General features: G+C 71.7%; 198 protein-coding genes, 2 rRNA genes and 2 pseudogenes (1 of these 202 only partly in view). 93 read left to right on the top strand and 109 right to left on the bottom strand.

The genetic code is table 11. From position 1 onward, the window contains the following. Window positions 1-1,160: the 3' portion of an amidohydrolase family protein gene (locus MTP10_RS09835; protein WP_310708745.1), read on the top strand. Its footprint begins 37 nt before the window's first position; the window shows 1,160 of its 1,197 coding nt (coding positions 38-1,197); its start codon lies off the left edge, out of view; its stop codon occupies window positions 1,158-1,160. On the opposite strand, the gene MTP10_RS09830 is transcribed toward MTP10_RS09835, so the two are convergent. Continuing rightward, the gene (locus MTP10_RS09830; protein WP_310708744.1) at window positions 1,113-2,279 is read right to left on the bottom strand and encodes a PucR family transcriptional regulator ligand-binding domain-containing protein; all 1,167 of its coding nucleotides are present in this window, start codon (window positions 2,277-2,279) and stop codon (window positions 1,113-1,115) included. The two genes, MTP10_RS09835 and MTP10_RS09830, sit on opposite strands and share 48 nt — an antisense overlap. 107 nt (window positions 2,280-2,386) lie before the next feature. On the opposite strand from MTP10_RS09830, the gene MTP10_RS09825 reads away from it, so the two are divergent. Continuing rightward, a complete protein-coding gene (locus tag MTP10_RS09825) occupies window positions 2,387-3,325 on the top strand; it encodes an adenosine deaminase (RefSeq protein WP_310708743.1) in 939 nt (312 codons plus the stop codon). 44 nt (window positions 3,326-3,369) lie between these two features. Here MTP10_RS09825 and ilvC read toward each other — a convergent pair whose 3' ends face one another. The 5 genes from ilvC to MTP10_RS09800 all read right to left on the bottom strand — a co-directional run bounded on the left by ilvC (window position 3,370) and on the right by MTP10_RS09800 (window position 10,696). Further along, window positions 3,370-4,353: a ketol-acid reductoisomerase gene (gene ilvC, locus MTP10_RS09820; RefSeq protein WP_310708880.1), complete on the bottom strand. Its 984-nt coding sequence runs from the start codon at window positions 4,351-4,353 to the stop codon at window positions 3,370-3,372. A gap of 23 nt (window positions 4,354-4,376) precedes the next feature. Continuing rightward, window positions 4,377-4,901 (bottom strand): acetolactate synthase small subunit, encoded by a 525-nt coding sequence (gene ilvN / locus MTP10_RS09815; RefSeq protein WP_310708742.1) that lies wholly within the window; start codon window positions 4,899-4,901, stop codon window positions 4,377-4,379. 78 nt (window positions 4,902-4,979) lie between these two features. Continuing rightward, entirely contained in the window at window positions 4,980-6,755 is a 1,776-nt protein-coding gene (locus tag MTP10_RS09810) for an acetolactate synthase large subunit (protein WP_310708741.1), read from the bottom strand. A 170-nt stretch (window positions 6,756-6,925) separates the two neighbouring features. Beyond that, entirely contained in the window at window positions 6,926-9,598 is a 2,673-nt protein-coding gene (locus MTP10_RS09805) for an EAL domain-containing protein (protein WP_310708740.1), read from the bottom strand. A 177-nt stretch (window positions 9,599-9,775) separates the two neighbouring features. Next, the gene (locus MTP10_RS09800; RefSeq protein WP_310708739.1) at window positions 9,776-10,696 is read right to left on the bottom strand and encodes a 2-hydroxyacid dehydrogenase; all 921 of its coding nucleotides are present in this window, start codon (window positions 10,694-10,696) and stop codon (window positions 9,776-9,778) included. Between the two features lie 38 nt (window positions 10,697-10,734). Between MTP10_RS09800 and MTP10_RS09795 the strand changes: the two genes are divergently transcribed. Beyond that, on the top strand, window positions 10,735-11,826 hold the full coding sequence (locus MTP10_RS09795) for a PQQ-dependent sugar dehydrogenase (protein ID WP_397334439.1): 1,092 nt from the start codon (window positions 10,735-10,737) through the stop codon (window positions 11,824-11,826). A 16-nt stretch (window positions 11,827-11,842) separates the two neighbouring features. Here MTP10_RS09795 and MTP10_RS09790 read toward each other — a convergent pair whose 3' ends face one another. The 3 genes from MTP10_RS09790 to MTP10_RS09780 form a co-directional block, all read right to left on the bottom strand. Further along, complete coding sequence (locus MTP10_RS09790) at window positions 11,843-13,918, bottom strand: VanW family protein (protein WP_310708737.1); 2,076 nt, start codon at window positions 13,916-13,918, stop codon at window positions 11,843-11,845. 93 nt (window positions 13,919-14,011) lie between these two features. After that, on the bottom strand, window positions 14,012-14,731 hold the full coding sequence (locus MTP10_RS09785) for a response regulator (protein ID WP_397334438.1): 720 nt from the start codon (window positions 14,729-14,731) through the stop codon (window positions 14,012-14,014). Further along, window positions 14,728-16,311, bottom strand: coding sequence for a sensor histidine kinase (locus MTP10_RS09780; protein WP_310708736.1), 1,584 nt, complete (start codon window positions 16,309-16,311; stop codon window positions 14,728-14,730). The genes MTP10_RS09785 and MTP10_RS09780 overlap by 4 nt, the downstream gene beginning before the upstream one ends. Before the next feature lie 134 nt (window positions 16,312-16,445). Between MTP10_RS09780 and MTP10_RS09775 the strand changes: the two genes are divergently transcribed. The 3 genes from MTP10_RS09775 to MTP10_RS09765 are packed head-to-tail and all read left to right on the top strand — an operon-like array spanning window position 16,446 to window position 19,492. Then, entirely contained in the window at window positions 16,446-17,426 is a 981-nt protein-coding gene (locus tag MTP10_RS09775) for a tripartite tricarboxylate transporter substrate binding protein (RefSeq protein ID WP_310708735.1), read from the top strand. Beyond that, complete coding sequence (locus MTP10_RS09770; protein WP_310708734.1) at window positions 17,426-17,971, top strand: tripartite tricarboxylate transporter TctB family protein; 546 nt, start codon at window positions 17,426-17,428, stop codon at window positions 17,969-17,971. Before MTP10_RS09775 ends, MTP10_RS09770 begins: the two co-directional genes overlap by 1 nt. Further along, entirely contained in the window at window positions 17,972-19,492 is a 1,521-nt protein-coding gene (locus tag MTP10_RS09765; protein WP_310708733.1) for a tripartite tricarboxylate transporter permease, read from the top strand. It begins immediately after the preceding gene. A 147-nt stretch (window positions 19,493-19,639) separates the two neighbouring features. Here the strand turns inward: MTP10_RS09765 and gatB are convergent, their stop codons facing one another. The 6 genes from gatB to MTP10_RS09735 all read right to left on the bottom strand — a co-directional run bounded on the left by gatB (window position 19,640) and on the right by MTP10_RS09735 (window position 29,096). Continuing rightward, complete coding sequence (gene gatB, locus MTP10_RS09760) at window positions 19,640-21,127, bottom strand: Asp-tRNA(Asn)/Glu-tRNA(Gln) amidotransferase subunit GatB (RefSeq protein ID WP_310708878.1); 1,488 nt, start codon at window positions 21,125-21,127, stop codon at window positions 19,640-19,642. Window positions 21,128-21,150: 23 nt separating this feature from the next. Next, window positions 21,151-22,641 carry an Asp-tRNA(Asn)/Glu-tRNA(Gln) amidotransferase subunit GatA gene (gene gatA / locus MTP10_RS09755; protein ID WP_310708732.1) on the bottom strand — a complete coding sequence of 497 codons (1,491 nt, stop codon included), beginning with the start codon at window positions 22,639-22,641 and terminating at the stop codon, window positions 21,151-21,153. Then, window positions 22,638-22,937 carry an Asp-tRNA(Asn)/Glu-tRNA(Gln) amidotransferase subunit GatC gene (gatC, locus tag MTP10_RS09750; RefSeq protein ID WP_113699768.1) on the bottom strand — a complete coding sequence of 100 codons (300 nt, stop codon included), beginning with the start codon at window positions 22,935-22,937 and terminating at the stop codon, window positions 22,638-22,640. The genes gatA and gatC overlap by 4 nt, the downstream gene beginning before the upstream one ends. A gap of 419 nt (window positions 22,938-23,356) precedes the next feature. Then, entirely contained in the window at window positions 23,357-25,432 is a 2,076-nt protein-coding gene (locus MTP10_RS09745) for an EAL domain-containing protein (protein WP_310708731.1), read from the bottom strand. A 408-nt stretch (window positions 25,433-25,840) separates the two neighbouring features. Continuing rightward, window positions 25,841-28,030 carry an NAD-dependent DNA ligase LigA gene (gene ligA, locus MTP10_RS09740; protein WP_310708730.1) on the bottom strand — a complete coding sequence of 730 codons (2,190 nt, stop codon included), beginning with the start codon at window positions 28,028-28,030 and terminating at the stop codon, window positions 25,841-25,843. Between the two features lie 76 nt (window positions 28,031-28,106). Further along, window positions 28,107-29,096: a methionine synthase gene (locus tag MTP10_RS09735; RefSeq protein ID WP_310708729.1), complete on the bottom strand. Its 990-nt coding sequence runs from the start codon at window positions 29,094-29,096 to the stop codon at window positions 28,107-28,109. Between the two features lie 23 nt (window positions 29,097-29,119). On the opposite strand from MTP10_RS09735, the gene MTP10_RS09730 reads away from it, so the two are divergent. Continuing rightward, the gene (locus MTP10_RS09730; protein ID WP_310708728.1) at window positions 29,120-29,761 is read left to right on the top strand and encodes an MBL fold metallo-hydrolase; all 642 of its coding nucleotides are present in this window, start codon (window positions 29,120-29,122) and stop codon (window positions 29,759-29,761) included. Between the two features lie 47 nt (window positions 29,762-29,808). Here the strand turns inward: MTP10_RS09730 and mnmA are convergent, their stop codons facing one another. Further along, on the bottom strand, window positions 29,809-30,888 hold the full coding sequence (mnmA, locus tag MTP10_RS09725) for a tRNA 2-thiouridine(34) synthase MnmA (protein ID WP_310708727.1): 1,080 nt from the start codon (window positions 30,886-30,888) through the stop codon (window positions 29,809-29,811). A gap of 133 nt (window positions 30,889-31,021) precedes the next feature. Here mnmA and MTP10_RS09720 point away from each other — a divergent pair, with 133 nt between their 5' ends. Beyond that, a complete protein-coding gene (locus MTP10_RS09720; protein WP_310708726.1) occupies window positions 31,022-32,101 on the top strand; it encodes a DUF695 domain-containing protein in 1,080 nt (359 codons plus the stop codon). 45 nt (window positions 32,102-32,146) lie between these two features. Here the strand turns inward: MTP10_RS09720 and MTP10_RS09715 are convergent, their stop codons facing one another. Further along, window positions 32,147-33,310 (bottom strand): cysteine desulfurase family protein, encoded by a 1,164-nt coding sequence (locus tag MTP10_RS09715; protein WP_310708725.1) that lies wholly within the window; start codon window positions 33,308-33,310, stop codon window positions 32,147-32,149. 53 nt (window positions 33,311-33,363) lie between these two features. Between MTP10_RS09715 and MTP10_RS09710 the strand changes: the two genes are divergently transcribed. Next, window positions 33,364-33,882, top strand: coding sequence for a TetR/AcrR family transcriptional regulator (locus MTP10_RS09710; protein ID WP_310708724.1), 519 nt, complete (start codon window positions 33,364-33,366; stop codon window positions 33,880-33,882). Between the two features lie 703 nt (window positions 33,883-34,585). Beyond that, window positions 34,586-35,773, top strand: a complete 1,188-nt coding sequence (locus MTP10_RS09705; protein WP_310708723.1) for an MFS transporter — start codon at window positions 34,586-34,588, stop codon at window positions 35,771-35,773. 164 nt (window positions 35,774-35,937) lie between these two features. Here MTP10_RS09705 and MTP10_RS09700 read toward each other — a convergent pair whose 3' ends face one another. The 11 genes from MTP10_RS09700 to MTP10_RS09650 form a co-directional block, all read right to left on the bottom strand. Further along, window positions 35,938-36,807, bottom strand: a complete 870-nt coding sequence (locus MTP10_RS09700) for a hypothetical protein (RefSeq protein WP_310708722.1) — start codon at window positions 36,805-36,807, stop codon at window positions 35,938-35,940. A 385-nt stretch (window positions 36,808-37,192) separates the two neighbouring features. After that, entirely contained in the window at window positions 37,193-38,146 is a 954-nt protein-coding gene (locus tag MTP10_RS09695) for an electron transfer flavoprotein subunit alpha/FixB family protein (protein WP_310708721.1), read from the bottom strand. A gap of 19 nt (window positions 38,147-38,165) precedes the next feature. Next, window positions 38,166-38,945, bottom strand: coding sequence for an electron transfer flavoprotein subunit beta/FixA family protein (locus tag MTP10_RS09690; protein ID WP_310708720.1), 780 nt, complete (start codon window positions 38,943-38,945; stop codon window positions 38,166-38,168). 245 nt (window positions 38,946-39,190) lie between these two features. After that, on the bottom strand, window positions 39,191-40,711 hold the full coding sequence (locus MTP10_RS09685) for a serine/threonine-protein kinase (protein ID WP_310708719.1): 1,521 nt from the start codon (window positions 40,709-40,711) through the stop codon (window positions 39,191-39,193). Between the two features lie 35 nt (window positions 40,712-40,746). After that, entirely contained in the window at window positions 40,747-42,582 is a 1,836-nt protein-coding gene (locus MTP10_RS09680) for a serine/threonine-protein kinase (protein WP_310708718.1), read from the bottom strand. Window positions 42,583-42,598: 16 nt separating this feature from the next. Further along, window positions 42,599-45,013, bottom strand: coding sequence for a protein kinase domain-containing protein (locus tag MTP10_RS09675; protein ID WP_310708717.1), 2,415 nt, complete (start codon window positions 45,011-45,013; stop codon window positions 42,599-42,601). A 209-nt stretch (window positions 45,014-45,222) separates the two neighbouring features. Then, on the bottom strand, window positions 45,223-45,747 hold the full coding sequence (locus MTP10_RS09670) for a YbaK/EbsC family protein (protein ID WP_310708716.1): 525 nt from the start codon (window positions 45,745-45,747) through the stop codon (window positions 45,223-45,225). A 57-nt stretch (window positions 45,748-45,804) separates the two neighbouring features. Then, a complete protein-coding gene (locus tag MTP10_RS09665) occupies window positions 45,805-47,388 on the bottom strand; it encodes an FAD-dependent oxidoreductase (protein WP_310708715.1) in 1,584 nt (527 codons plus the stop codon). Between the two features lie 85 nt (window positions 47,389-47,473). Next, on the bottom strand, window positions 47,474-48,316 hold the full coding sequence (locus MTP10_RS09660; RefSeq protein WP_310708714.1) for a M55 family metallopeptidase: 843 nt from the start codon (window positions 48,314-48,316) through the stop codon (window positions 47,474-47,476). A gap of 14 nt (window positions 48,317-48,330) precedes the next feature. Next, window positions 48,331-49,536, bottom strand: coding sequence for a DUF6395 domain-containing protein (locus MTP10_RS09655; protein WP_310708713.1), 1,206 nt, complete (start codon window positions 49,534-49,536; stop codon window positions 48,331-48,333). Next, complete coding sequence (locus MTP10_RS09650) at window positions 49,533-49,892, bottom strand: hypothetical protein (protein ID WP_310708712.1); 360 nt, start codon at window positions 49,890-49,892, stop codon at window positions 49,533-49,535. The genes MTP10_RS09655 and MTP10_RS09650 overlap by 4 nt, the downstream gene beginning before the upstream one ends. Before the next feature lie 226 nt (window positions 49,893-50,118). On the opposite strand from MTP10_RS09650, the gene MTP10_RS09645 reads away from it, so the two are divergent. Further along, the gene (locus tag MTP10_RS09645) at window positions 50,119-51,513 is read left to right on the top strand and encodes a glycoside hydrolase (RefSeq protein WP_310708711.1); all 1,395 of its coding nucleotides are present in this window, start codon (window positions 50,119-50,121) and stop codon (window positions 51,511-51,513) included. 129 nt (window positions 51,514-51,642) lie between these two features. Here the strand turns inward: MTP10_RS09645 and MTP10_RS09640 are convergent, their stop codons facing one another. After that, complete coding sequence (locus tag MTP10_RS09640) at window positions 51,643-52,416, bottom strand: enoyl-CoA hydratase-related protein (RefSeq protein ID WP_310708710.1); 774 nt, start codon at window positions 52,414-52,416, stop codon at window positions 51,643-51,645. Window positions 52,417-52,555: 139 nt separating this feature from the next. Here MTP10_RS09640 and MTP10_RS09635 point away from each other — a divergent pair, with 139 nt between their 5' ends. Then, window positions 52,556-54,472: a peptidoglycan recognition family protein gene (locus MTP10_RS09635; protein ID WP_310708709.1), complete on the top strand. Its 1,917-nt coding sequence runs from the start codon at window positions 52,556-52,558 to the stop codon at window positions 54,470-54,472. On the opposite strand, the gene MTP10_RS09630 is transcribed toward MTP10_RS09635, so the two are convergent. Together MTP10_RS09630 and glgP are read right to left on the bottom strand one after the other, a co-directional pair. Continuing rightward, the gene (locus MTP10_RS09630; protein ID WP_310708708.1) at window positions 54,435-55,331 is read right to left on the bottom strand and encodes a MurR/RpiR family transcriptional regulator; all 897 of its coding nucleotides are present in this window, start codon (window positions 55,329-55,331) and stop codon (window positions 54,435-54,437) included. The two genes, MTP10_RS09635 and MTP10_RS09630, sit on opposite strands and share 38 nt — an antisense overlap. Window positions 55,332-55,389: 58 nt before the next feature. Beyond that, window positions 55,390-57,972: an alpha-glucan family phosphorylase gene (glgP, locus tag MTP10_RS09625; RefSeq protein WP_310708707.1), complete on the bottom strand. Its 2,583-nt coding sequence runs from the start codon at window positions 57,970-57,972 to the stop codon at window positions 55,390-55,392. 239 nt (window positions 57,973-58,211) lie between these two features. Here glgP and MTP10_RS09620 point away from each other — a divergent pair, with 239 nt between their 5' ends. The 3 genes from MTP10_RS09620 (at window position 58,212) to MTP10_RS09610 (ending at window position 63,514) form a co-directional block, all read left to right on the top strand. After that, the gene (locus MTP10_RS09620) at window positions 58,212-60,365 is read left to right on the top strand and encodes an alpha-1,4-glucan--maltose-1-phosphate maltosyltransferase (protein WP_310708706.1); all 2,154 of its coding nucleotides are present in this window, start codon (window positions 58,212-58,214) and stop codon (window positions 60,363-60,365) included. Between the two features lie 71 nt (window positions 60,366-60,436). Beyond that, window positions 60,437-62,137 (top strand): maltose alpha-D-glucosyltransferase, encoded by a 1,701-nt coding sequence (gene treS, locus MTP10_RS09615; RefSeq protein ID WP_310708705.1) that lies wholly within the window; start codon window positions 60,437-60,439, stop codon window positions 62,135-62,137. A 3-nt stretch (window positions 62,138-62,140) separates the two neighbouring features. Next, window positions 62,141-63,514 carry a maltokinase N-terminal cap-like domain-containing protein gene (locus MTP10_RS09610; RefSeq protein ID WP_310708704.1) on the top strand — a complete coding sequence of 458 codons (1,374 nt, stop codon included), beginning with the start codon at window positions 62,141-62,143 and terminating at the stop codon, window positions 63,512-63,514. Window positions 63,515-63,552: 38 nt separating this feature from the next. On the opposite strand, the gene MTP10_RS09605 is transcribed toward MTP10_RS09610, so the two are convergent. Further along, window positions 63,553-64,407, bottom strand: a complete 855-nt coding sequence (locus MTP10_RS09605; RefSeq protein ID WP_310708703.1) for an NAD(P)-binding domain-containing protein — start codon at window positions 64,405-64,407, stop codon at window positions 63,553-63,555. Window positions 64,408-64,508: 101 nt separating this feature from the next. On the opposite strand from MTP10_RS09605, the gene MTP10_RS09600 reads away from it, so the two are divergent. The 6 genes and pseudogenes from MTP10_RS09600 (at window position 64,509) to MTP10_RS09575 (ending at window position 74,421) form a co-directional block, all read left to right on the top strand. Continuing rightward, window positions 64,509-67,781: a BTAD domain-containing putative transcriptional regulator gene (locus tag MTP10_RS09600; protein WP_310708702.1), complete on the top strand. Its 3,273-nt coding sequence runs from the start codon at window positions 64,509-64,511 to the stop codon at window positions 67,779-67,781. A gap of 214 nt (window positions 67,782-67,995) precedes the next feature. Continuing rightward, complete coding sequence (locus tag MTP10_RS09595) at window positions 67,996-68,664, top strand: hypothetical protein (RefSeq protein WP_310708701.1); 669 nt, start codon at window positions 67,996-67,998, stop codon at window positions 68,662-68,664. Window position 68,665: 1 nt separating this feature from the next. Beyond that, a complete protein-coding gene (locus MTP10_RS09590) occupies window positions 68,666-69,199 on the top strand; it encodes a hypothetical protein (RefSeq protein ID WP_310708700.1) in 534 nt (177 codons plus the stop codon). A 12-nt stretch (window positions 69,200-69,211) separates the two neighbouring features. Then, a pseudogene (locus tag MTP10_RS09585) lies at window positions 69,212-69,862 on the top strand (copper amine oxidase); the annotation flags it as partial. Window positions 69,863-69,989: 127 nt separating this feature from the next. After that, the gene (gene glgB / locus MTP10_RS09580) at window positions 69,990-72,260 is read left to right on the top strand and encodes a 1,4-alpha-glucan branching protein GlgB (protein WP_310708699.1); all 2,271 of its coding nucleotides are present in this window, start codon (window positions 69,990-69,992) and stop codon (window positions 72,258-72,260) included. 238 nt (window positions 72,261-72,498) lie between these two features. Further along, complete coding sequence (locus tag MTP10_RS09575) at window positions 72,499-74,421, top strand: S8 family serine peptidase (protein ID WP_310708698.1); 1,923 nt, start codon at window positions 72,499-72,501, stop codon at window positions 74,419-74,421. 4 nt (window positions 74,422-74,425) lie between these two features. Here MTP10_RS09575 and MTP10_RS09570 read toward each other — a convergent pair whose 3' ends face one another. The 4 genes from MTP10_RS09570 to MTP10_RS09555 are packed head-to-tail and all read right to left on the bottom strand — an operon-like array spanning window position 74,426 to window position 80,500. Next, window positions 74,426-77,458, bottom strand: a complete 3,033-nt coding sequence (locus tag MTP10_RS09570; protein WP_310708697.1) for a glycoside hydrolase family 38 C-terminal domain-containing protein — start codon at window positions 77,456-77,458, stop codon at window positions 74,426-74,428. 24 nt (window positions 77,459-77,482) lie between these two features. After that, complete coding sequence (locus MTP10_RS09565; RefSeq protein WP_310708696.1) at window positions 77,483-78,349, bottom strand: carbohydrate ABC transporter permease; 867 nt, start codon at window positions 78,347-78,349, stop codon at window positions 77,483-77,485. A gap of 1 nt (window position 78,350) precedes the next feature. Next, window positions 78,351-79,223 carry a sugar ABC transporter permease gene (locus MTP10_RS09560; RefSeq protein WP_310708695.1) on the bottom strand — a complete coding sequence of 291 codons (873 nt, stop codon included), beginning with the start codon at window positions 79,221-79,223 and terminating at the stop codon, window positions 78,351-78,353. Beyond that, the gene (locus MTP10_RS09555) at window positions 79,223-80,500 is read right to left on the bottom strand and encodes a sugar ABC transporter substrate-binding protein (RefSeq protein WP_310708694.1); all 1,278 of its coding nucleotides are present in this window, start codon (window positions 80,498-80,500) and stop codon (window positions 79,223-79,225) included. Before MTP10_RS09555 ends, MTP10_RS09560 begins: the two co-directional genes overlap by 1 nt. 103 nt (window positions 80,501-80,603) lie before the next feature. Between MTP10_RS09555 and MTP10_RS09550 the strand changes: the two genes are divergently transcribed. The 4 genes from MTP10_RS09550 to sppA all read left to right on the top strand — a co-directional run bounded on the left by MTP10_RS09550 (window position 80,604) and on the right by sppA (window position 86,891). Next, window positions 80,604-81,635, top strand: a complete 1,032-nt coding sequence (locus MTP10_RS09550) for a LacI family DNA-binding transcriptional regulator (protein ID WP_310708693.1) — start codon at window positions 80,604-80,606, stop codon at window positions 81,633-81,635. A gap of 46 nt (window positions 81,636-81,681) precedes the next feature. Then, complete coding sequence (locus tag MTP10_RS09545) at window positions 81,682-82,908, top strand: glycosyl hydrolase (RefSeq protein WP_310708692.1); 1,227 nt, start codon at window positions 81,682-81,684, stop codon at window positions 82,906-82,908. Between the two features lie 37 nt (window positions 82,909-82,945). Beyond that, window positions 82,946-84,925 carry an endo-beta-N-acetylglucosaminidase gene (locus MTP10_RS09540; protein WP_310708691.1) on the top strand — a complete coding sequence of 660 codons (1,980 nt, stop codon included), beginning with the start codon at window positions 82,946-82,948 and terminating at the stop codon, window positions 84,923-84,925. 268 nt (window positions 84,926-85,193) lie between these two features. Then, window positions 85,194-86,891 carry a signal peptide peptidase SppA gene (sppA, locus tag MTP10_RS09535; protein ID WP_310708690.1) on the top strand — a complete coding sequence of 566 codons (1,698 nt, stop codon included), beginning with the start codon at window positions 85,194-85,196 and terminating at the stop codon, window positions 86,889-86,891. Between the two features lie 71 nt (window positions 86,892-86,962). Here the strand turns inward: sppA and MTP10_RS09530 are convergent, their stop codons facing one another. The 7 genes from MTP10_RS09530 to MTP10_RS09500 form a co-directional block, all read right to left on the bottom strand. Next, on the bottom strand, window positions 86,963-87,385 hold the full coding sequence (locus MTP10_RS09530) for a type II toxin-antitoxin system VapC family toxin (RefSeq protein ID WP_310708689.1): 423 nt from the start codon (window positions 87,383-87,385) through the stop codon (window positions 86,963-86,965). Beyond that, window positions 87,382-87,681 (bottom strand): type II toxin-antitoxin system prevent-host-death family antitoxin, encoded by a 300-nt coding sequence (locus MTP10_RS09525; RefSeq protein ID WP_310708688.1) that lies wholly within the window; start codon window positions 87,679-87,681, stop codon window positions 87,382-87,384. Before MTP10_RS09525 ends, MTP10_RS09530 begins: the two co-directional genes overlap by 4 nt. Window positions 87,682-87,760: 79 nt before the next feature. Continuing rightward, the gene (locus MTP10_RS09520; protein WP_397334442.1) at window positions 87,761-88,219 is read right to left on the bottom strand and encodes a flavin reductase family protein; all 459 of its coding nucleotides are present in this window, start codon (window positions 88,217-88,219) and stop codon (window positions 87,761-87,763) included. A gap of 76 nt (window positions 88,220-88,295) precedes the next feature. After that, window positions 88,296-89,234, bottom strand: coding sequence for an ABC transporter substrate-binding protein (locus MTP10_RS09515; RefSeq protein WP_310708686.1), 939 nt, complete (start codon window positions 89,232-89,234; stop codon window positions 88,296-88,298). Continuing rightward, entirely contained in the window at window positions 89,234-89,932 is a 699-nt protein-coding gene (locus MTP10_RS09510) for an ABC transporter permease subunit (RefSeq protein WP_310708685.1), read from the bottom strand. The genes MTP10_RS09515 and MTP10_RS09510 overlap by 1 nt, the downstream gene beginning before the upstream one ends. Further along, on the bottom strand, window positions 89,929-90,618 hold the full coding sequence (locus tag MTP10_RS09505; protein ID WP_310708684.1) for an ABC transporter permease: 690 nt from the start codon (window positions 90,616-90,618) through the stop codon (window positions 89,929-89,931). Before MTP10_RS09505 ends, MTP10_RS09510 begins: the two co-directional genes overlap by 4 nt. A gap of 4 nt (window positions 90,619-90,622) precedes the next feature. After that, entirely contained in the window at window positions 90,623-91,684 is a 1,062-nt protein-coding gene (locus MTP10_RS09500) for an ABC transporter ATP-binding protein (protein ID WP_310708683.1), read from the bottom strand. A gap of 276 nt (window positions 91,685-91,960) precedes the next feature. On the opposite strand from MTP10_RS09500, the gene MTP10_RS09495 reads away from it, so the two are divergent. Continuing rightward, entirely contained in the window at window positions 91,961-93,523 is a 1,563-nt protein-coding gene (locus tag MTP10_RS09495) for a hypothetical protein (RefSeq protein ID WP_310708682.1), read from the top strand. Window positions 93,524-93,554: 31 nt separating this feature from the next. Here the strand turns inward: MTP10_RS09495 and MTP10_RS09490 are convergent, their stop codons facing one another. The 6 genes from MTP10_RS09490 to MTP10_RS09465 form a co-directional block, all read right to left on the bottom strand. Next, window positions 93,555-94,718 carry a lipid-transfer protein gene (locus MTP10_RS09490; protein ID WP_310708877.1) on the bottom strand — a complete coding sequence of 388 codons (1,164 nt, stop codon included), beginning with the start codon at window positions 94,716-94,718 and terminating at the stop codon, window positions 93,555-93,557. Between the two features lie 93 nt (window positions 94,719-94,811). Then, window positions 94,812-95,219: a MaoC/PaaZ C-terminal domain-containing protein gene (locus tag MTP10_RS09485; RefSeq protein WP_310708681.1), complete on the bottom strand. Its 408-nt coding sequence runs from the start codon at window positions 95,217-95,219 to the stop codon at window positions 94,812-94,814. Then, window positions 95,219-96,169, bottom strand: coding sequence for a bifunctional MaoC family dehydratase N-terminal/OB-fold nucleic acid binding domain-containing protein (locus MTP10_RS09480; protein WP_310708680.1), 951 nt, complete (start codon window positions 96,167-96,169; stop codon window positions 95,219-95,221). Before MTP10_RS09480 ends, MTP10_RS09485 begins: the two co-directional genes overlap by 1 nt. After that, window positions 96,166-97,320, bottom strand: a complete 1,155-nt coding sequence (locus MTP10_RS09475) for an acyl-CoA dehydrogenase family protein (protein ID WP_310708679.1) — start codon at window positions 97,318-97,320, stop codon at window positions 96,166-96,168. Before MTP10_RS09475 ends, MTP10_RS09480 begins: the two co-directional genes overlap by 4 nt. Next, window positions 97,320-98,288, bottom strand: coding sequence for an acyl-CoA dehydrogenase family protein (locus MTP10_RS09470; protein WP_310708678.1), 969 nt, complete (start codon window positions 98,286-98,288; stop codon window positions 97,320-97,322). Before MTP10_RS09470 ends, MTP10_RS09475 begins: the two co-directional genes overlap by 1 nt. Further along, window positions 98,285-99,982: an AMP-binding protein gene (locus MTP10_RS09465; RefSeq protein ID WP_310708677.1), complete on the bottom strand. Its 1,698-nt coding sequence runs from the start codon at window positions 99,980-99,982 to the stop codon at window positions 98,285-98,287. The genes MTP10_RS09470 and MTP10_RS09465 overlap by 4 nt, the downstream gene beginning before the upstream one ends. Window positions 99,983-100,170: 188 nt before the next feature. Between MTP10_RS09465 and MTP10_RS09460 the strand changes: the two genes are divergently transcribed. Further along, window positions 100,171-100,884: a TetR family transcriptional regulator gene (locus tag MTP10_RS09460; RefSeq protein WP_310708676.1), complete on the top strand. Its 714-nt coding sequence runs from the start codon at window positions 100,171-100,173 to the stop codon at window positions 100,882-100,884. Between the two features lie 34 nt (window positions 100,885-100,918). On the opposite strand, the gene MTP10_RS09455 is transcribed toward MTP10_RS09460, so the two are convergent. After that, a complete protein-coding gene (locus MTP10_RS09455) occupies window positions 100,919-101,899 on the bottom strand; it encodes a helix-turn-helix domain-containing protein (protein WP_310708675.1) in 981 nt (326 codons plus the stop codon). A gap of 77 nt (window positions 101,900-101,976) precedes the next feature. Here MTP10_RS09455 and MTP10_RS09450 point away from each other — a divergent pair, with 77 nt between their 5' ends. The 5 genes from MTP10_RS09450 (at window position 101,977) to MTP10_RS09430 (ending at window position 107,009) form a co-directional block, all read left to right on the top strand. Further along, window positions 101,977-102,912, top strand: coding sequence for an NADP-dependent oxidoreductase (locus MTP10_RS09450; protein ID WP_310708876.1), 936 nt, complete (start codon window positions 101,977-101,979; stop codon window positions 102,910-102,912). A gap of 101 nt (window positions 102,913-103,013) precedes the next feature. Then, window positions 103,014-104,015 (top strand): sigma-70 family RNA polymerase sigma factor, encoded by a 1,002-nt coding sequence (locus MTP10_RS09445; protein WP_310708674.1) that lies wholly within the window; start codon window positions 103,014-103,016, stop codon window positions 104,013-104,015. 43 nt (window positions 104,016-104,058) lie between these two features. Then, window positions 104,059-105,177, top strand: coding sequence for a steroid 3-ketoacyl-CoA thiolase (locus MTP10_RS09440; protein ID WP_310708673.1), 1,119 nt, complete (start codon window positions 104,059-104,061; stop codon window positions 105,175-105,177). Between the two features lie 106 nt (window positions 105,178-105,283). Further along, the gene (locus MTP10_RS09435; RefSeq protein WP_310708672.1) at window positions 105,284-106,309 is read left to right on the top strand and encodes an MBL fold metallo-hydrolase; all 1,026 of its coding nucleotides are present in this window, start codon (window positions 105,284-105,286) and stop codon (window positions 106,307-106,309) included. Window positions 106,310-106,334: 25 nt separating this feature from the next. Further along, on the top strand, window positions 106,335-107,009 hold the full coding sequence (locus MTP10_RS09430; RefSeq protein WP_310708671.1) for a FadR/GntR family transcriptional regulator: 675 nt from the start codon (window positions 106,335-106,337) through the stop codon (window positions 107,007-107,009). A gap of 13 nt (window positions 107,010-107,022) precedes the next feature. Here the strand turns inward: MTP10_RS09430 and MTP10_RS09425 are convergent, their stop codons facing one another. Continuing rightward, a complete protein-coding gene (locus MTP10_RS09425; RefSeq protein ID WP_310708670.1) occupies window positions 107,023-107,733 on the bottom strand; it encodes a hypothetical protein in 711 nt (236 codons plus the stop codon). 242 nt (window positions 107,734-107,975) lie between these two features. On the opposite strand from MTP10_RS09425, the gene MTP10_RS09420 reads away from it, so the two are divergent. From MTP10_RS09420 to MTP10_RS09410, 3 genes are all read left to right on the top strand, one after another. Continuing rightward, the gene (locus MTP10_RS09420) at window positions 107,976-108,974 is read left to right on the top strand and encodes a DNA polymerase ligase N-terminal domain-containing protein (protein ID WP_310708669.1); all 999 of its coding nucleotides are present in this window, start codon (window positions 107,976-107,978) and stop codon (window positions 108,972-108,974) included. Between the two features lie 141 nt (window positions 108,975-109,115). Continuing rightward, window positions 109,116-110,321 (top strand): ATP-binding protein, encoded by a 1,206-nt coding sequence (locus tag MTP10_RS09415; RefSeq protein WP_310708668.1) that lies wholly within the window; start codon window positions 109,116-109,118, stop codon window positions 110,319-110,321. Between the two features lie 14 nt (window positions 110,322-110,335). Beyond that, window positions 110,336-110,791, top strand: a complete 456-nt coding sequence (locus MTP10_RS09410; RefSeq protein ID WP_310708667.1) for a GNAT family N-acetyltransferase — start codon at window positions 110,336-110,338, stop codon at window positions 110,789-110,791. Window positions 110,792-110,796: 5 nt separating this feature from the next. Here the strand turns inward: MTP10_RS09410 and MTP10_RS09405 are convergent, their stop codons facing one another. The 8 genes from MTP10_RS09405 to MTP10_RS09370 all read right to left on the bottom strand — a co-directional run bounded on the left by MTP10_RS09405 (window position 110,797) and on the right by MTP10_RS09370 (window position 118,502). After that, window positions 110,797-111,726, bottom strand: coding sequence for an aldo/keto reductase (locus MTP10_RS09405; protein ID WP_310708666.1), 930 nt, complete (start codon window positions 111,724-111,726; stop codon window positions 110,797-110,799). Next, window positions 111,723-112,028 carry an L-rhamnose mutarotase gene (locus MTP10_RS09400; protein ID WP_310708665.1) on the bottom strand — a complete coding sequence of 102 codons (306 nt, stop codon included), beginning with the start codon at window positions 112,026-112,028 and terminating at the stop codon, window positions 111,723-111,725. The genes MTP10_RS09405 and MTP10_RS09400 overlap by 4 nt, the downstream gene beginning before the upstream one ends. Beyond that, the gene (locus MTP10_RS09395) at window positions 112,028-113,020 is read right to left on the bottom strand and encodes an ABC transporter permease (protein ID WP_310708664.1); all 993 of its coding nucleotides are present in this window, start codon (window positions 113,018-113,020) and stop codon (window positions 112,028-112,030) included. Before MTP10_RS09395 ends, MTP10_RS09400 begins: the two co-directional genes overlap by 1 nt. After that, a complete protein-coding gene (locus MTP10_RS09390; protein WP_310708663.1) occupies window positions 113,017-114,468 on the bottom strand; it encodes a sugar ABC transporter ATP-binding protein in 1,452 nt (483 codons plus the stop codon). Before MTP10_RS09390 ends, MTP10_RS09395 begins: the two co-directional genes overlap by 4 nt. Window positions 114,469-114,494: 26 nt before the next feature. Further along, window positions 114,495-115,526, bottom strand: a complete 1,032-nt coding sequence (locus MTP10_RS09385) for a sugar ABC transporter substrate-binding protein (RefSeq protein ID WP_310708662.1) — start codon at window positions 115,524-115,526, stop codon at window positions 114,495-114,497. A gap of 89 nt (window positions 115,527-115,615) precedes the next feature. After that, window positions 115,616-116,350, bottom strand: coding sequence for an SDR family oxidoreductase (locus MTP10_RS09380; protein WP_310708661.1), 735 nt, complete (start codon window positions 116,348-116,350; stop codon window positions 115,616-115,618). Beyond that, window positions 116,347-117,660, bottom strand: coding sequence for an L-fuconate dehydratase (locus MTP10_RS09375; RefSeq protein ID WP_310708660.1), 1,314 nt, complete (start codon window positions 117,658-117,660; stop codon window positions 116,347-116,349). Before MTP10_RS09375 ends, MTP10_RS09380 begins: the two co-directional genes overlap by 4 nt. Next, the gene (locus MTP10_RS09370) at window positions 117,657-118,502 is read right to left on the bottom strand and encodes a fumarylacetoacetate hydrolase family protein (RefSeq protein ID WP_310708659.1); all 846 of its coding nucleotides are present in this window, start codon (window positions 118,500-118,502) and stop codon (window positions 117,657-117,659) included. Before MTP10_RS09370 ends, MTP10_RS09375 begins: the two co-directional genes overlap by 4 nt. 498 nt (window positions 118,503-119,000) lie before the next feature. Between MTP10_RS09370 and MTP10_RS09365 the strand changes: the two genes are divergently transcribed. Beyond that, window positions 119,001-120,185 carry a cytochrome P450 gene (locus MTP10_RS09365; RefSeq protein ID WP_310708658.1) on the top strand — a complete coding sequence of 395 codons (1,185 nt, stop codon included), beginning with the start codon at window positions 119,001-119,003 and terminating at the stop codon, window positions 120,183-120,185. Between the two features lie 162 nt (window positions 120,186-120,347). On the opposite strand, the gene MTP10_RS09360 is transcribed toward MTP10_RS09365, so the two are convergent. The 4 genes from MTP10_RS09360 to MTP10_RS09345 form a co-directional block, all read right to left on the bottom strand. After that, complete coding sequence (locus MTP10_RS09360) at window positions 120,348-121,154, bottom strand: DUF559 domain-containing protein (RefSeq protein ID WP_310708657.1); 807 nt, start codon at window positions 121,152-121,154, stop codon at window positions 120,348-120,350. 317 nt (window positions 121,155-121,471) lie between these two features. Then, window positions 121,472-122,305, bottom strand: a complete 834-nt coding sequence (locus tag MTP10_RS09355; RefSeq protein WP_310708656.1) for an SRPBCC family protein — start codon at window positions 122,303-122,305, stop codon at window positions 121,472-121,474. Next, entirely contained in the window at window positions 122,298-122,864 is a 567-nt protein-coding gene (locus MTP10_RS09350; protein ID WP_310708655.1) for a helix-turn-helix domain-containing protein, read from the bottom strand. The genes MTP10_RS09355 and MTP10_RS09350 overlap by 8 nt, the downstream gene beginning before the upstream one ends. 76 nt (window positions 122,865-122,940) lie before the next feature. Further along, the gene (locus MTP10_RS09345) at window positions 122,941-123,963 is read right to left on the bottom strand and encodes a GDP-mannose 4,6-dehydratase (RefSeq protein WP_310708654.1); all 1,023 of its coding nucleotides are present in this window, start codon (window positions 123,961-123,963) and stop codon (window positions 122,941-122,943) included. Between the two features lie 256 nt (window positions 123,964-124,219). Between MTP10_RS09345 and MTP10_RS09340 the strand changes: the two genes are divergently transcribed. The 4 genes from MTP10_RS09340 to MTP10_RS09325 all read left to right on the top strand — a co-directional run bounded on the left by MTP10_RS09340 (window position 124,220) and on the right by MTP10_RS09325 (window position 128,406). Then, the gene (locus MTP10_RS09340; protein ID WP_310708653.1) at window positions 124,220-125,455 is read left to right on the top strand and encodes a glycosyltransferase family 4 protein; all 1,236 of its coding nucleotides are present in this window, start codon (window positions 124,220-124,222) and stop codon (window positions 125,453-125,455) included. A 59-nt stretch (window positions 125,456-125,514) separates the two neighbouring features. Continuing rightward, window positions 125,515-126,231: a methyltransferase domain-containing protein gene (locus MTP10_RS09335; RefSeq protein ID WP_310708652.1), complete on the top strand. Its 717-nt coding sequence runs from the start codon at window positions 125,515-125,517 to the stop codon at window positions 126,229-126,231. Then, the gene (locus MTP10_RS09330) at window positions 126,228-127,268 is read left to right on the top strand and encodes a prenyltransferase (RefSeq protein WP_310708651.1); all 1,041 of its coding nucleotides are present in this window, start codon (window positions 126,228-126,230) and stop codon (window positions 127,266-127,268) included. Before MTP10_RS09335 ends, MTP10_RS09330 begins: the two co-directional genes overlap by 4 nt. 157 nt (window positions 127,269-127,425) lie before the next feature. Beyond that, a complete protein-coding gene (locus tag MTP10_RS09325; RefSeq protein WP_310708650.1) occupies window positions 127,426-128,406 on the top strand; it encodes a DUF1702 family protein in 981 nt (326 codons plus the stop codon). A gap of 37 nt (window positions 128,407-128,443) precedes the next feature. Here MTP10_RS09325 and MTP10_RS09320 read toward each other — a convergent pair whose 3' ends face one another. Next, on the bottom strand, window positions 128,444-129,079 hold the full coding sequence (locus MTP10_RS09320) for a class I SAM-dependent methyltransferase (RefSeq protein WP_397334437.1): 636 nt from the start codon (window positions 129,077-129,079) through the stop codon (window positions 128,444-128,446). A 91-nt stretch (window positions 129,080-129,170) separates the two neighbouring features. Between MTP10_RS09320 and MTP10_RS09315 the strand changes: the two genes are divergently transcribed. Genes MTP10_RS09315 through MTP10_RS09305 form a run of 3 tightly spaced genes read left to right on the top strand, consistent with a single transcriptional unit; the run spans window position 129,171 to window position 130,936 of the window. Then, complete coding sequence (locus MTP10_RS09315; RefSeq protein WP_310708649.1) at window positions 129,171-129,626, top strand: pyridoxamine 5'-phosphate oxidase family protein; 456 nt, start codon at window positions 129,171-129,173, stop codon at window positions 129,624-129,626. After that, the gene (locus MTP10_RS09310) at window positions 129,623-129,814 is read left to right on the top strand and encodes a ferredoxin (RefSeq protein ID WP_310708648.1); all 192 of its coding nucleotides are present in this window, start codon (window positions 129,623-129,625) and stop codon (window positions 129,812-129,814) included. Before MTP10_RS09315 ends, MTP10_RS09310 begins: the two co-directional genes overlap by 4 nt. A 36-nt stretch (window positions 129,815-129,850) precedes the next feature. Next, on the top strand, window positions 129,851-130,936 hold the full coding sequence (locus tag MTP10_RS09305) for a Zn-dependent alcohol dehydrogenase (protein ID WP_310708647.1): 1,086 nt from the start codon (window positions 129,851-129,853) through the stop codon (window positions 130,934-130,936). A gap of 147 nt (window positions 130,937-131,083) precedes the next feature. Here the strand turns inward: MTP10_RS09305 and MTP10_RS09300 are convergent, their stop codons facing one another. Beyond that, window positions 131,084-131,569 carry a carboxymuconolactone decarboxylase family protein gene (locus MTP10_RS09300; protein ID WP_310708646.1) on the bottom strand — a complete coding sequence of 162 codons (486 nt, stop codon included), beginning with the start codon at window positions 131,567-131,569 and terminating at the stop codon, window positions 131,084-131,086. A 402-nt stretch (window positions 131,570-131,971) separates the two neighbouring features. Between MTP10_RS09300 and MTP10_RS09295 the strand changes: the two genes are divergently transcribed. Together MTP10_RS09295 and MTP10_RS09290 are read left to right on the top strand one after the other, a co-directional pair. Beyond that, the gene (locus tag MTP10_RS09295) at window positions 131,972-133,507 is read left to right on the top strand and encodes an AAA family ATPase (protein WP_310708645.1); all 1,536 of its coding nucleotides are present in this window, start codon (window positions 131,972-131,974) and stop codon (window positions 133,505-133,507) included. 429 nt (window positions 133,508-133,936) lie between these two features. After that, the gene (locus MTP10_RS09290; RefSeq protein WP_310708644.1) at window positions 133,937-134,392 is read left to right on the top strand and encodes a hypothetical protein; all 456 of its coding nucleotides are present in this window, start codon (window positions 133,937-133,939) and stop codon (window positions 134,390-134,392) included. A 29-nt stretch (window positions 134,393-134,421) separates the two neighbouring features. On the opposite strand, the pseudogene MTP10_RS41920 reads toward MTP10_RS09290, so the two are convergent. Then, a pseudogene (locus tag MTP10_RS41920) lies at window positions 134,422-134,499 on the bottom strand (hypothetical protein); the annotation flags it as partial. Window positions 134,500-134,532: 33 nt separating this feature from the next. Continuing rightward, a complete protein-coding gene (locus MTP10_RS09285; RefSeq protein ID WP_310708643.1) occupies window positions 134,533-135,672 on the bottom strand; it encodes an NAD(P)/FAD-dependent oxidoreductase in 1,140 nt (379 codons plus the stop codon). 101 nt (window positions 135,673-135,773) lie between these two features. Here MTP10_RS09285 and MTP10_RS09280 point away from each other — a divergent pair, with 101 nt between their 5' ends. Beyond that, window positions 135,774-136,448, top strand: coding sequence for a TetR/AcrR family transcriptional regulator (locus MTP10_RS09280; RefSeq protein WP_310708642.1), 675 nt, complete (start codon window positions 135,774-135,776; stop codon window positions 136,446-136,448). A gap of 72 nt (window positions 136,449-136,520) precedes the next feature. Here the strand turns inward: MTP10_RS09280 and MTP10_RS09275 are convergent, their stop codons facing one another. Next, window positions 136,521-137,057 (bottom strand): DUF3592 domain-containing protein, encoded by a 537-nt coding sequence (locus MTP10_RS09275; RefSeq protein ID WP_310708641.1) that lies wholly within the window; start codon window positions 137,055-137,057, stop codon window positions 136,521-136,523. A 203-nt stretch (window positions 137,058-137,260) separates the two neighbouring features. Here MTP10_RS09275 and MTP10_RS09270 point away from each other — a divergent pair, with 203 nt between their 5' ends. From MTP10_RS09270 to MTP10_RS09255, 4 genes are all read left to right on the top strand, one after another. Further along, complete coding sequence (locus MTP10_RS09270) at window positions 137,261-137,656, top strand: nuclear transport factor 2 family protein (protein WP_310708640.1); 396 nt, start codon at window positions 137,261-137,263, stop codon at window positions 137,654-137,656. A gap of 8 nt (window positions 137,657-137,664) precedes the next feature. Further along, window positions 137,665-140,559: a BTAD domain-containing putative transcriptional regulator gene (locus MTP10_RS09265; RefSeq protein WP_310708639.1), complete on the top strand. Its 2,895-nt coding sequence runs from the start codon at window positions 137,665-137,667 to the stop codon at window positions 140,557-140,559. Window positions 140,560-140,632: 73 nt separating this feature from the next. Then, window positions 140,633-141,844: an FAD-dependent monooxygenase gene (locus MTP10_RS09260; RefSeq protein WP_310708638.1), complete on the top strand. Its 1,212-nt coding sequence runs from the start codon at window positions 140,633-140,635 to the stop codon at window positions 141,842-141,844. A gap of 68 nt (window positions 141,845-141,912) precedes the next feature. Next, window positions 141,913-142,659: a class I SAM-dependent methyltransferase gene (locus tag MTP10_RS09255; RefSeq protein ID WP_310708637.1), complete on the top strand. Its 747-nt coding sequence runs from the start codon at window positions 141,913-141,915 to the stop codon at window positions 142,657-142,659. Between the two features lie 49 nt (window positions 142,660-142,708). Here the strand turns inward: MTP10_RS09255 and MTP10_RS09250 are convergent, their stop codons facing one another. Next, the gene (locus tag MTP10_RS09250; protein WP_310708636.1) at window positions 142,709-144,148 is read right to left on the bottom strand and encodes a DNRLRE domain-containing protein; all 1,440 of its coding nucleotides are present in this window, start codon (window positions 144,146-144,148) and stop codon (window positions 142,709-142,711) included. Window positions 144,149-144,655: 507 nt separating this feature from the next. Here MTP10_RS09250 and MTP10_RS09245 point away from each other — a divergent pair. Beyond that, window positions 144,656-146,119, top strand: coding sequence for a serine hydrolase domain-containing protein (locus MTP10_RS09245; RefSeq protein ID WP_310708635.1), 1,464 nt, complete (start codon window positions 144,656-144,658; stop codon window positions 146,117-146,119). Between the two features lie 224 nt (window positions 146,120-146,343). Here MTP10_RS09245 and MTP10_RS09240 read toward each other — a convergent pair whose 3' ends face one another. Then, window positions 146,344-147,573 carry a serine hydrolase domain-containing protein gene (locus tag MTP10_RS09240; RefSeq protein WP_310708874.1) on the bottom strand — a complete coding sequence of 410 codons (1,230 nt, stop codon included), beginning with the start codon at window positions 147,571-147,573 and terminating at the stop codon, window positions 146,344-146,346. Window positions 147,574-147,921: 348 nt separating this feature from the next. Between MTP10_RS09240 and MTP10_RS09235 the strand changes: the two genes are divergently transcribed. Then, complete coding sequence (locus MTP10_RS09235) at window positions 147,922-148,623, top strand: helix-turn-helix domain-containing protein (protein ID WP_310708634.1); 702 nt, start codon at window positions 147,922-147,924, stop codon at window positions 148,621-148,623. A gap of 21 nt (window positions 148,624-148,644) precedes the next feature. Here the strand turns inward: MTP10_RS09235 and MTP10_RS09230 are convergent, their stop codons facing one another. The 10 genes from MTP10_RS09230 to MTP10_RS09185 all read right to left on the bottom strand — a co-directional run bounded on the left by MTP10_RS09230 (window position 148,645) and on the right by MTP10_RS09185 (window position 159,228). Beyond that, window positions 148,645-149,964, bottom strand: coding sequence for an adenylate/guanylate cyclase domain-containing protein (locus MTP10_RS09230; RefSeq protein ID WP_310708633.1), 1,320 nt, complete (start codon window positions 149,962-149,964; stop codon window positions 148,645-148,647). 24 nt (window positions 149,965-149,988) lie between these two features. Continuing rightward, entirely contained in the window at window positions 149,989-150,420 is a 432-nt protein-coding gene (locus MTP10_RS09225) for a TIGR03668 family PPOX class F420-dependent oxidoreductase (RefSeq protein WP_310708632.1), read from the bottom strand. A 116-nt stretch (window positions 150,421-150,536) separates the two neighbouring features. Next, window positions 150,537-150,983: a MarR family winged helix-turn-helix transcriptional regulator gene (locus MTP10_RS09220; protein ID WP_310708631.1), complete on the bottom strand. Its 447-nt coding sequence runs from the start codon at window positions 150,981-150,983 to the stop codon at window positions 150,537-150,539. A 223-nt stretch (window positions 150,984-151,206) separates the two neighbouring features. Next, window positions 151,207-152,211, bottom strand: coding sequence for a sugar phosphate isomerase/epimerase family protein (locus MTP10_RS09215; RefSeq protein WP_310708630.1), 1,005 nt, complete (start codon window positions 152,209-152,211; stop codon window positions 151,207-151,209). Continuing rightward, on the bottom strand, window positions 152,208-153,362 hold the full coding sequence (locus MTP10_RS09210; RefSeq protein ID WP_310708629.1) for a Gfo/Idh/MocA family oxidoreductase: 1,155 nt from the start codon (window positions 153,360-153,362) through the stop codon (window positions 152,208-152,210). The genes MTP10_RS09215 and MTP10_RS09210 overlap by 4 nt, the downstream gene beginning before the upstream one ends. An 11-nt stretch (window positions 153,363-153,373) precedes the next feature. Continuing rightward, on the bottom strand, window positions 153,374-154,426 hold the full coding sequence (locus MTP10_RS09205) for a substrate-binding domain-containing protein (protein ID WP_310708628.1): 1,053 nt from the start codon (window positions 154,424-154,426) through the stop codon (window positions 153,374-153,376). Continuing rightward, window positions 154,423-155,415: an ABC transporter permease gene (locus MTP10_RS09200; protein WP_310708627.1), complete on the bottom strand. Its 993-nt coding sequence runs from the start codon at window positions 155,413-155,415 to the stop codon at window positions 154,423-154,425. Before MTP10_RS09200 ends, MTP10_RS09205 begins: the two co-directional genes overlap by 4 nt. A 34-nt stretch (window positions 155,416-155,449) precedes the next feature. After that, window positions 155,450-156,991 carry a sugar ABC transporter ATP-binding protein gene (locus MTP10_RS09195; protein WP_310708626.1) on the bottom strand — a complete coding sequence of 514 codons (1,542 nt, stop codon included), beginning with the start codon at window positions 156,989-156,991 and terminating at the stop codon, window positions 155,450-155,452. Between the two features lie 15 nt (window positions 156,992-157,006). Further along, window positions 157,007-158,164: an ROK family transcriptional regulator gene (locus MTP10_RS09190; protein ID WP_310708625.1), complete on the bottom strand. Its 1,158-nt coding sequence runs from the start codon at window positions 158,162-158,164 to the stop codon at window positions 157,007-157,009. A gap of 191 nt (window positions 158,165-158,355) precedes the next feature. After that, entirely contained in the window at window positions 158,356-159,228 is an 873-nt protein-coding gene (locus tag MTP10_RS09185) for an SDR family oxidoreductase (RefSeq protein ID WP_310708624.1), read from the bottom strand. A 177-nt stretch (window positions 159,229-159,405) separates the two neighbouring features. Here MTP10_RS09185 and MTP10_RS09180 point away from each other — a divergent pair, with 177 nt between their 5' ends. Then, entirely contained in the window at window positions 159,406-160,464 is a 1,059-nt protein-coding gene (locus MTP10_RS09180) for a dihydrodipicolinate reductase (protein ID WP_310708623.1), read from the top strand. 72 nt (window positions 160,465-160,536) lie between these two features. On the opposite strand, the gene MTP10_RS09175 is transcribed toward MTP10_RS09180, so the two are convergent. After that, complete coding sequence (locus MTP10_RS09175; protein WP_310708622.1) at window positions 160,537-161,058, bottom strand: NAD(P)H-dependent oxidoreductase; 522 nt, start codon at window positions 161,056-161,058, stop codon at window positions 160,537-160,539. Between the two features lie 140 nt (window positions 161,059-161,198). Beyond that, window positions 161,199-162,278 (bottom strand): MBL fold metallo-hydrolase, encoded by a 1,080-nt coding sequence (locus tag MTP10_RS09170; protein WP_310708621.1) that lies wholly within the window; start codon window positions 162,276-162,278, stop codon window positions 161,199-161,201. 45 nt (window positions 162,279-162,323) lie between these two features. Between MTP10_RS09170 and MTP10_RS09165 the strand changes: the two genes are divergently transcribed. Next, window positions 162,324-163,175 (top strand): glutathione S-transferase C-terminal domain-containing protein, encoded by an 852-nt coding sequence (locus MTP10_RS09165; RefSeq protein ID WP_310708620.1) that lies wholly within the window; start codon window positions 162,324-162,326, stop codon window positions 163,173-163,175. A gap of 5 nt (window positions 163,176-163,180) precedes the next feature. Here the strand turns inward: MTP10_RS09165 and MTP10_RS09160 are convergent, their stop codons facing one another. Next, window positions 163,181-164,464, bottom strand: a complete 1,284-nt coding sequence (locus MTP10_RS09160) for an MFS transporter (RefSeq protein ID WP_310708619.1) — start codon at window positions 164,462-164,464, stop codon at window positions 163,181-163,183. Continuing rightward, the gene (locus MTP10_RS09155) at window positions 164,461-165,081 is read right to left on the bottom strand and encodes a helix-turn-helix domain-containing protein (protein WP_310708618.1); all 621 of its coding nucleotides are present in this window, start codon (window positions 165,079-165,081) and stop codon (window positions 164,461-164,463) included. Before MTP10_RS09155 ends, MTP10_RS09160 begins: the two co-directional genes overlap by 4 nt. Window positions 165,082-165,154: 73 nt before the next feature. Here MTP10_RS09155 and MTP10_RS09150 point away from each other — a divergent pair, with 73 nt between their 5' ends. The 5 genes from MTP10_RS09150 (at window position 165,155) to MTP10_RS09130 (ending at window position 171,682) form a co-directional block, all read left to right on the top strand. Next, window positions 165,155-165,826, top strand: coding sequence for a phenylalanine--tRNA ligase beta subunit-related protein (locus MTP10_RS09150; protein WP_310708617.1), 672 nt, complete (start codon window positions 165,155-165,157; stop codon window positions 165,824-165,826). Window positions 165,827-166,030: 204 nt separating this feature from the next. Continuing rightward, window positions 166,031-169,714 carry a multifunctional oxoglutarate decarboxylase/oxoglutarate dehydrogenase thiamine pyrophosphate-binding subunit/dihydrolipoyllysine-residue succinyltransferase subunit gene (locus tag MTP10_RS09145; RefSeq protein WP_310708616.1) on the top strand — a complete coding sequence of 1,228 codons (3,684 nt, stop codon included), beginning with the start codon at window positions 166,031-166,033 and terminating at the stop codon, window positions 169,712-169,714. Between the two features lie 140 nt (window positions 169,715-169,854). Further along, the gene (locus MTP10_RS09140; protein WP_310708615.1) at window positions 169,855-170,031 is read left to right on the top strand and encodes a DUF6104 family protein; all 177 of its coding nucleotides are present in this window, start codon (window positions 169,855-169,857) and stop codon (window positions 170,029-170,031) included. A 128-nt stretch (window positions 170,032-170,159) separates the two neighbouring features. Next, window positions 170,160-170,960 carry a DUF4097 family beta strand repeat-containing protein gene (locus MTP10_RS09135; protein WP_310708614.1) on the top strand — a complete coding sequence of 267 codons (801 nt, stop codon included), beginning with the start codon at window positions 170,160-170,162 and terminating at the stop codon, window positions 170,958-170,960. Further along, entirely contained in the window at window positions 170,957-171,682 is a 726-nt protein-coding gene (locus MTP10_RS09130) for a PadR family transcriptional regulator (protein WP_310708613.1), read from the top strand. The genes MTP10_RS09135 and MTP10_RS09130 overlap by 4 nt, the downstream gene beginning before the upstream one ends. 42 nt (window positions 171,683-171,724) lie before the next feature. On the opposite strand, the gene MTP10_RS09125 is transcribed toward MTP10_RS09130, so the two are convergent. The 3 genes from MTP10_RS09125 to MTP10_RS09115 all read right to left on the bottom strand — a co-directional run bounded on the left by MTP10_RS09125 (window position 171,725) and on the right by MTP10_RS09115 (window position 174,041). Then, complete coding sequence (locus MTP10_RS09125; protein WP_310708612.1) at window positions 171,725-172,681, bottom strand: zinc-binding dehydrogenase; 957 nt, start codon at window positions 172,679-172,681, stop codon at window positions 171,725-171,727. Window positions 172,682-172,690: 9 nt separating this feature from the next. After that, a complete protein-coding gene (locus MTP10_RS09120) occupies window positions 172,691-173,590 on the bottom strand; it encodes a hypothetical protein (protein WP_310708611.1) in 900 nt (299 codons plus the stop codon). Window positions 173,591-173,780: 190 nt separating this feature from the next. Beyond that, window positions 173,781-174,041 (bottom strand): SSI family serine proteinase inhibitor, encoded by a 261-nt coding sequence (locus tag MTP10_RS09115; protein ID WP_310708610.1) that lies wholly within the window; start codon window positions 174,039-174,041, stop codon window positions 173,781-173,783. A gap of 302 nt (window positions 174,042-174,343) precedes the next feature. Here MTP10_RS09115 and MTP10_RS09110 point away from each other — a divergent pair, with 302 nt between their 5' ends. The 5 genes from MTP10_RS09110 (at window position 174,344) to MTP10_RS09090 (ending at window position 182,394) form a co-directional block, all read left to right on the top strand. Next, the gene (locus tag MTP10_RS09110) at window positions 174,344-175,444 is read left to right on the top strand and encodes a hypothetical protein (protein WP_310708609.1); all 1,101 of its coding nucleotides are present in this window, start codon (window positions 174,344-174,346) and stop codon (window positions 175,442-175,444) included. Window positions 175,445-175,645: 201 nt separating this feature from the next. Beyond that, complete coding sequence (locus tag MTP10_RS09105) at window positions 175,646-176,812, top strand: hypothetical protein (RefSeq protein WP_310708608.1); 1,167 nt, start codon at window positions 175,646-175,648, stop codon at window positions 176,810-176,812. Between the two features lie 453 nt (window positions 176,813-177,265). Then, window positions 177,266-178,774, top strand: a complete 1,509-nt coding sequence (locus tag MTP10_RS09100; RefSeq protein WP_310708607.1) for a hypothetical protein — start codon at window positions 177,266-177,268, stop codon at window positions 178,772-178,774. 432 nt (window positions 178,775-179,206) lie between these two features. Continuing rightward, on the top strand, window positions 179,207-180,718 hold the full coding sequence (locus tag MTP10_RS09095; protein ID WP_310708606.1) for a hypothetical protein: 1,512 nt from the start codon (window positions 179,207-179,209) through the stop codon (window positions 180,716-180,718). 176 nt (window positions 180,719-180,894) lie between these two features. After that, window positions 180,895-182,394 (top strand): hypothetical protein, encoded by a 1,500-nt coding sequence (locus tag MTP10_RS09090; protein WP_310708605.1) that lies wholly within the window; start codon window positions 180,895-180,897, stop codon window positions 182,392-182,394. A 25-nt stretch (window positions 182,395-182,419) separates the two neighbouring features. Here the strand turns inward: MTP10_RS09090 and MTP10_RS09085 are convergent, their stop codons facing one another. Beyond that, a complete protein-coding gene (locus MTP10_RS09085) occupies window positions 182,420-183,778 on the bottom strand; it encodes a hypothetical protein (RefSeq protein ID WP_310708604.1) in 1,359 nt (452 codons plus the stop codon). A gap of 175 nt (window positions 183,779-183,953) precedes the next feature. Further along, the gene (locus MTP10_RS09080; protein ID WP_310708603.1) at window positions 183,954-185,159 is read right to left on the bottom strand and encodes an NADP-dependent malic enzyme; all 1,206 of its coding nucleotides are present in this window, start codon (window positions 185,157-185,159) and stop codon (window positions 183,954-183,956) included. A gap of 279 nt (window positions 185,160-185,438) precedes the next feature. Between MTP10_RS09080 and MTP10_RS09075 the strand changes: the two genes are divergently transcribed. The 4 genes from MTP10_RS09075 to MTP10_RS09060 all read left to right on the top strand — a co-directional run bounded on the left by MTP10_RS09075 (window position 185,439) and on the right by MTP10_RS09060 (window position 188,374). Further along, window positions 185,439-186,296 (top strand): ABC transporter substrate-binding protein, encoded by an 858-nt coding sequence (locus tag MTP10_RS09075; protein ID WP_310708602.1) that lies wholly within the window; start codon window positions 185,439-185,441, stop codon window positions 186,294-186,296. Between the two features lie 3 nt (window positions 186,297-186,299). Beyond that, complete coding sequence (locus MTP10_RS09070) at window positions 186,300-187,139, top strand: amino acid ABC transporter permease (RefSeq protein WP_310708601.1); 840 nt, start codon at window positions 186,300-186,302, stop codon at window positions 187,137-187,139. Further along, window positions 187,136-187,879, top strand: coding sequence for an amino acid ABC transporter ATP-binding protein (locus MTP10_RS09065; RefSeq protein ID WP_310708600.1), 744 nt, complete (start codon window positions 187,136-187,138; stop codon window positions 187,877-187,879). Before MTP10_RS09070 ends, MTP10_RS09065 begins: the two co-directional genes overlap by 4 nt. A gap of 63 nt (window positions 187,880-187,942) precedes the next feature. Beyond that, window positions 187,943-188,374, top strand: coding sequence for a CGNR zinc finger domain-containing protein (locus tag MTP10_RS09060; protein ID WP_310708599.1), 432 nt, complete (start codon window positions 187,943-187,945; stop codon window positions 188,372-188,374). Here the strand turns inward: MTP10_RS09060 and MTP10_RS09055 are convergent. Beyond that, window positions 188,347-188,688 (bottom strand): S24 family peptidase, encoded by a 342-nt coding sequence (locus MTP10_RS09055; protein ID WP_397334435.1) that lies wholly within the window; start codon window positions 188,686-188,688, stop codon window positions 188,347-188,349. The genes MTP10_RS09060 and MTP10_RS09055 overlap by 28 nt on opposite strands. A gap of 90 nt (window positions 188,689-188,778) precedes the next feature. On the opposite strand from MTP10_RS09055, the gene sodN reads away from it, so the two are divergent. The 3 genes from sodN (at window position 188,779) to MTP10_RS09040 (ending at window position 190,530) form a co-directional block, all read left to right on the top strand. Further along, window positions 188,779-189,180, top strand: a complete 402-nt coding sequence (gene sodN, locus MTP10_RS09050) for a superoxide dismutase, Ni (protein ID WP_310708597.1) — start codon at window positions 188,779-188,781, stop codon at window positions 189,178-189,180. Between the two features lie 127 nt (window positions 189,181-189,307). Then, window positions 189,308-189,733: an anti-sigma factor gene (locus MTP10_RS09045; protein ID WP_310708596.1), complete on the top strand. Its 426-nt coding sequence runs from the start codon at window positions 189,308-189,310 to the stop codon at window positions 189,731-189,733. Between the two features lie 17 nt (window positions 189,734-189,750). Next, window positions 189,751-190,530 carry an RNA polymerase sigma factor SigF gene (locus MTP10_RS09040; RefSeq protein ID WP_310708595.1) on the top strand — a complete coding sequence of 260 codons (780 nt, stop codon included), beginning with the start codon at window positions 189,751-189,753 and terminating at the stop codon, window positions 190,528-190,530. 12 nt (window positions 190,531-190,542) lie between these two features. Here MTP10_RS09040 and MTP10_RS09035 read toward each other — a convergent pair whose 3' ends face one another. After that, window positions 190,543-190,938, bottom strand: coding sequence for a hypothetical protein (locus MTP10_RS09035; RefSeq protein ID WP_310708594.1), 396 nt, complete (start codon window positions 190,936-190,938; stop codon window positions 190,543-190,545). Window positions 190,939-191,048: 110 nt separating this feature from the next. Here MTP10_RS09035 and MTP10_RS09030 point away from each other — a divergent pair, with 110 nt between their 5' ends. Both MTP10_RS09030 and MTP10_RS09025 read left to right on the top strand, forming a co-directional pair. After that, entirely contained in the window at window positions 191,049-192,059 is a 1,011-nt protein-coding gene (locus MTP10_RS09030; protein ID WP_310708593.1) for a diacylglycerol kinase family protein, read from the top strand. A 273-nt stretch (window positions 192,060-192,332) separates the two neighbouring features. Further along, window positions 192,333-192,587 (top strand): WhiB family transcriptional regulator, encoded by a 255-nt coding sequence (locus MTP10_RS09025; RefSeq protein ID WP_310708592.1) that lies wholly within the window; start codon window positions 192,333-192,335, stop codon window positions 192,585-192,587. Window positions 192,588-192,753: 166 nt separating this feature from the next. Here MTP10_RS09025 and MTP10_RS09020 read toward each other — a convergent pair whose 3' ends face one another. Next, window positions 192,754-194,337, bottom strand: coding sequence for a histidine kinase N-terminal domain-containing protein (locus tag MTP10_RS09020; RefSeq protein WP_310708591.1), 1,584 nt, complete (start codon window positions 194,335-194,337; stop codon window positions 192,754-192,756). A 60-nt stretch (window positions 194,338-194,397) separates the two neighbouring features. Here MTP10_RS09020 and MTP10_RS09015 point away from each other — a divergent pair, with 60 nt between their 5' ends. The 9 genes from MTP10_RS09015 (at window position 194,398) to MTP10_RS08975 (ending at window position 203,578) form a co-directional block, all read left to right on the top strand. Further along, window positions 194,398-195,546, top strand: a complete 1,149-nt coding sequence (locus MTP10_RS09015; protein ID WP_310708590.1) for an 8-amino-7-oxononanoate synthase — start codon at window positions 194,398-194,400, stop codon at window positions 195,544-195,546. Continuing rightward, window positions 195,543-196,262 (top strand): GntR family transcriptional regulator, encoded by a 720-nt coding sequence (locus MTP10_RS09010; RefSeq protein WP_175604581.1) that lies wholly within the window; start codon window positions 195,543-195,545, stop codon window positions 196,260-196,262. Before MTP10_RS09015 ends, MTP10_RS09010 begins: the two co-directional genes overlap by 4 nt. Window positions 196,263-196,431: 169 nt before the next feature. Beyond that, window positions 196,432-197,154 carry a dethiobiotin synthase gene (bioD, locus tag MTP10_RS09005; protein WP_310708589.1) on the top strand — a complete coding sequence of 241 codons (723 nt, stop codon included), beginning with the start codon at window positions 196,432-196,434 and terminating at the stop codon, window positions 197,152-197,154. Next, window positions 197,151-198,146 carry a biotin synthase BioB gene (gene bioB / locus MTP10_RS09000; RefSeq protein ID WP_310708588.1) on the top strand — a complete coding sequence of 332 codons (996 nt, stop codon included), beginning with the start codon at window positions 197,151-197,153 and terminating at the stop codon, window positions 198,144-198,146. Before bioD ends, bioB begins: the two co-directional genes overlap by 4 nt. Before the next feature lie 87 nt (window positions 198,147-198,233). After that, window positions 198,234-199,202: a hypothetical protein gene (locus MTP10_RS08995; RefSeq protein WP_310708587.1), complete on the top strand. Its 969-nt coding sequence runs from the start codon at window positions 198,234-198,236 to the stop codon at window positions 199,200-199,202. 99 nt (window positions 199,203-199,301) lie between these two features. Next, window positions 199,302-200,462 carry a histidine kinase gene (locus MTP10_RS08990; RefSeq protein ID WP_310708586.1) on the top strand — a complete coding sequence of 387 codons (1,161 nt, stop codon included), beginning with the start codon at window positions 199,302-199,304 and terminating at the stop codon, window positions 200,460-200,462. Continuing rightward, on the top strand, window positions 200,453-201,106 hold the full coding sequence (locus MTP10_RS08985; RefSeq protein WP_310708585.1) for a response regulator transcription factor: 654 nt from the start codon (window positions 200,453-200,455) through the stop codon (window positions 201,104-201,106). Before MTP10_RS08990 ends, MTP10_RS08985 begins: the two co-directional genes overlap by 10 nt. Beyond that, the gene (locus MTP10_RS08980) at window positions 201,103-201,876 is read left to right on the top strand and encodes a DUF4097 family beta strand repeat-containing protein (RefSeq protein ID WP_310708584.1); all 774 of its coding nucleotides are present in this window, start codon (window positions 201,103-201,105) and stop codon (window positions 201,874-201,876) included. Before MTP10_RS08985 ends, MTP10_RS08980 begins: the two co-directional genes overlap by 4 nt. 55 nt (window positions 201,877-201,931) lie before the next feature. Continuing rightward, window positions 201,932-203,578: an acetolactate synthase gene (locus MTP10_RS08975; RefSeq protein ID WP_310708583.1), complete on the top strand. Its 1,647-nt coding sequence runs from the start codon at window positions 201,932-201,934 to the stop codon at window positions 203,576-203,578. A gap of 4 nt (window positions 203,579-203,582) precedes the next feature. On the opposite strand, the gene MTP10_RS08970 is transcribed toward MTP10_RS08975, so the two are convergent. Next, window positions 203,583-205,433 carry a protein kinase domain-containing protein gene (locus MTP10_RS08970; protein WP_310708582.1) on the bottom strand — a complete coding sequence of 617 codons (1,851 nt, stop codon included), beginning with the start codon at window positions 205,431-205,433 and terminating at the stop codon, window positions 203,583-203,585. Between the two features lie 383 nt (window positions 205,434-205,816). Here MTP10_RS08970 and MTP10_RS08965 point away from each other — a divergent pair, with 383 nt between their 5' ends. Next, window positions 205,817-206,200, top strand: a complete 384-nt coding sequence (locus MTP10_RS08965; RefSeq protein ID WP_310708581.1) for a thioesterase family protein — start codon at window positions 205,817-205,819, stop codon at window positions 206,198-206,200. Here MTP10_RS08965 and MTP10_RS08960 read toward each other — a convergent pair whose 3' ends face one another. The 6 genes from MTP10_RS08960 to MTP10_RS08935 form a co-directional block, all read right to left on the bottom strand. Next, complete coding sequence (locus MTP10_RS08960) at window positions 206,201-206,413, bottom strand: biotin/lipoyl-binding carrier protein (protein WP_310708580.1); 213 nt, start codon at window positions 206,411-206,413, stop codon at window positions 206,201-206,203. A 72-nt stretch (window positions 206,414-206,485) separates the two neighbouring features. Continuing rightward, complete coding sequence (locus MTP10_RS08955) at window positions 206,486-207,751, bottom strand: HD domain-containing phosphohydrolase (protein WP_310708579.1); 1,266 nt, start codon at window positions 207,749-207,751, stop codon at window positions 206,486-206,488. After that, window positions 207,748-209,118, bottom strand: coding sequence for an HD-GYP domain-containing protein (locus MTP10_RS08950; protein ID WP_310708578.1), 1,371 nt, complete (start codon window positions 209,116-209,118; stop codon window positions 207,748-207,750). The genes MTP10_RS08955 and MTP10_RS08950 overlap by 4 nt, the downstream gene beginning before the upstream one ends. 229 nt (window positions 209,119-209,347) lie before the next feature. Next, on the bottom strand, window positions 209,348-210,286 hold the full coding sequence (locus MTP10_RS08945) for an NAD-dependent epimerase/dehydratase family protein (RefSeq protein ID WP_310708577.1): 939 nt from the start codon (window positions 210,284-210,286) through the stop codon (window positions 209,348-209,350). A 10-nt stretch (window positions 210,287-210,296) separates the two neighbouring features. Beyond that, on the bottom strand, window positions 210,297-210,563 hold the full coding sequence (gene rsrA, locus MTP10_RS08940; protein WP_310708576.1) for a mycothiol system anti-sigma-R factor: 267 nt from the start codon (window positions 210,561-210,563) through the stop codon (window positions 210,297-210,299). Continuing rightward, window positions 210,560-211,165, bottom strand: coding sequence for a sigma-70 family RNA polymerase sigma factor (locus tag MTP10_RS08935; protein ID WP_310708575.1), 606 nt, complete (start codon window positions 211,163-211,165; stop codon window positions 210,560-210,562). The genes rsrA and MTP10_RS08935 overlap by 4 nt, the downstream gene beginning before the upstream one ends. A 356-nt stretch (window positions 211,166-211,521) precedes the next feature. Between MTP10_RS08935 and MTP10_RS08930 the strand changes: the two genes are divergently transcribed. Beyond that, entirely contained in the window at window positions 211,522-212,310 is a 789-nt protein-coding gene (locus MTP10_RS08930) for a methyltransferase domain-containing protein (RefSeq protein WP_310708574.1), read from the top strand. Window positions 212,311-212,396: 86 nt separating this feature from the next. Here MTP10_RS08930 and MTP10_RS08925 read toward each other — a convergent pair whose 3' ends face one another. Together MTP10_RS08925 and MTP10_RS08920 are read right to left on the bottom strand one after the other, a co-directional pair. Continuing rightward, complete coding sequence (locus MTP10_RS08925; protein WP_310708573.1) at window positions 212,397-212,729, bottom strand: TraR/DksA C4-type zinc finger protein; 333 nt, start codon at window positions 212,727-212,729, stop codon at window positions 212,397-212,399. Between the two features lie 155 nt (window positions 212,730-212,884). Further along, complete coding sequence (locus tag MTP10_RS08920) at window positions 212,885-213,637, bottom strand: SOS response-associated peptidase (protein WP_310708572.1); 753 nt, start codon at window positions 213,635-213,637, stop codon at window positions 212,885-212,887. 191 nt (window positions 213,638-213,828) lie between these two features. Here MTP10_RS08920 and aroA point away from each other — a divergent pair, with 191 nt between their 5' ends. After that, window positions 213,829-215,106, top strand: coding sequence for a 3-phosphoshikimate 1-carboxyvinyltransferase (gene aroA, locus MTP10_RS08915; RefSeq protein WP_310708571.1), 1,278 nt, complete (start codon window positions 213,829-213,831; stop codon window positions 215,104-215,106). Between the two features lie 160 nt (window positions 215,107-215,266). Beyond that, a complete protein-coding gene (rsgA, locus tag MTP10_RS08910) occupies window positions 215,267-216,316 on the top strand; it encodes a ribosome small subunit-dependent GTPase A (protein WP_310708873.1) in 1,050 nt (349 codons plus the stop codon). Between the two features lie 134 nt (window positions 216,317-216,450). On the opposite strand, the gene MTP10_RS08905 is transcribed toward rsgA, so the two are convergent. Continuing rightward, window positions 216,451-216,840, bottom strand: coding sequence for a cupin domain-containing protein (locus MTP10_RS08905; RefSeq protein WP_310708570.1), 390 nt, complete (start codon window positions 216,838-216,840; stop codon window positions 216,451-216,453). 122 nt (window positions 216,841-216,962) lie between these two features. Beyond that, window positions 216,963-218,192: a serine hydrolase domain-containing protein gene (locus MTP10_RS08900; RefSeq protein ID WP_310708569.1), complete on the bottom strand. Its 1,230-nt coding sequence runs from the start codon at window positions 218,190-218,192 to the stop codon at window positions 216,963-216,965. Between the two features lie 269 nt (window positions 218,193-218,461). Between MTP10_RS08900 and hisN the strand changes: the two genes are divergently transcribed. Then, on the top strand, window positions 218,462-219,298 hold the full coding sequence (hisN, locus tag MTP10_RS08895; RefSeq protein WP_397334434.1) for a histidinol-phosphatase: 837 nt from the start codon (window positions 218,462-218,464) through the stop codon (window positions 219,296-219,298). Window positions 219,299-219,302: 4 nt separating this feature from the next. On the opposite strand, the gene MTP10_RS08890 is transcribed toward hisN, so the two are convergent. Continuing rightward, window positions 219,303-220,094, bottom strand: coding sequence for a fructosamine kinase family protein (locus tag MTP10_RS08890; RefSeq protein ID WP_310708567.1), 792 nt, complete (start codon window positions 220,092-220,094; stop codon window positions 219,303-219,305). Beyond that, window positions 220,081-220,503 (bottom strand): low molecular weight protein-tyrosine-phosphatase, encoded by a 423-nt coding sequence (locus tag MTP10_RS08885; RefSeq protein ID WP_397334433.1) that lies wholly within the window; start codon window positions 220,501-220,503, stop codon window positions 220,081-220,083. The genes MTP10_RS08890 and MTP10_RS08885 overlap by 14 nt, the downstream gene beginning before the upstream one ends. A 172-nt stretch (window positions 220,504-220,675) precedes the next feature. On the opposite strand from MTP10_RS08885, the gene pstS reads away from it, so the two are divergent. From pstS to MTP10_RS08860, 5 genes are read left to right on the top strand one after another with little or no spacing between them, the layout of a single operon-like run. Beyond that, the gene (pstS, locus tag MTP10_RS08880) at window positions 220,676-221,788 is read left to right on the top strand and encodes a phosphate ABC transporter substrate-binding protein PstS (protein WP_310708565.1); all 1,113 of its coding nucleotides are present in this window, start codon (window positions 220,676-220,678) and stop codon (window positions 221,786-221,788) included. A 6-nt stretch (window positions 221,789-221,794) separates the two neighbouring features. Further along, on the top strand, window positions 221,795-222,775 hold the full coding sequence (gene pstC, locus MTP10_RS08875) for a phosphate ABC transporter permease subunit PstC (RefSeq protein WP_310708564.1): 981 nt from the start codon (window positions 221,795-221,797) through the stop codon (window positions 222,773-222,775). After that, entirely contained in the window at window positions 222,772-223,647 is an 876-nt protein-coding gene (gene pstA / locus MTP10_RS08870; protein ID WP_310708563.1) for a phosphate ABC transporter permease PstA, read from the top strand. The genes pstC and pstA overlap by 4 nt, the downstream gene beginning before the upstream one ends. Before the next feature lie 14 nt (window positions 223,648-223,661). Then, window positions 223,662-224,438: a phosphate ABC transporter ATP-binding protein PstB gene (pstB, locus tag MTP10_RS08865; RefSeq protein WP_310708562.1), complete on the top strand. Its 777-nt coding sequence runs from the start codon at window positions 223,662-223,664 to the stop codon at window positions 224,436-224,438. Then, on the top strand, window positions 224,438-225,154 hold the full coding sequence (locus MTP10_RS08860) for a response regulator transcription factor (RefSeq protein ID WP_310708561.1): 717 nt from the start codon (window positions 224,438-224,440) through the stop codon (window positions 225,152-225,154). Before pstB ends, MTP10_RS08860 begins: the two co-directional genes overlap by 1 nt. A gap of 362 nt (window positions 225,155-225,516) precedes the next feature. On the opposite strand, the gene MTP10_RS08855 is transcribed toward MTP10_RS08860, so the two are convergent. Both MTP10_RS08855 and MTP10_RS08850 read right to left on the bottom strand, forming a co-directional pair. Continuing rightward, on the bottom strand, window positions 225,517-226,530 hold the full coding sequence (locus MTP10_RS08855) for a serine hydrolase (protein WP_310708560.1): 1,014 nt from the start codon (window positions 226,528-226,530) through the stop codon (window positions 225,517-225,519). 517 nt (window positions 226,531-227,047) lie between these two features. Then, window positions 227,048-227,938 carry a phenylalanine 4-monooxygenase gene (locus MTP10_RS08850; RefSeq protein WP_310708559.1) on the bottom strand — a complete coding sequence of 297 codons (891 nt, stop codon included), beginning with the start codon at window positions 227,936-227,938 and terminating at the stop codon, window positions 227,048-227,050. Between the two features lie 126 nt (window positions 227,939-228,064). Between MTP10_RS08850 and MTP10_RS08845 the strand changes: the two genes are divergently transcribed. Beyond that, complete coding sequence (locus tag MTP10_RS08845; protein WP_310708558.1) at window positions 228,065-228,532, top strand: Lrp/AsnC family transcriptional regulator; 468 nt, start codon at window positions 228,065-228,067, stop codon at window positions 228,530-228,532. A gap of 653 nt (window positions 228,533-229,185) precedes the next feature. Here MTP10_RS08845 and rrf read toward each other — a convergent pair. After that, window positions 229,186-229,302, bottom strand: a 5S ribosomal RNA gene (gene rrf / locus MTP10_RS08840). 135 nt (window positions 229,303-229,437) lie between these two features. Next, window positions 229,438-229,557, bottom strand: a 23S ribosomal RNA gene (locus tag MTP10_RS08835); the annotation flags it as partial.

Raw genomic sequence — 229,557 nt, 5'->3', positions numbered from 1 at the left:
AGGCGCGCGGCCCGGTGGACATCGACTGGGAGCCCGACCGCATCGGCGAGGTACGGCCCGCCGCTCAGCGGCACGACGACCTGTGCGTCATCCCGGGCCTGGTCGACACGCACGTCCACCTCGTCGGGTACGCGGGCCCGCACCGGCCGCCGCCCGACTTCGCGACCTGGCCGCTCGTCACCACCCGCGACGAGCAGGTGCTGCACGGCGCCGCCCACGCCCAGCGGGCCATGCGCAACGGCGTCACGACGCTGCGCGACCTGGCCGGCGACGAGGCGCAGATCGCGCTGCGCCGCGCGTTCGACACCGGCGTGCTGCCCGGCCCGCGCGTCCAGGTCCACGGCGTCGTCGGCATGACGGCCGGCCACAACGACCTGTTCGTGCCCCCGGCGTTCCCGCAGCGCAAGCCCACGGCCGACGGTCCCGACGAGTGCCGCAAGCTCGTACGCACCTGGGCGCGGGCCGGGATGGACGGCATCAAGCTCACCACCAGCGGCGGCGTGCTGTCGATCGGCGACAAGAACGCCTGGCGCAACTACACGCGCGAGGAGATCCGGGCCGTCGTCGACGAGGCGCACGCGCTCGGCATGCTCGTCGCCTCGCACGCGCACTCCGAGGACGGCATCCGCGTCGCAGCCGAGGAGGGCGTCGACTCGATCGAGCACGGCACGCTGATGAGCCGCGACCTGGCCGAGACGCTGGCCGCGCGCCGCACCCCGGTCGCGCCCACGCTGCTGATCAACGAGGCCATCGCCGCCGGCCGCGTCCCGGTGACGCCCGAGGCCATGGCCAAGGCCGCCGAGCTGGTGGCCAGGCGGGACGTGCTGCTCGCCGAGGCCGCCCGGCTCGGCGTGCGGTTCGTGCTCGGCACCGACGCCAACGGGCACCATGTGCAGTTCGGCGACCAGCTCGCCGAGGTCGTGCGGATGACCGAGGTGCTCGGCATGGACGCCGAGTCGGCGCTGCGCGCGGCCACCTCCGACGCGGCCGACGCGATCGGCGCGCCGGTCGGCCGGATCGCGCCGGGGCTGGGGGCCGACCTGGTCGTGCTGCGCGGCCGCCCGTGGGAGCGCATCGAGGACCTGACCACCGAGAACATCGTGGCCGTGGTGTCACGGGGCCGGCTCGTCGCGGGCGCCCTCCCCGGCCCTCGGCCGTGACGTCACGGACCTGAGCGCCAGGTACAGGTCCGTGCGGTCACGCATCGACGACATGCGCCGCCCGGTCAGCTCCTCGATCCGCTGCATCCGGTAGCGCAACGTGTTGACGTGCACGTACAGCTCGTCCGCGGCCCGCTGCCACGACCCGCACGTCTCCAGGAACACGTCCAGCGTGCGCATGAGCTCCGAGCCGTGCCGCGCGTCGTACTCCTCCACCGGCCCGAGCACGTGCTCGCGGAACGTGCGCCGCACCCCGCCGGGCAGTCCCGCGAGCAGCAGGTCGAAGCTCGCGACGTCGGCCACGGACATCACCGAGACGGGTCCCTCGCCGTCGAGCGCCGACTCCATGCCGCGCCGCGCCGTCTCCAGCGCCTCACCGAGCTGGGACACGCTGGTGGCCGCCTCGCTGATCCCGGCCGCGATCCGCAGTCCGGGCCGCGCGGCGGCGAGGGCGCGCAGCTCCTCGGTCAGGCTCTTGCGCGTCGCGCGGCCGTTGACCAGCACCACCGCCTCGTCCGGCCGCCCGCCGACGACCAGGTGCCGCCCCTTCCTGGCCAGGCCCTCGTGCAGCATGGCCGGCAGGTCGTGTCCGGCGACCCGTGAGCTCACCACCATGGCCGTGGTCGGCAGCCCGGGGTCGGCGCCCAGCAGCCGCAGGTGGGCCGAGACCTCACCGGGCGCGAGCTGCTGCGTCCCCAGCACGTCGAGCAGCGTCTGCGCGCGGGCCCGCTCGGCCCTGTGCTGCTCGGCGGCGAACCCCTCCGCGCTGACCGCCTCGGTGATCGCCCCGAACGACTGGTCCGGCGCGGCCAGCAGCAGCGGCAGCCCGCGCCGCTCGCAGGCCCGTACCAGCGCCTCGGGCAGCTCGCCGAGCACGATCAGCCCCACGACCAGCCCCGCCACGTCGCAGGCCCACAGCGCGTCGGCGAAGGTGTCGCAGTCGGACGGCTCGCCGTACCAGACGCCGCTGGTGAGCACGAGGTCGCCGGAGCGCAGGTAGCGTCGCGGGTCGGGGAGGTCGGTCGGGTAGGCCCGCCGCACCTCCCGGTCGAGCGCGTCGTGGCCGGTCACGACGGTGAGGCTCATGTCGTCACGCGCCAGCAGGTCCGCCAGCCTCATGCAACACCCCCGATTTCCCGAAATTTGATGTTATGCCAGGTCAGGGGGCAACAGTTCAGAGGTTCGCACGATACCGCGACGGCCCCCGGTCCGGTTTACTCGGTCCCATGCGCCCCAAAGCGGAACTCCACCTGCACATCGAAGGCACCCTGGAGCCGGAGCTCGTCGTCGAGCTCGCCCGGCGCAACGGCGTCGAGCTGCCCACCTTCGACACCGAGGAGATCCGCTCCCGGTACGACTTCGCCGACCTCCAGTCGTTCCTGGACGTCTACTACGACAACCTCGCGGTGCTCCGCACCGACCAGGACTTCCACGACCTCGCCGCCGCCTACCTGCGCCGCGCCGAGCAGCAGGGCGTACGGCACGCGGAGATCTTCTTCGACCCGCAGGCGCACCTGACGCGCGGCGTCCCGCTGGAGGCGGTCTTCTCCGGGCTGGCCGCGGCGTTCGACGAAAGCCCCGTGTCCACCGCCCTCATCCTGTGCTTCCTGCGCGACCGGGGCGCCGAGGAGGCCGAGACCGTGCTGCGCGCGGCGCTGCCGTACCGGGAGCGGTTCATCGGCGTGGGGCTGGACTCGGCGGAGGTGGGCCATCCGCCGTCGCTGTTCCGGCGCGTGTTCGACATCGCCGCCGGCGAGGGGCTGCGGCGCGTCGCGCACGCCGGGGAGGAGGGCGGCCCCGACTACGTGTGGGAGGCGCTGGACGTCCTCAAGGTCGAGCGCGTCGACCACGGCATCCGCGCGATGGAGGACCCGAAGCTGGTGGCGCGGCTGCGTGAGGAGCGGATCCCGCTCACGGTGTGCCCGCTGTCGAACGTGCGGCTGCGGGTCGTGCCCACGCTGCGCGACCACATCCTGCCCGCGATGCTGGACGAGGGACTGCTGGTGACGGTCAACTCCGACGACCCGGCCTACTTCGGCGGGTACGTGGAGGACAACTACCGGGCGCTGCGTGACGAGCTGGGCATGACGGACGACCAGCTCGACCGGATCGCCCGCAACTCCTTCGAGGCGTCGTTCGTCCCCGTGGACGTCCCCGCCTCCTGAGAGCCCGCCGGCGCGGGGTGCGTCCCGCGCCGGCGTCCCTGATGTCAGGCCTTGAGCCAGCTCATCATCGGGCGCAGCTTGGCGCCCGTCTTCTCGATCGGGTTGTCCGCCAGCTCCTCGCGGTAGCGCGAGAAGTCCTTCTGGCCGCCGTCGAACTCCTCGACGAGCTGCCGGGCGAACGTGCCGTCCTGGATCTCACCGAGGATGCGGCGCATCTCCTGACGGGTCTCGTCGGTGATGACGCGCGGGCCGCGGGTGTAGCCGCCGTACTCGGCGGTGTCGGACACCGACCAGTACATCTTCGAGATGCCGCCCTCGTACATGAGGTCGACGATGAGCTTCATCTCGTGCAGGCACTCGAAGTAGGCGACCTCCGGCTGGTAGCCGGCCTCGATCAGCGTCTCGAAGCCCGCCTTGATCAGCTCGGACACGCCGCCGCACAGCACGGCCTGCTCGCCGAACAGGTCGGTCTCGGTCTCCTCGGTGAAGGTCGTCTTCAGCGCGCCGGCGCGGGTGCCGCCGATGCCCTTGGCGTACGACAGGGCGAGGTCGAGCGCCTTGCCGGAGGCGTCCTTCTCGACGGCGACGAGACACGGCACGCCGCGGCCCGCCTCGAACTGGCGGCGCACGAGGTGGCCGGGGCCCTTGGGGGCCACCATGCACACGTCGACGCCCTCGGGGGCCTCGATGAGGCCGTAGCGGATGTTCAGGCCGTGGCCGAAGAACAGCGCGTCACCCTCGACGAGGTTGGGCGCGACGTGCTCGGCGTACAGGTGGCGCTGGATGTGGTCCGGCGCCAGGATCATCGTCAGGTTGGCCTCTTCGACGGCCTCGGACGGGGTGAGGACGCGCAGGCCGTCGTTCTCCGCCTTCTCGCGGCTCTTGGAGCCCTCGGGAAGGCCGACGCGCACGTCGACGCCCGAGTCACGCAGGGAGAGCGCGTGGGCGTGGCCCTGGCTGCCGTACCCCAGCACGGCCACATGACGCCCCTGGATGATCGAGAGGTCGGCCTGGTCGTCGTAGAAGATCTCGGTCACTTGCATAAAACCTTTCAGGCGGTACGGTCCAGTGCCCTGAGGGACCGGTCGGTGATGGAACGGGCTCCGCGGCCGATGGCCACCATGCCCGACTGGACGAGCTCCTTGATGCCGAACGGCTCAAGCACCCTGACGAAGGCCTCGAGCTTGTCGGTGGTGCCGGTGACCTCGATGGTCACGGCGTCGGCCGACACGTCGACGCAGCGGGCGCGGAAGAGCTGGACGAGCTCCAGCACGGAGGAGCGGTTGTCGGCGTCGGCCTTGACCTTGATCAGCATCAGCTCGCGCTGGACGCACTGGGCCGGGTCGAGCTCGACGATCTTGAGCACGTTCACCAGCTTGTTGAGCTGCTTGGTGACCTGCTCCAGCGGGAGCTCCTCCACGTTGACCACGATGGTCATGCGGGAGATGTCGTCGTGCTCCGTCTGGCCGACGGCCAGCGAGTCGATGTTGAACCCCCGCCGGCTGAACAGCGCCGACACCCTGGCCAGGACACCGGGCTTGTTCTCCACAAGCACGGACAACGTGTGCCTGCTCATTGGTCGCTCACCGCTCCTCCTTCGCTCCGCGGGCGCTCCTGCGTCGCGACCACTCCACTCAGTGCGTCGGGTTCGCTCCTACTCATCCTCGTTCTCCCACGTCGGCGCCATGTCACGGGCGATCTTGATGTCGTCGTTGCTGGTGCCGGCCGCCACCATCGGCCACACCATCGCGTCCGCGTGGACGACGAAGTCGATCACGACGGGCACGTCGTTGATCTCCATGGCCTTCTCGATGATGGCATCGACGTCCTCGGGCCGCTCGCACCGCAGCCCCACACAACCATAGGCCTCCGCCAGCTTGACGAAGTCCGGGATGCGGCGGACGGACTGCAGGTCGGTGTTGGAGTAGCGCTTGTCGTAGAACAGGGTCTGCCACTGGCGGACCATGCCCAGGTTGCCGTTGTTGATGACGGCGATCTTGATCGGGACGCCTTCCAGGGCGCAGGTGGCCAGCTCCTGGTTGGTCATCTGGAAGCAGCCGTCGCCGTCGATGGCCCACACCGTGGCGTCGGGCCGGCCCATCTTGGCGCCCATCGCCGCCGGGACGGCGAAGCCCATCGTGCCGGCGCCGCCCGAGTTGATGAACGTCCCCGGGTTCTCGTACTGGACGAACTGCGAGGCCCACATCTGGTGCTGGCCGACACCCGCCACGTAGAAGGCGTCGGGCCCGACGATCGCGCTCAGCCGCTCGATGACGTACTGCGGCGCCAGCGAGCCGTCCTCGTACTCGTCGTAGCCCAGCGGGTAGGTCTTCTTGTAGCCGTTGAGCAGCGCCCACCAGGCGGCGTAGTCGCCCTGCTGGCCGGACGCCTCGATGGCGGCGACGAGGTCGCCGATGACCTCCTTGCAGTCGCCGACGATCGGGACGTCGGCGTGGCGGTTCTTGGAGATCTCGGCCGGGTCGATGTCGGCGTGGACCACCTTGGCGTCGGGGGCGAACGACGCAAGGTCGCCGGTCACCCGGTCGTCGAAGCGCACACCGAGGCCGATGATCAGGTCCGACTTCTGCAGCGCGCCCACCGCGGCCACGGTGCCGTGCATGCCGGGCATGCCCATGTGCTGCGGGTGGCTGTCGGGGAACGTGCCGCGCGCCATCAGCGTGGTCACCACGGGGATCTCGGTCAGCTCGGCCAGCCGGCGCAGCTCGGCCGCGGCCCCCGCCTTGTGGACGCCGCCGCCCACGTACAGCACCGGACGCCGGGCCTCGGCGATCAGCTTGGCGGCCTCGCGGATCTGCTTGGAGTGGGGACGGGTGACGGGGCGGTAGCCGGGCAGCTGCATGACCGGCGGCCACGAGAACGTGGTCTCGGCCTGCAGGGCGTCCTTGGAGATGTCCACCAGCACGGGGCCGGGACGGCCGGTGGAGGCGATGTGGAACGCCTCCATGATCGTGCGGCCGATCTCGGCCGGGTCGGTCACCAGGAAGTTGTGCTTGGTGATCGGCATCGTGATGCCGGAGATGTCGGCCTCCTGGAAGGCGTCGGTCCCGATCGCCTTGCTGGCCACCTGCCCGGTGATCGCCACGATCGGCACGGAGTCCATGTAGGCGTCGGCCAGCGGGGTCACCAGGTTGGTGGCGCCGGGGCCGCTGGTCGCCATGCAGACGCCGACGCGGCCGGTCGCCTGGGCGTAGCCCTCGGCGGCGTGACCGGCGCCCTGCTCGTGCCGTACGAGCACGTGCCGGACCTTGGTCGAGTCGTAGAGGGGATCGTAGGCCGGGAGGATGGCGCCGCCCGGGATCCCGAACACGGTGTCGACTCCGACGTGCTCCAGAGCCCTGACGAGGGCCTGTGCACCTGTCATCCGTTCGGTCATCGGCTCGTTCCTTGCGTGGCTGTCTCTTGAGGACATAAAAAATGCCCCTGCCCCACCGTCAGGCGGGACCAAGGGGCGGCGCGCAGGTCGTCGTGCTTCGCTAACGGCCTGCGCGCCGGCGAAGTACTACGAGGATCTGCATGCGAAGCATGGCCTCACCATAGCCGCCCATCGCGGGTTCATGTCAACTTGATGGGACGCGTGTCTCAAACAGTGAGACTGGTCCTCATCAGCGAGTCCACTCCGCGGGCGGCCATCGGCCTGGCCACGAGGAAGCCCTGGCCACGGGTGCAGCCCATCTCACGCAGCAGTTCGAGCTGCTCCGGCCGCTCGATGCCCTCGGCCACCACGATGAGGCCGAGGTCGTGGCCGAGCCGGACGATGGTCCGGGTGAGCAGGGTGAGCGTGTCGTCGCGGCCCAGGCCGGACACGAAGGACGGGTCGATCTTGATCATGTCCACCGGGAGCTGCCGGAGGAACGCCAGCGACGCGTACCCGGTGCCGAAGTCGTCGATCGCCAGGCGCACGCCGAGGGCGCGCAGCTCCGACAGGCGCCGGATGGTCTCGTCGGCGTCCTCGACGAGCATCTCCTCGATGACTTCGAGGGTGAGCGCCGAGGCGGGCAGCCCGCTCTCGGTCAGCGCCTCCTCGACGGTCTCCACGAAGCGCGGCGCGGTGATCTGCCGGGCCGACAGGTTGACCGACAGGCCGATGTCCCAGGAGGAGGCCCGCCAGGCGGCCACCTCGCGGCACGCCTCGCGCAGGATCCACTCGCTGAGCGGCACGATCAGCCCGGTGTCCTCGGCGGGGCCGAGGAACTGCTCGGGCGGCACGAACACCGAGCCGCGCCACCAGCGCACCAGCGCCTCGACGGCGGTCACGCGGGAGGTGGCGAGGTCGACGACCGGCTGGTACTCGATCGCGAACTGCTGCTCGATGAGCGCCCGCTGAAGGTCGGCGGCCAGCTCCAGCCGGCGCACCACGTCGGTGTGCATCTGCGCGGCGAACACCTCGACCCGGCGCCCGCCCAGCTCCTTGGCCCGCGCCATCGCCACGTCGGCGTTGCGGATCAGGTCGCCGGAGGGCATCTCGTCCTCGGCGAAGGCGACGCCCACGCTGGCGGTCAGCGCCACGTCGCGGTCGGCCACCCGGAACGGCTCCTGGGAGACCTCCCGCAGCAGCCGCTCGGCCAGGTCGACGGCGAGCTGCGCCTCTCCCCCGGTCTCCACGAGCACCGCGAACTCGTCGCCGCCCCACCGGGCGAGCGTGTCGTCGGGCCGTACGGCGCCGCGCAGCCGCCGGGCGGCCTGACCGAGCAGGTAGTCGCCGCTGGCGTGGCCCACGGAGTCGTTGACCGAGGTGAACCCGTCGAGGTCGAGGAAGATGACCGCGACCTGGCCGGCGCGCCCGGAGAGCACCTCCCGGGTGCGCTCCTCGAAGTAGGCGCGGTTGGGCAGCCCGGTGACGCCGTCGTGGAAGGTCAGGTGCGCGACCTGGTTGCGCAGGGCCTCCTCGTCGCTCACGTCGCGGGTGGTGACGAGCAGCAGGTCCTCGCCGCCCACGTGGCGGGTGGCGACCGACTCGGTGGGCCGCCAGGTGCCGTCGGCGGCCCGTACCCGGCAGGCGATGAGGCAGGCGCCGGGGCTCGCGCCGTCGTCGTCGAGGCCCATGGCGCGCAGCGCCGCCTGGATGCCGGGGACGTCCTCGGGGTGGATGTACTCGAAGATCGTGCCGCCCACCAGCTCGTCGGGGCGGTAACCGTAGGTGACCTCGACGCCGGCGCCGATCTCCCGCACGATGCCCTCGTAGTCGCAGACCAGCACCACGTCGCCGGTGCTCTCGGCCAGCTCGCGCAGCTGGCGGTCGCCGAGGGCGGCCAGGCGGCGCAGCCGGCCGTTGGCGCCCGACAGCACGAACACGCGGAAGAGCAGCAGCAGGACGGCGGAGCCGGCGAGCACCACGACGCCGGTCACGGGCGCGAGCTGGCGCACGCCCGCCAGGTGGGCGAGCAGCGTGCAGGTGGCCACGCCGACGAGCACGAGCGGCACGAGCGCGATCACGTTGCCGAAGGACGCGCCGGCGGGCGGCGGGTCCTGCTCGCGCGCGGCCCAGGGCACGGCGGCCAGCAGCAGGAACGCCATGGGCGCCGGCATGACGCTCCACAGGGGCGGCGCGGCGTCGGTCAGCCGGGCGACGGCCTCGGCGATCCCGGCGATCGTGGTCGTGGCCAGCACCCCCACCCCGGCCGCCGCCAGCGGCGCCGACCGGCCCCTGCACGCCGACGGCACCGCGGCGCAGGTCACGAGCAGCGCCAGCATCGGGGGGAGCATGGTGAAGGTGAACGTCGCGGGATCGGCCTGCTCGTACACCCTGCGCAGGGCGACCACCCAGCCGATCAGGAACAGCGAGACGGCGCACAGGTAGGAGTCCGTGACGAGCCGTAACACGACGGTCCCCGGCAGGGAGCGGCCGCTCGCGATGAGCGCGCCGCCGGCCAGCAGGACGGTGCCGAGCAGGACCAGCAGGTCCGCGAAGCTCACCATGAGGCCGGTGTTCTCGGCGACCGGACGCAGGGCCACGCCCCCGGCCCAGACGACGGCGCCGCCGCCCATCCAGCGGGTGCCCGTCGCCGCGAGGCGGTGGTCGTTCAGCCGTGCCGAGGTGGTGAGCAGGGAGACGGCGGCGAGCAGCGCCGCGAGGACACCGGCGACCGCGCCGGTCACCGAGGCCGGACCGCCCGCAAGGAGCGCAGCCGCGAAACCAGCGGCACCGGTCGCCGCGGCGGCGGTCAGCGGTGCACGTGGATCACGCCAGCGGATCACAGTCGTCGCCCATCCCGTCTCGAACTCGCTCAGTGACCGCCGAAGGCCGCCGGCCACATCGCCAGTGTGTGCGCTCGCGCGGGCCCGGGTGGTGACAACGCCGATGTCGTCACCGATCTGATAACCGCGCGGACCAATCTGCTCCGAGAACTTACTTGACAGTGAGTCAGGAATCTTAGGTAGAAGCAACCGTACGCACCGAAGGTCACGGTGCAGCCACTTTCCGGATTCCTCTCAGTACGCGTCGGTGATGACGTTGTTGAGGGGCTCACCTGCGAGATGACGCAGGAGCTGGGAGCGGAGCAGGCGCAGCAGCCGCCGCCCGGAGGCGGGGGTGCTGCCCGCGACGTGCGGGGTGATCAGCACGCCGGGAGCGCTCCACAGGGGATGGCCGGCGGGCAGCGGCTCCGGCGCGGTCACGTCCAGCGCGGCGCGCAGCCGCCCGGTCTTCAGCTCGGCCACCAGCGCGCCGGTGTCGACGACCCCGCCGCGGGCCGCGTTGACCAGCACGGCGCCGTCCTTCATCCGGGCCAGGAACGCCGGGTCGACCATGCCCGCCGTGTCAGGGGTGGCGGGCACGAGCAGGACGACCACGTCCGCCTCGGGGAGCAGCGCGGGCAGCTCGTCCATGCCGTGGACCCTGCCCCGGGCGCCGTCGCGGGCAGTGCGGGCCACGCGGACGACGTCCACCTCGAAGCCGTCGAGGCGCCGCTCCAGGGCGGCGCCGATGGAGCCGTAGCCGACGATCAGCACGGTAGCGTCGGCCAGCACGCCCGTGTGGTGGTAGGTCCACTCGCCGCGCCGCTGCGCGTCCACGAACCCGGGGAACTCCCGCAGCACCGCGATCATCGCGCCGACCGCCCACTCGGCCGTGCCCGCGTCGTGGACGCCGCGCGCGTTGCACAGCACCGCACCCTCCGGCACGTGCGGCCGGTACGGCTCCACGCCGGCGGTCACCGTCTGCAGCAGGCGCAGGGACGTCATCCGCGCCAGGATCCCCGGCACGTCGGCCACCGTGACGAGGGGCGGGATCCAGACCTCGACCTCCTCGACGCCCTCCGGCAGCGGTCCCGAGCCGTCGAACACGGCGCACTCCACGCCGGGCAGGTCGGACAGGACATCGGCCACCGCGTCGGAAGGAACCCAGATCCTCATGCCGAGAACCTTACGACCCGGGGGGAAGTATGAACCACATGAGGAAGCTCAGGAAGATCCTTCTGGTGGCGGGCCTGGCGGCGGCCGTAGGAGCCTGCTCGGGCACGGGCGGGGCGGCGGAGTCCGGCGTGGCGGCGCCGCCGGGGGCCGCCTCTCCGCCGGGCGGCGCGGCCGTGCCGGGCGAGCCGCGCACGGTCGCCCGCGACCTGGCGGTGCCGTGGGGGATGGCGTTCCTGCCGGGCGGCGACGCCCTGGTCACCGAGCGGGACTCGGCGCGGCTGGTGCGGGTCACGCCGCAGGGCCGCGTCACCGAGGTGGCCACCGTGCGGGGCGTGGAGCCCGACGGCGAGGGCGGGCTGATGGGTGTGGCGGTGAAGGGCGAGCAGGTGTTCCTGTACTACACCGCGGCCGAGGACAACCGGATCGTCCGCTACGGCTTCGCCGGCGGCCGGCTGAGTGAGCCGAAGGTGATCGTCCAGGGCATCCCGAAGGGCGCCATCCACAACGGCGGCCGGCTCGCGTTCGGCCCCGACGGCTACCTGTACGCCACCACGGGAGAGACCGGCGACCGCGGCCTCGCCCAGCGGCGCGACTCCCTCGGCGGCAAGATCCTGCGCATGACCACGGACGGCGCGCCCGCGCCGGGCAACCCGTTCGGCACGCTCGTGTACAGCCTCGGCCACCGCAACGTGCAGGGCCTCGCCTGGGAACCCTCGGGCCGTCTGTACGCCTCGGAGTTCGGGCAGAACACCTGGGACGAGCTCAACCTCATCAAGCCGGGCGCCAACTACGGCTGGCCGGAGGTGGAGGGCCGCGGCGACGACCCGCGCTTCACCAATCCGGTGCTGGTCTGGCCCACCTCCGACGCCTCGCCGTCGGGCCTCGCCTACGCCGGCGGGTCGCTGTGGATGGGCGCGCTGCGCGGGCAGCGGCTCTGGCAGGTGCCGCTGGGCGCCGACGGCTCGGTGGGGCGGCCGGTGGCCCGCTTCACGGACAGGTACGGCCGGCTGCGCGGGGTGGCGGCGGCCCCCGGTGGAGGGCTGTGGGTGTCGACCAGCAACAAGGACGGGCGCGGCTCGCCCCGGCGGGGCGACGACCGCATCCTGTCGGTGCCGCTCCGCATCCCGTAGAGCCGGGCGGGTCCCGTCACTCGGCGGCGCAGATCACCTGGGCCTGGGGGCGGTACTTGGTGGTCTGCTTGCGGTCGCGCTTGACCTCTTTGCCGTCCTTGAAGAACACCCGCGTGACGTCGACGGTGAAGCCCTGCACGCCGGCGGCCGGCACGCACGCCGGGTCGCTGCTGGTCTGGATGCGGAACGGGGTGAAGTCCCGCTTCTCCGACTCGATCGCCTGGATCTTGTCGTAGCGCCGGGTGCTCCACAGCGTGACCGTGACGGACGTGCCCGTGGTGGCGGCCTTGATGAGCACCCCGTGGTCGGAGTCGTTGCGCCACTTCAGGTCCCGGTCCGGGTAGAGCAGCGCCGCGTCGCGGCCGGCGGGGTACCGCACGGCGTAGTAGTCCATCGGCGTGCGCTCGACGTCCTCGAACCCGGCGAAGTACGCCGCGTTGTAGAGGGTCGTGGCGAACTGGGAGACGCCGCCGCCGACGATGTTGACGAGCCGGCCGCCGACGATCTGCCCCGCCTCCACGTAGCCGCCCTCGCGGGTGCGCTCCCCCGTGGCGTCGTTCAGCGAGAACGTCTGGCCCGGCCGGACCACGCGGCCGTCGAGCTGGGCGGCCATCCGCTGGATGTTGGTGGCCCGGGGCTGGCAGCACTCGAACGTGGTGGTGAACTCGCCGACGTTCTCCTTGATGCCGAGGCCGCTCACCTGGCTCGTCGCCACCTCGGGCTTGACCGTGGCGAGCTTCACCGGGACGACGCGGCTGCCCTGTCCGGCGACGACCCGGGCCACGTCGGCGGCGAGGCGGTCGGGGTCCACTCCCCTGCCGGTGCGGGCCGGGACGAGGACGGGCTTGCCGTTCACGATGTCGTAGGTGGCGTCGCGGGGCGCCTGCGCCTCGTCGATGAGGCCGCTCTCCACGGTGGCGAGGGCCTTCTCGGCGTCGAAGCGGGGGGTCAGCTCGCCGTCCTCGGAGTCCTCGCCGACGGCGAAGGTGAGGTTGGCGGCGATCATCGCGGGTGGGATCTGGGCCTGCCTGCCGTTCAGGGCGAGGGTGATGGGGGCCGCGACGGCCTGCTCGGCCAGGGCCTTGGCCTTGGCGACGGTCTCGGGCGTGCTCTCGGGCTTGGCGGGCCGCAGGGTGAGGGGGGCCAGCTCGCGGCCGGCGCGGAAGGCGGCGTCGATGGCGCGGACCGCGTCGTCCCGGTCGAGGAGCACGCCGTCGCGCGGCTCCGTCGCGACCGGCCGCAGCCCGTCGAAGGTGACCCGGCCCTCGCGCGGCACCTTGTCGTGGCTCTCGGCGAGCCCCTCGACGGTCCGGGTGAGCTGGGCGACGTCGATGGTGACCTTCGGCTCCAGGTCGACGGTCCCGGTCAGGCCCCGCCACACGTCGACGGGGCTGGGGAAGCCGCTGCGCGCCTGGCCGATCGTGCCGACCACGTCGAGCTCCAGCCCGGCCTCGTCGGCCTGGATGATCTCCTTCTGGCCGCCGATGTCCACGGTGACGGGCTTGTTGAGCTTGACGGCCAGCCGGTCGCGGAGCCTGTCGGCCGCCTGGGTGACGGTCAGGCCGCCGATGTCCACGCCGCCGACGCGGGTGCCGCGTAAGACGGAGCCCGACATCAGCACGGCGGGCACCAGGTACGCGAGCACGGCCAGCGCCACGACGACCAGCAGGAGGGCGGGCAGCAGGCGGCCGCGGCGGGGCGGCTCGGGGTCGAGGAGGGAGGGTGGCCGCTCGGGCTGTTCCGGCAGCTCGGGCATGCCGAAGACGGGGCCGCGCGGCGGGTCCACCCGGGTACGGCTCACCGGCCACGGCTGCACGGGGGCCGCCATCGGAGGCAGCGCGCTCTTGCCGCCGGGGGTGCCGTCGCCATTGGGGGCGCCGTCCGGCGAGCCGTTCGCGGGGCCGCCAGGTCCGGGGGCCGGCGCGGTGCGGGGCTCCGGCGGCACGGGCGGTCCGGTGGGGCCGAAGATGTCCCGGGACACCCCGGGGGGCAGGCCCTCGATCCGCGGTTTCCTGCTCGTGGTGCCCGAACTGGGCAGGGGCACCGAGGAGAAGGGATCGGTCGGCGAGTCGATCGGCCCGGCGTTACGCACGCCTCAATCTCCTCCCGCTCCGCAGCCACATCTTCAGGCAACAGTAAGGCACGAGCATGGGGATATGTCGCGGAATACGGCTACGGAAGGGTGTCATCCTCTCCACTGGTAGCGATGTTCGGGGCGACCGGCGCTGCCGTACCGGGGTCTCAGCTCGGCCCGGCCCTCCGCGCACAGGAACTCCAGGTAACGACGGGCGCTGACCCGCGACAGGCCCGCCAGCTCGGCGGCCTCGGCCGCCGACAGGTCGCCGCCCGCCTCGCGCAACGTCTCGGCGACCAGGGCGCAGGTGGCCGGCGACAGGCCCTTGGGCAGGGACGCTGCCGAGGTCGGCGTGCCGAAGAGCCGGTCCACGTCGTCCTGCCGCGCCTCGGGGCCGATGGAGGTGAGCCGCCTGCGGGTCTCGGCGTACTGCCGGAGCCGCTCGGCCAGGGCGTCCGCGGTGAACGGCTTGATCAGGTAGTTGACCGCGCCGCGGCGCATGGACTCCTTGACGGTCGGCACGTCGCGGGCGGCGCTGATCACCAGCGCGTCGGTGTCGCGCAGGTCCTTGAGCACGTCCAGGCCGGACATGTCGGGCAGATAGATGTCGAGCAGGACGAGGTCGGGCCGGTGCCGGGCGGCCTCGGCCAGCGCGTCCGCGCCGGTGTGCGCGGTCGCGACCACCCGGAAGCCGGGGATCCGCGCCACGTAGCCGCTGTGGATGCGCGCCACCATGAAGTCGTCGTCCACGACCAGCACCCGCAGCTCCGCCCCGCCGTCGCCGGTCCCGGCCGTGCCGGCGTCCCGCCGGTCCTCGCCGCCGCGTGTCATCGCGCCACCGCCTCCACCTGGGGCGGCAGCAGGGCCGTGAAGACCGCGCCCCGCTCGTTGCGCACCTTCACCCAGCCGCCCCTGCGCAGACATGCCTGCCGGGTCAGCGCCAGGCCCAGCCCGCGCGGCCCCGAGTGGGCGGCCTTGGTGGTGAACCCCTCCCGGAACACCTCCTCCACCAGGTCCGGCGCGATGCCGGGGCCGGAGTCGCCCACCCGCACCCGCAGACCGTCCGCGTCGGCCCGTACCGACACCTCGATCGTGCCGGGCGCTCCGTCGAGCGCGTCGATCGCGTTGCCCACCAGGTTGCCGACCACCAGGACGGCGTCCCGCGGGTCGCCGAGCGATCCCTCGGGCACCGCCGAGTCGTCGGACAGCACCAGCCGTGCTCCGCGCTCGCCCGCCTCGGCCGACTTGGCCAGCAGCAGCGCCGCGAGCGTCGGCTCCTGGACCCGCTCGCGCAGGTCGGCGGCGTAGGCGGCGCCGGTGCCGCGGGTGATGAAGCCGATCGCGGCGTCGTGCTCTCCCAGCTCCAGCAGCCCGACGACCGTGTGCATGCGGTTGGCGAACTCGTGCGCCTGGGCCCGCAGCGCCTCGGTCGCGCTGCTGGTGTCGTCCAGCTCGCGGGCCAGGCGCACCAGCTCGGTGCGGTCGCGCAGGGTCACCACCCAGCCGCGGTGCTGGCCGCGTACGGACACGGGGGTGCGGTTGAGCACGAGCACGCGGTCGCCGTGCAGCACGATCCGGTCCTCGCCGGGGTCGGCGCCGCCGAGCACGTCGCGCATGCGGTCGGAGACCGGCATGCTCCCCAGGTCCTCCCCCACGTCGCCGAGCAGCTCGCGGGCGGCGTCGTTGACCAGCGTCACCCTGCCGGTGAGGTCGAGGGCGAGCACGCCCTCCTTCACGCCGTGCAGGACGCCCTCGCGCTGCTCCAGCAGCGCGGCGATCTCGGCGGGCTCCAGCCCGAACGTCTGCCTGCGCACCCGCGCGGTGATCAGCCCCGCCAGGGCGAGTCCCGCCACCATGACGGCCAGCGCGGTCCACAGCAGCGGCGGCAGCGCGCCGGCGAGCTGGCCGGTGACCGTGGTCTCCAGCACCCCCACCGACACCAGGCCGATGACCTCGCCGTACTCGTCGAAGACCGGCGCCTTGCCGCGCACCGTGGTGCCGATGGTGCCCGTCTCGGTGCCGACCCAGCTGCGGCCCGTGGTGAGCACGGCGGTGCCGTCGGTGGACAGCTTGCGGCCGATGAGCGCGGTGTTGGGGTGGGCGTAGCGGGTCTGCTCGCGGTTGGCGATCACCACGTAGTCGGCGCCGGTGGAGTGCTGGACGCTGGCCGCGAGCGGCTGGAGCACCGTCTCGGGGTTCTTGAGGTCGAAGGCGTCGCGCACCTGCGGGAGCGCGGCCACGGACTGGGCGATGGCCAGCGCCCGCTGCTGGTGCAGCGCGTCGAGCTGGTCGCGCGTGTGCTCGGCCCACACGCCGGCGGTGCCCCCGACGGCGAGCAGCACGATCACCATCTGGAGCACGAAGAGCTGCGTCCCCAGGGACGCGTCGCGTACCCGTCTCACCCGACTCATGGAAACACCCGCAGGTCACAGGCGGGTAGCGACCAAAAAGACCTAAACGACGACTATCGGATAAAGCTCGACTCTGCCTGGGACGGACTTCACCATCCAGATTTCATACCGTGAAATCCCCCCTTGGAGTTCTCATGCGTCTGCGTATACTCGCCGCCCTGACGGCGATCTCCGTCGCGGCCCTGACCGGCTGCGGAGAGAACGCCGGTGGCGGCGCCGCCTCCGGCGGCACCAGCGCCCTTCGGATCATGGCGCCCGCCTCCCCCGGAGGCGGCTGGGACCAGACGTCCCGCGTCGCCGAGCAGGCGATCAAGTCCGCCGACCCCAAGCGCAGGGTCGAGGTCTACAACGTCCCCGGCGCCGGCGGCACCATCGGGCTGTCCCAGCTCGCCGGCGAGAAGGGCAACGGCAACCTGCTGATGACCATGGGCCTGGTCATGCTCGGCGCGATCGAGCAGAACAAGTCCAAGGTCACGCTGGCCGAGACGACGCCCGTCGCCAAGCTGACCGAGGAGTACGAGATCGTCGTGGTCCCGGCCGACTCCCCGCTCAAGCAGCTCTCCGACCTGGTCGCGGCCTGGAAGGCGGACCCGGCCAAGGTCTCCGTGGCCGGCGGCTCGGCCGGCGGCACCGACCACATCGTGGCCGGCCTCATGGCCAAGGCCGCGGGCGTGGACCCCAAGCAGGTCAACTACATCGCCCACTCCGGCGGCGGTGAGGCGCTCAACGCGCTGCTCGGCGGCAAGGTCACGATCGGCGTCTCGGGCATCGGCGAGTTCGCCGAGCACGTGAAGTCCGGCAAGCTGCGCGCCCTCGGCATCACCTCCGGGCAGCGGATCCCCGGCCTCGACGCGCCCACCCTCAAGGAGGGCGGCCTGGACGTCGAGCTGGCCAACTGGCGCGGCTTCGTGGCGCCCGGCGGGATCAGCGACGGCGACAAGCAGGCCCTGACCGACCTGGTGACCAAGATGCACGACTCGCAGGCGTGGAAGGACGCGGTCGCCAAGAACGGCTGGATCGACTCGTTCCAGACGGGCCAGGAGTTCGCCGGCTACCTCAACGCCGAGCAGGCCCGGGTCAAGGGCATCATCGCCGAGATGGGGCTCGTGTCCTGATGTCCTCCCCAGACACACCCGTGCGCGCCCCCTCAGGCGAGCCCTCGTCCGGGGAGGCGCCGCGCCGGTGGTGGCGGCCCGAGCTGGTGCTGGCCCTCGTGGTGCTGGGGCTGGGCGTGTTCGTCATCGTCGGCACGCTCGGCGTGTCGGCGGCGGCCTCGCAGCTCGGTCTCGGCCCGCGGTTCTTCCCGACCCTGGTCGGCGGCGCGATGATCGTCGTGGGCGTCTTCTACGTGGCCGACGTGCTGCGAGGCGGCCAGGGTGACCCCGAGGAGAGCGAGGACGTCGACGCCGGGGCGCCCGCCGACTGGCGCAGCGTCGCGCTGGTGAGCGGGATCTTCCTGGCGTTCGTCACCGTGCTCAACGTCGTGGGGTGGGTCATCGGCTCGGCCCTGCTGTTCTTCGGGCTGTCCGTGGCGCTCGGCGCCGAGCACAAGGTGCGCGCGGCGGTCGTCGGGGTGGTCATCGGGCTCGTCACGTACCTGCTGTTCGTCAGGGGGCTCGGCGTCACGCTGCCGGGCGGCTGGCTGAGGGGGGTGCTGTAGGTGGACTCGCTCCAGCTCCTGCTCGACGGGTTCGGCGCCGCGCTGACCCCGGTCAACCTCATGTACGCGCTGGTCGGCGTCACGCTCGGCACGCTCGTCGGCGTGCTGCCCGGCATCGGCCCGGCCATGACCGTGGCGCTGCTGCTGCCGATCACGTTCACGGTGCCGCCCGCGAGCGCGTTCATCATGTTCGCCGGCATCTACTACGGCGGCATGTACGGCGGCTCGACCACGTCGATCCTGCTCAACACGCCCGGCGAGTCGTCGTCGATGATCACCGCGCTGGAGGGCAACAAGATGGCCCGGCGCGGGCGTGCCGCCCAGGCCCTGGCCACGGCCGCCATCGGCTCGTTCGTGGCCGGGACGATCGCGACCGCGCTGCTCGTCGTCGCCGCCCCCGCGGTGGTGGCCTTCGCCATCTCGTTCGGGCCGGAGGACTACTTCGCGCTGGCGATCCTCGCGTTCACCGCCGTGTCGGCCGTGCTGTCGCGCTCGCTCGTGCGCGGCCTCGCCTCGCTCGGGCTCGGCCTGGTGATCGGGCTCATCGGCATCGACCAGCAGACCGGGCAGGCGCGCCTCACTCTCGGCATCCCGCAACTGCTCGACGGCATCGACGTGGTGATCGTCGCGGTCGGGCTCTTCGCGCTCGGCGAGGCGCTGTACGTGGCCTCGCGGCTGCGTCACTCCACGCCCGAGGTGGTGCCCCTGGGCCGGGCCTGGATGGGCCGCGCCGACTGGGCCCGCTCCTGGGCGCCGTGGCTGCGCGGCACCGCGCTGGGCTTCCCGTTCGGCGCGCTGCCGGGCGGCGGCGCGGAGATCCCCACCTTCCTGTCGTACGCCGCCGAGAAGCGCCTGGCCCGCGGCGTCGCCCGCGAGGAGTACGGCAAGGGCGCCATCGAGGGCGTGGCCGGGCCGGAGGCGGCCAACAACGCCTCCGCGGCCGGCACGCTCGTGCCGCTGCTGACGCTCGGCCTGCCGACCTCGGCGACGGCCGCGATCCTGCTGGCCGCCTTCCAGCAGTACGGCCTGCAGCCCGGTCCGCAGCTGTTCGACCACAACCCCGCGCTGGTGTGGGGCATGATCGCGTCGCTGTTCATCGGCAACACGATGCTGCTGGTGCTGAACCTGCCCCTCGCCCCGCTGTGGGCGCGGGTGCTGCGGATCCCCCGGCCCTACCTGTACGCCGGGATCGTGGTGTTCGCCGCCCTCGGCGTCTACGCCCTGAACGGGACCGTGGTGGACCTGGTCGTGCTGTTCGTGCTGGGACTGCTCGGGTTCGCGATGCGCCGCTTCGGGCTGCCCGTCGCGCCGGCCGTCATCGGCATGATCCTCGGCCCGATGGCGGAGATCCAGCTCCGCCGGGCCCTGGCCATCGGCGCGGGGGACGTCACCGTGCTGGTCAAGAGCCCGGTCGCCGTGGTGCTGCTGGTGCTCGCGCTGGCGGCGCTGCTCACGCCGGTGGTGCGCAAGCTGGCCATGCGTAAGGACCTGGCGCCGGCCGTCATCCACGAAGAGGATTAGCCGCCGTCCTGGGGGGCACTGGCGTCAGTGCTTCTTCAGGGGAGGCGTCAAGGGGATGTGCGAAAGGTCCCGCCGTTCAGGTGCCGGCGGGACCTTTCGCGCGTCCTGAGCGCACTTACTTCGGTGCGCGCCCACGTCGGTGCGCGCCTACTCGGAGACGCCCAGCTTCTCCAGGATCAGCACCCGTGCCCGGGCCGCGTCGGCCTTGCCGCGGCTGGCCTTCATCACGCCGCCGACCAGCGCGCCCACCGCCGCGATCTTGCCGGAGCGGACCTTCTCGACCGCGTCGGCGTTGCCGGCGAGGACCTCGTCGATGATCGCCGACAGCTCGCCCTCGTCATTGACGATCTTGAGGCCGCGCTTGTCGACCACCTCGTCCGCCGTGCCCTCGCCGTTCAGCACGCCTTCGAGCACCTCGCGGGCGAGCTTGTCGTTGAGCGCGCCGGAGGCCACCAGCTCGGTGACGCGGGCGATCTGGGCCGGCGTGATCGGCAGCTCGGCGAGCGCGACGCCGGTCTCGTTGGCGCGGCGGGCCAGCTCGCCCATCCACCACTTGCGCGCGTCGGCCGCCGGAGCGCCCGCCGCCACCGTCGCCTCGACCAGGTCGATCGCGTCGGCGTTGTGCATGGCCTGCATGTCCAGGTCGGACAGCCCCCACTCGGCCTGCAACCGCTGGCGCTTGACCGACGGCAGCTCCGGCAGGGCCGCCTTCAGCTCGGCCACCCACGCCGGGTCGGGCGCGATCGGCACCAGGTCGGGCTCGGGGAAGTAGCGGTAGTCCTGCGCCTCCTCCTTGGACCGGCCGGACGTGGTCGTGCCGGTGTCCTCGTGGAAGTGGCGGGTCTCCTGCACGATCCGGCCGCCGCCGGCCAGGACCGCGGCCTGCCGCTCGATCTCGCTGCGCACCGCCCGCTCGACGCTGCGCAGGGAGTTGACGTTCTTGGTCTCGGTGCGGGTGCCCCACTCCGACGAGCCGCGCGGCATGAGCGAGACGTTGACGTCGCAGCGCAGCGACCCCTCCTCCATGCGCACGTCGGAGACGCCGAGGGAGCGCATGATCTCGCGCAGCTCGGTGACGTACGCCTTGGCCACCTCCGGCGCCAGCCGGTCGGTGCCCGGGATGGGCTTGGTGACGATCTCGACCAGCGGGATGCCGGCCCGGTTGTAGTCGACGATCGAGTAGTCGGCGCCGTGGATGCGACCGGTCGCGCCGCCCATGTGGGTGGACTTGCCGGTGTCCTCCTCCAGGTGGACCCGCTCGATCTCGATGCGCACCGTCTTGCCCTCGACCTCGATGTCGACGTAGCCGTCGAAGCAGAGCGGCTCGTCGTACTGGGAGATCTGGTAGTTCTTCGGCATGTCCGGATAGAAGTAGTTCTTCCGGGCGAAGCGGCACCACTCGGCGATCGAGCAGTTGAGCGCCAGGCCGATGCGGATCGTCGACTCGATCGCCTTCGCGTTGGCCACCGGCAGCGAGCCGGGCAGCGCCAGGCAGGTCGGGCACACGTGCGTGTTGGGCGGCGCGCCGAACGTGGTCGGGCAGCTGCAGAACATCTTCGACGCGGTGCCCATCTCGACGTGCGTCTCCAGGCCGAGCACCGGCTCGAACCGGTCGAGCGCCTCGTCGTAGGGCATCTTCGTGGTCGTACCGGTGTCCGTCACAGTGCCGGAGCCTCCTTCAGCAGCGGGCCGCCCCAGCGGCTCTCCAGGGCCTTCTCGACCGCGGCGCCGACCCGGTAGCAGCGGTCGTCGCCCAGCACCGGGGCCATGATCTGCAGGCCGACCGGCAGGCCGTCCTCGTCGGCCAGGCCGCACGGCACCGAGATCGCCGCGTTGCCGGCCAGGTTGGTCGGGATCGTGCACAGGTCGGCGAGGTACATCGCCATCGGGTCGTCGGCGCGCTCGCCGATCGGGAACGCCGTCGTGGGCGTCGTCGGCGAGACCAGCACGTCCACCTGGTGGTAGGCGGCCTCGAACTCGCGCGAGATGACCGTGCGCACCTTCTGCGCCTGGCCGTAGTAGGCGTCGTAGTAGCCGCTCGACAGGGCGTAGGTGCCCAGCATGATGCGCCGCTTGACCTCGGGGCCGAAGCCGGCGGCCCGGGTCAGCGCCATGACCTCCTCGGCGCTGCGGGTGCCGTCGTCGCCGACGCGCAGGCCGTACCGCATGGCGTCGAAGCGCGCCAGGTTGGAGGAGCACTCCGACGGCGCGATCAGGTAGTACGCGGGCAGCGCGGTCGCGAACGACGGGCAGGACACCTCGACGACCTTGGCGCCGAGCGACTCCAGCACCGCCACGGCCTCGTGGAAGCGGGCCAGCACGCCGGGCTGGTAGCCGTCGCCGCCGAACTCCTTGACCACGCCGACCCGCAGGCCCGCCACGTCGCCCTGCCGGGCCGCCTCCACCACGGAGGGCACCGGCGCGTCGATCGAGGTCGAGTCCATCGGGTCGTGCCCGGAGAACGCCTCGTGCAGCAGCGCCGCGTCCAGCACGTTGCGGGCGAACGGGCCCGGCGTGTCGAGCGAGCTGGCGAACGCGATCAGGCCATAGCGGGACGAACCACCGTAGGTCGGCTTCATGCCGACGATGCCGGTGACCGCCGCGGGCTGCCGGATCGAGCCGCCCGTGTCGGTACCGGTCGACAGCGGCGCCTCGTACGCGGCGACGGCCGCGCTCGAACCACCCGACGAGCCACCCGGGATCCTGTCCAGGTCCCACGGGTTGCGGGTCGGGCCGTAGGCGGAGTTCTCGGTGGAGGAGCCCATCGCGAACTCGTCCAGGTTGGTCTTGCCCAGGATGACCAGCCCGGCCTCGCGCAGGCGGCGCGTGACGGTCGCGTCGTACGGCGGGTGCCAGCCTTCGAGGATCTTGGACGCGGCCGTGGTCGGCATGTCCTCGGTGGCGAAGATGTCCTTGTGCGCGATGGGCACGCCGGCCAGCGGGCCGAGCCGCTCACCGGCGCGCAGCCGCTCGTCGACGGCGCGCGCCTGGCCGAGCGTCACCTCCCGGTCGACGTGCAGGAACGCGTTGACCTTCGGCTCGACCTCGGCGATGCGGTCGAGGTGCGCCTCGGCCACCTCGACGGCCGACACCTCGCCGGCCGCGATCATCGCGCCGAGCTCGGCGGCGGTCTTACGAATCAAGCTCATGCCTCCTCCCCGAGGATGCGCGGCACCCGGAAGCGGTCGTCCTCGACGGCGGGAGCGCCGGAGAGCGCCTGCTCGGGCGTCAGGGACGGTCGCACCTCGTCGGCACGGAAGACATTGGTCAGCGGGAGCGCGTGCGACGACGGCGGCACGTCCTCGGCGGCGACCTCGGCTACCTTCGCGACCGACTCGATGATGGCATCGAGCTGCGTGGCGTAGTGGTCGAGCTCGTCGTCGGTGAGCGCCAGCCTGGACAACCGGGCCAGGTGTGCGACCTCGTCGCGGGTTATGGCGGACATGAGTCGTTGAACCCGTTTCGTGGATGGAGTTTGGACACTCACATCCTAGGGGCCTTGACGGATCGCCTCCGAACCATTAACCACCTGGAAACACGCGCCCCGCCCGCACTCACCCGTACAGCTCCGCGAGGCCGACGGTCCTGACGTCCCGCTCCCCCAGCAGCGCGCCGTCGAACCCCAGGCCGCTCTGACCTGCTCCCCGCCCTGAAGGGACGGAGATTCCCGTACCGCTATGCGGCAGCTCGTGCCGCATGGCGGCCCGTGCTGTGGAATGGGTGCTTGACATCTCGCGGACCCGGGTGGGTCTCCTTCGGCCCTCACCAGCAGCCACCAGCTCGGCGCCATCACCACCTGGTAGGAGGTGAGCACAGCCACCCAAGGATGTAGGAGTGTACTTCGACGAAGTGTACTCCTATCTCCTACGCCGTCTGGGTGACCTCCGGGCGGTAGCCGTACTCGATGTCCGAGGTGGAGGGGTCGAAGCGGTCGCGGAGCCAGGCCGTGGCGTCGGCCGGGGGCATCGGCTTGCCGAACAGCCAGCCCTGGCCGAGGTCGCAGCCCATCTCCGCCAGGCGCAGGGCGACCGCGTCCGTCTCGACGCCCTCGGCGACCGAGCGCAGCCCGATCGAGCGGACCAGGTCGACGATCGAGCGCACGATGCGCGCGTCGTCCTCGGACTCGGCGATCCGCCGCACGAACGACGCGTCGATCTTGACCTCGGAGATGGCCAGCCGCTGGAGCCGGATGAGCGAGGAGTAGCCGGTGCCGAAGTCGTCCAGCGCGAGCGGCACCCCGAGCGCGGCCAGCGCCTTGATCGCCTCGTGCTGGTAGACCTGGTCGCCCATGAGGATGCGCTCGGTGACCTCCAGCTGGATGGCGGCCGGCGGGAGCTGGTACTTGGCCAGCCCCATCTCCAGCTGCTCCGGCAGCGCGGAGTCGAGCAGGTCGCGGGCCGAGATGTTGACCGAGATCCGCACCCGCAGGCCCGTGTGCCACCAGCGGGCCGCCTGCTCCAGCGCGCTGTCGATGACGTACGCGGTGAGCTGGCGCATCAGGTAGGACTGCTCGGCCAGCGGGATGAACTCCGACGGCGCGATCGGCCCGTGCACCGGGTGGCGCCAGCGCAGCAGCGCCTCCACCCCGTGGACGGCCGCGTCGGTGAGACTCACCTTGGGCTGGTAGTGCAGCCGCAGCTCGCCGTTGTCGACGGCGCGGCGCAGGTCGCCGAGGAGGTTGAGACGCTCGGGCGAGTTGCGGTCCTTGTTCGGCTGGTAGAGCTCCACGCCCGTGCGGCTCTCCTTGGCGAGGTACATGGCCACGTCGGCGCGTTGCAGCAGCAGCTCGAAGTCGGGGGCGTGGTCGGGGTAGAGGGCGATGCCGACCGAGCCGTCGAGATCGAACGTCATGCCCTCCAGGCGCACGGGCTCGGTCAGGGCCGCCCGCAACCGGGCCGCCACCTCGCGTGCCGCGTGGGCGTCGCGGATGGAGGGCAGGAGCACGGCGAACTCGTCGCCGCCCAGCCGGGCCACGACGTCACCGGGACGCACGGAGTGGGTGAGCCGGTGGGCGACCATCTGCAGCAGCCGGTCGCCCACCGGGTGCCCCATCGTGTCGTTGACCTCCTTGAACCGGTCGAGGTCCAGCAGGAACAGGCCGACCCGCTCGTCCTGGCGGGCCTCGGCCAGCGCCTCCTCGGTGCTGACGATGAGCATCTTGCGGTTGGGCAGGCCGGTCAGCTCGTCGTGCATGGCCTGGTGGTCGCGGCGCATCGACAGCGTGGCGGTGAAGTAGACGGCGGCCAGCGGCGCCACGAACAGCGGCACCATCTCCGGCGCCTGGCTCATGACGACCACGACCAGCGGCGCGAGACCGAGCAGGCCCGCGTACACGAGGCTCTGCGGCCCGGCAGAGGCCCTGAGCACCCGCACGATCGAGCGGCGCTCGTGCAGGGCGACGGCGCCGCTGACCAGCGCGGCCCGGATGGCGAAGTAGGCGACGCCGGCGATGCCGAGCGCGGCCAGGTCGCTCCCGTCGGGCACCCACGGCCGCGCCGGGCTCGGCATGATGCCGAACACGCCCAGCACCACGGCGGCGGCGGTCAGCGCCAGCGTCGACTGCGCGGTGTTGAACATCACCCGGTGCCACGCCCGGCGCGTCACCACACCGTTGATCACGACGGCCACGCACTGCATGAGCACCGCCACGGGCAGGCCGAAGTGCAGCAGCACGGCGAAGGTGAACATCGTGGAGGGGTAGGTGCCGCCCACCACGGCCGCGGAGGACACCATCACGGGCCGCAGCTCTCCCAGGATGACCAGGACGGCCAGCACCCAGAACAGGGGCGTGCGGGCGAGCTCCACCAGGGGCGCGGGATCCAGCCTCAGCAGGGCCACGATCAGGGCGGTGAAGCCGATCACGGTGATGCCCGCGAGGTACGCCCACAGGGGCGTGCCGACGCGTGGTCCTGTGTCGCGGGTGTCGGTTGGGTCAGTCATCGGTAAACAGAACCCCCATCAGGTCACTATGGGAGGGTACGACCTTTACCCCACTTCGCGAAACCAAGCGCGTACGTTCCGTCACTTCTCCTTTCGGACATATGCCCGGAAAGCACACTGTGTAGACAGCATATCGACGCTCTGTACCTGCGCGATGGCTTTCGGCCCTTTTGCTCCCCGCCGATGTGATCCGTTCGCTCCCCGGGCGTGTCGCCCAGCGCCCCGCCCCGCTCCCCACGTCGTGTCACGCAGGGGACCGGCCTGCTCCCCACGTCGTGTCACACAGGAAACCGGCCTGTTGCCCACGTCCTGGCACACAAGAAGCCGGCCGTCTCCCCGCGACGTGTCACACAGGACCTCGCCCCTGCCTCCTGGCGCCCGGCCGGGCGGGGCGGCGATCGGGCCCGGTCACCCCTCCGGCGTCACCGCCGCCTTGGCCGCCGCCTCCGGCCCGTCCTTGAGCAGGACCTCGAAGCCCGCCTCGTCCAGGATCGGCACCCCCAGGCTGACCGCCTTGTCGTACTTGGACCCGGCGTTCTCCCCGACGACCACGAACGAGGTCTTCTTCGACACCGACCCCGACACCTTGCCGCCCCGGCTGGTGAGCGCCTCGGCCGCGGAGTCGCGCGTGTAGCCCTCCAGCGTGCCCGTCACCACGAACGTGAGCCCGTCGAGGATCTGCGGCCCCTTCTCCGGCGCCGGCTCGTCCTCCATGCGCACCCCGGCCGCGCGCCAGCGCTCGACGATCTCGTGGTGCCAGTCGACCTGGAACCACTCGCGGATCGTGGCCGCCGTACGGGGCCCGATGTCCTTGACCGCGGCCAGCTCCTCCTCCGAGGCGTTCATGATGGCGTCCATCGAACGCAGCTCGCCGGCGAGCAGCCTGGCCGTGGGCGGGCCGATGTGACGGATCGACAGCGCCACCAGGACACGCCAGAGCGGCACCTGCTTGGCCTGCTCCAGCGACTCCATGAGCTTGAGCGCGTTCTGGCTGGCCTCGCCGTTGAGGTTGGAGAAGAACGAGACGACCTTCTCCTCGCCCGTCTTCGAGTCGATCTTGGGCAGGCCGCTGTCCATGTCGCGCACCACGGACCGGATCGGGATGAGCTGGTCGAGCGTCAGGTCGAACAGGTCGGCCTCGGTGCGCACCACCGGCTCCTGCGGCGGCAGCGGCTGGCTGAGCGCGGTGGCCGCGACGTAACCCAGGCCGTCGATGTCGAGGGCGCTGCGCCCGGCCGCGAAGTAGAGGCGCTCGCGGATCTGCGCGGGGCAGCCGCGGGCGTTGGGGCAGCGCAGGTCGGCGTCGCCCTCACGCTCGTAGGCCAGCTCGGTGCCGCACTCGGGGCAATGCGTCGGCATGACGAACTCCCGCTCGGAGCCGTCGCGCAGCGCCGTCACCGGCCCGACGACCTCAGGGATGACGTCGCCGGCCTTGCGCAGCACCACGGTGTCGCCGATCAGCACGCCCTTCTTGACCACGATCGCGGCGTTGTGCAGGGTGGCCCGCTCCACCGTGGACCCGGCCACGGTCACCGGCTCCATCACCGCGAACGGCGTGACGCGGCCGGTGCGGCCGACGCCCACCTGGATGTCGAGGAGCTTGGTGTTGACCTCCTCCGGCGGGTACTTGTAGGCGATCGCCCAGCGCGGCGCCCGCGAGGTGGAGCCCAGCTCCCTCTGGAGGCGGAAGTCGTCCACCTTGACCACCACGCCGTCGATCTCGTACGCGGGGTCGTGCCGGTGGACGTGGTAGTGCTCGATGAACTCGTTGACCTCGGCCGCGCTGCCCACGACCTGGTACAGGTCGCTCACCGGCAGCCCGAAGGCGCGCAGCCGCTCGTACATCTCGGACTGGGTGCGCGGCGGGGTGGCGCCCTCCCAGACGCCGACCCCGTGGACGATCATGCGGAGCGGCCGCTGCGCGGTGATGCGCGGGTCCTTCTGCCGCAGGGTGCCGGCCGCGGAGTTGCGCGGGTTGGCGAAGGGGGGCTTGCCCTGCTCGACGAGCTGCTCGTTGAGCGTCTTGAAGTCGGCGACCGGGATGTAGACCTCGCCGCGCACCTCGACCAGGCTGGGCACGTCATCGCCCGTCAGCCGGTGGGGCACGCCCCTGATGGTGCGGACGTTGGCCGTCACGTCGTCGCCGGTGCGGCCGTCGCCCCGGGTCGCGCCGCGCTCCAGCCTGCCGTCTCGGTAGACGAGCGCGATCGCGAGCCCGTCGATCTTGAGCTCCACGAGGTAGGGGCCGGGGTCGCGCTCGGCGAGCCGCTCGGCGCGCGCCTGCCAGGCGGCCATGTCGGCGGCGTTGAACGCGTTGTCGAGGCTCTCCATGCGGGCGAGGTGATCGACCTTGGCGAAGTCGCCCGAGACCGGCGCGCCCACCTTCTGGGTCGGCGAGTCGGGCGTCTGGAGCGAGGGGTGCGCCTCCTCCAGCGCCAGCAGCTCGTTGAACCAGGCGTCGAACTGGGCGTCGCTGACCGTGGGCTGGTCGAGCACGTAGTAGCGCCAGCGGGCCTCCTCCACCAGCTCCGACACCTCGGCATGCCGCTTCAGCGCCTCCACCGGCACGCCCCCGGCCTCGGTGTTCAGCTCGCTCACGCCGGCACCCCTTCCTTCCTCGACCCCTGGGAGAACGCTATCGCCGGGCACCGACAAGATTGGCCAGGTGGGGGCGTCATTCGGCGCCCCCCGCCTCCGGATCATCACGGAGCACCCGGGCCGCCTTCCGGCAGGCCGCCAATGCCGCCCTCGCGTAGGCGGGCGAGGCCCCGGCCAGCCCGCACGACGGTGTGAGCACCACCTGCCCGGCCAGCCGCTCCGCCGGGAACCCGAGTCGCCGCCACAGCTCCACGGCGGGCTTGGCGACGACGCCCACGTCCGGCAGCCGCGTGTCGGTGCCGGGCACCACGCCGAGGAACAGCAGCAGCCCGGCCTCCACCGCCTCGCCGACCGCCTCCTCGTCACGCCGCCTGACCAGGGAGGCGTCCACGGAGACGCCGCGCACGCCCGCGCGGCGCAGCAGGTCGTACGGGACGGACGGCGCGCAGCAGTGGACGATCGGCGCGGGGAACCCGCGCAGCGACGCCTCCACCCGCCACTCCTCCACGGCGGCCAGCCGGCCGAAGCCCGAGGCGGTCGGCACGGTGCCGGCCAGCACCCCCGGCAGGCCGGGCTCGTCGAGCTGGAGCACCACCTCGGTGACGCCGGGCAGGCGCCGCCGCACCTCCGCGATGTGCTCGGCGACGCCCTGCGCGAGGGAGTCGGCCAGGTCGCGCACGGCCCCGTGGTCGGACAGCACCTTGTCGCCGTGGCGCAGCTCCAGCGCGCCCGCCAGCGTCCACGGGCCGCACACCTGCACCTTCAACGGCCCCTCGTAGGCGTGGCCCACCTCCTCCAGGCCGTCGAGGTCGCGCCGGAGGTGGTCCACGGCCCGCTGGTGGTCGCGCCCCGGCCGGCCGGTCAGCCGCCAGCCCGACGGCTGCACCTCCACCGGGAGCTCCACCAGCAGCCCCGCCGTACGGCCGATCATGTCCGCGCCCACTCCCCGGGCGGGGAGCTCCGGAAGGTAGGGCAGGTCCGGCAGCTCGCCGAACACCAGCCGCGCCGCCTCCAGGTGATCCTGCCCCGGCTGCGACCCGACCCCGGTGGCTTCCCACGTCAACATGGGACAAGCGTAGGCTCTCCAAGATGAGACTCACCAAATATGGCCACGCCTGCGTGCGGCTGGAGAAGGACGGCAAGGTCCTCGTCATCGACCCGGGGATGTTCAGCGAGGCCGAGGCCCTGGACGGCGCCGACGCGGTGCTGATCACCCACCAGCACGCCGACCACGTCGTCCCCGACCGGCTGAGGGCCGCCCCGGCGGAGCTGGAGATCTGGACGTGCGAGGCGGTCGCCGAGGAGCTGGCCGCGGCGGAAGGCGTGCCCGCCAAGGTCCGGACGGTGCGCCACGGCGACACGTTCGAGGTGGCGGGGTTCGGGGTGAAGGCGTTCGGCGAGTGGCACGCGGCCAACCACCCCGACATGCCGATCGTGCAGAACGTCGGCTTCATGATCGACGACGAGGTGTTCTACCCGGGCGACGCGCTCACGGTGCCCGAAGCCGACGTGCCGACCCTCCTGGTGCCCACCTCCGCGCCGTGGCTCAGGTTGCCGGACATGGTCGAGTACCTGCGCACGGTACGGCCGGCGCGGGCGTACTCCACGCACGACGCGCTGTACAGCGACGTGGGGCTGGGCCTGCTGGACAGCTGGCTCAAGCTCGAGTCGGACAAGCAGGGCGCCGACATCCGGCGGATCCCCGTCGGCGAGTCGGTCACCCTCGGCTGACAGCGCCACCCTCGGCCTTGCCCGCGCGCGGGAGCGCGGGCCTCGGGTCAGACGGCGTGGCTGATCGTGGCGCTGCCGATGACGGTCGCGCCGGAGTAGAGCACCGCCGCCTGGCCCGCGGCGACGCCCGTGGCCGGGCGGTCCAGCTCGATGCGCAGCCCGTCGCCGGTCTCCTCGAAGCGGCACCCGTACACCTCGCCGTGCGCGCGGAGCTGGACGGTGAGGTCGCGGAGCCGGCCGGGCGGGTCGTCGTGGACGGCCGGCCCGTTCCAGACCGGGCGGCCGCACGTGATCGTCGTGACCTCCAGCGCCGACCGCGGCCCCACGGTGACCGTGTTGGACACCGGCTCGATCGACAGCACGTAGCGCGGCCTGCCGTCGGAGGCCGGCCGGTCGATGCGCAGGCCCTTGCGCTGCCCCACCGTGAACCCGTGGGCCCCCTGGTGACTGCCCACCACCTCGCCCGACTCGTCGACGATCGGCCCCTCGGCCTCGCCCAGCCGCTTCGCCAGGAAGCCCCGCGTGTCGCCGTCGGCGATGAAGCAGATGTCGTGGCTGTCGGGCTTGTCGGCGACGGTCAGGCCGCGCCGGGCGGCCTCCTCGCGCACCTCGGCCTTGGTGGAGTCGCCCAGCGGGAAGATCGCGTGGCTGAGCTGCTCGCGGGTGAGCACGCCCAGCACGTACGACTGGTCCTTGCCCTGGTCGACGCTGCGGGACAGCACGCCGTCCACGAGCCTGGCGTGATGGCCGGTCGCCACGGCGTCGAAGCCGAGCGCCAGCGCCCGGTCGAGCACCGCCGCGAACTTGATCTTCTCGTTGCAGCGCAGGCACGGGTTGGGCGTGCGGCCCGCCGCGTACTCGGCCACGAAGTCCTCGACCACGTCACGCTGGAAGCGCTCGGCCATGTCCCAGATGTAGAACGGGATGCCGATCACGTCGGCGGCGCGGCGCGCGTCCCGCGAGTCCTCGATCGTGCAGCAGCCCCTGGCTCCCGTACGGTGGGATTGAGGGTTGGCCGACAGGGCGAGATGGACACCGGTCACCTCGTGGCCGGCCTCGGCGATCCGGGCCGCGGCTACGGCTGAGTCGACGCCGCCCGACATGGCGGCAAGCACACGCAATCCCATGACGTTCCAAGCGTACTGTCCCGTGGAGAGTGCGCCTCGCGCCGATGGCGGGCCGCCGCGAGCCGGTGACGCCTGATGACGCCCCCCGGGGTGAGGAGGCGAGGACGCGCGGGGTCTGAAAGGATGCACGACTATGCGACTGTTCGGGCGCAAGGACGGCGAGGACGGCACCGGCGGGCACGGGACGGGCGGGCCGGGCGCCGGCGTGCCCGTGTTCTGGGCGTGGTGGCAGGAGGCGCGGCCCCGCGTCGAAGCCGTGGTGGCGGCCGGCGACGCGAACGGCCTGGCGGAGCTGCTCGACCCCGCCGTGAGCGCGCTGCATCCCGGCCTGGTCTGGGAGCTGGCCCCGGGCAAGGAGGCGGCGCACGCCCTGGTGGTGACCGCCGCCGGCGACGCCGAGCTGCGGCCGCTGGCCCACCGCTGGGCCAGGGCTGCGCCGCAGGGCGACCTGCTGTGGGAGTTCCACCCGTCGCGGCAGGCCGACCCGCGCGCCTCGGAGCGGACCTTCGACATGGACGGGCGCACGGTCGAGCTGGACAAGCTGACGCTGGGGCTGCGCGTGCCGCGCGACGGCTCGCGCGTGGACGTGTCGGCCTACCACCCGATCTTCGGCGAGCTCGACGAGGACATCCGGATGGAGGCGACGCTGCTCGCCCTCGACTGGCTGCTGGGCGAGGACGACGTGGCCCGGTGGGTGGGCGAGATCACGCCGGTGACGTTCGAGCCGATCGACGCGGTGGCCGCCGCGCACCTGCCGGCCGTGGTGGCCGACCTGGCCTCGGACCTCGCCCCCGGCCCCGGTGAGGAGCAGTGGGCGCTGCTGGAGGGGCAGACGGTCAGCGGTGCGCCGCTGCACGCGAGCGCCCGCCATCCGCTGCGGCCGGTGGACCATCCCCTGCTCGACCGGCACATCGAGATCACGCTGCCGTACCGGCACCGCGACGAGGGCGGCCTGCCCGCCGTCGGCTCGCTGACCTCGCTGCAGTCCTTCGAGGATCGGCTCACCGCCGGGCTGCTCGACCGCCGGGAGACGGCCCTGCTGGCCGTCCGGCTGAGCGCCGAGGGGTTGCGGATCTTCCACCTGTACGCCGACCGGGACGGCGACGCCCACACCTGGGCCGGGGAGCTGGTCAAGGAGTGGAACGAGGGCAAGGCGCGGGTGCAGGTGTCGGACGACCCCGCCTGGACGGCGGTCGCCCCCTTCCTCACCTGACTTCTCCGTCCTGGCTTCTCCGTCTTGGGCGGCGGGTCAGCCGGGTCAGCCGAGGCCGGCGCGGCGGGCGCGCTCGACGGCCGCCGGGAGCACCTCGATGAGCCGGTCCACGTCCTCCCGCGTCGAGGTGTGGCCCAGCGAGAACCTGAGCGACCCGCGCGCCGCCACCGTGTCGGCCCCCATGGCCAGCAGCACGTGGGACGGCTGGGCCACCCCGGCCGAGCAGGCCGAGCCGGTCGAGCACTCCACGCCCTTGGCGTCCAGCAGCATGAGCAGCGCGTCGCCCTCGCAGCCGGGGAAGGAGAAGTGGGCGTTGCCCGGCAGCCGCCCCTCCGGGTCGCCGTTGAGCACGACGTCGGGCACCGCCTGCCGTACGCGCCGGATGAGGTCGTCGCGCAGCTCCGTCAGCCGTAGCCGCTGGCTCTCCTGCTCCTTGACCGCGACCCGCACCGCGGCGGCGAAGCCCGCGACGGCGGGCACGTCCAGCGTGCCCGAGCGCACGTCGCGCTCCTGCCCGCCGCCGTGCTGCACGGGAACGGGCGTCAGGCCGCGCGCCAGCAGCAGCGCGCCGACGCCGACCGGGCCGCCTGTCTTGTGGCCGCTGACGGTGATCGCGTCGGCGCCCGACCCGGCGAACGACACGGGGAGCTGGCCGACCGCCTGCACCGCGTCGGTGTGGAACGGGATGTCGTGCTCGTGCGCCACCGCCGCCAGCGCCTGGACCGGCTGGACGGTGCCGACCTCGTTGTTGGCCCACATCACACTGACCAGGGCGACGCCGCCGGGGTCGCGGGCGATGGCGGCGCGCAGCGTGTCGGGGTGGACGCGGCCGACCTCGTCGACGGGCAGCGGCTCCACCTGGGCGCCCTGCGTGTCGGCCAGCCAGTGGACGGGGTCGAGGCCGGCGTGGTGCTCGATCGAGCTGATCAGGATGCGGCGGCGCGGGGCGCGCGCCCAGTAGAGGCCCTTGAGGGCGAGGTTGTCGGCCTCGGTGCCGCCGGAGGTGAACACCACCTCGCTCGGCCGGGCGCCGAGCGCGTCGGCGATGGTCTCGCGCGCCTCCTCGACGACCCTGCGCGCCCGCCGCCCGGCCGCGTGCAGCGACGAGGCGTTGCCGACCTGGCCGAGCTGCTCCGTCATGGCCTCGATCGCCTCGGGGAGCATGGGCGTGGTCGCGGCGTGATCGAGGTAGACCGAGGGTCTGTTCACCCGGCAAGGGTATCTCGTTTGCCACTGTACCGTCCGGACGGTACAGTGGAGGCATGAGACGGGATGAGCTGCTGGACGCCGCGGAGGATCTGCTGTGCGATCAGGGCTCGGCCGCGCTCACGCTCTCCGCCGTCGCCGACCGCGCGGGAGTGAGCAAGGGCGGTCTCCTCTACCACTTCAGTAGCAAGGAGACCCTGATCAAAGCCATGGTCGAGCGCCTCATCGACGACTTCGACCAGCTCATGGCCGCCCAGTCGGGCGACACCTACACCGAGCGCTACCTCACGGCCACGCTGGCCGCCGTACGCTCGGGCCGGCTGCGAAGATGGGCCGTCGTGACCGGCGCCTCGGGCAACCTGTTCCTGCTGGCGCCGCTGCGCGAGGCCATGACCCGCTGGCACCGCGACGAGTTGCGCGGGGAGCCCGACCCGCTGGCGTCGCAGGTCGTACGGCTCGCGTGTGAGGGGCTCTGGGACGTGGCCAGCCACGACCCGGAGCTCAACACGGAGAGCGACCTGCAGGCCCTGGAGGCCCGCCTCCGCTCCCTGCTGAAACCTCCCCCCATGTCCTAGCGCGCTGGGGTTTCCCTCCGCCGCGGTCCGTCCGCGTGTGAGACGGCCGCTCCGGGTCCCGGGCGCGGGGTTTCCGCGCGGGTTTCGGGCGCCGTTTACGGGCAGGCTTCGGGCGCGGTTTCCGGGCGGGCCGTGAACGCGGCGCGCGGCGGAAATAAGGCGGCGCGGGGCGGTGTTGGAGGCTCTGGCTCGGGAATCGTTCCTGGTCACGGCGGCCTGCGCGCGGCTCGGCGGTCGCGACGTGACCCGCCGTCCAGGCCGGGACGCCTGGCCCGACCGGAACGCTCCACGCCGAGCGGAACGCCCCCGTCCGAGAGCTTCGGCGGGACTCCCGGCCGAGTCGGAGGCGCCGTGTCCGGCTCGGCGGGTCCCGAAGGGTGGACGCGCGAAGGCGCGGACCTCGTCCCAGCCCCCCCACGGCCCAGCCGCATGCCGCCCCGCCTCCTGCCCGCAGGACGGCGGCCGCGTGCCCCGAGGCGCCCGGCTGCCCCAAGGGATGAGGAATTCCCACCCCAGCCCCTGAAGGGCGCCGGCCCCGGCCGGCACCCGCCCCGAACGGGCGCCGGCACCCCACGGCGCCCGCTCCCCCTGGGTGCCGACCCCGCCGGCGCCCGCCCCCGAAGGGGTGCCGGTCCCCCGCCGGCGCCCGTTCCCCCGACATTCCGACTGACTGACCTTGCGTGACGCTCTGAGAGGTGTGCTGATGGCGAAGGACCTGCGGATGGCCCGATACGGGGCAATCCTGACATTTGTGATGGCCGGCTTGATGGTGGGCACGATGACCGTGCGCATCCCGGCGCTGACCGACAAGCTGGGCCTGTCGGAGTCCGTCGTGGGCACGATCCTGCTCGTCTGGGGCCTCGGCGCCCTCGTCACCATGCAGTCGATGCGCCGCGCCATGGCCCGGTTCGGCAGCAGGTCGGTCCTGCGCGTCGGCGGGCCGCTGACGGCGGTCGGCCTGGCCGCCGTGGCGTACGCGCCCAACCTGCCCGTCCTCCTGGCCGCCGCCGCGTTCTTCGGCATGGCGTTCGGCATGGTGGACATCGCCATGAACGCCCAGGGCTCCACGGTCGAGCGCGCCTACGGACGTCCCCTCATGAACGGTATGCACGCGGGCTGGTGCGTCGGCGCCATCTCCGCCGGCGCCCTGGGCAGCGTGGCCATCGCGCTGGGCATGTCGTTCACCGCCAACCTGGCGCTCGTCGGCCTGCTCTCCCTGCCGGTGATGATCCTGGCCGGCCGCGCCTACCTGCCCGAGGCCCCCGCCTCCGAGGCCGGCACGGCCGCGCGGCGCCGCATGCCGCCGATCGTCTACCTGCTGGGCGCGCTGATGTTCTTCGCGTTCATGGTCGAGGGCACGGTCGCCGACTGGAACGGCCTGTTCATGCGCGACACGCTGGGCGCGCCTGAGGCGCTGGCGGCGCTCGGCTATCCCGTGTTCGAGGCGGGCATGCTGCTCGCGCGGCTGACCGGCGACCGGCTGCGGTCCCGGTTCGGGGTGCGCGGCATGCTGACCGTGTCGGGGCTGGCCACGGCCGGGTTCTTCACGGTCGTGCTGGCGTCGCCCGCGCCGCTGATGGCGGTGCTCGCGATGTTCTTCGTCGGGCTGGGCGTGGCGACGATCTCGCCGATGACGCTCTCGCTCGCGGGGACCGCCACGGACAACCCGGGTCCGGCCATCGCGCAGGCAGGGGCCATGGGGTACGCGGGGCTGCTGCTCGGGCCGGTCGTCATCGGCTTCCTGTCGGACGCCACCTCACTGCGTACCGCGCTCGGGATCGCGGTGGTGCTCGGCGTGCTGATCGCGCTGGCGTCCCGCCTGCTGCCGCGCGAGGAGCCCGCGGCTGTCCGGGTGCTGCCGGCGCGCGAGCGCGTCGAGGTCGCCGCCTGACAGTTGTCACCGTTCAGCCTCGCACCTGGGCCGCTGCTCCGTCGAGAGCCGCCGTGCGAGGCTGAACGCCATGGTGAAGCCGTACACCACAGCCGTGGTCTTCGCGATCCCGGCGGTCCCCAGCCTCCTCCAGTTCGACGAGCTGCTGGTGTCCGCGCTGATGACTATCCGTCGCTCTGGTCGAACAGATCCCGCAGAGTCTGGACGGTCACCGCGCGAGTGGTCCAGCTTTCCAGCCGGGCAAGATCAGCGCAGGTGGAGATCTGGGCGCGTATGTCGTCCGGAACGTCGAAGCCACGGGCGCCCAGCACGAGCAGGAGCATCCTGGCGGCCTCTTCGGCTTTGCCTTCGTCGAGACCGCGACCGTAGTGTTCGCGGGCGAAGGGGCTGTAGACGGGCCAGTCTGTGGACGTCATGATCTCCTCCAGGAGGTGCCGCACTTCGGGCGCCGACATGCTGTAGGCGTATTCATAGTACTTCGGAGCGTGTTCATCACGCAGCGCGGTCAACGCCGTGGCGAAAGCCTCCACCACCTTGCGGTCACGGCCGTGAACCATCACCGCCATGACCGACAACGCCAGGTTGGCCGCAGCCTCCTGAGGATCGATGATGGCCGGTATGCCGTCCGGGCCCAGCACCCGGGCCTGCAAGCGATAACCGGTCAGCCCGGAATCGATCGGCACCGCATAATGGGCGGCAACCCCACGATCGGGACAGACGATCAGGACCGTGACATCACAGCGCAGTATCAACCACAACGCGGCGGCATAGCGCGCCAGTTGCCGGGGGGCCTTGGACTTGTCCTGCTGGATCTCCACGATGATGGCGTGTGCGGGCGCCTGCGGAGGCCCCAGGACGAGGACCAGGTCGGCCTCGATGTCGTCGGAAGGTCGAGTGTTGAAGGTGCACTCCTCCAGCCGGATCAGCGGAGTGGCAGGCAGGTGCATTCCCAGAAGATCACGCAGAACCTCGACCGCCAACTGGGGACGGTTGCTGAACAGCCGGATGAGGGCGTCATGACGGGGGGACGGCATGGCACTTATTGTCACACGTCAAGCACATGGAGTTACGGAAAATGGCGGTCCTAGCTCGCCGTTTCCGGAGGCCTCCGCCCGCCCCGCGCCACCACCACTGACGTCTTCCGGCACGCAGCCCACGACTAGTGACCCGGAGGTGGCGTCATTCGCTGATCCAGGGCGTTCCCCGCCATATGACGCCGATCCGACGTGATCGGCCAGCGAATCGGCGAAGCGGCTCTTGCGCGGGGGTTTGGGGGGCCGCGCCCCCCAATGTCACAGCCTGAGCTCCCGGCGCGAAGCGGCTCTTGCGCGGGGGTTTGGGGGGCTGCGCCCCCCAATGTCACAGCCTGAGCTCCCGGCGCGAAGCGCCATTCAGCGAAGACCGTGCTCCCCCCTGCGGCTACTTGCGCTTGGCGACCTCGTCGGCGAGCTGCGGCACGACCTGGTGCAGGTCGCCCACCACGCCGTAGTCGGCGAGCTCGAAGATCGGCGCCTCCGGGTCCTTGTTGATCGCCACGATCGTCTTCGCGGTCTGCATGCCGGCCCGGTGCTGGATGGCGCCGGAGATGCCGGCCGCGATGTAGAGCTGCGGCGACACGGTCTTGCCGGTCTGCCCGACCTGGAACTGGTGCGGGTACCAGCCGGCGTCCGTGGCGGCGCGGGAGGCGCCCACGGCCGCGCCGAGCGCGTCGGCCAGGCCCTCGATGACCGAGAAGTTCTCGGCCGAGCCGACGCCGCGCCCGCCGGAGACCACGATCGCGGCCTCGGTGAGCTCCGGACGCGCGCCCTTCTCCTGCTTGACCCGCTCGACGATGCGGGCGGCCCTGGCGGTGTCGCTCAGGGAGAGCGACACCTCCTCCTCCGTGCCGGCGCCGGCGGCGGGCTCGGGGGCGGTCGAGTTGGGGCGTACGGCGACGATGGGCGTGCCCCTGCGCACCCGGGAGCGGACGTTCACGCCGCCACCGAAGATCGACTGGTCGGCCACGAAGCCCTCGCCGAGACCCACGGCGTCGGTGATGACGCCCGAGTCGGTCTTGACCGCGAGGCGGCCGGCGACCTCCTTGCCCTCGGCCGTGGCCGCCACCAGCACCGCGGCGGGCGACTTCTCGGCCACGAGCTGGGCGAGCAGCTCGGCCTTGGGGGCCACCACGTAGTCGACCACGTCGCCGGAGGAGGCGACGTAGATCTTCTCGGCGCCGTACTCGGCCAGCCTGGCCTTGGCCCCGTCGGTGATGCCGGGGCCGGCCCAGACGGCGGCCGGCGTGCCGAGGGAGCGGGCCAGCGTCAGCAGCTCCAGCGTGACCTTCTTGACCTCGCCGTCGACCTGCTCGACGAGAACGAGAATCTCCGACATATCAGCAAAACCCCCGTTCTCAGATGAACTTCTTGGAGGCGAGGAACTCGGCGGCCTTCACGCCGCCGTCGCCCTCGTCCTTGACGATGGTGCCGGCCGCGCGCGGCGGGGCCGCGGCGAAGTCCACGACCTCGGACCAGGCCGCGCCGAGGCCCACCTGGTCCGCGGCGATCTCCGCGTCGGCGATGCCGAGCGTCTCGACCGGCTTCTTCTTGGCCGCCATGATGCCCTTGAAGGACGGGTAGCGCGGCTCGTTGATCTTCTCCACCACGGAGACGACGGCGGGCAGGGTGGCCTCGACCCGGTCGAACCCGTAGTCGGTCAGCCGCTGGATCGTGATGGACGACCCGTCGACCTCGACCTTGTTGGCGAGGGTGAGCTGCGGGGTGCCGAGCCGCTCGGCCAGCATCGCGGCGAGCACGCCGGTGCGGGCGTCGGTGGACTCGGAGCCGAGGATGACCAGGTCGAAGCCGATCCGCTTCAGCACCTGCGCCATCGCATAGGAGGTGGACAGCGCGTCGGAGCCGCGCAGGGCGTCGTCGCTGAGGTGGACCGCCTTGTCGGCGCCCATGGCCAGGGCCTTGCGGATGGTCTCGGTGGCCTTGCCGGGGCCCATGGTGAGGACGGTGACCTCACCGCCGTGGGCCTCCTTGAGCTTGAGGGCCTCCTCGACCGCGTACTCGTCCAGCTCGTTGACCACGCCGTCTACGGCGTCACGGTCGAGCGTCTTGTCATCGGACCGCAGCTTGCGCTCGGTCGCCGTGTCGGGGACCTGCTTCACGCAGACGACGATGTTCATGGCCGGTGGCCGACCTCCCGTGCTCGCGTGCGCCACCGCGTCGGTGCGGCGGGCGCTGGATGCTGTCCAGACTGCCAGGTGTCGCGTGGGCTCCGTGACAGCGGGTGGCACGAGTCGTTCCCGGCCCCCCGCCGACATGTTACCCATGGGTAGCTTAGCCGCAAACACGACCTTCCGTACTCGCGTCCCGGCTTCACCAGGCCACCCTACCGAACTTTGTTCGGTACGCGGCGAGGGGCCACCGGTCAGGCGGACAGCAGGAACACGATCCCGACGACCAGCGCGGTGCCCGCGAAGAGCGCGAGCGTGAACGTGCTGAACGCCGCGCTCAGCCCCAGGCACAGCCCCGCCGCGCCCGCGATGCTCGCGAAGTCCACGACGATCCGGCTCGTCCGGTACGGCCTGCGGGAGAACAGTGCCACGCCCGCGTCGGCCACCACCGCCAGCGTGTAGCCGGCCAGCAGGAACAGCGCCACCTCCGGCAGCGGCTCGCGCGCCGCGGCGGCCAGCAGCGCCACGAACAGGGCGGAGCCGATCACCCAGCGCCTGCGCACCTTCTCCCGGTGCCGCGCCATGGACTCCTCGGCGGAGCGGCGCCGCGGGTCGTCGCCGGGCCGCCACTCGCGCGTCTCCAGATCGTGCAGCCCCTCGCGGCGACGCTCGGCCCGCGATCGGCGGCGCTCACGCGGCAGGTCGGCGGGCCGCGGCAGGTCGGCGGGCCGCGGCCGGACGGCCGGACCTCCGGCCGCCGCGCCACCCAACGGAGGAACGCCCGCCGCGAGAGCGCCCCCGGCTGAACCGCCCGGCACGGACTCGCCCAGCAAGGACTTTCCCTGCACGGACTCGCCCGGCACGGAGTCGCCCGGCACGGACGCTCCCGGCACGGACTCTCCCGGCGAAGGGCAGAACGCGGCCGAGGCGGCGGTGGAAGTGACAGCGGGCGAGGTGGCGGGCGGCTGCTGCCCGTCGTGCGCCTCCACCGCCCCGGCTCGCGCGGGACCGGCGAGGGCGCCCAGGTGCGTGCACAGCTCGGCGGCCGTCGGGCGGTCCGCGGGATCCGTGGACAGACAGCGGCGCAGCAGCGGCTCCAGCCACTCCGGTGTCCCCTCCAGGTCCGGCTCGTGGTGGACGACCCGGTAGGCCACCGCCGAAGCCGGGCCCTGCCCGTACGGCTGCCGTCCGGTGGCCGCGTACGCCAGCGTGGCGCCGAAGGAGAACACGTCGGCCGCCATGCCCGCCTCATGCCCTTCGAGCACCTCAGGCGCCAGGTAGCCCGGCGTGCCCACCACCGCCCCCGAGGCCGTCACCGACAGCGAGTCGAGCGCGCTCGCGATGCCGAAGTCGATGACCACGGCCCGCCCTTCGGCCATCATCACGTTGGCCGGCTTGAGGTCGCGATGGATGACCCCGGCCTCGTGCATGGCGAGCAGCGCCGCGGCCAGCCCGGCCGCGAGCCGCGGCAGGTCGGCCACCGGTACGGGCACCGCGCTGAGCGGCCTGCCCTGGACGTACCGGGTCACCAGGTACGGCCGCGCCACGTCCAGCGAGGCGTCGAGCACCTCCGCCACGTACGGACCGCCGACCCGGCGCATCGTCTCGACCTCGCGCGCCAGCCGCGCCAGCGCGACGGTGTCGGCCACGACGTGCGGATGCAGCACCTTGACCGCGACCGTGCGCCCTTCGGGGTCGAGCGCGAGATGCACCTCGCCGAAACCGCCGGAGCCGAGCCTGGAGAGCAGGTGGTACGGGCCGAGATGCTCGCTCATACCGCTTCCTTCCCCTCAGGGGCGCGTCGGGACACTCACGACCAGGGCGACAGGAAGCCCAGTCCCACCCTTCGCAGGAGGTCGTCGACAAGGCCGGTGAAGAGCCCCATCGCGCTGTCCTGGGCGTTGCGCGTCAGCTCCCTGATCACGGTCTCGGGAGCGCGCCACGGGCTCCACACCGTCTCCTGGCCCAGCGCGAACATCGCGACGACCAGCGTCAGGGTGCCCACCGCCAGCAGCGCGACCGTGGCGGCTCCGGGGCTGCGCAGCATGCCGGTGATCGCGCGGGTGACGGTCCGGCGGGGCGGTCCGCCGCCCGGCAGCACGAACAGGCCGGCCGAGAAGACGCCGGCCGCCCACGCGGCGGCCTCGTTGACGCCCATGCTGCCGCCCCAGCGGAGCACGCCGTACGCGCAGAGGCCGAACAGGATCGACAGCGGCACGTGGACCAGCGACACGAGCGCCGCCTTGACCAGCGCCCACGGGGTGCCGACGAGCACGAGCAGCGGGTCGGCGGCGCTGGAGCCGCGGATCTGGCGGCGCTTGACCATGTCGCCGAACAGGTAGTCGCCCACCCGCAGCACCACCGCGAGCGCGATGGCGACCGCCCCCACGGCGACGGGCATCATGACGGTCAGCGCGACGAGCATGACCAGCAGCAGCCCGCCGATGAGCTGGCTGCCCACGAGGTAGCGCTTGCGCTCGGCGGGCGGCGTGTACGGGGGCGGAGTGGCCGGGCGGCGACCGCCCTGGGTCGCGGGCGCGCTCGCGGGTGCCGTGGGCGGCCGGTATCCGGGAGCCGGGTAGCCGGGGGCGCGGCCGGGATGGCCGGCGACCCGCTGGTCCGGCCGCGGCGCGGGCGCGCGGGCCGGCATGGGCGCCGGTACGTAGGGCGGCGGGCGCTCCTCCTGCCGCGGCCTGGGCGGCTCCTGCCGGGGCGGCGGCGTGCCGTACTCGACGGGCGGCAGCAGGTCGGCGTACGAGTCGAGGACCCGGGTGCGGCTGGACAGCTTCTTGGTGCCGCCGGGCCCGGTGTCCGGCGTCGTCTCGTGGAAGGTCGTGACCGACGGGTCGAGCGCCCTGGCCATCCGCAGCAGCTGCTGGGCGCTGGGCCGGGAGGCGGGTTCGACGTCGAGGGCGCGGGTGAGCCAGCCGCGCAGCCACGCGGGCGCCTTGTCGAGCTGGGCCCGCCCCTCCATGATGTTGAAGCAGACCACCTCGAACGTGCCGGTCCCGAACGGCGGCGCGCCCGTCGCGGCGAAGAACACCGTCGAGGCCAGCGCGTGGACGTCGGCCGCCTGGGTGATCTCCGAGTCGCGGATGATCTCCGGGGCGAGGTAGCCCGGCGTGCCGACGAACATGCCCGTCTGGGTCAGCCGGGTGGCGTTGACCAGGTGGGCGATGCCGAAGTCGATGACCAGCGGCTCACCGTCGACCAGCATGACGTTGGACGGCTTGAAGTCGCGGTGGATCACGTCGGCGGCGTGGATGGCCACGAGCGCCTGGCAGAGCCCGCGGGCGAGTTTGATCACCTCGCCCGCCGCCAGCGGACCGTCGTTGAGCACGGTCTCCTCCAGCGTGCGGCCCGGCGCGAAGCGGGTCACCACGTACGGCTGGCCCCCGACGAGCTCGGCGTCGAGCACCTCGGCCACGTGCGGGCTGCGCACGCGGCGCATGGTCTCGACCTCACGGGTGAGCCGGTCGCGGGCCTTGAGGTCGGCGGCCACGTGCGGGTGCAGGACCTTGATGGCGACCTCGCGGCCCTCGGAGTCGACGCCGAGGTGGACAACCCCCATGCCGCCTTCGCCGATCTTCCGTACCACCCGGTAGGGGCCGAGTCGCTCTGGCGCCTGGGTGTTGCCCGTGCTCATCGCCGTCTTCCCCCCGTCATCCCCCCGCGTCCCCCTTCAGTCCGTCGAGCTGCTTCACCACAGGTCCCACGTCCACCGGAGTCCATACGGCCCTCCTCGCGTCGTCCCTGAACGTGCCGTAGGCGAGGACCAGCGACAGCGCCGCGGCCGCCGCCAGGACGCCCGCGACGACCACCGCCGCTGTTCTCGAGGGTACGAGGGAAGCGAGCGTCCTGCGCATCTGGCGCCCCGGACCCTCCACTCCCGGCCCCGCGCACAGGGTCCAGAGGGCGACCGCCGCCCCCCAGGCCAGCGCGTTGTACGGGTCCGTCCCGAGCACCACGGTGAGCAGCAGCGTAACCGGTAGCCCGAGGATGAGCGCGTAAAGCACGAGGGCGAGCGTGATGCCCACGGACTTGGCCAGGGCTCGCGGATGCCCGAACACCCTGACCACGTCCAGCGCCGCCGCGCCGGTCGAGCGGCGGGCGATCAGCTCGGGCTGGGCCAGGTCGGCGGCGCGCAGCAGCACCGCGACGGGTACGACGACCACGGCCACCAGCACGGGCGCCATGACCGCCGACACGATCATGATGAGGAGCAGCATCGCGCCCGCCACGCCGTACGCCCGGGAGCGCTGGAGCGCCTGGCCGGGCACGGCGCCCGGGATGAACAGCTCCCGCTTGGTCCTCGGGTCCGGGGGGTACTGGGGCTGTGCGGGGATGTAGGGCGGCGGCTGCTGCTGGACGGGGCGCGGCTGCGGCACCGGCGCGGGGCCGGACGGTCCGCCGGGTCCGGCGGGTCCGCCCATGCCGAACCCGTGCCCGGCCGGATGTCCCGCCGGGTGCCCGCCCTGATGGCTCGCCTGGTGGCCGGCGCCGGGCGCGGCGTGCGGCCCGGAGAACGCGGCGGGCCCGGCGTGCGGGCCCGGTCCGGGGTACGGGACCGATCCGTGGGACTGGGCCGGTCCGTGGGACACGGCCGGTCCGTGGGGCGGCGCCGAGGCGGCGTGCGGGCCCGATCCTGGGTACGGCGCGGGGCCGGCGTTCGGTCCCGTGCCGGGGGCGGGTGAGGCGTTGGGGCGGCCGTAGTCGACGTTCGGACGGCCGTAGTCGGGCGTGTCGGGGCGTACGCGCCGGGTCGGCAGGTCGCCGTCGTGCGACGGCGGCGGGACGTGCTCGCCGGGGCGCGCGGAGAAGGCGTCGTCGCCCGGCCGCGGCGCGTTGCGCCACGGCTGCGAGCCGGCCTCCTGCTGCATGCGGCGCAGCTCCTCGGGCGTCACGCGGCGGGTCGGCCACGGGTCGCCCTCGTCGCTCGCCCACGGGTCGTCCTGGTCACCGCCGGCGGCCGGGCCGCCGACCGCGGGCGCGCCTGCCTGGCCGGGAAGCAGCGACACGAACGGCTGGTCCGTCTGCGCGAGGTCCTGGTGCGACGGCATCTGCCCGGAGACGCCGGAGACCCCCAAGACGCCGGGAACCCCGGGAACGGGCCCGCCGGGCCGGCCGAAGCGGGCGTCCTGGCCGTCGAGGAGCTGCCGGGGCGTGACCGGCGGCGTGGAGATCTCCCACGACGGCCGCTCCGTGACGGGCCGCGGCGCCGCCAGGTCGAACTGCGACCGGTCGGGCCCCGGCACGGTGGAGATCTCGTCAGGCGCCCGGCCCGGTGTCCGGGGCAGCATGCGCGCGGTCTGCTCGGCCAGCTCGGCCGCCTTCGGCCGCTTGGCCGGGTTGCGCTGGAAGGCGGCCTTGAGCAGCGGCTGGAGCTCGGCCGGGGCGGCGCCGATCTCGGCCTTGCCGGCGGTGATGTTGTAGAAGACCATCTCCAGCGTGCCCTTGCCGAAGGGCGGCTGGCCGGTGCTGGCGTACAGCAGCGTGCCGGCCCACGCGTGGACGTCGACCTCCGGCCCCGCCTCCTGACCCTCGATGATCTCCGGGGCGAGGTAGCCGGGCGTGCCGATGAACATGCCGGTCTGGGTCAGCCGCGTCGCGTCGACAGCCTGCGCGATGCCGAAGTCGATGAGCACCGGCTCGCCGTCGAGGATGAGCACGTTGCCCGGCTTCAGGTCGCGGTGGATCACGCCGACGGAGTGGACGGCGGCCAGCGCCGTCGCCACGCCGTGCGCGATGCGCACCAGCGCGGGCAGGTCCAGCGGGCCGTCGTCCTTGACGATCTCGTCCAGCGAGCGTCCGGCGACGTAGCGCGTGACGATGTACGGACGATGACCGGTCACGTCGGCGTCGACGACCTCGGCGATGTACTTGCTGCGCGCGCGGCGCATGGTCTCGACCTCGCGCGACAGCCGTCGCCTGGCGACCTCGTCGCCGGCGACCTCGCCCCGCAGGACCTTGACCGCCACCTGCCGGCCCTGGGGGTCGGCAGCGAGGTGGACAACGCCCATTCCGCCTTCACCGAGCCGCCTGAGCAGCCGGTAAGGGCCAAGTCGGTCATCGTTCATGGCATGAAGCACCATACCGGCTTAATCCCCGCCCACGAGATGAACCATGAGGCCACATTCCCACTCGTACAACGTCCGGATCGGGGCCATCGGTTTCCGATCCGTCGGTATCGAATCGGCCACGACATTCGCGGGCCGCGGCGACCGTCTGCTTTGTATTGTTTTGCTGGGTGTTGTTCTACTTAGTGCTTTTTCTGCTGGCTGTTGTCCTATGAGGCGTCGGTGGCCAGGGCGAGCACCTCCGCCCCCTTCAGCCCGGCCAGGGTGGAGCCGGCGACGGCCAGCTTGCTGCGGCGCAGGCCACTGCCGATGACCACCTTCGGATGCTCGGCCACGCGCGCGTCGACCAGGATCGGCCAGTCGGCCGGCAGGCCCAGCGGCGTGATGCCGCCGTACTCCATGCCGGTCAGCTCGACCGCCTGCGCCATCGGCGCGAAGCTCGTCTTGCGGGCGTCGAGGTGCTTGCGCACCACTCCGTTGACGTCGACCCGCATCGTGGCCAGCACCATGCAGGCCGCGTAGCGGGTCTCGCCGCCGCGCTTGGCCGCGACGACGACGCAGTTGGCCGACTCGTCCATGCCGACGCCGTAGCGCTCGCAGAACGCCGCCGTGTCGGCCAGCTCGGGGTCGATCTCGGCCACCTCGGCGGCCTCGGCCAGCTCGCGCACGGCGCGGGCCACCGGGTCGGCCAGCAGGTCGGTCCGCTCGGTCGCGGGCACCCAGTGCAACGTCATCCCATCTCCTCGTTCGCTCTCCCAGGACCCTACGCGGTCCCGGTGACAGCGGCGCCGTCACTGCGCGCGCAGCACCCTCTGGTGCAGCTGCGTGACGGCGGCGCGGGCCGACTCCATGGCCCCCGCCTGCCAGGCGATCAGGTGGGTGAGCCAGTCGCCCGCGAAGTAGACCCTTCCGCTGGGACGTTGCAGAAGAGTGAACGACGAATCAAAGGCCGGCCAGCGGACCCAGCCGCCCTGGATGTGCTCCTGGCGTTCCCAGGCGATGGAGACGCTGGACAGCAGGTCCTTGCCGTACTTGTCGCCGTGGATCTTGCGGCCCTGGGTGAGGGCGCGGCGGCGGCGGTCCTCGGGGGTGAGGGCTCCGTACAGCTCGGCGTCGCGCTCGGTGTTGTAGTAGCCGACGATCAGGCCGCGCTCGGCGTGGTAGCCGTACGACGGGTACCAGATGTGGGCGATGTCGAGGTCGGTCTCGGTGATGCCGCCGTAGACGCGGTCCTCCAGCTCCCACCAGCGCCGGCCGTACTCCATGCCGATCTTGCCGGCGGCGACGGGGACGGGCGTCCTCAGCGCGGCGGTGACCTGGGCGCCCAGGTTGTGCGGGACCCGGGCGAGCAGATGGGGCGGCAGGGTGGCGACGCAGTAGTCGGCCTTGAGGCTGCCGCCGTCCCAGGTGACCTCGACGCCGTCGGCCAGGTTCGTGATCTTCGTGACGCGGGCGCCGGTCCTGATCCGGTCGGCGCCCACGGCCTCCGTCAGCCGCGCGACGATGGCGTCCATGCCGCCGACCGGCTGGAACATCGGTGTGGCCTGGTCGTAGCCGAAGTCGTTGAGTATGGCGCGGCCGGTGCCGGCGGCGAGGACGTCGTGGAGCGTGCCGGGGCCGGTGACGGGGGTCCCGCCGTCCAGGGCCGGGTACGTCAGGTAACCGCGCCGCGGCGAGCCCTCGTAGTCCAGCTTGGGGCCGAGGTCGCCGAACCTGCGCAGGAAGTCCAGCAGGCGCTCCTGGTCGTCCTTGGTCATCCGCCGGTCGAGGGCTCCGGCGTTCGTCGCCTTGGCCAGTAGCTCCGCTATATATCCGTACATATCGGCCTTTGCGGTGCGGGCCCGCACGGTGCCGCCGTTCGTGTGGACGTACGCCTGGGCGTTGCTGTTCACGAACGTCTCGATCGGCACGCCCAGCTCGCGGCAGTAGTCGAGCGTGACCATCCACTGCGCGATGCGGCCGGGGCCGGCGTTGAAGTAGACGCCCTCCCCGAACCTCGCCTCCTGCGAGCCGCCGCCCATCTCGGTCAGCCGGTCGCCGGCGCGCAGCGTGAGGTTGCGCCCGCCCGCGCGCCCGCGCGCCTCCAGCAGCGTGCAGTCGTAGCCGGCCTTGCCCAGCTCGTACGCCACGGTGAGCCCGGCGACCCCGGCGCCCAGGATCACCACCTTGGCCGCGGCCCTGCCGCTGAGGGAGAAGTCGCCGGGGCGCGGAGCCGCGAACGCCTTGTCCTGAGCGGACGGCGCCAGGCCCAGAGCACCCATGGCGGCGTACATCGCGCCCGCGCCGCCGGCCGCCCCGATGCCGACGAGCAGCCCCCGCCGCGTCAGCGCCGCACCCTCCACGCCGTACCTCTCTCCAGGCAGGTCTCCGGACATCCAGAAGGCCGTCCCCCTCGGCGGGGCGACGGCCGCTCCGCACCGTACACCCCGCGTCGGTCGCGGCGGGTCCGGCCGGGCCGTGTCAGCCGTAGGGGCCGCTGCCGCAGGCGATCTGGCCGCCGATCGTGGCGAAGATGCCGAACAGCGCCATGATCTGCGTGAAGTCGTCCGTCGTGAACTCGACGTGCCGCGACCCCACCGCCTTCACCCCCGGGATCAGCCCCACCGCGGCGGCGATGGCCGTGGAGTTCCACTCCACCCCCAGCGTGTACGGCGGAGCCGGCTGGTACGGCGTGAAGTCCGTCAACCGGTTGAGGGCCCGCTCCATGGCCTCACGGATGAGGGACTGGGCGACGCCCGGCGGCAGCAACTCGGCCGAGAACTTGTCGATCCCCTTCTTCACCGCGACCGTCTCGACGTCGCCGAGCAGCTCGCGCGCCTCCTCACCGACGGCCTCGTCACCGGTCACCAGCACGACCGGGACGCCGTGGAACCCGGCGCACGCGGCCACCAGCCGGGTCTCGCCGCACACCTCGCCGTTGAGGTAGACGTTCTGGATCTCCTTGCCCATCCACGTGTGGTTGAGCACGCCGTGCTGGACGCCGGCGCGGGCGTGGTAGCCGACGAAGCCCGCCGCCTGGTACGAGCCGTCCAGGCCCTGCGCCATCCGCTGCGCCTTGCCGGGGCCGCGGACGAGGGTGGCGCGCGGGTCGAGCATGTCGATGCGGAGGTTCTTGGTGGAGCCGTGCGCGTCGTTGACCAGCACCGACGTGGCGCCGGCGGCGCAGGCGCCCGCGACGGCCGCGTTGGCGTCGGCCGTCATCAGCTCGCACCCGCGCTCGTAGCCGCGCTTGCCGGCGTGCATCTCCTCCGGGTCGGTGAGCCCGGTGACGCCCTCCATGTCGACCGACAGGTACACCTTCATCCGCCGCTCCTCCTTCACGAGCCCCAGGTCTCCACCCGGCGCACCTCGTCGTCCGTCATGAACCCGACCTCGGCGGCCATGAACGCCGCCGCCCGCTCGCGCCACGCCCGCGGGATCTCCTCGATCGCCGGCGGGTAGCAGTGGTCGAGCCAGCTCGTCGACTCCTCGGTGACGTCGAAGTACTCCAGAGCCTTGGCGAACACGGTGTTCTCGATGCCGGGCACGCGCGCCAGGCCGTACTGGATCATCTCCTGGCCGCCGTAGGGCGGCGGGCGCATCCACTTGCGGGCCACGGCCCGGTCGGCGGTGATGGGCGTGTCGAGGGGCCGCCGCTCGACGGCGGCCTGGATGAGCTCCTTGTACAGGCACTTGCCGCAGGTGCGGCAGGGGCCGTCGGTGCCGCGCAGGCACCAGCGGACGTGGTCCTTGAGGTCCGAGCCCAGCGCCAGCCGCATGGTGACGGCCTCGCTGACGCCGCCGACCGGCAGCACGATGTGCACGCCCACCGCGGCGCACAGCCGCCCCCACTTGCCGTGCGGCGCCCACAGGTCGTTGTCGGGCGTGTAGCGCAGCAGGTAACGGCCGCCGCCGAGCCACCGGGAGCCCATCTCGTACCCGAAGCCGAGGCCGCCGAGGTCCAGCCGGTCGGCCGACAGCAGCGCGCCCGCGGCGACGGCCTGGTGCTCGGGGTAGCCGGGGCGGGGCTCGGCGAGCGTGTACTCCAGGTCGGACTCGAAGACCGTGAGCTCGCGCCCGGTGCCCTTGGCCAGCTTGGCGAGCACATCCGAGCGGTAGTGGGGCCACCGGTTCGGCACGCGGGAGTGCGGCACCCGCCGGAAGTGGACGAAGGGGGCATCCGGGTAGACGGTGGCCGCGGCCACGGAGTCCGCGCCGCCGCTGTAGGAGATCGCGAGCGTGCTGCCCGCGCGGCGGGGCTCGGCGCCCACGGGCCCGGCCTCGACGCCCCACCCGTCGTGCAGCGCGGCGGCGACCTCGGCCGACACGGCCCGGTCGAAGGTGATCCGTCTGCGCGTCCACGGGGCGGCGACGGTCCACGCGGCCACGGCGAACAGGTCGGGGTGCGCGTCGTCCGGAACGCCCGAGACGGTGCAGGAGTTGATCGCGAGCTTGACGGGGTGACCGTCGGAGGCGTGGCCGGTGATCTCGTCCTCGGGGTCCAGCCGGAAGGTCAGGTGACCGCCCGACCAGACGACCCTCACGACCGCTCCTGGGCGCCGGCGTGGGACCTCAGGTCGTCGATGGCCTGCCAGACCAGGACCTCGTTCTGCAGCACGCCGTCCATCGCCTTGGCCGTCTCCTGCGCCAGGCGCTGGGCGTCCTGGGCGAGGCGGCGGGTCTCGTCCAGCTTGGCGCGGTCCGCCCCCGCCGTCGCGGGCCTGGCGTTGCGCAGGCGCTCGACCTCGGCCTGGAGCGTCGCCATCTCGCGGCGCAGGGTCTGGACCTCCCAGAGGGCGTCCCGGATGTCCTGGCGGTGGTCGGCGATGGAGATGTACCGGGCATCGAACCACGTGCGCACGGCCTGACGGAGCCGCGCGGGGACCAGGACGCGCATCATGAAACGCCACCATAGTGGGAAATCGCCACCCGCCATCGCGCCGTGCCCGAATGGCAACACCATCTCTTACTCGTGCCCTCGCGGACCCGCGCCCCGGAGCGGGAAGGCCGCCCAGCTCACGCCTCCCGGCACTGACAGGGGTGTTGACGGATGCCCGGCCGGCGCTTACGTTTCCGGGACGCGCGCGAAATATATCGTTGAAGTTCCGAAAGTTTCGGAGGGCGCCATGTGGCGAGGCGTTGTCGCGATCACCCTGCTCGGCCTGCCGGCCGTCCACGTCCCATCCGCCGGTCCATCCACCGGTCCGCCCACTGACCCATTCACTGGCCCGGCCCCCGGCCCGTCCGCGGCCGGGGCCGTCGCGATCACGGTGCGCGAGCACGTCCGCCACCAGGCGATCGACGGCTTCGGCATCTCCCAGGCGTTCCGCCGCAACGAGCTGGTCCGCGCCCTGCCCGAGGCCCAGCAGCGGGAGATCCTCGACCTGTGGTTCGACCGCGGCAAGGGGGCCGGGCTGAGCATCCTGCGCCTCGGCATCGGCTCCTCCCCCGCCGGCAGTCCGTACGACCACATGGTGTCGATCCAGCCCGAGGACCCGGGCGGCCCCGACGCGCCGCCCCGCTACGTGTGGGACGGCGACGACAACAGCCAGGTCTGGGTCGCCAAGGCGGCCAAAGAGTACGGAGTGCGCCGCTTCTTCGCCGACGCCTGGAGCGCCCCCGGCTACATGAAGGACAACGGCGACGACAAGAACGGCGGCTCGCTCAAGCCCGAATGGCGCGCCGCCTACGCCCGCTACCTGGCGCAGTACACCCGCTTCTACGCCCGCGAGGGCATCAGGATCACCGACCTCGGCTTCACCAACGAGCCCGACTGGACCGCCACGTACGCCTCCATGCGGTTCACCCCGGCCGAGGCCGCGGAGTTCGCCAAGGTCCTCGGGCCCATCGCCAAGAGCGTGGACGTGGTGTGCTGCGACTCCTTCGGCTGGAACGAGGCCAAGGCGTACACGGCGGCCATCGAGGCCGACCCGCAGGCCCGCCGCTGGGTGAAGACCCACACCGGCCACACCTACGCCAGCCCCGTGGACGGCCCCCTGCCCACCGCCCGCCGGACGTGGATGTCGGAGTGGAACCCCAACGGCAGCACCTGGGACGAGCGCTGGGACGACGGCGGCGGCTCCGACGGCATGACGATCGCCTCCGCCGTGCACGACGCGCTCACCCTCGGGAACGTCAGCGGCTACGTCTACTGGCTGGGCGCCTCGCGCGGAGCCACCCGGGCGCTGCTCCAGATCGACGAGACGGCCAGGACGTACCACGTGTCCAAGCGGCTGTGGGCGCTGGCGGCCTACAGCCGGTTCATCCGGCCGGGTGCGGTGCGGGTGGACGCCTCCGCCGCCGACCCCGCGCTGAAAGTTTCGGCGTTCCGCAACGCGGACGGCTCCCGGGTGGTGGAGGTCCTCAACACGGGGACCGCCCCGGTCACGTGGAGCGACGTACGCGGCCGGGCGACGGCATACCTCACGGACGAGACCAACAACCTGACCCCGTCCCCGGTCAGGAACCGCACGGTGACCCTGGCCCCACGAGCCCTCACCACGGTGGTGGTCGACGGGTGACCACGGCCCCGGTGACCTGGCGGCCGTAACGGCGCCCGGCCCCGTGCGGGCTCAGCGGCCGTGTCCCTGGAGGCCCTCAGCCGCGTGCGGCGACTGGGGGCTGCCGGGCTGTGCCGTGACGGAAGGAAGTCAGCGTCCGGAGAACTTGGGGCGCGTCTTCTCGGCGAAGGCCGTCATCCCGGCATGCGCGTCGTCGGTGGCGAACAGGCCGGAGAACTGGAGGCGCTCGATCTCCAGCCCCGTGTCCAGGTCGGTCTCCAGGCCCTGGTCGATCGCCTGCTTGGCGGCCCGCAGCGCCACCGTGGGGCCGCCGGCGAACGTGGCCGCCCACTCCAGCGCCGCCGTGTGGACGTCCGCGTCCGGCACCACCCGGTCCACCAGCCCCATCGCGAGGGCCTCGGCGGCCGGGACGTGCCGGCCGCTGAAGATGAGGTCCTTGGCCCGCGCCGGCCCGACCAGCCGCGGCAGCCGCTGCGTGCCGCCGGCGCCGGGGATGATGCCGAGCTGGATCTCCGGCTGGCCGAGCTTGGCCGACTCCCCCGCGACGCGGAAGTCCGCGCACAGCGCCAGCTCGCACCCGCCGCCGAGGGCGTAGCCGGTGATCGCGGCGATGACGGGCTTGCCGACGCGCGCGACGGCGGTGAAGCAGTCCTGCAGCGTCCTGGAGTGCAGGGCCATGTCGGCGTAGGACATGCCGGCCATCTCCTTGATGTCGGCGCCGGCGGCGAAGACGCGCTCGCCGCCGTAGAGCACGACCGCGTGGACGTCGGGGTCGGCGTCGACGGCGCGGGCCGCCTCGGCGATCTCCCTCTGCACCTGGCCGTTGAGTGCGTTCATCTTGGGGCGGTCGAGCCTGATGGTGGCGGTCTGCCCGGCGACCTCTACGCGTACGAACTCAGCCATGCCCCGACCCTACAAGAGCACCCTGCGGAAGATCGGCCGCCGTGAACTGCTGAAAAAAACCTTCGCAAAGCTCTCGCCGAAGAAAGAAAATGTTGAGACGCTGTGCCTGCACCACGCCCCCAGCAGTCTAGGAGCGCCCATGCGCAGAGCGCTGGCGATCGCCGCTGTCGCCTTCCTTCCCTTAGCGAGCATTCCCACGGCGGCCCACGCCGCCGAGCCCGACGACCGGCAGCAGGCGTTCACCGCCGCCGCCGAGGAGTTCAAGGTCCCCGAGAGCGTCCTGCTCGGCGTCTCCTACCTGGAGTCGCGCTGGGACGCCCACGCCGGCCAGCCCAGCAACAACGCCGGGTTCGGCCCGATGCACCTGACCGACGCCGCCTCCTTCGCCGGCTCCAACCACCACGCGGACGGCGCGGAGGACCCCCGCGGCGACGAGGCCCGGCCACTGGCGGCGCCCACCGCGACCCCCGCCCCCGCCGAGATCCCCGCCTCGCTGCGCACCATCGAGAAGGCCGCCGAGCTCACCGGCGAGAGCCGCGAGAAGCTGCGCGCCGACGACGCCGCCAACATCAGGGGCGGCGCCGCCCTGCTCGCCGACTACCAGAAGTCGATCGGCGCGCCGCTGAGCGGCGACCCGGCCGAGTGGTACGGCGCGGTCGCGAAGTACTCCGGCGCCGAGGAGTCGCAGGCCGCCAAGGTCTTCGCCGACGAGGTGTACGCGACCATCAAGGAGGGCGCCGACCGGGTCACCGACGACGGCGACCGTGTCACCCTCAGGCCGATCCCCGGCCTGGAGGCCGTCGAGAAGTGGCTGGAGAAGCTCGGCCTGCGCCCGCCGCGCCGCGACGGCGTCGAGTGCCCGCCCACGATCTCCTGCGAGTGGATCCCGGCCGCCTACGCCCAGCTCCCCGGCGACGACTACGGCCACTACGACCTGGCCGACCGCCCCGCCAGCCAGAAGATCGACTACATCGTCATCCACGACATGGAGGGCTACTGGGGCCCCTCGGTCAAGCTGAACCAGGACCCGACCTGGCCCGGCAGCTGGCACTACTCCGTCCGCTCCAGTGACGGCCACATCGCCCAGCAGATCAAGACCAAGGACGTCGGCTGGCAGGCCGGCAACTGGTACATCAACGCCAAGTCCATCGGCATCGAGCACGAGGGCTTCCTGGCCGAGGGCAGCACCTGGTACACCGAGGCGATGTACCGGTCGTCGGCCAAGCTGGTGCGCTACCTCGCGCTGCGCCACGGCGTGCCGCTCGACCGCGCGCACATCCTCGGCCACGACAACGTGCCCGGCACGCTGCCGACCACGGTGAAGGGCATGCACGAGGACCCGGGCCCGTTCTGGGACTGGACGCACTACTTCCAGCTGATCGGCGCCCCGCTGCACCAGTTCGGCGGCCCCAGGGCCGGCTCCATCATGATCAAGCCGGACTTCGCGACGAACAAGCCGTACTTCTACGGCTGCGACCGCAAGAACCCGGAGAACGCCTGCCCGCCGCTGCCCGCCTCCACGGTCTGGCTGCGCACCGAGCCGCGCGCCGACGCGCCGCTGGTCAAGGACATCGGCAAGCACCCCACCGGCGAGTCGCTCTACAGCGTGTACGACCACAGCGCCCGCGCCACCACCGGCCAGCGCTTCGCCGTGGCCGACCGGCAGGGCGACTGGACGGCCATCTGGTACCTCGGCCAGAAGGCGTGGTTCCACAACCCCGCCTCGGCGCCGACCGCCGTGCCCTCCATGGGCCTCGTGGTGACGCCCAAGCCGGGCCTCGCCACGGTCCCGGTGTACGGCAGGGCCTACCCGGAGAAGGAGGCGTACCCGGCGGACATCCCGTACCAGGCGGTCACCCCGCTGCAGTACACCTTCTCGGCCGGCGAGAAGTACACGCTGGCCGGCCCGGCGGCGACCGAGTACTACCGCGCGGTCACCTTCGAGCCGGAGCCGCACAGCGTGGTCAAGGGCAAGACGAAGTACCTGGAGATCCAGTTCGGGCACCGCGTCATGTTCGTCAAGGCTGACGACGTCCGGGTGTCGTTCTCCGGGTGAACTCCTGAATGGCGCGCCTGGTGCTGTTCCACGCCTCCTGGGAGGAGTCGAACGTGCGCTGGGCGACGCCGACGAACACGCAGTCGATGACGAGGAGCTGGCTGATGCGGCTGGCCAGCGCGCCGGGACGGAACTCCGTCTCGCGCCCGGCCGAGATGAGCACGTGCTCGGCCAGCTCCGCGATGGTCGAGCGGGGGTTGTTGGTGATCGCCACGGTGGTGGCGCCGGCCTCCTTCGCCCGGCCCAGCGGCTCCAGCACGTCGGGCGTCTCGCCCGACGTGCTGATGCCGATGGCCACGTCGCCGGGCTTGAGCAGGACGGCGCTGGTCAGCGCCAGGTGGGCGTCCTGGAAGGCGTGGCTGGACAGGCCGATGCGCAGCAGCTTCTGCGCGACGTCCGCCGCGACCAGGCCCGAGGCGCCCACGCCGTAGGCGTCGACCCTGCGCGCCCCCACGATGGCGTCGATGACCAGGCCGAGCCGCTCCGAGGTGAGCTGGGCGACCGTGTCGTTGATCGCCTCGGACTCGGCCCTGGCCACCTTGACGATGACCTCCGACAGCGGATCGTCGGGCGCGAGGTCGCCGGGCACCAGCCGGTCGGGCTGGGCGGCCGCGGCGGCCAGGGCCAGGCGGAGCTGCGGGTAGCCCGCGAAGCCCAGCAGCCTGGCCGTGCGCACGATCGTGGCCTCGCTGGTGCCGGAGGCGGCGGACAGCTCGGTGATGGTGCTCCGCGCCACCGTCGCGGGATCCTCCAGGATGAGGCGTGCGACGGTCTGCGCGGCGGGCGTCAACGAGGGAAGCACGCCGCGGACCGTGGCCACCAGAGTGTCGGCTCGCACGCCGTTCCCGCTGTCGTCCACATCCCGATTATCCAGCGCCGTCAAGGCCCTCCGCCCCGGCCGGGCGGAGACCCTGTCGTCACCGGAGGGTGCCGTTGGTCATCCCGACCGGCTCCTCCGGCACGGTGACCAGCCCCAGCTCGGCCGGCGAGGCCGCCAGCGCGTGATGGGGCACCACCCGGACCGTGTAGCCGAACGGTCCCGTGCGGTCCAGCGGCACCACGCCCGTGTAGTGGGCGCGGCCGTCGTCGTCCGCGTCGACGGGCGTGAGCGCCAGGTAGCTCGGGCGGATCAGCTCGTCGTGCGGCCCCACCTTGCCGTAGGCGGCCTGGACGAGCACGTCGTCCGGGGTCAGGTCGCCGAGCGCGATCGTGGCCCGCAGCTCCAGCGCGGCCCCCACCTCCGGGGTGTCGCCGATGCCCGAGCCCTCCACGTGCTCGACCCGGACCCCCGGCCACGCCTTGGCCACGCGCAGCCGCCAGGCGGCGAAGGCGCGGGCCCCGGCGGAGGAGTCGGCCGACAGCGCGCGGCCCGCCTTGGCCGCCGGCGTGTAGAGGCCGACGACGTAGTCGCGCAGCATCCGCCCCGCGAGCACCTTGGGCCCGAGCGAGGTCAGCGTGTGCTTGACCATCTCCATCCAGCGGCGCGGCAGCCCGTCCGCGGCCCGGTCGTAGAACCGGTCGGACACCTCGTGCTCGATCAGGTCGTAGAGGGCGGCGGCCTCCAGCTCGTCACGCCGGTCGGTGTCGGCGACGCCGTCGGCCGTGGGGATCGCCCAGCCGTTGGTGCCGTCGTACCACTCGTCCCACCAGCCGTCGCGGATGGACAGGTTGAGCCCGCCGTTCAGCGCCGACTTCATGCCGGACGTGCCGGACGCCTCCAGCGGGCGCAGCGGGTTGTTCAGCCACACGTCGCAGCCCTGCGTCATGAGCTGGCCGAGCGCCATGTCGTAGTCGGGCAGGAACACGATCCGGTGCCGCACCTCGGGCTGGTCGGCGAACTTGACGATCTGCTGGATCAGCTTCTTGCCGCCCTCGTCGGCCGGGTGGGCCTTGCCGGCGATCACGATCTGCACCGGCTTGTCCGGGTCGAGCAGCAGGCTCTTCAGCCGTTCGGGGTCGCGCAGCATGAGCGTGAGCCGCTTGTACGACGGCACCCGCCGGGCGAAGCCGATCGTCAGCACGTCCGGGTCGAGCGCGTCGTCGATCCAGCCGAGCTCGGCGTCGGAGGCGCCGCGGTCGCGCCAGGAGCGGCGCAGCCGGACCCGCGCCCCCTCGACCAGGCGGCGCCGCAGGATGCCGCGGATGTCCCAGAGGTCGCCATCGGCGATCTTCTGCACACCCTCCCAGCCGCGCGCCCGCTCGATCAGCGAGGGCAGCTCGCGCCCAGCCAGCTCCATCAGCTCACGGCCGACCCAGGTGGGGGCGTGGACGCCGTTGGTGATCGAGCCGATCGGCACCTCGGCCACGTCGAAGCCCGGCCAGAGGCTCTTGAACATCTCCCGGCTGACCTCGCCGTGCAGCACCGACACGCCGTTGACGCGCTGGGCCAGCCGCATGCCCATGACCGCCATGTTGAACCGGCCGGGGTCGGCCTCGGCGCCCAGGGCGAGGATGCGCTCCACGGGCACGGTCGGCCAGGCGTTGTCGCCGCCGAAGTGCCGCTCGATCATCTCGACGGGGAACCGGTCGATGCCCGCGGGGACGGGCGTGTGCGTGGTGAACACCGTGCCGGCCCGCACGGCCTCCAGCGCCTCGTCGAACGACAGCCGCGCCTCGGTGAGCTCGCGGATGCGCTCCAGGCCGAGGAACCCGGCGTGGCCCTCGTTGGTGTGGAACACCTCGGGCTCCGGGTGGCCGGTGATGCGGCAGTAGGCGCGGATGGCGCGCACGCCGCCCACGCCGAGCAGCAGCTCCTGCATGAGCCGGTGGTCGGTGCCGCCGCCGTAGAGGCGGTCGGTGACGTCGCGGGCCGCGTTGTCGTTGTCGGCCACGTCGGAGTCGAGCAGCAGCAGCGGCACCCGGCCGACCTGGGCCACCCAGAGCTGGGCGTGCAGCGCCCGGCCCTCCGGCAGGCCGACGCGGATCTTGACGGGGGTGCCGTCCTCCTCCTTCAGGAGGGTCAGCGGCAGGCCGCCCGCGTCGAGCGACGGGTAGTGCTCAAGCTGCCAGCCCTCGGGCGACAGCGACTGGGTGAAGTAGCCGTGGCGATAGAGCAGGCCCACGGCCAGGATGGGGACGCCGAGGTCGCTGGCGGCCTTGAGGTGGTCTCCGGCCAGGATCCCGAGCCCGCCTGAGTACTGCGGGAGCGCGGCGGCGATGCCGTACTCGGGGGAGAAGTAGGCGATGGCATGCGCGGCGTCGGGCAGCGTCTGGTACCACCGCGGGGCGGTCATGTACTCGCGCAGGTCGTCGGCGGCGTCGGCCAGGCGGCGCAGGAAGCGGCGGTCGGCCGCCAGCTCGGAAAGCCTGGAGGGGTCCACGGCGCCGAGGAGGGCCACCGGGTCGTGGCCCACCTGTTCCCACAGGCGCGGGTCGACCTCGGCGAACAGGTCTGTGGTCTCGGGGTGCCACGACCATCGGAGGTTGTGGACCAGCTCGCCGAGTGCGGCCAGCTCCCGGGGCAGGACTGTGCGTACGGTAAACCGGCGGATAGCTCTCACGTTTGTGCACCCTATGGGCTAGGAGGGACCTCTCAGTCCCTCACCCTCAGCAAGGACGTTCAAACCCCTTCCGGGAAGAAGCATGAAGCGCGACGATTGGGGCAACTTCCACCATTGTCAGTTCTCCCGGGGACACGGGAGGTCTATCCGCTGCTGCCCACAATTTACATGCAAGGATCGTTCTTGCCACGGAAGCCTCCGGCGGTACCGAGTGTGCCGTCGCAACCTCGAAATGCGCGATGATCGGAAGAATTCCCATCACGGACATCCACCCCGTCGTCGACTGCGGGCAGTGGCCCGCCAAGGCGGTCGCCGGCGAGACCTTCCAGGTCTCGGCGACCGTGTTCCGAGAAGGTCACGATGCCGTGGCCGCGGGCGTGGTGTTCACCGCGCCCGACGGGCAGCGTGACCGCCTGAGACCGATGCACGAGCTGGCCCCCGGCACCGACCGGTGGGGGGTCGAGGTGAGTCTGCCCACCGAGGGCGAGTGGCTCTTCCGCCTGGAGGCGTGGAGCGACCCCATCGCGACGTGGCTGCACGACGCGGACATCAAGATCCCGCGCGGCCTGGACGCCGATCTGATGTGCGAGGAGGGCGCCCGGCTGTTCGAGCGGGCCGCCCGCGGCGTGCGGCAGGCCGACTGTCCGGTTGCCGGCGGGCGCACGGCGCCGCAGGCCAGGAACGGGCACATCCCGGCCGACCCGGCCAGAGCCGCCGCGCGCGCGGCGGCCAGGCAGGGATCACTCAAGGAGGCGTCCCGGGAGCAGGGGACGCGCGCGAGCGCGTGCGGGCACCGGGCGGCGCTGCTCGCCGTCGCGTCCACGCTGCGCGACGACGAGCTGGACCCGCGGGCCCGGTTGGCGATCGCCCAGCTCCCCGAGACGGCGGCGCTGCTGGAGGCGCACCCGCTGCGCGACATGGTCACCCGGTCACGGCCGAGGAAGATCAGAGTCGATCGGCGCAGGGCCCTGTACGGCTCGTGGTACGAGTTCTTCCCGCGGTCGGAGGGCGCGGTCGCCGACGAGTCCGGCGTCAGCCAGTCCGGGAACTTCCTGACGGCGGCCAAGCGGCTGCCGGCCGTCGCCAAGATGGGCTTCGACGTCGTCTACCTGCCGCCGATCCACCCGATCGGCCGGACGTTCCGCAAGGGGCGCAACAACTCGCTCAGCCCGGAGCCCGACGAGCCGGGCTCGCCATGGGCGATCGGCTCGGAGGAGGGCGGGCACGACGCTGTCCACCCGGACCTCGGCACGCTGGAGGACTTCGACGCGTTCGTCGCCCGCACCCGCGAGCTCGGCATGGAGGTGGCGCTCGACCTGGCGCTCCAGTGCTCCCCCGACCACCCGTGGGTCAAGGAGCATCCGGAGTGGTTCACGATCCGCGCCGACGGCACGATCGCGTACGCCGAGAACCCGCCGAAGAAGTACCAGGACATCTACCCGATCAACTTCGACAAGGACCCCGAGGGCATCTTCGCCGAGGTCAACCGGGTGGTCCGGCACTGGATGAACCACGGCGTGCGGATCTTCCGGGTGGACAACCCGCACACCAAGCCGGTGGGCTTCTGGGAGCGGCTGCTGGCCGACATCCATCAGACCGACCCGGACGTGCTGTTCCTGGCCGAGGCGTTCACCCGGCCGGCGATGCTCCAGACGCTGGCCAAGGTGGGCTTCCACCAGTCGTACACGTACTTCACGTGGAAGAACTCCAAGCCGGACGTGGAGTCCTACCTGTCGGAGCTGGCCCAGGACACGTCCTACTTCCTGCGGCCGAACCTGTTCGTCAACACGCCGGACATCCTGCACGAGTACCTCCAGCACGGAGGGCTTCCCGCCTTCAGGATCCGGGCCGTGCTGGCCGCGCTGACCTCGCCGACCTGGGGCGTGTATTCCGGGTACGAGCTCGGAGAAAATAGTCCAGTTCGCCCGGGAAGTGAAGAATATCTCAATAGCGAGAAATATCAGTACAGACCTCGCGATTGGGATGCGGCGGAGCGCGAAGGTCGCACTCTCGCCCCGTTCATCACGCATCTTAATTTGTTCCGAAGAGCCCATCCGGCACTGCAGGAATTGCGTAACCTACGGTTCCATCGGGTCGACCAGCCGGACACCGTCTGCTTCTCCAAGCGGCTCCCGGGCGCCTACGACCCCGCCACACGAAGGCACGGGCTGGGCGACGTCGTCCTGGCCGTCGTCAACCTCGATCCGCACCACACCCACGAGGCGACGGTCGAGCTCGACATGCCCGCGCTCGGCCTCGACTGGAACGCGGAGTTCGTGGTGGACGACGAACTGTCCGGCGAGTCGTATCGTTGGCGACAGAGGAATTATGTCCGCCTCGATCCCCATATCCGTCCTGCCCACATCTTCACCGTTCGAGCCGCGCCACGGTAGACCAGAATTCAGCGGGGAGTCTTCAACGTGTGTGTTAGCGCCTCCCTCATGAGCCCTCCAAGGGAGGACTCATGAGCTCCACACCCATACCCAACCCCTACGACGAGGAAAAGCCTCGCGACCCGTACTGGTACAAGCGCGCGGTCTTCTACGAGGTCCTGATCCGAGGCTTCTCCGACTCCAACGGGGACGGCACGGGCGACATCAAGGGCCTGATCAGCAAGCTCGACTATCTCCAGTGGCTCGGCGTCGACTGCCTGTGGCTGCTGCCGCTGTACGAGTCGCCGCTGCGTGACGGCGGGTATGACATCGCCGACTTCATGAAGATCCTCCCGGAGTTCGGCGATCTGGGGGACTTCGTGAAGCTGGTCGACGAGGCCCACAAGCGCGGCATGCGCGTCATCGCCGACCTGGTCATGAACCACACCAGCGACGCCCACCCGTGGTTCCAGGCGTCCCGGCACGACCCGGAGGGTCCGTTCGGCGACTTCTACGTCTGGGCCGACGACGACTCCGGCTACTCCGACGCGCGGATCATCTTCATCGACACCGAGACCTCCAACTGGACCTACGACCCGGTGCGCGGCCAGTACTACTGGCACCGGTTCTTCCACCACCAGCCCGACCTGAACTACGAGAACCCGGCCGTGCAGGACGCGATGCTGGAGGTCCTGCGCTTCTGGCTCGACCTCGGCATCGACGGGTTCCGGCTGGACGCGGTCCCCTACCTGTTCGAGGAGGAGGGCACCAACTGCGAGAACCTCCCCCGGACCCACGAGTACCTCAAGCGCGTCCGGACCGAGGTGGACCGCCTCTACCCCGACAGCGTCCTGCTGGCCGAGGCCAACCAGTGGCCCTCGGACGTCGTGGACTACTTCGGCGACCCGGTCGGCGGCGGCGACGAGTGCCACATGGCGTTCCACTTCCCGCTGATGCCGCGCATCTTCATGGCCGTGCGCCGGGAGTCGCGCTACCCCATCTCCGAGATCCTGGCCCAGACCCCCAAGATCCCCGAGAACTGCCAGTGGGGCATCTTCCTCCGCAACCACGACGAGCTGACGCTCGAGATGGTCACGGACGAGGAACGCGACTACATGTACGCCGAGTACGCCAAGGACCCGCGCATGCGCGCCAACGTCGGCATCCGCCGGCGCCTGGCGCCGCTGCTGGAGAACGACCGCAACCAGATCGAGCTGTTCACCGCGCTGCTCCTGTCGCTGCCCGGCTCGCCGGTGCTCTACTACGGCGACGAGATCGGCATGGGCGACAACATCTGGCTGGGCGACCGTGACGGCGTGCGCACCCCCATGCAGTGGGACCCGGACCGCAACGCCGGGTTCTCCGACTGCGACCCGGGGCGGCTCTACCTGCCGGTGATCATGGACCCGATCTACGGCTACCAGGGTCTCAACGTCGAGGCGCAGCAGAAGAACGGCGGCTCGCTGCTGCACTGGACCCGGCGCATGATCGAGATCCGCAAGCGCCACCCGGTGTTCGGGCTCGGCGAGTTCATCGAGCTCAACTCCTCCAACCCGAGCGTCCTGGCGTTCGTCCGCGAGCTGGGCGACGACCGGATGCTGTGCGTCAACAACCTGTCCCGCTTCCCCCAGCCGGTGGAGCTGGACCTGCGGAGATTCGTCGGCGTCTCGCCTGTCGAGACGATGGGCGGGGTCCCATTCCCACCAATTGGCGAACTTCCGTATCTTTTGACGCTTCCGGGGCATGGGTTCTACTGGTTCACCCTCCCGCCGGCAGCCACCCAGGAGGAATAGGACGTGCTTGAGGAGCTCCTTGCCGCATGGATCGGTCGTCAACGATGGTTCGGCGGCAAGGGGCGCCCGATCGACAGAGTGTCGATCGACTCCGACGCCACGATCGAGTCCGGTGACCCCGGCCTGCGTCACCTGATCGTGTCGGTGTGGCAGGAAGGCACGCCCGACCGCTACCAGCTGCTCCTCGGCATGCGCTCCGACCTGCCCGAACGGCTCTCGCACGCGCTGATCGGCAACTACGGCCCGTACACCTTCGAAGAGGGGCCCTCCCACTCCGACTGGTACGCCTACGACGCCGTCCACGACCACGAGCTCACCCCGTGGCTGCTCGACTGCATGGGACGCGACTGCGACTGGGAGACGGTGCGCTTCCGCCACCTCCCGGACCTGGAGATCGACACCTCCCTGCGCAGCCTCGTGCTGGGCGCCGAGCAGTCCAACACCTCCCTCGTGTTCGGCGACGCGTACATCTGCAAGCTGTTCCGCCGGCTCGTCCCCGGGATCAACCCCGAGCTGGAGATCGTCACCGCGCTCGCCGAGCGCCACGCGCCGCACATCGCCCAGCCGTACGGATGGGTGGAGACCGACCTCGACGGCGTCCCGACGACGCTGGCGTTCATGCAGGAGTTCCTGTCGAACTCCAACGACGGCTGGGACCTCGCGCTCGCCAGCGTCCGCGACTTCTACGCCACCGTGTCCGGCGTCAGCGCGGCCGACGCGGGCGGCGACTTCGCCGGCGAGTCCTTCCGGCTCGGCGCGGCCACCGCGCGCGTCCACCACGAGCTGGCCGAGGCGTTCCCCACCGACGTCATCGAGACGCACGAGGTCAAGCGGATGTCCGAGGGCTTCAGGCAGCGGCTCGGCAGGGCCGTGGCGGAGGTGCCGGAGCTGCGCGAGCACGTCGGCGCGATCGAGGCCGTCTACCACCGGGTCCAGGAGCTGACCACCGAGGTGCCCGTGCAGCGGGTCCACGGCGACTACCACCTGGGCCAGGTGATGCGCACCAACACCGACTGGGTGGTGCTGGACTTCGAGGGCGAGCCAGGGCAGCCGCTGGCCGAGCGCACGGCGCTGTCGTCGCCGCTGCGGGACGTGGCGGGGATGCTCCGCTCGTTCGACTACGCGGCCAGGCACCTGCTGGCCGGGCGGCCCGACGCCGCGTCGCTGGAGCCGAAGGCCGAGGAGTGGGCCGCCCGTAACCGGACCGCCTTCCTCGACGGCTACACCGACGGCGGCGGGACCATCTCGGCCGGCGACGCGGCTCTGCTGCGGGCCTTCGAGATGGCCAAGGCGGTCTACGAGGTCGGCTACGAGGCCCGCAACCGGCCCGCGTGGATCGGCATCCCGCTGGCCGCCTTCCGCCGGACCGGCCTCTGACGCGTCAGGCTTCGTGTGGCGCTCTGCCCTGTGGCGCGTCAGCGCAGTTCTTCGATGAGCCCGGACAGGCCCTCGGCGCCGTGGCCGCGCGCCACCCGCCGGTCGATGAGCTCCTTCATCGGTAGCAGCAGGTCCGGGCGGACCCCCTGCTCCTCGAAGGCGATCACCAGGTTGGCCACGCCCACCCGGTTGACCTCCAGGTTGGATACCTCGGTCGCGTAGTCGCCGCTCTCGACCTCCTCGGCCCAGCGCGGCTGGAGCGAGGCCATCGCGTGCAGCCACGGCACGAGCAGCGTCTCGGTGAACTCCCGCACCGGCCGCTTCTCGGACGCGATCAGCGCCGCCGCCTCCAGGAACCCGGCGATCTGGCCGTACATGCCGGTGAGCATGGCCAGGTCGTACAGCGGCGCGAGGCCTGGGTCCTCACCCAGGTAACGGGGCTCGGCCAGCGGCTTGAGCGCGTCCTCGTACCGGTCGAAGGCGGCCGGGGAGCCGCTGTAGAGGATCAGCGCGCCCGGCCCTCCGATCATCTGCGGGACGGCCATGATGCCGCCGTCCAGGTACTCGCCGCCACGCTCCGCCACCAGGCGGCCGGTGTCGCGGGCCTCGGCGGGGCGGCCGTTGGTGAGGTTCAGCACCGTACGGCCCGCCAGGTCGGCGCCGTCGAGGATCTCCCGGGCGGCCTGGTAGTCGAGCACGCAGACGATCACCAGCGAGGCGGACGCGACGGCCTCGGCGGCGGTGGCGGCACCGGTGGCACCCTTGGCGGTCAGGGGGTCGGCCTTGGCGGCCGAGCGGTTCCAGACGGTGACGCGGTGGCCGGTGGCGAGCAGGGTCTCGGCCAGGGCGGTGCCCATGAGGCCGAGGCCAAGAACCGCAATATTCTCGGACATTTCAGGATTCCTTAGGTTGTGGGGACGACGGGAATCCACGGTGCCGGACCGGCGTTATGGTGCGGTTCGGAGAGCGTTATGGGGGGCTGATGAGGTTCGGGGTGTTGGGCCCTCTGGCGGTGTGGGCGCCCGGCGGCGAGCCCGTCCAGGTGCCGGAGCTGAAGGTTCGCACGCTCCTGGCCGACCTGCTGGCGCACCGGGGCACTCCCGTCTCCACCGACCGGCTCATCCTCGACCTGTGGGGCGACCGCCCTCCCGCCGGCGCGCCGGCCGCGCTGCGCGTCAAGGTGTCGCAGCTGCGCCGCGTCCTCGGCGACCGTGACCTGATCGTCCACCAGGGACGGGGCTACGTGCTGCGAACCGGCGGAGCGCTCGACGTGGACGCCGACCGGTTCGAGGCCCTCCTGGACCGCGCCCGGCGCGGCGGCGGCATCCCGGAGCGCCGGGCCCTGCTGACCGAGGCGCTGGCGCTCTGGCGCGGCCCCGCGTACGCCGGCCACGGCGACGAGGAGTTCGTCCGCGCCGAGGCCGCCCGGCTGGAGGAGCAGCGGCTGGTGGCGCTGGAGGAGCTGGCCGAGACGCGGCTCGCGCTGGGCGAGCACGGCCCCCTGGCGGCCGACCTCGCGGGCCTGGTCGCCGAGCACCCGTTGCGCGAGCGCCTGCGGGCCGCCCAGGTGCGCGCCCTGTACGGGGCCGGGCGGCAGGGCGAGGCGTTGGCCGGCTACGCCGACCTGCGTACCCGGCTCGCGGACGAGCTGGGCATCGACCCCGGGCCGGAGCTGGTGACGCTGCACCAGGCCATCCTGGAGCGCGACCCAGCCCTGGAGCCCCCTCCCCGGCCCTCACCCCCTTCTTCCCTCGCCCCCTCCCCGGCCCCGTTCCCGGCTCCCGCGAACCTGCCGGCCGCGCTGACCCCGCTGGTCGGCCGGGGCGGGGCGGTGGCCGAGGTGCGTGCCGTGCTGGACGCCCACCGGCTGGTCACGCTCACCGGGCCGGGCGGCGTCGGCAAGACGCGACTGGCGCTGGAGGTGGCCGCGGACCCGGGCCGTACGTTCCCGGGCGGCGTGTGGCTGGTCGAGCTGGCGGCGTCCGCGCCCGGCGGGATGGCGGCGACCGGCGGGATGGCAGTGGGGTCCGGTGGGATGGAGGCGGCGACCGGTGGGATGGCGGCGGGATCCAGTGGGGTGGCCGAGGCGGTGGCCGCGACGCTGGGACTGCGGGACGACATGCCGGGGTCGCTGGCGGATCGGCTCACGGACCGGCTGGCGGCGGCGCCGGGGACCGGTGAGACGCTGCTCGTGCTGGACAACTGCGAGCACGTGGTCGAGGAGGTCGCCGAGCTGACCGGGCGCCTGCTGGGCGCCGCCCCCGGGCTGCGGGTCCTCGCCACCAGCCAGGAGTCCCTGCGCGTCTCCGGCGAGGCGCTGTGGAGCGTCCCCCCGCTGAGCGTGGAGGCCGCCGTCGAGCTGCTGACGTCCCGGGCGGGCCTCCCGCCCGCCGCCGAGGAGCCCGGACGCGGCGCGCTCGTCGAGATCTGCGAGCGGCTCGACGGCATCCCGCTGGCCCTGGAGCTGGCCGCCCCCCGGCTGCGGGCTCTCACGCCCCGCCAGCTCGCCGACCGCCTCGACGACCGGTTCCGGGTGCTCGCCCCCGGCCTGCGCGGCGGCCCGGCCCGGCAGCGGACGCTCCGCGCCATGATCGACTGGAGTTGGGAGCTGCTCGGCGAGCAGGAGCGGGTGGTGCTGCGCCGGCTCGCCGTCCACACCGGCGGCTGCACGCTGGAGTCGGCCGAGGCGGTCTGCGGGGAGCCCGGCCTGGACGTGCTCGGCCCGCTGGCCCGCCTGGTGGACCGGTCGCTGGTGGTGCGATCGGCGGACGGCAGGTACCGGCTGCTGGAGTCGGTGGCCGCCTACTGCCTGGACCGGCTGGGTGAGGCCGGTGAGCTGGACGCCGTCCGGCTCCGGCACGCCCGCCACTACGCCGAGCTGGCCGAGCGCGCCGAGCCGTACCTGCGCGGGCACGAGCAGCGCCGCGTCCTGACGCTGCTCGACGCCGAGAGCGCCAACGTCCGCGCCGCCATCGACCACTCCGTACGGCTCGGCGCGGCCGGCGAGGCGATCAGGCTGGTGAACGCGATGGCCTGGTACTGGGTACTGCGCGGCAGGCTGGGCGAGGGCCGCCGAGCCCTGGAGACGGCACTGTCCGTGCCCGCGTCCGCCTCGACGCCGTCCGGCCCCGCGCCGTCCGGCCCCGCGCCGTCCGCTCCTGGGCCGTCCGCTCCCGGGCCGCCGGACTCCGGTGGGGCGCGGGCGCGGCTCTGGCTGGACGGGCTGGAGGCGCTGGCCGGGCGGCCCCGCCCGGTCGACGCCGGCCTGTTCGAGGCGGTCACCGACCCGGCGGAGCGGGCCATGGCGCGGTGGTTCGCCGGGTTCGCGCTGTTCGGCTTCGACGACCTGTCCGTCAGCATGGGGCTGATCGAGTCGGCGCTGGCCGGCTTCGAGGCCCTGGGCGACGGGTGGGGCACGGCCGCCGCGCTGAGCATCCGGGCCAGATGGGCGGGCATGCGGGGCGACCTCGCGACGCTCCGGCACGACGGCGAGCGCGGCCTGGCGCTCTTCCGCGAGGCCGGCGACAGGTGGGGCGAGATGCGGGCCGCGGAGAACCTCGGCACCCTGGCCGAGATCACCGGCGACTACGAGCAGGCCGCCGGGCTGCGGCGCGACGGGCTGCGGATGGCCGAGGAGCTGGGCCTGTGGGGGGCGGCCTGCGACGCCCTTTCGCGGCTCGGCCGGATCGCCATGCTGACCGGCGACCACGCCCAGGCCGAGGACCTCCACGGGCGGGCCAGGGCGCTGGCCGTGGCGCAGTCCAACCGGCCCGCCGAGGAGTTCGCCGAGGTCGGCCTGGCGCTGGGCGCCCGCAGGCAGGGCCGGCTGGACGAGGCGGAGCGGCTGCTGCGCAAGTGGATCGGCTGGGTGCGCGAGGTGTCGGGCGCGCCCGGCGAGGCGCTGATCCTGTCCGAGCTCGGGTTCGTCGCGGAGCTGCGCGGCGACGCGGCCGCCGCCCAGGAGCTGCACCTCGGGGCGCTCGCGGTGGCACGGCACGTCGGCGACCCCCGCGCGACCGCGCTCGCCCTGGAGGGACTGGCGGGCAGCCGCGTACTCACCGGGGAGCACGAGGAGGCGGCGCGGCTGCTCGGCAAGGCCGCGGCGCTGCGCGAGTCCGCGGGGGCGCCGCTGCCGCCCGGCGAGCGCGGCGACGTGGACCGGATCACGGCGGCCGCCCGCGCCGCCCTCGGCGACGACGCGCTCGCCGCGGCCCTGTCCCGCGGCACCCACGCCCCGCTGGACGCCCTGCTCCCCCAGCCCGTCTAAGACGCCTGCCCGTCTGACCGCTGCCCGCCGACCCCTCCCCGTCGGCCCGCCGGCCCCGCCACGTCCGTCGCCCCGCCACGTCCGTCCCCCCGCCTGCGGCCCCGCTCCGCGCCCGAGGCCGGAATCGCCGGGCAATCTCGCCGTTCCGCCGCGGGCCGCGCCCCGGACGATTACTCTTCGCAGGTGCTCGCAAACGAAGAGTAAAGGAGCCGGCATGCGCGGCGTGACTGTGCTCGCGGTCTCAGCAGGGGTCGTGGCGGTGATGACCGCCGCCGTCGTGCTGCTCCCCGGCGACGGCGCGCCGCTCACCGCGCGGGCGGCGCTGCCGGCGGCGGTCTCCCCGGCGCCCGGCGATCCCCTGTCCGACGCGGAGATCCAGCGGGCGGGCGACATCGCCACCTCCGCCGGTCCGCGGGCCCACTTCGCCGCCGGCCGGGCCGAGCTGCTCTACGTGGAGCGCGACGACGGCAAGGCCGGCGAGGGCGCCCGGCGGGCCGAGGCCTACGTCTACGACTACGGCACCGACACGCTGACCGTCCGCACCGTGGATCTCGGCGAGGGCAAGGTGGTGCGCGAGGTCTCCGGCACCGGCACCCAGCCTCCCCCTTCCCACCGCGAGGAGACGCGCGCCGCCGAGCTGCTGCTCGCGCACCCGCGCCTCGGCGAGGGCGTCAGGACCGCCTACCGGCGGGCCGCCGGCAAGCCGCTCGTCTCCACGGCCGACCTGTGGCTCCGGGGGCTGATCTACACGGCGCGGCGCGGAGCCTGCGCCACGCACCGGTGCGTGCGGCTGTTCGTACGGCTGCCGGACGGCACGTTCCTGGACACCAGCCGTGTCGTCGCCGACCTGTCCGCCAAGAAGGTTCAGATTCTGGAGTGGTGAGGTGTTCCTCCGTATCGCCCTCGCGGCCTTCGTCATCGCCGCGGCCCACGCCGCCCCGGCCCCGCGCGCCGTCCTGGCCTCGGCACAAGGTCCCGTCGTGGCCTCGGCGCCCGGCGGCGCGGCCGGGGCCGCGTGCGGCTCGCCGTACCTCATCGACCAGACGCTGCCGAACGGCGCGCGCTGGCGGATGTGCTGGGAGATGCGCACGATCGAGGGCCTGACTCTGAACCACGTCGTCTACGTCCCCAAGGGCAACGGTCCGCAGAACGTGCTGCGCAGCGCGGCGCTCGCGCAGATCCACGTGCCGTACGACAGCGGCGAGCCGCGCTACCACGACCTGGGCTCGCTCGGCGAGTCCGCCGTCGCGCTGAGCGCGGCCGACTGTCCGGGCGGGGAGCGGCGCGGCACGAAGGTGTGCGTCACCACCAGGGCGCGCGGCCACGCCCTGCTCAAGGACGGCTTCGGCGACGAGGAGCTCCGCAGGTCCCGGCAGGGGCAGGAGCTGGTGGTGCTGTCGGCCTACCAGGTGGGCTGATACGCGTACGTCGCGGAGTGGGTGTTCGGCGACGACGGCTCCATCACCCCGCGCCTCGGCGCCACGGGGTCGCTGGCCGGCACGGTCACCACGCCGGGGCACGGCTGGCCGATCGGCGTCGGGCGGCGGCACTTCGAGGAGTCCCACAGCCACAACGTGTTCTGGCGGCTGGACTTCGACATCCACGGCGGCGCCCGCGACGCCGTGGAGCAGTACGACTTCACGGGCAGCGGCACGAAGCGGCGCTTCATGGTCCGCACCCGCTTCACCCACGAGACCAGCGCCGTCAACGCGCCCATGCGCTGGTGGCGCGTCCTCGACCCCAAGGCGCTCAACGCCGACCGGCACCCCGTGTCCTGGCAGATCGACAACCCCGACAGCTCCGAGTACCGCGGCCCGGCCGACGAGGCGTTCACCCGGGCCGACCTGTACGTCACGCAGTACCACGCGTGCGAGCGCCTGGCCACCCAGAACCCGCTGCCGCGCTGCCGTGACTCCGTCGACCGCTACGCCGACGGTGAGCGGCTGACGGACCCGGTGGTCTGGGTGAACGTCGACTTCCACCATGTGGCCCGCGACGAGGACGCCGACCCCATGCCCGTGCACTGGCAGGGCTTCCGCGTCACCCCGCGCGACGTCACGGCCAAGAACCCGACTCCCTGACCCGGCCCCTCGAACGGCCGGTGCCCGGACATAGACCAGGTATTCCCAACTTTCGGTGATTGTCGCCGTGAAAGCGGGCAGTGGCTGGGATGGACCGTCGTCGTAGGGCAGGGTTGGGAGCATGCCGATGAGGACAGAGCTCGACCGCCTCGCGGGTGGGGCGCACCACGATCCCCACTCGATACTGGGGGCGCACCCCGTGGCGGGTGGTGTGACGTTCCGCACCCTGCGCCCGCTGGCCGAGCGGGTGCGGGTGATGCTGGAGGACGGGACGGCTCACGAGCTGAAACACCAGGCACATGGCGTGTTCGAGGGCACGGTGTCCGGGCTCGACAAGGTGCCCGCGTACACGTTGAGCGTCCAGTACCCCGGCGGCGAGCCGCACGAAGTCCGCGACCCGTACCGTCACTGGCCCACGCTCGGCGAGGTCGACCTGCACCTGATCGGGGAGGGACGGCACGAGCGGCTGTGGGAGGTCCTCGGCGCCCGCGTCATGCGGCACCAGGACGTCGACGGCACCGCGTTCGCCGTCTGGGCGCCGAACGCGCGCGGCATCCGGGTCGTCGGCGACTTCAACCATTGGGACGGCACCGCCTATCCGATGCGCTCGCTGGGCCGTTCCGGGGTGTGGGAGCTGTTCGTCCCGGACGTGGGGGTGGGTGAGCGGTACAAGTTCCAGATCCTCGGCGCCGACGGCGTGTGGCGGGACAAGGCCGACCCGATGGCCCGCCGCACCGAGGTGCCGCCGCAGACCGCGTCCGTGATCGAGCAGACCGCGTACGCCTGGGACGACGAGGCGTGGATGGGGCGGCGGCGCGAGGAGCAGCCGCAGCGCGGACCGATGAGCATCTACGAGGTGCACCTGGGCTCGTGGCGGCCCGGCCTGTCGTACCTGGAGCTCGCCGACCAGCTCGTCGAGTACGTGCTCGACATGGGGTTCACGCACGTGGAGCTGCTGCCGGTGGCCGAGCATCCGTTCGGCGGGTCGTGGGGCTACCAGGTGACGTCCTACTACGCGCCGACGGCGCGGTTCGGCACGCCCGACGAGTTCCGCCACCTGGTGGACCGGCTGCACCAGGCCGGCATCGGCGTGCTGCTCGACTGGGTGCCCGCGCACTTCCCCATGGACGACTGGGCGCTCGCCCGCTTCGACGGCACCCCGCTGTACGAGCACGCCGACCCCAAGCGTGGCCTGCAGCCCGACTGGGGCACGTACGTCTTCGACTTCGGTCGCAGGGAGGTGCGCAACTTCCTGGTGGCCAACGCCCTGTACTGGCTGAAGGAGTTCCACATCGACGGGCTGCGGGTGGACGCCGTGGCCTCGATGCTGTACCTGGACTACTCGCGCCGTGAGGGCGAGTGGACGCCCAACATCTACGGCGGGCGCGAGAACCTCGACGCCGTCGAGTTCCTCAAGGAGATGAACGCCGTCGTTTACCGGGAGGCTCCGGGCATCTCCACCGTGGCGGAGGAGTCCACGGCCTGGCCTGGCGTGTCGCGGCCGGCCCACCTCGGCGGGCTCGGGTTCGGGTTCAAGTGGAACATGGGCTGGATGCACGACACGCTGGCCTACCTCCAGCACGAGCCGGTCTTCCGGCAATACCACCACCACCAGCTGACGTTCTCGCTCATCTACGCCTACTCCGAGAACTACGTGCTGCCCCTGTCGCACGACGAGGTGGTGCACGGCAAGGGCTCGCTCATGGGCAAGATGCCGGGCGACGAGTGGCAGCGGTTCGCCCAGCTCAGGGCGCTGCTGGCGTTCATGTGGGCGCATCCGGGCAAGCAACTGCTGTTCATGGGCGGCGAGTTCGGCCAGGGCTCGGAGTGGTCGGAGGAGCGCGGGCTCGACTGGTGGGTGCTGGAGTTCGACGGGCACAAGGGCGTGCAGCAGCTCGTCCGCGACCTGAACGCGCGCTACCGCGAGACGCCCGCCCTGTGGGAGCTCGACACGGACCCCGCGGGGTTCCGGTGGATCGACGCCGACGACGCCTCGGGCAACACGTTCTCGTTCGTCCGCTACGCGGCTGACGGGTCCGCGCTGGCCTGCGTGGCCAACTTCAGCGGGGCGGCGCACGAGGACTACCGGCTCGGCCTGCCGTACGGCGGGCAGTGGGCCGAGGCGATCAACACCGACGCGTACGCCTACTGGGGCAGCGGGGTCGGCAACCTGGGAGCCGTGGAGGCGGCCGAGGACTCCTGGCACGGGCTGCCGTACTCGACCCGGCTGCGGGTGCCGCCGCTGGGCGTGGTGTGGCTGCTGAAGGAGGCCCCGGAGGCCGAGCCGTCGCCCGCCGGGGAGGAGGCCGCGGCGCTCGACGACAGCGCGCGAATCGAGGAGCAGGCCGCGGCGCTCGACCAGGCCGTGCGGGCCGAGGAGCGGCCCGAGACCTTGTGATCACGTACGGGCCCGTCCGGCAGACGTACGGGCCCGTCCGGGAGACTGGACGGGCCCGACGCCACCGGACGGGCCCGAGGTCGTCGTTCCGCCGTCGATTGGGGTCGTCGCGGCGTGGGTCTATGCGCTTCGCCGTCGCTGAGAGGTCGCCCAGAGTTCGCTGAGAAACCGTCTCCAGCCCTGTGCCTGCCGGATAAATCACCCTAAACTCCGAGATCATCCCCTGCTCGGAGGACGCGTGCGACTTCGCTCCCTGGTCACCTGGGTGACCACGCTGGCCCTGCTCACGGCAGCCCCCGCCCGCCCGGCCTTCGCCGACGACCCCACCGCCTCCCCCGAGACGTCCGCGCAGCCGGCGCCCACACCGAGCACCCCCGAGGAGAAGCTGGAGGACGGCCTCGCGCTCGACCAGGGCACCGTACGCGCGATCGTGGAGCTGACCGACCCGGCCCAGCGCGAGCCGATCGCGGCCCGGGCGGCCGAGGAGAGCGTGGACGTGGTGCTGCGGTCGCGGACGCAGCCGTTCATGGTCGTGGAGGGCACGGCCGAGGAGCTGGCCGCGCTGGCGGACGACCCGCGCGTCACCGCCGTCCACCGGGACCGCGCCTATCCCCCGTCCGAGGTGTCGAACCTCCAGCTGATCGGCGCCGACCAGGCGCACGCGCAGGGGTTCAAGGGTGCCGGGCAGGCGGTGGCCGTCCTCGACACCGGCATCGACCTGGACCACCCGTCGTTCGGCGGCCGGGTCGTGGCGGAGGCGTGCTTCTCCGCCGTGGACGAGGGGGTTACGTCGCTCTGCCCCAACGGCCAGACCAGCATGGTCGGCGCGGGCGCGGCCGACGCCGTCACGGCCAGGTGCCTGGCCGGCGGCGTCAACCTGTGCGAGCACGGCACGCACGTGGCCGGCATCGCCGCGGGCGCCGAAGGGGTGGCGCCGGAGGCGAAGATCGTGGCGATCCAGGTGTTCAGCCGGGTGGACGACGAGAGCGTGTGCGGCGAGCCGTCCTGCCTGCTGGCGTACGAGTCGTCGCTGCGGCTGGCCATGGAGCACGTGGCCGAGCTGTCCACGCCCATCGCCGCGGTGAACCTCAGCCTCGGCGGCATGCTCCACGAGACCTCCTGCGACACCAGCGAGGAGGGCCAGGTCTTCAAGCCGCTGGTCGACGCGCTGCTCGCCAAGGGCATCGCGACCGTGGCGGCGGCCGGCAACGAGTCCTACGAGGGCGTGTCGTTCCCGGCCTGCGTCTCGTCGGCCGTGGCCGTCGGCGCCAACGACGGGAACGACGTCATCGCCGACTTCTCCAACCGGGGCGAGCTGGTCGACCTGTTCGCGCCCGGGGTGGACATCGAGTCGTCGGTGCCGGACAACCAGAAGGCCGTGCACAGCGGCACGTCCATGGCCTCGCCGCACGTGGCCGGGGCGCTGGCGCTGCTGAAGGCCCGGTCGCCGGACACGCCGATGCCCGACCTGATCGCCAGGCTCACCTCGACCGGCAGGCCGTACGCGTACCGCGCGAACGACAAGGACGTGGTCACGCCGCGCCTGGACGTGCTGGCGGCGCTGGGCGGCGCGAGCCCGCAGCCGACGGTCAGCCAGACGCCGGCCCCCGCCCCGACGGGCGACGACCCCGGCCCCGAGCCGGACCCCACGGACGGAAGCGGCCCGGCGCCCGAGCCCGACCCGACGGACGGCGACCCCGATCCCACGCCCACACCGTCGTCCAGCCCGATCCCGCTGCCCACCGTCACGGTCACGGTGACGATCACCCCCACGCCGACCGCCGCCGCCACCCCGGCCCCGGTCTGCACGAGGGGCAAGACCGCCAAGCGGCTGACGGCCAAGCAGTGGGCCGTGGAGATCCACCGCTCCAGCGGCACGATCCCCGACGCGACGCTGACCTGCTACCTGAAGCTGGTGCAGAAGGCCAGCAAGGTGTTCCCCGAGATCACCAAGGCGTCGTCGCTGGGCACGGCGTACCGGGTGCTGAAGGCGTCCAAGACGTCCCGGCAGCGGCTGGACGCCTCGCTGCTGGCGGGCTGGCTGACCTGGGCCCACGGAACGAACGGCACGGCGAAGCTGGCGAGCGCGGAGAAGGTGCGGCTGAGCGCCAAGGCCAAGGCCGCCTCCCTGAAGAAGGCGGCCAGGACCCTGGCCGAGTAGCTGGTCAGCGGCGCAGCCGCAGCGTCACCAGCTCGAACGGCCGCAGGCTCAGCGCGACCGTGCCGCCCTCGCGCCACCTGACGCCGCCCTCTCGCGGGGCCTCGGTCAGAGGCCGTTCGAGCAGGTCGGTCACCGTGACCTGGCTGACCGGGAAGCCCGCGGTCAGGGTGGCCGCGGCCCGGCCGCCGTGGGCCTCGTGGAAGCGGACGACCACGTCGCCGCTCTCGTCGTCGGCCAGCTTGACGGCCGTCACGACGACGGCGTCGTTGTCGAGCGTGACCAGCGGGGCGACCTCCGCGTCGCCGGGCAGGTGGCGCGCGGGCAGGTTGACGACGTACCCCTCGCGCACGGCGTCGCCGACCGTCGCCCCCGGCACGAGCGCGTGCCGGAACCGGTGCACCCCCTGGTCGGTCTCCGGGTCGGGGAAGCGCGGCGCGCGCAGCAGGGAGGCGCGGACCGTGGTGGTGGTGCCCCCGTCGAGGTCGCGGACCGTCCGCGTCACGTCGTGGCCGTAGGTGGAGTCGTTGACCAGGGCGATGCCCCAGCCCGGCTCCTCCAGGTGCACGAAGCGGTGGTTGCACGCCTCGAACTTGGCGGCCTCCCAGCTCGTGTTGGTGTGCGTGGCGCGGTAGGCGTGGCCGTACTGGGTCTCGGAGGCGTAGCGCTCGGCGCGGACGTCCAGCGGGAAGGCCAGCTTGAGGAACTTCTCCGTCTCGTGCCAGTCGACCTCGGTGTCGATGTCGAGCCGCCTGGCGCCCGGCCGCAGGCCGAGCACCTGGGTCACCTTCGAGCGGCCGAAGGAGCGGGTCACCCTGACCGTGCCGGGCTCCTCCCCCGGCGCCACCTCGTCGGCCTCCACCAGGTCGGTGCCGGTGTTGCGGTAGAACGCGTCCACGTCCCAGGCGTCCCACATGTTGGGGAAGTCGGGGTGGAGCTGGAGCAGGTTGGCGGCCTGGCCGGGGGCGACGGCCTCGCGCCCGGCCGCGATGTCGTGGACCGACACCACCAAGCCGCGGCCGTCCACCTCGACTCGCAGCAGGCCGTTGTCCAGGACGTGGCCGCCGCCCTCGCGCGGGCCGGCGGTCGTGCCGCCGGCCATGACGGGGGCCTGGGCGCCGCCCGCGGGGACTCCGTCCCGCGTGTGCGGCGCGGAGTTGAACAGCAGCCGCGTCCCGCTGCCGGCGTCGCCGGCGAGGGCCCGCTGGGCGGCGTCGATGATCGCGTCCAGCTCCCCGGCGACGGCCGCGTACGTCTTCTCGGCCTCCCGGTGCACCCAGGCGATGGACGAGCCCGGCAGGATGTCGTGGAACTGGTGCAGCAGCACGGTCTTCCACAGCCGGTCGAGCTGCTCGTACGGGTAGGGATGGCCGGCCCGCACGGCGGCGGTCGCCGACCACAGCTCGGCCTCGCGCAGCAGGTGCTCGCTGCGCCGGTTGCCCTGCTTGGTCCTGGCCTGGCTGGTGAGCGTGGCGCGGTGCAGCTCCAGGTACAGCTCGCCCACCCAGACGGCCGGGCGCGGGTGCTCGGCCTCGGCCTTGGTGAAGAACTCCGCGGGCGTCTCCCAGGTGACGACGGCCGAGCCCTCCAGGTCCCGCATCCTGGCCGCCTTGGCGACCATCTCCCGGGTGGCGCCGCCGCCTCCGTCGCCCCAGCCGGTGGGGGCGAGCGAGTGCCGCGCCAGGTCCTTGTCCTTGAAGTTGCGCGCAGCGTGGGCGATCTCGCTGCCCTTCATGGAGCAGTTGTAGGTGTCGACCGGCGGGAAGTGGGTGAAGATCCGGGTGCCGTCGATGCCCTCCCACAGGAACGTGTGGTGCGGGAACGTGTTGGTCTGGCTCCACGAGATCTTCTGGGTGAGCAGCCATCGGGAGCCCGCGGCCTTGATGATCTGTGGCAGGCCGGCGGCGAAGCCGAACGTGTCGGGCAGCCACACCTCGTCGTTCTCGATGCCGAACTCGTCGAGGAAGAACCTCTTGCCGTGGACGAACTGGCGGGCCATCGCCTCCGAGCCGGGCATGTTGGTGTCGGACTCCACCCACATGCCGCCCGCCGGGACGAACCGTCCGGCCGCCACCGCCTTGACGACTTTGGCCCACACCTCGGGCCGGTGCTCCTTCACCCAGGCCCACTGCTGGGCCTGCGACATCGCGAAGACGAACGAGGGCTCGCTCTCCAGCAGCGCGGTCATGTTGGAGGTGGTGCGGGCCACCTTGCGGACCGTCTCACGCAGCGGCCACAGCCAGGCCGAGTCGATGTGCGCGTGGCCGACGGCGCTGACGCGGTGCGCCGACGGCGCGGCGGGCGTGGCCAGCACGCCGGCCAGGCACTCCCGGGCGGCGGCCGCGGTGCCGTTGACGTCCTGGAGGTCCACCGCGTCGAGCGCGCGCTCGATCGCCCGCATGATCTCCCAGCGGCGGGCCCCTTCGACGGGCAGCTCCGCCATGAGCTCGCCCAGCACCTCCAGGTCCATGACGAGCTGCCACACGGTCTCGTCGAAGACGGCCAGGTCCATCCGGGCCAGCGTGTACTGCGGCTGCGTCCCCGCGGTCTCCTTGTCCCCGAGCGGCGTCGGCAGGAACGGGTGGTAGTCGAGGATGACCGGGTTGGAGGCGGCCTCGATGTGCAGCCGCACCTCCTCGCCGCCCTCGACGGGCGCGCCGATCCGGACCCAGTCGTTGAGCGGGTGCAGGCCCTTCACCGGCGTGCCGTCGGGGCGGTAGACCAGGCCCTCGCACTGGAAGCCGGGCATGTTCCGGTCGAAGCCGAGGTCGAGGATCGCCTCCACGGTACGGCCCGCCCACTCCGGCGGCACCGTGCCCGTGACGGTGAACCAGCTCGTCCCCCACGGGGCGCCCCATCGGTCGCCGGCCGCGATCGGCTCGGGCGTGGCCGACAGGCCCTCCGCGACGGGCACCGGCTCGCCGGGGGCGTGCCAGACGGCCACGTCGAGGGGCACGGACTCCGGGTGGACGGCCGGCCGGATGCGCTCGTCGAGGACCCGCTTCAACCGGCCTTCGACAAGCTTGCGGTCGTCATGCATCTGAACTCCTGATTGCCTGGATGGCTAACCTTTGATCGCGCCTTCCTCGACGCCTCGGAAGAAGTACCGCTGGAGCGCCGCGAACACGACCACGATAGGCACGAAGGAGATCATCGTGCCTGCCGCGATCAGCCGCGGGTTGGAGGTGAACGTGCCGTTCAGGTACTGCAGCCCGACCGTCAGCGTGTAGTGGTCGGGGTCGGTCAGCACGATGAGCGGCCACAGGAAGTCGTCCCACGCGCCGATGAACGCGAAGATCGTGATCACGCTCAGCATGCCGCGGACGTTGGGCAGGCCGATGTGGCGCAGCCGCTGCCAGGCGGTCGCGCCGTCGATGACGGCGGCCTCGTCCATCTCCTGCGGGATCGCCGCGAACGCGGTGCGCATGAGCAGGACGTTGAGCATGGCGATCGCCCCGGGCAGCGCCACGCCGAGCAGCGTGTCGGCCAGGCCGAGGCTGCGGACGGTGACGTACTGCGACACGATCGTCACCTCGCCCGGCAGCACGAGCGTGGCCAGGAAGAGGCCGAGCAGCAGCTTGGCGCCGCGGAAGCGCAGCCGGGCGAGCGCGTACCCGGCCATGGTGGCCCCGACGACGTTGCCCGTGATGACGATCGCGGCCACCACGAGCGAGTTGGCGGCGTAGGACCAGACGGGGATCGCGTCGGCCACCTGGGCGTAGTTGTCCAGCGTGGGATGCTCGGGCAGGAAGGTCGGCGTCCGGGAGTAGACGTCCTCGTGCAGGCTCTTCAGCGACGTGGACAGCTGCCACAGGAACGGCGACACGGTCAGCGCCAGCACCAGCAGGAGCAGCGCGTACCGCAGCGCCTTCTCGGCGGGGCCCGCTGCGGCGAGGCCGCCGGGACGGACGCGCTTGGCGTGTGCCGCCATGTCAGGCCGCCTTCCTGTCGAGCCGCAGCAGCAGGAGCATGGGGCCGACCGTGATGACGAACAGCACGATGCTGAGCGCGGAGGCGTAGCCCAGGTGGCCGGAGAAGCCGCGGGTGTAGAGCTGGATCAGCATCACGACCGACATGTCGCGCCCGCCGGGCCCGCCAGTGCCGTTGGACAGCACGTACAGCTCGGAGAACACGCGCAGCGCCGAGACCGACACCAGCACCGAGACCAGGAGCATCGTGTTGCGCACGCCGGGCACGGTGACGCTCCAGAACCTGCGCACCGCGCCGGCGCCGTCCACCGCGGCCGCCTCGTGCAGCTCGCGGCGCACGTTGCCCAGCGCCGACAGGTAGATGATCATGTAGTAGCCGAGCCCCTTCCAGACCGTCAGGCTGATCGCGCTGAACAGCAGCAGCCAGCGGTCGGTGAGGAACGGCACCGGCTCGGTGACGACGCCCAGCCACTGGGCGAAGCCGTTGACCAGACCACGGTCGTCCAGCACCCAGCCCCAGATCAGCGCGACCACCACGGCCGAGGCCACCACCGGCGTGTAGAAGGCGGTGCGGAAGAACGTGATGCCGGGCAGCCGCTTCTCCACCAGGATCGCGAGGAGCAGCGGCAGCATGGTCAGCAGCGGCAGGCAGACCAGCATGTAGACGATGCTGTTGACCAGCGCGTCGGTGAGCTGGGAGTCGTCCAGCGCCCGGGCGAAGTTGGCCAGGCCGGTGAAGTGGCCGCCGCCGAGCGGCTTGGCGTTGGTGAACGCCAGCACCACCGTGTTGAGCGACGGCCAGAGGTTGAACACCAGCAGCCATACGACCGCCGGCGCCACCAGCAGCCAGGGCGTGAACCAGCGGCGGTGGGTCATCAGTTCTGCAGCAGCTCGTCGCACTTGGCCACGGCCTTGTCCAGCGCCTCCTTCGAGGTGACCTCACCGCTGATCGCGAGCGCCAGCTGCTGCTTGACGATCTTCTTCATCGCCTCGGTGAGCACGACCGGCTCCAGCACCTTCGCCTTGGCCAGCGCCTCGAAGGCCATCACCTTGGCGTCGCCGGCGTTGGTGCCGTCGCTCCTGCTGAAGAACGGGTCGTTCGCCGACGCCTTGGTGCTGGGGAAGATGGCCACCAGGTGGGCGAAGGCCGCCTGGTTCTCCGCGCTGGTCACCCAGCGGGCCAGGGCGAGGGCCGCGGGCGCGTTCTTCGACTTCGCCGACACCGACAGGCCCTGGACGTACAGCGGCGGGGTGCCCATGGCGGGCGACGGCACCACCTTGGGCGCCAGCGACGGGTTGTCCACGGCGAGGCTGGTGATGTAGTTGCCGCCGCCGGTCGTCCACGCGACCGTGCCCTCGTTGAAGAGCTTGGCGTTGCCGGCGTAGGTGTCGGTGAGCACGTCGCGCGGCAGCAGGCCCTCCTTGAACGCGTCACGGTACTTGTCGAGCAGCGCGGCGGCCTCGGGGGTGTTGAAGGTGAAGCTCTTGCCGTCGTCGGACAGCAGCTTCACCCCGGCCTGCACGAAGTCGCCCAGCTCGGGCTTGCGGCTCATCAGGTAGACCTTGCCGCCGGACTTCTCCTTGAGCGTGCGGGCCTGGGCGACCAGCTCGTCGAAGCTCGCCGGCGGCTTCTTGGCGTCGAGGCCGTTCTGGGCCATCAGCTCGGAGTTCCAGTAGTTGACGTCGGTGTTGAGGTACCACGGGTAGCCGTAGACGCCCTGGACGCCGGGGTAGGTGTAGGCCGACAGGCCGCCGGGGACGTACTCGTCCTTGACCGCGGGGTCGGCCTGGGCGACATCGAGCAGCAGGCCCTGCCTGACGAGGGGCAGGGCGTACTCGGGCGGCAGGTTCGTCACGTCGGGCAGCGAGCCGCCGGCGGCCTGGCTGAGCACCTTGTCGGAGTAGCCGTCCCCGGGCTGGTCCAGCCACTCGACCTTGACGCCGGGGTACTTCTTCTCGAAGGAGTCGATGACCTTCTGCATGTAGTCGGTGAACTTCGGCTTCAGTGCCCACGTCTGCAGGCTGACCTTGCCCTTCACCTCGCCCGTCGCCGTCGCGCCAGGCGCCGCGGCCGGTTGCCCCGTGTCCCCCAGCCCGCAGCCGGCGGCCGCCAACACGGCGGCCAGCCCCAGACCTGACCAGTACCTACGCATGAAGCTCTCCTCGGAGAAGGCGCTAAACCGCTATAGTTGCCGGACTATTCACTGGCTAGACTCTGCTGTCAATAGGTGACATCGACTTGTGAAGGAGTCGCTGGTGGCTCGACCGACGATCGCCGACATCGCCGAGCGGGTCGGCGTCTCCAAGGGCGCGGTCTCGTTCGCGCTCAACGGGCGTCCCGGCGTGGCCGAGGCGACGCGGGCCCGCATCCTGCAGGTCGCCAAGGAGATGAACTGGCGCCCGCACAGCGCCGCCCGGGCCCTCGGCGGGGCCAGGGCGGAGGCGGTCGGGCTGGTGATCGCCAGGCCGGCCAGCACGCTCGGCGTGGAGCCGTTCTTCGCCCAGCTCCTGTCGGGGCTGCAGGCGGGGCTGTCGCGGCAGTCGGTCGCGTTGCACCTCATGATCGTCGAGGACGTCGAGGCGGAGACGGAGGTCTACCGCGACTGGGCCTCCGCGCACCGCGTCGACGGCTTCATCCTCGTCGATCTCAAGGTCCGCGACCCGCGCATCGAGGTGCTGGAGGAGCTCGGCGTGCCGAGCGTGGTGCTGGGCGGCCCCGGCAGGCACGGCTCGCTGTCCAGCGTGTGGGCCGACGACCGGGAGGCCATGCTGTCGGTCGCCGACTACCTCGCGGCGCTCGGCCACCGGCGGCTGGCCCACGTCGCCGGCCTGCCCGAGTTCCACCACACCCAGCGCCGCATGCGGGCGCTGCGCGACTCCAGCCGCCGGCTCGGCCTGGCCGACACGGCGTCGACGACCACCGACTTCAGCGACGCCGAGGGGGCCGCCGCGACCCGGGCGCTGCTGTCGCGCGCCCGGCGGCCGACCGCGATCGTCTACGACAGCGACGTGATGGCCCTGGCCGGGTTGGGCGTCGCGGGCGAGATGGGGGTACGGGTGCCGGACGAGCTGTCCGTCGTGGCCTTCGACGACTCGGTGCTGACCCGGATCGCGCACCCCGCCATCACCGCGCTGTCGCGCGACACCTTCGCCTACGGCCGCCGGCTGGCCGAGGTCATGCTGGCGGTGATCGAGGAGCCGGAGCGCAGGCGCGAGGTGAAGACGGCCACGCCACGGCTGGTCGTCAGGGAGAGCACGGCGCCGCCCGGGGCTTGGCAAGGTGACTAAACCGGTTTAGGGTTCGCGGGAGATCGACTCATCTCCCGGAGGACGCGTGCCGCTGCCCCACCCCATCCGTTTCGGCGCCAACTACGTGAGCTCGGCAGGTTGGTTCCACGGCTGGCTCGACCTTTCCCCCGACTCGGTCCGCCGCGACTTCGACGACCTCGCCGGGCTCGGGCTGGACCACGTCCGGGTCTTCCCGATCTGGCCGTGGATCCAGCCCAACCGCGCCATGATCAGGCGGCGGGGCATCGACGACCTGCTCCAGGTGATCGACATCGCCGCCGAGTCCGGCCTGTCGGTGGCCGTGGACCTCCTCCAGGGGCACCTGTCCAGCTTCGACTTCCTGCCGTCTTGGGTGCTCACCTGGCACCGGCGCAGCGTCTTCACCGATCCCGAGGTCCGCGACGGCATCGCCGCGTACGCGGACGCCGTCGCCCGCGCGGTCGCCGGGCGCCCCAACGTCTTCGCCGTGACCCTCGGCAACGAGGTGAACAACCTCTACCCGGCCAACCCGACGACGCCCGAGGCGTCCGCCCGCTGGGCGGCCGAGCTGATCGACGTCGTGCGCGCCGCCGCCCCGAACCTGCTGTGCCTGCACTCCCTGTACGACGCGACCTGGTACGACCCCGGCCACCCCTTTCACCCCGCGGACAACGTGGACCTGGGCGACCTGACCACGGTGCACTCGTGGGTGTTCAACGGCGTCTCCGCCCTCGACGGCCCGCTCGGCCCGGCCACCGTCACGCACGCCGACTACCTCGTCGAGCTGGCCGCCGCCACCTCGCCGGACCCGGCCCGCCCGGTCTGGCTGCAGGAGGTCGGCGCGCCCCGCCCGGACGTCCCGGAGGCCGACGCGCCGCGGTTCGTGCGCGCCACGCTCGACGCGGTCACCGCCAACCCGGCCCTGTGGGGCGTCACCTGGTGGTGCTCGCACGACGTGGACCGCGCCCTGGCCGACTTCCCCGAGCGCGAGTACGACCTGGGCCTGTTCACCGTTGACCATCGGGCCAAGCCCGCGGCCTTGGAGCTCGCCTCCGCGATCCGGGAGCACCGCGAGGGACGCGTCGCGGCGGCCGGCAGACCCGCGCTGCTGTGCGACGTGGACCTCAGGGCGGAGCCGGAGCGCCGGGCCGAGGTCGCGCCGGGCAGCGCCTTCCACGCCGAGTGGGTCAGGCTGCGCCAGGCCGGTCCGCTGGCCATCGTCACGAAAGGCCGCGCGGACGACGCCGCCCACCTGGCCGCCCGCGGGATCGAGGCCGTCCTGACCCCGGCATGACCCCTGCACGCCCAAGGAACGACAGGAGGAGACCCGGATGCGACTGTTACCCCTGTTACCCCGGCTCTGCGCGGTGCTCACCGCCACGGCCCTGGTCGCGGCCACCGGCCACGCCGCCTCGGCTCTGCCGCGGACGGTCACGGCCGGCGGCCAGCCGTACGCCTCGTACTGGTACCCCGACACGATCCTCGGCTGGGACCCCGCCACCGACCCCGACGCCCGGTTCAACCGCTCCCGCGTGCCGCTGCGCCCCCGCACCCGCTCGCTCCGCCTGAAGGCGAACGCGAACGCCCGGGCCGGGGAGGCCCGCGTCGCCTCCCTGGTCTCCTTCGCCCCCACCTCCGGCAACCCCTCGCAGGGCTCGCTCGCCGCCGACTACTACGCGTTCACGTACTGGCAGTACGTCGACACGCTGGTCTTCTGGGGCGGCTCGGCCGGTGAGGGTCTCATCCTGGCCCCCAACCCGACGGTGATCGACGCCGCCCACCGCAACGGCGTCAAGGTCTACGGCACCGTCTTCTTCCCGCCCACCGTCTACGGCGGCCGGATCGAGTGGGTGCGCGACTTCGTCACGAAGTCCGGCTCCACGTACCCGGTGGCCGACAAGCTCGTCGAGGTCGCCCGGTACTACGGCTTCGACGGCTGGTTCGTCAACCAGGAGACAGCGGGCGGCGACGCGGCCCTCGCCACCGAGCTGCGCTCGCTGATCACGTACGCGCGGGGCAGGGGCCCGACCGAGTTCATGTGGTACGACGCCATGACCGAGGACGGCGCGATCTCCTGGCAGGACGGCCTCACCCCCGCCAACGACGCCTTCCTCGCCGACCCGGACCGGGTGGCGGACTCGATGTTCCTCGACTTCGGTTGGACCGCCGCCCGCCAGCGCGCCTCCCGCGACCGGGCCAGGTCGCTCGGCCGCGACGAGCACGACCTGTTCGCGGGCATCGACACCGAGGCCGGCGGCTACGACACGGCCGTCCCGTGGGAGGCGGTGTTCCCCTCCGGCCGTCCGCACGTCACCTCGCTGGGCATCTACCGTCCGGAGTGGACGTGGAAGTCGGCGAACGGGCCGGCCGACTTCCGGGCGCGCGACTCCCGGTTCTGGGTGGGCGCCAACGCCGACCCGTCGGACACCTCGACCTCCTCCCCGTGGAAGGGCCTGGCCCACTACATCGCCGAGTCCACCCCCGTCACCGCCAAACCGTTCGTGAGCGGCTTCAACACCGGGCACGGCGACTTCTACAACGTCGGCGGCGCGCGCGTGCGCGACGGCGGCTGGAACAACCTGTCCGTGCAGGACGTCCCGCCCACCTACCGGTGGATCGTGGAGTCCGCGGGCAGCAGGCTCACCCCGTCCATCGACTACGGCGACGCCTACGAGGGCGGCTCCTCGCTCCGCCTCACCGGACGCCTCGACGCGGTCAACACCGTGCGGCTCTACCAGACCCGGCTCCCCGTGGCCGCCGGCACGAGGCTGTCGGTCGTGCTGAAGACGCCGCGGGCCGGGGCCACCCACCTGAAGGCGGCGGTGGCCTTCGCCGACTCGCCTACCACGTTCACCACCTTCGACCTCGGCGCTACCGGCGGGACCGGCTGGGAACGCAGGACCCTCGACCTGTCCGCGTACGCGGGCCGGACGATCGCCCAGCTCGCCCTGCGCGTCACCGGCTCCGACGACGCCTATGACATCCGGGTCGGGCAGCTCGCCGTGTACGACGGCGCGATCGACGAGCCGGCCGCGCCGTCCCGGCTGACCGTGCTGGGCGTCACCGACGTCTCCCCCACCCGCAAGGCGCTGCGCCTGTCCTGGACCGGCGCCGGGCGGCCCCACCACTACGACGTCTACCGCCGTGACCCGGACGGCTCGCGTACGTACCTGGGCGCGACCCCGAACGACGCGTACTTCGTGCCGGCCCTCGACCGGGCGGGCGCCGAGACCACGACGACGATCGAGGTCGAGGCGGTCGGCGCCGAGTACGGCCGCTCCACCCCCGCCACCGCCGCGATCACCTGGTAGATCCCGCCTGTGACACCGGCCGGCCCGGGCGCCGGGGGGCTGGTCGGTGTCGCGGTCGGCGCGGAGATCCGCGTCGAAATCCGCCCCGCTGTAACACGTCAGCAGCGGTCCCGCGTGTCGTACCCCTTCACCGCCAGCAGGTCCCGCGCGCGCCGCAGCCTGGCCTAAGGACCGTACTTCTAAGGACCGTACTTCTAAGGAGCACACTTCTAAGGGTCCCTTCGAAGACGGCCGCGTACGTCCGAGATGTGTCGCTTAGGGTGGCTTCATGGACGCAGGCAAGGCGATCTTCGAGACCGTGGACAGGCTTCGTCAGCGGCGCACCGCCCCGCTGGTCCTGGAGCTGGACCTGACCGAGGGCCTCACCGAGGGGCCGCCCACCGACCCGCTGTCCGCCGTGCTGTCCATGCGGAAGCCGCGGCTGGCCGACGTGCTGGCCGGGCTGAAGCGCGGGCGTGCCGACTCCCGGGTCAAGGCGCTGGTCGTGAAGGTCGGCGGGAACCCGCTCGGGCTGGCCGTGGCGCAGGAGCTGCGGGAGGCCGTGACGCGGTTCCGCGCCTCCGGGAAGCTCACCGTGGCCTTCGCCGAGACGTACGGCGAGTTCGGCAACGGAACCGTCCCCTACTACCTCGCGAGCGCCTTCGAGCGCGTCTACCTCCAGCCGAGCGGCGACGTGGGGTTGACCGGCGTGGCGCTGGAGCAGCGGTTCGTCAAGGGGGCGCTGGACAAGCTGGGCGTCGGGTACGAGCTGGGCCAGCGGCACGAGTACAAGACCGCCGCCAACACCTTCACCCAGGACCACATGACCGAGCCGCACCGCGAGTCGATGGAGCGGATCGTCGAGTCCGTCGTCGAGCAGGTGGTCGCGGGCATCGCCGAGGGGCGCCGGCTGGACCCCGCCAAGGTGCGCGAGCTGGTCGACCGCGGGCCGTTCATCGCGTCCGAGGCCCTGGAGACCGGGCTGGTGGACGGGCTGGCCTACCGGGACGAGGTGTACGAGGAGGTCAAGCGGGCCGCCGGGAGCGACGCGCACCTGCAGTACGTGTCCCGGTACGCCAAGGCGGCGGCCGTGCGGAAGCTGCCGCAGCCCACCGCCGACGGGATCGCGCTCGTCCAGGGACACGGGCAGATCAGGATGGGCCGCAGCGGGCGCAGCCCCCTCGGGGGCGGCGGCGCGATGGGGTCCGACACGGTGAGCGCCGCGCTGCGCGCCGCCCGGCGGGACGACCACGTCAAGGCGGTCGTGTTCCGGGTGGACAGCCCCGGCGGCTCGTACGTGGCCTCCGACACCGTGTGGCGCGAAGTGGTGCTGACCCGCAAGGTCAAGCCCGTCATCGTGTCGATGGGCGACCTGGCCGCCTCGGGCGGCTACTTCGTCTCCATGGCCGCGGACGTGATCGTCGCCCAGCCGGGGACGCTGACCGGCTCGATCGGCGTGTTCGGCGGCAAGCCCGTGCTGTCGGAGCTGCTGGACCGGATCGGGATCAACTCCGAGCTGGTGGCCGGCGGCGCGAACGCCGGGATGTTCTCCACCACGCGCGGCTTCTCGCCCGAGCAGTGGGAGCGGGTGAACGCCTGGCTGGACCGCATCTACGACGACTTCGTGGGCAAGGTGGCGCAGTCCCGCGACCTGACCCGCGAGCGCGCCCACGAGCTGGCCCGGGGCCGGGTGTGGACCGGCGCCGACGCGAAGGAGCGCGGGCTGGTGGACGAGCTGGGCGGGCTGGAGGACGCGCTGGGCGTGGCCCGCAAGCGGGCGGGCCTGGCCGACGACGCGCCGGTTCGGCTCTACCCGCGCGTCCACCCGCTGGAGCGGCTGCGCGGGGCGGAGTCGAGCGAGGACAAGGCGGCGGCGCTGACCAGGGTCCGGATCGACGCCTGGGGGCCGCTGGCGCGGCTGTCGGCCGAGCTGGGCCTGCCGGCCGCGGGCCCGCTCGCCCTGCCGGGCTGGTACACGATCCGCTAGCGTCCGTCTGCTCCTCGGCCCGTACCTTGTGACGGCCGAGGAGTTTGTGGACCGTCGACGAGGCTCGCTCGTCAACGCCGATGCGGATGTGTCACCTGGCGGACAGTCAGCAGACCCTCCAATCCTTTGAAGTCATCAGGATTCACCGTGTAGAGCGGAAGCCGGTTGGCGATCGCCACGGAGGCGATGAGCAGGTCCGCGGTGTTGCCGCGTGGATTGCGCCCCGATTCCTTGACGGCCGCGTACACCTGCCCGAAGGCACGGGCCGCGGCCACGTCGAACGGCAGAGGCTCGAACTCTGCCTCGACGCGGGCGAGGACGTCCTGCCTGGTGGCGCGTTTGCGCGGATCGTCTGTCGCCAGAGGCCCGACCGAGAGTTCCGCGAGCGTGATGGTGCTGATGGCCGGCGCGTCAGGCAGCTCGTCGGGATCGAGCCCAGCGGCAAGAATGATCACATTGGTGTCGAGCAGTCCGGCTGCGGCAGGGCCGATCATTCGGGGATCCGCTCGGCTCGCTCCCACGGGTCCTCGCCGGCGTCGTGGAAGGCCGCTCGGACATCGGCTTCGAACTCCTCGTCGTCGATGATCGGAGCGTTTTCGAACACTGCCAGGAAGCGTTCCTTGGGAACGAACGTTCTGCGTCGACTGATCGGGATCACCGTCGCGATCTGATGTCCGTGACGGGTCAACGTGAACGACTTGCCACGCTCGATGGCATCCATGATCTCGCCTGTACGGTTTTTCAGGTCCCGCTGGTTGATCTCAGGAGGCTCGTGCCATGCTCCGCTCATACAGCCACGGTACCCAGCAAGGCCACACTGTGCCACCACGTGGCACCTTTCTTCCGGCATGCCGCGGAACAGCCGGTCTTCAGCCCATCGGGCGGTAGCGGCCTCGGAGGCGGATCAGGGGGGCCAGGGTCGGGGTGACGTAGGTGACGGCCAGGACGCGGGCGAGGAAGAGCGTGTGGTCCCCCGCCGGCACCACCTGGGTCGTCTCCGCCTCCACGGCCGCGACGCCGTTCTCGACGATGATCGCGCCCGAGTGCGGGCCGCGGTGGTGCGGGACGCCCGCCACGAGGTGGCGGGCGCTGGGGCGGCCGGCGGTGGCGAAGCGGCTGGCGATCGCGGCCTGGCCGGACGCCAGGATCGAGGCCGCCCACTGGTCCTGGCGCAGCAGCACCTCGCAGAGGTAGCCGCGGGCGGCCAGGCTGACCAGCACGAGGGGCGGGTCCAGGGAGACGGACATGAGCGCCGACACCGTGGTGCCGAGGTCGTCCCGCCCATCCTGTACGGTCACCACCGCCACACCGGCGGCGAGCTGGGCCATCGCCTCCGTGAATTCCAAGGTCCCCTCCGACGACGGGTGATGACGGGCCCCCGGAGTGAGAGGGCCCGTCACCGGGTCAGGCGAGGCCGTTGCCCGTCAGCCACTCCTTGGCGACCGTGGCCGGCTCGTCCTTGTTGACGCTGATCTTCTGCATCATGTCCAGCAGCGACTGCGTCGTCAGCTTGGCCGAGACCGCGTCCAGCGTGGTCCTGATCGTGTCGGTCGCGGCGGCCTTGTTCACGAGGGGCGTGACGTTCTGCGCGGGGAAGATGTTCTTCGGGTCCTGCAGCGGCACGAGGTTGTTGGCCGTCATCTTGGGGTCGGTGGAGAAGACGTTGCCGACCTGGATGGAGCCGTCCTTGATGGCGTCGGCCGTGGTCGGGCCGGTCGACTTCCACTGCTTGAACTCCAGCCCGTACACCTCCTTGAAGCGCGCCTCCCAGCGCTTCTTGAACTCGGGCGGACCGCCGACGATCATGGTCTTCGACACCTTGGCCAGGTCCTCCATGGTGTTGAGGGACTGCTTGGCCTGCGTGTCCTTGGTGATGGAGAGGGTGTCCTTGTCCTCGGCGGGCGAGGAGGTGAGGACCTCCAGCTCGGCCGGGAGCTTCTCCTTCAGCGCCGCGTTGACGTCGTCGGTCGTGGACGCCTTGTTCTGCAGGTCGATGAAGGCCAGCAGGTTGCCGTTGTACTCCGGCACGACCGTCAGCCCGCCGCTCTTGACCTGGTCGTAGACGACCTCGCGGCTGCCGATGCGGGGCTTCTCCTCGACCTGCACGCCCTTGGCCTCCAGCGCCTGGGCGTAGATGGAGCCGAGCAGCACGCTCTCGTCGAAGTCGAACGAGCCGATGACGGCTTTGCCGCCGCCCGCGCCCGAGGTGCCCGAGGTGGAGCCGCTGGGCGCCGCGCTCGTGGTGTCGAGCGGGTTGCCTCCGCCACCGCCGCCGCCACCGCACGCGGTCAGGGCGAGTGCCGCCGTCAGCAGCACCGCCGCGGTGCCGAACCTACGTCTCATCACGTTGTTTCCCTTTCTGAGGTCACCTGGCGGACCTTCACCCGCCGGCTGACGCCGGGCGAGACCGTCGTCCGCTGGAGAAGCGTGAAGACGAGCTGCACCGCGAGTGCGAACAGCACAATCAGTACTGAACCCCCGACGACGCTCGCGTAATCCTTCGTGGCGAAGCCGTCGATCACGAATCGGCCGAGGCCGCCCAGGCCCGTGTACGCGGCGACCGTGGTGGTCGCGACCACCTGGATGGCCGACAGCCGCAGCCCCAGCAGGATCAGCGGCAGCGCCACCGGCACCAGCACCCGGCCGAGCACCTGCCCGCCGGTCAGGCCCATCCCGTACGCGGCGTCGCGCAGCTCGGGATCGACGCCCCTGATGCCCTCGAACGTGTTGACCAGGATCGGGGGCACAGCCAGCAGCACCAGGGGGATGACGACCGGCAGGATCGAGGCGGTGCCGAGCAGCAGCACGAACAGCACCAGCAGGCCAAGCGTGGGCAGCGCCCGGGCGAGGTTGGCGGTGACGACCACGAGGACGCCGCCCCGGCCGGTGTGCCCGATGAGCAGCCCGAGCGGGATCGCGATGAGCATGGCCAGCGCCAGTGCCAGCAGCGAGAACTCCAGGTGCTCCAGCAGCCGGGCCGGGATGCCGTCGGGGCCGGACCAGTTGGCCGGGTCGCCGAAGAAGTCGCTGAGCCAGCTCACGAGGTCCTCCTGGCTCGCACCCAGGGAGTGAGCAGCCGCTGCGCGAGGACGAGCAGCCCGTCGGCGACCAGGGCGAGCGCCACGATGAGCACGATGCCGACGATGACCGGCGGCAGGAACGGGTTCTGGTACGCGCGGGTGAACAGCATCCCGAGCCCTCCCTGGCCGATCAGCGCGCCGACGCTGACCAGGCTGATGCTGGAGACGGCGACCACTCGCAGCCCGGCGAGCACGACGGGGACGGCGATCGGCAGCTCGACCTGGACGAGGCGGCGCAGCGGCGTGAAGCCCATGGCCACGGCCGACTGGCGCACGTGGTCCGGCACCGCGCCGAGGCCGTCCACGACGGCGGGGATGAGCACGGCCATCGCGTAGAACGTCAACGGGATGATCACCGTGGTCTTGGACAGGCCGGTGACCGAGATCAGCAGCATGAAGACCGGCAGCGACGGCAGCGCGTAGACGACGTTGAACAGCCCGGTCGTCGGCTGGTAGAGCCAGCGCCAGCGGACGCTGGCCAGGCCGAGCGGCAGGGCGAGCAGGAGACCCACGACGATCGGCGCCAGCGACATGACGAGGTGGTCGCCGAGGAGGTCCTTGATGCTGCCGACCCGGCCGGTGTCCCAGTTGCGGGCGACCCACTCCCACAGGGACGGCGGCCCGTCGGCGGCCAACGGCAGGGACATCCGCTCACCCGACATCGGCGGCCTCCGCGAGCGCCTCGTCCAGGGCCTCCCGAGTGGCCACGCCGACGACCTTGCCCTCCTCGTCGACCGCCACCGCGCAGCCGGAGGGCGACAGCAGCGCCGCGTCGAGGGCGGAGCGCATGGAGTCGTGCCCGTGGCGGAACGTGCCGTACGGCTCGGGGGCGCCGTTCCCGGCGCCCGGCACCCAGCCGACCGGCCGGCCGTCCCCGGAGACGACGAGCACCCAGGGCTCCGGCGAGCCTCCGGAGAAGCCCGCGGGCACGGTCAGGTCGGTGCGCAGCCGTAGACCCTCGGTGGAGACGAACTGCAGGCGGCGGATGCCCCGGTCGTGGCCGAGGAACTCCCGCACGAAGTCGTCGGCGGGCTCCGACAGGAGCGTCTTGGGTGCGGCGAGCTGGGCCAGCCTGCCGCCGACGCGGAGCACGGCGACGCGGTCGCCCAGCTTGATGGCCTCGTCGATGTCGTGGGTGACGAAGACGATGGTCTTGTTCAGCTCGGCCTGGAGCCGCAGCAGCTCGTCCTGGAGGCTGGCGCGGACGACCGGGTCGACGGCGCTGAACGGCTCGTCCATGAGCAGCACGGGCGGGTCCGCGGCGAGCGCCCTGGCCACGCCCACGCGCTGCTGCTGGCCGCCGGAGAGCTGGAACGGGTAGCGCTCGCTCATCGCGGTGTCGAGGCCCACGCGTTCGAGCAGCTCCATGGCCCTGGCGCGGGCCTTTCTGCGGTCCCAGCCCAGGAGGAGCGGGACGGTGGCGACGTTGTCGACGATCTTCTTGTGCGGGAAGAGGCCGGCCTGCTGGATGACGTACCCGATGCCGCGCCGCAGGGTGGGCGGGTCGATGCCCTGCACCGGCTCGCCGTCGAGGAGGATGCGCCCCTCGGTCGCGTCGATCATCCGGTTGATCATCCGCAGGGACGTCGTCTTGCCGCAGCCGGACGGCCCGACGAACACGGTGATCTCCCCCGTGGGCGCCTCAAGGGTCAGGCCGTCCACGGCCACCGTGCCGTCCGCGTAACGTTTCGTGACGGCGTCGAATGTGATCACGCGCGACCTCTCGCTTGCCGGGCAGGGCCGCGGCCCCCCCTGCCACGACCGCCGCAAGATCTCTTCGGGCCCACCCTATGACCCCCGATACGGGTGTGTCGCGTCGCCCCGAGGGTTAAACGCTTCACCCCACCAGCGGGAATTCGCAACAAAACGGGATCTAGTGATGCGCCGATGGTGGCGACTTGGCATGATTGCCTCACCATCGGTAAGAACACCGGTACCGCAGGCCCCTTCTCCACCCCCGCATCGCAACACCAGCAAGAGGAACGGCCCGTGACCCAGCCGCTCACCGACCAGCGTGCCCGCGCCGAGTTGGTCGCAGAGCTCTACGACAGTCACGCCGCCGGGCTGTTCGCGTACTGTGCTGACCAGCTCGGCGACCCCGGCTCCGCGGCCGATGTCCTGATGTCCGTCCTCGCCGCCGTCCCCGCCTCCGTCCCGGCCCGCGCCGCGCTGTACGCGCTCGCCCGCCGCGAGATCGGCCGCCGCGACGTCGCCTACACGCCCCCTGTCGTCGATCCCCTCATCGATCCCGCCTCCGCCCTGGTGGAGCGCGCGCTGCACGAGCTGCGCCCGCACCACCGCGAGGTGCTGCTGCTCTCCGAGGTGTGCGGCCTGGACCGCGCCGAGCTGGCCTGGGTGCTCGACGTGGCGCCCGACACGGCCGGCGAGCTCCTGGACGCCGCCGCCCACCGCTACCGGCGCCTGCTCGGCGCCGCGCTCGACCGCGCGGCCGCCCGGCGCGTGCCGAAGCCGGTGGCCGACGTGTACGGGGCGCTGGGCGTCGCGCCGCTGCGCGACGTGCTCGGCCGCCTGCCGTGGCCGGAGCCGCCCGCCGCGCTGCGGGTGCACTTCGCCGGCTCCCGTACGGCCGGCACCGCGCCGATGTTCGTCAGGCCGCGCTGGCGGGTGCCGCCGGTCTGGCCGCTGCCGCTCGGCGCCCGTGCCCCGCTGACCAGCCCCGGGCTGTCCCCCGCCGAGCTGCTCAAGCCGCCGTCGCCGTCCCGCGTGCCGCCGCACGAGGCCACGACCGAGCCGATGCCGACGGTGGGCGACCCGTTCGCCCCGACCGACCGTGCCCGGCCGGGCACGGGGCTCACGCGGCCGTGGCAGGCGTTCACCTCCGCCCGCGACCAGGGGCTCGTCACGCGGGGACAGCCGCGGACCGGGGACTCCGGGGAACGGCCGGCCCTCCGGCCGAGCGGTGGTCCAGGCGGCGGTCCGGGCGGTGACGTGTTCGCCACGGGAGACGTGTTCCCGGTGCCCCGCGCCGCCCATACGGGCGTCCTGGCCGGGCCGGTGGCGGGTGACGTGCTGGACGACGAGCCGGCCACGCAGGAGATGCCCGCGATCCGGGCCGGTGACGTGCTCGTCCACAAGACGCCCGACTCCCCGGGCGCGACCGGGGGGAGCGGCGCGCCGGGCAGCCTGTTCGCCCGGCGCGACCGGCCGGCCGAGCCGGTCTACCGGCTGCCGCTCCCGGCGGACGGCGACAAGCCCACGCCCGTGACCGCGTCGGCGTCGGCGTCGGCGTCGGCGTCCACGACGACCTCGTCCCCCACCGCCACGGAGCCCGCGAGCGGGGACGGGGCCGATGACGCCGGTGCCGCCGCCGCCAAGCCGCCGAAGCCCCGCAGGGACGCCCCGCCCAAGCCGCTGCGCTCGGGCAGGGACGCCCCGCCCAGGCCGCCGCGCTCCGGCAAGGGCGCGCCGCGCAAGGGACGGCCGCGCCCGCGCCGGCACCACGACTGGGCGTGGGAGCTGATCGGGTTCCTGATCTGCGTGGCGATCGCGATGATCGTGTTCTTCTCGGTCCCCGCCCTGCTCAGTCCCTGACGGTCACCGGCCCCCGGGCGGGACGGGGCGGTCAGCCGGCGGAGAGGATCAGGCCGCTGGTCGGCACGCCCGTCCCGGCCGTCACCAGGACGTGCTCCACCTCGGGCACCTGGTTGGCCGACGTGCCGCGGATCTGGCGCACGGCCTCGGCGATGCCGTTCATGCCATGGATGTACGCCTCGCCGAGCTGGCCGCCGTGCGGGTTGACCGGGAGCCGGCCGCCCAGCTCGATGCCGCCGTCGCGCAGGAACCCGGCGGCCTCGCCCCGGCCGCAGAACCCCAGCTCCTCCAGCTGCGCGAGGACGAACGGGGTGAAGTGGTCGTACAGGATGGCGGTCTGCACGTCCTGCGGGGTGAGCCCGGACGCCTCCCACAGCTGGCGGCCGACGACGGACATCTCGGGCAGGCCGGTCATGTCGTCCCGGTAGTAGCTGGTCATCATCAGCTGCCCCTCCCCGGCCCCCTGCGCGGCGGCCGTGACCACGGCGGGAGAGCGCCGCAGGTCCCGCGCCCGCTCGGCGGAGGTGACGACCAGGGCCACCGCCCCGTCGCTCTCCTGGCAGCAGTCGAACAGCCGCAGCGGCTCCACGATCCAGCGCGACGCCTGGTGCTCCTCCAGCGTGATGGGCCGCTGGTAGAACCAGGCGGCCGGGTTCGTGGCGGCGTGGCGGCGCATCGCCACCGCGACCCGGCCGAAGTCCTCGGACGTGGCGCCGTAGGCGTGCATGTACCGCCGGGCGAACATCGCCACCCACGCCGCCGGCGTCATCAGCCCGAACGGCACGTGCCAGCTCATCTCCAGCCCCTGTGACGTCGGCTGGCCGCCCAGCCGCGCGTCGGGCTGCCCGAAGCGCCGGCCCGACCGCTCGTTGAAGGCCCGGTAGCAGACGACCGTGCGGGCCATGCCGGTGGCGACGGCCATGACGGCGTGCGCCACCGTCCCGCAGGCCGCGCCGCCGCCGTACTCGACCCGGGAGAAGAACGTCAGGTCGCCCGCCCCGATCTCCCGGGCCACGGCGATCTCCTGGTTGGTGTCCTGGGTGAAGGTCACCATCCCGTCCACCTCGGACGGGTCGAGGCCGGCGTCGTCCAGCGCCGCGAACACGGCCTCGGCGGCCAGCCGGAGCTCCGACCGGCCGGAGTCCTTGCTGAACTCGGTGGCGCCGATGCCCGCGATGGCGGCTCGCGATCCCAACACGTACTGGCTCCTCATGGTTCTTCGGACAAGGCCCGCGCTCGGGGAGAAGGGCGCCGTCGGGGAGGAGGGCGCTCTAGGGGGAAGGGTGCCCTAGGGAAGAAGGGTGAAGGTGACGGTGGCGGTGGCGTGGTCGCCGAGGCTGACCTTGCCGCGCACCTCGACCGTGTAGTCGGACCCGTCCCGCGTGACGATCGTGCCGTTGAAGCTCAGGCGGTCGCCCGCGTACGCGGGCACGCCGAGCTTGACGTTGATGCGCCTGATGATCGCCTCAGGCCCCGTCCAGTCGGTGACGTACCGCTCGACCAGGCCCATCGTGGTCAGGATGTTGAGGAAGATGTCCTTGGAGCCCTGCGCGCGCGCACCGCCGACGTCGTGGTGGACCGGAGTGAAGTCCATGGTGGCCAGGGCGGTGGAGACGACCACCGTGGGCGTGAGGTCGATCGACAGCTCGGGCAGGACCGCGCCGATCTCGATCTGGTCTTCGGTCAGCGTCCGCATCACGACTCCCGTGGCGCCCACATAGGAAGGATCAGTTCGTCGTCCATTGCCCGATAGGTCGCGCGCAACTTCATACCGATACCCACCGCGTCAGGCGGGCAGTCCACGACATTGCCCACAATCCTCACCCCTTCCGGCAGTTCCACCACGGCCACCACGAAAGGCGTCTCGCGTCCCGGGACCGGCGGGTGGTGGTGGACGACGTAGCTGAAGACCGTGCCCTCGCCCCGGGCGACGACGTACGACCGGTTGGCCGAGCGGCAGGCCGGGCAGACGGGGCCGGGCGGGTGCCGGAGCCGGCCGCAGTCGGCGCAGCTCTGGATGCGCAGCTCGCCGTCCCGCACGCCGTCCCAGAAGAACGCGGTGTCCCGGTTCCGCGCGGGTCTCAGCGGGTACGGCTCGCGCCCCGCCGGCTCCGGCCGCACGACGGGGGGCGGGCCCTCCCGTCGCCGGTGGGGCCGGAACTTGAGCACCCGGAACATCATCTCGGCGACCGGCTCGTCCCCCTCGCCGTACCAGGTGACGTTCCACGTGGCGAAGTACCCCTCGCCCAGCGCGGTGCGCTTGGGGCCGGTCAGGCCCGAGAAGCGGGTGGCCGGCGTGAGCCGCTCGCCCACGCGCGCGTGGCGGTGGTAGGTCTGCTCGCAGTTGGTCGCCACCACGCCTGTGTAGCCCCCGGCGTCCAGCGCGGCCAGCATGTCGTCCACCGGCGAGCGGTCCTTGGCGTCGCGCCGGACGCCGGGCATCGTCCAGACCTGGGCCATCGCCGGCGGGGCGATGCCCTTGTCGAGGTACGTCCGGTTGGTGTCGCCCATCGCGTCCAGCCAGTGCCTGATCATCGGCAGGTTGACGGGGTCGGCGGCCGGGGTGCCGCGCACCTCCCCCAGCGCGGCCTGCTTGTCCGCGAGCTCCCGCAGCTCCGGCTCGCTCATCCGGGTGGGCCCGGTCATCGGGGCGGCCTCGGCAGGTTCAGGCCGAGCATGGCGATCAGCTCCCGCTGCACCTCGTTGACGCCGCCGCCGAAGGTCAGCACGACGGCGCCCTTGACCCCGTGGTCCACGCGTTCGAGCAGCTCGGCGGTCTCCGGGTCGGACGGGTCGCCGTACCGGGCGAGCACGTCGCCGACCAGCCGGCCGACCTCCTGCATCCGCTCCGAGCCGTAGATCTTGGTGGCGGAGGCGTCGGGCGCCCCCAGCCAGCCGAGGTCCATGTTGGCGGCCACCTGCCAGTTGAGCAGCTCGTTCGTACGGAAGTAGGCGCGCACCCGGCCGAGCGCCCGGCGCACGTCCGGCTCGCCGGCCAGCCCCGTACGGCGCGCCCAGGCCAGGAACCGGTCGTAGGTCTGGCCGAGGTTGCCGGCCGGCCCCAGCGTGACCCGCTCGTGGTTGAGCTGGTTGACGATGAGGTCCCAGCCCTTGTCCACCTCGCCGACGACCATGTCCACCGGGACGCGGACGTCGGAGTAGTACGTGGCGTTGGTGTGGTGGCGGCCGTCCATGGTGACGATCGGCGTCCACGAGTAACCCGGGTCGGCCGTGGAGGCGATCATCATGGTGATGCCCTTGTGCTTCTTCGCCCCGGGGTTCGTGCGGGCGGCCAGCCAGATGTACTGCGCGTAGTGGGCGCCGCTGGTGAAGATCTTCTGGCCGTTGACGACGTAGTGGTCGCCGTCGAGGACCGCGGTGGTGCGCAGCGAGGCCAGGTCCGTGCCCGCCTCGGGCTCGCTGTAGCCGATGGCGAAGTGGCACTCCCCGGCCAGGATGCGGGGCAGGAAGAACTCCTTCTGCTCCGGCGTGCCGTACTGCATCAGCGTGGGCCCGACGGTCTGCAGCGTGATGATCGGGTACGGCACGCCGGCGCGGGCGATCTCGTTGGCGAAGATCTGCTGCTCGACGGGGCCGAAGCCGCCTCCGCCGTACTCCTTCGGCCAGCCGAGGCCGAGCTTGCCGTCGCGGCCGAGGCGGCGGCAGTGCTCCATGTACGTCTCGCCGAACGGGTCGTCGGCGATCTTGCGGCGTTCGTCGTCGGTGAGACAGTGACGGAAGTACTCGCGCAGCTCGTCGCGGAGCCCGCGCTGGTCCGGGGTCAGGTCGATGAGCATCAGGCGAGCGCTCCGATCAGGTCGAGCTGGGCGTCCTGGCCGCCGAGCAGGAACGACAGGTGCTTGGCTTGGGCGAAGTACCGGTGCAGCGGGTAGGTCACGTCGAGGCCGAGGCCGCCGTGCAGGTGCTGGCAGGTGTAGAGCGCCCTGAACGCCTCGCCGACGTGGAAGGCGGCCAGCGCCACGTCCTCCTCGGCCGGCAGGCCCTCGCCCAGCCGCCAGACGGCCGACCACATGGCCACGTCCAGTGCCCGCCCGGCGATGTAGACGTCGGCGATCTGCATGGTCACGGCCTGGAACTGCGCCAGCGCCCGGTCGAACTGCCGGCGCGTCCTGATGTAGCCGGTGGTCAGCTCCAGCGCCCCGGCGAGCACGCCGCTCGCCTGGGCGGCCACGGCGGCGGTGAGGACGTGCCGCAGGCCGTCCACGGCCTCGGGTCCGGCGACCCGCTCCGCGGGGGTCCGGTCGAGGACGACGGTGGCGGCGGGCTCCCCGGTGGAGGCGAACTCGGGCCTCGACTCGGGCTCCGACACCAGGAACACGCCTGCGTCGGCGGTGACCAGGACGTCGGACTCCAGGTACGGGACGCCGGTCTTCCGGCCGGTCAGCACCCAGCCGTCGCCGGTCCGGTCCGCGGTGGTCGCGGGCGGGTCGGCCGGGGCCCGGCCGGGCTCCCTGAGCGCGATGGTGGCGGAGCGCTCCTGCTGGGGGCGGGTGCCGTGCCGGCTGAGGAACAGCGAGGCGGCCAGGGCCGGCAACGCGGGCACCGACGCGGCGCGGGCACCGACCTCGCGCAGCACCACGGCCATCTCGACGGGGCCGAGCCCCGCGCCACCGGCCTCCTCGGGCAGGCAGACGCCGAGCAGCCCGGCCTCGCGCAGCCGCCGCCCGGGTTCGTCCTTCGTGAGCAGCTCGGCGGTCAGCTCGCGCAGGTCGCGCCGGGTCTCGTCCAGGCCGAAGTCCATCATTCCTCCCGTAGGTGTGCCAGTAGGTGTGCGCGGCCGTTCCTGGCGAAGTCGTCCTCGATGGCCTTGACGTCGTCCTCCTCCAGCCGCCGCCACCCGTCCCGGGCGGGAGACGGCCCGGGCGGACGCCACCAGACGGGGTCGGCCGTGCGCCAGGCGTCGCGGGCGAGCACGCGCTTGACGACCTTGTGCGAGGCGGTCTGCGGCAGAGCCGGCGCGATGCGGACGTAGCGGGGCACGGCCTTACGGCCGACGTCGGGCCGGGCGGCGAGGAAGGAGGCGAACGCGGCCGGGGAGAACGGTTCGGCCATCACCAGCGCCGCCATCGGCTGGTCGCCGGCCGCCGCGTCGGGCACCGGGTACACCGCCGCCTCCACCACGCCGGGGAACTCCCGCAGGGCCGCCTCGATCGGGGCCACCGCCAGGTTCTCACCGTCCACGCGCAGCCGCTCGGTGCCGCGGCCGGCGAAGAACACGTGGCCGCGCGCGTCGGCGTAGGCGAGGTCACCCGACCAGAACGCGCCGTCGCGCAGCCGCTCGGCGTCCGCCTCGGGGTCGTCGTAGTAGCCGTCGAACAGGCCCGCGCCGGCCACGTTGACCAGCTCGCCGATGGCCTCGTCCGGGTTGAGCAGCCGGCCGTCCTCGACGCGCGCCGGGGGGCAGCGGGCGCCGGTGAACGGGTCGCGGATCTCGACGTCGTCCGGCAGCCGGCCGAGCGACCCCGGCGGGGCGGCCGGGTCCGGGGTGAGGGAGATCGCGGTCTCCGTGGACCCGAACGCGTCGATCACCCGGCAGCCGAACCGCTCGCCGAAGCGCCTGGTCGCCGTGGCGCTGCCCTCGTTGCCGAAGGCCAGGCGGAGCGGGTTGCCGGCGTCGTCGGGGCGGTCCGGGGTGGCGAGGACGTACGACAGGGCCTTGCCGACGTAGTGCAGGTACGTGCAGCCGTACCGCCTGACGTCGGGCAGCAGGCCGGAGGCCGAGAACCTGCGCCGCAACGCCAGCGCGGCGCCCGACGCGACGGCCGGGGCGTAGGCGGCCATGAGGGCGCCGGAGTGGAACAGCGGCATCGAGCAGTAGACGACGTCGTCAGGGGTGAGCAGAGCGCCCAGGCTGCGGCCGGGCACGGCGAGCTTGCGCTGGGTGATCCGCACGGCCCGGGGACGCCCGGAGGTGCCGGAGGTGAAGATCAGCATCACCAGGTCGCCGGGCCCGGGCCCCGCCCCCTCCGTGGGCGCGGTCAGCTCCGTGGGGGCGGTCGGCTCCGTGGGGGCGGAATCGGCCGCGAGCGTCGCGAAGGGGGCGCGGGGCACGCCGAGGTCGCGGGCCAGCCGGGTGGCGGACTCCTCGTACGGCTCGTCGTACAGGAGCAGGGCGACGTGGGTCGCCGCGGCGTCGCGGGACAGCTCGGCGGGCGAGCGCGTGGGGTTCAGCGCGACCACCACGGACCCGCCCAGGGCGGCTGCGCCCACGAGGAACAGCAGCTCGGGCACGTTGTCGCAGAGCACGCCGACGTGCGGCCGGCCGGCGGCGCGGGCCGCGCGCCAGGAGGGGACGGTACGGGTGCCGAGCCAGCCGGCGGCGGCCCGGCAGGCCGCCACGTGCTCACGCCAGGACCACTCCCGGCCTTCGAAGAGCAGGCCGGGACGGTCGTCGCCGGCCCGTGCCAGGAGCAGGGCGGCGAGCGTGTCCGCGGGCATGGCGCCTCCAACAAGCGCTCGGTCAAACGATCCGCAAACTAGAACAGATTCTAGTATTTGTCCAGCGCCCACACACCCCCAGAAGTCCCGATATATGCGTGTAACGCCGTGGACATGGGCCTATACAGGGTTCTTTGTGACTCGTCAGTAACAAGCCGTGCCAGGAAGAAATCAGATAACGTGTTCTTATGCGTACTCCGCACGCGGCCGTCACCGCGCCCTCCGTCGACACCGAGGGGACCATGGTGAGCCATCCCACGCCTGGCGGGCCCACTGCCGAGGGACAGGGTGCCGATGCACAGGGCGCCGGTGGGCAGGGTGCCGGTGGGCACAGTGTCCGCACGCGCAGCCAGCACCAGCGCCGCAAGCGGATCGTCCAGGCCGCCGCCGCCCTCGCCTCGCGCGGCGGCGTCGAGGCCATGCAGATGCGCACCGTCGCCGAGCGGGCCGGCGTCGCGCTCGGCACCCTGTACCGCTACTTCCCGTCCAAGATGGATCTGGTCGTCGCGGTGGTCGGCGAGGAGATCGACCTGCTGGAGAGCAGCATCGAGCGCCGCCCGCCGAGCGCGTCGACCCCGGCGGGGCGGGCCGTGGACGTGCTGATGCGCGCCACGCGCGGCCTCATGCGCGAGCCGGAGCTGGCCGACGCGCTGATTCGCTCACTCATCCTGGCCGAGGTCGAGACGCCGTTCGGCGACCGCATGACCGGCCTGCTGCTGCGGGTCTCGGCCGCGGGGCTGACCCGCGACCAGGCCACCGAGGAGCAGGTCGCCCTGGCCGGCTCGCTGTCCAGCATCTGGGTCCAGGAGCTGCTGGAGATGCTGCGCGGCCGGCGCACCTACGACCAGATCCAGCGCCGCATCGAGATCGCCGCCGACCGCCTCCTCACCGGCATCGCCTGACCCGCCCGACGTGAGCGGCCGGGCCCGACCGGGCTCAGGCCCGCGCCGGCTCCTCGCGTGTGGCGCGGAACGTGCGGCGGTAGACGTGCGGCGAGACGCCCAGCGCGGCGTGCAGATGCCGCCGGAACGACGCCGCCGTGCCGAAGCCCGCGCGGTCCGCCACCCCGTCCATCGGCAGGTCGCTCGTCTCCAGCAGGCGGCGGGCCAGCTCGATCCGTTGCCGCGTGAGCCACTGCCCCGGGCTCGTCCCCACCTCGTCACGGAAGCGCCGGGTGAACGTGCGCCTGCTCATGCCCGCGTGCCGGGCCAGGTCGGCGAGTTGGAGAGGCTCGCCGAGACGGCTCAGCGCCCACGCCCGGGTCGGCGCCGTGCCGGCGGTGGACGGCTCCGGCACCGGGTGCTCGATGTACTGCGCCTGGCCGCCGTCGCGCCAGGGCGGGACGACGCAGCTGCGCGCCACCTGGTTGGCGACCTCGCTGCCGTGGTCGCGGCGCAGCAGGTGCAGGCAGAGGTCCACGCCGGAGGACGCGCCGGCGGAGGTGAGCACGTCGCCGTCGTCCACGAACAGCACCCCGGCGTCCATCCGCACCCGCGGGAAGGTCGCGGCGAAGCGCTCGGCGTGCTTCCAGTGGGTGGTGGCCGGGCGGTCGTCCAGCAGCCCGGCGGCGGCCAGGACGAAGGTGGCCACGCAGATCGACACCGTCCGCGCGCCGGGCCGTACCCGGGAGAGGGCTTCGAGCAGGCCGGGCGGCAGGTCGTCCGGGCCCGTGACGGCCGAGTGGGAGGAGGCGGCGGGCAGCACGACGGTGTCGGCCGTCGCGAGCGCATCGGCGTCGTGCGCGGCGGCGATGGAGAAGTCGGCGGCCGTGCGCACCGGCCCGCCGTCGAGCGTGCAGGTCAGCACCTCGTAGAGCGGCTCACCGGCCGGGCCGCGGGCCGTGGCGAAAATCCTCGACGGGATGCTCAGCTCGAACGGGATGACGCCGTCGAGCGCCAGGACGGCCACACGATGCATGGCCCGATCTTTGCACAGCTTGACCCCCGGGCCACTCGCGACCGGAGGCAGCCCGGCAGCACGCTGGACCCATGAAGATGCGAGCGATCAGCCAGGACGCCCTGGGCGGACCCGAGGTGCTGAAGACGGTGGAGCTGGACCGGCCGGAGCCCCGGCCCACGGAGGTGCTGGTACGGGTGCACGCGGCCGGGGTCAACCCGGCCGACTGGAAGACGCGGGCATCGGGCGGACATCTCGGGTCACCGCCGTTCGTGCTGGGCTGGGACGTCTCGGGCGTGGTCGAGGCCGTGGGGCTGGGGACCACGATCCACAAGCCGGGCGACGAGGTGTTCGGGATGCTGCCGTACCCGTTCGGCAATGGCGCCTACGCCGAGTACGTGACCGCGCCCGCGCGGACCTTCGCCCGCAAGCCCGCGGCCGTCGACCACACGGGGGCCGCCGCGATTCCGCTGGCCGCGCTGACGGCCTGGCAGGCGCTGGTCGACACCGCCGGGACCCGCTCCGGCGACCGGGTGCTCGTGCACGCGGCGGCGGGCGGCGTCGGGCACTTCGCCGTGCAGATCGCCAAGGCGCGCGGCGCATACGTGATCGGCACGGCCGGCGCCGCCAAGCACGAGTTCCTGCGCGGCCTGGGGGCCGACGAGCTCATCGACTACCGGAGCGAGGACTTCGCCGAGGTGGCGCGGGACGTGGACGTGGTCGTCGACACGATCGGCGGCGAGTACGGCCCGCGGTCGCTGCGGACCCTGCGGCGGGGCGGCGTGATCGTCTCGCTCACGCTGACGCTGCTGGACCCGGGCCTGCACGCGGCCGCCGCCGAGCAGGGCGTCCGCTCGGAGGCCATGCTGGTGGAGCCGGACCACGCGGCGCTGCGGGCCCTCGCGGCGCTGGTCGACGCCGGGCGGCTACGGCCCGAGATCGCGGCCGTCATGCCCCTGGCCGACGTGGCCAAGGCCCACGAGCTGGGCGAGTCGGGACGCACCACCGGGAAGATCGTCCTCACGGTCGCGTGACGGCCGCCGGTATGGACCCGCGAGGTCCCGGCGGCTCATCGCGGGTCGTTCCCGCGGACCTGTGCCCGGATTCTGTCGGTGACGGGGCGTATACAGGGGGAATGAGCGACAGGCCATCGACGGAAGACTTCCTCAGGCTGGCCGACCCCATGCGCCGGGAGCTGCTCGCGCACTGCTATCGCATGACGGGATCGGTGCACGACGCCGAGGACCTCGTCCAGGAGACCTACCTGCGCGCCTGGCGCGCCTACGACGGGTTCGAGGGGCGCTCGTCCCTGCGCACCTGGCTCTACCGCATCGCCACCACCGTCTGCCTGACCGCGCTGGAGAGCCGAGGGCGCCGGCCGCTGCCCACGGGGCTGGGCGCGCCCAGCTCGGAGCCGGCCGCGCCGCTGACCCAGCGGCCGGAGGTGCCGTGGCTGGAGCCGGTCCCCGACGGCATGGTGGGGGCCGGCGCCGACGACCCGGCCGCGATCGTGACCTCGCGCGAGAGCATCCGGCTCGCGCTCATCGCGGCCCTGCAGCACCTGCCGCCCCGGCAGCGGGCCATCCTGGTGCTGCGCGACGTGCTGCGGTGGCGGGCCGCCGAGGTGGCCGAGGCGCTGGAGACCACGACGGCCGCCGTCAACAGCGGCCTCCAACGGGCCCGGGCGCAGCTCAACGACGTGTCGCCGAGTCTCGACGACCCCGCGCCGCCGCTGCCCCACGAGCAGCGGGCGCGGCTCGACCGCTACGTGGCGGCGTTCGAGAGCTACGACGTGGCGGCGATCGTGGAGCTGTTCACCAAGGACGCGGTCTGGGAGATGCCGCCCTACACCGGCTGGTACCAGGGGGCCGAGCAGATCGGACGGCTCATCGCGGTCAACTGCCCGGCCCAGCGGCCGGGCGACCTGTGGCTGGTGCCGATCGCGGCCAACGGCCAGCCGTCCTTCGCGGTGTACTTCCGCCAGGGTGACACCTATCACGCGTTCTCGTTGATGGTGCTGACGCTCGCCGCCGAAGGAATCCGCCACGTGGGGATGTTCTTCGACGTCGGGCTCTTCGATCCGTTCGGGCTTCCGCACTCGTTGCCCGCCCCGGAGCAGGCTTCCGCCGGAAAGTAGAACGAGTTACAGTCTGCTCCGGAGCATCGTTCTGGAGGCGACTGTGGGCACACCTGTGATCGTCGAGGCCGTCCGCACCCCCATCGGCAAGCGCGACGGCTGGCTGTCCGGACTCAAGCCGCAGCAGGTGCTCGCCGCCGCCCTCACCGGGCTGGTCGAGCGCTCCGGCATCGACCCGGCCGCCGTCGGCCAGGTCTTCGCCGGTTGCGTGACCCAGGCGGGCGAGCAGGGCGGGCACGTGGGGCGCTACTCCTGGCTGTACGCGGGGCTGCCGTACCAGACGGGGGTCACCACGGTCGACGCGCAGTGCGGGTCGTCGCAGCAGGCCGTGCACCTCGCGGCGGCGATGATCAGGGCCGGCGTCATCGAGGTGGGCGTGGGGTGCGGCGTCGAGGTCATGAGCCGCGCGCCGCTGGGCAGCAACGTGCTGCCTGCCAAGCCGCGGCCCGACGACTGGAGCATCGACCTGCCGGGCCAGTTCACCGCCGCCGAGCGCATCGCCGCGCGGCGCGGGCTGACCCGGGAGCGGCTCGACTGGTTGGGGGCGCGCTCGCAGCAGCTCGCGGCCAAGGCGTGGGCCGACGGCCGGTTCGAGCGGGAGCTCGTGCCGGTCGGCGACGTCCGCAGGGACCAGGGGCTGCGCGAGACCACCACCGAGAGCCTGGCCCGGCTCAAGCCGATCCTCGGCGAGGAGGCCCTGCACACCGCCGGCACCTCGTCGCAGATCTCCGACGGAGCCGCCGCGGTGCTGGTGATGAGCGAGGAGGCGGCCCGCGCGCACGGTCTGCGCCCGAGGGCTCGCATCCTCGCCCAGGCGCTGGTGGGCGCGGAGCCGTACTACCACCTCGACGGGCCGGTGGAGGCGACCGCGAAGGCCCTGGCCATGGCCGGGATGTCGATCGGCGACATCGACCGGTTCGAGGTCAACGAGGCGTTCGCCGCGGTCGTGCTGTCGTGGGCGAGCGTCCACGAGCCGGACTTCGACCGCGTCAACGTCAACGGCGGCGCCATCGCGCTCGGCCACCCGGTGGGCGCCACCGGGGCCCGGCTGCTCACCACGGCGCTGCACGAGCTGGAGCGCTCGGACTCCTCCACGGCCCTGGTGTCGATGTGCGCGGGCGGCGCCCTGGCCACGGCCACCATCCTCGAACGCGTGACCTGACGCCGGACGCGCCGTTCCGTGTCGCCTAGGTGCGAGAAAGACCTTTCCGTCCCCCGTTCCGTCCGCCACACTCGTTCCACGCTCACGCAAGACGGGGGATCAGCCCATGAGAAGGACCCGCCGCAGGCCGTACGCCGAGCAGCGCCCGCAGGACCTCGGCGGCGGGGTGTGGAGCGTGCCGGTGCCGATCCCCGGCAACCCGCTGGGCTACACCCTCGTCTACGCGATCGAGTCGCCCCAGGGACCGGTCCTGGTCGACGCGGGATGGAACCACCCCGACGCGTGGGAGGCGCTGAGCGGCGGGCTCGCCACGCTGGGCATGGACGTTGCCACGGTACGCGGCGTGGTGGTCACGCACTTCCACCCCGACCACGCCGGCCTGGCCGGCCGGGTACGGGAGGAGTCGGGCGGCTGGATCGCGATGCACGAGGCGGACGCGGCGCTGGTCAGGCTGATCCGCGGAGCCGGCGACGGTGAGCAGCAGGCGTTCCAGGCGGACATGCTCAAGCGGGCCGGAGCCGACGCGGACGACCTGGAGGCGGTCGCCGCCGAGCGCCCGCTGCCGCCGGCGCAGCCGGACCGGGAGCTGGCCGACGGCGAGCTGATCGACCTGCCGGGCCGCAAGCTGCGGGCCGTCCACACGCCCGGCCACACCCCGGGCCACATCTGCCTGCACCTGGAGGACGCGAACCGGCTGTTCACCGGCGACCACGTCCTGCCCGACATCACCCCGCACATCGGCATCTACCCCTACGACCGTGACGACGTGGACCCGCTGGGCGACTTCCTGGCCTCGCTGGACCGGGTAGGCGAGCTGGGGCTCCTGGACGCCCTCCCCGCACATGAATGGATATTTCCTGATGTGGCGGCGCGAGCGGCCGAGATCCGCCACCATCACGAGGACAAGCTCGCCCGGCTGGCCACGTCGCTGGCCGAGCGCGCGGAGCCGCTGACCATCTGGGAGACCGCCGCGATGATGACCTGGAACCGTCCGTGGGACGCCCTGGGGCCCATGCTGAGGGGCATGGCCGCCGGGGAGGCGGCGGCGCATCTCCGGACGCTGGAGGCCCGGGGCTCCATCAGGCGCGTCCAAGGAGTCGATGCGGTCCGCTTCCAGGCCATAGAATCCTAGACATCCGATGTCTAGGGAGAAAAGCGTGGCGGTCACCGACGCGGCCATCGACAAGATCAAGCAGATGATCCTCTCCGGCGAGCTCACCCCCGGGGACCGGCTTCCCAAGGAGGCCGACCTCGCCGAACGGCTCGGCCTGTCACGCAACTCGCTGCGCGAGGCCGTCCGCGCCCTCGCCCTGATCAACGTCCTGGACGTACGGCAGGGCGACGGCACGTACGTCACCAGCCTGGAGCCCAGGCTGCTGCTCGACACCATGTCGTTCGTGCTCGACCTGCACCGGGACGACACCGTCCTGCAGTTCTTCGAGGTACGCCGCATCCTGGAGCCGGCCGCCACCGCTATGGCCACCAAGCTCATGACCGACGACGAGATCGACGAGCTGCGGGTGATCCTGGAGTCGCTGCCCGCCGAGCCGACCGTCGAGGAGCTGGTGGCCAACGACCTGGAGTTCCACCAGCGCATCGCGCAGGGGTCGGGCAACACCGTGCTCTGCTCGTTCATCGAGAGCCTGTCCGGGCCGACCACCCGGGCGCGCATCTGGCGCGGCCTGACCCAGGAGGGCGCGATGGAGAAGACCCGCGAGCAGCACACCGCGATCTACGAGGCCATCGCCGCCCGCCAGGCCGACGTGGCCCGCTCCTGGGCCACGGTGCACGTGGCGGGCGTCGAGTCCTGGCTCCGCAAGGCCCTGGACTGACCTTCCCGCCTGGCTACCCGCTGGGCGGACGGCCGGTGAGGCGCCAGAACTGGCGCTTGTTCTCCTCGCGTACCGCGACGCCCAGCCGGGCCAGCTCCAGCCGGAGCTGCTCCGCGTCCTCGCCGTCGCCCTTCTCCAGCGCGCGGGCGCGGGCCCTGAAGTAGGCGTGGGCGGCGTCGGTCAGGTCCGGGAGGCCGTCGGCCCAGCGCCGGAACTCCTCCCGGTGCGGGTCGCCCTCCCGCCAGGGGTAGCCGTGGGCCTGGAAGGCGGCGGCCAGCGGGCCCGGCCGGGGCAGGTCGCCGCCCTGCCGTACGAGCTCCTCGGTGTCGTGGCCGAGCAGCACGAGCTGCTTGGCGTCGAGGAACACCGCGGCGATCGACCCGCGCGGCACCTCCCGCCGGGAACCGCGGTGGGCGACGGCCACCTGCCGGTCGTCCACGACGACCTTCACGGTGTACTCGTCGGCGATCACGGCCAGCACCAGCCCGGCGACGGCGCCGAGGGCCACCGCCCCGATCGTGAACGCCGTCGGCGGGATCGACCCGACCAGCCGCAGCGGCCCCTCGAACGGGGTCCACGGCAGCGACGCGGCCCACCCGGCGACGTACCGCAGGAGCCAGCCCGCCCCGGCGCCCAGCAACGGGAAGGCGACCCAGATGAGGACGCGCTCCCCCAGGGCGGGCAGGGCCGTCGCGTCCGGCGGGGACGGGGCTCCGGAGGGCATGGGTGGGCTCCTTGTCGGTCGCGTGGGGCTCCGCAGCAACCGTAACCGCGACCGGCGGGCCGCCCTTCATCCGAAAGTATCGGCCGTGCGCGACTTTGGTCGTCAGCGGCGGCCCGTCACGCGCTCGCGGCGGCCCGTGCCGGCACCACCTCGTACGAGGCGGTGCCGGCCGTACGAGGCGGTGCCGGCGGTTCCGACGGTGCGGACCGTGCGGGCGGGCGTGCCGGGGGTAGGAGAGCCGTGTGGCCGACAAACTCGAGCGATACCGGAGCAAACGCGACCCCCGCCGTACCCCCGAGCCCGTCCCCGCCGAGCCTCCCGCCCGCGACCCCTCATCCGGCCTCGACGGCTCCGACGGCGCCCGGAAGCCCGGCGGCGCCGCGTACGTGATCCAGGAGCACCACGCCCGCTCCCTGCACTGGGATCTGCGGCTGGAGCGCGACGGCGTGCTCGCCTCGTGGGCCGTCCCGAAGGGCCTGCCGGCCGACCCCGCCGTCAACCACCTGGCCGTCCACACCGAGGACCACCCGATGGAGTACCTCACCTTCCACGGCGAGATCCCGGCGGGCGAGTACGGCGGCGGCACGATGACGATCTGGGACCGGGGCACGTACGAGACGGAGAAGTGGTCGGATCGCGAGGTCAAGGTGGTGCTGCGCGGGTCCCGTGCCTCGGGACGGTTCGTGCTGTTCCAGACGAACGGCAAGAACTGGATGATCCACCGGATGGACCCGCCGGCGCGCGACCCGTTCCCGCCGCTGGAGCCGATGCTGCCGATCGAGCGCGCCCGGCCGCCGCGCGACGAGGAGGCGTACGCGTTCGAGTTCGCGTGGGGCGGCCGGCGGGTGCTGGTGCTGATCGACGGCGGACGGACGGACGCCGCGCGGGAGCACCCGTGGCTGCGGCCCCTCGCCGCCTCGTTCGGCAGCCGCAGCGCGGTCCTGGACGGAGAGGTCGTCACGCTGGGCGGCGCGGAGGTCCTGGTCTGCTACGACCTGCTGTACGACGACGGCCGCTCGCTGGTGGCCGAGCCGTTCACGGTTCGCCGCGCGGCCCTGGAGGCGCTCGGGCTGTCGGCGGCGCGCTGGCAGACGGCCCCGTCGTGGCCGGGCCAGGCGGCACCGGTCCGCCGGGCCGCCCGCGAGCAGGGCCTGCCGGGCATCGTCGCCAAACGCCTCGATGCCCCGTACGAGCCGGGCCCGTCCAGGGCATGGCTCCTCATCCCCTCCGCCAAGCCGTAGCAAGGGGCGACCAACGCGTCAGGATCATGGCGGCCGACGTGTCAGCCATGGTGCGACCAACATGCCACACGAGTGTGTCATCCTGGGGGAATGGTCACCCCTCCATTGGGCACTGTGATTCCCAGACGTGCTGAGCGTGCCGTGAGCGAGGCGCTTTCCGACACGCGCGTGGTGCTGATCAACGGAGCGCGCCAGTGCGGCAAGAGCACGCTGGTCAGAGGAGTGGCCAAAGACGTCGCCGCGGAGTGGCGTGACCTTGACGATCCTGTCGCCCGACAGGCCGCGGTCTCGGATCCGGCCGGCTTCGTGGACTTCCCGCAGCTCATGGTCGTCGACGAGATCCAGCGGGTTCCCGAGCTGCTGCTGGCGATCAAGGCTCAGGTAGACCGCGACCCGCGCCCGGGCCGCTATCTGCTGACGGGCTCGTCCCGGCTGCTCGGTCTTCGCGATCTACCGGACACCCTTCCGGGCCGGATGGAGACCATCGAGCTGTGGCCCTTCTCGCAGGGCGAGATCGACGGCACGGCCGACGGCTTCGTCGATGCCGTGTTCGCGCAGGGACCGGAGCTGCGTCACACGACGGGCGTATCGCGGGCCGGTTACGCCGCGCGTCTCGTACGAGGAGGATTCCCCGAGGCTGTGGCTCGGCAGAACGCGCGACGGAGCCAGCGTTTCTTCGACTCGTACGTGGGTGATCTGATCGCCCGGGACATCCGCCAGCTCTCCGAGATCGAGCGATCAGGTCAGATGCGCGCGCTGTTGCGCATGCTCGCCGCCCGCTCCGGGCAGCTCCTCATGGCCAACGGACTCAGCAACGAGCTGCAGCTGTCGGCGAGCACCGTCCACCGATACCTCGCCCTCCTGGAAGAGGTCTTCCTGATCAAACGCATCCCTGCATGGTCACGCAACCTGGGCAACCGCGCGGTCGCGGCTCCCAAGCTGGCCTTCGTCGACTCCGGCATCGCGGCGAACCTCCTGGGTGCGGACGCGCGGGGCCTGGTGCGGCCCGGGAGCGCGTTCGGCCCGCTGCTCGAAGCGTTCGTCCTCATGGAGCTCGGCCGGCAGCTCACCTGGGCGGAGGAGAGAGTGGATCTCTTCCACTACCGGACCAAGGACAAGGTCGAGGTCGACGCCGTCCTCGAGAACCGGCAGGGGCGCGTGGTCGGGATCGAGGTCAAGGCGGCGTCGACCGTAAGGGCCGAAGACTTCCGGGGGCTCAGGCACCTGGCCGACCGGCTCGGCGACGACTTCGTCACCGGAGTGGTGCTGTACACCGGTGACCAGACCTACTCCTTCGGCGACCGGATGCGGGCGATGCCGGTGAGCGCGCTGTGGGAGATCGGATAGGCCATACTCGTCGAGTGCTCATCTCGGATATATCCCCGCATGACGACCCCTTCGGCCAGGAGCTGCTGGACCTGCAGCACGCCGCGTACGCCGTGGAGGCGCGGCTCATCGGCGACGACCGGATCCCGCCCCTGCACGAGACCCTGGACGCGCTGCGCGCCGAGCCGCTGACCTGGCTGGGCGCGTTCGACGAGGACGGGCGGTTGGCGGGCGCCGTGGCGTGGGAGGAGACGCCGGACGAGGTGGACGTCAACCGGCTGATCGTGCACCCCGGCGCCCACCGGCGCGGCATCGGCCGCGCGCTGGTCGAGGAGGTCGTGGCGCGGGCGGCCGGCCGCCGGGTGGTCGTGTCCACCGGCCGCGACAACGTCCCCGCCCGGAGCCTGTACGAGCGGCTGGGGTTCGAGGGGCGGGGTGAGCGCGAGGTGATCCCGGGGCTGTGGATCGCCAGCTACGCCCTCACCGCCTGACCGTCTCAGGGGGCAGGGGGCAGCAGGCCCTCCGCCTCCAGCTCCGACCACAGGTCCTCCGGCACCGGACGGTCCCACAGGGCGGCGTTGGCGTGGACCTCCTCCGGGGAGCGGGCGCCGAGCACGATCGAGGCCACCGCCGGGTGCCGCAGCGGGAAGGCCATCGCCGCCTGAGGGAGCGGCACGCCGTACGACTCGCAGACCCGGGCGACGCGGCGGGCCCGGTCGAGGACGGCGGGCGGCGCCGGGGCGTAGTCGAAGGTGCCCGAGGGTCGCGCGGTGGCCAGCAGGCCGCTGTTGAACACCCCCGCCGCGAGCACTCGCACGCCGCGTTTCGCGCACGCCTCCAGCAGCGGCAGCCCCGACTGGTCGAGCAGGGTGTAGCGGCCGGCCAGCATGACCACGTCGACGCCGGTCTCCTCCACGAACCGCAGCGGCGCCCGCCACTGGTTCATGCCGACCCCGACGGCCTTGACCACGCCCTGGTCGCGCAGCTCGGCCAGCGCCGGGTAGGCGTGGGCCAGCGCCTCCTCCATGTGGTCGTCCGGGTCGTGGATGAGCGCGATGTCCACGGCCGGCAGGCCCAGCCGTTCCAGGGACTCCTCCAGCGAGCGGCGGACGCCGTCGCGCGAGAAGTCCCAGACCCGGACGTGGTCGGCGGGAACGTCGAAGCCCTGATCGTCGTGCCCGTCCCGGCCGGACGGCACCAGCAGGCGGCCGACCTTGGTGGACAGCACGTACCCGGTACGGCCGGCGAGCGCGGCCCCGAGGCGGCGCTCCGACAGGCCGAGCCCGTAGTGCGGGGCCGTGTCGAACAGCCGGACCCCACTGTCCCAGGCGGCGTCGACCGTGGCGCGGGCCTGCTCCTCGCTCACCGCCTCGTACAGCCCCGCGATCGGCGCCGCGCCGAACCCGTGGCGCGGTAACGCGATCATGTCATCTCCCATACCAGTGAGAGCCCGCCGGAGCCCTTGTCGAAGTCTCCGTCGAGCAGCCGGTTCATCCTGGCCTGCCACGCCTGGTCGGCGGGGTGGTCGCGGAGGGCGGCCTGCAGGGCGGCGTAGTCCTCGACCTCCACGAAGTGGAACAGGTCCAGGCCGTCGCGGTAGATGCGCCACGAGCGCACCCCGTGCTCGCGCATGGCCTGCTCCAGCTCGGCCGGGATCTCGGTGTGCTCCCGGTCGTAGATCTCCTCGCAGCCCGGTCTGAGCCGGGTGCGCAGGGCGAGCCGTTCCATCAGTCCTGCGCCTTTCCGCCCGCGATGCGGCTGATGATGAGCGCGATCAGGATGATCCCGCCGTACACGACCGGCTGCCAGAAGCCGGAGACGCCCTTGAGCGTGAGGATGTTCTGCACCAGGCCGATCACGAGGACGCCGGTCAGCGCGCCGAGGATCGTGCCCTTGCCGCCGTCCATGCTCACGCCGCCGATGACCGCCGCCGCGAACACCATGAAGATCCAGCCGACGCCCTGGTTGGAACCGATCGCGCCGAGGCGGCCCGTCTCCAGCACGCCGGCGAGCGCCGCGAGCGTGCCGCCGAGGATGAACACGCCCCACAGCACCCGGTCCACGCGGATGCCGGCGGCCCGGGCGGCGTCGATGTTGCCGCCGATGGCGTACAGGGAGCGGCCGATCCGGAAGTAGGCGAGCCCGGCGATGCCGGCCGCGAACAGCACCCCGGCGATCCAGATGGCCGCCGGCAGGCCGAACCAGACGGCGCTGCCCAGGTAGAGGATCGACTCGGGGAGCTCGAAGAGCGTCTTGCCCTCGGTCGGGCCGAGCTGGAGCCCGTGCACGATGATCAGCATGGCGAGCGTCACGATGAACGCGGACAGCTGGAACTTGACGATCAGCCAGCCGTTGAACGCCCCGATGGCCGCCCCGACCAGCAGGCAGAGCGGGATGACCAGACCGCCGGGCAGGCCCAGGCCGAACCCGCCGGCCGAGGCCGGGATCACCAGCATGACCGCGATCGCCGGTGCCATGCCGACCGTCGACTCCAGCGACAGGTCGAACTTGCCGGCGATCAGGATCATGGCCTCGGCCAGCACCAGCAGGGAGATCGCCGCCTGCTGCTGGAGCACGTTCGTCAGGTTGCCGCTCGTCAGGAACGTCGGGTCCAGGAACGCGCCCACGACGAGCAGGATGAGGATCACCGGGACCAGGGTCAGGTCCCGGAGCCGGGCGAGCCGGACCCGGGGGGTCGGCGACGCGGTCAGTGTCGTCACTGTTCAATGCCTTCCATCACGGCCACGAGCTCGTGGTCGGTCCACCCACGCGGCACGTCCTTCACGACCCTGCCGTGGAACATCACCAGCACCCGATCGCAGACGCGCAGGTCGTCGAGGTCGTCGGAGACGAGCACGGCTCCCGCGCCCCGCTCGACCGCGTCCTCGACGGCGCCGAGCAGGGCCTGCTTGGCCTTGACGTCGACGCCGGCCGTCGGGTTGATCACTACCAGCGCGGACGGCTCGTCGACCAGCGCCCGCGCGAACACCACCTTCTGCGCGTTGCCACCGGACAGGTCGCCGACGGGCTGCTCCGGTCCTTCGGTCTTGATGTCCAGGTCGCCGATGAGCTGTACGGCCCGGGCCCGCTGCCTGGACGGGGAGATCGTGCCGAGGCGGCCGAGCTTGCGGGCGACGGGGATGGTGGCGTTCTCGGCCACCGACAGCAGCGGCACGAACCCCTCGTGATGGCGATCCTCGGGGACGAAGCCGAGCCCGGCGCGCAGCGCGGACGGCACGTCGCCGGGGCGGACCCGGACGCCGTTGACCGTGACCGTGCCGGTGTCGGGGCGGCGCAGGCCGACGAGGGTCTCGGCGAGCCCGACCTTGCCGCTGCTGGCCGAGCCGGCCAGGCCGACGACCTCGCCGGACCGGACGGCGAGGTCCACGTCCCGGTAGTGGCCGCCGAGCGACAGGCCCTCCCCCGCGAGCACGACGCGGTCGCCGGCCGTGCGGGCACGCGCCTCGTAGGTGACCGTGGCCTCGCCGGTCATGGCGCCCACCAGCTCGTCGTGGGGGAACCCGGCGACGGGCCGGGTGACGATGTGCCGGGCGTCGCGGAAGACCGTGACGCTCTGGCAGATCTCGTACACCTCGTCGAGGTGGTGCGAGATGTACATCATCGTGACGCCCTGCTCGCGCAGCGCCCGCATGCGGGTGAACAGCCGGTCGATGGCCGGGCCGTCGAGGCGGGCGGTCGGCTCGTCCAGGATGATGAACCGGGCGCCGAACGACAGCGCGCGGGCGATCTCGACGAGCTGGCGCTGCTCGACGCTCAGGTCGCCGGCCAGCGCCTGGACGTCGACGTCCACCTCGTACGTGTCGAGCAGCTCGCGGGCCCTGGCCCGCAGCGCCCGCCACCTGATCATCCCGCTGTCGGTCTGGCGGTTGAGGAACAGGTTCTCGGCCACGGTGAGGGCGGGGATGATCGTGGACTTCTGGTAGACGCAGGCGACGCGCCGCCGCCACGCGTCACGGTCGGCGAGGGCCGGCGCGGGCTCCCCCGCGAACAGCACCTCGCCCTCGTCCGCCGGTTGCAGGCCGGTGAGGATCGACACCAGCGTGGACTTGCCCGCGCCGTTCCGGCCGACGAGGGCGTGCGTCTCGCCCTCGGCGATCGCGATGCTCGCGCCGTTCAGCGCCACGGTCGGCCCGAAGCGCTTCACCACATTACGAGCTTCAACGTGATATTTCATCACTTGACCTGATTGCCCCAGAGGTTCTTGTCATCCACGTTGTCCTTCGTCACCAGCGGGGCCGGAAGCTGGTCCTCCAGGCCGTTGGGAAGCTGGATGATCGAGCTGTCGTGGTCCGTCGCGCCCGGCTTGAAGGTCTTCCCCTCGGTCGCCGCCTTCGCGTAGAACATCGCGTACTTCGCGTACAGGTCGGCCGGCTGCGAGACCGTGGCGTCGATCTCACCCTTGCGGATCGCCTCCAGCTCCTCCGGGATGCCGTCGTTGGAGATCACGAAGACGTGCTTGGGATCGCTCGGCGGGACGAGCAGACCCTTCTGCTTGAGCACCTGGAGCGTCGGGGCCAGGTGGACGCCGCCGGCGTGCATGTAGACCCCCTTGATGTCCGGGTTCTGCTCCAGGCGGGTCTGCAGCATGGACGCGGCCTTGCTGCCCTCCCACTCCGTCGGCTCCTCGAACACCGTGATGCCGGGGAACTTCGTCTTCATGCACTCGCGGAACGCCTCGGCCCGGTCACGGCCGTTGATCGAGCTGAGCGAGCCCATGAGCTGGACGACCTTGCCCTTGCCGCCCAGCTTCTCGCCGAGGAACTCGCAGGCCTTGGTCCCGTACGCCCGGTTGTCGGCGCGGACCACCATGTAGACCTTGCCCTTGTCGGGGCGGGTGTCCACCGAGACGACCGGGATCTTCTTGTTCTCCAGCGTCTGCAGGGTGGTGGCGATCGCGCCGGTGTCCTGGGGGGCCATGACGATCGCCTTGGCGCCCTGGCCGACCAGCGCCTGGACGTTGCTGACGAGCTTGGCCACGTCGTTCTGCGAGTTGGTGGGCTGCATCAGCTCCACCTTCTGCTCGGCGGCCATCTGCGGGACGTACTTGATATAGGAGTTCCAGAAGTCGGAGTCGGCGCGCGGGTAGTCGACGCCGACCTTCCCACCGCCCGCCGCGCCGCTACCGGTGGTGGACGTAGTACTGGAGCCGCACGCGGCGACGACCGCCATGAGGGCCGCGCCGGCGACGACCGGGCCGAGCTTCATCGTGGAGAGCCACCTTCCTCGGGCTGGGCCGGTCCCCCCACTGGGGCCGGCCCTGGATTGCTGTCTTCAGTTCGAGGGCCTGCGGGCCCTCAGGTGGCGGGGCGCAGCCGCAGCCCCTGCATGCCTCCGTCGACCGCGAGCGCCGTGCCCGTGGTCGAGCTCGACTCCGGGCTCGCCAGGTACGCGATCGCGGCGGCGACCTCCTCGGCGGTGACCAGGCGGCCCATCGGCTGCCTGGCGTTCAGTGCCAGGCGTTCCGCCTCCGGGTCGTCGGCCACGTCGAGCAGCCGGCCCACCCACGGGGTGTCGGCGGTGCCGGGGTTCACGCAGTTGACGCGGATGCCCTCACGGACGTGGTCGGCGGCCATCGCCAGGGTCAGCGACAGCACCGCCCCCTTGGTGGCGCTGTAGAGGGCGCGGTTCGGCAGGCCGGCGGTGGCGGCGATGGAGCAGGTGTTGACGATCGCCGCGTGCTCCGACCTGCGCAGGTACGGCAGCGCCGCCCGGCTCACCCGGACCATGCCGAGCACGTTGACGTCGAAGACCCGCTGCCACTCGCTGTCGGGGTTGTCCGCGACCGTCCCCTGGGCGCCGATGCCCGCGTTGTTGACGACCACGTCGATGCCGCCGAGCCGCTCGGCCGCCTCGGCGACGGCCGCGCGCACCTCCGCGTCGTCCGTGACGTCCGCCTTGACACCGACGAACGGGTCGCCCGGGGGGTTGAGGTCGAGGCACGCCACCTTCATGCCGCGCTCGGCCAGCAGGGTCGCGGTGGCCAGGCCGATGCCGGACCCGCCGCCTGTCACGATCGCTCTGAGAGTCATGCGTCCTTCCAGACCTCGCCGTCGGGGAAACTGTGGGCCGCGATCGACTCGGGGCGCATCTCCGCGCTGAAGCCCGGCGCGGAGGGCGCGCGGTACCTTCCGTTGTCGATCACGACCGGGTCGATGAAGTGCTCGTGCAGATGGTCGACGTACTCGATCACCCGATCGTCCATGGAGCCGCTGACCGCCGCGTAGTCGAACATCGACAGGTGCTGCACCAGCTCGCACAGCCCCACCCCGCCCGCGTGCGGGCAGACCGGGACGCCGAAGCGGGCCGCGAGCAGCAGGATGGCGATGTTCTCGTTGACGCCGCCGACCCGCGCCGCGTCGATCTGCAGGTACGAGATGGCGCCGGCCTGGAGGAGCTGCTTGAACACGATGCGGTTCTGCACGTGCTCACCCGTGGCGACGGGGATGGGCCTGATGCCCTCGGCGATGGCGGCGTGGCCCAGCACGTCGTCGGGGCTGGTCGGCTCCTCCACCCAGTGGGGGTCGAACTCGCCGAGCGCCTTCACCCAGGCGATGGCGGAGGCGACGTCCCAGCGCTGGTTGGCGTCGATCGCGATCGGGTAGTCCGGCCCGCACACCTCCCGGGCCACCCGGAAGCGGCGCACGTCGTCGGCCAGATCGGCGCCCACCTTGAGCTTGATCTGCCGGAAGCCCTGGTCGAGCGCCTCCTTGCAGAGCCGCCGCAGCTTGTCGTCGTCGTAGCCGAGCCAGCCGGGCGAGGTGGTGTACGCGGGGAAGCCGTCGCGCCGGAGCGTCTCGATGCGCTCACGCTTGCCGTCCTCGGCCCGCCTGAGGATCTCCAGGGCCTGCTCCGGCGTCAGCGCGTCGCTGAGATAGCGGAAGTCGACCAGGTCGACGATCTCCTCGGGGGTCATCTCGGCCAGCAGCAGCCAGACCGGCTTGCCCGCGCGCTTGGCCTTGAGGTCCCACAGGGCGTTGACCACGGCGGAGATCGCCATGTGCATGACGCCCTTCTCGGGGCCCAGCCAGCGCAGCTGCGAGTCGTTGACCATCTCCTTGTAGAGCGCGCCGAGGTCCTCGGCGTCCCTGCCGATCACGTACGGCCTCAGCGCGGTGATCGCGGTGGTCTGCACGTCGTTGCCGCGCCCGATCGTGAACGCGAACCCGTGGCCGGAGAAGCCGTCGTCGGTCCTGAGCACGACGTAGGCGGCGGAGTAGTCGGGGTCGGGGTTCATCGCGTCGGAGCCGTCCAGCTCGCGCGAGGTGGGGAAGCGGATGTCGTGGGTCTCCATCTCCACGATCCGGTACGGCCGCGCCGCCTTTCCGACGTCCCCCGTCATGCCTGCCCCACCGTCTGCCGCTGCCGGCCCAGGCCCTCGATCTCCAGCTCCATCACGTCACCGGCCCGCAGGTACGGCTGGCCGGGCATGCCCATGGCGACGCCGGCCGGGGTGCCGGTGTTGATCACATCACCGGGTTCGAGCACCATGAACCGGCTCAGGTAGCGCACGATCTCGGCCACGTCGAAGATCATGTTCTTGGTGTCGCCGTCCTGGCGGAGCTCGTCGTTCACCCACAGCCGCATCGCCAGGCTCTGCGGATCGGGGATCTCGTCGGCGGTCACCAGCCACGGCCCGAGGGGGTTGAACGTCTCGCACGACTTGCCCTTGTCCCACTGGCCGCCACGCTCAAGCTGGAACTCCCTCTCGGAGACGTCGTTGGCCACCGCGTACCCGGCGACGACGTCGAGCGCCTCCTCGCGGCTGTCCAGGTAGCGGGCCCGCTTGCCGATGACGACCGCGAGCTCCACCTCCCAGTCGGTCTTCACGCTGCCGCGCGGCACCAGCACCTCGTCATACGGCCCCACCATGGTGTTGGACGCCTTCATGAACACGACGGGCTCGGCCGGCACGTCGGCGCCGGACTCGGCGGCGTGGTCGCTGTAGTTGAGGCCGATGCAAACGATCTTCCCCGGACGCGCGATCGGCGGCCCCACCCGCAGCCCCTCGCCGACGACGGCGGGCAGCTCGTCGCGCTCCAGCGCCTCGCGGACGCGGGCCACTCCCCCCGAAGCGAGGAAAGCACCGTCGATATCGGGCTCTCCGATGTCACGCAGGTTGCCGGCGTCGTCCATCACCACCGGCCGCTCCTGCCCGACAGGTCCTACTCGCAGCAGCTTCACACCGCATCCTTCGTCCATACATCGGATGTCTATAGCTCTGATGCTGCTGGGCGTGGTGGGGGCATGTCAAGCCTTCCTGGAGCGATACATCGGATCCGTGACATGAAATATGCCGACGTAGCACCTGAAGTCCCCCTGGACGGGATCGAAGCACCCCAAAAGACCACCCGACCGGGCCGCAGAGACATCGGAGGAGGGCGAGCCCCAGGCCCGGCCGGTACGGCACATCCGTGTGGCCCGATCATCGGATGGCTTCTCCGATCAGTCCTCACCCGGAGGAGTCCCCGGGAGGGCCCGCGCCTTGTCGCCCCTCGCCACGGCGCTCCCGGCCGCCGAGCGGACAAATCACGACAGCCAAACACCCGATGTCTCATACCCGCCAGGGGAAGCCGTGAAGCGCGGGTGGCCATGCGGGAGCAGGTGCGCTTGACTGGAGAGCACACCGTAATAGAACACGTTCCAGATAGCTGGGAACCGTCCCCCTAGAGGTGAGTCACCGTGCGGATCGACCTCGTCGACCAGGACCTGTACGCGCAATTCGGACCACCCCTCGACCAGCTCCGCTGGCTGCGCGAGAACGAACCGGTCTACCGCCACGAAGGCGACCCGGCGTTCTGGGCGGTCACGCGCTACGACGACGTCGTGCAGGTGTCGCGGCGCTCCGACGTGTTCTCCTCGGAGCGCAGGCTCGCGCTGTTCGACGAGATGCCGGAGGAGCAGCGGGCGTTCCAGCGGATGATGATGCTCAACCAGGACCCTCCGGAGCACACGCGGCGGCGCTCGCTGGTCAACCGGGGCTTCACCCCGCGCACGATCGGCGCCCTGGAGCAGCACATCCGGGAGATCTGCGACGACCTGCTCGACAACTGCTCGGGTGAGGTGGACTTCGTCACCGAGGTCGCCGCCCCGCTGCCGCTGTACGTCATCTGCGAGCTGCTCGGCGCGCCCGTGTCCGACCGGGACAAGCTCTTCTCCTGGTCCAACCGCATGATCGGCGCCCAGGACCCGGACTACGCGGACGCGCCCGGCGAGGGCGGCGACGCGGCCATGGAGCTCTACGCGTACGCCAACCAGCTCGCCGCCCAGCGCCGGGAGAACCCGCGCGACGACATCGTCACCAGGCTCATCCAGTCCGACGAGCACGGCCAGACCCTCGACGAGAACGAGTTCGACCTGTTCGTGCTGCTGCTGGTCGTGGCGGGCAACGAGACCACCCGCAACGCCGCCTCGGGCGGGATGGTGGCCCTGTTCGACCACCCGGAGCAGTGGGAGCGCCTCGTCGCGGACCCGTCGCTGGCGCGCACGGCCGCCGACGAGATCGTCCGATGGGTCTCGCCGGTCAACCTGTTCCGCCGCACGGCCACGCGGGACGTGACGCTCGGCGACAAGCAGATCAAGGAGAACGACAAGGTCGTCGTGTTCTACTCCTCGGCCAACCGGGACGCCTCCGCCTTCTCCGACCCGGAGGTCTTCGACATCGGCCGCGACCCGAACCCGCACATCGGCTTCGGCGGCGGCGGCGCCCACTTCTGCCTGGGCAACCACCTGGCCAAGCTGGAGCTCAGGGTCCTGTTCGAGCAGCTGGCCCGCCGCTACCCGCGCCTGCGCCGCACGGGCGAGGCCCGGCGGCTGCGCTCGTTCTTCATCAACGGCATCAAGGAGCTCCCCGTCTCGGTCGGCTGAGCACCAAGATCGTCCTTCACGGGGCGGGCGGCGGGCCGGCTACCTAGCCTGGCCGGCATGACCGCCTCCCCCGCCCCGCCCACCACCGCGAGAGCCAGCAGGCACAGACGGCCTGCCGATGATGAACGGCCGAGTAAACGGGTGCCGAGGAGCGAGGCATGGTCAGCGGTGGCGGTGGGTGTGGCGGGCGGCGCGGATGCGGGAGAGGATGCGGGTGGTCTGGCGTGGTGTGGGGCGCCAGCCGCATTCGATGAGGGCGTTGGCGACGTGCTCCAGCAACGCCGCCGTCTGGCCGGGGATCGCGTCCTTGCGCACCGGGATGACGCGCCACCCGTGCCGACGCAGCTCCGCGCGGCGGGTGTCGTCGCGATGCTGGTCGGCCGTGGAGGTGTGGTGCTCCTGGCCGTCGTACTCGACCGCCAGCCGGTACGGTCTCCAGCCGAGGTCGAGGTAGGCGTGGCGGTCGCCGGCCAGGGTGACGCGGATCTGGGTGGCGGGGCGGGGCAGGCCGCCGTCCACGAGGATGACGCGCAGCCAGCTCTCCCGGGGTGAGCCAGCGCCCCGATCGGCCAGGGCGAGCGTGTCGCGCACCTGCCACGAGGGGGCGCGACGCCACAGCTCCTCCAGGTCCACCCCGCGCCGGGCGAACTGGTCGAGGGCGGCCACCGCCTCCAGGCGCGGCAGCCAGCGGGCGCAGTCGAGCGCCGTGCGGCCGGGGGTGGTGACGCGCACCCCCTTGTGCTCGGTCACCTCCTCCGTCCGCAGCAGGCAGACGTGGGTCACGCAGCCGGGGAGCGCCAGGTGACCGGGGGCGGCCAGCTCGACCGGCCAGTCGGCGTCGGCCGTCCCCGGGCTGAGCACGCGCAGGCCCCACACGTGCGCGGCGGTCTGACGGCAGACGACGGCCTGCGGCACCGCCCGGGTGACGCTCCGCGCCCGGTCGAGCAGCGTGGCCCGACGACGAGGCACGGATTCCGAGGGCACAGGCACCGAGGACCCGGATGCCGGGGGTACGGGCACCGAGGACGCGGATGCCGGGGGTACGGGCCTCGGGGACACGCACTCCGGGGGGACGGGCGCCAACGGCACGGGGACCGTGGCCCGTGAGGGAGGGGGCGGTTTCACCAGCTCAGGATGGCGGGGGCCAAGGCCGCCCCCACGCGCCGAACGGGGTTCTGTGGACGACGCGGGCCCGTCCACAGAAGCGGGCCGTCCAGAGGCCGGGCCAGGAGGCGGCAACGCGCGCCCGCCCGGCCCCCGGCGAGGAGCTCAGAAGGCAGGGGCTCCTACTCGACCCAGATGGGCCGCCAGTCCGGGATCTCGTGGAAGCGGCGCAGCTCCGACAGCCCCGCCAGGATGCCGCCCCAGGCCCCGTACGGCGGGCGCTCGCCCTCGAAGCCGCTCTGCACCAGCGTCAGCCGCGTCCGCCCACCGGAGCCCTCCAGCTCCCACGTGCCGACGCCGGTGGGGCCCCAGTCCACGGAGAGCCGCCGCCCCGGCTCCAGTTCGAGGATCTTGGCGGGCTGAGGGTTGTCGAACCCGCCCATGGCGTAGCGCCCGCCCACGTACGGCTCGATCGCGATGGGGAACCCGAACCAGCGCGTCACCTTCTCCGAATCGACCAGCGAGTCGAACACCGCCTCCGGCGCCGCGTCGATGACCACGCCGGCGCTCATGTCCCGCGTGGTGAAGTCGATCTTCGGGGTCAGCTCGCGGCCCTCCAGGTGCTCGGCCAGGTTCGCCAGGGCCAGGCACCAGTACGTCTGCAGGACCCCGCGGATCCCGGTGTTGGCCATGGCCTCCTGGTGGTCGTAGTGGCTCTGCGTGATCGTCACGATCGTGGCGTCCGAGCCCTCTTCCTCGACCCCGAACTCGGTGGTCGTCTCGACGCCGTCGAGTGTCCAGGCGAAGCGGACCGTGCGGTCGTCGGCGTGCAGGAGCCGCTGGTGCGGCGCGTCGCCCTCGGGCGTGTGGCGGCCCCAGAAGGCGAAGGAGCCGTCCGGGCCGGCCTCCGCGTGCTCGGCCAGCCAGATCCGCATGGCGGCGGGGTCGGTCAGCGCGTTCCGGACCTCTTTGACAGGGGCCTGGACACGGGCGCGCAGGGTCATCGGGTCACTCATCGTGCTCCTCCTTCGGTTGCACCGGGTAGCAGGCGACGGCGAGCTTGAAGGCGTCTCCCTCGGCTCCGCCGTACCTCGTGAACAGCTCCTGCAGCGTGGTCTGCAGGTCGCTCAGGAACCGCTGACGGTCCTCCGGCCGTACGCGGATCTCCCCCGACACGCCGATCGACGGCAGCTCGGGAGCGGTGCGGTCGAGTGCCGCGACGTCGGCCTGGACCTCCTCCATGAGGTCCAGCAGGTAGCCGAGGCTCAGCTCGTCGCGCGCCCTGCGCAGCCCGATCCGGCCCACCAGGCGCGGCGACAGCCAGTACGCGCTGGCGCCGGCCCGGTAGATGCCCTCGCTGATGCCGCGCACCTTGCGCTCCGAGACCAGGTCGACGAGCCCCGCCTCGACGAGCCGTTTGACGTGGTAGTAGACGCGCTGCGGCGTCTGGCCGAGCCGCTCGGCGACCTCGGTGCAGGTCCGCGGCTCGGCGAGCTGCCGCAGCACCTCGACGCGCTGTGGCTTCAGCAGGGCCTCGGCCTGCTCGATCTCTTCCAGGTACAGGACGTCTCTCATCGCAAAAACAAACTTTTACGTAAAAAGCATTTTTGTCAATGGGGCGCGGCGAAGGAGCCCGCGAGCACGGGGAGGATCAGGGCCAGGAACTGTCCTGGTCGTGGTCGCCGCCCTCGGAGAGCAGGCGGATGTCCGACTCGACCATCATCGCGACCAGCTCGTCGAACGGCACGGTGGGCTCCCAGCCGAGTTGCACCCGCGCCTTCTTCGGGTCGGCGCAGAGCAGGTCCACCTCGGCGGGGCGGTGCAGGGCCTGGTCGGTGACGACGTACCGCTCCCAGTCGAGCCCGGCCGCGGCGAAGGCGGCCTCGGCCAGCTCCCTGACCGACTTCATGTGGCCGGTGCCGATCACGTAGTCCTCGGGCACGCCGGCCTGGAGCATGAGGTGCATGGCCCGCACGTAGTCGCCGGCGAACCCCCAGTCGCGCCGCGCCTCCAGGTTGCCCAGGCGCAGCTCGTCGGCCAGCCCGAGCTTGATGCGGGCCACCCCGAGCGAAACCTTGCGGGTGACGAACTCGGCGCCGCGCCGCGGCGACTCGTGGTTGAACAGGATCCCCGACACCGCGTACATGCCGTACGACTCGCGGTAGTTCTGGGTGAGGAAGTGCCCGTACGCCTTGGCCACCCCGTACGGCGAGCGCGGGTGGAAGGCGGTGCGCTCGTTCTGCGGCGTCTCGCTGACCTGGCCGAACATCTCCGACGACGACGCCTGGTAGAAGCGGATCTGGCCACCGGCCGTACCGCCGCGCGACACCCCGGAGCAGACCCTGATGGCCTCCAGCATGCGCAGCACGCCCATCCCGGTGACCTCGGCGGTCAGCTCGGCCTGCTCCCACGACATGGGCACGAACGAGATGGCGCCCAGGTTGTAGACCTCGTCGGGCTGAACGCGCTCCACGGCCGAGATGAGCGATCCCTGGTCGAGGAGGTCGCCGCGCACCACCTGGACGTCGGCGAGCAGCTTGCGCATCCGCGACACGCGCGGGTTGGCCTGGCCGCGGACCAGCCCCCAGACCTCGTAGCCCTCGCGGAGCAGGTGCTCCGCCAGATAGGAGCCGTCCTGGCCGGTGATGCCGGTGATCAAAGCGCGCCTGGCCAACGGGTCCTCCCCTATCACTACCGCGTCTGCTTGGGACGGGAATGTACAGCTAAGGCATTGTCACAGCATCAAGTGACCTAGAACACGTTCCACCGAATCCCGCTCGGGCATGCCAATGTCGCAGTTCGCACGCCATGCGGACGAGGTGAGGAACAATTCCAGGCGACCTACCGAATGGTAGCCTTTTCGGACTAAGGTCATCTTTCACGGTACACGCCGGACTCAGCGTGCCTACCGGCGGAGAAAGGGGTGTCCGTTGCGGATCGCGCTGCTGTCCTACCGCAGCAAGCCGACCTGTGGGGGGCAGGGCGTCTACCTGCGCCACCTGAGCCGCGAGCTGGTGGCGCTCGGGCACCACGTCGAGGTGTTCTCCGGACAGCCGTACCCGGAGCTGGACGAGGGCGTCGTCCTCAACGAGGTGCCGAGCCTGGACCTCTACCGCGACGAGGACCCGTTCAGAACCCCCAAGCTGCACGAGTACCGCGACTGGATCGACGCGCTCGAAGTCGGCACCATGTGGACGGCCGGCTTCCCCGAGCCGCTGACGTTCACCCTGCGCGCCCTCCGGGAGCTGAAGAAGCGCGTCGGCGACTTCGACGTCGTCCAGGACAACCAGACCCTCGGCTACGGCCTGCTGGGCATCCAGAAGCTGTTCCCCGTGGTCGGGACCATCCACCATCCGATCAGCGTGGACCGGCGCATCGAGCTGGAGGCCGCGCAGGGCTCCAAGCGGCTGTCGCTGCGCCGCTGGTACGGGTTCGTCAAGATGCAGGCCCGCGTCGCGCCCCGGCTGAGCCCCATTCTCACGGTCAGCGAGTCGTCGCTGGCCGACATCCACCGCGACTTCAACGTCCCCCAGGCCAACATGCGCCTGATCCCCCTCGGCGTCGACACCCGCTACTTCCACCCGCGCCCGGACAAGCCGCGGCGCAAGGGCTCGATCGTCGCCGTGGCCAGCGCCGACTCCCCCATGAAGGGCGTCGCCACGCTGCTGCGCGCCGTGGCCAAGCTCGCCACCGAGCGCGACGTCAACCTCACCGTCGTCAGCAAGCCCACGCCGGGCGGCCCCACCGAGCAGCTCGTCCAGGAGCTGTCGCTGCAGGAGCGCGTCCGCTTCGTCCACGGCATCTCCGACGACGAGCTGGGCGATCTGATCGCGACCTCCGAGATCTCGGTCGTCCCGTCCCTGTACGAGGGCTTCTCGCTGCCGGCCGTCGAGCACATGGCCTGCGCCACGCCGCTGGTCGCCAGCCGCACCGGGGCGCTGCCCGAGGTGGTCGGCGACGCGGCGATCCAGGTCGCGCCCGGCGACGCGGAGGAGCTGGCCGCGGTGCTGCGGCGGCTGCACGACTCCTCCGAGGAGCGCGAGCGGGTGGGCCGCGCCGGATACGAGCGGGTCATGGAGCGCTACACCTGGCACGTCGTGGCCAAGCGGACCGTCGAGGCGTACCACGAGGCCATCGCCGCCCACCGGGCCCGCCGTACCCGCTGACCGGCCCGCCCCCCAAGCCGTGCAGCCCCCTTCTAGCTGATCACAAGGAGACGGATCAAGTGCTGACCGTGGACTTCGCCCGGCTGCCCGTCGGGCCCGGCACACGCGTGCTCGACCTGGGGTGCGGCGGGGGCCGGCACGCCTTCGAGGTGCTGCGCCGAGGCGCGGACGTGGTCGCCTTCGACATGGACCAGGCCGAGCTGGACGGCGTGGCCGCCATGTTCGCGGCGATGGACAAGGCCGGCGAGGTGCCGCCGGAGGCGACCGGCGAGACCGTCCAGGGCACGGCGCTGGAGATGCCGTTCGAGGACGGGAGCTTCGACCGGGTCATCGCCGCCGAGGTGCTGGAGCACATCCCCGACGACATGGCCGCCATGCGGGAGATCTTCCGGGTGCTCAGGCCCGGCGGCACGGCCGCGATCACCGTTCCGAGCTTCCTGCCCGAGCGGATCTGCTGGGCGCTCGACGAGGACTACCACACCGCCCCCGGCGGTCACGTCCGCATCTACACGCTGGCCGAGCTGTCGGCCAAGCTCAAGTCCACCGGCTTCGTCATCGGCCCCCACCACCACGCCCACGGCCTGCACGCGCCGTACTGGTGGATCAAGTGCGCGGTCGGCGTCAACAACGCCGAGCACCCGCTGGCCAAGGCGTACCACGAGCTGCTGGTGTGGGACATCATGAAGCGCCCCGCCGCCACCCGCCTCGCCGAGGCCCTGCTCAACCCGCTCATCGGCAAGAGCGTGGTGCTCTACGTCAGGAAGCCCGCGGCGTGATCGGCCGCGAGGAGGTCGTCCGTACGGCCTTGAGCATCGCGGCGATTCAGCAGGACGACGGCGGCGTGCCGTGGCCCGAGGGGCACGTCGACGCCTGGAACCACGTCGAATGCCTCATGGCCATGACCGTCGCCGGGCTGGACGGGCCCGTGCGGCGCGGCTACGACTGGCTGGAACGGCACCAGCGCGAGGACGGCTCCTGGCCGATGAAGCTGGTCGACGGCGTCGCCGCCGAGCGGGGCGGCGAGACGAACCACGCGGCGTACGTGGCCGCCGGGCTGTGGCACCACCACCTGGTGACCGGCGACCAGCAGGTCACCGAGCGGCGCTGGCCGATGGTCAAGGCCGCCCTGGACTACGTCGCCGGGCTGCAGACCCCGCGCGGCGAGATCGTCTGGGAGCGCGACGCGCAGGGGCGGCCCTCGACGTACGCGCTGCTCACCGGCTGCTCGTCCATCCACCAGGCGCTGCGCTGCGGCGTGCTGCTGGCCGAGCACCTCGGCGACCCGCAGCCGCACTGGGAGCTGGCCGCCGACCGGCTCGCGCACGTGCTGTCGGCCCACCCGGAGGCATTCGCCGACAAGAGCCGCTTCTCGATGGACTGGTACTACCCGGTCCTCGGCGGGGCCGTGCGCGGGGCGCAGGCGGCGGAGCTGCTGGAGCGCGAGTGGGCCACGTTCGTGGTGCCCGGCCTGGGGATCCGGTGCGTGTCGGACCAGCCGTGGGTGACGGGGGCCGAGACGTGCGAGCTGACGCTGGCGCTGGACGCGCTGGGTCAGCGCGAGCGGGCGGAGCGGCTGTTCACCGACATCCAGCACCTGCGGCACGAGGACGGGTCGTACTGGACGGGCTGGCAGTTCGCCAACCGCAAGCACTTCCCGCACGAGCGGTCCGGGTACACGGCGGCCGCCGTGGTCCTGGCAGCCGACGCGCTGGAGGGGCTGTCGGGGGGCGCCGGGCTGTTCCGCGACGTGAGCGCGGCGCCCGTCCCGCCGTCGGACCCGGACCTGTGCGGCTGCACGCCGGCCCGCGCCTGATCTTGCCCTGTCCTGGCTCCGCAAGGGCTTTTGCGCTTTCTTTGCCGTAAAAGCCGGAGCGGCACCCTGGGCAGGCGCAAGCGGGTCACTAGCGTCGGGAGTGGCCGTACGAGGCGTCTTCGGGGGAAGCGTGGGCGACACGGGCACGACTGCTTTCTTGCATCATGACGGGATCGATCCGGCCTCTGCGCCCCAGGCCGGCGGCTGGCGCAGGCTGCTGGCCCGGGACGCCGACGAGGTGGTCGCCGGCCCCTGGGCCGCCGGACCCGCCCGGCGCGCCGTCGAGGAGGCCGAGAGCTCCTACGTCTCCGGCTTCAACGCCGCTCTGTCCCGTGATCCCGCCGCGTTCCAGGAGCTGCTCGACGGGCTGCCGCACGAGCGGTGGACGTTCGCCTGCGAGGGCGCGGGGGCGGCGAGCGCGGTGCTCGACCTGCTCACCCTGGCGCGGGGCCGGCGCCTGCGCGAGCTGCTGTCCGGACCGGCCGCGCGCCACCACCACGCCGTCCACCTCGGCGCCGGGCGCGGGTACGCGCTGCTGCGCCTGCCTCCGGTACGCGGGGCGCGCCGGGGGCATCCGCTGCTGCGCTGGCTGGCGGTCGACGGGTACGGATTCCAGCGGAGCCAGGAGTCGAACGCCCGCATGCTGGACGAGCGGGCCATGCCGGGGCTGCTGACGCGGGCCCGCTGCGCGACGTTCGACCAGGGGCTCGGCCGGCTGCTGTGGCACCACGAGCGGGCCTCGGCCGTGGCCGTGGCGGACCGGATCGCCGGGTTCCCCGTGGGGCGACGGGCCGACCTGTGGGCCGGGGCCGCCTTCGCCGCCACCCGCACGGGCGGCGCCACCGGTGAGGAGCTGGCGCTGCTGACCGAGCGGGCGGGGGCCGACGGGTACCGGTCCTGCCTGGCTCAGGGGTGCGCGTTCGCGTCGATGGCCGTGGTGCGGGAGGGGGCGCTGCTGGGACCGGCCATGCTGGCCGTGCCGATCCTGGCGGGCGCCGAGCCGGAGGAGGCGGCGTCCTGGGCGGACCGGTCGCTGCTGGCGCTCGGCCACGACGTCCGCACGCACGACGACTACCTCGCCTGGCAGGCGGAGACCCGCCGCGCCTGGTCCCGCCGCCACCACCTCGTCACCCGCTGACGCCCCGCCGCGATCCCGGCCCCGGCCCCGGCACGCCTCAGACGCCGGGGCGGACCCGTTCCAGCACCCGCAGCGATCCCCGTACCGCGACCTCCTCGAACGCCCCCGACTCCAGTGCCCGCAGGTACACCCGGTACGGCGCCTGCCCGCCGTCGGCCGGATCGGGATAGATGTCGTGGAAGACCAGCGCCCCGCCCTCCATGACGTGCGGCGCCCACCCCTCGTAGTCGCGCGTCACCGGCTCCTCGGAGTGGCCGCCGTCGATGAACAGCATGCCGAGCGGGGTACGCCACAGCGCGGCCACCCGCTCCGACCGGCCCACGACGGCGATGACCTCGTCCTCCAGCCCGGCCGCGGCGATCGTCGCCCGGAAGACCGGCAGCGAGTCCATCTTGCCGAACCTGGGGTCCACCAGCGTGGGGTCGTGGTGCTCCCAGCCGGGCTGGATCTCCTCCGAGCCGCGGTGATGGTCCACGGTGACGACCACGGTCCCGGCCTGCCGAGCCGCCGCGCCGAGGTAGACGGCGGACTTGCCGCAGTACGTACCGATCTCGCAGATGGGGCCCTGCTTGCCGTACCGCAGGGCCGTCTCGAACAGGGCGAGGCCCTCGTCCGGCGGCATGAAGCCCTTGGCGCGCTGGGCGGCGTCCAGCAGATCGGGCGGCATCATCATGAACCGCACCCTATTCGACATCCTCCTCCGAGACCGAACAACGTTCCGGAGACCTCTTGCCCGACATTCTGCAACCTGTTCTACTTGGCACGTGAATCAGCGCGCTCGCATCGCGATGTCCGGCGACGAGGCCGACGCGTTCCTCGCGTCCGCCCGCAAGCTGCAGCTCGCGACGATCAACCCGGACGGGACGCCGCACCTCGTCACCATGTTCTACGCGCTCGACGAGCGCGGGCGGATCGTCTTCTGGACCTACGCCAAGGCCCAGAAGACCCGCAACCTGGAGCGCGACCCGCGGGTGACCTGCCTGGTGGAGACCGGCGAGGACTACGGCGAGCTGCGCGGCGTCCTGCTGTACGGCAAGGCCGAGCGCGTGGACGAGCCCGGGCGCGTCCTCGACATCGGCCTGCGCGTGGCCCGCGCCATGACCCCGGGCGTTGCCGACGAGCACCTGCTGCCGTATGTCGAGCAGACCGGCCGCAAGCGGATCGGATTCGTCGTGGAGCGCACCAAGGTGGTCTCATGGGATCACAGGAGGCTCACGTGAAAGTCAAGGTCGACGAACTGGTCTGCGAGGCCAATGCCGTGTGCATGGGGCTCGCTCCCGAGGTGTTCGATGTGGACGACGACGACCAGCTCCACATCCTGCTCCCGGACCCGCCACCCGAGATGCACGACCGCGTACGCCACGCGGTCCGGTCCTGCCCGAAAGCCGCACTCTCCCTAGAGGAATAGCCGTCCCCACAGGACCGGCCCGGAGGAGGAACCCCCATGCGCGCCGCGCTTCTGCACGCCGTAGGCGATGACAAGCTCGACATCCGTGACGACGTCACGCTGGCTCCCGTCGGCCCCACCGAGGTACGGGTCCGGGTCAGGGCCACCGGCGTCTGCCACTCGGACCTGTCGGCCATGTCCGGCGTACTGCCGCAGCCCGTGCCGCTCGTCCCCGGGCACGAGGGCGCGGGCGAGGTGGTGGAGGTCGGCGATCACGTCACCTCCGTCCAGCCGGGCGACCACGTCATCATCAGCTGGCGCCCCGCCTGCCAGGAGTGCCGCCTGTGCGTGGGGGGCCAGCCGTACCTGTGCATGAAGTACACGGTGGAGGCGTTCAGCAAGGGCAACTTCCGCTTCGGCGGCGGCACCATGGCCTTCGGCATGGCCGGCTGCGGCACCTGGGCCGAGGAGGTCGTCATCCCCTGGCAGGGCGCGATCAAGATCGACGCGGACGTGCCGTGGGAGGCGGCGGCGCTCATCGGCTGCGGCATCACCACCGGCGTCGGCGCCGCCGTCAACACCGCCCGCGTCCGCCCCGGCTCCACGGTCGCGGTCGTGGGCTGCGGCGGCGTCGGCCTGTCGGTCATCCAGGGCGCCCGCCTCTCCGGGGCCAGGGTGATCCTCGCCGTCGACCCGTTGGAGTCCAAGCACGAGCTGGCCAGGAAGGTCGGCGCCACCCACGCCGTCACCCCGGACGGCGTCCAGGGCGCCCTCGCCGAGCTGACCGGCGGCCAGGGCTTCGACCACGCCTTCGAGGCGGTCGGCAAGGGCGCCACGATCCAGGCCACCTGGCAGCTCGCCCGCCAGGGCGGCGACGTGATCGTGGTGGGCGCGGGGGCGCTGGACGACATGGTGTCGATCTCCGCCTTCAGCCTGCTGTTCGAGGGCAAGAAGCTGCTGTCCAGCGTGTACGGCGAAGCGGACGTCCGGCACGACTTCCCGTACTTCGCCGACCTCTACAAGGCGGGCCGGCTCGATCTGGACTCCATGATCAGCGCCCGCATCCGCCTGGCGGACCTGAACGACGCGGTGGCGGCCCTGAAGGGCGGCGAGGTCCTCCGCCAGATCGTCATCCTGGACTGACCTGTTACGTCCCCTTGGCGGTCGACTCGCATCCGGACGCAGGTGGTCGCGGAGCGCGGCGAGTGGCCGGACACCGGCATGGGCATGGCGGTCGGAGCCCTGCCCCGGATCGAGCGGGCCGGGCCAGGGCCGGGAGCGGCCCGCCGGTCAGTCGGCCATGCCGGCGAACATGCCGGGCTCGTAGGAGCCCCCCGGGTTGCGCACGATCACGTTGAGCCGGTTGTTGGCGTTGATCATGGCGATCAGGGAGACCAGCGCGACGACCTGGTCGTCGTCGTAGTGCTCGCGTACCTGGGCCCAGGTCTGGTCGGACACGCCGTGGTGGGCGTCGGCGATGCGGGTGCCCTCCTCGGTGAGCGCCAGGGCGGCCCGTTCGGCCTCGGTGAACACGGTGGACTCGCGCCAGGCCGCGACCAGGTGGAGCCGGACCGCGGTCTCCCCGGCGGCCGTGGCGTCCTTGGTGTGGTAGTCGACGCAGAAACCGCAGCCGTTGATCTGGCTGGCGCGCAGCATCACCAGGTCCTGGGTGGCCTGGGGCAGCGGCGACTGCTGGATCGCCAGGGCGACGTTGTAGATGCGCTTGCTGATCTTGGCGCCGAGCTCGTTGGTCAACAGGTCGATACGGGGTTCCATGATCTGGTCCTCACTCGTGGTGCTGTGTGCCGCGCGGGTCGTTCGCACGGCGTCCTGACGAACATGGAGATGCCGGCGACCCGCCCCCTGTGACAGCCCGGCCATGTGACGTGCACCACCACGCGGCAGCGGCCTGGCCGCGGCAGGATCCGCCGGAGCGCTGCACGGACCACCTCCATGCCCGGGGAGTCGAGCACGCATTCGAGGAAGATCGGCGCTTACCCGGCCGCGAGCCGATCAGCGATCCGCAGGGCAGCGCCGCGAGCACGGCAGGGAATGGCACACCGGCATGGTTCCGGTTGACCGGACCGAGCGGCAGAGAGATAGCAGACTGTGACCATGCGGCCACCCCGAGCGAGATATTTCAACACCGCCGGCCCATGCGGCTCCCAGGATCACTACATGTTGCCCCCCACGCAGCGGCTCCCACAGGCGCGTGAGCTCATCGAGATGGACCGCTACTTCGTGCTGCACGCGCCCCGGCAGACCGGGAAGACGACCGCGCTGCGCACACTGGCGTCCGAGCTGACCGCCGAGGGCGACATCGCCGCCATGTTGTTCTCCTGCGAGCGTGCCAAGTCGGCCGGGGACGACTACGCCGCCGCGGAGTCGCTTCTGCTGGATTCCCTCCGCCAAGCCGCCAAGTGGTCGGGCTGGCCAGAGGAACTGCTGCCGCCGGATCCCTGGCCGCAGGTCACACCGGGCAGCCGATTCGGCGCAGCGCTGACCGAGTGGTGCCACCGCTGCCCGCGCCGGGTGGTGCTGTTCCTCGACGAGATCGACGCCCTGCAGGGCAACAGCATGGTCAGCATCCTCAGCCAACTCCGCGACGGTCACAACGCACGGCCGGGAGGCCAGCCGTTCCCCACATCCGTGGTGCTGTGCGGACTACGCGACCTGCGGGACTACAAAGTCGCCTCGGGCGGCGAACTCGGCCGGTCCAACCCGGCCAGCCCGTTCAACATCGTCACCGAGTCCCTACGCCTGGGCGACTTCACCGCCGACGAGATCGCCGAGCTGTACGACCAGCACACGCAGGCAACCGGCCAGGAGTTCATCAAGGACGCGGTGGACCGGGTCTTCGAGTTGACTCAAGGCCAACCGTTGCTGGTCAACGCCATCGCCTATGAGATCACCATTCAGATGAAAGTGACCAGTGCCATCACCGTCGGGCAGGTGGAAGATGCCAAGGAGCGGCTGATCCGGAAGCGCGCCACCCATCTGGACGCGCTTGTCGCCCGGCTGCGCGAGCCCCGAGTCAAGCGGGTGATCGAGCCCATCCTCGCCGGGGACTTCCCCGACGTCGACCTCACTTTCTCCGACGACCTGTCCTATGTCCGCGATCTGGGCCTGGTCAAGCAGAAACCCCCGCTGGAGGTGGCGAACCCGATCTACCGGGAGGTCATCCTGCGGGTCCTGGGCGACCCATCGGAACAGTACGTGATGGCTGATCCGCACAGCTTCGTCCTGCCGGACGGCCGTTTCGACCTGCCGCGCCTACTGCAGGAGTTCGTCGTGTTCTGGCGCGAGCACGGCGAGGTGCTCATCCGGCAGGAGGGCTACCACGAGGCCGCCTGTCAGATCATCCTCATGGCCTTCCTGCACCGACTGGTCAACGGCGGAGGCCAGCTCGACCGGGAGTACGCCGCCGGCACCAAACGCCTGGACGTACTGGTCCGCTGGCCCTACATCGGTCCCGAAGGCGAACGGCTCACGCAGCGCGAGGCCATGGAGCTGAAGGTCTGGCGAGCAGGCGAGAACGACCCGATGTCCGACGGCCTCGCGCAACTCGACCGGTGCCTGGACCGCCTCACCCTCACCACCGGCGCGCTGGTGATCTTCGACCGGCGGCCCGAGGCCCCGCCATGGAAGGCACGAGGCGCTTTCGAGCAGGCGACCACGCCGTCCGGCCGCCAAGTCACAATCTTGCGGGTGTGACGGTGCTTGTCTTCCGGCTCGCACGTGATTCGATCAGACCGCAGCGAGCGTTTGAAGCAGGCGGTCGACGACGGTGATATCCGCGCACGATGGAATGGCGCCGTAATCGAGAATTGAGAGTCAGGCCGTGGACAGCCTCGTAGCCCCGGTCGGCCGCGACCTTGATGAGACGCTGCTCGAGCTCCGTCAGAGTGCGCTTGGCGAAATCCACTGCAACCGTGCCACCGGAGGCGTCCTCTTCACCTTTTGATCTGCTGCCCTTCCCGAAACCGGGGCATTCCGGTCCCCACTCTCACATGGCCGTCACATGAACGGCAGATGAGGACCGGCCTGCGAGAATGAGCCCTTCCGTGGCGTCCCGGAACAGGGCTGTCCACGATTCCGCACCGGACTCCGAAACGTCTTCCGAACGACGGGAAGGATATATACGTGTTCAAGCACCTGGCTGTCGCGGCCATTCTCGCGGCGATCGCGGCCCTGCCGGCCACGACCGCGCGGGCCGAAACGCGGCCGCGGCCCGCGACCGGTCATTCACAAGAATTGATCGGCTATGAAAAGGCGGGCGGGTTCGCCGGAATTCAGCGCAGCATTTCGATAGACCGGCACGGCCGGGCGCGGGCCGCCTCCGCCGCGGCCACCGCCGCCTTCCAGCTCACCGCCGCGGAGTTCGGTCTGCTGCGGCGCAGGCTCGGCAACGTCTCCACGTGGGCCCCGTCCACGGACGGCTGCGACGTCGCGGATCACTTCACCTACACCCTGCGCTACCGGGGCCACCGCGCCGTCCGCTGCCACACGGTGCCGCGTGACTGGGAGCCCGCGGTCGCGCAGCTCGACCAGATCATCGACCGCCACCTCACGACGACCAGGTCCACAGCGCACGACTGATTCCGCTCCCGCCGCCACAGCGAGCCCGGCAGGGAGTGGGTGCATTCCGGGGTGACGAACACCAAGCCGTCGTAGGCGGCGACGGTTTCGGCCCACTGATGAGCGCGGGGATGGGTGGTACCGTCCCCCGCCCGAGCGGCCTATGCGCCGACCGGCCGACCGGCGAACATCCGGACCAGGCCGTGGGGCGCGTCCCCGCCGAAGCACAGGTCGAGACCGGCGAGGGACTCGGCGGCCTTCTCGGCGGAGCGCGGGAACAGTTCCTCCTCATAGGCCGCGAGGGCCCGCTCGACGTCGCCGGGGTGAGCGGCGATGGCGTCGCCGAGCTCGGCGCCGTCGAGCAGGGCCAGGTTGGCGCCCTCACCGGCGAACGGCGACATCAGATGTGCCGCGTCGCCCACCAGCGTCACGCCCGGGACCCGGTCCCAGCGGTGACCGATCGGCAGCGCGTGGATCTTCCGCGGGATCAGCGGGCCATCGGCGTCGGTCACCAGAGCCTTGAGGCTGTCGTCCCATCCGCTGAACCGCTCCAGCACCGCCTGCCTGGAGGCCCCGGCGTCGGCGAAGTCGATGGCGTCGAGCCAGTCCTCGGGTGCCTGGACGGCGGCGTAGACGTGCAGACTGCCGTCGGTCTCGCGGTGAGCGAGGAAGCCCTTGCCATCGCCGAGCGCGAAGCACATGCCGCCGCCGATCAGTGCCGCGGCCCGCGGGTGGCGGAGGTCGGCGTCCAGCAGGTCGAGCTCGACGAACGAGATGCCCGTGTACGCGGGCCGCGTGCCGGAGACCAAGGGGCGGATCCGCGACCAGGCGCCGTCCGCGCCGACGAGCAGATCGGTGGTGAACGAGCCGCCGTCGGCCAGGGTCACCTCATGCCGTCCGCCGCCCAGGGGATGGGCCGCGGCGACCATGGCGCCCCAGCGCACGGCGCTTTCGGGCAGCGAGTCCAGCAGCAGGTCGCGCAACCGGCCGCGGTCCACCTCGGGGCGGTCGCCGATGCCGCCGTCGCGCTCCTCCCAGTAGGCGACGGCGTGCCGGTCCAGGACGCGGACGGCCTCGCCGCCCGGATGGACGATCGTCGTGAACTCCTCGTGCAAGCCGGCCATGCGCAGGGCGACCTGGCCGTTCTCGGCGTGGATGTCCAGCATGCCGCCCTGTGTACGGGCATGGCGTGCGGGTTCGAGGTCGTAGACGACCGCCTCGATCCCGTTGAGGTGCAGGACGCGGGCGAGCGTCAAGCCGGACAGCCCGGCTCCGACGATCGCGATGGGGTGATGGGTCATGGTGATGCCTCCTTCCAAAGGCGCACCCCCACGCTAGCCGAACATGTTCGTAACGAACAAGTTCGTCGCGAACGCGATCGGGCCCTGGTACGTTGGCCTTCGTGACCGATCAGCCCCGCAGCCGTCGCGAGCGCCCCGCCAAACCCGCGCTCACCAGGAAGGGGATCATCGCGACCGCAGTGCGTCTGATGCACGCCGAGGGGCTGCCGCGGGTCACCATGCGCCGCCTGGCCCAGGAGCTCGACACCGGCCCGGCGTCCCTGTACGTGTACGTGGCCAACACCGCCGAACTTCACGCGGCGATACTCGACGAGCTCCTGGGCCAGGTCGATCTGGGCCCCGTCACCATCGCCGGGGACTGGCGTGAACGGATCGAGGCCGTACTGACCTCATATACGGACGTGCTGTACCGCCACCCCAGCCTGGCCCGCTCGGCCCTGGTGGCCCGCCCGTCCGGCCCGAACTACCTCAACCTGCTGGAGGCCCTGCTGGCGCTGCTCAGCGAGGGCGGCGTGCCTGACGGGCAGGCCGCCTGGGGCGTGGACGTGCTCCTGCTGATGGCCACCGCCTCCGCCGCGGAGCACGCCACCGAGGACCGGTCGATCGACGCCGCGGACGAGTGGAACGCGCTCACCCGGGCACTGCGCGACGCCTCACCGGCCGGGCGGCCGCACGTCGCCGCCCTGGCGTCGGAGCTGGTCTCGGGCACCCCCGAGGAACGCGCCAGGTGGGGCCTCCGCGTGCTGCTCAACGGCACGCTGCAGACGCCACGCTGACGGACGCGGGACGCCGGCCGCGCCGCGCCTTCGTGTCGCCCATGGGCGATCACCAGGGAGCCGCCATCGAGATCACTCGTCGTCCCAGAGGCCGGGAGGGCACTCCATGGGCTCGACGGAGCCGTCGGCGTTCTGGATCTCGCACTGGCCTCGGGAGTCACCGCCCCCGATGCCGTCACCGACGTCACCGACGCCGGTGAACCCGCCGGAGACACCGGCGAAGAAGGCCAGGCCGATGACGATCACGATGATCCCGGCGACCATTCCGGCGTAGCCGCCGGAGCTCTCCGCGGGCACGGCGCGGGTCGGGTCCTGCGGGTCGTAGAGCACGTCGGTCGCGTTGCCGACGCCGAGGTGGGAGGTGGTCCGCGCCTCGGTGGTGATCTCCTGCCCGTCCACGGTCGTGAAGGTCAGGACCGGCCGCCGTCTCGCCCTCAGGTGCTCCCCCTGCCCCGTGAACGTGGTCCGGACGTCGCTGACCACGCCCGGCACCCGCTGCGCCCGCTGGGCGAACTGTCTGCTGTCCACGTTCCCCTTGATCGAGACCAGCACGATCAGCACCCCGAACGCCACGAACAGCAGCGGGACGTAGGTGATCAGGTTTTCCAACGCGGGTCTCCTCGAGTCGGCTCCAACATTAGAACGCTCCTGGCGAGCAAGGGTTCCCGCTCCCCGGCCTCTCGTCCACCGATGCCCGCGGCCTTCCGGCCCACGAGCGGGCTCACCGGAGTGACGGGCACGAAAGGCTTGACCTTGACACTGAGGCCAGGGTTTACGCTCGGGCCCCCTGTCACCCGAGGAACGGACCACCCATGAGCGCAGACCGCCGATCCCTGCTCGACCACGACCAGCGCTTCTTCGAGGCGCTGACGGCCGCTGAGGTCAAGGTCCTGGACGACCTCCTCGCGGACGACTTCGTCCTGGTGAGCGTGGAGGACGGGGCCGCCGTGGGCCGGGACGTCCTTCTCGACGCCATCGCCACCGGCGCCGTACGGTTCCCGGCGATCGAGTCGTTCCCGGACGAGGCCATCGTCCGCCGCATCGGGGACGTCGGGATCGTCGTAGGGCGTACCGGCATGAACTTCACCCGTCCCGACGGTACGGCCTTCAGCGCCGGCAGCCGCTACACCCATGTCTACGTCGCCGTCTCCCCCGGCCTCTGGCGGCTCGTCTCCGCGCAGGGCACCGCCATCAAACCCCCGGCATAATCACCCGCATGCGGTTCGCAATCCTCGGCCAGACCCGGGCCTGGCGCGACGACGGGACCGAGGTTCCGCTGGGCGGGCCGGCCCGGCGGGCGCTGCTGGCGCTGCTGCTGCTCCGCCCCGGCGAGGTGGTCCCGGTCGACCGGCTGGCCGACGAGATCGGCCCGGCAGGGGGGACGTCGGCGCACGCCCTGCACTCCCAGGTGTCGAGGCTGCGCGCGACCCTGGGCGGCGGGGCCGCGATCGAGCGGGCGGGAGCGGGCTACCGGATCGTGGTCGCGCATGACGACGACGTGGACGCCTGCCGGTTCGAGCGGCTGACCGGGCAGGGCCGGGCCGCGCTGCGTGACGGCGACGCCGGGCAGGCCGTCCCGCTGCTGCGCGAGGCGCTGGAGCTGTGGCGGGGGCCTGCTCTGGCCGACCTCCCCGAGAGCCCGACGGCCCGGGCCGCCGCCGTACGGCTGGAGGAGCAGCGGCTCGCGGCGCTCGAGGACCGGATCGAGGGCGAGCTGCGCCTGGGCGAGCACCGCGCGGCCGTACCCGAGCTGCGCGAGCTGGCCGGCCGCCATCCCCTCCGGGAACGACCGGCGGCGCTGCTGATGCGGGCGCTGTTCGCCGAGGGCGGGCAGGCGGCGGCGCTGGAGGTGTTCGAGGAGACCAGGCGGCACCTGGCCGAGGAGCTGGGCGCCGATCCCTCGGCCGAGCTCGCCGCGTTGCACCTGGAGGTGCTGAGCGCCGATCCGTCGCCGTCGCCCGCCGCGCCGCCCGCGCAGCTCACGTCGTTCGTCGGCCGTGCCGCGGAGGTGACCGAGGTCGCCGGCCTGCTGCGCGTGGCCCGGCTGGTCACGCTGATCGGCCCCGGCGGCGTCGGCAAGACCCGGCTGTCCGTCGAGGTCGCCGGGGCGGCGGGTGACACCGTCTGCTTCGTGGAGCTGGCCGCGCTGCGCGACGGCGCCGGCCTGCCGCGGGCGCTGCTGAGCGCGCTCGGCCTGCGCGAGAACGGGCTCCTCGGGGAGGGGGCCGGGCAGCAGGAGCCCGTCGACCGTCTGATCTCCGCGTTGTCGGACCGCGTACTCCTGCTCGTCCTCGACAACTGCGAGCATCTCGTCGAAGAGGCCGCCACGCTGGCGGCGCGGCTGCTGGCCGCCTGCCCGCGGCTACGGGTGCTGGCCACAAGCCGGGAGCCGCTGGGTGTCATCGGCGAGAACCTCTGGCAGGTGCGGCCTCTGGACGGCGACGCGGCCGTACGGCTCTTCACCGACCGGGCCAGGGCCGCACGGCGCGGTTTCGCCGCCGACCCGGAGGTGGTGCGGCGGATCTGCGCGGCCCTGGACGACCTGCCGCTGGCCATCGAGCTGGCGGCGGCGCGCCTGCGCACGCTGGACATCGACGACCTGGCGGGACGGCTGGACAACCGGCTCGGGGTCGCGGCCCGAGGCGCCCGGACGGCCGCCGAGCGGCATCGGACGCTGCGCTCGGTGGTCGCGTGGAGCTGGGACCTGCTGTCGGAGGAGGAGCAGCGGGCCGCGCGGCAGTTCACGGTCTTCGCCGGTGGCGCGACGGCCGAGTCCGCTCTTCGGGTGTGCGGCGCCGACGGCGAGCTGCTGGAGTCTCTGGCCGACAAGTCCCTTCTGGAGGCGGCGGGCGGCCGCTACCGGATGCTGGAGACGATCCGCGCCTACGGCGCCGAACGGCTCGAAGCGGCGGACGAGGCCGAGCCGGTGCGACGCGCCCACGCCCGGCGCTTCCTGGAGCTGGCGCGGACCGCCGACCCGCACCTGCGGCGGGCGGGGCAACTAAAGTGGCTGCCGATCCTCGCGGCCGAGCACGCCGACCTGCTGGCGGCCCTGCGCTGGGCCGTCGAGGCCCGCGAGGTGGAGACGGCCCTGCGGCTGCTGGCCTCGGCCTCGAACTACCTGTGGCTGAGCGGCCTGTCCGCCTCCGCCGCGCCCTACGCCACCCTGCTGCTGGACGGCGTACCTCCTGACGGGCCCGGTGGTGAACTCGGTGAGGAGTATGTGATGTGCGTGCTCCTGGCCGCGTCCGACGCCGCCGGGCATCCGGTCTGGCAGCGGCACCTCGCGCGGGCCGGGCAGGCGCTGGCCGCCGCGTGGCCGGGTGACCGGCCGGGCCGCTATCCGGTGGCCCTGCTCCTGTGGATGATGCGCAACGCGGTCGGGGGCGACATGCAGGGCGCGTTCGAACTCGTCCGGGCCCAGCTCGCGTGCCCCGAGCCGTGGGCGCGGGCGACCGCCCGGTACGTCTCGGCGTTCGGGGCGCTCGGCGAGGGGGACGCCGCGGCGGCCGAGGTGCACTTCCACGCGGCGGCGGAAGAGTTCCGCTCGCTCGGCGACCGCTGGGGCACCGCGCTGGCCCTGGACTCGCTCGCCGGCCTGGCCGGAACGCGCGGCGACCGGGCGAGGGCCGTCGAGCTGACCGACGAGGCGCTCGCGCTGACCGAGCAGCTCGGCGCGCTGGAGGACAGCGCCGACCTGCTGGTCAACCGGGGAGATCACCTCGCCGGCGAGGACGCGGCGGCGGCTCGCGCCGACTACACGAGGGCCGCCGCCCTGGCCCGCCGCGCCGGCAGCTCCACCTACCTGGCGGCGGCCCTGCGTGGGCTCGGCGACATCGCGCTGCTGGAGCAGGACCTGGCCGAGGCCGAACGGCTGTACGTCGAGGCCCTCGAACGCCTCGACCCGCACTGGATCAAGAGCCTCGGCGACCGGGTGCGCACGCTCGCCGGGCTCGGCCGCGTCGCCGAGGCGCACGGCGACCGCGCCGCGGCCCGTGAGCGATTCCGGGAGGCCGGCGAGACGGCGGCCGTGATGGGGATCTCCACCCCCGCGGTGCTCCGCCTGATGGGGCTGCCCGAGACCGTCGTGGAGGCGGTGACCCGGCGGTGAGACGTGTCGGTGCGATGGGGGCGGTGAGCCGGCGGTGAGCCCGCGGTGAGCCCTCCCCGGCAGGCTCGGGGTCATGAGAAACGGCATGAGGAACACCAACGTCCTGATCTCCGGCGCCTCCGTCGCCGGGCCCGCGCTCGCCTACTGGCTCCACCGCCACGGCTTCACCCCCACGATCGTGGAGCGCGCCCCCGCCCTGCGCGAAGGCGGCTACGCCGTCGACTTCCGCGGCGAGGCCCACCTGTCGGTCCTGCGCCGCATGGGCATCCTCGGTGACATCGAGCGGGCCAGGACCGGCATGGGCTCCATGTCGTACGTCAACGCGGCGGGCAGGACGCAGGCGACGATGCCCGCCGACCTGTTCGCGGGCGACGTCGAGATCCTCCGCGGCGACCTGGGGCGCATCCTCTACGACGCCACCAAGGACTACACCGAGTACGTCTTCGGCGACTCCATCGCCTCGCTCACCGAGGACGCCGACGGCGTGACGGTCACCTTCGAGCGCGGCGCGCCGCGCCGGTTCGACCTGGTGATCGGCGCCGACGGGCTGCACTCCAACACCCGCCGCCTGACGTTCGGGCCGGAGGAGCGGTTCGTCAAGCACCTGGGCCTCTACTGCGCGATCTTCACCACGGCCAACCACCTCGGCCTGGACCACACCGGCCACGCCTACCGCACCGCGGGCAGGCTCGTCGCGCTCTACAGCGCCCGGCACAACACGCAGGCCAGGGCCGTCTTCTACTTCGCCTCCCCGGCCCTCGACCTGAACCGTCGCGACGTGGCGCGGCAGCAGGCCGTGCTCGCCGAGAGCTTCGCCGGCAACGGCTGGCAGAGCGAGCGGTTGCTGCACGACATGCGGCAGGCGCCCGACTTCTACTTCGACTCGGTCGGTCAGGTCCACATGGACACCTGGACGCGCGGGCGGGTCGCCCTTGTCGGCGACGCCGCCTACTGCCCCTCGTCCCTGTCGGGCATGGGCTCGGGACTCGCCCTGGTCGGCGCGTACGTGCTGGCCGGCGAGCTGGCCGCGGCGCGCGGCGACCACCGCGTGGCGTTCGCCCGCTACGAGGAGGAGATGCGCGAGTACGCCACGGGCTGCCAGAAGATGGGCGACGGTGTCGCCAAGCTCATGGTCCCGGGCAGCCGGCTCCTGGCCTCGTTCCTCAACCGCTACTACAAGATCATGCCGTACCTGCCGGGAAAGAACATGGCCGCCAAGATGGCCCGCAAGGCCGCCGAGAACATCACGCTGCGCGACTACGAGAGCCTTGTCGGCCGCGCGTGAGCCGCACCCGCGCGCGGCCGTCGATATCCGGTGGCGGGCCCGGAGCCGTTTTCGGCATAGTCGTGAGGATGCACCGTCAGCTCATCAGCCACCTCGCCCACGCGGACCATCCGATCGCCGCGCCCGTCAGCGAGGCCAACCTCATCCGCCTGCTCACCCGTGCCAAGCTGCCCTCCGGCGCCCGTGTCCTCGACCTCGGCTGCGGGGAGGGCGCGTGGCTCACCCGGGCGCTGGACCTCTACCCCGAGGCGACGGCGGACGGGGTGGACATCTCGGAGGAGGGGCTCGCCGCCGCCGCCGAGGCCGCCGCCCGTCTCGGCCTGGGCGACCGGCTCCGGCTGCACCAGACGCCCGCGGACGCCTTCGCCTCCGCCGAGCCGTACGAGCTGGTGCTGTGCGTGGGAGCGACGCACGCGTTCGGCACGCTGGCCGAGACCCTCGACGCCGTGCGCCGGCACCTGCGGCCGGGCGGGCTCGCGCTGATCGGCGAGGGCTTCTGGGAGGGGGAGCCGTCCAAGAAGCTGCACGACCTGCTCGGCACGGGCCCGGACGACTACGCCGACCTGGCCGGGACCGTGGCGCGCGCCCGCGACGCCGGCTACGCCACCATCTACGCCCACACCAGCACCCGCGACGAGTGGGACGAGTACGAGTGGTCCTGGACCGGCACTCTGACCCGCTGGGCCCTCGACCACCCCGGCCCGGACGGCGACGAGGCCATGGCCGCCGCCGACTCCCACCGCGACATGTGGCTCAACGGCTACCGCGACGGGCTCGGCTTCGTCACCCTCCTCCTCCGCCGGACCGACCAGTAGCGGAAGGGGCCGGGGAGCGCGCTCCCCGGCCCCTCACTCGCGGTGTCCGTCAGCGGGTGTAGACGACCGCCAGGGTCGGCGGCTTGACGCCCTGCTCCTTGTTCTCCGACGCGGCGAAGGCCCGCCAGTTGGTGGCCTCCTTCTCGTCCGCGCCACGGAGCTGGATGCCGTAGTCGGGGGCGCCCGACGCCCACGCCTTGACGATGTTCGTCACCGGCCACGCCAGGAAGCCGGCGCCCGAGGCGCACGGCGCGGTCCAGGTACGGCCGCGGCCGGCGCGGGTGGTGGGGGCGCCCTCGCCGGTCGTCGTGGGCTTGTTGTCCCAGTTCAGGTCGTTCTCGTCCCAGGCGCTGGTGACCCGCTCGGCGGTGAGGCCGGAGCCGACGACGAGGCCGCAGCCGTTGGTCTCCAGGTTCCACATGCCGAGGGTGGCCAGGAGAACCTTCTTGCCCTTGACCTTGGCCGTGTTGAACTTGACCAGGCTGCGCATGACGTCACCGCCCTGGCCGTTCTCCCATGGCATGGTGCCCGCGATGATCATGGGGTCGCCGGGGTGCGAGGCCCAGGTGCTGGCCACGTCCGTGTCGGTCTCGACCTGCGGGAGCGTGATCGACGGGAAGACCGTGACCGGGTACTTCCGCTTGGGGTCGGCCAGGAAGCCCGCGTCGGGCTTGAGCACGAGAACCTTGACGCCGTTCTGGGTCTCGACGCTGGTGTCGATCGGCTTCAGCGCGTCGCCGCGCGGCTTGCCGTGCCCGCTGGCGTCCCACATGACCGGACGCGAGCCGGAGGCGACGACCTTGCCGTCACCGGCCGTGCTCTTCAGCAGGAGCCGGCCGCTCGCGTCCTCGGCGAGGTCGACGCCCTCGGTCTGCACGGGGATGCGCAGCTCCAGCGGGCCGGACGGCTTCTCGCGCAGCACCACGTCGTGGCGGAATCCCGTGGGCAGGACGGTGACGACCAGGTCGGCGCCCGGGCCGGCGGCGTTGGCGAAGGTGGCGACGTTGTCCTTGATCGCGGGCTTGGGCAGCGCGGTCGGCCACCGCACGGCGAACACCCGGCCGGCGTCGTCCACGATCTTGGCGAGCGGGCCCTCGCCGCCGGCGGAGACCTCGACGTTCGCCCGGGAGACGCGCGGCTTGAGCACCGCGCCGTCCTGGACGAGGGAGGTGTCGACCGGCAGCCACTGGTCCCCCCGCTTGACCTGGGCGACGCCGGAGCTGATGGTCTCGGTGAAGGTGCCGTCGGGGTTGGCGACGGTCGTGCTGTTCTCGTTGGTCAAGGTCGGCACGGACACTGCCTGACCGCTCTTGGCCGCCTGCGCCGACGCGGCGTCCATGGTCGCCTCGACGGCCGCCGTGTCACTGCTCTGCGCCGTGTCGGCCGGTGGCGTGGGCGTGGCGGCGTTGGCCTCGATCGCGGTGCCTCCGGCGAGGACGGTGGCGGTGAGCAGACCGAGAGCGAGCTTCCCCGTGAGCGAAATACGCAAGTCTCATCCTAAGTAATGTGAAAACTGCTGATAATCCTGTTCGTCCGACTATTCGACTTAAGTGAGGATAAGTCGGCGCTAGTCGGGCAGGCGGCATCGACAGGCGGCGCTTCTGCGAGCGCGGCCCTTTCAGCCCCGTAACCCCGTGATTGCCGGCGACGACGCCGGCGCTTCCCCTGTGTCAGGCGGCCCCGTGTGTGATCGCGTGCATGATTCCCCGTTCGCGAATGCGAGCATGATCGCCCGCAGGTCACAGAAATATCACGCAACATATCCGCACACGACAGACTTTTCGGAGTATGACGTATATCACATAGCAATGCGTTATCAACTCAACCTTCTGCGTGATCAACGTGACTCCGCCGGCGAGGGCGGGTGTCATCCGCGGCGGAGGCATGGCACGCGGACGGGTTGACTTTCGTCAGGGGTACGGCTGGCCGGAAGGCCGATGTCCCGGGCAGGCCCCGGTCCCTAGGTTTTCGCAGGTCCACCTTGAACGGAGCACCTGTGAAAAGCCTCCTCACCGCCCTCGCCCTGGCGGCCGGCCTGGCCGTGACGTGCACGCCGGCCGCATGGGCCGCCGGGCCCGCGCGCACCGCCGAGCTCACCCCGGCGGCCATCGACGCGTACGTCGGCCGCGCCCTCGACCAGACCGGCCTGCCCGGACTGTCCGTCGTCGTCACCCACGGCGACCGGATCGTCCACGCCGCCGGCTACGGCCACGACTCCGCGGGCGAGCCGGTCACCGCCGGCACGCCCATGCGGGTCGCCTCGGTGACCAAGTCGTTCACCGCCATGGCCGCGATGATCCTCGTGGAGGAGGGCAGGCTGTCCCTGGACAGGCCCGTGGCCGAGCAGCTCCCCGGGTTCCGCATGGCCGACCCGCGCGCCAAGGCGATCACGCTGCGGCACCTGCTGAACCAGACGTCCGGGCTGTCCGACACCACGACCGACATCGGCGACCTGGACACGGCCGCCTCGCTCAAGGAGTACGCCGCCAAGCTCGCCACCGCCACGCTGCGGGCCGCGCCCGGCACGCACTGGGAGTACTGCAACGTCAACTACAACGTGGCGGCCAGGCTGGTGGAGGTGGCCAGTGGCCGGAGCTTCGGCGACTTCATGCGGGAGCGGGTCTTCGGGCCGCTCGGCATGCGCTCCAGCGGCGTCAGCGAGCGGACGGTCCGGCCGGCCGACGGCTACAACTCCGTGTTCGGCCTCTGGCTGCCGCGCCCCGAGCTGCCCGCGTTCCTCGACGGCAGCGGCAGCGGCGGCGTCATCACCACGGCCGCCGACATGGGCCGGTGGCTGATCACCCAGAACGGCCAGGGCCGCCGCCTCGTCGGCCCGGCCGGCCTGACCACCATGCACGCCCCGAGCAGCGTGCGCGAGTACGGCATGGGCTGGGGCATCGACGACGAGACCCGGCGGCTCACGCACTCGGGGAACCTGTTCACCTACACCGCCGTCGAGACGATCGTCCCGCGGACGGGCTACGGCTTCGCCGTCATGGCGAACAGCGCGAGCCTGACGGACGACACGTTCGCCATCGCGAGCGGGCTGGCGGACCTGAGCGAGGGCCGGACGCCGGAGGTGCCGGGGGGCGACAGGCAGCAGTTCGAGCTGGTACTGGGGGTGGTCACGCTGGCGGCGGCGGCGCTCGGGACCCTGGGAGCCGTACGCTCCCGGCGCTGGGCCGCCCGGCGACTCGCCACGAGGACGCCGAGGAAGTGGCGGGCCGGGCTCCGCCTGGTGCCGGTGCTGCTGCCCGCGGCGCTGCTGGCGGCGTACCCGGACCTGATCTCGTTCCTGATGAACGGCCGGACGGTCACGTGGGCGCAGCTCACGTACTTCGCGGCGCCGCTGACGATCACTCTCGTGGTGGCGGCCGCGGCGGGCCTCGTGACCGCTGTCCTGCGCCTCGCTCACTACCGCACGCTCACCGGGCGGCAAAAGCCCCGTCACACCCACTGACGTGATCACACACGGGATTCGCACCGGACCCGACCCCGGGGCGGGCGTGCGCTCGCTGCTCGCCCGCGGCGCCGGCGCGACGACCGAGTTCCACGGCAACGCCGCCACGAACGTGCCGCGAAAGGGTCACCGGGGCGGTCGGGGTCCTAACGCCGTCAGGCGAGCCGCACATCAGCGCCCCGCGTCACGGGGTCCGGAGACGACCCCGTGACGAGCTGTGGCTGTCAGTCGTCGATGGCCTGGTAGAGCGTGGTCCAGAAGTCGTGGATGAGCCGCGCGGGATCCGGGACGGACATGCCGACCTGGGTGAGCAGGATTCCGGTGAGCCGGTTCTCGGGGTCGGCGTAGGTGGAGGTGCCGCTTCCGCCGTCCCAGCCGAACTGGCCGACGGGGGCGTAGTCGCCGCGGTAGGTGCGCACCGCCATCCCCATGCCCCAGCCGCCGTGCTGCCCCTGGCCGAAGGACACATGGACGTTGCCGGTGGCCATGGCGTGCCGGGCGGCTTGCTGCTCGGGCGTTAGGCGGTTGGTGGTCATCAGCTCGACGGCGGGCCGGGACAGGATCCGCTCGCCGCCGTGCATCCCGCCGTTGAGCAGCATCTGGAAGTAGGCGTGGTAGTCGTCGGCGGTGGAGACCAGTCCGCCGCCGCCGCCCTGGAACGCCGGAGGCCGGCTCCACCGTCCCCCCTCGGCCTCGTCCCACACGTGGAACTCCCCGGTCTGCGGGTCGGGGGCGTACAGGGCCGGCAGCCGGTCGATCTTGTCGGCGGGCACGTGGAAGGCGGTGTCCTTCATCCCCAGCGGGCCGAAGATGCGTTCACGCAGGAACGTCTCGAACGACTGGCCCGTGACCCTGGCCACCAGCACGGCGAGCACGTCGTGGCTGATCTGGTACTGCCAGCGCTCTCCGGGCTGGTGCATCAGCGGCAGCGTGCCCAGGCGGCGCATCCACTCGTCCGGCTCGGGCATCGGCTCCGGCAGATCGGGCGTGAGCCCCTGCTCGAAGATCGCGCCCATGATCGGGCTGCCCAGCGCCGTCATGTCCATGCCGAGCCCGAACGTGGAGGTCAGCAGGTCCCGTACGGTGATCGGCCGCCGGGCCGGCACGGTCTCGTCCAGCGGGCCGTCGATCCGCTTCAGCACCCGGCGGTCGGCGAGCTCCGGCAGCCACGGCTCCACCAGGTCGTCCAGCCGCAGCCTGCACTCGTCGAGCAGGACCATCGCCGCCGCCATCGCGACCGGCTTGGTGGTCGAGGCCATCCGGAAGATCGTGTCCCGGCGCATCGGCGCGCCACCGTCATGGCGCATCGTCCCGAGCGCTTCGACGTGCGTCTCACCGCCCCGGCCGACCAGGGCGACGAGCCCGGGAATCCTCCCCGACTCGACATGCCGCTCCAGCACCTCACGCAGCCTGCGCAGCCCCGCTTCGGAGAAGCCGTTGTTGCTCTTTTCCATCATGAGTCCCTTACCTACGGTGTTCGACCTTGCGAGACGGGCGTTCGGCGAGCCGGAGCTCGGCCACGGGACTCCCTCTGCGGCGCCACCGGCACTCGCGAGCGTTCGGGAATCTCTGAACGTCTGCGACAGTACATTGCGTTTACAGGTCCGTCAACAAGCAAAGATGATGCGTAGCGCCTGCTACATTCGGCTTACTGAGCAGTCTTTGCAATGAAGATGACACTGAACGCAAAGGGTGGACCGCGATGCGACATTGCAATGGGATGCGAGTGAATGCATACTGTGCAGCGGAGGGTGCCGGGGCGCCGCGCTTCGCGCATGTCGACGGATAGGAGCCGAGCGCCGATGCCCGGAGGCAGACTGACAGGCCAGGATCGACAGCACATCGCCGCCTGGCTGGCCGAGGGGCTCGGATACGCGGAGATCGGCCGGCGTATGGGGCGGCCCGCCTCGACCATCATGCGGGAGGTCACCCGCAACGGCGGACCCGACGACTACAGAGCGGACCAGGCGCACGAGGCCACCCGGCATCGTGCCCGCCGGCAGAAGCAGGCTCCGCCTCCGGCGCCGCCGATCTCCGACAGCGGCCATGGGCGAGACCCGCAGGCGGTGCAGGACTTCGCGGAGTCCTTCACCGCTCTCCTCGTTCAGCAGGGGCTGCCCCGGATGGAGGCCCGGGTGCTGGTCTGCCTGTACATCACCGACTCCGGCGCTCTCACCGCCGCCGACCTGGTACAGCGGCTTCGCGTCAGCCCGGCGTCGGTCTCGCACGCCGTCGCCTTCCTCGAAGAGCAGGGAATGCTCAGGCGGGAACGGGTTCCCGGCGCGCGGCGCGAACGCTATGTCATCGACGACGAGATCTGGCTCCGGTCGATCCTCGCAGCTCTGCAGATGAACGACGCTCTGACGGCCGCGTCGCAGCGCGGAACCGAGATTCTCGGGGCCACGACCCCGGCGGGCGCCCGCTTCCAGTCCTCCGCCGAGCTCCTTCTCCTCGTGAGCGAGGCCTTCCGGCAAGTCATGGAGCAGTGGCGGCAGAGAGCCTGACCGCCCGCCGGCCCGCGAAGATCAGCCCTCGTAGTACGTCATCTCCACCCCCGACACCGTGCGCCGGACAGGCTCGAACCCCGCCAGGTCAGCGCGATCGGCGTGGCCGGCCACGGCGTCGCGCACGGCCTCGCTCAGGTGGACGCGGCCGGGGCTGCCGAGGTCCTGGGCCATCTTGGACGCCAGGTTGACCGGGGCCCCGGCGACGTCCCAGCCGCCGCCGGGTGTCCGCCCCGCCAGCACGGGCCCGGCGGCCACCCCGATCCGGGCCACGATCTCCCGCTCGGCGAGCCCCGTGCGCAGCCTCAGTGCGAAGCGCACGGCCGGTGCCGGCTCCTCGAACAGGTAGATGCCCAGCGGCCCGGCGACCTTGATCTCCACGGCACCCTCGGACGGCAGGAGGCGGAGACCGGCCTCCCGCATCGCCGCCGACAGCGACAGCCCCCTGAGCAGCTCCACCTCCGGCGTGTCCGCTGGAGCGGCGCTCCGCTCCACGAGGACCACGGTCCGGTCGCGCAGGTGCCCGGCCGCCAGCCGTTCGGCCAGCTCGGCGTCCCCGGGGCGGGCGTCCAGCAACAGCAGGTCGGCGTAGAAGGCCGCGGAGTACGGGATGGGATAGTGCTCCTGCCCGGCCGATCCGGACGCGCCCGGCCATCCCTCGCCCGACCACGCCTCGCCGAGCCGGGGAACATCCAGCCGGGGGCCGTCGACCACCTGGTGGACGGGGCCGACGAGACCGTCGGCGCCGTCCTTGCGCCGCAGCACGAACGGGTGGCCGTCCGGCAGCCGGTCGACCACGGCCTGTGTCACCGCGATCTCGCCGCCCTCGGTGTCGTTCTCCGCGAACTCCTCGGCGGCGTCGGCCTCCGCGCCGTACAGCCCGCCCGACAGCTCGTAGAACGACCCCAGGTGCACGCCGATCCCGATGCGGACCACGCAGTGGCGCCGGATCTCGTCCTGCGCCGTCAGCAGAGCGGACAGCAGCGTGGACGGGTCCGCGGCCTCCGGGTGGAACAGCTGGGCGTTGTCGGCCGCCCACACGCCCACCGCGCGCCCGCCGGCGCTCCGGGCGCAGGCGTGCAGGATGCGCTTGGGCCGGTCGATGAGCGCCAGCACCTCCAGCAGGCCGAGCCGCTGGCTGAGCCGGGTGAGCCCGGCCGAGTCGGACACGACGGAGTATCCGCGGATCTCGTGGGGGCTCAGCAGGCGCCGGGCGTCATCGGCGGTGCCCGCGCTTGCGCGCCACCGCTCGACGAGGGACAGCGGCAGGCCGGCGGCGACGTCTCGTGAGGTGTCGAAGCCGCCCGGCGTGAGCGGGCCGGCGGGGGGTTCGTAAGCCACCCGCCAAGGCTAACTCACCCTGAGTCATTCTTCGTACGCGCTCGGTGACGCGGCCCAGCCGGACCAGCGGGTCACGTCCACGAGGATGACCGGCCCGTCCGGCGGATTCCGGCGGTACTGCTCGTACTTCCCGGTCAGCGTCCCGATCGCCTCGCCCGCATCGGGGGAGCCGGAGGCGACGACGCGGGCGGTGCCGTCGGCGCGCACCCACCACAGGCCGGTCCAGTCGTCCTCGTAGCGGTCGGCCAGGAGGGACACCCGGGGGTGCGCCCGGATGTTGCGGAGCCGCTTCAGGTCGGTCGTCGTCTTGGGCTTGTGGTCGACCGCGATGACGACCCGGTCTCCGGTCAGCGCGAAGGTGACGGGCACCAGGTGGGGCGCCCCGTCGCCGGCCACGGTGCCGAGCCGGGCGACGCGCTGCCCGCCGAAAAGCCGGCGCGCCAGGTCGGCGTCCATCCCTTCATCGTGTCACCGCCCCCCCTCATCGGGTCAGCGCCGCCCTTCGGGTCAGCGCCGCCCTTCGGGTCACCGCCGCTCTTCGGGTCAGCGCCGCCCCGGACCGCGCCCGCGCGTCACTCGGTCGCGCCGGCCCCGAAGGCCGCCCGTACGGCGTCGGCGATCTGGCGCTGGATCGGGTCCGCGTCCGCCCCGAACAGCGCCTCGTCCACCGCCGCCACGGCCCCCATCGCCTCCTGCATGAGCCGCGCGCCTTCCGGCGTGAGCTCCAGCGTCGAGGCCGACCCGGCCCTGGCCTTTCCGTCGCGGACGAGCCCCGCCCCGGCCAGCGCCTTCACCGCCGTGTGGACGCTCTGCACGGTGATGCCGGACATGCGCGCCAGGTCGCTGAACGACGCGCCGGGCACGCCCGCGATGTGCCCGAGCAGTCCGAGCCTGCTGACCGTCAGCCCGAGGGGCGAGAGGGCGGCGCCCAGCTCCGACTCGATCCGGTGCGCCAGCGTGAGCAGCACGATGGAGGGACTCGTCGCGGGCGGGCCCGGGCGGGCGCTCTCGGTGGTCACTCCCCCAGTCTCCCGCAGCCGACGCCTCGCACCCCGCCCCCGTGATCGGACACCCTGGACCCAAGCGCGAAGCCGCCGCCCGAGCATGAGCGAGGACCATGCCCTTCCCGCGGGTCGAAGGGGGCGCGCACGAGCGCCGGAACGCGCGCGGCGCGCCCCCGGGTGAGGACCTTGCCGTGTGCCCCATGGCTGAGGTTCCGGAAGAAACCGCGGGAGCCCGGAGTCAGGTGGTGGAGAAGGCGGCGTCGAAGGAGGTGGCCGGCGGGGTGATGGCGTTGAGGCGGCGGATGTAGCCCAGCGCCTCCTTGGCCCCGTCCAGGCGGTCCATGCCCGCGTCCTCCCACTCGATCGAGATGGGCCCGGTGTAGCCGATCGAGTTGAGCGCCCGGAAGCAGTCCTCCCACGGCACGTCGCCGCGGCCCGTCGAGACGAAGTCCCAGCCGCGCCGCAGGTCGGCCCACGGCAGGTGGGAGGACAGGCGCCCGCGCCGGCCGTCGCCGACCCGGACCCGGGTGTCCTTGCAGTCCACGTGGTAGATCCGGTCGGCGAAGTCCAGGATGAACGCCACCGGGTCGAGGTCCTGCCAGACCATGTGCGACGGGTCCCAGTTGAGGCCGAACGCGGGCCGGTGGCCGATGGCCTCCAGGGTGCGCTGCGTCGTCACGTAGTCGTAGGCGATCTCGCTCGGATGGATCTCGTGCGCGAACCGTACGCCCACCTCGTCGAAGACGTCGAGGATGGGGTTCCAGCGGTCGGCGAAGTCCTGGTAGCCCGCGTCGATCATGGAGGCGGGCACCGGCGGGAACATGGCGACCGTGTGCCAGATCGACGAGCCGGTGAAGCCCACGACCGTGTCGACGCCGAGCAGGGCGGCGGCCCGCGCGGTGTCCTTCATGTCCTCGGCGGCGGCCTGCCGCACCGACTCCGGGTCGCCGGAGCCCCAGATCCGGGCGGGCAGGATGGCCTTGTGGCGCTCGTCGATGGGGTGGTCGCAGACGGCCTGGCCGACGAGGTGGTTGGAGATGGTCCACACCTTGAGGCCGTGCTTGTCGAGCTGGGCGCGTTTCTGCTCGACGTACGACGGGTCGGACACCGCCTGGGCGACGTCGAAGTGGTCGCCCGAGCAGGCGATCTCCAGGCCGTCGTACCCCCATTCGGCGGCGAGCCGGCACACCTCCTCGAAGGGCAGGTCGGCCCACTGGCCCGTGAACAACGTGACCGGTCTCATGCGTCCTCCACGACTGTGTAGCGGCTGGAGTCGGCCGCGCTCCGTTCGACCGCCGCGAGGACGCGCTGCACCCGCAGCCCGTCGGCGAACGACGGGGCGGGATCGCGGCCGTCGGCGATCGCCTCCAGGAAGTCCTTGATCTCATGGGTGAACGTGTGCTCGTAGCCGAGGCCGTGGCCGGGCGGCCACCAGGCGCCGGCGTACGGGTGGCCGGGCTCGGTGACGAGGATCCGGGTGAAGCCGGCGTCCCCTTCGCTGACCCAGAGCTCGTTCATGGCCTCGAAGTCGAAGGCGAGGCTGCCGAGCGAGCCGTTGAGCTCGATGCGCAGCGCGTTCTTGCGCCCGGTGGCGAAGCGGGTGGCCTCGAACGAGGCGACGGCGCCGCCCGAGAGCCGCCCGATGAACAGCGCGGCGTCGTCCACCGTGACCTGCCCGGTGGCCGTCCCGCCGGTGGCGGCCAGGCCGGCCGAGTCCTCCGCCAGGGGGCGCTCCTTGACGAACGTCTCGGTGAGCGCCGAGACGCCCACCACGCGCTGCCCGGTGACGAACTCGGCGGTGTCGATGATGTGCGCGCCGATGTCGCCGAGCGCGCCCGAGCCCGCCTTGTCCTTCCGCAGCCGCCACACCAGCGGGAACTCCGGGTCCACGATCCAGTCCTGCAGGTACTGGGCGCGGACGTGCCGGATCTCGCCGAGCCGGCCCTCCTCGACGTACCGCCGGGCCAGGGCGATGGCCGGCACCCGGCGGTAGTTGAAGGCGACCATGTTCTTCCCGGGCGCCGAGGCGGCGGCGCGCACCATGGCCTCGGCCTCGGCGACGGTGTTGGCCAGCGGTTTCTCGCAGATGACGTGCTTGCCGGCCGCCAGCGCGGCGATGGCGATCTCGGCGTGGGAGTCGCCGGGCGTGCAGACGTCGATGATCTGCACGTCGTCGCGCCGTACCAGCTCCCTCCAGTCGGTCTCGACGTCGGCCCAGCCGAGCTGGGCCGCGGCGGCCGACGTGCGCTCCTTCGACCTGCCCGCGAGCACCGCCATGCGGGGCGCCAGCGGCAGGTCGAAGAAGGCTCCCACGCTGCGCCATGCCTGGGAGTGGACGCGGCCCATGAAGGCGTGGCCCACCATGCCCACGCCGATGCTGATCTTTTCTGACATGCAGCCCCCGATCAGGACTCGAAGCCGAGCGGCAGGTACTTCTCGACGTTCTCCTTGGTAATGGTCTCCGATGCGAGCGTGATGGACTGCGGAACTTGGTTCTCCACGAGGTCACTCATGCCCTTCCCCTGGGCGATGAGCCGGGCGAGTTTGATCGCCGAGGAGGCCATCGTGGGGCTGTACGTGACCGTGGCCTCCAGCACGGAGGAGCCGGACTGGATCTCCTTCATGGCGTTGAGCGAGCCGGCGCCGCCGACCATGAAGAACTCCTTGCGTCCCGCCTCCTTGATGGCGGCGAGCACGCCGATGCCCTGGTCGTCGTCGTGGTTCCACAGGGCGTCGATCTTCTTGTGCGCCTGGAGGAGGCTGGTCGCCACCTGGTTGCCGGTCTCGACGGTGAACTTGGCGTCCTGCTTGGCGGTCACGCTGAAGCCGTACGTCTTGAGCGCGTCGGCGAAGCCCTTGCTGCGGTCCTGGGTCAGCGGGAGGGTGGCGATCCCCTGGATCTCGACGATGACCGGGTTGGAGACGCCCTTGTCCTTGAGCTTCTTGCCGATGTAGTGGCCGGCGGCGACGCCCATGCCGTAGTTGTCGCCGCCGATCCAGGTGCGGTAGGCGAGCTTGTCCGGGAAGACGCGGTCGAGGTTGACGACGGGGATGCCGGCCTGGGTGGCCTGGAGTGCGACCTGGTTGAGCTGCTGGCCGTCGTTGGGCAGGATCACCAGCGCGGCGACCTTGGCCGCGATGAGCGACTCGACGGCGGAGATCTGCTGGTTGATGTCGTTGGTGGGCTCGACCGGCTTGAAGTCGATGTCGGTGTACTGCTTGGCGGCGGCCTCGGCGTTCTTGGCGATGGCGGCGATCCAGCCGTGGTCGGCGGCGGGGGCGGAGAATCCGATGGTGACCTTGGTGCCGGGCTGGTCGTTGCCGCTGGAGGCCGGTGAGGGGGCGGGCGCGGCGGCGCTGGCGGGCGCGGCCGACGGCTCGTTGCTGGTGCAGCCGGCGACCGCTAACAGGGCGGCTCCGCCGACGAGGAATCCCCTGCGCGCGACTTTGTCGGTCATGACGTTCTCTCCTTCAGGTTCCGCCGCTGGAGCAGGACGGCGACGACGATGATCAGGCCCTTGGCGATGAGCTGGTCGCTGGTGTTCAGGCCGTTGAGGATGAACAGGTTGGTGATGATCGTGAAGATCAGCAGGCCGAGGATCGAGCCCACGATCGTGCCGCGACCGCCGGTGAGGAGGGTGCCGCCGATGATCACGGCGGCGATGGCGTCCAGTTCGTACAGGTCGCCGTGGGTGGAGGAGCCGGTGGTGGTGCGGGCCATGATGAGGATGGCGGCGATGCCGCAGCACAGGCCGGACAGGGCGTACAGGAGCATGGTGTGCCGCCGCACGTCGATGCCGGCCAGCCGGGCCGCCTCGGGGTTGCCGCCCACCGCGTACGTCCGCCGCCCGAACGTCGTGCGGTTGAGCACGATCCAGCCGAGGACGACGACCAGGGCGAAGACGTAGACGAGCAGCGGCACGCCGAGCACCCGGGTGGTGGCGAGGTCCACGATGGCGTGGTTGTCGGCGCTGACGAGCTGGGTCCTGCGGTCGGACATGCGCTGCGCGAGGCCGCGCGCCGCGACCAGCATGGCGAGCGTGGCGATGAACGGCACCAGCCGCCCGTACGCGACGAGCAGCCCGCTGACCAGCCCGGCGCCCGTGCCGACGAGGATCGCGCAGACCGCCATGACGACCGGCCCGAACTCCTGCGTGGCCAGGGTCGTGGCCCAGACGGAGGCCAGCGCCATGACGGCGCCCACCGAGAGGTCGATGCCGCCGCCGATGATGACGAACGTGGCGCCGACGGTGATGACGCCGATCGTGGCGGCCAGCGACAGGATGCTGACCAGGTTGTCCGCGGTGGCGAAGGCGGCCGGCCGGGTGACGAGGCCGACGGCCACGAGCAGCGCGAGCGCCACGAACAGGCCCAGATGCCGCAGCTCGAAGGAGCGGGGGGCGGTCGTCGCGGGGGCCTCCGCGACCGTTCTTCCTGCTTCCGCCATCAGGCGGCCCTCCCGTTCGTGACTGCTTCCGCCATCAGGCGGCCCTCCCGTTCATGATCATGTCGAGGACGCGGTGCTCGTCGAGGTCGCGGGCGTCGCCCTGGTGGATGACCGTCCCCTCGCGCAGCACGAGGACGCGGTCGGCCAGGCCGAGCACCTCCGGCACCTCGCTGGAGACCAGCAGCACGCCGATGCCCTCCTCGGCCAGGCCGCGGATGACCGTGTACAGCTCGGCCCTGGCGCCCACGTCCACGCCCCGGGTGGGCTCGTCGAGCAGCAGCAGCCGGCGCCCGCCGAGCAGCCAGCGGGCGAGCACGGCCTTCTGCTGGTTGCCGCCGGACAACGTCTTGACCGGGCGCTCCGGGTCGCGCGGCCGGATGTCGAGCGCCTCGGCCAGCCGGGCGGCCTCGGCGCGCTCGCGGGCCCGGTCTAGCCAGCCGAGCCGGGCGAACCCGGACAACCCGCCCAGCGTGATGTTGGCGGTGACGCTCTGGTCGAGGAGCAGGGCCTGCGCCTTGCGCTCCTCGGGCGCCAGGCCCATGCCGAGCTTCACGGACTCGACGACGCCGCCGCGCCGCAGCGCCCGCAGCGGGCCGTCCTGCCGTACGGACTGGAGGAGGCCGGCGCGGCGGACCGGGCGGCCGCCCACCTGCACCTGGCCGGTGGCGCGGCGCGCGCCGTAGACGGCCTCCAGGATCTCGGAACGGCCGGAGCCGACCAGGCCGGCCAGGCCGACGATCTCGCCCGCGCGCACCGAGAACGACACGCCCGCGAAGGCGCCGGGCGAGGACAGGTCCTCCACCCGCAGCACCTCCTCGCCGGGCGGCCGGGCGGCGCGGGGCGGGAAGACGTACTCGACGTCGCGGCCGGTCATCAGGGAGACGATCTCGGAGGTGGGCGTGTCGCGGGCGGACAGGCCCACCGCGATCGTGCGGCCGTCCTTGAGGACGGTGACGCGGTCGCCGATCTCGCGGATCTCCTCCATCCGGTGGGAGATGTAGACGACGGCGACCCCGCGGGCGGTGAGGTCGCGGATGATGCGGAACAGGTTCGCCACCTCGTCGTGGGCGAGCGCGGCGGACGGCTCGTCCATGACGATGAGCCGGGCGTCGCGCGAGAGCGCCCGCGCCATGGACACGATCTGCTTGGCCGCCGGGGCGAGCCGCCCGACCTCGATGGACGGCCGGATCTCGGGGTGGCCGAGCCGGGACAGCACCTCGCCGGCCGCCCGGTCGGCGCCTCGCCGGTCGGTGAAGCCGAGACGGGTGTGCTCGTGGCCGAGGAAGATGTTCTCGGCGACGCTGAGCCCGTCGACGAGGTCGAGCTCCTGGTAGATGGTGGCGATGCCGAGCCGGATGGCGTCCACGGGGCCGGCGGGGCGGGGCGGGGCGCCGTTCAGCTCGATCGTGCCCTCGTCGGGCCGGTGGGCGCCGGCGAGGATCTTGATCAGGGTGGACTTGCCGGCGCCGTTCTGGCCGAGCAGGCAGTGGACCTCCCCGGCCCGCACGTCCAGGTCCACGCCGTCGAGCGCGCGGACGCCCGGGAACTGCTTGACGATTCCCCTCATGACCAGCATCGGGGGTCTCTCCTGTCAGGCGTTGACGATCTTGTTGATGTTGTCGGGTGACAGGTAGTGCTCGATGGCCAGGAGGCCGGCGCCGAGCGCGGCGGCGTCCTCCCCGGTACGGCTCGGCACGATCGACAGGTGGTGGGTGGCCAGCGGCAGCGACCGCCGGTAGACGGTCTCCCTGATGCCGGCGAGCAGGTGCTCGTGGACCCGGGACAGGACGCCGCCGATGACGATGACCTCGGGGTTGAAGAAGTTGACCAGGCCGGCCAGCACCTCGCCGATGTGCCGGCCCGCCTCCCTGACCAGGCGCAGCGCCCGCGTGTCGCCCGCCTGGACGAGCGTCACCACGTCGGCGCCGGTCGTGGCGGGCACGCCCAGCTCCGTGAGCCTGCGGGCGAGCGCCGCGCCGCCGGCCACCGCCTCCAGGCAGGCGCTGTTGCCGCAGCGGCAGCCCGCGTCGTCGTGGCCGGACACGCGGATGTGGCCGATGTCGCCGGCCGAGCCCTGGGCGCCGCGGTGCAGCCGGCCCTCGGCCACGATGCCGCAGCCGATGCCGGTGCCGACCTTGACGAACAGCAGGTGGCCGGTGCCGGGGAAGGCGTTGCGGTGCTCGCCGAGGGCCATCACGTTGACGTCGTTGTCGACCAGGACCTCGCAGCCCTGGAAGTGCTCGGGGATGGGGTAGTCGTTCCAGCCGGGCATGATCGGCGGGTTGTTCGGCCGGCCGGTGGCGAACTCGACCGGTCCCGGCACGCCCATGCCCAGCGCCCGCAGCGCCGACCTGGGCCGGCCGGCCTCGGCGAGCAGCCGGTCGAGGCGCCCGTCCACGTGAGCCAGGACGGTCTCGGGGCCCTCGGTGACGAGCAGCGGGTCCTCGCACTCGGCGAGCACCTCGCCGGAGATGTCCATCAGCGCGACGCGGCAGTGGGTGGCGCCCACGTCGACGCCGGCGAAGGCGTGGCCGTCGGTGTGCAGCCGGAGCTGGCGGGGTGGCCGGCCGCCGGTGGACTCGCCGCTCTCGGTCTCCTCGACGAGGCCGCTCTCGATGAGGGCGTCGACGCGCTGGGAGATCGTGGAGCGGGCCAGGCCGGTGAGCCTGGCCAGGTCGGATCGGGTCGTCGCGGAGCCCGCGCTGATGAGGGTCAGCACGTCCCCGGGCGAGCCCGGAGCGGGGGTCATGCCGCGACCTTAGGAGCGTCAGCCGTACGAATCAAGAGCGAATTTCGTCCTAAGTCGGACTTCTTCCGCCGATCATCGAACAAAGACCGTCAGCGCATAACGAAAAGACCCCTCCTCGCGGAGGGGTCCTCGAACGGGCGGAAGGGTTTCCTTGGCGGTGCGGAAGGGTCCTTGAACGGGCGGACGAGCCGTCAGAGCATGGCCTTCATGGAGTCGGCGGCCGTGAGGACGTACGGCTGCTCGGCCATGATCGCCCCCCAGTTGTCGGCGACCGCCTCCGGCGTGATCTCGTCCGAGCGCCAGCCCGGCCCCTCGGCCACGATCACCCGCGACACCCGGCCGCCCCCGACCGTGAACACCTCGCCGCTGACCTCGCACGAGTCGTGGACGAGGTAGGCGACGAGCGCGCTGACCCGCTCGGGCGTGAACTTGGCCTCGAACTCGGCCGGCAGCAGCGACTCGGTCATCCGCGTCCAGGCGACCGGGGCGATGGCGTTGGCCTTGACGCCGTTGCGGGCGCCCTCGATGCCGACGGTCTTGGTCAGGCCGACGAGGCCCATCTTGGCGGTCGAGTAGTTGGCCTGGCCGAAGTTGCCGAACAGGCCGGCCGGGCTGGAGGTGTTGACGACGCGGCCGTAGCCGGCCTCCTTCATGTACGGGTAGGCCGCGCGGGTGACGAGGTACGAGCCGCGGACGTGGACGGCGAGCACCGCGTCGAACTCCTCGACCGACATCTTGCCGAACGAGCGGTCACGCAGGATGCCCGCGTTGTTGACGACGATGTCGACCTTGCCGTAGGCGTCGATCGCCGCCTGGACGATCGCGCCGGCGCCTTCGGGGGTGGCGACGTTGTCGGCGTTGGCGAGGGCCTGGCCGCCGTTCTTCGCGATGAGCTCGGCCACGTCGGCGGCGGGGCCGGCGGAGGCGCCGCTGCCGTCGAGCGCGCCGCCGAGGTCGTTGACGACGACCTTGGCGCCCCGCTCGGCCAGGAGGAGCGCGTGCGACCTGCCGAGGCCGTGCCCGGCCCCCGTGACGATCGCCACCTTGTCATCGAACCGAAGCATCGGACCTCCAGCGCAGGAGAACAAACTTCTAGTACGAGTACGATAACCCGAGCCGGCGCAACAGGGACTGGTCGTCGCGGATAGTGATCGGCGAGCCGGTTCTCTGCTAGAGTTGCGGGCTCCCAAAGGCGAGGGGTTCAGCCTCGCCATCCCTCCATCGGGCCTGGGAGGCCGGACATGCCGGTGAACGCGCCCATCCGCGTGGTCCAATGGGCCACCGGTTCCATCGGCCGCTACGCGTTACGCAGCGTGCTCGGCCGGCCGGGACTCGAACTCGCGGGTGTCCTCGTGTACGACCCGGACAAGATCGGCAAGGACGCGGGCGAGCTGGTCGGGCTGCCGCCCACCGGCGTCACCTGCACCGACGACGTCGACCGGGTGCTGGCCCTCGACGCCGACTGCGTGCTCCACATGCCGCTGCCGGCGTTCTACTTCGGCACCGACCAGACCTCCGACGTCGAGACCATCTGCGCCCTGCTCGCCTCGGGCAAGAACGTCATCACCACCACGGGATTCGTCTACCCCAAGTCGTACGGGCGGGGCGTCGTCGACCGCGTCGAGGCGGCCTGCGCCGCGGGCGGCACCACCCTGCACGGCACCGGCATCAACCCGGGCTTCATGAGCGACTTCCTGCCCCTGGCGCTGACCGGATTGTCCGACCGGGTGGACCACGTCTACGTGCGGGAGTCGTCCGACTTCCGGGGACATCCGTCGCGGCAGGTCGTCGTGGACCTGGTCGGGTTCACCCGCTCGGCCAAGGACTACACGGCCGCGGTCCGGCCGTACCGGGCGTTCCAGCGCTCGCTGTTCGCGGAGAGCGTCCAGCTCGTCGCCGACGCGCTGGACGTGCGGCTGGACGAGGTCGAGGAGAGCGACGACTTCGAGCTGGCGACGAGCGAGTTCGAGATCGCGGCCGGCACGGTCAGGGAGGGCACGGTGTGCGCCTCGCGCTGGGTCTTCTCCGGGCTGGTGCGGGGGCGGCCGTTCATGACGATCGAGGTGGTCTACAAGGCCGACGCGGCGCAGGTGCCGCGCTGGCCCGACCCGGGGTTCGTGCTGCACATCGAGGGGGTGCCGCACATGACGCTGTCGGTCGACGAGGTCTCCCACGGCCCGGCCGCCGCCGCGGCGCACGCCATCAACGCCATCCCGGCGGTCTGCGCCGCCCCTCCGGGCATCCGCACCCTGCTCGACCTGCCGTTCGCGACCGGCCGCGGCCGGGTCCGCCTGCGCTGAGGGCCTCACACGCGGTACCCGTGCGCCCGTACGGGGAGGGCCGTACGGGCGCCGGGTGTCGAGGGGCGCCGCTCAGGAGCGGGGCTGGAGGCGTCCGCGCTCCCAGGCGTCGATCTGGGGCGCCACCTGCTCGGCCCAGCGGCCGATCGGCTCCGCGCCGGGCAGCTCCGGCTCCAGCAGCGCGAGGCCCGGCGTCGGGACGAACGCCCCCAGCTCCACCAGCAGCGGCCGGAAGTGGACCTCCACGGCGAGCGCGTGCCGGGGATGCCCCATGACGAGCACGGGCAGCGCGGCCGTGCTCGCCAGCGCGTTCGGCGGCAACCGGTCGAGGAACGCCTTGAGCAGCCCTGTGTACGTCGCCTTGTAGGTCGGGCTGGCCAGCACCGCGACCGTCGCCCGGCTCAGCAGCTCGGCGGCCTCCTCCACTCCAGCGTGCGTGCCGGGGGCGAGCAGGTGGGGCGCCAGGACCGCCAGGTCGACGACCTCTCCGGGCCCGTCGTGCCCGAGCCGGGCGGCGACGGCCTCGGCGGCGGCGACCGCCGCGCCGTACGTTCTGGACGCGGCACGTGGATTGCCGACGACGGTGACGATCACGTGGTCCTCCGGGGGGCAAGACGAGCGGGGTCAGGCAACGGCGACCTCCCGCCGGGAGGACAGGGGAGCCTGCCGCATGCGTGCGACGCTACACAGCCCCGCCCCCCATGACAACTATTCCTACTTGATTTAAAGGAAATTCACGGGGCGGCCGGGTGCCAGCGGTCCGGTTCGCCGGGAACGCGGGTGATCCTCCCCCGCTCGGCCAGCCAGACCAGGTGCGCCAGGGTCTCGTTGGTGGCCGCGCGGCGGGAGAACGCCTGGAACGTCTCCCACGCCCGCGACCAGGTCAGCCGGGTGGCCACCTCCCAGCATGTGATGCCGCCGGTGGCCCCGCCGCTGACCGTGCCGACGACCCGTTCGACCTCCTCCAGCCGCTCCTCGTGGTGCGCCGTCACGTAGTCCACCCGCCCGGTCAGGTCGCGGAAGCGGTACTCGTGCGCCGGCAGCACCTCCTCCACCTCCAGCTTGCGCACGGCGGCCAGCGAGTCGAGGTAGTCGGCCAGCGGGTTCGGCCGCGACTGCGGGTGCACGGCGACGATCGGGGTGATCTTGGCCAGCACGTGGTCCCCGGAGAACAGCACCCCGCGCGACGGCGAGACGAAGCACAGGTGGCCGGGCGAGTGCCCGGGGGTCCACAGCGCGCGCAGGTCCCAGCCGGGCAGGTCCAGCCGGTCGCCGTCCTCCACCAGCCGGTCCGGGCGCACCGCCGACACCAGATGCCTGATGGACATCGACGCGCCGGCCAGCTCGTCCACGGTCTCGCGGGGCACGCCGCAGCGGCCGAGCATCTCCCGCTCGCGGCGCACGAGCGAGTCGACGGCCTCGTCGTCGTAGCGCTCGCGGATGAGGGCGGCGTCGGCCGGGTGCAGCCCGATCCACGCGCCGGACGCCTCCCTGACCCGCCCGGCCAGGCCGTAGTGGTCGGGATGGATGTGGGTGACGAGCACCGCCTTCACGTCCGTGATCGCGTAGCCGGCCACGCCGAGCCCCGCCACCAGCGCCTCGTACGCCTCGTCGGTGTTCCATCCCGCGTCCACGATGGCGACCCCGTCGGGCAGCTCCAGGACGTAGACCAGCACGTACCGCAGGGGGTTGACCGGGATCGGCACCGGCACGGACCACAGCCCGGGCCGGACGCGCTCGACCTCCGGGAGCGCGCCGCGCAGCCACGCGTCGTGCTGGGCCGGACTGGATGGGGTCACCACGAACTTCGCCATGACGCTGATTGTCCAGGTATTTCCGAACCATGTTCTACTGGGGGGATGAAGCTGGAACGCGAGACCACCGGCGACGGACGCTTCGCCCGCCAGCCGAACCGCTTCACCGACCGCCTCGGCCAGCCCGAGCCCGGCAGGTACCGGCTCTACGCCTCCTACGCCTGCCCGTGGGCCCAGCGGGTGCTCATCGTCCGCCGGCTCCTCGGCCTGGAGGACCTGCTCGACGTGACGATCGTCGACCCGATCCGCGACGAGAAGGGCTGGCGCGTCCCGGGCGGCGACCCCGAGTACCTGTCGGAGCTGTACCTGGCCAGCGACCCGGACTACACGGGCCGCTACACCGTCCCCGCCGTCTGGGACACCGTCGAGCGGCGCATCGTGACCAACGACTTCCCCCGGATCACGCTCGACCTGGAGACGTCCTGGTCCACCACGCCGGACCTGTACCCCGAGCGGCTGCGCCCGGACATCGACGCGCTGAACGACCGGATCTACCACGGCCTCAACAACGCGGTCTACGAGGCGGGCTTCGCCCGGTCGCAGGACGCCTACGAGGAGGCCGTGGCACGCGTCTTCACGACGCTCGACGAGCTGGAGGAACGGCTCGCGAAGGGCTCGCCGTACCTGTTCGGCGACGCGCTGACCGAGAGCGACGTACGGCTCTACCCGACGCTGGCCAGGTTCGACGCCGTCTACCACGCCCACTTCAAGTGCTCGGTGCGGCGGCTGGTCGACTACCCGGCGCTGTGGTCGTACGCCCGCAGGCTGTACGCCGTTCCCGCCTTCGGCGAGACGACGGACTTCGACCACATCAAGCGCCACTACTACATGACGCAGACGAACATCAACCCGAGCCGGATCGTCCCGGTCGGTCCCGCGATCGACTGGAGCCTCTGACGGCGTCAGGCCGAGGCGGCGTGCTCCGGCTCGGCCGCCGCCACCCCGCCGGGCCGGAGCGCGGGCAGCCGGGCGAACAGCAGCGCCGAGGCGGCCATCAGGACGGCGGTCAGCACCCACGCGACCCCTGTCCCGGCCGCGGTGGCCAGCACGCCGAGGCCCACGTTCGACATCGCGCCGCCGGCCTGGAGGGCCAGGGAGCTCGTGGAGGCGACCGTGGTGCGCTCCGCCGCGGTGACCGCGCGGTGGGTCATCTCCAGGCACAGCATGCTCGTGACGGCGAGGCCCGCGTACATGCCGACGTACGCCGCGCCCGCGGCCGCCAGCGCGGCGGGGCCGCCCGCCTCGGCGGTGGCGGCCAGCGCGCCGAGTGACAGCGCGCCCAGCACGACGCCGAGGGCCGCGCCGCGCGCCGGTCCCCGGGCCAGCCGGGCCGCCCGGGGTGCGACCGCGTTGCCCACGGAGCTCCCCGCGAAGCCCAGGGCCGCGACCAGCGCGTACGCCGTCCCGCCCAGCTCCGCAGTGCCGGCCAGCCGGGCCAGCCGGCCGGGCGTCAGCAGCTCCACGGCGGTCAGCGCGACGCCCGTCACCACGGCGTACACCATCAGCCGGCGCAGCACGGCGTGACGGGTCGCCAGCCGCAGGCTCGACAGCACGGTCGCGGGCACGGCGCGCAGCGTCTCCCCCAGCGACGCCCGCCGGTGCGACGGCTCGGGCAGCGCGAGCAGCACCACGGCCAGCAGCACCGCCGCCGCGGCGGCGCCCAGCAGCGGCGGCGCGGCCAGCGGCAGCAGCACGGCCGGCGGCACCACCAGCGGCACGAACCCGCCCGCGAGCACGCCGAGGCACAGCGCCGCCGACTCCATCGCGCCGCCGCGCGACAGCCCCGGCCGGAGATCGGCGTCGCGGCCCTCCAGGTCGTGCAGCGTGTCGACGTACCAGGCGGTGGCGGGGCCGCTGGACAGCGCCCGCGCCACCCCCTTGAGCACGCCGGTCAGCACGAACATCCAGAACGTCGTGGACACCGCCATCAACGTGAGCGAGACGACGGTGAACCCGGCCGACACGGCCAGCACCACGCGGCGGCCCACGACGTCGGCCAGGCCGCCCGTGGGCAGTTCCAGGGAGACGGTGACGACGGAGAACACGGTGAAGGCCACGCCGATCTCCGCCAGGCTCAGGCCGCGCTCGGCCATCAGCAGGATCATCGTGGTCATCATGAGGCCGCTGGGCAGCCAGCTCAGGAAGCAGACGAGCAGGTAACGGCGTAACGCCGATCGGGGGGTCATGCGTCTTCCTCGCTGCATTCGCCGCGGAACCCGTCGCGGGACTCGTCGGTGGACTTCATGGGGGCTCGGGTCTCGTTGGGGAAGGCGGCGGCCCACAGCTGGACCTTCCGGGCCTCAGGGTGGTCCGCGTAGCGGGCGATCACGTCGCGTACGAGCTCGCCCATCCGCTGGTTGAACTCCCGCACGCCCTCCGGCGGCAGCTCCGCGAGGTGGTCGCTCATGCCCGCCACGGGGAGCCATTCGGGATCCGGGGACTCCTCGAAGGCCCGCATCGCTCGCACCAGCATCTCCACCTGGCGCGCGTGCATGATGCGCACCGCCTCCCAGCCCTCCGGCGTGGCGGCCATCCGGGCGTTGTCCCAAGAGGTGTAAAGGTGGCGGGCGCGCCAGCGGCGCTCCCTGCCGTCACGCCGGTCGGGGTCCTCCTCGATGAAGCCGTACCTGGCCAGCACCCGCAGGTGGTAGCTGGTCGAGCCGGAACTCTCCCCCACCAGGCGACCCAGCTCGCTGGCCGTCGCGGGCCCGTCCCTGCGCAGCAGCCCGAGCAGCCGCACCCGCAGCGGATGGGCCACCACCTTCAGCACCCGCGGATCGCCGATCTCGTAGATCTCCTCCACACTCACGACGGTAAACCGCAAAGAGAATTTTGCAAAGTGTTTTTTGCGGTTTCTCACTCCCTAAACTGGACGCATGCTCGACGACATCCGGGTGGACGACTCCGTCCTCGCCCTGCGCCCCGACTTCGCCGTCCTGGTCGTGACCGCCCACGGGCTGCGCAACGGCCCGACGGACGACCGCTCGCGCGGCTGGCTGGAGTCCGCCTCCGCCCACCTGTCCGCCGAGGGCGAGGAGGAGCGCGAGGCGCGTGCGGCCAAGATCGAGGCGTGGCGCGACGCGTACCGCGCCTTCGGGGCCAAGCCGTCGCGCACCCGGCCCTCGGTCGACGCGCTCACCCGCCGCCTGCCGCTGCCCGAGATCAACCAGGTCGTCGACGCGTACAACTCGATCAGCGTGAAGCACGCGCTGCCCATCGGCGGCGAGGACCTCGACCGCTACGACGGCCCGGCCCGGCTGGTCACGGCGGCCGGCGACGAGGCGTCGGAGGAGGCGCTCGGCACGCCCGACGCCGGCGAGGTGATCTGGCGCGACGACACGGGCGTCACCTGCCGCAGGTGGAACTGGCGCCAGGTGGCGCGCACGCGGCTCACCGAGGAGACGGTCAACGCGCTGTTCCTCCTGGAGCGGCTGGAGCCGATGTCGCTGGAGGAGCTGAAGGCCGCGGGCGAGGAGCTGGCCGATCTTCTCTCCGAGCAGTCCCCGGGCGTCCGCATCACCAGCCGGTTGCTGTCCGGCGGGAAATAAACCTCTTCCCTCAGCGTTGATACCAAACAGTGATGTTTACTGCATCACCCCCTTTGACTAGGGGTGCGTCGTCCCTGTTCACGGTCCTGGAAGGATCCGACGGGGTGGCGTGGCCACCCGGGCGCGCGTTGCCGGGCAGGACGAGTAACCTTGGACAGGTTCTCTAACATCAACGCCGATCTGCGGAAGAGGGCGATTTCCGCCGTGTCGTCTGAGTCGTCGCGGACAAACCCGCTGGCAAGCTTCGGTCAGAACGAGTGGCTTGTCGACGAGCTGTACCAGAAGTACCTCCAGGACCCCGAGTCGGTCGACAAGGCCTGGTGGAACTTCTTCGCTGACTACAACCCTGACTACGGACCGGGCCGGAGCCCGGCCAGGGAGGCGGCGAACGGCACAGCGACCGCGCCTCCCCCGGCACCCGCCAAGACGGCGGCTCCTCCGGCCCCCAAGACCATCGAAAAGCCGGCCGTCCCGTCCCCTGACGGGGTGGCGGCCAAGCCGGCGCAGCCGGTCGCACCGGCGCCGAAGGGCGCCGAGGAGATAAGGCTGCGCGGGGCGGCGGCCCGCACGGCCGCCAACATGGACCTCTCGCTGTCGGTCCCCACCGCGACCAGTGTCCGCGCCATCCCGGCCAAGCTGCTCATCGACAACCGCATCGTGATCAACAATCACCTCAAGCGGGGACGCGGCGGCAAGGTCTCCTTCACGCACCTGATCGGCTTCGCGATCGTCAAGGCGCTGAAGGCCATGCCGGAGATGAATCACTCCTTCGCCGAGGTCGACGGCAAGCCGACGCTCGTCAAGCCCGAGCACGTCGGGTTCGGCCTGGCCATCGACGTCCAGAAGAGCAACGGTGAGCGCCAGCTCCTCGTGCCGTCCATCAAGGCGGCCGAGCAGATGGACTTCCGCCAGTTCTGGATGGCGTACGAGGAGATCGTCCGCAAGGCGCGGGCGGGCAAGCTCGGTGTCGACGACTTCGCCGGCACCACGATCTCGCTGACCAACCCCGGCACGATCGGCACCGTCCACTCCGTGCCCCGCCTGATGCCCGGCCAGGGCACGATCATCGGCGTGGGCGCGATGGAGTACCCGGCCGAGTACCAGGGCGCCTCCCCCGAGACGCTCTCGCGCCTGGCCGTCTCCAAGGTCATGACGCTGACCAGCACCTACGACCACCGGATCATCCAGGGCGCCCAGTCGGGCGACTTCCTGCGCCAGATCCACCGGCTGCTGCTCGGCGAGGACGGCTTCTACGACGAGATCTTCGAGGCGCTGCGGATCCCGTACGAGCCGGTCCGCTGGGTGCGCGACATCTCCGCCTCGCACGACGACGACGTGGCCAAGTCCGCCCGGGTGATCGAGCTGATCCACGCCTACCGGGTGCGCGGCCATCTCATGGCCGAGACCGACCCGCTGGAGTACAAGCAGCGCAAGCACCCCGACCTCGACATCCAGTCCCACGGCCTGACGCTGTGGGACCTGGAGCGGGAGTTCGCCACCGGCGGCTTCGGCGGCAAGCCGCTGATGAAGCTGCGCGACATCCTGGGCGTGCTACGCGACTCCTACTGCCGCACGGTCGGCATCGAGTACATGCACATCCAGAACCCCGAGGAGCGGGCCTGGATCCAGGCGCGGGTGGAGAAGGGGCACACCTCCCCCGACCGCGAGGAGCAGCTCAACATCCTGTCGCGGCTCAACACCGCCGAGGCGTTCGAGACGTTCCTGCAGACGAAGTTCGTCGGCCAGAAGCGCTTCTCGCTGGAGGGCGGCGAGTCGCTCATCCCGCTGCTCGACTCGGTGATCAGTGACGCCGCCGACGAGGGCCTCGACGAGGTCGTCATCGGCATGGCCCACCGGGGCCGCCTCAACGTGCTGGCCAACATCGTCGGCAAGTCGTACGCGCAGATCTTCGGCGAGTTCGAGGGCAACATCGACCCGCGCACGGCGCACGGCTCCGGCGACGTGAAGTACCACCTGGGCGCGGCCGGCGAGTTCACCGCGCTGAGCGGCAAGACCATCACCGCCTCGGTGGTGGCCAACCCGTCGCACCTGGAGGCGGTGGACCCCGTCCTGGAGGGCGTCGTCCGCGCCAAGCAGGACCTCCTGGAGCGCGGCGAGGAGGGCTTCACGGTCCTGCCGGTGCTCATCCACGGCGACGCGGCCTTCGCCGGCCAGGGCGTCGTGGCCGAGACGCTCAACCTGTCGCAGCTGCGCGGCTACCGCACCGGCGGCACCGTGCACGTGGTGGTCAACAACCAGGTCGGCTTCACCACCTCGCCGGCCTCGTCCCGCTCCAGCGTCTACGCGACCGACGTCGCGCGGATGATCCAGGCGCCGATCTTCCACGTCAACGGCGACGACCCCGAGGCCGTGGTCCGCGTCGGGCAGCTCGCCTACGAGTACCGCCAGACGTTCCGCAAGGACGTGGTCATCGACCTCATCTGCTACCGCCGCCGCGGCCACAACGAGGGCGACAACCCCGCCTTCACCCAGCCGCTGATGTACGACCTGATCGACGCCAAGCGCTCGACCCGCAAGCTCTACACCGAGGCGCTGATCGGCCGGGGCGACATCACGGTCGAGGAGGCCGAGCAGGCGCTGCGCGACTACCAGGCCAAGCTGGAGCAGGCGTTCACCGAGACCCGCGAGGCGGCCAAGAAGCCGCTGGAGGCGGGCGCGATGCGGGTGCCGCCCACCGAGGTGGTCAAGTGGTCGCACGACGACACGCCGACGGCGATCAGCGACGAGACGCTCAAGCGCATCGTCGACACCCAGCTCAACCTGCCCGAGGGCTTCACGCCGCACCCGCGCCTGGCGCCGGTGATCCAGCGCCGCGGCACGATGGTCGAGCAGGACGCCATCGACTGGAGCATGGGTGAGACGCTGGCCTTCGGGTCGCTGCTCATCGACGGCCATCCGGTGCGCCTGGTCGGCCAGGACTCCCGCCGCGGCACGTTCACCCAGCGCCACGCCGTGCTGGTCGACCGGCTGACCGGCGAGGAGCACACGCCGCTCAAGACCTTCAACCAGGGCACCACGAAGTTCTACGTCTACGACTCGCTGCTCAGCGAGTTCGCGGCGCTCGGCTTCGAGTACGGCTACAGCGTCGTGCGCCCGGACGCCCTGGTGGCCTGGGAGGCGCAGTTCGGTGACTTCGTCAACGGCGCCCAGACGATCATCGACGAGTTCATCTCGTCCGGTGAGCAGAAGTGGGGCCAGAAGTCGGGTGTCGTGCTGCTGCTGCCGCACGGCTACGAGGGGCAGGGTCCCGACCACTCCTCGGCCCGCATCGAGCGCTTCCTCCAGGTCTGCGCGCTCGACAACATGACGGTCGCCCAGCCCAGCACGCCGGCCAACTACTTCCACCTGCTGCGCTGGCAGGTGGAGTCCGGCCGGCACAAGCCGCTGGTCGTCTTCACGCCCAAGTCGTTGCTGCGCCACAAGGCGGCCACCTCCAAGGCGGACGACTTCACCTCGGGCACCTTCCAGCCGGTTCTCAGCGACACGACCGTCGATCCGGCGAAGGTCACCAAGGTGGTCCTCTGCTCCGGCAGGGTCTACTACGACCTGGCGGCCAAGCGCGACGAGAGCGGCCGCGACGACGTCGCGATCGTGCGGCTGGAGCGGCTCTACCCGTTCCCGGGCGACGAGCTGGCCGCCGAGCTGGGCCGCTACGGCCAGCAGGCGCAGCTCGTCTGGGCGCAGGACGAGCCGGTCAACATGGGCCCGTGGCCGTACCTCGCGCTCAAGCTGGCCGAGGACCCGCAGCTGTTCGGCGGTCGCGCGCTCAACCGCGTGTCCCGCCCGGCCAACAGCTCGCCCGCGGCCGGTTCCCACAACGCTCACGACAACGAGCTGCACGAGATGCTCAGCCAGATCTTCGGCTGATCGGCTCGTCAGAGACCCCCGCCGGCCCGCGCCGGCGGGGGTTTCTCGTTGAGCGGCCCGGGCCGGGCGGCGCGGCGGGCTTACTAGAGTTGGGCCGGGGACCCCGTGTCCCGGCAGCACGGCGATCGAAACGGAGCACGATGTACTTCACCGACCGGGGGATCGAGGAGCTGGTCGACAGGCGCGGCGAGGAGGAGGTCAGCCTCCTCTGGCTGGGTGAGCGGCTGCGCGAGTTCGTGGACCTCAACCCCGAGTTCGAGACGCCGATCGAGCGGCTGGCCACCTGGCTGGCCCGCCTCGACGACGAGGACGAGTGACGGCGGGAGGACCCGCCCGCCTTCCGGTGCCGCATCGGCACGCGTAAACGCGATACATCTTGAGTTTCCGTAAGACACGACATATCGTGTCTTACGTGAGGAGCGTGTCGCCAGAAAGGGCGGGGACCATGCAGCACTGGACCATCGACGGCCCCGAGCAGCTGACCTTCGGACCGGTGAGATCCCTGGACGTGCGGATCGTGTCGGGCCGGCTCGCCGTGCTCGCCAGCGACGGCCCGCCCGTCCTGGAGGTCACCGAGATCGACGGCGCGCCGCTGCTCGTGACCTACGACGAGGAGACCGGCGAGCTGGCCGTCACCTACAAGGACCTCACGTGGGACGGCATGCTGGGCTGGCTGCGCAAGACCACGCGCCGGAGCGTCGCCACGCTGACCGTCCCGAGGAGCTGCCACGTCAACGCCGGCGTGGTCAGCGCCTCGGCCGTGGTCGCCGGGTTCGAGAACCTGACCCAGGTCAAGAGCGCGGCCGGCGACATCGTGCTCGACGGCGTGAGCGGCGAGGTGGGTGCCACCACCGTGTCCGGCCACGTCGAGAGCCGGGCCATGGCCGGCGACCTGACGTTCACCAGCGTGTCCGGCGACCTGACCGTCGCCCAGGGGGTCCCGCGCCGGCTGCGCGCCAACAGCGTGTCGGGGCGCATCACGGCCGACCTGGAGCTGCGGCCCACGGGTCATGTGACGCTCACCAGCGTTTCGGGTGACATCCTGGTCAGGCTGCCCGAGGACGTGCAGGCGGACGTGCGGCTGCGGTCCACCACCGGACGGCTGGTCAGCACGTTCGAGAAACTGTCCAACGAGAGCAGACCCGGCGCGAAGTCGCTGTCGGGGCGGCTCGGTGGCGGCATGGCCTCGCTGTCGGCGACGACGGTCTCCGGCGAGGTGGCGCTGCTCAAGGGGGAGAACCAATGAGCCCTGTGTTCGGTCACGGCCGCCTGCGGCTGTATCTGCTGAAGCTGCTGGACGAGAGCCCACGCCACGGCTACGAGGTGATCCGGCTGCTCCAGGACCGATTCCTCGGCGTGTACTCGCCCTCCCCCGGCACCATCTACCCGCGCCTGGCCCGCCTGGAGGAGGAGGGGCTGGTCACGCACGAGGTGGTCGACGGCAAGAAGGTGTTCTCGATCACCGACAAGGGCCGCGAGGAGCTGAACGACCGCCTCGATGAGCTCGACGACCTGGAGCAGGAGATCTCCGCCTCCGTGCGCGACATCGCGCGCGAGGTCAAGGAGGACGTGCGCGACACGGTCAAGTCGCTGCGCGAGGAGCTGACCAGGATGGCCAAGGACGTGCGCGTCGGCTCGCCGGCCGACCTGCGCCGGCAGAAGGCCGACGTGGAGCGGCTCAAGCAGGAGCAGAAGCGGCAGTGGCTGGAGCACGCCCAGCACTGGCAGGGCGAGAGCCAGCGGCTGACGACCGAGTGGCGCCGGATCTGGGCCGAGGTGTGGTCCACGCTCGGCGGCGCTCCGGCCTCGCGGGCCCAGCTCGACGCGGAGCTCGGCGGCATGCTGGCCGACTTCGTGGCCGGGGTGCGCGAGCAGGCGTCCGACCCCCGGCTGGACCGCGAGCGGCTGGAGCGCGTGCGCGCCGCGCTGGACGAGGCGTCCGGCCGGATCCGCGACGCGCTCCGGTGACGTCAGGCGCGAGCCGTTTCCAGGTCGCGCCAGGTGTCCGTCTCAGGCGGTGAAGACGATCTTGCCGAACACGTCTCCCGCGGCCAGCGCGGCGAACCCGTAACGGGCCTCGGCCAGCGGCAGCGTCCGGTCGACGACCGGCCGTACCCCTGTCTGCTCCAGGAAGACCGCCAGGCGCTGGAGCTGGTCACGGGTGCCCATGGTGGTGCCCACCACGGAGAGCTGGAGGAAGAAGACCCGGTTGAGGTCGGCCGGCGGCACCGCGCCGCTGGTCGCGCCGGAGACCACGATCCGGCCGCCCGGCCTGAGCGACTTGAGCGAGTGGTCCCAGGTGGCCTGGCCGACGGTCTCCATCACCGCGTCCACCCGCTCGGGCAGCCGCGCGCCCGTCTCGAAGACCTGGTCGGCTCCCAGCTCCAGGGCCCGTTCCCGCTTGTCCGCCGAGCGGCTGGTGGCCCAGACGCGGAAGCCCCCGGCGCGGCCGAGCGCGATCAGCGCGGTGGCGACGCCGCCGCCGGCCCCCTGCACGAGCACCGTCGAGCCCGGCTGGAGCCCCGCCTTGTCGAAGAGCATCCGGTAGGCGGTCAGCCAGGCCGTCGGCAGGCACGCCGCCTGCTCGAACGTGAGCGCGGCCGGCTTGGGCACCAGGTTGCGGCGCGGCACGGCGACCCGCTCGGCGAACGTGCCGTCGTGCACCTCCGACAGCAGCGAGCGCTTCGGGTCGAGCGTCTCGTCGGCGCCACTGCCGATCACCGCGTGCACGATGACCTCGTTGCCGTCCTCGTCGACCCCGGCCGCGTCGCAGCCGAGCACGATCGGCAGCCGGTCTTGGCGGATGCCGACGCCCTTGAGCGTCCACAGGTCGTGGTGGTTGAGCGCGGCGGCCCGTACGGTGACGGTGGTCCAGCCGTCCCGGGTCTCGGGCTCGGGCCGCTCACCGAGCGTCAGCCCGGCCAGAGGGTTGTCGGGATCGGTCTGTGTGGCGGTTACGGCGAACATGGCCGCACCCTACTTCAGCGTGATCCGGATCTCCTTGACCGCCCGCTCGACGAACGCGGGCGAGCCGGAGGCGGCGATCTGCACCCCGTCGCGGCAGACGGTCCTGGCCGGCCGGCCACGGCGGTCGATCATCATGGGGGGCTGGGAGGCACGGCCGCAGTCCGGCACCGGGATGAGGCCCACGACGTCACCCGTCACGCCGCCGAACCAGAGCTGCGGCCCCACCGGGTCGCCCTGGACGGTCTCGCCCGGCTCGGCCAGGCGGACCGGAGCCGTGGCGGTCAGCACCAGGTAGCCGCCCTTGGTCACCCGGCCGCGGATGTGCCCGGCCGCCGCCATGCGCTGCTCGAAGGTCAGCCCGTCGGGCCGGTCGTACAGCGCGAGGCGCCAGTGGCCGAACGCGAACAGCAGCACCTGCCCGTACGAGCCGCTGCCCGGCTGGCGCGGGTACAGGTCGACGTTCGGCGTGAGGCTCCGCAGCGGCCGGCCGCCCTTCGACACCTCGGCCTCGCCGCCGTACGGCGCGGACATGCGGCGGTACTGGCCGGCCACCCAGACGCCCTGGAACGGCCGCGAGCCGAGCGCGGCGAGCCCGAGCCGCGACGGGTAGCGGACCTCGGCGGGGGTGCCGTCGGGGAAGACGACGCGGAGGACCTCGTCGCCGCCCTTCGCCCTGGGGGTGACCTGCAGGAGGTTGGGCGCGGCCCTCGTCGTGGTCAGGGGCGCGGCGGGACGGGTGGTCCCGTGTCCTGTGGTGAGAGGCCCCGGATCGGGGCCGGGACCGGGGTCGCGGCCGGCGAGCAGCCCGGCGACCGCGACGGCGAGCAGCGCCACGACCACCGCCGCGCCGGTCAACCGCCGGCGGCGGCCCCGCCCTCCGGCCTCGATGACATCGAACTGATCGGCCACGGCCGTCCTCATGTCGTGCGGGCTCTCGCCTTCCGCCCCAGTCCAGACCAGTGACGCGGCGTGGCGCATTCACCTGATCGCCACATTGCCCTTCCCCCCGCGGCGCGTACGCATGACGACGGGACCCCGGCCGATGGCCGAGGTCCCGTCTTGGCAGGTCCGTCAGGGCATGGTGGTCAGGGCGTGTCTGTCAGGACATCTGGAAGACGGGGCCCGTCGCCGCCGACATCTCGCAGCCGTTGGAGAACGTGCGTTCGTAGCGGATCGGCCGGCCCGCCCAGATGCCGAGCGCCGAGACGCGGACCGGGTTGTACTCCATCGTGCAGACCGCGTCGGTCCGCGAGGGCAGCCGGGCGGGGTCGCCGCCGGCCCTTTCGAGGGCGATGCAGGCGGGCTTGGACGAGCGCGACTTGCAGGACAGCACGCCCCCCTTGTCGCCAACAATGATCACGAAAAGCCTCCGGTCCGTGTCGGGAGAGTGAGTCTCGGCCACGGCGGGCGAGGCGGCGAATGCCGTACAGGAAAGCACGGCGAGACAGAGAAGTCGACGCATGCTCGCAGCCTGCCTTGGCCTCTGACCTGCGGCAACGACCGACACGAGGGAGCAGTCTCACCTATCCGGACGGCCTCCTTGACACCGTTCTTATGGGACACAAGTCACACTTGATCAGATAACGAATCTCTATCTGAGCTGCAATACAGTCGGTTGATCTGGAAAAATCCACCCTTAACACCCTAAGGAAAGGCATTTCCATGATCCCCCCGGTCCGGCGACTGGCAGCCGTCGCGCTCAGCGCGCTGCTCGCGCTTGGGGTGACCTCACTCGGGGGGCCTGTGGCAGCGGCGAGCGCGTCTGCGAGGACGAGCAGCTGGGTCTACTCGGTGACCCTGGCCAAGACGGCCGCGGACGTCCAGAAGGTCGCCGAGACCTGGAAGCCGGACCGTCTCAAGAAGGCCGACAGCTACAGCCCCGCCACGCCGGGGTCCCAGTCCTCCACGTCGGCGGGCGCCACCACCGTCCCCAGCCCGGAGCTCACCCCGGCCAAGGCGACCAAGATCCCGCTCAGCGTGTCGCCGGAGCTGCCGTCGAAGGGCTCGGCCGCCCGGACCATGGGCAAGGTGTTCTTCCGGTTCGGCGACAAGGAGTACTGGTGCTCGGCCAGCTCGATCGCCGCCAAGAACCGCAGCGTCGTCGCCACCGCCGCGCACTGCGCGTACGACGCCCGTCAGGCCAAGCCCGCCGACTCCTGGATCTTCGTCCCCAACCCCGGCCCCAACGGCGAGACGCCTGACGGCATCTACGTCGGCGCGGCGATCAGCATGCACGAGCACTGGCCCGGCCGGGGCGACTACGACTACGACTACGCGTTCGTCACCGTGCACCGCGGCTTCATCTGGGTCTCCAAGGGCGGAAAGCTCGTCATGCAGGACGTCGGCCGCCTCCAGGACATCGTCGGCGGCCAGGGCCTCGCGGTCGCCAAGGGCGTGGGCAGCCACGTCACCACCTTCGGCTACCCGGCCGGCCCGCAGCCCGACGGCACCCGGCCGTTCGACGGGCGCAAGCTGCTGAGCTGCGCGGGCAGCACCCGCTGGACCGTCGCCCCCAGCCTCGACCTGCAGTACGGCGTGCAGATCCAGCCGTGCAACTTCACCGCGGGCGCCAGCGGCGGCCCCTGGCTGATCGACTACCAGGCCGGACAGGGCCTCGGCTCGCTGAACGGCATCAACAGCCTCACCTGGAACCGGGACGCCAAGGACGGCTACGACGCCGTCTCCTCCCCCAACTTCACCGCCGCCACCGGCGAGGTCTACCGGCACGCGGCTGCGGTCACCACCCCCGCAAATGTGACGTAACGCACACGTAGCGTGGCAACCATCACGGTGATCAGCGAAGATCGGATCTCGGAACGATCACGGCCGCTTCACACACGCCTGACATGATCTTCCGCAAATTCCCAGACACGCAGTCAGCCCGATAGGTTCCCGGCTGTCCAATTGCTGCATCGGGGGATGTACGGAGCCCCACGACAGCACAAGGCAAAGCCTGGAGTTACCTTGAAGCGAATCCTCCTCCCGGCCGGTGGCGCCGTCCTGGCAACCGGCCTCCTGGCCGCCGGCCTGACCGGCACCGCGCAGGCCCGAGCCGACATCGCCACCGACCCCATGGCCCGCAACACGTCACAGGCCTCCTCGGTCGCGTCGTTCTGGCTCGCCTCCAACGGCGCCGCGCTGCGCGCCGCCACGGCGTACGCCTGGGACGACAAGGAGGTCCGGAAGGTCGTCTCCAAGGGCGGTTACACCGCGGACGGCAACCCCGGCAGCGCCTCGCCCATCGGCGAGGAGAAGAAGCCCATCGGCCGCGTGCAGAACGTCAACCTGCCCAAGACGGTCGGCAAGGTCTTCTTCGTCGACGGGTCCGGCAAGTTCCGGTGGTGCTCGGCCACGTCGGTCCAGTCCAACTACCGCAACCTGGTCGCCACGGCCGGTCACTGCGTGTACGACACGGACAGCAACAAGGACGTCCTGAGCAACTGGGTGTTCGTGCCCGGCTACTACCAGGGCAAGGCGCCGTTCGGCATCTACGTGGGCAAGCAGGCGTTCACCCACACCGACTTCGACGTCTACGAGGACTACGACCGCGACTACGCGTTCGTGACCGTCTTCAACGGCATCGCCTTCGAGGGCGTCAAGCAGGTGGACCGCAAGGACTACGAGCGGTTCAGCGGCCCGAAGCGCAGCTGGGGCGGCCACTACTACATCCTGCTGTCGAAGGACGCGGGACGCCTGGGCGACAACGTCGGCGGTCAGGGCGTGGCGTGGAACCAGGCCACCGGCAAGGACGTGCGCGCGTTCGGCTACCCGGCCGGCCCGCACCCGGACGGCAACCGCCCCTACAGCGGCGTGACGCCGAAGTGGTGCTACGGCAAGACCACCGGCAAGGCCGTGGGCGCCTCGTGGCTCAAGATCGAGGAGCACGTGGGCCTCAAGTGCCCGGTCACCCCGGGCTTCGACGGCGGCCCCTGGCTGAGCAACTACAGCAACAGCAAGCGCCTCGGCTACGTCAACGGCGTGACGAGCACCTTCGCCGACCAGGACGGCAACGACCGCATCGACTACATCACCTCGCCGTACTTCGACGGGGAGACGGCGTCGGTCTACAACGCGGCCAAGAACGTCTGGTCGGGCAAGATCGTCGGCCCTAACGGCGAGCTGTACAAGTAACACCCCGATTCGGAGAGGGGCCCGGCTTCGGCCGGGCCCCTTTTTCGTGCCTCCGGTTTGGGAGGCGCAGGGGCGGGGAGGGGTCGCGAACCCCGTTCCCGACGCCGATTTCGAAGATCATCGGGCAGCGGAGCCGAATTAGACGGAGTTGGAGCCCGCTTTGGTTCCTGTGATCTAAGTCACATATACCCGAACACTCTCCGTCATGTCCGATTGATCCGGCTTTACTCGCGCCTTACCGAACGCCGCGATACCCAGCGAAAACGTGACCTCATGATCACCGACCGCTAAGATCACTGACAGGTAACGGAAGGGTCACGGCGGTAAGGGCGCCTACCGAATCAGTCAAACCGGGTTCCACCTGCGGAGATCACCGCGCTATGTTCCTTGCTATCCCTTTACTGACGCATGGGACGCATGTTGCGTCTCACGACAGACCAAGGAGCAGTTCCCTTGAAGCGCATCCTCATCCCCGCCGGTGGAGCCATCCTGGCTACCGGCCTTCTGGCTGCCGGCCTGGCCGGTTCCGCCTCGGCCGCCGGAGACGTCGCCACCGACCCGATGGCGAAGAGCGCGGCCGACGCCAAGGCCATCGCCCAGTACTGGGCCGAGAGCAACGGTGCGGCCCTCAAGGCCGCGACCGAGTCCAATGTCTGGGACAAGAGCGACGTCGCCAAGCTCCAGAGCAAGGGCGGCTACAGCGCCGACACCAAGCCGGGCTCGGCCTCGCCGATCGGCCAGGAGACGAAGAAGACGGTCAAGGTTCAGAACGTGAACCTGCCGAAGACCATCGGCAAGGTCTTCTTCGTCAACAGCAAGGGCGAGAAGAAGTGGTGCTCCGCCACCTCCGTCCAGTCCAAGTACCGCAACCTGGTCTCCACGGCCGGCCACTGCGTCTACGACACGGCCGGCAACGCGGACGTCATGTCCAAGTGGGTCTTCGTCCCGGGCTACTACCAGGGCAAGACGCCGTGGGGCATCTACGTCGGTAAGCAGGCGTTCACGCACTACGACTTCGACGTGTACGAGGACTACGACCGCGACTACGCGTTCGTGACCGTGTACAACGGCATCCAGCTCGGCAACGCCACCGCCAAGCAGGTCTCGAAGGCCGACTGGGACAAGTACCAGGGCATCAAGGACGCCAAGGACGTGGCGATCACTGAGGCCGAGTACCAGAAGTGCAAGGACCTCAACGGCGGCGAGACCCCGGACTGCTGGGCCAAGACCGACACCAAGATCGAGGCCGTCGGCCCCGACTACCCCGGTGCGGTGAAGGCCTTCACCGAGGTCGCCAAGGAGCAGTACGACGCCGCCCCCACGGGCTCCGGCAACGGCAGCAAGGCGCCCCGTCAGACCAAGACGGAGAACGTCACCAAGTCCGAGTACGACAGCTACAAGGGCCTGGGCTACCGCAAGATCGACGCGCGTGGCAACTACACCATCACCCACTACTTCGTGAAGAACTGGGTGAAGAAGACGGACCTGAAGGGCTACTACAAGACCGTCTTCTACATCATCGAGGGCTTCGCGAAGGACGCCGGCCGTCTCGGTGACAACGTCGGCGGTCAGGGTGTCGCCTGGAACCAGCCCACCGGCAAGTACGTCCGCGTGTTCGGCTACCCGGCCGCCGCGCACCCCGACGGCAACAAGAACTTCACCGGCATCACGCCGAAGTGGTGCTACGGGAAGACCTCGAAGAAGCTTGTCGGCTCCGCCGCCAAGAAGATCGAGGAGCACGTGGCCCTCAAGTGCTCGATGACCGAGGGCGCCGACGGTGGTCCGTGGCTGGTCAACTACAGCAACAGCAAGCGTCTCGGCTACGTGAACGGTGTCACCAGCACCTTCAACGACCAGGACGCCAACGGTCGCGTCGACTACATCTCCTCGCCGTACTTCGACGGCGAGACCGCGGCGATCTACAAGTCCGCCTCGAACGTGTGGTCCGGCAAGATCCTCTAAGTAACGCTCCGCGATCGGCCTGAGGCCGATCCACCCCGCGTCACTCGTCAAGGGCCCGGCTTTCGCCGGGCCCTTCGGCGTTCCCGGGGAAAGTGCGAGCCGTTTGGACGCATCGGGCGCGCAGACGGTGCCATCAAAGCTATGTGATCTGCGTCACACTACCTGGAACCGGTGCGGATCATCGACACGCTGCCCTCTGTAGTCACACTGACAACACGCTTATGTTGATCAGGGAAAACGGGCGCGTCAGGCACTCCGGACAAGTCGCGGGGATAGTCGGTCTAAACATCACAGAACGATCACGGGCGACAAGCCCCCTCTTTTCCTTCCAAAGTGGCTTCCCGTCATCAAGATCACGCCTGTATGTTCTGGCTATCCCTTTACTGACGCATGGGACGCAAGAAGCGTTCCACGACAGCCCAAGGAGTTACCTTGAAGCGCATCCTCCTCCCCGCCGGTGGCGCCATTCTGGCCACCGGTCTGCTGGCTGCTGGTCTGGCCGGCACCGCTCAGGCCCAGGGCGACGTCGCTAGCGACGCTCTGGCCAAGACCGAGGCGCAGGCCGCCGAGGTCGTCGACTTCTGGACCAAGTCGAACAACGCCGCTCTGACGCAGGCCGTCGCCTTCAACCCCGACTCGCTCGAGGTCAAGAAGATCAAGAGCGGCGGCGGCTACTCCGCCGACACCAAGCCGGGCTCGGCTCTGCCGATCGGCGAGGAGAAGAAGGTCTCGGTCAAGACCCAGAACGTGAACCTGCCGAAGACCATCGGCAAGGTCTTCTTCGAGGGTCGTGACGGCAAGCTGTACTGGTGCTCCGGCACCTCGATCCAGTCGCAGTACCGCAACCTGGTCGCCACGGCCGGGCACTGCGTCTACGACATGGCCGCGAACAACGAGGTCGTGAGCCGCTGGGTGTTCGTCCCGGGTTACTACCAGGGCAAGACCCCGTTCGGCCTCTACGTGGGTAAGCAGGCCTTCACCCACTACGACCTCGACGTGTACGAGGACTTCGACCGCGACTACGCGTTCGTGACCGTCTACAACGGCATCGGTGGCCCCAACGCCGCCAGCCCCAAGAAGGTCACGAAGGCTGAGTACGACGCGTTCGGTGGCCCGAAGGGCACCAAGGACGTCGCCATCACCCAGGCCGAGTACCAGAAGGCCAAGGACCTCAACGGTGGCGAGGGTCCCGACGGATGGGCCAAGCCCTCCACGATCCAGGACACCGTTGGCCCCGACTACAAGGGCGCCATCAAGGTTCTGAAGGAGGTCTCGGCGGACGAGTTCGCCAAGGCCCCCGAGGGTCAGGTCAACGGCGGCAAGGCGCCTCGCGCGACCTTCACCGAGAACGTGACCGAGTCCGAGTACAAGGGCTACACCGGCCCGGGCTACCGGAAGATCGACGACAAGGGCAACTTCACCATCACCCACTACTTCGTCAAGTACTGGGTGAAGGAGACCGCCAAGGTCGAGTACTTCCGCACCGAGTTCTACGTCGTGGACGGTGTCCTCAAGGACGTCGGCCGCCTCGGTGACAACGTCGGTGGCCAGGGTGTGGCGTGGAACCAGCCTGCTGGTGCCGTCGTCCGTACCTTCGGTTACCCGGCGGGCCCGCACCCCGACGGCAACAAGCCCTACACGGGTGTCACGCCGAAGTGGTGCTACGGCAAGACCGAGTCCAAGGTTCTGCAGATCCCGGCCAAGAAGGTCGAGGAGCACCAGAGCCTGCGCTGCCCGGTGACCGCCGGTTACGACGGTGGCCCCTGGCTCGCCAAGTACAGCAACGCCAAGCGTCTCGGCTACGTCACCGGTGTCACCAGCCTGATCGTGGACACCGACAGCAACGGCCGCTACGACAGGATCACCTCGCCGATCTTCGACGGTGAGACCGCCGCGATCTACAAGGCCGCTGCGGCCGTGTGGTCCGGCAAGCTCGTCAAGTAGTTCACTGCGGTACCCGAACGAAGGCCCTAGGTCATCGTTCACCTGCTTGACCCGAAGGGCTCGGCTTCTGCCGGGCCCTTCGGCCTTTTCCGGATCTTTTTGTACAGCCCCTTACCCAGTGACCAGAGGGTCGATAGGGTCTTACGAGATATTTGACAACTTTGTGGAGCCCCCCAGTGAAGCGCCTGCTCGTCCCCCTCGCCGTCGCCGGTCTCAGCGCCGCCGCCCTCGCCGCCCCCGCCACCGCCACGCCGACCTGGGCGAGCGACCCCCTCTCCCCCAAGCCCGCCGACGCCTACAGCGCCGCGTACTTCTGGCTGGACGCCAACGGCGCCGCGCTGAAGAAGGCCACCGAGTTCCGCGTCGACGCCAAGGACGTCCCCAAGCTCGTCCGCCCCTCGACCACCTCGGCTGACGGCAAGCCGGGCATGGCGGCTCCCACGGGCACCACCGGCGCGGCCGCGAAGACCAAGAACGTGAACCTGCCGAAGACGATCGGCAAGGTCTTCTTCCTCGACCGCGGCGGCGACTACCGCTGGTGCTCCGCCACCTCGATCCAGTCCAGGAACCGCAACCTGGTCGCCACCGCCGGCCACTGCGTGTACGAGCAGGGCAAGGACGTCTTCAGCAAGTGGGTGTTCGTGCCCGGCTACTACCAGGGCAAGGCCCCCTTCGGCGTCTACGCGGGCGCGTACGCCTTCACCGCCTACGACCTCGACGTCTACGACGACTACGACGGTGACTTCGCGTTCGTGGCCGTGCACAACGGCTTCAGCCTCGCCGCCGAGAAGACGGTGACGAAGGCCGAGTACGACAAGTGGGCGGGCGACAAGTGGGCCAAGGACGAGCCCATCGACGCGGCGACGTACACCAAGTGCGTGGACCTGCACGGCGGCGAGACTCCCGACTGCTGGGCGAAGCTGTCCACCCTCACCGATGTCGTCGGCCCGTCGTACCCGAACAAGAAGCGGGCCTTCAAGGAAGTCGCCAAGGAGGACTTCGACAAGGCTCCGACCGGTGAGGCCAACGGCGCGCAGGAGCCGACCAAGACGGTCGTCGACTACGTGACCCAGAGCGAGTACACCGCCTACAAGGGCCCGGGTTACCGGAAGATCGACGCCAGGGGCAACTTCACCATCACTCACTACTTCGTCGGTTACTGGGTCAAGGAGACCGCCAAGACCGACTACTTCAGGACGGTCTTCACCGTCGGCCTGGCCAAGGACGCCGGGCGGCTCGGTGACGTCGTCGGCGGCCAGGGTGTGGCCTGGAACCAGCCCATGGGCCAGAAGGTCACCGTCTTCGGCTACCCGTCCGCCCCGCACCCCGACGGCGACCGCCCCTTCACCGGCCTGACCCCCAAGGTGTGCTCCGGCAAGAGCGGCACCAAGACCTACCAGGTCAACATGTTCAAGGTCGAGACGCACCAGGTGCTGAAGTGCTCGATGACCGGCGGGTCCGACGGCGCGCCGTGGCTGCTCCGGTACGACAACAACAAGCGCACCGGTTACCTCAACGGCGTCACCAGCCTGTTCCACGACCAGGACGGCAACGACCGGATCGACTTCATCAGCTCCGCCTACTTCGACGGCGAGGTCGCCGACGTCTACAACAAGGCGAACTACGCCGCGACGAAGTCGGTCGTCGGCCCGAACGGCGAGCTGATCGGCCAGTAGAGGGAAGCCAGGAGAAGGAAGAAGGTCAGACCGGCGCCAGGGCCCGGGTGCGTTCGTACAGGGACGTCACCGCGGGCTCGCGCCGGTACGGCTCCAGCCGCCGGCGCAGGTCCGTGGCGTAGGACCGGGACCTGACCGACTGGAGCTCCCCGGCGAGGTCGAGCGCGCCCGCCGCCACTCCGCACGCCTCCTCCAGCTCGCCGCACTGCAGCAGCCCGGCGGCCAGGAGCGACAGGTTGAACATGCGGCCCCGCACGTAGCGGCCGTCCATGTCGAGCGAGCGGCGGGCCTGGCGCACGGCCCGCTCCCCGTCGCCGAGGTCGCGGAAGCAGTGGGCGAACTTGGCCGAGAGGTACGCCTCGTCGAAGTAGCTCAGCCACGCCGGCTCACGCCCCGGCGAGCGGCGGTCGAAGGCCAGCTCGGCCTGGTGGAGGCTGGCGCCGCAGGCGTGGGCGTCGCCCAGACCGGCGTGGGCGTGGGCCTCCAGCACGTGGCAGGAGGCCATCAGGGTCTGGATGCCCGACCGCTGCGCCGCGAGCTGGGCGGCCCTGGCGAGGTCGAGGGCGTGGGCCGGCTGTCCCATGTAGATGGCCTGGTGGGCCATCCCCGCCAGGATCTCGCTGCCGAGCGCGTCGTCGCCGGCGCCCCTGGCCAGGCGCAGCGCCTGGATGAGGTAGCGCTGGGCGAGGCCGTGCTGCTCCAGGTCGTAGGCCATCCAGCCGGCCAGCCGGGTCAGCTCGGCCGCGGCGGCGGCGAGCTGCTTGCCGGTGCTCTCGCCGTACGTGCCGTCCTTGAGGAGCGGCGCGACGGCGGTGTCGAGGTACTTGACCACGGACGCGCGCACGCGCCCGCTGCCGAACCGGTTGTCGAGCTCGCCGAAGGAGCGGGTCACCTCGTGGATGGCCGCGATGTCGGCCCGGCCCACGCGGCGTGGGCCGCCGCCGTCGAGGCGGTCTTCCGGTGGGGACGTCAGCCAGCGTACGGCTCCCACGGAGCCCGCTCCTATCGCGAACGTGGAGTCGATCAGGAATCTCCTTCTCTCCACGTCGGCCTTCCACAGCGCCGTCACGGTCGCGACCCCCTCCTGCCACGTGTGCGTGAACTCTTGCCCGAGGTCGAGGGGGGTGATGATCGTCGGCATGCCCAGGTCTTCGGGTCTGACAGGCCTGCCGAGCCGGAGCGCGAAGATCTCGCCGAGCAGCGCCGGCACGGGCTCCCTGGGCCGCTGACCACCGATCCATCGCAGGACGGAGCTGTGGTCGTACTTCAGGCCCGGGGCGCCGCGCGTCGCGCCCAGCTCGTTGAGGCGCCTGGCCAGCCCTTTGTGGGAGAAGCCCGACTCCGCGATGAGCTGCCGCAGCAGTCTGTTGGGCTCGCGTGTCATCGCTCTCCTCACCGCGGGAGTGGAGCCGGCCACGTCGTGGCCTCCTCACCGAGGGAGGCGGAGCCGGCGTCCTTACAGAGGGCTCCTGTTATAGCACGCTGAGTAAAGGAAGTTTTGCGCTTTCCCGATGCTCGCGCGAACTACCCGGACGCCGGCCCGGCGGATGCTGTACGCGTCACCCTTCGACGCGAGCGACCCCGTCCCTCCTGGCCTGCGCGGCCACGGCGGCGGTGACGGCGGGGGCGACGCGCTCGTCGAAGGGGCTGGGGATGACGTAGTCGGCCGCGAGGTCGTCGCCCACCACGGCGGCGAGCGCGGTGGCGGCGGCGACCTTCATGTTCTCGGTGATGGTGGTGGCGCGGACGTCGAGCGCCCCGCGGAAGACGCCGGGGAAGGCGAGGACGTTGTTGATCTGGTTGGGGAAGTCGGAGCGGCCGGTGGCGACCACCCGGGCGTGCCGCGCGGCCACGGCCGGGGGCACCTCGGGCGTCGGGTTGGACAGCGCGAACACGATCGACTCGGGCGCCATGGACGCGATGGCCTCCTCCGACACGGTGGAGCCGGACAGGCCGAGGAACACGTCGGCCCCAGCCAGCGCCTCCTCGGTGGAGCCCTGGTGGCCGGCCCGGTTGGTGTCGCGGGCCAGGGCCGCCTTGACCGGGTTGAGCCCGTCGCGGCCGGGGTGGATCATGCCCTTGGAGTCGGCCACGGCGATGTCGCCGATGCCGGCCTCCAGCAGGATGCGGGTGACGGCGACGCCGGAGGCTCCGGCTCCGGCGACGACGACACGCAGGTCGCCGAGCGTGCGGCCGGTGAGGCGGGCGGCGTTGGTGAGGGCGGCCAGGGCGACGATGGCGGTGCCGTGCTGGTCGTCGTGGAAGACGGGGATGTCGAGCAGCTCGCGCAGGCGGTCCTCGACCTCGAAGCAGCGGGGGGCGCTGATGTCCTCGAGGTTGATGCCGCCGAACGAGGGCGCGAGCCGGACGACGGTCTCGACGAGCGCGTCCACGTCGGTGCAGTCGAGGCAGATCGGGACCGCGTCGACGCCGCCGAACTCCTTGAACAGCAGCGCCTTGCCCTCCATGACCGGCATGGCGGCGGCCGGGCCGATGTCGCCGAGGCCGAGGACGGCGGTGCCGTCGGAGACGACGGCCACCACGTTGGAGACCCACGTGTAGTCGTTGACGAGGGACGGCGTGTCGGCGATGGCTGTGCAGACCCGCGCGACACCGGGGGTGTAGGCCAGTGACAGGTCATCGGCGTCGCGGACGGGAATGGTGGAGCGGACCTCCAGCTTGCCGCCGCGGTGCAGGGCGAAGACGGGATCGAGGTCGAGTGGATCGTGGGGGGAGGATGCTGACGAAGCAGGAAAGGCAGTCACAGAGAGACCCCAGTACTCATCGGACGGACGAAGGACCTTCGGCAGACGGCGCGAGAGGCCTGGCTTCGGTAGCCGCCAGGGTCCCCTCCCGAACGTCTCGTGAGGGGTTACGGGGGTCACCCGTCGCCCCATAGTGCCACAGGCCGACACGACCACAGGTAGCCCTGCCGACGCCGTTCCGTTGACACATTGTTAAATGTCCGATGACGGACCCGGGCAACCTGCCACTTAAACTTCACCAAATCCGACTTTTTGGTATATCTCACGAGGAGGCCTGACATGGCCCTCTGGCCCAGGAGCAGCCGCGGCCAAGCCATCGGCGCGCTCGCCCTTACCGCCGTCCTGGCGCTGTCCGGCTGTGGCGGTGGCTCGGGGAGCAGCTCCACCTCCGCCACCACCGGAGGCGGCACGGCCGCGGGCGGAGCCAAGCTCGTCACCCCGGGCAAGCTCACGACCTGCACGAACATCCCGTACGAGCCGTTCCAGTTCAAGGACGCGAGCGGCAAGGTCGTCGGATTCGACGTGGACATCGTCGACCTGGTCGCCAAGAAGCTCGGCGTCCAGCAGCAGATCGTGGACATCGACTTCGCGGTCATCAAGAGCGGCGCGGCCATGGCCACCGGCAAGTGCGACGTCGCCGCGGCCGGCATGACGATCACCCCTGAGCGCAAGCAGAACATCACGTTCTCCGAGCCGTACTTCGACGCCACGCAGGCCCTGCTGGCCAAGAAGGGCACGGGCGCCAAGTCGCTGGAGGACGTCAAGGCCAAGGGCCTCAAGCTCGGCGCGCAGGCCAGCACGACCGGCCTCGACTACGTCAAGAAGCAGGGGTTCGACCCGACCGAGTACGCCGACTCCTCCAAGGAGCTGCTGGCGCTGCAGGCCGGCCAGGCCGACGTGATCGTGCAGGACCTCCCGGTGGTGCTCACCTGGCTGAAGAAGCCGGAGATCGCCGACAAGTTCGAGCTGATCGCCAGCCTCGACACGGGCGAGCAGTACGGCATCGGCCTGAAGAAGAACGCCGACCCGGTCCTGCTCAAGACCATCAACGACACGATCACCCAGGCCAAGGCCGACGGCACGTACGAGAAGATCTTCGTGAAGTGGTTCGGCAAGAAGCCGGGCGAGCTGAGCTGATCCATGACGGACCACCTACCACCGCCGGTGACGGCTGAGCCGGGCGCGAAGGCCCGGCTCAGCCCGCGCAAGAAGCAGCGGATCAGCCGCGCGGTCCAGTACGTCGTCCTGCTCGCCATCCTCGTCGGCGTCGTCCTGTACGCCGACTGGCCCAGCCTGGCGCAGAACTTCGCCAAGCTGGACGTGGCGGAGAAGGCGCTGCCCGAGCTGTTCACGGTCGCGCTGAGGAACACCGTCATCTACGCGGTGGGCGGGTTCCTCTTCTCCTTCGTGCTCGGGCTGGTCCTCGCGCTCATGCGGCTGTCCACCGTCCGGCCGTACCGCTGGATCTCGGGGCTCTACATCGAGATCTTCCGTGGTCTGCCGGCCCTGCTCATCTTCCTGCTGATCACCTTCCTGCCGCTGGCCCTGCCCGGCTTCGCGGTGCCCGGCGGCACGTACGGCCAGGGCATCCTGGGCCTCGGCCTGGTCGGCGCGGCCTACCAGGCGGAGGTGTTCCGGGCCGGCCTGCAGGCCGTGCCGAAGGGCCAGACCGAGGCCGCGCGGTCGCTCGGCATGTCCGCCTTCAGGTCGCAGGTCACCGTGGTCATCCCGCAGGCCATCCGGATCGTCATCCCGCCGACCACCAACCAGTTCGTCGCGCTGCTCAAGGACTCGTCGCTGGTGCTCTTCCTGGGCGTGTCCGGTGAGTACGTCGAGCTGGCCAAGTTCGGCAACGACCTGGCCTCGCAGTACGCCAACGCCACGCCCATCATGGTGTCGGGCCTGACGTACCTGCTGGTCACGATCCCGCTGGGCCACCTCACGACCCGGCTGGAGAAGCGGAAGGTGAGGGCCCGATGACGCCCGCCATCGAGATCAAGGACCTGCACAAGCACTTCGGCAAGAACGAGGTGCTGCAGGGCATCAACTGCACCGTCGAGTCCGGTCAGGTGGTGTGCGTGATCGGCCCGTCGGGCTCGGGCAAGTCCACGCTGCTGCGCTGCGTGAACCTGCTGGAGCAGCCGACCAGGGGCAAGGTGCTGGTGGAGGGCGTCGAGGTCACCGACCCCGACGTGGACATCGACGCGGTGAGGCGCCGCATCGGCATGGTGTTCCAGCAGTTCAACCTCTTCCCGCACATGACCGCCCTGCAGAACGTCATGATCGCCCAGCAGCGGGTGCTCGGGCGCGGCAAGAAGGAGGCCCAGGAGATCGCCCGGGCCAACCTCGACCGGGTGGGCGTCGGCGAGAAGGCGGGCTCCTACCCCGCCCAGCTCTCCGGCGGCCAGCAGCAGCGCGTGGCCATCGCCCGGGCGCTGGCCATGGGCCCCGACCTGATGCTGTTCGACGAGCCGACCTCGGCGCTCGACCCGGAGCTGGTCGGCGACGTGCTCGCGGTCATGCGCAAGCTGGCCGAGGAGGGCATGACCATGCTCGTGGTGACCCACGAGATGGCCTTCGCCCGCGAGGTCGCGGACCGGGTCGTGTTCATGGACGGCGGCGTCATCGTCGAGGACGGGCCGCCCGCCCAGGTCATCGGCGAGCCCCGCGAGGAGCGGACCCGTACGTTCCTGCGGCGCGTCCTGCACCCCGAGGGCTGAGGACCGTCCCGCTGGGCGCCCGTCCAGGGCGCCCAGCCGGCCCCGCCCGTGTAATACTCCGGCATGGACTTGACCTCTTACGCCGAGTGGGCGGTCCGCCTGGTCAACGACCCCGTCCCCCCGCCCGCGCTGCGGGAGCTGCGTGAGGAGCTGGCCGCCGTCTTCGCCGCCGAGGACGAGGAGACGGTCGTGGCCCTGCTCAACGCGCTCCTCGTGCTCCATCCCGTACGGCCGCAGCTCACCGCCCACGACGGCAGCCACTGGCATCTGCACCTGGCCGAGGACCCCACCGGGAACCCCGCGGCCGGCGCCGTGATGGGCCTGGCCGCGGTGGTCGCCGAGCACGGCGCGGAGCGGCTGGGCCGCTGCCAGGATCCCCGCTGCGGCAGGGCGTTTCTCGACACCTCCTCCAACCGCTCGCGCCGCTACTGCTCGGCCCGCTGCGCCAGCCGCGCCAACGTGGCCGCCTACCGCGCGCGCCGCCGTGGTGAGTGACCCCTTGAAGAGTGACGCCGTGGTGAGTGACAGCGCGGCGGCCAGTAACGCAGGACGACCCGCCCGACCACGTCGGTGACGGGCCCGAAGTCCCAGCTGTCGCGCCGGCCGGACGCCCGCTGATTGTCGCTCTCCAGCCACCACCCGTCCTCGCCCTGCCAGGCGGCCCGCTTGACGATCAGCCGGGAGGGGTCACCGGGGAGCCGCGCGACCACGACGTCGCCGGGCCGGATCGGGACGGATCGCCGCACCAGGAGCCAGTCTCCTGGCAGCAGGCCGGGACGCATCGAATCCCCCTCGACACGCACTCTCATACGCCGAGACCCCCTCCGGCACGGGCCCTGAGACCCGAGTAAGGTCGGTAAGTGGACCAAGCTGACACAGCATCAAGGAAGGATTTTCTGATGCTCGCACGACTGCTACGACCCAAGCATGTCGCTTCCGCTCACTGCGACCTGCCCTGCGGCGTTTATGACCCCGCCCAGGCCCGGATCGAGGCCGAGTCGGTCAAGGCGATCATGGAGAAGTACGGCGCCAACGAGGACCCGGTCTTCCGCGCTCGCGCGCTGACCATCAAGGAGGAGCGGGCCGAGCTGGTCAAGCACCACCTGTGGGTCCTGTGGACCGACTACTTCAAGCCCCCGCACCTGGAGCAGTACCCCCAGCTCCACCAGCTCTTCTGGGACGCCACGAAGCTGGCGGGCGCGGCGGGCGCCAAGGGCACGGTCGACGTCGCCAAGGCCGAGGACCTGCTCGGCAAGATCGACGAGATCTCCAAGATCTTCTGGGAGACCAAGGCCGCGTAGAACGGCGTAAAGGCTCTGTGTGGTGACTCGCTACACAGAGCCTTTTTCGTTGATGGCGCGTCTGATTCGTCCAAGCACCGCTCGGGAGCGGTAAGTTGCAGTCAGCGTCGTATACGCGAGGAGGAACGTGACCGAGGAAACCGAGACGCGCATGGAGGGCGAGACCGGTATCCGTGACGTGGTGAGCATCAGGCTCCCCGCGGCGAGCGCCTACCTGTCCGTGCTGCGTACGGCCACTGCCGGGTTGGCCGCCCGGCTCGACTTCACGCTGGACGAGATCGAGGATCTGCGGATCGCGGTCGACGAGGCGTGCGCCATGCTGCTGAACGAGGCCGTGCCCGGAACCGACCTGACGGCCGAGTTCGAGCTGAGCGGCCAGGAGATGCAGGTCACGGTCGAGGTGGCGACGGTCGGCAGCTCCGCTCCCAAGCGCGACGACTTCGCCTGGATGGTCCTGACCGCCCTGGCCGACGATGTGGAGGCTGCTACCGACTCTCCTGACCGCATGGCGATCGTCCTGCGTAAGCGCCGTGGCGCTGCGAGGCCGGCGTGACGGAAAGGACTGGAGCCATGGCCACCAGCGATCACGCTGTGCCCGACCGGGTCCGTGCCCGCATGCTGTTCGCCGAGCTGGCCGAGCTGGGGCCCGAGGAGCCGCGCCGTCAGCGCATCAGGGACGAGCTGGTGGAGCTCCACCTTCCGCTGGTCGAGTACCTCGCGCGACGCTTCCGCAACCGCGGCGAGTGGCTCGACGACCTCACGCAGGTCGCCACGATCGGGCTGATCAAGTCGATCGACCGGTTCGACCTGGCCCGCGGCGTGGAGTTCTCCACCTACGCGACGCCGACCATCGTCGGCGAGATCAAGAGACACTTCCGCGACAAGGGCTGGGCGGTCCGGGTGCCGCGTCGCCTGCAGGAGCTCAAGCTCTCGCTGACGAAGGCCATCAGCGACCTGTCGCAGCGCGAGGGGCGCGCGCCCACCGTGGCCGAGCTGGCCGCCTACCTCAAGATGACCGAGGAGGAGGTGCTGGAGGGCCTGGAGTCGGCCAACGCCTACTCGACGGTCTCCCTCGACGCGCCCGACTCCGGCGACGACGACGCGCCCGCCGTGTCCGACTCGCTCGGCATCGTGGACGAGTCGCTCGAAGGCGTCGAGTACCGCGAGTCGCTCAAACCGCTGCTCGAACGCCTGCCGCCGCGCGAGAAGCGCATCCTGCTGCTGCGGTTCTTCGGCAACATGACGCAGTCGCAGATCGCCACCGAGTTGGGCATCTCGCAGATGCACGTCTCACGCCTGCTGGCCCGCACGCTGGCCCAGCTGCGCGAGGGTCTGACCGCCGACGACTGACGCCCGCTCCTGTCAGCCGGTTTCCTGGCCGTCGCCGTACAACGCCTTGGTGGTGGGGGGTGCGAGCAGGGCGGCCAGGCCGACCACGGCCACCACGACCAGCGGGACCCCGAGGTCCGGCCGGCTGGAGTCGATGAGCGTCACCGCGACGGGCAGCAGGAAGACCTGGGCGAGCACGCTGGGGGTCCTCCCCCACCGCTCGCCTCTCAGCAGGCCGCCCCACGCCACCCAGAGCAGCCCCGCGCCGATCAGCACCCCGAAGGCCGCCTCGGCGATGGCGCTGGTGACGTCACCGGCCAGGCCGCGCAGGGTCTCGACCGCCACGTAGCCACCCAGACCCAGCGTCACGAGGCCCTCCAGGGCGACGACGACGGCGGCGACGAGCAGGGTCACGGGACGCTTGGACACACGGGCACCCTATCCACTCCGGCCTCCGGTCCGGTCGCCGCCCGGACGTTGACCCAACAAATAGGGATCATCGCGACAAGACAGACATCCATCATGGATACGCTGGCCTCATGCGCGCGATGCTGCTGGTCAACCCCAAGGCGACGACCACGAACGCCCGCACCCGGAACGTCCTGATCCGGGCGCTCGGCGCGGCCGTGGAGCTGACCGTCGAGGAGACCGGCTACCGGGGACACGCGGCGACACTGGCCGCCACCGCCCGCGCCAAGGGCTACGACGTGGTGGCCGTGCTCGGCGGTGACGGCACCATCAACGAGACGGTCAACGGCCTGCTCAACCCCGTGGACGGCGTCCTCCCGGCCCCCGCAACCCCGGCCCCCGCCACCCTCCTGCCCGAGGACTCCGCGGCCGATGCCGACCCGAGCGCGGGGCGGCCGGCGCTGATCGTCATCCCGGGCGGCAGCGCCAACGTGTTCGCCCGCGGGCTCGGCCTGCCGAACGACCCCGTCGAGGCCACCGGGGCGGTGCTGGAGGCGCTGCGCGAGGACCGGCGCAGAACCGTCGGACTGGGCCAGGCCCTCTGGGGCCACGAAAGCCGATATTTCACCTTCTGCGCGGGGATGGGGTACGACGCCGAGGTGGTCCGCGCGGTCGAGGGCCTCCGCGGCGCCGGCCGCAAGGCGACGCCCACCCGTTACGTGAACACCGCGCTACGGCACTATGTCGCGACCGACAAACGGCACCCCCCGATGACGCTGACCGGTCCGGGCATCCCCACGGCGGGCGGGATCTACATGGCGATCATCTCCAACACCTCCCCCTGGACGTACGTCGGCACGCGGCCCGTCCGCCCCACGCCGTGGGCCGCCTTCGAGACGGGCCTGGACATGCTGGGGCTCCAGCGACTGGGCCTGACCTCGTTGATTCCGCTCATCCAGCACATTCTCACGGAGAGTGACGCTCTCCCGTCCGGCCGGCACCTCGTCCAGCTCCACGACGAGCCCGGGTTCACCCTGACCGCGGACCGCCCGGTGGCCTTCCAACTGGACGGGGACTACCTGGGCGAACGCGAATCCGTAACATTCCGGTCTATCCCGAACGCGTTACAAGTCCTGGTCTAGCTGGTTACATTCGGTCATTGTGTGACGCATCCGACATCCATTACGGCCAAAACTTCGCGGCGACCCCCTTGCGTGCACTCTCCGTGGCTGACAGGCTCAAGACTGACGTCGGAACGTAGGACGTTTAACCACGACCCCGAGGTCGTTCCGGCTGTCCGGCGAGCAATTCCGGTTCTCCATGATCCGGGTCTTTGCTCGCGCGCCCTAGTGAAACTCTTCACAAAGTAGCCGCACGGAGCCGCCCAGAGGCTCCATCTACTAAGGAGTGGACGCATGGACTGGCGCCACGTAGCTGCCTGCCGTGACGTGGACCCCGAGCTGTTCTTCCCGATCGGCAACACCGGCCCGGCACTCATGCAGATCGAGGAGGCCAAGCAGGTCTGCCGATCCTGTCCGGCCGTGGACGCGTGCCTGAAGTGGGCCTTGGAGTCCGGCCAGGACGCCGGTGTCTGGGGCGGCCTGAGCGAGGACGAGCGTCGCGCGCTCAAGCGCCGCACGGCTCGTGCCCGCGCCCGCGCCACCGCCTGATTCACGCGCTCGACCCGCGCGCCAGACCCACCCGAACACCCCATTCTCCTGAGCCCCCTGCCCCCGGCAGGCCGTCTCATCCCGGAGTGATCCGTACGGCCGGCAGTCCCCCGCCGCGTCTACCGCGGCGGGCCGGCCCCCTGCCCGCCTCGCCCAGCGCCGGCCGTCAGCCGGCGGGCAGCGGGATCGACAGCGTGACCTCGGTGCCCCCGCCCTCCCGGGGCCCGATCGAGAGCCTGCCCGACAGCTCGCCCTCCACCAGCGTCCGCACGATCTGCAGCCCGAGGCTCGTCGAGCTGTCGAGGTCGAACCCCTCCGGCACTCCCTGACCGTCGTCCCAGACGGTCACGTTGAGCCGCTCGGTGCTCGGCTGGACGACGACCTGGAGCCGCTTGGGGCGACCGTGCTGGAGCGCGTTCTGCAGCAGCTCGGTCATCGCCATCGCCAGCGGCGTGGCGATCAGCGACGGCAGCACGCCGAACCCGCCGACCCGGCGCGGCGTGACCGCGGACTCCGGCGCGGACACCTCCCCCGCCATCGCGATGACCCGGTCGGCGATGTCGTCGAAGTCGACGAACTCCTCCGGCGCGTGGGAGAGCGTCTCGTGCACGATCGCGATGGAGCCGACCCTGCGTACCGCCTCCTCCAGCGCCTCCCGCCCCTCGGGCACCTGGAGTCGCCTGGCCTGCAGCCGCAGCAGCGCGGCGACGGTCTGCAGGTTGTTCTTGACGCGGTGGTGGATCTCGCGGATCGTCGCGTCCTTGGTCATCAGCTCCCGCTCGCGCCGCCGCAGCTCGGTCACGTCGCGGATGAGCACCAGCGCGCCGATGCGGCCGCCTCCGACGATCAGCGGGATGGCGCGCAGCTGCACGATCGTGCCGCCGGACTCCACCTCGGTCTCCTTGGCGGCCCGCCCGCTGGCCACGATCATCAGGTCTTCGTTGATGGGCTCGTCGGAGTAGCACAGGGTGGCGGTCACCCGGCCCAGCTCGGCGCCCACGAGGTCGGCGTGCAGACCCAGCCGCCGGTAGGCCGACAGCGCGTTCGGCGAGGCGTACGTCACCCGGCCGCCCCGGTCGAGCCGCAGCAGCCCGTCGCCCACCCGCGGGGAGCGGACCAGGATCGGCTCCTCGCCGGAGAACGGGAAGCGTCCCTCCGCGACCATCTGCGCGAGGTCGGAGGCGCTCTGGAGGTATGTCAGCTCCAGGCGCGACGGGGTGCGCGCCGACGACAGGTTGGTGGAGCGCTGGATCACCGCGAGGAAGCGGCCCTGCCCGTCGGGCAGCGTCCGGCGCACGGGGATCGTCTCCTCGCGCACGGGGACGCCCGTGGACCAGTCGGGGTCGCCCTCACGGCAGATGCGCCGCTCGTTCCAGGCGGTGTCGATGAGGTGGCGCTCGCCCCTGGCGACGACCGTGCCCACGATGTCGTCGTGGTAGACGGTCGGGCCGGTCGTCGGACGCATCTGCGCGATCGCGATCCAGCCGCACTCGTACCGCTCGCCGTGCCCGTTGGCGCCGCGTCCGCCGGCCGGGGGCCCGGTCTCCGCGAGCACGCTGTCCGCGGCCCGCTCCCCGCCGTCCGGGACGGACGGGCGGTCGGCGGACGGGAGCAGCGGCGCCCACAGGATGAGGTCGGCGAAGGACAGGTCGGCGAGCAGCTGCCAGTCGGAGACCAGCGAGTGCAGCCAGTCGAGGTCCGCCGCGTCCAGAGCGGTGTGGCGGACGACGAGGTCGCTGAGAGTGGGCACACTGCATCATGCGTGCTTTCCCGCCGTACGGCCAAACCGGCCCCCTGATTGAATGCCCCCATGAATCCCCTGGCAGGACTTCGCGCGGCCACGGCCGCACGGCGCGCCGCCGGGCTGGGACGCACGCTGCGCCCCCGCCCCCCTGACGACGGCGGCCTGCTCGATCTGGCCTCGAACGACTACCTGGGACTGGCCCGCGACCCCCGGCTCGCCGAGGCCGCCGTCGAGGCCGTGCGGGCCTGGGGCACCGGCTCGACGGGCTCCCGCCTCGTCACCGGCTCCACGCTGCTCCACCAGGAGCTGGAGGGCAAGCTGGCGGCCTTCTGCGGGGCGGCCGGGGCCCTGGTGTTCTCCTCCGGCTACCTGGCCAACCTGGCGGCCGTGGCGACGCTCGGCCGGGGCGGGCTGGTGGTGTCCGGCGCGGGCAACCACGCCTCGATCGTGGACGCCTGCCGGCTGGCGCGGGCGCGTGTCGTGGTGACGCCGCGCGCCGACGTGGCGGCCGTGGAGAAGGCGCTCGCGGGCCGCGAGGAGGAGCGGGCCGTCGTGGTCACGGACGCGCTGTTCTCCGTCGAGGGCGACCTGGCGCCCGTCGCCGAGCTGTCGGAGGTGGCGGCGCGGCACGCGGCGCTGCTGGTCGTGGACGAGGCCCACTCGCTCGGCGTCGTCGGCGAACACGGGCGCGGAGTGGTGCACTCAACCGGCCTTTTCCGGGAATCTCACATTGTGAGAACCGTCACACTGTCGAAGGCGCTCGGGTCCCAGGGCGGAGCCGTGCTGGGAGAGCCGGAGGTGATCGAGACGTTGGTCGACACGGGCAGGTCGTTCATCTTCGACACCGGCCTCGCACCGGCCTCGGTTGCGGCCGCCTCCGCCGCCGTGGATATCCTTCTCCATCAGCCCGAGCTGCCTCGACGCGCGCGTCTCAGGGCAGGCGAGCTGGCCCGTGCGGTCCGCGAGCTCGGCCTGGAGACGAGCGAGCCGGCGGGCGCGGTCGTGCCCGTGGTCCTCGGAGCGCCGGGAACCGCCGTGCTGGCCGCCGCCACCTGTGCGGAGCTGGGGGTGCGCGTGGGATGTTTCCGCCCGCCCTCGGTGCCGGACGGCCGCTCTTGCCTGCGGTTGACCGCTCGGGCCAATCTGAGTTCCGATGATCTAGCGGTGATCCGACACGCCCTCACCGCCGTGGCAGAAGTGAAGGTGAGAGCGTGACGGACGACGGCCCTCGCGTACCGAAGTACTACGACGTGAAGCGGAGCCTGCTCGAGCTCACCAAGAGCCTCCCGGCCGGTACGGCGCTGCCTCCGGAGCGGACGCTGGCCGTACGGTTCGAGACCTCGCGCACGACCGTGCGGCAGGCGCTGACCGAGCTGGTGGTCGAGGGACGGCTGCTGCGCATCCAGGGCAAGGGCACGTTCGTCGCCCAGCCCAAGGTGGCCCAGGTGCTCCAGCTCACGTCGTACATCGGCGACCTGCGCACCGCCGGGCTGGAGCCGGACACGAAGATACTGGAGATCGGCTACATCACCGCGGACGAGGCGCTGGCCCGCCGCCTGGCGATCAACCCGGGCGGGCGGGTGCTGCGCATCCACCGGCTGCGCCTGGCCAACGGCGAGCCGGTGTCGATCGACACGACCCACCTGTCGGCCCGCCGCTTCCCGCGGCTGCGACGGGAGCTGGAGGTCCACTCGTCGCTGTACGAGACGCTGCACAACGCCTACAACGTGCGGCTCACGGACGCCGAGGAGATCATCGAGACGGTCCTGGCGACCCCGTACGACGCCAAGGCGCTCGGCGTGGACGTGGGCCTGCCGATGCTCCTCCTGACCCGCCACGCCTTCGACGCCGACGGCAACCCCGTCGAGTGGGCTCAGTCCCTCTATCGCGGCGACCGGTACAAGTTCGTCACGCGGCTGCGTCGTCCGTGATCTCCGGGCTCTGTCACGGCACAGCCCGGCAGGCCCCGGTCGCCGCACGGGGCTGAGGGCCTCCAGGGGGACGGCCGCTGACCCGCACGGGTCCTGGCCCCGTCACGGCGTCCTCCGGGCCGTCGCCGTGGTCCACCGTGCGCCCTGCGGCCCGTTCTAGGCTGGGCCGGTGAGCGTTCTCGTCGTCAGTGGGACCGACACCGGGGTCGGCAAGACCGTCGTGACCGCGGCCGTGGCCGCGCTGGCCCGGTTGCGGGGTTCGAGCGTGGCCGTGGTCAAGCCGGCCCAGACCGGCGTGGCTCCTGATGAGCCCGGTGACCTGGACGAGGTCATCCGGTTGTCCGGGGTGACGACGACGTTCGAGCTGGCCCGCTACCCGGCCGCCCTGTCACCCGCCGCGGCCGCGCGGGCCGCGGGTGCGGCGCCCGTGTCGCTGGCGGGCGCGGCCGAGCGGATCGGCGAGCTGGCCGAGACCCACCGGCTCGTGCTGGTCGAGGGGGCCGGCGGGCTGCTGGTGCGCTTCGACGAGGACGGCGGCACGATCGCCGACCTGGCGCGGATGCTCGGCGCGCAGGTGCTGGTGGTGGCCCGGGCGGGGCTGGGCACGCTCAACCACACGGCGCTCACGCTGGAGGCGCTGGCCCATCGCGGGCTGGGCCTGGCGGGCGTGGTGGTCGGGTCCTGGCCGGAGGAGCCGGGCGTGGCCGAGCTGAGCAACGTGGCGGACCTGGAGATGCTGGCCGCCCGACCGCTGGCGGGGGTGCTGCGGGCGGGACTGGGCGCGCTCGGCGTGGCGGAGTTCGCGGAGGAGGCGCGCGGCGGGCTGGCCACGACACTCGGCGGCGGTTTCGACCCGGCGGCGTTCAAGCGGAGGCTTAGGCTGCTCCCGTGACCGACATCCTCACGATCGCCCGCGCGCGGGTGCTGGACGAAGGCAGGGGACTGGACCGGGAGCAGGCGCTGGAGTGCCTGCGCCTCCCCGGCGAGCGGCTGGGCGAGCTGCTCGCGCTGGCCCACGAGGTGCGCATGAAGTGGTGCGGGCCGGAGGTCGAGGTGGAGGGCATCGTCTCGGTCAAGACGGGCGGCTGCCCCGAGGACTGCCACTTCTGCTCGCAGTCCGGCCGGTTCTCCTCGCCGGTCCGCGCGGTCTGGCTCGACCTCGACGAGCTGGTCCGGGCGGCCGAGGAGACGGCGGCGACCGGCGCGACGGAGTTCTGCATCGTCGCCGCCGTACGCGGACCCGACCGGCGGCTGATGGACCAGGTGCGCCAGGGCGTCGAGGCGATCCATCGGGCCGTGGACATCAACGTCGCCTGCTCGCTCGGCATGCTCACCCAGGAGCAGGTGGACGAGCTGGCGGCGATGGGCGTCCACCGCTACAACCACAACCTGGAGACGGCCCGCTCCCACTTCGGCGAGGTGGTCACCACCCACACCTGGCAGGAGCGCTGGGACACCTGCCTGATGGTGCGCGCGGCCGGCATGGAGCTGTGCTGCGGCGGCATCGTCGGCATGGGCGAGACGCTGGAGCAGCGGGCGGAGTTCGCCGTCCAGCTCGGCGAGCTGGAGCCCGACGAGGTGCCGCTCAACTTCCTCAACCCGCGCCCCGGCACCCCGTTCGCCGGTCATCCGGTGGTCGAGGGCGCCGACGCGCTGCGCACGATCGCGACGTTCCGGCTGGCGCTGCCGCGCACGATCCTGCGCTACGCCGGGGGCCGCGAGATCACCCTGGGCGACCTCGGCACCCGCGAGGGCATGCTGGGCGGCATCAACGCGATCATCGTGGGCAACTACCTCACCACACTGGGCCGCCCGCCGGCCCGCGACCTGGAGCTGCTCGACGAGCTGAGGATGCCCATCAAGGCGCTGTCGCGGACCCTGTGAGGCTTGACCCGTCCATGGGATGACCATCGGTCGCCATTGGTTGCGATATCGCGGGACTTGTCGCCCGAACAGGGTGATGATGCAGGCATGGCAAAGGCGATCGAACAACCCGTTCCCGGCATCACGGTTGGCCACGGCCTCCTCGCCCGGCGCAACGGGCAGGCCGAACCCGTGGACAAGATCGTCCACGACGGCGACACGATCAACATCGCGGCCGACGGGAACTTCGGCGTGCGCCTGCTCGGCGTCGACGCTCCCGAGGTCAGCTTCGAGCTGCCGCAGAGTCCCGACTTCCCGGACTTCCCCGGAGGCTTCGTCAAGATCGAGCATCCGGCCTGGACGACGTTCCTCACGGACCCGTTCGCCAAGGGCCTGCCCGAGCTCACGTTGCGCACGGCGCTGCGCGCGAACCTGACGGCCCGGCTCGGCCCGCGCGCCGCCGCCAACCACGCCGCCCACGCCGCGCCCGCCACGAAGGCGCTCAAGGACATGGTCGCCGCCGACATCGCCGAGCAGGGCCTCACCGAGGCCACGTTCAAGCTCCGGCTCGCCTTCGCGCACGAGATCCTCGACCGGTACGGCCGGCTCCTGTGCTACGTCAACCGCGACCAGCGCGAGCGGCCCCGCCCCGACCCGTACAACGAGCGGCTGCTCGCGACCGGGCACGTGGTCCCGTACTTCATCTGGCCGAACGTCGACCCGTTCGTACGCCAGGAGGGACGGGTGGCCGACGCGGTGCCGCCGCCCGGCACGGCCCGCTCGATCGGCGCGGCCGGAACGCTCGGCCGCGCCCGCGAGGCGGTCCGGCTGGCCCGCGAGGCCGGGCTCGGCCTGTGGGAGCACACGGACCCGCTGGCCCTGCTGCCGTTCGAGCTGCGCTTCCTGGCGCAGCGGCGCGCGCCCGACCGGTACGTGCTGGACCTGTCGGACGACGCCCGCGAGCTGCTGCACCCGCAGAGCTACTTCCGCGTGCCGAACCCCGAGGACCGGCTGTTCGTCAACGCCGAGCACGCGCCGCTCTTCCACGAGAAGGGCTGGTCGGTGCCGCCCCTGTGAGGGCGCCGTGAGAGCCGCCCGGGGGTGGGGCCAGCCCCACCCCCGGAGCGCACACCAGGCCCCTGTCCCGCGGGCCGCCGGAGTCAATACCGTGGGGGCATGAAAGTCCCCCGGCCGTGGTCGGCGCGGGCCTGGCTCGACACGGCCCACGTGATGGTCGGCCTGCCGGTCTCCGCGGTCCTCGCCCTGCTCACGCTCGTGCTGGCCGCCGTGCCGTCCGGGCTGCGCCGCGGCCTGCCGGCGTTCACCCGGGTGCAGCGCTCCAGGTTCGCGGCGTTCCAGGGGGCGCACATCCCGCCCACCGACGCGCCGGTCCGCTGGCGCAGCCGCGCGACGTGGCGGCAGCTCGGCTACCATCTGCTCTCTCCCCTCGTCAGCGGCGCCGGGGCCGTGCTCGTCGCGTTGGGGTGGGGCGGGGCCGTGGTGGGGCTGACGGCGTACGCGCAGCCGCGGTTGCAGCCGCCCCAGCAGGTGTTCAGGTTCGACCTGCGCGACCCGGTCGTCGCCGGGGGCTACACGGCCGTGGGCGTGCTGCTCCTGCTGGCGGTGCCGATGCTGGCGCGCGGCATGGCGGCGCTGGACCTGGCGGTGGCCCGGATGCTGCTCGGCCCCAGCCGCTCGGAGCTCGACCGGCGCATCGAGACGCTCACCGAGACCCGGGCCGGGGTGATCGACGCCGCCGACGCCGAGCGGCGCCGCATCGAGCGGGACCTGCACGACGGCGCCCAGCAGCGGCTCGTCTCCCTCGCCATGAACCTCGGCCTGGCCCGCGCCACCCTCACCGATCTGCCGGAGCCGGCCCGCGAGGCCATCGCGCAGGCGCACGAGGAGGCCAAGCAGGCGCTCAAGGAGTTGCGCGACTTCGTCCGCGGCCTGCACCCGGCCGTGCTCAACGACCAGGGCCTCGACGCGGCCCTGTCCGGCGTGGCCGCCCGCGCCCCCTTCCCCGTACGGCTGCGCGTCCGCATCGACCGGCGCCCGTCGCCCACGATCGAGGCCGTGGCGTTCTTCGTGGTGTCCGAGGCGCTGACGAACATCGCCAAGCACGCCGCCGCGGCGCGGGCGGAGGTCACCGTGGCATGCGACGGCGAGGACCTGCGCGTGCGCGTCCACGACGACGGGCAGGGCGGCGCCTCCCTGGACGGCGGAAGCGGCCTGCGCGGCCTCGCGCAGCGCGTGGGAGCGGTGGACGGCGTGTTCAGGCTGACCAGCCCGCCCGGCGGGCCGACGACGATCGAGGTGGAGCTGCCGTGCGAGTAGTGCTCGCGGAGGACTCGGTGCTGCTGCGCGAGGGGCTGGTCCGGCTGCTCGACGCGGCCGGCATGCGGGTGGTGGCCGCGGTCGCCGAGGCCGAGGCGCTGCTGCGCGCCGCCGAGGAGCACCAGCCGGACCTGGTGGTCACCGACGTGCGGATGCCGCCCACGCACACCGACGAGGGCCTGCGGGCCGCCCTGGTGCTGCGCCGCCAGCGGCCGGGCCTGGCCGTGCTGGTGCTGTCGCAGTACGTCGAGGAGCGCTACGCGGCCCAGCTCCTCGGGTCCGCGACCGGCGGCGTCGGCTACCTGCTCAAGGACCGGGTGGCGGACGTGGCCGAGTTCATCGACGCGCTGCGCCGGGTCGCGGCGGGCGGCACCGCGCTCGACCCCGAGGTGGTCTCCCAGCTCCTGCTGCGCGGCCACAGCGACCCCCTGGACCGGCTCACGCCCCGCGAGCGGGAGGTGCTCAAGCTGATGGCCGAGGGCCGCTCCAACGCCGGCATCGGCCAGGAGCTGGTCCTCAGCGAAGGGGCCGTGGGCAAGCACATCGGCAACATCCTCACCAAGCTCGACCTGCCCCCCGCCGAGGGCGACCACCGGCGCGTGCTGGCGGTCCTGCGCTTCCTCAACGTCAGGAGCCTGCCGTGAGAGCCCTCTGGCTGGCCGCCGGCACGATCGCCACCGCCGCCGCCCTGTTCGCCGCCACGGCACTGCTCTGGAACGGGTTCGCGAACGCCGAGCCGCCCAGCGAGCTGTCCCGCGGCTCCTTCCCCTACCAGGGCTCCCAGGTGCGGCTGTTCGTCGGGGAGGGCGTCTCCACCGTGCTCGTCCAGAGCGGGGAGGCCGGAGAGGTCGTCGTGGAGCGGCTGGTGCGCTGGACGCTGGAGAAGCCCGAGGTGACCGAGGAGTGGGGCGCCGGCACCCTGCGGCTCGGCACGGACTGCGCCATGACCGCCCGGCGCGGAGGGACGTCCTGCTCGGTGGACTACATCATCCAGGTTCCGCCCGAGGCGTCCCTGGAGGCCGACACGGCGAGCGCGTCCCTGGAGCTGGCGCGCATCCACGGCGGGGTCCGGGTGACGTCCGTCTCCGGCGACGTGCGGGTGGACAGCACGCCCGGCGACCTGTACGTCCGGAGCGGCTCGGGCGACGTCGACGCCATGTCGATCGGCGGCGAGCGCGCCGACGTGGAGATCGGCACCGGCCGCGTCCGCCTGGTGTTTCAGAAACCGCCGGCCGACGTGCGGGCGGTCGTGCGGACCACCGGATCCGTGGCGGTGGAGGTGCCGCAGGAGGCCGCCTACGACGTCAGCGTCGAAGCCCCGCGGGTGGACGTGAACGTCCGCCGCGACAGTGGGGCGGCGCGCCGGATCAGCGCCTCGGTGGCCGAGGGCACCATCGACGTCTGCTGCGATTGACCACCGTCCTCGTTGCTTCCTGTTTACTCGTGTGACTGGTTGGTAAGTTCCCGGCATGGAGTCTGCGAAGCACGCCGGTGACGCCGCCGTCGCCGTGTCCAAGGCCTATGGCGTCGAAACCATGTTCACCCTGTCCGGAGGGCACGTCTTCCCGCTGTACGACGGGGCCGTCCACGAGGGCATGCGCATCCTCGACGTACGTCACGAGCAGAGCGCGGTGTTCGCCGCCGAGGCCACGGCCCGCCTGACCCGCAAACCGGGCCTGGCCGTGCTCACCGCGGGCCCCGGCATCACCAACGGCGTCAGCGGCGTGGCCACGGCCCACTTCAACGGCTCCCCCGTGGTCGTCCTGGGGGGCAGGGCGCCGCGCTCGCGCTGGGGCAGCGGCGCCCTGCAGGAGATGGACCACCCGCCGCTGCTCGCCCCGATCACCAAGCTGGCCTTCACCGCCAGCGACGCCGAGTCCCTCGGCCAGGACGTCGAGGTGGCCTTCCGCACCGCCGTCGCCCCGCACCGCGGCCCGGTCTTCCTCGACGCGTACATGGACGACCTGTTCGCCCCCTCGACCGTCCCCGAGACCGAGACGCAGACCCCGTCGCCGCTGGAGCCCGACCCCGACTCCCTGGCCGCCATCGCCCGGCTGATCGCCGAGGCCGAGCGTCCCGTCCTGGTCTACGGGTCGGACGTGTGGATGGAACGCGCCGAGGAGGCCGCCCGCGACTTCGCCGAGACCTGGCGGCTGCCGGTCATCCCCAACGGCCAGGGCCGCGGCGTCCTGCCCGCCGGCCACGAGCTGCTCGCCACCCGCGCCCGCGGCCTCGCCCTCGGCCAGGCCGACCTCGTCGTGGTCGTCGGCACGCCGCTCGACTTCCGCCTCGGCTACGGCTGGTTCGGCGGCAAGGACGGCGCGCCCCTGGCCAAGGTCGTCCACATCGCCGACGCGCCGTCGCAGCTCGCCACCCACATGCAGCCGGCCGCCTCGGCCGCCGGAGACCTGTCCGTGGTCTTCTGGGGCCTCACGGCCGCCTGCGGCGAGGCCGGGGTCAAGCCGGACCGCCACGCCGCCTGGGTGTCCCGCCTGTCGGAGGCGTCCGCCGCGGCCATCGCCGGCGACGCCGACCTGCTCGCGGCCGACTCCGACCCCATCCACCCGATGCGGATCTACGGCGAGCTGAACAAGGTGCTGGCCGACGACGCCGTGGTCATCGGCGACGGCGGCGACTTCGTCTCCTACGCCGGCAAGTACGTCGAGTCGCGCCGCCCCGGCAACTGGCTCGACCCCGGCCCCTACGGCTGCCTCGGCACCGGCCTCGGCTACGCCATCGCGACCCGCCTGGCCCGCCCGTCCTCCCAGGTGGTGCTGCTGCTGGGCGACGGCGCGGCCGGCTTCTCCCTCATGGACGTCGACACGCTCGTGCGCCACCGCCTGCCCGTCGTCATGATCTGCGGTAACAACGGCATCTGGGGCCTGGAGAAGCACCCCATGCAGATGCTGTACGGCTACGACGTGGCCGCCGAGCTCCAGCCGAACTGCCGCTACGACCAGGTCGTCACGGCCCTCGGCGGAGGCGGGGAGCTGGTGACCAGCCCCTCGGAGATCGGCCCGGCGCTGCGCCGCGCGTTCGACTCCGGCGTGCCGTACATGGTGAACATCGCCACCGACCCGCAGATCGCCTACCCGCGCAGCACCACGGGGGTGTGAGGCCCTACTGCTTGAACGGCGACCCCGTGGCGGTCGGCGTGGCGCTGCCGGAGGGGCAGGTGCCCTCGATGAGCACCAGCGAGACGGGCTTCTTGGGGGCGAGCAGCGTGCCGCCGTCCGGGGTCGACTGGCCGACCCTGAGGCACTCCAGCGGCATCGCGCCCCGGGTCTGGTCGTCGTACTTGACCGTGAACCCGGCGTTCATGAGGATCGTCCTCGCCTGCGGATAGGGCATGTCCAGCACGGCGGGCACCTGCTTCTTGGCGACCGGGGTGGGCGTGGCCGAGGGCGACTTCGTGACCGAGGGCGTCGGCGAGGGCGACGGGGACCGGGTGGGCTCCCGGGTGGGCTTCTCGGTCTCCTCCTCGGTCTCGGTGGGCCTGTTCGCGACGGGCTGCTCGGTCGTGGTCCTGGGCTTGGGGCTCCTGGACCTGGTGGTCTTGGTCTGCTTGGGCGTCTCGGAGGTGTCGGAGCCGGCGCTGGTCGTGGTGACCGTGGGGACCGGTGGCTTGTCGGCGTTGATCCCCGTCAGGGCGACCGCGCCGGCGCCCACGCCGAGCACCACCGCGGCTGCTATGCCCGCGATCAGGCCGCCCCTGCGCGGACCCTTGCCGCCGCGCCTGCCTCCCTGCCGCGGTCCCGCCATGGTCGTGGCGTCCTCGGAGGCCGGGAACGCGCCCGTCCGCTGGCCGTCGCCCGGCCGGCCGCCGGCCGCCTGGTGTGAGCCCGTCTGCGGGTATCCCTCGGCCTGGTGCGCGCCGGTCTGGTAGCCGGCCTGAGGGCCGGTCTGGTAGCCGGCCTGAGGACCCGTCTGGTGGCCTGTCTGGTGCGCTCCCGTCTGGTAGCCGCTCTGCTGGTGGGCTCCGGTCTGGTAGCCCCCCTGCTGCGCCGTCTGGTAGCCGCTCTGGTGAGCGCCGGTCTGGTACGCGTCCTGGGGGTGGGCCCCGGTGGGGTGACCGCCGTTCGCGGGGGCGCCCGGCTGGCCCGGCGCGGCCATCGTGGCCCCGGTGGCGTGCGACATCGGGGCGGGCAGGGGCGTCTGTCCGGCCGCGATCTGGCGGGCCGTCTCGCTCATGGCCTTGGCCGACGGGAAACGCCGGGCCGGGTCCTTGGACAGGGCACGTTCCACCAGCGCCCGCACCGCCGGCGGGATGTCGGCCGGCAGTTGGGGCGGCGCCTCGCGGATGTGCTTGAGCGCGATGGTGACCGGGCTGTCACCGTCGAACGGGCGCTGCCCGGCCAGGCACTCGTAGGCGACCACGCCGAGCGCGTAGATGTCGACGGCGGGCGTCACAGGGGCGCCCTCGGCCTGCTCCGGAGCGCAGTAGGCGGCCGTGCCGAGCACCATGCCCGCGTCGGTGAGGCGGTTGGCGAGGTCGGAGCGGGCGATGCCGAAGTCGGTGAGCACCAGCGTCCCGTCGCGCTGCACGAGCAGGTTGCCGGGCTTGACGTCGCGGTGCACGATGCCCTGCTGGTGCACGGCCTGCAGGGCCGCCGCGGCCTGCGCGATGAGCTCCATCGCGGCCTGGGGCGGTATCCGGCCCAGCCGGGCCAGCAGCCGGTCGAGGGGCTCGCCGTCCACGAACTTCATCACGAGGTAGACGGTGTCGCCGCTGACGCCGTAGTCGTAGACGTCGACCACGCCCGAGTGGTTGATCGTGGCCATCGCCCGCGCCTCCGCCTGGAAGCGGGCGACGAAGCCTGGATCGTCCATGCGGCCGGGAAGCAGCACCTTGACGGCGACGGTGCGAGCCAGCACGACGTCCTCGCCCCGCCACACCTCGCCCATGCCGCCGGCGCCGATGCGGGTATCCAGGCGATACCGCCCCGCCAGCGTCGTCCCTTGGGCCACCATGACTTCCCCCGTACCCCTCTGTCTCTGCGACCTCTCCCACCCCGGGGCTCTCCAACAAAGCGGACTTGTGTCGCGGTGAGATAACACAGAGGTCACGGAATTCCGAGAGTGTACGACTCAGAAATCCCACACGCCACTTAAATGACACAAGCCGTACAAACCCTATCCTGCGGCCTGGCGGCCGTACTTGTCCGGGGATTCATGAGATCAGCATGCCGTGTTCGGAGCACCTGGCCGTCCATCCGGTCGGCCTCACCTGCACCACCAGCCGGCGGCGGCAGGCCCCGCAGTAACGCGGGGGCTCCAGCTCTCGCGCGGCGGCGCATCGCGCGTGAGCACCCTCGCGCACGGGCCCGCCACAGTGATCACAGTACGCTGACGTCATGACGCTCGCTCCCGGTCTCCGCTCCCAGCTGCTCATCATGGTCGAGCGTGAGGACACGGCGCAGAAGGTCGGCAGCGGCGACGTCCCGGTGCTCGCCACGCCCCGGCTGCTCGCCTTCGCCGAGATGACCACTGTCCAGGCCGTACGCCCCCACCTGGAGCCGGGCCAGACCTCGGTCGGCACCCGGGTCGAGCTGCAGCACCTGGCGGCGAGCCCGCTGGGCACCCATGTCCAGTTCACCGCCGAGCTCACCGAGCTCGACGGCAGGCGGCTGGTCTTCGCCTTCGAGGCGCGCGACAGGACCAAGGTGGTCGGCCGCGGCACGATCGAGCGCGTGGTGGTCGACCGGGCCCGGTTCGTCGAGCAGGCGACTGCTCGATGACTACTCGATGACGGCGATCAGGTCGCCCTCCTGGATCACGTCGCCCTCGTTCACCTTGAGCTGCGTCACCACGCCGTCGTCCTCGGTGATGACCGGGATCTCCATCTTCATCGACTCAAGGATGACCAGGGTGTCGCCGTCGGACACCGTGTCGCCCTCGCTGACGACGACCTTCCACACGTTCGACACCATCTCGGCGCGTACCTCGGCCACCGTGGCTCCCCTCGTTCAACGGATCCCAGGATGCCATGCGCGCCCGCCCCGCATCTCCGGGCCGCCCCGGCGTCAGAGACGGTGGACGGCGGCCAGGCGGTCGATGACGCGGGACAGCGCCTCGATGGCGGCCGGGTCGTAGGCCGAGCCGGCCGCCAGGCGGATGCGTTCGAGCGCCGCCCCCGCCCGGTCACGGTCGGTGGAGCCGCCCACCAGGTCGTCGTAGGCGTTGGCCACCTTGATGATGCGGCTGGACAGCGGCGGGTCGTCGGCGATGGCGTCGCACTGGCGGCGCACCACGTCGGCCACCCGGTCCAGCACGCCCGTCTGCTTGATGACCTCGGCGCCCAGCTCCGCGATGCGGCGCGCCTGCTCAGGGTCGGCGAGCACGGTCGCGCCGCCCGGGATGGGGTCGCGCAGGGAGAGCTGGCCGATGTCGTGCATGAGCGCGGCGTACTCCAGCTCCAGCAGCTCGGGCTCGGCCATCCCCAGCTCCCGGCCGATGGCCACGGCCAGGCGGCTCACCCGGCGCGAGTGGCCCGGCTCGACGTACCCGCCGACCTCGGTGACGCGCGACAGCGCCCGTACGGTCTGCAGGTAGGTGGCGCGGATGCCCGCGTACTTGCGGAAGGCCACCTGCGTGACCAGCAGCGGCGCGGCGAACACCAGCAGGGCGACGAGGTCCATGCTGTGCGTGGCCAGGGCGAGCAGCACGCCGGAGGCGGCCACGGCGGCGCCCAGCGGGAACGCCATGTTCAGCTCGTCGCGCACCGCGACACGGAAGGCGGTGCGCACCTGCTCGGCCCGCAACAGCGCGGCGATCAGCACGTCCACGAGCAGGGTGACGGCGATGAGCACGACCATCACGCCCAACGCCGGCCACCACGTTGGGGCGGGCCCCTGGGTGAGCCGGAACAGCGGGTCGGCCAGCGGCCGGAACGCGAAGGCGAGCAGCGCGCCGGTGAGCAGCCGCCGGGCCATCGCGTCGAGCCGCGGCGGGCGGCCGACCGCGAGATGCGGCAGCGCACCGGCGATCATCCCGACGGCGATCACCGCCACGACCTGGAGCGCCGAGTGGCGGAGCTGGTCCTGGCTCAGGTCGAGCAGCAGCGTGTAGCCGAGGGCGGCGGCGGCCCCGATGGGCGCGACCTCCCTGTTGCCCGGCATGGTGAGCCTGGCCAGCTCGCCCACCGCGATGAGCGCGCCGAACCCGACCGCGATCTCGGGGTGGTCCAGCCGGGTGGCGGCCGTGTGCGCGACCCCGGCCACGGCGACCAGCCCGGCCCCGCAGATCAGCAGGAGCTGGCCGGAGTCGAGGCCCTGGAAGGCCCGGCTCAAGGCCCGCTCACCACTTCGATGGGCATCGTGGGGTCGTCGTGGTCCTTGACCGGCGCCTCGTCGGCCTCGGGCGGCGGCGGCTCGACCCGGCGGGGCGGCTCCCACGGCCGGTCCTCGAGCGCCTTGACGAACGCGGTGACCATGACGGGGTCGAACTGGGTGCCGGAGTTCTTGCGCAGCTCCTGCACGGCCACCTCGACCGGCCGCGCGCCCCGGTAGGAGCGGTCGGAGGTCATCGAGTCGAACGCGTCGGCCACCGCGATGATCCGGGCGAACTCCGGGATCTCGTCGCCGGCCAGCCCCATCGGGTAGCCCCTGCCGTCGTGGCGCTCGTGGTGGTGCATGATCCCGGCGTACGCCTCGTCGAGGAAGTCGATGCCGCGCACGATCTCCAGCCCGCGCATCGGGTGGAGCTGGATCGCGGCGAACTCCTCCTCGGTCAGCGGCCCCTCCTTCTGCAGCACCTTGGTGGGCACGCCGAGCTTGCCCACGTCGTGCAGCATGCCCGCGTAGCGGATGGCCCGCAGCCGCTCCTGCCCCATGCCGATCTCCTGGGCGATCATGCTGGACGCGGCCGACACGCGGGTGCAGTGCCCCCGGGTGTAGTAGTCCTTGGTCTCCACGGCCTGGCACAGGGCCGCGATGGTGGCGTCGTACGAGCGCTGCTGCGCGTGGTACTGGCCGAACGCCCAGCGCGCGACGAACAGCGGCAGCAGCACCAGCACCGCCGAGATCGACTGCACGGTGGCCCACAGCCCGGCCACGAGCAGCCCGAACGTGCCGTAGCCGAGGTACGACAGCAGGAACTGGGCCAGGCCCCGCATCGGGACCTCCATGGCCCGCACTCCGGTCGCCAGGCGGATCATCGTGAGCGTGAGCAGGATGTTCAGCGGCACGAAGACCGCCGTGGCCGCCATGTAGGGGCCGATCAGGTCGTCGAAGGCGTGCACCTCCGGCACCCCGATCCGGCCCCCCAGCCGCTCGTACACCCAGCCGGCCGCCTGACCGCAGATGGCGAACTGCGCGCCGTTGAAGAGCCGCTTGACCAGCGGCAGCCCGGGCCGCACGCTGAACACCGCGGTGAACCCCACGAGCGCCGTGCCGTCGGGCCCGATCAGCACCACGGCCGCCAGCGCCGCCGAGAAGCTGACCGACACCGCGAACTGCTCCACGTTGAGCAGCGTCGGCATCGACTCGCACACGAGGAACAGCAGCGCGAGCACCAGCAGCGTGCCCAGCCCCTCGGCGCCCAGGTGCCCGGGGGTCATCGACTGCCCGATGGTGGTCAGGCTGTGGGCGATGACCCCTGCCGCGACGACGACGACGGCGACGAGGTAGACCCTCGCCGGCCACGACAGATCACGCATAGCGGCCCCTCACGGCCGGATCAGGTCCACGAGACCCCGGGCGGGAAAAAGCCCCCGCCCGCGATCAGCAGCGCCACCGGTGCGATCAACGAGATGCCCGTGATCAGGCGGGCGATCCATGGCTTCGACATCCGCGTCCTCCCCCTTGAGGTCCTGGGGCTCACGGTACAGAAGACGGGGTCACCGCACCCGCCGAGTCACGAATCGCAAGCAAAGCGTAATCAACCGGCTACCCCCGGCGACTCCTGGCCCACTCGACCGTGTTCTTCAGACCGGTGGCGAGGTCGGTGCGCGGCTCCCAGCCGAGGCCGTCATAGGCGGGCACGGGATCGACCGCCATGGCGGGCAGGTCGCCCTGGCGGGGCGGCGCGAACCCCGGCTTGTCGGGGCGGCCCGCGGCGTCGGCGATCAGGGCGTGGAGCCTGCGGTCGGTCGTCTGGATGCCGGTGCCGAGGTTGAACCGGCGGCCGTCGCCGGCCTGGCCGCACGCCCGGACGAACCCGTCGACCACGTCGTCGACGTACACGTAGTCGCGGGTCTGCGTGCCGTCGCCGTGGACGACCGTGGGGACGCCGCTGAGCAGCCCGTCGGTGAAGATGGCCACCACCCCGGCCTCGCCCTCGGGCGACTGGCGCGGGCCGTACACGTTGGACAGCACGAGAGTCGTGTACTCGATGCCGTGCAGGGCGCGGAAGGTGGCGAGGTAGGTCTCGCCGCTGAGCTTGGAGGCCGCGTACGGCGAGCGCGGGTCGGCCGGCGCGTCGCCGGGCACCGGGATCGTGCCCGGACGGCCGTAGACGGCGACGGAGGAGGCGAAGACCACCTTGCGCGCGCCGCCCGCATGGGCGGCGGCGAGCACCGACGCGGTGCCGACGACGTTGACCATGGCGTCGTGGACGGGGTCGGCCACGCTGCGGCGCACGCTGATCTGCGCGGCCAGGTGGCAGACCACCTCGGGCCTGGCCTCGGCGGTCAGCTCGGCCAGCGCGGGATCGCGCACGTCGAGCACGTGGAGGCGGAACCGGTCGCCGCCCAGGGCGCCCGCGAGGTTGTCGCGGTCACCGGACGACAGGTCGTCCACGGCGACGACCTCGTGGCCGTCGGCCAGCAACCGGTCGACGAGATTGGATCCGATGAAGCCGGCACCCCCGGTGACGAGCACGCGCATGGGGGGAATCCTAGTCGGACAGGTCGGATCTCACCTGTGCGATGCGCGCCAGCACCTTGGACCGGAGGTCGCCGGGCAGCGGATCGCACCCGCAGTGCTTGGCGACGAGCTGCTTGACCACCTTGTCGAGGTCGTACTCCTGCAGGCACGGCCCGCACTCGTCGAGGTGCACCCGGATGTCGACGCAGTCGCCCTCGGCGAGCTCGCCGTCGAGGTAGGCGTAGACCTTGTCGAGCACCTCACGGCAGTCGGTCTCGTGCGGGTTTCCACAGCTCATTTGGAGCCCTCCGCGGGGACGAGGCCGCGCTCGCGGGCGTAGTCCTCCAGGTGCGCCCGCAGCTGCCTGCGGCCGCGGTGGAGCCGCGACATGACGGTGCCGATCGGAGTGCCCATGATGTCGGCGATCTCCTTGTACGGAAAGCCCTCGACGTCGGCGAGGTAGACGGCGATCCTGAACTCCTCGGGAAGCGCCGCGAGCGCCTCCTTGATGTCGCCGTCGGGCAGGTGCTCCAGCGCCTCCACCTCGGCGGACTTCAGACCGCTCGACGAGTGCGACTCCGCGCGGGCCAGCTGCCAGTCCTCGATCTCCTCGGTGCCCGACTGCTTCGGCTCGCGCTGCTTCTTGCGGTAGCTGTTGATGAAGGTGTTCGTCAGGATCCGGTACAGCCAGGCCTTGAGGTTCGTGCCCTCCTGGAACTGGTGGAAGGACGCGAACGCCTTGGCGAAGGTCTCCTGGAGCAGGTCCTCGGCGTCGGACGGGTTGCGGGTCATCCGGAGCGCCGCGGAGTAGAGCTGCTCCAGATAGGGCATCGCTTCGCGCTCGAACCGCTCGCTCCGCTGTTCGAGTGTCTCCGCGCCTGTCGCGGGCACCAGGCCCACCCCCCTAAGATCACCGGTGGCCGGTTGTGACGGGACACCGTACTCAGGGGAGAATACCCGCTCGTCAAGCGGCGCCCGGTCACCGGGGACCGGGTCCACCTTCTGATAGGTGGCGGGGCCCGGCGAGGCGGAGCTCGGCGGGAGAGAGCTGGGCGAAAGAGAGCTCGGCGAAAGAGAGCGAGGTACGAGCCTACGAGCGCCGAGACGGTCGCGTCCATCGACAACAGCGAGCATGCTCGTCGCAACACGCCCGTGCCCGCGTCTGTTCCCGCAAGATGGAAGGTGACGAACGACCCGGTGCGGGGAAAACCATACGTACCGGCTGGTAGCCATTTTCCGGAACCCAGGAGTCGCGTGTGCTGCCCATTCCGGCCGAGGAACTGAACGGCTCAGGGACGCTCGGACCGTACTGGACCTTCTACCGTGCCGTCGTGGCCGAGCAGCTGAGCCGGTGGCTACCCGCCGAGCCTTCCGTGGTGCTCGACCTGTCCGGCGGGCGTGGACGCTGGTCCGGCCAGCTGTCGAGGGCGGGGCACCGCGTGGTCGAGGTGCTCGACTTCCGGCGCGTGGCCGACGTCCAGTCCAGGCTGCGGCCCGTGGAGGGTCCGCAGCGGCTGCGCGAGGCCGACTCCCCCGGCCATGACAGCGGCGAGGTGCGCCAGGTCCGCGCCGACGACCTGTCGTTCCTGCCCGACGCGAGCGTCGACGCGGTGGTCGCCGAGGAGCGGGCCATGTCGATCGAGCTGATGGCCGAGTCGGCGATGAGCGACGTGACGCGCGTGCTGAAGCCGGGCGGGCGCGCGCTGGTCTGCGTCGACTCGCTGGTCCTGGGCATGGCGATCCTGGCCGAGCAGGGGCAGTGGCAGCACCTGCGCCAGACCGGCGAGGTCATGCTGGTGCCCTGGCCCGACGGCAGCATCACGCGCTGCTTCAGCGGCTCCCAGCTGCGCGAGCTGCTGATGGACGCGGGCCTGGAGGTCGAGTGGGTCCGCCCGCGCACAGTGCTGTCGCCCTCGACGGTGGACCACGTGCTCGGCTCCGGCACCAGGGCGATGAACTGGCTGGTGCGCACGGAGCTGGAGGCGCATTTCGACGACGACGACACGGTCGGCATCCACCTGGTGGCCAGCGCCCGCAAGCCCTGACACCGGGCGCCGGGCCGTGCGGGCCTGTGCGGCCCGAGCCCGTGCCGGCCCGTGTTAGACCCGCAGCGGCCCGGGTGCGCGGCTCGTCAGCGGCGGCGTTCCCGCCTGCCCTGGCACTGCACGCAGCGGGCCGCCTCGGGGCGGGCCTCCAGGCGGCCCTCCGGCACCGGCTCGGCGCAGTCGACGCACCTGCCGTAGGTGCCGTCGTCGAGGCGCTTGAGCGCGTCCAGCACGGCCCGCCGCTGCGTCGCCGCGACGGTCAGCATGGCCTGGGCGCGGTCGGCGTCGCTGAGGTCGGACCCGGCGTCGGCCGGCGAGCGGTCGTTGACGGCGACCCGGTCTCCCCGTAACACCCCGATCGAGCGGTCGAGGTCGGCGAGCATCTTTTGCAGCCTCTGGCGAGCGGACGTGTCCTCCACGGATCCGCACCTCCGGGTGAATGACGGCAACCCGCGGCGGGAGTCCCCGGCTGTCCCGCGCGGCGCATGGGGGGCAATGTGGTGGCGGTGACTCCTCGTAAGCGAATGCACCGCTTTCCTCACCGAAATGCCCACTTGACCGTCCTTTTACACCTTCAGAAGAGCGCGGGCGCCTCCTCGGGAGGGAGCGGTTCGACGAGCTCCGGGCCGTTGTTGCGGACGTTGTTGACGGCGGTGGAGACGGGGACCGCGGCGAGCCGGCCCGGGGTGGCGGGCACCAGCAGCCCGGAGACGGTCTCCGTGTCGGTGAGCTTGGGGTCGAGCCACTCGGCCCAGCGGTCCGGCTCGACCATCATGGGCATCCTGTCGTGGATGCGCCCGAGCTCGTCCTCGGCGTCCGTGGTGACGACCGTGCAGGTGACGAGCCACTTGAGGGGGTCGTCGTCCTCGCGCGAGGGGTCCTTCCAGAACTCGTACAGGCCGGCCATCGCCAGCAGCCCGCCGTCGTCGGGGCGGATGAAGTACGGCTGCTTGCGCTTCTTGCCGTCGTCGCCCTCGACCGGCATCCACTCGAAGTAGCCGTCGGCGGGCAGCAGGCACCTGCGCTTGGCGAACGCCTGCCGGAACGACGGCTTCTCCGCCAGGGTCTCGGCCCGGGCGTTGATCATGCGCGAGCCGATGGACGGGTCCTTGGCCCAGGCGGGCACCAGGCCCCATCGCACGACCCTGAGCTGCCGCACCGCCCGCTCGGCCTCCTTGGGCACCCGGCTCAGCACGGCGTAGACGTTCTTGGTGGGCGCGACGTTGTAGTCGGGGGCCAGCTCCTGGTCGGGATCGCCGTCGAGCTCGACCTGGAACTCCTCCAGCAGCTCGTGCTTCTTGCGCGCCGACGCGTATCTACCGCACATGCCCCCACATTGCCACGTACGGCCTCCGCTCGCGTGTCCACACGCGGCGACCGCGTGGGGACCCCGCCTGTCCACGGTCGCGGGCGAGGGACCGGCGTCCGTCCACAGACCGGTCCGTAGGGGCGGCGTTCGTCCACAGGGTCCCGACGAGGACGACGGCCGGTCCGGCCCTGGCCCGATAGGCTTGGCCCATGCCCGCTCAGCACTGGCCCGCTCCCGCCGCCACCGGCCCCGTGACCGCGTCCGTCGAGCTGCCCGGCTCCAAGTCGGTCACCAACCGCGCCCTCGTGCTCGCCGCCCTGGCCGACGGGCCGGGCACCGTGCGCCGGGCGCTGCGCAGCCGCGACGCCGACCTCATGGTCGCGGCCCTGCGCGCCCTCGGCGCGACGCTGGAGCCGGTGGCCGAGACCTCGGCCTCGGTCGACTGGCGGGTGACGCCCGGCCCGGTGCGCGGCGGCGCGCACGTGGACGCCGGCCTGGCCGGCACGGTCATGCGGTTCGTCCCGCCGGTGGCCGCGCTGGCCGACGGCCCCGTCTCGTTCGACGGCGACCCGCACGCCCGCAAGCGTCCCATGGGCCCGATCCTCGACGCGCTGCGCGCCCTGGGTGCCCGCGTGGAGGGCGACGCGCTGCCGTTCACCGTCAGCGGGCCGATCGCGGGCGGCGAGGTGACGATCGACGCGTCGGCCTCCTCCCAGTTCGTCTCGGGGCTGCTGCTCACGGCGGCGCGTTTCGAGAAGGGCGTGACGATCCGCCACGCCGGCCCGCCGGTGCCGTCGCAGCCGCACATCGACATGACCGTCCAGATGCTGCGCGAGGTGGGCGTGCGGGTCGACGACTCCGAGCGCGACGTGTGGCGCGTGGAGCCCGGCCCCGTCGCGCCGCGTGACCTGACGGTCGAGCCCGACCTGTCCAACGCGGCGCCGTTCCTGGCGGCGGCCATGGTCACCGGCGGCACGGTCACGATCTCCGGCTGGCCGGCCCGTACGACCCAGCCGGGCGACGCGCTGCGCGGGCTGCTCACCGGCATGGGCGCCACCGTCCGTCTGAGCGAGGACGGCGATCTGACGGTCACCGGCTCGGGCCGGATCGACGGCATCGACGCCAACCTGCGCGAGGTGGGCGAGCTGACACCCACGATCGCCGCCCTGGCCGCGCTGGCCTCCTCCCCCAGCCGCGTGCGCGGCGTCGCCCACCTGCGGGGGCACGAGACCGACCGGCTCGCGGCGCTCGCCACCGAGATCAACCGGCTGGGCGGCGACGCCGAGGAGACCGACGACGGCCTGGTCATTCGTCCGCGCCCGCTGCACGGCGGCGTCTTCCACAGCTACGACGACCACCGCATGGCCACCGCCGGCGCGGTGCTCGGGCTCGCCGTCCCCGGTGTCGAGGTGGAGAACATCGCGACGACGGGTAAGACCCTCCCGGAGTTCACGGACATGTGGGCGTCGATGCTGGGCAGGCGATGAGCGCCCCGAAGCCGTCGCGGCCGCCGGGGCCGGCGAAGCGAGTGCGGCCGCTGCGGTCCACCGAGCAGGTGCGGCCACCGGGGCCTACGGAGTTGTTCGGGGTGCCGCCGATGTTCGGTGCGCCGAGGCCGTGCCAGAGCGATCACAGGGGTGAAGACCGCTGAAGAAGCGGGAGTACGACGAGGACGACGTACGGGTCAGGCCGGGCAAGGGCTCACGGCCACGGACCCGCATCCGGCCTGCGCACGAGGACGCCGTCGAGGGCTTCGTGGTGGCGGTCGACCGGGGCCGCTACACCACGCTGGTGGAGGCGGAACGGCCCAAGGGCTCGGCCGCCAAGCGCGCCGGGCGCCCGCGCTCCCACCTGGTCGTCGCGATGAAGGCCCGGGAGCTGGGCCGCAAGGGCATCGTGGTGGGCGACCGGGTGGCGCTGGTCGGCGACGTGTCCGGCCGGCCCGACGCGCTGGCCCGGGTGGTCCGGGTGGAGCCGCGCACCTCGATGCTGCGGCGCTCGGCCGACGACACGGACGACACCGACGGCATCGAGCGGCCGGTCGTGGCCAACGCCGAGCAGCTCGTCATCGTCACCGCACTGGCCGACCCGCCGCCCCGGCCCCGCATGATCGACCGGATCCTCGTCGCCGCGTTCGACGCCGAGATCGATCCGCTGCTGTGCCTCACCAAGTCCGACCTGGCGCCGCCCGACGACCTGGTCGGCCTCTACCAGCCGCTCGGTGTGCCGCACGTCGTGGTGCGCAAGGGCGGCTCGCTGGACGAGCTGCGCGAGCACCTGACCGGCCGCATCAGCGTGCTCGTGGGCCACTCGGGGGTGGGCAAGTCGACACTGGTCAACGCGCTCGTGCCCGACGCCAACCGGGCGGTGTCCCAGGTCAACGCGGTGACCGGCCGGGGACGCCACACCTCGACGTCGGCCGTGGCCCTGGAGCTGCCGGAGGGCGGCTGGATCATCGACACGCCGGGGGTGCGCAGCTTCGGCCTCGCCCACGTGTCGGTCGAGACGGTGCTCGCGGGCTTCCCCGACCTGGTGGAGGGCACGGTCGGCTGTCCCAAGGGCTGTACCCACCTGGGTGAGGGGTGCGCCCTGGACGCGTGGGTGGCGGCGGGGCACGCCGACCAGGTCCGCCTGGAGTCGCTGCGCCGGCTGCTGTCCAGCCGCGACGGCGCCCCGGACGAGTCCTCCGCCACCTGACCTCGAACCCTGGCCAGCGCGTCCGTCGCCGGACGTCATCCTGTGGCCGATCCGTCAGCCACCGGACCTCGCCGTCATGCCCCGACGCTGCTCGCGTCTGGCGAGCGTACGGACGAGAAGCCCGCGGCGAGTGCCTATGTTTCGGTTCGCTTCTCCAGCCGACTGCCACGCGGCAGGGTGATGGCCATGATGTTCGTGGGGGTGTCCAGCTCGATGCGGTGCCATCGCCCGCGCGGGACGATCGCCGCGGTTCCGGCCGTCAGCCTGATCTCTTCCTCCTGCTGTCCCGGCCGCTCCGGTCGGAGGTAGAGGCGCATCTTCCCGATGAGGCAGGACAGGATCTCCTCGGCCTCGGGGTGGACTTCCCAATGGTCGGCATGGACGTCGGCGTCGGTCTTCGCGTAGAAGGTCACCAGCTGCCAGCCGTCCTGACCGGAGTCCGTTGCCGCCTTCCCGGCGCGAATCGTGCCGCCTTGGACAAGGTGGACAGACGACGCGAAGAGATCGATCGGGGTGACAGTCATGCCCAGGCGCCTTCCTGCAGTGGACGTTCATCCGGTGGGTGGATCGCCGGTCGATCCGGGGCGGGGAGCGGATCGCGGTCATCGGCCTGCTCCCCGCCCGGGATGGCGGGCGTGTTCTCGACCTAGGCGTCTCCGTGGCCGCACAGCGCCAGCCGGGAGAAGGCCGACAGCGCGCCGTCGATGGCGTGGGGCTGCGGCTTGCCCGAAGAGTCGGGCTTGTTCCACCTCACGAGGTTCATCGCGACGGACATCTGCCGCTTGCCGTCCGCGCGGGTCCATGACGCCGTTGCGGCCCCCCAGGCCGAGCCGTCGTTGCCCCAGAAGGTGCCGCAATCCGTGGTCTTGACCTGCAGCCCGAGGCCATAGTCGATCTTCTGCCCGGTTTGGCTGATGACCGGGACCGTGCGCTGCATCTGCGCCAGCGACGACCGCTTGACGATCTTGCCGGCGAGCAGCCGGTCATAGAAGCGGTTGAGATCCTCCATGGTCGACACCAGCGAGGCCGACACCCCGACCCAGGACATGTCATAGACGCTGTAGTCGCGCGGCGGGTCGATCAGGCCGAAGAACGCCTCGTACATCCGCGGGTGCGGCCCCTTGATGCGTGGCCCGGCCGGAAACTCGGTGTGCCGGAGCCCAGCACGCTTGATGACGTTCTGGGTGATGTACTGCTCGGCCGTGGTGCCGGTCACCTGCTCCAGAAGCTCGCCGAGAAGCAGGTAGTTGGTGTTGGAGTACACCCCCGGAGTGCCTCCGGGCTCGCCGGTGGCAGGCGCCGTGACCCCCATCCTGATCAGCTCGGTCGGGGGGAACCGCCTGAACCGGTTGTCGTCAAGGCTCTTGGGCGATATGTCCGGCAGGGAGGGGTACTTCGCCAGGGACGGGAACGCATAGGTGAGGTATTCGGCGAGGCCGCTGGTGTGGTTGAGCAGCATCCGCACCGTGATCTCCCTGCCGCGATCACCCGGCACCAGCTTCGGGAGATAGTGGCCGATCGGCGCGTCGAGCCGGATCCGGCCCTTCTCGACCTGCTGCAGAATCGCGGCGGCGGTGAAGGCCTTGGTGATGCTGCCGACCCGTTGCCGCATGTCCGGCCGCACGGGACGGCCGGTCTCGAGGTCGGCGACCCCGGAGGCGCCGCGCCATACCTGGCCGGCCTCGCGCACCTCGGCGTACACACCCGGCATCCCCGCGCTATGGATGCCGTCCATGGCGGACTGCAGCTCCGCGGGATCGAAGCCGGCCGGCGCGAACCCGTCGGCCGGCGCGACCCTCGTCTCTCCGGACGCGGGAGCCACCGCCCCCGTGCCCCCACTGACCCCCAGCACGGCCACGCTCACCCATGTCGCCATACGCCTCTTCACAACATCCCGCCCTCTCGTGATCAATGACCGCGACGGGGGCTCTCTGTCCCCACGCCCTCGACCGGCATCCCGTCCCATGTATCGTCGGCCGGTTGCCGTCCGGGGGCGTCCTGCGAGCGGAGTCATCTGCCACTACCGCACCGGGATCAACGACCGACCGGACTACGACGCCGGGAGTAGTCCCCACGGGGATGAGCGCGGGAGTCTCGGTAACCCCCGAGCCGCGGCGAAAGAGGGAAAGGCGACGCGGGCCCCTGATGCGCGAGCCGCCCGGCACGGTAGCGTGGCAAACCGTGCAGGGTTACAACGACGATCTACGCCTCGCCCACGTGATGGCGGACGCCGCCGACGACCTGACCATGCGCCGGTTCAAGGCCGTGGACCTCAAGGTCGAGACCAAGCCCGACCTCACCCCGGTCAGCGACGCGGACCGGGCGGTCGAGGAGATCATCCGTGGCACGCTGCGCCGCGCGCGCCCGCGCGACGCGGTCGTGGGCGAGGAGTTCGGCCGGACCGGCTGGGGCGCCAGGTCCTGGATCGTCGACCCCATCGACGGCACGAAGAACTACGTGCGCGGCGTGCCCGTGTGGGCGACGCTGATCGCGCTGATGGAGTACGGCAAGGTCGTCGTCGGCCTGGTGTCGGCTCCGGCGCTCGGCCGCCGCTGGTGGGCCGCCACCGAGGGCGGCGCGTGGACCGGCAAGAGCCTGGCCAGGGCCACCCGCATGCGCGTGTCGCAGGTCGCCGGCCTGGGCGACGCGTCGTTCTCCTACTCCAGCTTCGGCGGCTGGGAGGAGACCGGCCGCCTCGGCCCGTTCCTCGACCTCGGCCGCGCCTGCTGGCGCACCCGCGCCTACGGCGACTTCTGGTCGCACATGATGGTCGCCGAGGGCTCGGTCGACATCTCGGCCGAGCCGGAGCTGTCGCCCTGGGACATGGCGGCCCTGACGGTGATCGTCGAGGAGGCGGGCGGCGTCTGGACCGACGTCGAGGGCGTGGCGAGCCTGGAGGGCGGCAGCATGGTCTGCACCAACGGCCTCCTGCACGACGAGGTCCTCAAGCGCCTGAACGAGGGCCGCGACCCGCGCGCCTGACCGTTCACCGGCCGAGGGCCGCCACTCGGGCCACCGCCCGCATGAGGCTGTCCCGGTACGACCCGCCGAACAGGACCACGTGGACCAGCAGCGGGTGGAGCTGGTGCAGCGGCACGCGATCCCGCCAGCCGTCCGCCAGCGGGCTCTCCTCCTGGTACGCCGCGAGGATGCGGTCCTCGTACGGCACGCCGAACAGCGCCAGCATGGCCAGGTCCGTCTCCCTGTGCCCGCCGTGCGCCGCCGGGTCGACGAGCACCCCGGTGCCGCCGGACCACAGCACGTTGCCGCTCCACAGGTCGCCGTGGATGCGGGCCGGCGGCTCCGGCGGCCCTGCCGCCTCCGGGAAGCGCTCCACGGCCCGCTCGATCAGCCGTACGTCCTCCGCGGGCAGGCCGGCCCGCCGTGCGAAGGGCAGCACGCGGCGGGTGGCGTAGAACGACGGCCAGTCGTCGGCGGGCGAGTTGTCCATCGGCAGGTCCGCGATGAAGCCCGGCCAGGGCGCGCCGAAGGCGGGCGCCCCTGCGGCGTGCATGCGCGCGAGCTCCCGCCCGAACCGCTCGGCGGCGGCCGGGGCGGGCGGTTCCGTGTCCACCCACGACAGCACCAGCCGGTCCTCGGCCACCTCGACGACCTCGGGGACGGCGATCACCTCGCCCAGCCACCGCAGCCCCGCCGCCTCCGAGGCGAACGCCGGCGAGGCGGTCCCCACCTTGGCGAAGACCTGCCGCCCGTCGTCCAGCACGCCCCGCCGCAGCCGCCGGCCGCGCGAGCCGCCGAGGTCCTCAGCCGATCTCATCGCTGATGTGCTTCGCCACGCCCTCGGCCGCCGCCTCGACGAGCTCCAGCACCTCCTCGAAACCCTCGGGCCCCCCGTAGTACGGGTCGGGCACCTCGGCCCCCTCGGGCGCCGCCGGATCGAACGAGCGGAACAGGCTCACCTCGACGCCGGCCGGCGCCATCCCGCGCAGGACGGCCAGGTTGTCGCGGTCCATGGCGAGGACCAGGTCGTAGCGGTCGAACCAGTCGTGGGTGAACTGCCGGGCGCGGTGCGCCGAGCCGTCGTACCCGTGGTCGGACAGCGTGCGCAGGGCGCGGTCGTCCATAGGGTCGCCGGCGTGCCAGCCGCCCGTGCCCGCGCTCTCCACGGTCACGCGCCGGGCCAGCCCGTGGCCCTCCAGCACGCGGCGGAGGACGACCTCCGCCATGGGTGACCTGCAGATGTTCCCCATGCACACGAGGCATACGCGATACGTCATAAACCCCATCATGGGGGCGACCGGGCCCGTTCACCGAACGTTCACCCTCGTCAGGGGTTGCGAGTCACTTTGCCTGCATAACTTCAAGGGCGACTAAGGACCAAGTGGGAGGAACCCAACCGTGAAGTATGCAGGCCGGCTCGCCGCCGTCGCCGTAGTCGGCGCGCTCTCGCTCGCTGCGTGCGGCACAGACAACAACAGCTCGGGCAGCAACGCGGGCACCAGCTCCGCCGCGGCCACGGGCGCCGCCGAAGGCGGGCTGAGCGGCACCATCAACGCCGCCGGTTCCTCGGCCCAGGCCAACGCGATCGACCAGTGGAAGAAGGACTTCCAGTCCAAGAACTCCGGCGTCAGCGTGAACTACCAGCCGAGCGGCTCTGGGGCGGGCGTGCAGGCGTTCATCCAGGGCACGGTCGCCTTCGCGGGTTCCGACTCGGCCCTCAAGGAGGACAAGGGCGAGCCGGCGCAGGCCGACGCCCGCTGCAAGACCGGCAAGGCCATCAACATCCCGATGGTCACCGGCCCGGTCGCCGTCGTCTACAACCTCCCGGGCGTGGACGGCCTGCAGCTTTCGCCCAAGACGATCGGCGCCATCTTCAGCGGCAAGATCACCAAGTGGGACGACGCGGCCATCAAGGCCGACAACCCGCAGGCGAAGCTGCCCGCCACCCCGATCCAGGCCTTCCACCGGGCCGACGAGTCGGGCACCAGCGACAACTTCACCAAGTTCCTCAAGGCCACCGCCGAGTGGCCGTACGAGCCGGCCAAGGCCTGGCCCGCCGAGGCCAAGGGCCAGGGCGCCAAGGGCTCCGACGGCATCGCCTCGTCGGTCAAGGGCACCGAGGGCGCCATCAGCTACGTCGAGCTGTCGTTCGCCGAGAACTCCCAGCTCCAGAAGGCCAAGGTCGCCAACGGCACGGGCGAGTTCGTCGAGCTGACCGCCGAGAGCGCGGCCAAGACCGTCGAGACCGCCACGGTCGAGGGCACCGGCAACGACCTCAAGCTGAAGATCGACTACGGCACCAAGACGGCGGGCGCCTACCCCATCGTCCTCGTGACGTACGAGATCACCTGTGAGAAGGGTCTGGCCCCCGAGGAGGCCAAGCTGGTCAAGTCCTTCCTCACCTACACCGCCAGCGACGAGGGCCAGACCGCGCTGAAGGACCTCGGTTACGCTCCCCTGTCGGGCGAGCTGCTGACCAAGGTCCGCTCCGCCGTCGAGGCCATCTCCTGATCGCCGATGACGACTGACGTCCGTACCCGCGGGGGCGGGCCGGCCACGGGCCGGCCCGCCTCGCGGCGCAGCCACGGTGAGACGCCCTTCCGCTACGCAGCCACCGGCGCGGGCATCCTCCTGCTCGGGATCATGGCGGCCATCGCCGTGTTCCTCATCAGCGAGGCGGTTCCCGCGCTGCGGGCCAACAAGGGCGGCTTCTTCACCGACCTGACCTGGGAACCGAACGGCAGCCAGGTCTTCGGCATCGCCGCCCTGGCCTTCGGCACCGTCCTCAGCTCCGCCATCGCGCTGGTCATCGCCACCCCGGTGGCCATGGGCGTGGCGCTGTTCATCTCCCACTACGCCCCCCGCCGTCTGGCCGGGCCGCTCGGCTACCTGGTCGACCTGCTCGCCGCCGTGCCCAGCGTCGTCTACGGCCTGTGGGGCGTGACGTTCCTGGTGCCGCTGCTCAAGACGCCTTCGGAGTGGCTGAACGCGCACCTCGGCTGGTTCCCGCTGTTCTCCGGCGAGGGCGCGATCGGCGGCAAGACCATGCTGGCCGGCGGCGTCGTGCTGGCCATCATGATCCTGCCGATCATCGCCGCGATCTCCCGCGAGGTCTTCCTCCAGACCCCGAAGATGAACGAGGAGGCCGCGCTCGCCCTCGGCGCCACCCGCTGGGAGATGATCCGCATGGCGGTCCTGCCGTTCGGCCGCCCCGGCGTGGTCAGCGCCTCGATGCTCGGCCTCGGCCGGGCCATGGGCGAGACGATCGCGGTCGCGCTCATCTTCCCCGCCACGTTCGACATCACGTTCGAGATCCTCACCCCGCACGGCAACAGCATCGCGGCCAACATCGCCAACGGCTTCGGCGAGGCCACCCCGATCGGCCGCGGCGCGTTGATCGCCTCCGGCCTGGTGCTGTTCGTCATCACGCTGCTCGTCAACACGGCCGCCCGCATGATCATCAACCGCCGCAAGGAATACGCGAGGAGCGGCGCATGACCACCGTCCAGCACATCTCGACCGGCCGCCGCGTCAAGGACCGCCTGGCGCAGGGGCTGGTCTATCTGGCGTTCGCCCTGGCCGTCGTGCCGCTCGTCTCGGTGCTCTGGCTGGTGATCAGCAAGGGTCTGGCCCGGTTCGACATGGAGTTCCTCACCCACTCCATGCGCAACATCGGCGCGCGCGACGCGGGCGGCGGCGCGTACCACGCGATCATCGGCACGCTGGAGCAGGTGCTGCTCGCCTCCGCCATCTCGGTGCCGATCGGCCTGCTCACGGCGATCTACCTCACCGAGTACGGCAACGGCGGCCGGCTGAGCCGGGCCATCAGCTTCTTCGTGGACGTCATGACCGGCGTCCCGTCCGTCGTCACCGGCCTGTTCATCCTGGCGTTCTGGGTCCTGTTCCTCGGCATGCCGTTCTCCGGCCTGGCCGGGGCGCTCGCCCTGTCGATCCTCATGATGCCGACGGTGGTCAGGTCGGCCGAGGAGATGCTCCGCCTGGTGCCGAACGACCTGCGCGAGGCCTCGTACGCGCTGGGCGTGGCCAAGTGGCGCACGATCGTGAAGGTCGTGCTGCCGACCGCGCTCACCGGCATCGTCACGGGCGTCATGCTGGCCGTCGCCCGCGTCGCCGGCGAGACGGCGCCGCTGCTGCTGACCGTGTTCTTCACCGACTCCATCAACAACGACCCGTTCAACGGGCCGCAGATGGGGCTCCCCCTCTATGTCTTCGACCAGGCGGCACGTCCCAACGACACCGCCATCGACCGGGCCTGGACCGGAGCCCTCACGCTCATCCTGATCGTCATGCTGCTCAATCTGGTGGCGCGCCTCATCGCCTGGTGGCGCTCGCCCGCCAGGGGCCGATAGGGGGTATCAGCGCAATGTCCAAGCAGATCCAGGTCTCCGGTCTCGACGCGTACTACGGGTCGCACAAGGCCATCGAGGACGTCTCGATGACGATCGAGCCGCGCTCGATCACGGCGTTCATCGGCCCGTCAGGGTGCGGCAAGTCGACGTTCCTGCGCACGCTCAACCGCATGCACGAGGTCATCCCCGGCGCGCGGGTGGAGGGCAAGGTGCTGCTCGACGGCGAGGATCTCTACGGGACCTCCGTCGAGCCGGTGTCGGTGCGCAGGCTGATCGGCATGGTCTTCCAGCGTCCGAATCCGTTCCCCACGATGTCCATCTACGAGAACGTGGCGGCGGGCCTGCGGCTCAACGGCCGCGTCTCCAAGTCGGAGACCGACGGCGTCGTCGAGGAGTCGCTCAAGGGCGCCAACCTCTGGAACGAGGTCAAGGACCGGCTCAACAAGCCCGGCGCGGGCCTGTCGGGCGGCCAGCAGCAGCGACTGTGCATCGCCCGCGCGATCGCGGTCAAGCCGCAGGTGCTGCTGATGGATGAGCCGTGCTCGGCGCTCGACCCGATCTCCACGCTGGCGATCGAGGACCTCATGGTCAAGCTCAAGGACCAGTACACGATCGTCATCGTCACCCACAACATGCAGCAGGCGGCCCGGGTCAGCGACCGGACGGCCTTCTTCAACCTGTCCGAGCAGGGCAAGCCGGGCAAGGTGGTGGAAATGGACGAAACTTCCCGGATGTTCACCAACCCCTCGCAGAAGGCGACCGAGGACTACATCACCGGGCGTTTCGGCTGATGACCCACCAGCAGGCGGCATCCACGGTGCACGGGGACACACGGACCAGGCCCGTACTGCTCATCGCCGACCCCGACGAGGAGGTCGTCGGAGAACTCGCCGACGCCCTCGAACGCGAGGGCGTGGCCGTCACAGGCGCGCCCGACGGCGCCCAGGGCCTCCTGCAGGCCGGCGCGCTCCAGCCGGACGTGGTGCTCGTGTCGGCCACGCTGCCGGTCATCAACGCCGTCGACTTCGTGCGCGCGGTCCGGGTCGCCCGAGCCGTGCCCGTCCTGCTCGGGGTCGGAGAGGGCAACGCCGACCAGGCCCTCCAGGCGCTCGCCGCCGGGGCCGCCGCCTGCGTCGCCCGGCCGTACCGGGTGCCCGAGCTGCTGCCGTTCATCCACGCCGCCTCCCCGGAGCAGCGCGACGTGCTCGCCGTCGGGGCGGTCGAGCTGGACGTGCGGGCCTACCGGGTACGCGTGGACGGGCGGGTCGTCCACCTGCCGCTGCGGGAGTTCGAGCTGCTGCTGTACCTGATGCGCAACGCCGACCGCACGGTGACGCGTGAGCAGATCATGAGGCACGTGTGGCATGCGGGGGCCGGCACGTCCACGAACACGATCGCGGTCCACGTCAAGCGACTGCGCGCCCGCCTTGGCGACGACGACGACCAGCTCATCCAGACGGTACGCGGGGTCGGCTACCGCCTCGTCACCCCGGGCTCACCTTCCTGACCTGGTTGATCCTCGGCGGTGGTTGAGCTGGGCGCCTGAGGGCCTGGGGCGGCGGCGGTCGCCGATGGGCCTGGTGCGGGTCGGTGGCGGTGCGGGTGTGTAGCGGTGGTGTGGGTCTGTAGCGGCGGTGTGGGTCGGTGGTACTGGCGGTCCGCTTGGCCCAGGGTGCTCGCCGCGCCATGCCCCGAAGCGCCACCGGCCGGCCGCGACTGGCAGTCGCCTCCCGCAGATGGTCACGCGGACAGGTGCGCGGGGCCGGCTGGTGCGGGGCAGTTGTCAGGCCCGGCAAGGTGCGCAGGACCGGCAGATGCGGGGCAGCCGTCAGGCCCAGCGGGTGCGCAGGACCGGTGGTTCGCTGCGGCTCATGACCCCCGGCAGGTGCGGAACGCCCGCATGACGCGCGTGGCCACACCCTCGACGGTCGCGATGCCGTGCCCCACCTCGGCGGCGCCCTCACTGAGCACCGCGACCGCGTAATCGTGCCCCACTGCGCCCTTGCCGCGCCCGCGGATCAGCCCGACCGTGACCACGGCCCAACGCTTGGTGGAGACCCGCTTCAGCCAGCCGTTCTTCAGAGCCACGCGGTCACCCTCGCAGGCAGCGGCGCTGACCCCCCAGTTCTGCCCGGCGACGACCCGGCCCATCAACCGCAGCACCTGCTCCCGATCCTTCGCGGGCAACGGGCTCCGGTCCGACATCAGGGCTCGCATCAGCCGCACCTGGTCCTCGGCCGAGGTGGGCGTGATCCCCCAGCAGTACAGATCCACGCACCTACCCGGCACGCCCGCGGTGTGACGCAGCCCTAACCTGCGCCCCGCCCTGGTGAACCCGTCCGGACCGCCGATGCGCACCCAGAGCCGGTCGGCCGCGTGGTTGTCGCTGTAGCGGATCATCAGATCGGCGTCGCGGCGCACGGCCTTGGGCAGCTCGCGCCACGGGGTGCGGAGAAGGAGCGCCATGAGGATCTGCACCTTGGCGGAGCTGGCGGTGATCAGGCGCTCGCCACGGTGGTAGCGGTACAGGCGGCCGTCTGTGAGGTCCCGGACCATGGCGGTCACGGGCCCGGGCCGACCGGCGAGGTAACGGTCGAGCCGCCGCGTCAGGCTCTTGGCGGGAACGGGCACGACCTTCTCCCGCCGCGAAGGCTTGTTCGCGGCCTCGCGGGCGTCCCGCAGGGGCACGGTGCCGGCACGCTCGACCTCATCACCGGTACCCCTGAACCCGGCGCTCTCGATGCTTCTCCGGCCCTCACGCGCGGTCTGGGCCGTGGTGCCGCTGTCGAGCTTGTCCGCAGGCATGCTCACGAACTCGCCGTCGGGGTCGCCCTCGGGTGCGCCGTCCGGGTCACTCGCGGGTGCGCCGTCGGGGTCACTCATGAGTGCGCTGTCGTAGTCACTCTCGGGTTCACCGTCAGACCCGCTCTGGGATCTCCCGTCAGACCCGCTCTGGGATCTCCCGTCGGGCCTGTCGGCGGATCTCCCGTCGGGCCTGTCGGCGGCGGCGAGCGCAGGACGGGGTGGCACAAGTGCGGGCGGCGCGGGCACAGCCAGCGGCGCCACCAAAAGGGCGGCCACCGCGACCCGGCGCGCCACCCTGCCGACGATCATTGCCAGATTATCCCGACAAACTACGACCCGTCGCTAGCCACCACCACACACCACCGGAAGCACCCACCGCCGCGCGCGAACCCCACGATCGGCCGCCAGAACCCCCGCCCCAGCGCCGGTCGCTCCCGCATCGCGGTTGTCGGCGTCCAGCCAACCCACACCGAACTCCACGACTGGACCGCGACCAAGCACCAAGTCGTACGGCGCGCGACGGCCATCGCAGGATCTCCCGCGATGGCCACCACACCATTGCCCCCGCCACAACCGCTGGCCCGTCGTCGCGCCATTACCCCCGGTTCCCGCCCAGCAACCCAGCGATCGAATCGTCGTCGCAGGTCTCCCAGAACCCGCCTACGACATCCTCCAGATGCTGGAGCGACTCCGCCCGGAACAGCACATCCTGATATTTCGTGATGTCGTACTGCGTCGTGCCCATCACCCGAAGGTCCAGCGGCCGGATGTCCATGCCGCGGAACTCCTCGATCTCCCCGTACGAGGACAGGATGCCCGCCCCGTACGCCTTGAGCTCCGGCCCCTCGCTCATCACGCCGAACTCCAGCGTGAACCAGAACACCTTCGACACGAACTCCAACGCCTCCACACTCTCCACCCGCCGAGCCGCGGCGCCGGCGAGCCGGTAGAGGGCCGCGTACCGGTCGTGGGCCAGCGCGTTGGCGTGCCCGATGACCTCGTGGATGATGTCCGGCTCCGGCGTGTAGAACGGCACGGAAAGGTGGCGGATGTACTGGGTGGAGTGGAAGTACCCGTCCGCGAGCACGCCGTAGAAGTCACGCAACGGGACGAGCCCGGCAGCCGGCAGGTAGCGGAACCCGGTCAGCGGCGACAACAGCCCGCTGACCTCCTCAAGCTGCGGGATCCGGTCGTCGGGCAGGCCGAGCCGCTCCGCCCCTTCGAGGAACTCGGCGGTGGCGTACTTGGCGTGCTTGACCGCCAGCTCCCTGGTGACCAGCGCCCAGATGCCGTGCTCCTGCTCGGTGTACTCGGCAGCGGGGATCGGCGTGCCCTTGCGGTGGTTCACAGCCAGCTGCGCGATGGCGTTGCGCCTGGCCCGGTAGACCGGGTCCGCGAAGCCGGGATGGGAGGACGCCAGCTCGACCACGACCGAACCGTCATCCTGCTCCGCGACCGGGGCGAAATACTGCGCTTCCTCGAACATGCACCAGATGACAGCAACTCCACGAAAGTCTGGCAAGAGCGCTGCCTCCGACTGGTCGATACGCTAAGTACCGCACGACCGAACGTGCATGAGATGGACGAATCGCACAGTCGCGAGGAGGCTCCCGTGGACGAGCTGGATGCCAGGCTCCTGGTGACCATGCGGGCCCATCCCCGCATCGGCCTCACCGAGACCGCACGCCTCCTGGGCGTCGCCCGGGGCACCGTACAGGCGCGGGTGGAGAAGCTGATGGCGCGGGGCGTCATCGAAGACTTCGGCCCCACGGTGTCACCCGCTCTGGCGGGATACCCGATCCTGGCGTTCGTCTGGCTGCAGATCGCCCAGGGGCGCCTGACGGAGGCCGTCCATGCGTTGCACAGCGTGCCGCAGATCTTGGAGGTGCACGGTACGAGCGGGCAGCACGACCTGCTCTGCCGGGTGGTGGCGAGAAGCACCGACCACCTTCAGGAGATCATCGCCGCCGTGCTGGCCTCACCGGCGGTGCAGCGCACGGACAGCACGATCGCCCTCTCCACACAGATCCCCTACCGCATCGAGCCGCTCCTCCAGACCCAGGAAGCGGCCGAGCGCTGACGGTCTCGGCTGTCCGAAGACACGAAGACGGCCATCGCACGATCCTTCGAGTGCATGACCTGGACTGAAGGGGAACCCCGCGATGGCCGCCGAACACCAGTGTGCCGCCTCCCTGTCCACCACGGCGCCCATTTCCATCAACTCCCTGAACCGACGCGACCTCAAAGCGTGACATTCGACCGCCCAGCGGTCCCAGACAGCCACGAGCCCCCGCCAGGTCACACAAAACCCGAGCAGCAGAACTGGACCAGGAGAACCCGAGCACGCGAGCTTGGCCGGTACGCGCCCCCTTGGCCGGTACGCGCCCCGCCTCATGTCGCATGCAGCAGCGGCCGGCCTCATGCACCTCAGGCACATGAGGGCCCAAGGAGATCACCTGGTTCGCAGCAGCATGATTCACGACATGCGGGCTGGCACACGCAGGTTCACGCATGCCCACCTGGCGCCACCCTGAAGGCAGCAGACACATAACCAGTCCGCCGGCACAAGCCGACCCCCACCCGAACCCAAAGTCCGCAGCCGACGCCCACCCGAATCCAAATGTCCGCCCCAAGCAGGGACCAGACCTGATACCGGTCGATTGCGGGCATGCGAAAGGGGCCCACACAGGCCCGGCACGAATGCCAGACCCGCATGGACCCCCATCAAAGATTGTCCGGCGGTGACCTACTCTCCCACACCCTCCCGAGTGCAGTACCATCGGCGCTGGGAAGCTTAACTTCCGGGTTCGGAATGTAACCGGGTGTTTCCTTCCCGCCATAACCGCCGTAACCCTCCGAAACACACAAGCGACTGCTTGCTGTCTCAGAATTGCCTAGTGGACGCGAGCAAGATCTTCAGTGTGGCGCAGCTCTGGACCCGGCGAAGAGTAACAGAGCGCAGCACACACCAAAGCATGATGCTTTGTGGTCAAGTCCTCGGCCTATTAGTACCGGTCAGCTCCACACGTTACCGTGCTTCCACCTCCGGCCTATCAACCCGGTCGTCTACCGGGAGCCTTACCCACTCTCGTGGTGGGAGACCTC

Origin of the sequence: Nonomuraea sp. 3-1Str, assembly GCF_031570565.1 — a bacterium.
Lineage (GTDB): Bacteria > Actinomycetota > Actinomycetes > Streptosporangiales > Streptosporangiaceae > Nonomuraea.
Note: the sequence above shows the minus strand (reverse complement) of the source record. Positions and strands in the feature narration are given on the sequence as shown.

Bases quoted from the DNA above. Each gene is read 5' to 3' on its own strand.
- MTP10_RS09830 (WP_310708744.1), bottom strand. From the start codon at position 2,279: ATGAGGCTGGCGGACCTGCTGGCGCGTGACGACATGAGCCTCACCGTC.
- MTP10_RS09825 (WP_310708743.1), top strand. From the start codon at position 2,387: ATGCGCCCCAAAGCGGAACTCCACCTGCACATCGAAGGCACCCTGGAG.
- ilvN (WP_310708742.1), bottom strand. From the start codon at position 4,901: ATGAGCAGGCACACGTTGTCCGTGCTTGTGGAGAACAAGCCCGGTGTC.
- MTP10_RS09810 (WP_310708741.1), bottom strand. From the start codon at position 6,755: ATGTCCTCAAGAGACAGCCACGCAAGGAACGAGCCGATGACCGAACGG.
- MTP10_RS09800 (WP_310708739.1), bottom strand. From the start codon at position 10,696: ATGAGGATCTGGGTTCCTTCCGACGCGGTGGCCGATGTCCTGTCCGAC.
- MTP10_RS09795 (WP_397334439.1), top strand. From the start codon at position 10,735: ATGAGGAAGCTCAGGAAGATCCTTCTGGTGGCGGGCCTGGCGGCGGCC.
- MTP10_RS09785 (WP_397334438.1), bottom strand. From the start codon at position 14,731: ATGACACGCGGCGGCGAGGACCGGCGGGACGCCGGCACGGCCGGGACC.
- MTP10_RS09780 (WP_310708736.1), bottom strand. From the start codon at position 16,311: ATGAGTCGGGTGAGACGGGTACGCGACGCGTCCCTGGGGACGCAGCTC.
- MTP10_RS09775 (WP_310708735.1), top strand. From the start codon at position 16,446: ATGCGTCTGCGTATACTCGCCGCCCTGACGGCGATCTCCGTCGCGGCC.
- MTP10_RS09770 (WP_310708734.1), top strand. From the start codon at position 17,426: ATGTCCTCCCCAGACACACCCGTGCGCGCCCCCTCAGGCGAGCCCTCG.
- gatB (WP_310708878.1), bottom strand. From the start codon at position 21,127: ATGCCCTACGACGAGGCGCTCGACCGGTTCGAGCCGGTGCTCGGCCTG.
- gatA (WP_310708732.1), bottom strand. From the start codon at position 22,641: ATGAGCTTGATTCGTAAGACCGCCGCCGAGCTCGGCGCGATGATCGCG.
- gatC (WP_113699768.1), bottom strand. From the start codon at position 22,937: ATGTCCGCCATAACCCGCGACGAGGTCGCACACCTGGCCCGGTTGTCC.
- MTP10_RS09745 (WP_310708731.1), bottom strand. From the start codon at position 25,432: ATGACTGACCCAACCGACACCCGCGACACAGGACCACGCGTCGGCACG.
- MTP10_RS09735 (WP_310708729.1), bottom strand. From the start codon at position 29,096: ATGTTGACGTGGGAAGCCACCGGGGTCGGGTCGCAGCCGGGGCAGGAT.
- MTP10_RS09730 (WP_310708728.1), top strand. From the start codon at position 29,120: ATGAGACTCACCAAATATGGCCACGCCTGCGTGCGGCTGGAGAAGGAC.
- mnmA (WP_310708727.1), bottom strand. From the start codon at position 30,888: ATGGGATTGCGTGTGCTTGCCGCCATGTCGGGCGGCGTCGACTCAGCC.
- MTP10_RS09720 (WP_310708726.1), top strand. From the start codon at position 31,022: ATGCGACTGTTCGGGCGCAAGGACGGCGAGGACGGCACCGGCGGGCAC.
- MTP10_RS09710 (WP_310708724.1), top strand. From the start codon at position 33,364: ATGAGACGGGATGAGCTGCTGGACGCCGCGGAGGATCTGCTGTGCGAT.
- MTP10_RS09705 (WP_310708723.1), top strand. From the start codon at position 34,586: ATGGCGAAGGACCTGCGGATGGCCCGATACGGGGCAATCCTGACATTT.
- MTP10_RS09700 (WP_310708722.1), bottom strand. From the start codon at position 36,807: ATGCCGTCCCCCCGTCATGACGCCCTCATCCGGCTGTTCAGCAACCGT.
- MTP10_RS09695 (WP_310708721.1), bottom strand. From the start codon at position 38,146: ATGTCGGAGATTCTCGTTCTCGTCGAGCAGGTCGACGGCGAGGTCAAG.
- MTP10_RS09690 (WP_310708720.1), bottom strand. From the start codon at position 38,945: ATGAACATCGTCGTCTGCGTGAAGCAGGTCCCCGACACGGCGACCGAG.
- MTP10_RS09685 (WP_310708719.1), bottom strand. From the start codon at position 40,711: ATGAGCGAGCATCTCGGCCCGTACCACCTGCTCTCCAGGCTCGGCTCC.
- MTP10_RS09680 (WP_310708718.1), bottom strand. From the start codon at position 42,582: ATGAGCACGGGCAACACCCAGGCGCCAGAGCGACTCGGCCCCTACCGG.
- MTP10_RS09675 (WP_310708717.1), bottom strand. From the start codon at position 45,013: ATGAACGATGACCGACTTGGCCCTTACCGGCTGCTCAGGCGGCTCGGT.
- MTP10_RS09670 (WP_310708716.1), bottom strand. From the start codon at position 45,747: ATGACGTTGCACTGGGTGCCCGCGACCGAGCGGACCGACCTGCTGGCC.
- MTP10_RS09665 (WP_310708715.1), bottom strand. From the start codon at position 47,388: ATGTCCGGAGACCTGCCTGGAGAGAGGTACGGCGTGGAGGGTGCGGCG.
- MTP10_RS09660 (WP_310708714.1), bottom strand. From the start codon at position 48,316: ATGAAGGTGTACCTGTCGGTCGACATGGAGGGCGTCACCGGGCTCACC.
- MTP10_RS09650 (WP_310708712.1), bottom strand. From the start codon at position 49,892: ATGATGCGCGTCCTGGTCCCCGCGCGGCTCCGTCAGGCCGTGCGCACG.
- MTP10_RS09645 (WP_310708711.1), top strand. From the start codon at position 50,119: ATGTGGCGAGGCGTTGTCGCGATCACCCTGCTCGGCCTGCCGGCCGTC.
- MTP10_RS09640 (WP_310708710.1), bottom strand. From the start codon at position 52,416: ATGGCTGAGTTCGTACGCGTAGAGGTCGCCGGGCAGACCGCCACCATC.
- MTP10_RS09635 (WP_310708709.1), top strand. From the start codon at position 52,556: ATGCGCAGAGCGCTGGCGATCGCCGCTGTCGCCTTCCTTCCCTTAGCG.
- MTP10_RS09620 (WP_310708706.1), top strand. From the start codon at position 58,212: ATGATCGGAAGAATTCCCATCACGGACATCCACCCCGTCGTCGACTGC.
- treS (WP_310708705.1), top strand. From the start codon at position 60,437: ATGAGCTCCACACCCATACCCAACCCCTACGACGAGGAAAAGCCTCGC.
- MTP10_RS09605 (WP_310708703.1), bottom strand. From the start codon at position 64,407: ATGTCCGAGAATATTGCGGTTCTTGGCCTCGGCCTCATGGGCACCGCC.
- MTP10_RS09595 (WP_310708701.1), top strand. From the start codon at position 67,996: ATGCGCGGCGTGACTGTGCTCGCGGTCTCAGCAGGGGTCGTGGCGGTG.
- glgB (WP_310708699.1), top strand. From the start codon at position 69,990: ATGAGGACAGAGCTCGACCGCCTCGCGGGTGGGGCGCACCACGATCCC.
- MTP10_RS09570 (WP_310708697.1), bottom strand. From the start codon at position 77,458: ATGCATGACGACCGCAAGCTTGTCGAAGGCCGGTTGAAGCGGGTCCTC.
- MTP10_RS09565 (WP_310708696.1), bottom strand. From the start codon at position 78,349: ATGGCGGCACACGCCAAGCGCGTCCGTCCCGGCGGCCTCGCCGCAGCG.
- MTP10_RS09560 (WP_310708695.1), bottom strand. From the start codon at position 79,223: ATGACCCACCGCCGCTGGTTCACGCCCTGGCTGCTGGTGGCGCCGGCG.
- MTP10_RS09555 (WP_310708694.1), bottom strand. From the start codon at position 80,500: ATGCGTAGGTACTGGTCAGGTCTGGGGCTGGCCGCCGTGTTGGCGGCC.
- MTP10_RS09540 (WP_310708691.1), top strand. From the start codon at position 82,946: ATGCGACTGTTACCCCTGTTACCCCGGCTCTGCGCGGTGCTCACCGCC.
- sppA (WP_310708690.1), top strand. From the start codon at position 85,194: ATGGACGCAGGCAAGGCGATCTTCGAGACCGTGGACAGGCTTCGTCAG.
- MTP10_RS09530 (WP_310708689.1), bottom strand. From the start codon at position 87,385: ATGATCGGCCCTGCCGCAGCCGGACTGCTCGACACCAATGTGATCATT.
- MTP10_RS09525 (WP_310708688.1), bottom strand. From the start codon at position 87,681: ATGAGCGGAGCATGGCACGAGCCTCCTGAGATCAACCAGCGGGACCTG.
- MTP10_RS09520 (WP_397334442.1), bottom strand. From the start codon at position 88,219: ATGGCCCAGCTCGCCGCCGGTGTGGCGGTGGTGACCGTACAGGATGGG.
- MTP10_RS09515 (WP_310708686.1), bottom strand. From the start codon at position 89,234: ATGAGACGTAGGTTCGGCACCGCGGCGGTGCTGCTGACGGCGGCACTC.
- MTP10_RS09505 (WP_310708684.1), bottom strand. From the start codon at position 90,618: ATGTCCCTGCCGTTGGCCGCCGACGGGCCGCCGTCCCTGTGGGAGTGG.
- MTP10_RS09485 (WP_310708681.1), bottom strand. From the start codon at position 95,219: ATGCGGACGCTGACCGAAGACCAGATCGAGATCGGCGCGGTCCTGCCC.
- MTP10_RS09480 (WP_310708680.1), bottom strand. From the start codon at position 96,169: ATGACCGGGCCCACCCGGATGAGCGAGCCGGAGCTGCGGGAGCTCGCG.
- MTP10_RS09475 (WP_310708679.1), bottom strand. From the start codon at position 97,320: ATGCTCATCGACCTGACCCCGGACCAGCGCGGGCTCCGCGACGAGCTG.
- MTP10_RS09470 (WP_310708678.1), bottom strand. From the start codon at position 98,288: ATGATGGACTTCGGCCTGGACGAGACCCGGCGCGACCTGCGCGAGCTG.
- MTP10_RS09465 (WP_310708677.1), bottom strand. From the start codon at position 99,982: ATGCCCGCGGACACGCTCGCCGCCCTGCTCCTGGCACGGGCCGGCGAC.
- MTP10_RS09460 (WP_310708676.1), top strand. From the start codon at position 100,171: ATGCGTACTCCGCACGCGGCCGTCACCGCGCCCTCCGTCGACACCGAG.
- MTP10_RS09455 (WP_310708675.1), bottom strand. From the start codon at position 101,899: ATGCATCGTGTGGCCGTCCTGGCGCTCGACGGCGTCATCCCGTTCGAG.
- MTP10_RS09450 (WP_310708876.1), top strand. From the start codon at position 101,977: ATGCGAGCGATCAGCCAGGACGCCCTGGGCGGACCCGAGGTGCTGAAG.
- MTP10_RS09445 (WP_310708674.1), top strand. From the start codon at position 103,014: ATGAGCGACAGGCCATCGACGGAAGACTTCCTCAGGCTGGCCGACCCC.
- MTP10_RS09435 (WP_310708672.1), top strand. From the start codon at position 105,284: ATGAGAAGGACCCGCCGCAGGCCGTACGCCGAGCAGCGCCCGCAGGAC.
- MTP10_RS09425 (WP_310708670.1), bottom strand. From the start codon at position 107,733: ATGCCCTCCGGAGCCCCGTCCCCGCCGGACGCGACGGCCCTGCCCGCC.
- MTP10_RS09405 (WP_310708666.1), bottom strand. From the start codon at position 111,726: ATGATCGCGTTACCGCGCCACGGGTTCGGCGCGGCGCCGATCGCGGGG.
- MTP10_RS09400 (WP_310708665.1), bottom strand. From the start codon at position 112,028: ATGGAACGGCTCGCCCTGCGCACCCGGCTCAGACCGGGCTGCGAGGAG.
- MTP10_RS09385 (WP_310708662.1), bottom strand. From the start codon at position 115,526: ATGAAGCTCGGCCCGGTCGTCGCCGGCGCGGCCCTCATGGCGGTCGTC.
- MTP10_RS09380 (WP_310708661.1), bottom strand. From the start codon at position 116,350: ATGACTCTCAGAGCGATCGTGACAGGCGGCGGGTCCGGCATCGGCCTG.
- MTP10_RS09375 (WP_310708660.1), bottom strand. From the start codon at position 117,660: ATGACGGGGGACGTCGGAAAGGCGGCGCGGCCGTACCGGATCGTGGAG.
- MTP10_RS09355 (WP_310708656.1), bottom strand. From the start codon at position 122,305: ATGAGTGACCCGATGACCCTGCGCGCCCGTGTCCAGGCCCCTGTCAAA.
- MTP10_RS09350 (WP_310708655.1), bottom strand. From the start codon at position 122,864: ATGAGAGACGTCCTGTACCTGGAAGAGATCGAGCAGGCCGAGGCCCTG.
- MTP10_RS09320 (WP_397334437.1), bottom strand. From the start codon at position 129,079: ATGATGATGCCGCCCGATCTGCTGGACGCCGCCCAGCGCGCCAAGGGC.
- MTP10_RS09305 (WP_310708647.1), top strand. From the start codon at position 129,851: ATGCGCGCCGCGCTTCTGCACGCCGTAGGCGATGACAAGCTCGACATC.
- MTP10_RS09300 (WP_310708646.1), bottom strand. From the start codon at position 131,569: ATGGAACCCCGTATCGACCTGTTGACCAACGAGCTCGGCGCCAAGATC.
- MTP10_RS09295 (WP_310708645.1), top strand. From the start codon at position 131,972: ATGTTGCCCCCCACGCAGCGGCTCCCACAGGCGCGTGAGCTCATCGAG.
- MTP10_RS09285 (WP_310708643.1), bottom strand. From the start codon at position 135,672: ATGACCCATCACCCCATCGCGATCGTCGGAGCCGGGCTGTCCGGCTTG.
- MTP10_RS09270 (WP_310708640.1), top strand. From the start codon at position 137,261: ATGAGCGCAGACCGCCGATCCCTGCTCGACCACGACCAGCGCTTCTTC.
- MTP10_RS09265 (WP_310708639.1), top strand. From the start codon at position 137,665: ATGCGGTTCGCAATCCTCGGCCAGACCCGGGCCTGGCGCGACGACGGG.
- MTP10_RS09260 (WP_310708638.1), top strand. From the start codon at position 140,633: ATGAGAAACGGCATGAGGAACACCAACGTCCTGATCTCCGGCGCCTCC.
- MTP10_RS09255 (WP_310708637.1), top strand. From the start codon at position 141,913: ATGCACCGTCAGCTCATCAGCCACCTCGCCCACGCGGACCATCCGATC.
- MTP10_RS09240 (WP_310708874.1), bottom strand. From the start codon at position 147,573: ATGGAAAAGAGCAACAACGGCTTCTCCGAAGCGGGGCTGCGCAGGCTG.
- MTP10_RS09235 (WP_310708634.1), top strand. From the start codon at position 147,922: ATGCCCGGAGGCAGACTGACAGGCCAGGATCGACAGCACATCGCCGCC.
- MTP10_RS09225 (WP_310708632.1), bottom strand. From the start codon at position 150,420: ATGGACGCCGACCTGGCGCGCCGGCTTTTCGGCGGGCAGCGCGTCGCC.
- MTP10_RS09215 (WP_310708630.1), bottom strand. From the start codon at position 152,211: ATGAGACCGGTCACGTTGTTCACGGGCCAGTGGGCCGACCTGCCCTTC.
- MTP10_RS09210 (WP_310708629.1), bottom strand. From the start codon at position 153,362: ATGTCAGAAAAGATCAGCATCGGCGTGGGCATGGTGGGCCACGCCTTC.
- MTP10_RS09205 (WP_310708628.1), bottom strand. From the start codon at position 154,426: ATGACCGACAAAGTCGCGCGCAGGGGATTCCTCGTCGGCGGAGCCGCC.
- MTP10_RS09200 (WP_310708627.1), bottom strand. From the start codon at position 155,415: ATGGCGGAAGCAGGAAGAACGGTCGCGGAGGCCCCCGCGACGACCGCC.
- MTP10_RS09195 (WP_310708626.1), bottom strand. From the start codon at position 156,991: ATGCTGGTCATGAGGGGAATCGTCAAGCAGTTCCCGGGCGTCCGCGCG.
- MTP10_RS09190 (WP_310708625.1), bottom strand. From the start codon at position 158,164: ATGACCCCCGCTCCGGGCTCGCCCGGGGACGTGCTGACCCTCATCAGC.
- MTP10_RS09185 (WP_310708624.1), bottom strand. From the start codon at position 159,228: ATGCTTCGGTTCGATGACAAGGTGGCGATCGTCACGGGGGCCGGGCAC.
- MTP10_RS09180 (WP_310708623.1), top strand. From the start codon at position 159,406: ATGCCGGTGAACGCGCCCATCCGCGTGGTCCAATGGGCCACCGGTTCC.
- MTP10_RS09170 (WP_310708621.1), bottom strand. From the start codon at position 162,278: ATGGCGAAGTTCGTGGTGACCCCATCCAGTCCGGCCCAGCACGACGCG.
- MTP10_RS09165 (WP_310708620.1), top strand. From the start codon at position 162,324: ATGAAGCTGGAACGCGAGACCACCGGCGACGGACGCTTCGCCCGCCAG.
- MTP10_RS09160 (WP_310708619.1), bottom strand. From the start codon at position 164,464: ATGACCCCCCGATCGGCGTTACGCCGTTACCTGCTCGTCTGCTTCCTG.
- MTP10_RS09150 (WP_310708617.1), top strand. From the start codon at position 165,155: ATGCTCGACGACATCCGGGTGGACGACTCCGTCCTCGCCCTGCGCCCC.
- MTP10_RS09140 (WP_310708615.1), top strand. From the start codon at position 169,855: ATGTACTTCACCGACCGGGGGATCGAGGAGCTGGTCGACAGGCGCGGC.
- MTP10_RS09135 (WP_310708614.1), top strand. From the start codon at position 170,160: ATGCAGCACTGGACCATCGACGGCCCCGAGCAGCTGACCTTCGGACCG.
- MTP10_RS09130 (WP_310708613.1), top strand. From the start codon at position 170,957: ATGAGCCCTGTGTTCGGTCACGGCCGCCTGCGGCTGTATCTGCTGAAG.
- MTP10_RS09125 (WP_310708612.1), bottom strand. From the start codon at position 172,681: ATGTTCGCCGTAACCGCCACACAGACCGATCCCGACAACCCTCTGGCC.
- MTP10_RS09110 (WP_310708609.1), top strand. From the start codon at position 174,344: ATGATCCCCCCGGTCCGGCGACTGGCAGCCGTCGCGCTCAGCGCGCTG.
- MTP10_RS09085 (WP_310708604.1), bottom strand. From the start codon at position 183,778: ATGACACGCGAGCCCAACAGACTGCTGCGGCAGCTCATCGCGGAGTCG.
- MTP10_RS09075 (WP_310708602.1), top strand. From the start codon at position 185,439: ATGGCCCTCTGGCCCAGGAGCAGCCGCGGCCAAGCCATCGGCGCGCTC.
- MTP10_RS09070 (WP_310708601.1), top strand. From the start codon at position 186,300: ATGACGGACCACCTACCACCGCCGGTGACGGCTGAGCCGGGCGCGAAG.
- MTP10_RS09065 (WP_310708600.1), top strand. From the start codon at position 187,136: ATGACGCCCGCCATCGAGATCAAGGACCTGCACAAGCACTTCGGCAAG.
- MTP10_RS09060 (WP_310708599.1), top strand. From the start codon at position 187,943: ATGGACTTGACCTCTTACGCCGAGTGGGCGGTCCGCCTGGTCAACGAC.
- MTP10_RS09055 (WP_397334435.1), bottom strand. From the start codon at position 188,688: ATGAGAGTGCGTGTCGAGGGGGATTCGATGCGTCCCGGCCTGCTGCCA.
- sodN (WP_310708597.1), top strand. From the start codon at position 188,779: ATGCTCGCACGACTGCTACGACCCAAGCATGTCGCTTCCGCTCACTGC.
- MTP10_RS09040 (WP_310708595.1), top strand. From the start codon at position 189,751: ATGGCCACCAGCGATCACGCTGTGCCCGACCGGGTCCGTGCCCGCATG.
- MTP10_RS09030 (WP_310708593.1), top strand. From the start codon at position 191,049: ATGCGCGCGATGCTGCTGGTCAACCCCAAGGCGACGACCACGAACGCC.
- MTP10_RS09025 (WP_310708592.1), top strand. From the start codon at position 192,333: ATGGACTGGCGCCACGTAGCTGCCTGCCGTGACGTGGACCCCGAGCTG.
- MTP10_RS09015 (WP_310708590.1), top strand. From the start codon at position 194,398: ATGAATCCCCTGGCAGGACTTCGCGCGGCCACGGCCGCACGGCGCGCC.
- MTP10_RS08995 (WP_310708587.1), top strand. From the start codon at position 198,234: ATGGCAAAGGCGATCGAACAACCCGTTCCCGGCATCACGGTTGGCCAC.
- MTP10_RS08990 (WP_310708586.1), top strand. From the start codon at position 199,302: ATGAAAGTCCCCCGGCCGTGGTCGGCGCGGGCCTGGCTCGACACGGCC.
- MTP10_RS08975 (WP_310708583.1), top strand. From the start codon at position 201,932: ATGGAGTCTGCGAAGCACGCCGGTGACGCCGCCGTCGCCGTGTCCAAG.
- MTP10_RS08970 (WP_310708582.1), bottom strand. From the start codon at position 205,433: ATGGTGGCCCAAGGGACGACGCTGGCGGGGCGGTATCGCCTGGATACC.
- MTP10_RS08965 (WP_310708581.1), top strand. From the start codon at position 205,817: ATGACGCTCGCTCCCGGTCTCCGCTCCCAGCTGCTCATCATGGTCGAG.
- MTP10_RS08950 (WP_310708578.1), bottom strand. From the start codon at position 209,118: ATGCGTGATCTGTCGTGGCCGGCGAGGGTCTACCTCGTCGCCGTCGTC.
- MTP10_RS08945 (WP_310708577.1), bottom strand. From the start codon at position 210,286: ATGCGCGTGCTCGTCACCGGGGGTGCCGGCTTCATCGGATCCAATCTC.
- rsrA (WP_310708576.1), bottom strand. From the start codon at position 210,563: ATGAGCTGTGGAAACCCGCACGAGACCGACTGCCGTGAGGTGCTCGAC.
- MTP10_RS08920 (WP_310708572.1), bottom strand. From the start codon at position 213,637: ATGTGCGGTAGATACGCGTCGGCGCGCAAGAAGCACGAGCTGCTGGAG.
- aroA (WP_310708571.1), top strand. From the start codon at position 213,829: ATGCCCGCTCAGCACTGGCCCGCTCCCGCCGCCACCGGCCCCGTGACC.
- MTP10_RS08905 (WP_310708570.1), bottom strand. From the start codon at position 216,840: ATGACTGTCACCCCGATCGATCTCTTCGCGTCGTCTGTCCACCTTGTC.
- MTP10_RS08900 (WP_310708569.1), bottom strand. From the start codon at position 218,192: ATGGCGACATGGGTGAGCGTGGCCGTGCTGGGGGTCAGTGGGGGCACG.
- hisN (WP_397334434.1), top strand. From the start codon at position 218,462: ATGCGCGAGCCGCCCGGCACGGTAGCGTGGCAAACCGTGCAGGGTTAC.
- MTP10_RS08890 (WP_310708567.1), bottom strand. From the start codon at position 220,094: ATGAGATCGGCTGAGGACCTCGGCGGCTCGCGCGGCCGGCGGCTGCGG.
- MTP10_RS08885 (WP_397334433.1), bottom strand. From the start codon at position 220,503: ATGGCGGAGGTCGTCCTCCGCCGCGTGCTGGAGGGCCACGGGCTGGCC.
- pstC (WP_310708564.1), top strand. From the start codon at position 221,795: ATGACGACTGACGTCCGTACCCGCGGGGGCGGGCCGGCCACGGGCCGG.
- pstA (WP_310708563.1), top strand. From the start codon at position 222,772: ATGACCACCGTCCAGCACATCTCGACCGGCCGCCGCGTCAAGGACCGC.
- pstB (WP_310708562.1), top strand. From the start codon at position 223,662: ATGTCCAAGCAGATCCAGGTCTCCGGTCTCGACGCGTACTACGGGTCG.
- MTP10_RS08860 (WP_310708561.1), top strand. From the start codon at position 224,438: ATGACCCACCAGCAGGCGGCATCCACGGTGCACGGGGACACACGGACC.
- MTP10_RS08855 (WP_310708560.1), bottom strand. From the start codon at position 226,530: ATGAGTGACCCCGACGGCGCACCCGCGAGTGACCCGGACGGCGCACCC.
- MTP10_RS08850 (WP_310708559.1), bottom strand. From the start codon at position 227,938: ATGTTCGAGGAAGCGCAGTATTTCGCCCCGGTCGCGGAGCAGGATGAC.